This window comes from Aeromonas schubertii, from assembly GCF_000820105.1.
GTDB classification, from domain to species: Bacteria; Pseudomonadota; Gammaproteobacteria; order Enterobacterales; family Aeromonadaceae; genus Aeromonas; species Aeromonas schubertii.
Genome location: NZ_CDDB01000010.1, coordinates 1 through 204,156 on the forward strand (window position 1 = coordinate 1; position 204,156 = coordinate 204,156).

A 204,156-nucleotide genomic window follows, 5' to 3' on the forward strand; every position below is an offset into this window, starting at 1 on the left:
TGCTGGTGCGCACCAGCAAGCGCCAGGTGCGCTACTCCCGCTACCCCGAACTGCCCCTGTTTGGCCGTGCGGCGCGGGAGAAGCGCATCGAGCAGCTGGAGGTCGAGCGCGACGCCCTGATCGAGGCCTACGCCAAGGCGGCCTTCGAGCAGCAGAAATTTCACCGTCTCTATCAACACTTCAGCGACTTTGTCGGCGCGCACCTCGGCATCGCCTTCCAAGACGATCCCGAGCTCGAGATCGAGCAAAAGCAAGCCGCCCTACGCCAGCTGCAAGGGGTCGTGGGGGAGAGCGAGCGCGAGCTGCAATCCCTCAAGGGGGCCCAGGCCCAGGTCGCCCGTCAGCTGCAGTTGGCCCAGGCCATGCTGCCGCTGGCCCACCTGTTTGGCGAGCCGGTGGGTGAGAAGCTCGAGCAGGCGCGCGCCCAGATAGACCGTCTCGACGCCGCCCGCGACTTCGTGGCCCGCCACGGGGTTACCCTCGAAAAACTCGAGGCCCTGAGCCAGGCCCTGCGCCAGGATCCCCAGGGGCTCGCCGAGCTGCAGGCCATCTTCGATCGGGAGCACGGGGCGCTCTCCGAGCAGAAACGCCGCTGCTACCTGCTCGATCAGGTGGTGGCCCGCCTGCCGCACCTGGCCTATCAGGATGCCCAGGACCTGCTCGGCAAGGCCTCCGAGATGAGCGAGCACCTCAAGGCCAAGCTCAAGACCGCCGAGGTGGACGCCCGCGCCGCCGCTGAGCAGCACAAGCAAATCAGTGCCCAGCACACCGAGGCGCTGCAGGTGCGCACGGCCCTCAATTCCAGCGTCGAGGCCAAGGGCGAGACCCTGCGCGAGTTCGAGCAGGAGCTCGGTGCCATGGGGCTGACCCTGTCGGATGACATGGAAGAGAAGGCCCGCAGCCACAAGAAGGAGGTCGAGGAGCTGCTCATTCGCACCCGCTCCCGTCGCACCAGTGCCGAGGCCCAGCTGCAGGTGACCAAGCGGGAGATCGAATCCCTCGGCGGTCGCCTCAAGGTGGAGGGCAAGGACTACTTCGGTGCCCGCAAGGCCCTGGTCGGCCACAAGGCGAGCTGGTCGCGCGTGGTGCGCCTGGCTCGCGAAACCGACGTGGAGAAGCGCCTCAATCGCCGCGAGCTGGCCTATCTCGATGCCGACGACCTGCGCTCCATGTCGGACAAGGCCCTCGGCGCCCTGCGGGTGGCGGTGGCACACGACGAGGACTTGCGCGATGCCCTGCGCCGCTCCGAGGGCAACCGCAGCACCGAGCAGAAGGTCGCCTTCTACGTGCAGGTCTATCGCTATCTCAAGGATCGCATCCGCAACGACATCATCCGCTCGGACGATCCGGTGGAGGCCATCGAGGAGATGGAGATCGAGCTGGCGCGCCTGGCCGACGAACTCAAGCAGCGGGAGAACCACCTGTCGCTCTCCTCCCATGAGGTGGCGGCCAAGATCACCAACATCATCCGCCGCGAGCAGAACCGCATCCGGGTGCTCAACCAGGGGCTGCAGAACATTGCCTTCGGTCTGGTGCGCGGGGTACGTCTCAACGTCAACGTGCGTGAGGCTCACACCCGGCTGCTGACGGCACTCGCCGATCAGAGCGCCATGCACAACGATCTGTTCGCCGACAAGGAGCTCACCTTCTCCGAGGCGATGGCCAAGCTGTTCCAGCGCCTCAACCCGCAGGTGGAGCAGGGGGAGCGCAACTACCAGGTGATGGGGGACGTGCTGCTCGATTACCGCAACTACCTGGAGCTGGAGATCGAGGTGCTGCGCGGCGCCGACGGCTGGCTGCGCGCCGAGAGCGGCGCCCTCTCCACCGGCGAGGCGATCGGGACCGGTCAGGCCATTTTGCTGATGGTGCTCATCAGCTGGGAGGAGGAGTCCCGCCGCCTGCGTGCCAAGGACATCGCCCCCTGTCGCCTCCTGTTCCTCGACGAGGCGGCGCGTCTGGATGCCAAGTCCATCGCCACCCTGTTCGAGCTGTGCGAGCGCCAGGACATGCAGCTGCTTATCGCGGCGCCCGAGAACATCAGCCCCGAGAAGGGCACCACCTACAAGCTCATCCGCAAGGTACAGGGCAAGCACGAGCACGTGCACGTGGTGGGGCTGCGCGGGTTTGGTTTCACCGACGAGGCCGCCAGGCTCAGCGCCTGACGGGAAGTGAAATGATGCGGGGGGCCTTGGCCTCCCGCAGCGTTTGGGTAGCGTAACGAGGAGGAGAGGATGAGAGACGCGAGAGCCTGGTTATTGCTGGGCCTGTGTACGCTGCTGGCAGCCTGTAGCAGCCGCTACGACGAGGCCCACGGCGGCAGCTGGCGCGGTTATAGCGAGACCGGGCTGGCATCGTATTACGCCGATCGCTACCACAACCGGCGCACCGCCAGCGGTGAGCCCTACCGCAAGGAGCGCAGCACGGCGGCCCATCTGGTATTGCCCTTCGGCAGCCGGGTGAAGGTGACAAATCTGGCCAATGGCAAGAGTGTGCTGGTGCGCATCAACGACCGCGGGGCCTTCCCCGAGGGGCGTGTCATCGATCTCTCCCGCTCGGCCTTCTCTGCCATCGGCAACCCGGCGGACGGGCTGCTGCGGGTGCGTCTCGAGGTGATGGAGTAGGTTTCATTACAGGCCATTTCCGTTTGAATCAAGCATCCCATCGGGGGGAGAGGAGGGGAGTGGGGTTTGTTACCATGGGCAATACCCGCAGGATGGCGGGTAAGAATCCATAAGGAAGCCACATGCACCGTTCACTGCTCTACCCCCTCGCGGCCCTGTTGCTGGCCGCCTGTAGCTCGCCCGATCAGCGCTACGTCAGCCCCCCCCCCACCCTCAACGGGGAGCCTGTGGTCATCGAGGAGAGCGAGCTCGCCCGCTACTGGCTGGGTCAGACGCCCGATGTCTTCACTATCCCGACCAAGATGTTTCCCAAAGAGAAGATAATGACGAGCGGCAGGGTGATCATTCGCCCCCTGCTCGATGGGGCGGGGCAGCGACCGGCCGGCAACTACGTGGTGATCCGTCATCTCATCGACTCCAAAGGGGTGGCCTATAACCCCGAGTTTATCGACTCATCGGACAAGCGCCTGGAGTGGGTGGCCCTGAGCATGCTCTCCAAGCGCCACTATCAGGCGGCCAAGGAGAATCCCCGGGCCACACCGGTCATCGTCGATACCTGCTTCGAGATTGTCTACGACGAATGAAACGGGAGGCCTTGGCCTCCCGTCTGCTTCCTCCCCCCGGGTTTGTCAGGCAATGAGCCTGAAGCGGCTGACCAGTTCCTGCTGCCGCTCGGCCAGCTGATCGAGCTGCTGACTGGTTCCGGCCACCTGATCGATGCCCCGGTAGTTGAGATCCGAGATATCCGAGATGTGGTTGAGATTGGTCGCTATCTCGGCGCTGGTGGCCTGCTGCTGCTCTGCAGCGGCCGCAATCTGACTCGCCATGTCGTTGATCTGGGTGACGATCCCCTGGATCTCCTCCATGGCGCCGTTGGCATCGGAGCTCTGCTGCACACTCGCCTCCATCTCGCCGGAGCACTCTTCCATCTCCTTGACGGCGCGGGAGACCGCCTGTTGCAGCCCCTCGATCATGGCGTTGATCTCGCTGGTCGAGTCGCTGGTGCGCGAGGCCAGGTTGCGCACCTCGTCGGCCACCACCGCGAAGCCACGACCCTGCTCACCGGCCCGGGCGGCCTCGATGGCGGCGTTGAGGGCCAGCAGGTTGGTCTGCTCGGCGATACCCCGGATCACCTCGAGGATGTTGCCAATCTTGTTGCTCATGGTGCTCACCTCGGCAATCACCTGACCCGCATGCTGAAGCTTCAGGGCCAGCTGGTGAGTGGTGGAGATGTTGCCGGCCATCACCTGACGCCCGATGCGCGAGGCGCGCTCGACCTCCTGCACCTGCTCCAGGCTCTGGTGCGCCGCCATGGCCACCTCGCGCACCGAGGCTTCCATCTGGGTCATGGCGGTGGCCACCGAGGCGGTCTCGGCGCGCTGGCGCTCGAGCTCGCCGCGCACCTTCTCGGCGGTGTGGCGGTTACTGTGGGCGGTGTCGGTGAGCTGGGTCGCGGCGCTCGCCAGCTGTCCCAGCACATCACCCATTTGGCTTATCAGCAGGTTCACCTGGCGGGCCAACTGGCCAAACTCGTTATGGCTCTGGAAGCGGACCCGGGCTGTCATCTCCCCCTGAGTGACGGCACCCAGGACGCTTAGCAGCTCTTGAAGTGGGCGGCGTATGGCCTTGCCAAGGCCCCAGGCGACCAGCAGGGCCAGCACAATGGCGGCGGCAATGGCCATCCCCTGGGTGATCCGGCTCTGGCTGAGAACCCCATCGGCGGCGGCGATACTCTGATCCATGATCTGGCGGCTCTCTCTGTCGACGCTGGCCAGGGTCTGCTGGACGGCGACCACCTGCTCCCCGGCGGCGCTGCGCTGGGCCTGCATGGCCGCCTGCTCGCGCATCAGGGCGAGGTATTGCACCAGCAGCCCCTCCTCGGCCGTGGTGTCACGCACGAAGGCGCGCACCTGGTGACCCAGATCGTTGTCGAAGTCGGGCAGCTCGTTTTCCAGATCCTTGACCGTGGCGTTAAACCCCTGGATCTGCATCTTGTTACGCTTGAGGGCGGCCTCGATGGCGCCGGTGGCGCTCTGGTTGAGGGCATCCATGGTGGAGAGTTCGATGGTCGAAAGCTGGGTGGTAAGCTTCTCGGCCAACATCTTGATGAAGCTGTCGTCGATAGTGATCATCATGTCGGCCAGGTTCTTCTTGAACTGGGGCAGGGTGACCTGAAACTGTCCCTTGGCCCGGTTCACCTTGGTCAGGCGCTCCAGCATGCTGCGGCGTTTCTCCGGCAAGGGGGCGGTCTGGCTCAGGTACTGCTCCAGCTGATTGGCAAGGGTCGCCAGGGGGGCGCCCAGTTGGGGATGGCTGGCGGCGGCCTGTTTAAGCTCGGCCAGGGCTGCCTGGGTGGCCTCGCGCTCCCGGGTGAGCCGGCTTATCTCCTCCTCAAGCACCTTGGGATCCGATTCGGAAAGGGCATCGCTCAGCCAGCGATGGGCCTCGAGCAGCACGATCTGGGTGCGAGCGCTGGCCTGCACCAGGGGCATGGATTGATCCGTGACCCGGGTCAGGGCGCCCTTGAGCTGCCCCTGGCTGAAGAAGGTGAGCGATGAGGCGCCGATCATCACCAGGATGAGGATGGCAAAGCCTAGATAGACGCGTTGCAAGATAGAAAGATTATTCAGTTTCATTATTGTGTTGTCCCGCTGTCACTGTGTCCCTGTCAGGGTTGTCGTTGCGACTATCGGCATTTTTAACAGTAAATCGAGCAGAAGTGACAAGGCTTGTCGCAGAAAGGGGGGCCAGGTCACACTTGCCCGAAAAGGTGGCGTCACAAGGCGCTTTCCTTTACCCTCACTGCACTGCCAACCCTTTGTTTTCAAGGAGTCTATCCATGGCCGAGGAAACCATTTTCAGCAAGATCATCCGCAAGGAGATCCCCGCCCAGATCCTCTATCAGGACGATCTGGTCACCGCCTTTCGTGACATCAGCCCCAAGGCACCGACCCATATCCTGATCGTGCCCAATGTCCTCATCCCCACCGTCAATGATGTGGAGCCCGAGCATGAGGCCGCCCTCGGCCGTCTCTTTACCGTCGCCCGAAAGCTGGCCGCCGAGGCTGGCATTGCCGAGGATGGCTATCGCCTGGTCATGAATTGCAACCGTCATGGTGGACAAGAGGTCTATCACATCCATATGCACCTGCTGGGGGGCAAGTCCCTGGGAGCCCTGGTGAGCTGCTAAGGCAGCTCCTGTCGCCCCGCCTCTGGCAGGCGGTCGATCCTGTGCCGGCTTTTGCCCTAGCATAAGCACTCATGGCGGGGCAGTGGCTCCGCTATCTGTTTTTTACCAGGAGAGTAGGCAAATGAAGATGCGTCCCCTGATGCTGCTGACGGTCCTTCTGCTGGGGGGCTGTAGCGTCAACCCCTACAGCTGGCCCGGTAGCGAGAGTCAGCCACCGGCCCCGGTCAAGCCACTGCCCGGCAAGCCGCAACCCCCCGTTCAAAAGCCCGAGGTGAGCAAGCCCGCGCAGGCACCGACGGCTCTGGCACTGGCCATGGCCGACAGCGTTGTGCAGGCCCCCGAGGTGCAGCAGCTGGCACCGACCGCCCCTCTCTTGCTGCTTACGCCGCCCCAGAACGGTACCGGTGAGGCGGTCGATACCCGACTGATGGCCGACACCATGAGAAAACGGATCGCCAGCCGCACCGCTTTTCGCTTCGTCGATCCGGGGCAGGTGGCGGCCATCACGGGTCAGCTTGAGTATCAGCAGGGGGGGATGAATCCGGCCTCTCTGGTGCGCCTCGGGCGTCAGACCGGTGCCGGCTTCATGCTCTACGGGGATCTGGCCCGTGACGCAGGGCACTATCGTCTCACCATGAGCCTGATGGATCTGCGAAGTGGGGAGCTGCTCTGGAATGGCAGTCGTGCCGCCAGCCGCTGACCCCTTGCCGGCCGGACTGCCAGCCCCCTGGGATAAGGCCAGCGCCGCCCCCCTTGGCGGCGGGTTGACCAACCGTAACCTGTGCCTGCAGGCTGCCGATGGCCGCCGCGCCTTCTTGCGCATCGGTCACCCCTCGGCGGTGAACCTTGGCATCGATCGCCACCAAGAGTGGCGCCTCTATCGGCAGGCAGCCCAGGCGGGATTGGCGCCACCTTGCCTGTTTGCCGATCCCGGGAGGGGGATCCTCTTGCTCGAGTGGTGTGACGAGCCGAGCTGGGCCGAGTGCTCCCCGTCGCAGGCAGAGGCAACCGCTGCTCTGGCTCAACTGCTGGTGCGGCTGCATCGCCTGCCTCGGCCGAAGGTGCATATGGCCGTGCGCCCCCACGCCGAACGCTATCGCCATCAACTGCTGCGGATACCCGACTGGTTACTGGCCCTGGAGCGGCCGCTATTGGCCTGCCACGAGCCCGATGAGTGCCGCTACGCCTGTCATCACGATCTCAACCCGGCCAATCTGCTTGGGCCGCGTCCCTGGGTGGTGGACTGGGAGTATGGCGCCGCGGGCCATCCGGGCTTCGAACTCGCCTCCATCTTGCGCACCCATGGCTGGAGCGAGGAGCGGGGCGACGAGCTGGAGGCTTGCTATCTGGCCGCCGGCGGGTCATGTTCTGAGCTCAGGTTTCGCCCCTTCTTGCCCTGGGTGGACTACATCGCCCTGCTCTGGGCTCTGGTGCGTCAGCAGCAGGGGGAGGCCATGAGCCACTGGATTGATAGCTATCGTCAACGACTGGAGTGATCCCATGACGCGAACCCGGGCCTGGCTACTTGGTCTGCTCTGCTTTCTGCTGGTCGGCTGCTCGACCCGTCTCATCTACTACTGGCTCGATTGGGCCATTGTCTGGCAACTGGATGATTACTTCTCCCTGACCCGGGATCAGCGCAATGCCCTTGATCGAGAGGTGCGAGGCCTGATGGCGTGGCATCGCAAGTCGGAGATCCCCGCCTACGGCGCCCAGCTCAAGGCCCTGAGCGAAGCAGTGGCGAGCCCCATGACCACCGCCCAGGTCGACAAGCACCTGGCCGCCCTGGAGGGGGATCTGGACCGCCTGATTGGTGATGCCTTGCCGAGGGCCGTGCGTCTGGGAGAGATCCTGAGCGATGCCCAATTCGAGCGTTTCCTCAAGGAGCGGCGACAAAAGCTGGCCCAAAAGCGGGAGGAATTTCGCCGCAGCCCTCGGGATAAGGAGCTCAGCGACTTCACCGAGAAGATGAACAAGCGCCTGTTGTTCTGGATTGGTGAGGTCAAGCCGGCCCAGGCGCCCCTGGTCGCCCGCTGGGTAGAGTGGCAATACGAGCTCTACGGCCCCTGGCTCGACTATCAACTGCACTGGTGGGATGAGCTCGAGCAGGTGTTAAGGCTCAAGGGCACCCCTGAGTTTGCGCCGGCTCTCGAGCGTCTGCTCGCCAGCGGTGATAACCTGATGGGGGGACGCTACACCGGGTACACGGCCCAATCTCGCCAGCGAACCGTGCAGTGGCTGTCGGACTTGAGCACGAGTCTCGATCTCTCCCAGCGGGCCCATCTCTATGGCTTGCTCAAGGGCTATGCCGATGATTTTATGGGGATGGCGCGCCGTTAAGGCGTGACCTGCCTTGTGAGGGGGGAGGGGCCATGGTATGGTTTGCCCCTCTTTACCGCCCATGAGACGACCCTTGCGCTTTTCCTGGCTGAAAACCCTGCTTCTGGGGAGTGTGCTCTCCCTTGTTCTGTGCTCCTCCCTGGGGGCCGGGATGGGGGTATCCGCCCATCAGAGCGGAGCCTCGGTTGTCAGTGTCAGCCAGCCACTGCAGGATAACCTCGAGGGGGCTCTGACCCACCAGAGCCACCTGCTGCGGCTCGAGCAGGGGCTGCGCAGCGATGACGAGCCGGCCGACGATATTCGGTTCCTGCTCGTCGAGTGGTCGCAGGGCGAGATCCTGTTGCTGCTCTGTGGCCTGCTGTTTTTCCCCGGCATGGCCTATCTCAGGTTCTCGTTTCGCGATCGCTTCAGCCGCGATGATCGGCGAAGACGAGTCCGCCCCCATCTTCTCTACCGCTTCCTCCAGCGCCGTCGCGCCTTGCCGCTGACGGCCTGACGTGCACTCGCGCAGACAGGCCCAACCTTCCGTAAAGTGGGCTTCACCCCGGTGAAGCTGCCGTTTTCTCTATTGGGGTTCTGTCATGACCAACCATACCCGCCGCCGTGCCAAGCATGGCGTAATGAACCGCATGAGCCGCTGGAGCTATGCCCTGCTGCTGCTCATGCTGGTCACCTTTACCTTCTACTCCCTGCCCACCTTCTTCGGTGAGCAACCCTCTATTGGGCTGCATGGCCAGACGGCCCTGAGCGATGCCCAGGCGCGTGCACTGGCCGAACGCCACATAGCCCCCAGGCTTGTTATCGCCGATGCCGATCGACTCGAGCTGGTGTTCGCCAGCCAGGATGAGCAGCAAGGTGCCAAGCAGGTGCTCGACGCCCTCGGGGCCAGCACCACCCTGGAGTTTCACGCCAATGCCCCGGCCTGGCTCAAGGCCCTGGGCGCGGCCCCCATCAAGCTGGGGCTGGACTTGCGCGGGGGCTCTCAGCTGCTGATCGCCGTCGATACCGACTTCGTGCTGGAGCGCCAGAGCAGTAATCTGGTCGATTCGCTGCGCGCGGCCCTGCGGGAGGCCCGCCTGCGCGGGGCTCAGGTGCAGCGTGACGGGCTAGACCAGGTGGTGGTGACCCTGCCGGCTGGGGAGCCGGCCGCCTCCTATCTCGCTGTGGTACGTCACGAGCTCGGCCAGGGTCAGTGGCAGCTGACGCGAGGCGACGGGCGGCTCATCTTGACGCTCTCTGCCAAGGAGCGCAGCGAGCTCATCAACAATGCGGTGAGCCAAAACCAGAAGATCTTGCAAAAACGGATCAATGAACTTGGCATCGTCGAGGCGGCGGTCCAGCGTCAGGGCCAAGGCGCCATCCGTATCGAGCTGCCCGGGGTGCACAATCCCAAGCAGGCCAAGGAGGTACTGGGGGCTACCGCCTCCCTTGCCTTCTACGAGGTGGTGCCCGAGGGAAGCTTCAAGGTGGCCGATCGCAGTGGTCGCCCCATCGCGCTCGCCCGAAAGCCGGTGCTGACCGGTGAGCACATCGTCGATGCCCGTGCCAGCATGGGGGAGAGTGGCCAGCCCCAGGTGGGCATTGTGCTCGATGGGGCCGGTGGCAGCGTGATGAGCCGTTTTAGCCGTCAGCACGTGGGCAAGCCCATGGCCTCGCTCTTTACCGAGTACAAGAGCAATGGGGAGGGCAAGCTCAAGGCCCACAGCGAGGTGATCAACGTCGCCACTATTCAGACGGCGCTGGGCAGTCAGTTTCGTATCACGGGGCTTGCCAGCATGAGCGAGGCGCAAGATCTCGCCATGTTGTTGCGTGCCGGCGCCCTGACCGCCCCGCTCAAGATCCTCGAGGAGCGCTCGATAGGGCCGACCCTGGGGATGCAAAACATCGAGGCGGGCTTTAGCGCCCTGGCCTTTGGCATGGCCGGCATGGCCCTCTTTATGATCCTCTGGTATCGCAAGTTTGGCTGGGTGGCCATCACGGCTCTGGTGGCCAACCTGCTGATGCAGGTGGGCATGCTGGCGCTGCTTCCCGGCGCCGTGTTGACCCTTCCCGGCATCGCCGGTCTGGTGTTGACGGTGGGCATGGCGGTGGATACCCATGTGCTTATCTTCGAGCGTATCAAGGACAGGTTGCGGGAGGGGGGAAGCCTGTCCAATGCCATCGATTTTGGCTATCGCAGCGCGTTTCGCACGATTTTTGATGCCAATATCACCACGCTCATCAGCGCGGTGATCCTCTACTCGGTGGGCTCGGGTCCGCTGCAGGGTTTCTCCATCACCCTGATCCTCGGTCTTCTATCCAGCATGATCACCGGGATCTGGGGGACGCGCGCCATCATCAACCCACTGTGGGGACAGAGTTCCCTGAAGCTTTCGAGGGTATAAGTCATGATCAACCGTCTGATCGCCAACCTGACACGCCTGCGCTATCTGGGGCTCTTTATCTCTGTGCTGCTCACCGGTTACTGTGTCTGGTTGCTGGCTCATCACGGGCTACAAATGGGGCTTGATTTCACCGGCGGCTCCCTGCTGGAGTTTCGCATCGACACCCTGCGCTCGGCTCAGGATCTCAATGCCTTGCTGACGCCGCCGTTAAAGGGGGCCATCGAGCTCCATTCGGCCGGCGCACCGGGGGAGTGGCTCATCAAGTTGCCCGAGCACGCCCTGGCCTGGAGCCCTCAGGAGCTCGGGGTTATGTTGGGCGAGCAGCTTGGTCTGCCAGTCGAATTGCTGCGCACCACCCAGGTGGGTCCCCAGGTGGGGGCCGAGCTGCTGGAGCAGGGGATGTTGGCCCTGCTGGCCGCGTCGCTGGCTATCAGCGCCTATCTCGCCTTTCGCTTCGAGTGGCGCCAGGCGCTGGGGGTACTCGCCTCGGTAGCCCACGATGCCCTGGTGGCGCTGGGGCTGATCGCCATGTTGGGGATCGAGTTTGATCTCAACGTGATCGCCGGGCTGATGGCGGTGATCGGCTATTCGCTCAACGACAGCATCGTCATCTCGGACAGGCTGCGGGATATCCTCTGCTCGCGTCAGCCCCCCTCGATCCATGAGTGTACCGACCGGGCCGTGGTGGCGACCTTCAGCCGCACCCTGATCACCTCGGGCACCACCCTGTTTACCGTAGGGGCTCTGCTACTGCTCGGCGGAGAGGCGCTGCACGGCTTTGCCTTTACCCTGTTTGCAGGGGTGTTGACCGGAACCCTCTCCTCCATCACCATCGCTACCCCTGTTCAGGAGCTGCTGGGCTTGACTCCTGCCGCTTATCAGAAGGAGATGGTGCTCCCGGAGGGGGCCTGATGGCCGGTCGGGCAGAGGGGAAACCCTCTGCCCGTCGCCGTCAGAATGAGGAGCCCGGCTCTTCGAGAAAGGCCAGCTCGCTCTCGCTGCTTTCGCGGCCGAGGATGGCGTTACGATGAGGGAATCGACCGAAACGGGCGATGATATCCCGGTGACGGCGAGCAAAGTCGAGGTAATCCCCAAACGGAGCGTGGGGGTGGTGCTCAAAGAGGCGTTCAAACAGGGCGACACTGAGATCCTGCAGCTCCAGACTCTCCGCATGCTCCAGTGGCAGATAGAAAAAGAGGCGCTCAATGGGAAGGAGGTGGGTGTCATGGCCGTGGGCCAATCCCTCCAGGCAGAGCTGCTGGGCGCGGCCATCCTGGGCGAACGCAGCAGGCTCCCCCCGGCAGGTGTTGCGCGGCAGCTGATCGAGCAGCAGTAACAAGGCGAGGCAGCTTCTCGGTTGCCAGCACCAGTCGTCCAGCTCCCCCTCTGCGGCTTGCCTCTGCAGCGCTCCAAACCGCTCAGCGAGCTGCCTGTCGACCGCTTCATCCTTACTCCACCAGAGTGCGGCCTGGCGCCGGGCCAGGGTGGCGGCATCGGCCGGCTCACCAAACCAGGTGTCTAACAGGGGATTCCATGGATCCATCGGTGGCTCCTTTTAGCCGTTGAACTTCCCACTAGGGTAGCATTCGCCCCCCCATGCTGTGTATGGCGGTTGCCGTGCGGGTCACATGGGGTAGACTATTGCCTCTTTTTTACAGTTGGAGTGATCCGGATGGCCGGAACCAGTTTGCTGGCACTGCTCGATGATATCGCCGCCGTGCTCGATGATGTTGCCCTGATGACCAAGGTGGCCGCCAAGAAAACGGCGGGTGTGCTGGGGGATGATCTCGCCCTCAATGCCGAGCAGGTGAGCGGCGTGCGCGCCGAGCGTGAGCTGCCCGTGGTGTGGGCGGTGGCAAAGGGCTCCTTTCGCAACAAGCTGATCCTGGTGCCGGCCGCCCTGCTGATCAGCGCCCTGGTTCCCTGGCTTATCACGCCTCTGCTGATGCTGGGGGGCGCCTACCTCTGCTTCGAGGGGGCCGAGAAGCTGGCTCACAAGTTTATTGGCCATGAGACTCAGGATGAGCACGCGGCCGACCCCATTCCCGACGATCTGGTTGCCTACGAGAAGGAGAAGGTCAAGGGGGCCATTCGCACCGACTTTATCCTCTCGGCCGAGATCATCGTCATCGCCCTGGGCACGGTCCAGGGAAGCAGCTTCCCGGTACAGGTGAGCGTGGTGGCGGGGATCGCCGTGCTGATGACCATTGGGGTCTACGGCCTGGTGGGGCTCATCGTCAAGCTCGACGACATCGGTCTGCACCTGGTCAACAAGGGGGAGGGGGGAACCCTGGCTGCGCCGCGTCTGGCACTGGGCCGCGCCCTGGTGGTGGTGGCGCCCAAGCTGATGCATCTGCTGGCGCTGGTGGGCACCATCGCCATGTTCATGGTGGGGGGCGGCATACTGGTACACGGCCTGGCGCCCCTGCACCATCTCATCGAAGGGGTGGCCCAGAGCCTGGCGCCGCTCTCGGGCCTGCTCGCGGCCCTGGTGCCGAGCCTCTTGTCGGCCCTCTTCGGGGTCGTCGCCGGCCTGGTGCTGGTCGCGGCCATGAGTGCCATCGGGCGCCTGCGCGGCTAACCCTCAGCGGTACTGGAGAGTGCCATTCGGGAGTGGCAGAGGCTGGCCACTCCCGTCATACTGACCAACCCGCCCACCCCGGGCGCAGGAAGCAAACACCATAACAAGGAAGAACCCATGACCTATCAGACCATCTGGCGTGACGAGCACATCTTCACCGCCCCGGACGCCCCCGAGGTAGCCCGGACTCTGGCCCACTGCCGGGAAGGCATCGCCACCCTGGCCGAGGCGGCCAAGGGACTCGTCGCCGGTGATGAGGCCATGCTGGCCGAGCGGCTTGTCGCCCTGCGTGAGCAGGGGGATTCCCTTCACCACGCCATCGCCAACCTGGGTACCTACGCCTATAACCGTCTGAGCCGCAACGGTAAAGAGAGCGCATCCCGCGAGCTGCTGTCGCGTGCCATGCAGCTTGACGCCGAGCTTGCCATGGCCGAAAAACCCGTTGAGCTGTTTTGGGCCCGGGCCGATCAGGCCCTGGTCGACAAGCTGCTGGCTCATCCGGCCCTGCATACCCTCGCTTACCGCGTTTCTCATCAGCGGCTCCTCTCGGATCAGCTGCTCTCCCTCGAGAGCGAGCAACTGGTCGAGGGGCTGGGGGTCGACGGGCTGCAGGCCTGGGGCAATCTCTACGATACCCTGGTGGCCAAGCTGCAGGTACAGGTCGGTGACGAGACCACGGGGCTGGCCCAGGCGGCCAACCTACTGTCACACCCCGAGCGTGCCCGCCGCTACGACGCCTGGCACGGCATCTATCAGGCCTGGGGCTCTGAGCAGGAGACGGTGGCGGCCATTCTCAATGCCATCAACGGCTGGCGCATCGAACTGGCTCGTCAGCGCGGCACTGCGCGCCAGCTCGATGCCCTCGAGATCTCCTGCCATCAGTCCCACATCGAGCGTGAGACCCTGGATACCCTGATGGCCCAGGCGTTTGAGCACAAGGAGCTGGGGCGGCGCGCCCTGCGTGCCATGGCAAGGGTGCATGGGGTGAGCGACTTTGGCCCCTGGGATCTCTATGCCCCGGCCCCGGCCGAACAATCCCGCCACTATGGCTTCGATGAGGCCATCGAGCTGGTGGCCGAGGCCTTTGGCGGCTTCGATCCCGAGATGGGGGCCTTTGCCCACATGATGGCCGAGAAGGGGTGGATCGATGCCGACCCCACCGAGGGGCGCCGCACCGGTGCTTACTGCACCGAGTATGCCGATCCCGCCGAGCCTCGGGTCTTTATCACCTTCGAAGGGACCATGGACAACGTCATCACCCTGGCTCATGAGCTGGGGCACGCCTGGCATAGCTGGCTGCTGCGCGATCAATGCCGTGAGCTGCGCAACTACCCCATGACCCTGGCCGAGACCGCCTCCATTTTTGCCGAAACCCTGGTGCGTGAGGCCCTGATGGGGCAGGCCCAGAGCCGTGAGGAGCGCCGCGCCATCGCCTGGATGGAGGCCGACAGCGCCGCCGCCATGTTGGTGGATATCCCGTCCCGCTATGACTTCGAGTGTCGTCTGGTCGCGGCCCGCCATCAGGGGCACGTGGGGGCCGAGCGGCTTCGTGAGCTGATGCAAGGGGCGATGGAGTGCTGGTATGGGGATACCCTCTGCCGTCACAATGATCTCTTCTGGGCCAGCAAGGGGCACTTCTCTATCGCCGAACTCGGCTTTTACAACTACCCCTATCTGTTTGGTTACCTCTTCAGCCTGGGTGTCTATGCCCAGCGCGCGCGCCTTGGCAGCGATTTTGCCGCCCGTTATCGGGCCTTGCTGGAAGATACCGGCGCCATGAGCGCCGAGGCCCTGGTGCAAAAACACCTGGGGGCCGATATTGGTCACCCCGACTTCTGGCGTGCCAGCCTCTCCCTGGTTGCGGGGCAGATCGAGCGCTTCGAGTCGCTCTTGTGATCCCGGGGCGGCATGGCCGCCCCACTTATTTGCTTAAGCGGTAACCCCATGACGCACGCTGTCGGCAGTTGGGACTTCTCCCGATTCTACCCCTCCCTCGACGATGAGCAGCCGCAGGCCGATCTGGCGGCGGCCCGAGGGGAGCTTGTCCCCCTCGCCGAAGCGGTGGATGAGCTGCGCAAGGCGCAGCCCCTTTACCGCCTTGCCGAGTTGTTGAGTCAGATCCGCCATCGTGTGACCGGGATCCGTGAGCTGGGGTGGAATCTTTCGGTGCGCGCCGCCTGCGCCTTAAGCCAAGAGGGGGGGAATGGGAAGGCGCAGCACCTTGCCAGTCGCGCCCGTGCCCTTAACGTGGATCTTTTCAAGACCCTGGCGCCGGTAGAGGCGTTCTGGTTGTCGTTGCCACAGGCGTCGTTCGAACGACTGATGGCAGAGCCCCTGCTTGGGGAGGAGCGTTTTCGTCTGGAGCGGTTGCGGGCGCTCGCGGATCAGCGGCTCCCGCTGCAAGGAGAGCAACTGGTGACGGGGCTCGACGGGGCACACCCCTGGGGAGCCCTCTATCGTGACCTGGCGGCCCGGCTCAGGGTGGCGTTGTCCGGCCAGTCCCTGGGGCTGGCCGAGGCGATGTCAGAGCTCGAGAGTCAGGACCCTGATCGCCGCCGGGAGGCCTGGCAGGGGATCGCTCAGGCCTGGGGCCGTGAGGCAGAGACGGTGGCCGCTATCTTGTGCGCCATTCAGGGGTGGCGCCTCGAGCTGCTGCGTCAGCGGGGGGCCGTCAGGCGGCTCGAGCCCCTGGATCTCGCCTGCCATCAGGGGCACATAGCGCGCACCACCCTCGATACCCTGATGGCCACAGCCTACGAGTACCGTGGCCTGGGGCAGCAGTTGCTCACCCTGATGGCCCGCAGGCTCGGTCATGAGCGCATGCCCATGGCCGATCTCCAGGCTCCCCCCCCTGTACCAAGCCGGATGCACCATACCTTTGCCGAGGCGATAGCGCTTATCGCCGACGCGTTTGCCAGGCTCGACCCCGAGATGGGGGCGTTTGCCCGGATGGCGGCCGAGCGGGGATGGATCGACATCGGACCGGGCGCCGGACGCAGCAGCGGTGCCTATTGCACCAAGTTTGCCCGGCCCGCCGAGCCGAGGGTCTTTGTCAACTTCAGCGGCACCCCTGCCAGCGTCCTGACCCTGGCCCATGAGCTCGGCCACGCCTGGCACAACTGGCTGGTGCGCGACCTTCCGCTGTGTCAGCGTGCCTATCCCATGACCCTGGCCGAGAGTGCCTCCATCATGGGCGAAACCCTGGTGCGCGAGGCGCTGCTGGCTCGTTGTGACGGCGATGATGAACGCCTCGCCATCCTGTGGCAGGCCTCCCGGAGCGCCGTCACCTTCTTGCTCAATATTCCGGTGCGCTTCGAGTTTGAGTGTGCCCTGGTGGCCGGGCGTCGCCGTGGGTCACTCGATGCCGCCGAGCTTGACCGCCTGATGACATCGAGTTGGCAACGCTGGTACCAGGGGACGACCCGGGGGGCTGATACCCGGCTGTGGGCCAGCAAGGGACACTTTGCCAATCCGGCCCTGGGTTTTTACAACTACCCCTATCTGTTTGGCTACCTGTTTAGTCTGGGGTTGCTGGCCAGGCGCGAACAGTGGGGGGCGTCTTTTGTCCCCCGTTATCGCGCCCTGCTGCGCGACAGTGGCGTGATGAGTGTCGAAACCTTGGCCAGACGCCATCTGGATGTGAGTCTCGATGGCCCCGACTTCTGGCGCCAAAGCCTGGGGGAAGTGGTCCGACTGGTCGCCGAGATGGCCCGTTTGTGCCCGGCTTTTGGTGATCCAAAGCAAGAAAGCATCAATCGGCAGTGGCAGGAGTCGTCGTCCCTGGGGTAGGGTCGACGGATGCACTGCCAGAAGTAAGGAAGCAAGCGATGATCATCTATCTGCATGGGTTTGACGCAACCAGCCCGGGCAACCATGAGAAGGTACTGCAGCTGCAGTATATCGACGACGATGTGCGCTTCGTGCACTACAGCACAGTGCATCCCCGTCACGACATGAGCCACCTCCTCAAGGAGGTGAAAAAACAGCTCGACATGAGTTCCGATCCCAAGCCCCTCATCTGCGGGGTTGGCCTCGGCGGCTACTGGAGCGAGCGGATCGGTTTTCTGTGCGGCATTCGTCAGGTGATCTTCAACCCCAACCTCCATCCGGAGGAGAACATGCAGGGGAAGATCGAGCGTCCCGAGGAGTATGTGGACATCGCCACCAAGTGTGTAACTGAATTTCGTAATAAAAATTCAGGAAACTGCCTGTGCATCCTTTCAGTCCAGGACGAAGTGCGAGATAATCGGGACACTGAACGTGAACTGAAGAACTATTACGACATCGTCTGGGATGAGCGAGAGACTCACAAGTTCAAGAACATCTCGCATCATCTGCAGCGGATGAAGGCCTTCAAGGAGGCCTGATCCCATATCACGCACGATTCGACTTTGGGGAGCCTCGGGCTCCCCTTTTTGCATTTAGAGAAACGTTAGGAAAAACAACATGATTAATATCGTCGTCGTAGGTGGTGGTGCCGGCGGTCTCGAGCTCGCGACCAGTCTGGGCCGCAAGCTGGGCAAGAAGAACAAGGCCAAGGTAACCCTGGTCGATCGCAACCGCACCCACCTCTGGAAGCCCCTGTTGCACGAGGTGGCCACCGGCTCCATGGATGCGGGCATCGATGCCCTGAGCTATCAGTCTCACGCCAAGAACCACGGTTTCGACTTCCAACTCGGCACCCTGACCGACATCAGGCGTGACGAGAAGCGCATCGTGCTGGCGCCCATCGTCGATGACAAGGGCGAGGTGGTGGTCCACGAGCGCGAGCTCCCCTATGACTATCTGGTGATGGCCATCGGCTCTGTCTCCAATGACTTCAACACCAAGGGGATCAAGGATCACTGCATCTTCCTCGACAGCCCCTCCCAGGCTCACCGCTTCCACAACAAGATGATGAACCGCTTCTTGCAGTTCGCCACCGAGTACAAGCCCGGTGACACGGTCAAGATCGCCATCGTGGGTGGCGGTGCCACCGGCGTCGAGCTCTCTGCCGAGCTCTATAATGCCGTGGAGCAGCTCTATGCCTATGGCTTTAAAAACCTCACCACCGACAGCCTCAAGGTGACCCTGGTGGAGGCGGGCCCCCGCATCCTGCCGGCCCTGCCGGAGCGCATCAGTGGCGCCGCCCATCAGGAGTTGGTCAAGCTGGGTGTGGACGTGCGCACCGGCACCATGATCACCGAGGCCACGGCCGAGGGGTTGCACACCAAGGATGGCGAGCTGATTGAAGCGGATCTCATGGTGTGGGCGGCTGGTATCAAGGCGCCGGACTTTATGAAGGATATCGCCGGGCTCGAGACCAACCGCATCAACCAGCTGGTGGTGAAAGAGACCCTGCAGAGCACCCGCGACGATCATATCTTCGTTATCGGTGACTGCGCCGCCTGCCCGCAGCCGGATGGCAAGTTCGTGCCGCCGCGCGCCCAATCCGCCCACCAGATGGCAACCCAGGCGTTCAAGAACATCCTGGCCATGATGAACGGTGGCGAGCTCAAGCCCTACCTCTACCATGACCACGGCTCGCTGGTATCCTTGAGCCGCTTCTCCACCGTGGGCAGCCTGATGGGCAACCTGATGCGCGGCTCCATGATGGTGGAGGGCTATATCGCCCGCCTGGTCTACATCTCCCTCTACCGGATGCACCAGATCGCCCTGCATGGCTACATCAAGACCGGCCTTATCATGCTGGTGGGCCGCATCAACCGGGTACTGCGCCCGACCCTGAAGCTCCACTAAGGGGGCAGGGTGATCAGCAAGGAGAGGCCAGTGCCTCTCCTTTCTTTTGGGCGCTCTTGCGCCGGCCCGGGGTGTCCCGTGCAGGGGCTTTGAGGTAGTCTGAAACCTGTTTTCACTCAAGGAGCCATCATGATCCTCTCAACGACCCCTACCCTGGAAGGCAAGACCATTCGCGAGTACCGCGGCATCGTGGTGGGTGAAGCCATCCTCGGCGCCAACGTCTTCAAGGATCTGTTTGCCGGGATCCGCGATATCATCGGCGGCCGCTCCGGTGCCTATGAAAAAGAGTTGGCCCGGGCCCGGGAGATCGCCTTCCAGGAGCTCAAAGATCGCGCCGCCGCCCTGGGGGCCAACGCCGTAGTCGGCATCGATATGGACTATGAGGTGGTGGGCCAAAACGGCAGCATGCTGATGGTGAGCATCAGCGGCACTGCCGTCGTTGTCTAACTTCTTGTTCCCGCAGGCACAATCCGGGTAGGGTAGGGGCATGGATCTGTTTCATGGAGCGTGCATGCCCCCACTTCTTCTTCCCCCTCTGCTCAGGCCCGGGCAGACCATCGGTTTTTTTTCCCCCTCGAGTGCGGCCACGGCCTGGGCGCCGACCCGCTTCGAGCGGGCGCGTACGTTTCTCGAGGGAAAGGGGTTCCGGCTAAGGGCCGGCTCTCTGACCGGCAAGCGGGACCACTGGCGCTCGGGCTCTATCGCCGAGCGTGCCGAAGAGCTCAATACCCTCATCCGCGATCCCGAGGTACGGGCCATCATGTCGGTCATAGGTGGTCACAACTCCAACTCCCTGCTGCCGTACCTCGATTACGAGGCGCTAAAGCGCGATCCCAAGATAGTCATCGGTTATTCGGACGTGACCGCCCTGCTGCTCGGGATCCACGCCAAGACCGGGTTGGTCACCTTCTACGGCCCGGCCCTGGTGGCCTCCTTCGGTGAGCTCGAGCCCCTGGTGGGACGTACCTTCGATTACTTCTCGCGCCTCTGTGTCAGTGGCTGCGCTCCGCATGTGCTGCCAACCCCGACCGAGTGGAGCGATGAGCGTCTCGACTGGGAGAGCCAGAGCCGGCCCAAGTCGTGCGTGGATAACCAACTGGTGAGCGTGGGACGGGGGAGGGTGAGCGGACGCCTTATCGGTGGCAATCTCAACACCATGGCGGGACTCTGGGGCTCCCCCTATATGCCGGCCATCGAGGCCGGGGACATCCTCTTTATCGAAGATTGCCTCAAGAGTGCCGAGGTGGTAGAGCGGTCGTTTGCACACCTCAAGCTATGTGGCGTGTTCGACCGAATTGGCGGGCTGGTGCTGGGCAAGCACGAGCAGTTCGACAGTCAGGGCAGCGGCAAGCGGCCCCTCGATATCCTGCTCGAGGTGGTGGGAGTGCCAACCTTCCCCATTCTGGCGGAGTTTGACTGCGCCCATACCCACCCCATGCTGACTCTGCCCATCGGCGTACAGGCCGAGCTGGATGTGGATCGCGCCACCCTGACCCTGCAGGAGCCCTGGTGGCAGTAACGAGCGGGCCCGCACAGTGGCGGGCCCGAGAGTCAAGTGCGACAGAGTCAGGCGATATTGACCACGACGCGACCTCTGAGCTTGCCCGCCATCAGGGCGTGGGCTGTCTCTATCACCTGATCCAGGGTGATATCCCGGGCGATGAGGCCAAGGAGTTCACCGTCCACCAGGCGTGAGAGCTTCTCCCAGGCCAGGATGCGGCGATCCCGCGGGCACATGACGCTGTCGACCCCGATGAGGCGTACCCCACGCAGAATAAAGGGGGCGACCGAGGCGGGCAGGTCGAGCCCCTGGGCCATGCCGCAGGCGGCCACGGCGCCACCGTAGTGCAAGCCGGCGCAGACGTTGGCCAGGGTATGGCTGCCGACCGTGTCGATGGCTGCCGCCCAGCACTCGCGGGCCAGCGGCTTGCCTGGCTCGCTCAGCGCCTTGCGATCGATCACCTCGCTTGCCCCCAGCGCCTTGAGATATTCCGCCTCCTCCTGCTTGCCGGTGGAGGCCACCACCTCATACCCCTTGCGCGCGAGCAGGGCCACCGCAAAGCTGCCGACGCCGCCGCTGGCGCCGGTGACCAGCACAGGACCTGCCTGGGGGCGAATGCCGGCTTCTTGCAGGGCCATGACGCAGAGCATGGCGGTGTAGCCGGCGGTGCCGATGGCCATGGCGTCGTGGGCGGTGAGCTCTTCTGGCAGCGGGATCAGCCAGTCTCCGTTTAGTCGACACTGCTCGGCCAGGGCTCCCCAGTGCTTCTCGCCCACCCCCCAGCCGTTGAGCAGAACCCTATCACCCACCCGGTAGGCGGGGTGATCGCTGTGGGTCACTACACCGGCGAGATCGATCCCCGGCACCATGGGAAAGCTGCGCACCACGGGGCTGCGCCCCGTGATGGCCAGGGCATCCTTGTAGTTGAGGGTTGAGCTGTGCACCGCGACGGTGACATTGCCTTCGGGCAGGGCGTGTTCGTCCACATGGCTCAGGCTGGCCTGATAGTGTCCTTCGGGTTTGTCGATGAGAATGCAACGCATGAAGGGGCTCTCCGGGTGCTTAGCGCACCGGCTGTTTATCGATGACTCGCACCAGTTGATAGTGCAGTGAGGAGCCGTCGGCCGGCGGGTTGTCTACCTGACTGACCGCCACCTCGAGTCGATAACGGTAGCCTGGCTCAAACTCGAAGCCGTCGATCTTCTGATAGAAGAGCTGCCAGGGCGCATCGTCTTGCTCGCGCACCTGCATGCACTTCATGGGGGCGACCCCGACGCAGTGGGCCAGTTGACTGTTGACTTCCATCACCTTGTTGGCGGGACCTTGGGCACAGCCTGCCAGTAGCAGGGCACCCAGTAGCAGAGAGGATTTCATGAAGACTCCTTCTGAGAGAAAGGGGGTCATTAGAGCGCGAAAAAAAGGGGGCAGTCAATGACTGCCCCCGGCTTGTCGCTGTGATCAGCGTTGATCGATGGGGACGAATTCGCGCTGGGGCTCGCCGATATAGAGCTGGCGCGGACGACCGATCTTGCTGTCCGGATCGGAGTGGAACTCGTTCCAGTGGGCAATCCAGCCGATGGTACGGGCGATGGCGAAGAGCACGGTGAACATGTTCATCGGGATGCCGATCGCCTTCATGATGATGCCGGAGTAGAAATCCACGTTCGGGTAGAGCTTCTTCTCGACAAAGTAGGGGTCGGAGAGGGCGATACGCTCCAGCTCCATGGCCACATCCAGCAGCGGATCCTTGATCTGAAGCTCCTGCAGCACTTCGTGGCAGGTCTCGCGCATCACCTGGGCACGGGGGTCGTAGTTCTTGTAGACCCGGTGACCGAAGCCCATCAGACGGAACGAGTCGTTCTTGTCCTTGGCCCGGGCGATGTACTCGGGGATGCGATCCACAGAGCCGATCTCTTCGAGCATGCGCAGGCAGGCCTCGTTGGCACCACCGTGAGCCGGGCCCCACAGGGAGGCGATCCCTGCGGCGATACAGGCAAACGGGTTGGCGCCAGAAGAGCCGGCCAGACGCACCGTTGAGGTCGAGGCGTTTTGCTCGTGATCCGCATGCAGGGTAAAGATGCGATCCATGGCGCGTTCAACCACGGGGTTGACCTTGTACTCCTCGGTCGGCACACCGAACATCATGTGCAGGAAGTTACCGGCGTAGGAGAGGTTGTTGCGCGGATACATGAAGGGCTGGCCGATGGAATACTTGTAACACATGGCCGCCAGGGTCGGCATCTTGGAGAGCAGGCGGAAGGCGCAGATCTCGCGATGCTGTTCGTTGTTGATGTCGAGGGCATCGTGGTAGAAGGCGGAGAGGGCGCCGACCACACCGCACATGATGGCCATGGGGTGGGAGTCACGACGGAAGCCGCGGAAGAAGAAGGCGATCTGCTCGTGCACCATGGTATGACGGGTCACGGTGCGCTGGAATTCGGCGAATTGGGCCTTGGTGGGGGCCTCACCGTAAAGCAGGATGTAGCAGACTTCGAGGTAGCTCGACTCCTTGGCCAGCTCGGCGATGGGGTAGCCGCGATGCAGCAGAACCCCTTGATCACCGTCGATATAGGTGATAGCCGACTTGCAGGAGCCGGTGGCCATAAAGCCGGGGTCGAAGGTGAAGTAACCGTGGGCGCCGAGCTTGCGCACGTCGATCACGTCGGGTCCGATGGATCCGGAAAGGATGGGTAGTTCAACCGGATCCTGACCGGGTAGATGCAGGGTGGCTATCTTATCAGCCATAGCACGTCTCCTTTGCTCTTTATTTATATTTTGTGTCCAAGCCCCACTCTATCCCGAGAGAAGGGATACTGGCAAAGGGTGAAACACCCAGCCAGGGCAACCGGGCGGTTTGGAGTGCCCTATTTGAACCAGAACCCCCCTTCATTGTCAATTTTGCTGATTGTTGGTTAATGAAGTGTGAAATCGGTTATGGGATCTGGTTTGCGGTTTTTGTAAAAGTGTGTAGGCATTTGATTGTCATTGGTTAACAGCGCCGATATACTGCCGCTCGTGGGTGATGGACGTCGGTGTTTGAAACGCTTTCGGAAACTCTGGGATACACCCAATCTGCTGGATTTTGGCTTTATGACGCAGTTTAGTTACAAAAGCCTTACAAACCCGCCCAACGCCCATCAGCGATTGTCAAAACAATAACTAACGTGCTCAATGGAGCTGAGTGGGCAAAGCCGTGAAAAAGAAAGAGAGACCGGTCAACCTCGACCTGCAAACGATCAGCTTTCCTGTCACTGCCATCGCATCCATCCTGCATCGGGTGTCTGGGGTCATCACCTTCGTGGCCCTCTCCATCCTGCTGTGGATGCTTGGTACTTCACTCTCCTCGCCGGAAGGCTTCGAGCAGGTGATGTCCATTCTGGACAACTTCCTGGTCAAGCTGGTGGTGTGGGGGATCCTGACCGCGCTGGCTTACCACATCGTCGGTGGTATCCGTCACCTGATCATGGATCTTGGCTATTGTGAAGAGCTGGAATCCGGCAACCAGAGTGCCCGTGTGGCCTTTGTGATTACCGCTGTTCTGGCTGTGCTGGCGGGAGTGCTGGTATGGTAACCAATTCTGCAACCTTCGGGCGCAGCGGCGTTCACGATTTCATCCTGATCCGCGCCACCGCCCTCATCATGACCTTCTATACCCTCTATCTGGTGGGTTTCATCGCCTTTAACGACATCACCTATGAGGTGTGGGGTGAGTTCTTCGCCTCCACCTTTACCCGGGTGTTCACCCTGTTGGCTCTGCTGAGCGTGCTGATCCACGCCTGGATCGGCCTGTGGCAGGTGCTGACTGACTACATCAAGCCGGTTGGTCTGCGCGGTGCCCTGCAATTTGTGGTGGTCGTGGTTCTGCTGGCCTATCTGATGACCGGCTTCGTCGTGTTGTGGGGGGTATGATGATTCCTGTTCGTGAGTTTGACGCCGTCGTGATCGGCGCCGGCGGCGCCGGTATGCGCGCCGCCCTGCAGATCGCCCAGTCCGGCAAGAGCTGTGCACTGCTTTCCAAGGTTTTCCCGACCCGCTCCCATACCGTGTCCGCCCAGGGTGGTATTACGGTCGCCCTGGGCAACGCCCACGACGATAACTGGGAGTGGCACATGTACGATACCGTCAAGGGCTCCGACTACATCGGGGATCAGGACGCTATCGAATACATGTGCAAGACGGGCCCGGCCGCCATTCTCGAGCTCGAGAACATGGGGCTGCCCTTCTCCCGTTTCGATAACGGTCGTGTCTATCAGCGCCCGTTTGGCGGCCAGTCCAAGAACTTCGGTGGTGAGCAGGCGGCCCGTACCGCAGCCGCTGCCGACCGGACCGGTCACGCCCTGCTGCACACCTTGTACCAGCAGAACGTCAAGAACCAGACCACCGTCTTCTCCGAGTGGTATGCCCTGGATCTGGTAAAGAACCAGGATGGCCATGTGGTCGGCTGCACCGCCATCGACATGGAGAGCGGTGAGGTCGTCTACTTCAAGGCCAAGGCCACCGTGCTGGCCACCGGCGGCGCCGGTCGTATCTACCAGTCCACCACCAACGCCCACATCAATACCGGTGACGGCGTCGGCATGGCCCTGCGTGCCGGAGTCGGCGTACAGGACATGGAGATGTGGCAGTTCCACCCGACCGGTATCGCCGGGGCAGGGGTACTGGTGACCGAAGGGTGCCGTGGTGAAGGCGGCTATCTGCTCAACAAGGACGGCGAGCGCTTCATGGAGCGTTATGCGCCGAACGCCAAGGATCTGGCCGGCCGCGACGTGGTCGCCCGCTCCATCATGATCGAGATCCGCGAAGGGCGCGGCTGCGACGGTCCCTGGGGCCCGCACATCAAGCTCAAGCTCGATCACCTGGGTAAGGACGTGCTCGAATCCCGCTTGCCGGGCATCTGCGAGCTATCCCGTACCTTTGCCCACGTGGATCCGGTCAAGGAGCCCATCCCCATCATCCCGACCTGCCACTACATGATGGGTGGCGTGCCGACCAACGTGAACGGCCAGTGCCTGACCCAGGACAAGGACGGCAACGACGTCCCCGTGGTCGGCCTGTTTGCAGTGGGCGAGATCGCCTGTGTGTCGGTGCACGGCGCCAACCGTCTGGGCGGCAACTCGCTGCTGGATCTGGTGGTCTTCGGTCGTGCCGCCGGCATGCACCTGGTCAATACCCTGGGCGAGATGGAGCATGGCCGCGAGGCCTCCGAGTCTGATCTGGATGCCGCCCTGGCCCGCTTCAACCGCTGGGAGAACACCCGCAGTGGCGAAGACCCGGTGCAGATCCGCAAAGACCTGCAGCGCTGCATGCAGAACAACTTCTCCGTGTTCCGGGAAGGCAAGGCGATGGCCGAGGGGCTCGAAGAGCTCAAGGTCATCCGCGAGCGCCTCAAGTCTGCCCGCCTGGACGACACCTCCAAGGAGTTCAACACCCAGCGCATCGAGTGCCTGGAGCTGGATAACCTGATGGAGACCGCGTTTGCGACCGCCGTGGCAGCCAACTTCCGCACCGAGAGCCGTGGGGCCCACTGCCGCTTCGACTATCCGGACCGTGATGATGCCAACTGGCTGTGCCACAGCCTCTATCATCCGGACACCGAGTCCATGACCACGCGCAGCGTCAACATGACGCCCAAGACCCGTGAGGCGTTCCCGCCCAAGGTCCGGACCTACTGATTGCGGAGCAGCCCCAAATGAAAGTCACATTCTCGGTCTATCGTTACAACCCGGATATTGATAACGCACCGCACATGAAGGATTATCATCTTGATATTCCTGAAGGTTCCGACATGATGGTGCTCGATGCCCTGATCCTGCTCAAGGAGCAGGATCCCACCATCGCCTTCCGGCGCTCCTGCCGTGAAGGGGTCTGTGGTTCCGACGGTATCAACATGAACGGCAAGAATGGCCTGGCCTGTATCACCCCGCTCTCCGATCTGCTCGGCAAGGGGGAGAAGGTGGTGATCCGGCCGCTGCCAGGCCTGCCGGTCATCCGGGATCTGGTCATCGACATGACCCAGTTCTATACCCAGTGGGAGAAGGTCAAGCCCTTCCTCATCAACAACGATAAACAACCGCCCGTGCGTGAGCACCTGCAATCCCCCGAAGAGCGCGCCAAGCTGGACGGTCTGTACGAGTGCATACTCTGTGCCTGCTGCTCCACCTCTTGCCCCTCCTTCTGGTGGAATCCGGACAAGTTCATCGGTCCTGCCGGCCTCCTGGCCGCCTATCGCTGGCTCGCCGACAGCCGCGACAGCGCCACTGCCGAGCGTCTGGGCAATCTGGACGACGCCTTCAGCGTCTTCCGCTGCCACGGCATCATGAACTGCGTGAACGTCTGTCCCAAGGGCCTTAACCCGACCAAGGCCATCGGCCATATCAAGTCGATGCTCCTGAATCGGGCCGTGTAAGCCCAACGGGCTCTGGCCCAACCTCCGGATAGCCATCCGCCGTGTAGGATGGCTATCTGTTACACCCTACAAGCTGCTAGACAGAGAAGAAGTACAAGGGATCGAAATGCATAACGGCGTGATGAAGGCCTGGTTGGAGTCATCTCACCTGGCTGGTGCGAATGCAAGCTACATTGAGGATTTGTACGAATCCTTCCTCGAAAATCCCGACTCCGTTGCCGACGAGTGGCGCACCCTGTTTGCGGGGCTCCCTCAGGTCAATGGCCATGCAGTCGAACAACCCCACTCCCGCGTCAAGGATTACTTCCGTCGCCTCGCCAAGGATACCTCCCGCTTCAGTGCGCCCGTCTCTGACCCCGAGGTGGATGCCAAGCAGGTTCGCGTCCTGCAACTCATCAATGCCTACCGCTTCCGTGGTCACCAGAATGCCAACCTGGATCCGCTTGGTCTCTGGCAGCGTGACACCGTTGCCGAGCTGGATCCGGCGTTCCACAACCTGCAGGGGGCCGATCTCGACGCCACCTTCAACGTGGGCTCCTACGCCATTGGCCGTGAGACCATGGTGCTCTCCGATATCGTCTCCTCCCTCCAGAAGACCTACTGCGGCAGCATAGGCGCCGACTACATGCACATCACCTCGACCGAGGAGAAGCGCTGGTTGCAGCAGAGGCTCGAGTCTATCGAAGGGAAGGGGAGCTACACCCTCGAGGAGAAGACCCGTTTCCTCGAGAGCCTGACCGCCGCCGAAGGGCTGGAAAAATATCTGGGGGCCAAGTTCCCCGGTGCCAAGCGTTTCTCCCTGGAAGGGGGCGATGCCATGGTGCCCATGCTCAAAGAACTGATTCGCCGCGCCGGTGAGCAGGGTTGCAAAGAGGCCGTGATCGGTATGGCCCACCGTGGCCGCCTCAACGTGCTCATCAACGTGCTGGGCAAACGCGCCCAGGAGCTGTTTGATGAATTTGCCGGCAAGCACGGTGAGTCCTGGGGCACGGGGGATGTGAAGTACCACATGGGCTTCTCCTCCGACTTCGCCACCCCGGGTGGCAACGTCCACCTGGCGCTGGCGTTCAACCCCTCTCATCTCGAAATCGTCAACCCTGTGGTCATCGGCTCGGTCCGTGCCCGTATGGATCGTCGCGGTGACAAGGATGGCTCCAGTGTGTTGCCCATCACCATCCACGGTGACTCCGCCATCGCGGGTCAGGGGGTGGTGGCCGAGACCTTCAACATGTCCCTCACCCGTGCCTATGGCGTCGGCGGGACAGTGCGCATCGTCATCAACAACCAGGTAGGTTTCACCACCTCCTACCACAAGGATCTGCGCTCCACCGAATACTGTACCGACATTGCCAAGGCGGTGCAGGCGCCGGTGCTGCACGTCAACGGGGATGACCCGGAGGCCGTGGTACTGGTAACCCAGATTGCCCTGGATTACCGCAACACCTTCAAGCGTGACGTGGTGATCGAGTTGGTCTGCTACCGTCGTCACGGCCACAACGAGGCCGACGAACCCAACGCCACCCAGCCCTTGATGTATCAGAAGATCAAGCAGCACCCGACGCCGCGCAAGATCTACGCCGATCAGCTGGTGGCTGAGGGGGCCCTGAACCAGGAGGCAGCCACCGCCATGGTCAACGACTACCGCGACGCCCTGGATCGGGGTGAGCGTGTGGTCAACGAGTGGCGCCCCATGGAGCAGCACTCGGTCGACTGGACCCCTTATCTCGGTCACAGCTGGGATATGGCCTACGACCATAAGGTTCCCATGGAGACCCTCAAGCGCCTCGGCGAGCGGGTGACCCAGTATCCTGCCTCGCATGTGCTGCAGCGCCAGGTCGAAAAGATCTATGAAGACCGCCGCCTGATGGCCGCCGGTGAGAAGCTGGTCGACTGGGGCTTCGCCGAGACTCTGGCTTACGCCACCCTGGTGGACAAGGGCTCCCGTATTCGCTTTACCGGGGAAGACTCGGGTCGTGGCACCTTCTTCCACCGTCACGCCGTGCTGCATAGCCAGAGTGACGGCAGCACCTATACCCCGCTTTGCAACATTCACGAGAAGCAGGGGCCGTTCGAAGTCTATGACTCTGTGCTGACCGAGAATGCGGTACTCGCGTTCGAATACGGTTACGCCAGCGCCGAGCCGGCTGGTCTCACCATTTGGGAGGCCCAGTTTGGTGACTTCGCCAACTGTGCCCAGGTGGTCGTGGATCAGTTCCTCTCCTCCGGTGAGCAGAAGTGGGGGCGTATGTGCGGCCTGACCATGCTGCTGCCCCACGGTTATGAGGGCCAGGGTCCCGAGCACTCCTCCGCCCGTCTCGAGCGCTATCTGCAGATGTGTGCCCAGCACAACATGCAGGTGGTGGTGCCCTCGACCCCGGCACAGGTGTTCCATATGCTGCGTCGTCAGGTCGTGCGTCCGATGCGCCGTCCGCTCATCGTGATGTCGCCCAAGTCACTGCTGCGCCACCCCCTGGCGGTGAGCAAGCTCGACGAGCTGGCCGAAGGCACCTTCCAAAATGCCATCGGCGAGGTCGATCCTCTGGATCCGAAAGCGGTCAAGCGGGTGGTGTTCTGCTCTGGCAAGGTCTACTACGACCTGCTCGAAGCCCGTCGCAAGGCCGAGCAGAAGGATGTGGCCCTGGTGCGGATTGAGCAGCTCTACCCCTTCCCTGAGGCGGAAGTGCGCGCCATCCTGGCCGACTATGCCCACGTCACCGATTTCGTATGGTGTCAGGAAGAGCCGCAAAACCAGGGCGCCTGGTATAGCACCCGTCACCACTACGACGGCGTGCTGCCCGCTGGTGCCACTCTTAACTATGCTGGCCGTCCCGCCTCCGCCTCACCGGCGGTGGGTTATATCTCGGTTCATATGAAACAGCAGAAGGCGTTGGTAGATGACGCCCTGACCCTGGCCTAAGCCACAGGAAGAAGTAAAAGGAATCAAGCAAGATGACTATCGATATCAAGGTGCCCGACCTGCCGGAATCTGTGGCCGATGCCACCATCGCCACCTGGCACAAGAAGCCCGGTGACATGGTGACCCGTGACGAGGTCCTGGTGGACATCGAAACTGACAAGGTGGTACTGGAAGTGCCGGCGCCGGACTCCGGTGTGCTGGCCGAGATCCTCGAAGGGGAGGGAGCTACCGTGCTGGCCCGCCAGCTGATCGCCAAGATCAACCCGGCCGCCGTGGCAGGGGAAGAGACCAAGGCCAAACCGGCCGAGCCGGTCGAGAGCGATGAGGCCCTGAGCCCTTCGGTCCGTCGTCTGGTGGCCGAGCACGGCATCGATGTGAGCAAGGTGAGTGGCAGCGGCAAGGGCGGTCGTATCACCAAGGAAGACGTGGAAGCCTTCATCAAGGGTGGTGACAAGCCGGCAGCGGCCCCCGCGCCGGTCGCGGCCGCGACCGCGACGGTTGCCCCCCTGGCCGGCCGCAGTCAGAAGCGCGTGCCCATGACCCGTCTGCGCAAGCGTATTGCCGAGCGCCTGCTCGAGGCCAAGAACACCACGGCCATGCTGACCACCTTCAACGAGGTCAACATGAAACCCATCATGGAGCTGCGCAAGCAGTATGGCGAGATCTTCGAGAAGCGCCATGGCATCAAGCTCGGCTTCATGTCTTTCTACGTCAAGGCCGTGGTGGAAGCGCTCAAGCGCTATCCCGAGGTGAATGCCTCCATCGACGGGGACGATATCGTCTACCACAACTACTTCGACGTGAGCATCGCCGTCTCCACCCCCCGTGGACTGGTGACTCCGGTGCTGCGCGATGCCGACGTGCTGAGCCTGGCCGACATCGAGAAGGCCATCAAGGAGCTGGCGGGCAAGGGCCGCGACGGCAAGCTGACCGTCGAGGAGCTGACCGGTGGCAACTTCACCATCACCAACGGCGGCGTGTTTGGCTCTCTGATGTCGACACCCATCATCAACCCGCCCCAGAGCGCCATCCTGGGCATGCACAAGATCCAGGACAGGCCCATGGCCGTCGACGGCAAGGTGGAAATCCTGCCGATGATGTACCTGGCCCTCTCCTACGATCACCGTCTCATCGACGGTCGCGAGTCGGTCGGCTTCCTGGTCTCCATCAAGGAGCTGCTGGAAGATCCGACCCGCCTGCTGCTGGACGTGTGAGCACAACGATAATGAGGGGCCGCCAAGGCCCCCTTCACGGGGATTGAGAAACACCCCATACGGAAATACCTACAAATACGGATAGAGCATCTATGAATCTGCATGAGTATCAGGCAAAACAGCTGTTTGCCGAATATGGCCTGCCGGTCTCCGAAGGCTACGCCTGCGCTACCCCGCAAGAAGCCGCCGAGGCTGCCGACAAGATTGGCGGCAATACCTGGGTCGTCAAGTGTCAGGTCCACGCCGGTGGCCGTGGCAAGGCCGGTGGCGTCAAGCTGGCCAAGAGCAAGGACGAGATCCGTGCCTTCGCCCAGCAGTGGCTTGGCAAGAACCTGGTGACCTACCAGACCGACGCCAACGGTCAGCCGGTCACCAAGATCCTGGTCGAGTCCTGCACCGACATCGCCAAAGAGCTCTATCTGGGTGCCGTGGTCGACCGTGGCACCCGCCGTGTGGTCTTCATGGCCTCGACCGAGGGTGGCGTGGAGATTGAGAAAGTCGCCCACGAAACCCCGGAGCTCATTCACAAGGCGACGCTGGATCCCTTGGTGGGCCCGCAGCCTTACCAGGCTCGCGAGCTGGCCTTCAAGCTGGGTCTGGTGGGCGATCAGATCAAGCAGTTCACCAAGATCTTCATGGGCCTGGGCCAGATGTTCCTGGATTGCGACTTCGCATTGCTGGAAATCAACCCCCTCGTCATCACCGACAAGGGCAACCTGCACTGCCTGGACGGCAAGATCAACATCGACGCCAACGCTCTCTATCGCCAGCCCAAGCTGCGCGAGATGCATGATCCCTCCCAGGATGACCCCCGCGAAGCGCACGCCGCCCAATGGGAGCTGAACTATGTGGCCCTCGATGGCAACATCGGCTGCATGGTCAACGGTGCGGGTCTGGCCATGGGGACCATGGACATCGTCAATCTGCACGGCGGCTCTCCCGCCAACTTCCTGGACGTCGGCGGTGGCGCCACCAAGGAGCGCGTGACCGAGGCGTTCAAGATCATCCTCTCCGACAGCAACGTCAAAGCCGTGCTGGTCAATATCTTCGGCGGTATCGTGCGCTGTGACATGATCGCCGAAGGCATCATAGGTGCCGTGAAGGAAGTGGGGGTCAAGGTCCCCGTGGTGGTTCGCCTTGAAGGCAACAACGCCGAGCTGGGCGGTATCAAGCTGGCCGAGAGTGGCCTCAACATCATTGCGGCCAAGAGTCTGACCGATGCCGCGCAGCAAGTCGTTAAAGCAGCGGAGGCCAACTGATGAGCGTTCTGATCAACAAAGATACCAAGGTGATCTGCCAGGGCTTTACCGGCGGCCAGGGTACCTTCCACTCCGAACAGGCCATCGCTTACGGCACCCAGATGGTCGGCGGCGTCTCCCCGGGCAAGGGTGGCACCACCCACCTGGGCCTGCCGGTGTTCAACACCGTCCGTGACGCCGTAGAAGCCACCGGCGCCACCGCCTCCGTCATCTATGTGCCGGCGCCGTTTTGCAAGGACGCCATCCTGGAAGCCATCGATGCCGGCATCAAGCTCATCGTCACCATCACCGAAGGCATCCCGACCCTGGACATGCTGGATGTGAAGGTGAAGCTGCAGGAAACCGGCGTGCGCATGATAGGGCCCAACTGCCCGGGCGTTATCACCCCGGGTGAGTGCAAGATCGGCATCATGCCTGGCCACATCCACAAGCCGGGCAAGGTGGGCATCGTGTCGCGCTCCGGCACCCTGACCTACGAAGCGGTCAAGCAGACCACCGACGAAGGTTTTGGCCAGTCGACCTGTGTCGGTATCGGTGGTGACCCCATCCCGGGCTCCAACTTCATCGACATCCTGGAGATGTTCCAAAACGATCCGCAGACCGAAGCGATCGTCATGATCGGCGAGATCGGCGGTAACGCCGAGGAAGACGCGGCGGCCTACATCAAGGCCCACGTCACCAAGCCGGTGGTCTCCTATATCGCGGGGGTCACCGCGCCTCCCGGCAAGCGTATGGGCCACGCCGGTGCCATCATCTCCGGTGGTAAGGGGACTGCCGCCGAGAAGTTTGCCGCTCTGGAAGATGCCGGTGTCAAAACCGTGCGCTCCCTGGCCGATATCGGCAAGGCCCTGCGCGAAGTGACCGGTTGGTAACTTGCTCCAGGTCTGAGTATGCCGCCCCTGTGGGCGGCATTTTTTTTTGTGTGATTAAGTGCAGGCACACTTGAACACGGCTCACTGCTTGCAAGCGTGCTTCTCGCCGCCAGGGCTCTGGCCCTGTGCCTTTGGTGGCTGGATCAAGTGATAGATACCTCCCGCCAGTGGCAGGGCGAAGAGCAGTGAGTAGGGGGAGAGGGCTCTCTCCATGAGCATGGCCTCGAGGGCTATTGCAATCACAGGAAAGAGCAGAAAGCACAGTGAGGCTCGAAACGGGGAGACCAGAGCATTGAGCCTGAAGTAGGCGACGATGCCTCCGACACCGGCCACGCCGCCGAGATAGAGAACGGCGAACACAGAGGCAGGGCGAATATCGGCGATGACCGTCGATTCCATACTCAGCCCGGCGATAAGCAGCAAGATGGCAGCGATCCCGCTGGGAATGGCGCTAAAGGTAAGCACATGAACATCGCCGAGCCGCAGGGGCTTGATGATATAGATTGCTCCGTGCAATAACACGGCTCCCATCAACAGCGAGATGCCAAGCAGATAGTCACTGCCTGAGATATCCGATTCGATAGAAATGATTGCGACCAGGCTGAGCAGGGTTACCAGCAGGGCCGATATTTGTTTGGCCGAAAATGGTTGTCTGGTAGTGAAATAGGTGAGGAGCATGATGGTGATAGGCATATAACCAAATAGGATGGCTGCCAATCCGGATGAAATATATTTTTCGCCCTCCAGCATAAACCAAAATGGAATGGCAAAATAGAAGATAGCGACCAGAGGCATGTAGTGTCGTTTCTCTTTTGGAAATAGCAGGGGTACCTTCTCCCTGCGAGCTATCAGGATCAGCAGGGGAGACATTACCAGAAAGCGAAAGGCCGTCGCCGTGAGTGAAGGAATCGTCTCTCCGGCGATTGCCATCGCCAGCCAGGTCGTTCCCCATATCAGACAGACGGAGACGAACAAGGTTTTTTTCATAAGGCATCTCTCCATGGCATAACATAAATATTTGCAGGAGGAGGCTAAACCTTTATCCATACTCCAGGGTCAATCATGATGTTGTGACAAGTTGTGAGCGACTGTGTTAATTGTGTCGAGTCAGAGGAAGGGAGCTGCGTTTTAATTTTAATGCGGGTATTTGCTGTGAAAGCACAGCCAGGTGGCTTGTATCAACCCATGATAAATGAAATAACACACCTCTGGTGTTGAGCATCGATCACAAGAGCGTGGCTGTGTGATGGCAATCGATCCCCCTATGGCCTCTTCCGCCGATTTTCCCTGTGCATTCCCACTACTCGATGACGCCATCTGTGATCCTGCACACAGGATATAAAATCCATCGGCTGATAATAGAAATGTTTGTAATGGGCTTCGTTCCGGGCCTTGTGTGGTGCTGGCTGATCATCGCCTCATCCGCTTGTGCCTGCCCTGGAGGGGCTCATCCCGGCGGTAGCATTGAGCGGCTCACGCTTTCATAGTCGAACGACAAGGAGTCAGTGGAATGAAGATGGGAAACGGGCTTGGTAGAGTCAGCCTTATCGCAATGGCCGTCGCCTCACAGATGGCGATGGCCTATGACTACAACACCCAGGGCAAGGAGGCCACGGCCTTTACCAAGGCGGCGAATGAGAAGGTCTATCAGGAACTGGATTTTGACAACAAGAGCGCCTTCGAAGATGCGGATCGCGGCTTTATTGCCCCCTTGCTCAACCAGGGAGATATCGCCGGGGTTTTCAGTGCCACCGCCATGAACTATGTGCAAAACAGCAAGGCTCCGGCCTCGGTTAACCCCAGTCTGTGGCGCCACGCGCAGCTGGTCAACCGGGGGGGCCTCTACAAGGTCAGCGAGCATATCTATCAGGTGCGTGGTCAGGATCTCTCCAATCTCACCATCATAGAGACCGACAAGGGGATGGTCTTTTATGACGTGGAGTACTCTGGCAAGGCGCTCAAGGCCTCTATCGAGCTCTATGAGCAGCATCGTGGCAAACGGGCGCTGAAAGGGGTGATCATCTCCCACAGCCATGCGGATCACTTCGGTGGTTTTGGCGGTATTTATGAGGCGGGGCTGGCCACTCCCGAGGATGTGAGCAGTGGCAAGTTACCCGTGTTGGCCCCGGAGGGATTCGTGGAGGAGGCGGTCAGTGAGAACGTCATGGGGGGTAACATCATGGCCCGCCGTGCCGGCTATCAATATGGCAACGTACTCAAGGTCAACGAAAAGGGGATAGTCACCAGCGCCCTCGGCCCGGCCCTGGCCAACGATGCCTCTTCCTTGCCCATTCCGAACCACTTCATCACCAAGGAAAATGAGACGGTCACCATCGACGGCGTCGATTTTGTTTTCAATTTGGTCCCCCATACCGAGGCCCCCTCCGAGATGGTGATGTTTATCCCCAAGTGGGGGGCGCTCTCCATGGCCGAGGATGTGAACCACCTGCAGCACAACATCTATACCCTGCGTGGGGCCCAGATCCGCGACTCCGCCGCCTGGGCGAAATATATCAACCAGGCACTGGGTCGCTGGGGTGAGAAGGCCCAGGTCCATTTTGGACCCCATACCTGGCCGGTCTGGGGTAATGAGAAGGTGGTGGAGTACCTCAAGAACCAGCGGGATCTCTACCAGTCCCTCTTCGATACCACCATGCGCTATGCCAACTACGGCTATGGTCCCGATGAGATTGCCGAAAATGCACTGCTGCCCAAGTCGGTGTTCAACAACTGGGACAACCGCCCCTACTACGGCAACCTGAAAAATAATCTCAAATCGACCTACATCCGCAATCTGGGTTGGTTTGATGGCAATGCGGCCAAGTTGGCGCAGTATCCCGATGATGAGCGTGGCAAGCGGTATGTGGAGGCGTTTGGTGGGGAGGATAAGGTACTGGAGGCCGCCTTAAACAGTGTCAACAAGGGGGACTACCGCTTCGCGGCCGAACTTCTCAACAATATCGTCGCCTCCAATCCCGCTAATCAGAAGGCCGTGCTGCTGATGGCCGATGCACTCGAGCAACTGGGCTATCAGGACGAGACGACGCTGACCCGTAACCTCTATCTGTCGGGGGCCCAGGAGCTTCGCATGGGGGGCAATGTCCCCAACCAGCTCTCCACCACCTCGCCGGAGGTGATAGCGGGTCTGCCTGGCGACATGCTGATGCCCTACCTCGGTATGGTGATGGATCAGGTCAAGGCCGAGCAGGTGGGTAACCATGTCATCAACCTGATCTTGCAAGGAGACAAGCCGTTCGGTATTGACCTTCATAACGGGGTATTCAACAGCCTGAGCGATTACCAGGCCAGTAAAGCCGACGTTACTCTGGAGATAGCCAAGCCCGAGCTGCTCGCCTTCCTCGCCGGCAAGGTCACCATGGATGCGCTGCTCAATGAGGGTAAGGCTAAGGTGAGCGGAGATGCCAAGGTGCTGGAGAAGCTTCCCGGCCTGTTTGATCTCACTATCAAAAACAACATGAACCTGGTGTTGCCGCTGCAGCAGGAGAACCGGATCAAAGAATGATGTGATGATGAGTTTGCCACTTAGACCAAATGCCGGCGTTTTGCCGGCATTTTCTTATGGCTCCCCCCACTTGGTTAAACGCAATGAAAGATTCATATGGGCTTCCTATGCTCTGGTGTCGCCGATTGCGACCCAATCCAGCAGGAGAGCCCCATGGAGAAGCTTATCCCCTCGTCTCTTGTTCCCTGGTCCCGCCTCGGGATCCGAACCCGTCTCGTGGCAAGTATCACCTTGCTTCTGATCCTCAGTATCGCCGTTGTCACCCTGGTGCAGGAGCACCTCTCCCGGGATCAGGCCCAGGAGCGAATTGAGCGCTTCGAGTTACCCAGCAGTGTCGAGCGGATCGCCAACCAGCTCTCGGCAGATCTGGTGCGCTATCTGACCGAAGCCCAGGCCCTGGCCAGTAACCCCTACCTGGTGAGTTGGTTGGAGCAGGGGGCTCCCGAGCAGCAGTGGCCGTCTCTTGAGGCCTACCTGACCAGCGTACAGCAGCGACTGGGGGGAAATGTCTTCATCGCACCCTTGCACAGTGCCACCCTGATCAACCTGAGCCAAAATGGGGCGGCGAGCAAGGCATTGAACCGTCAGGATCCCAAGGATGAGTGGTTCTACGGTTTTCTCGAGCGTGGCAAATCCTATGAACTCAATCTCGATATCTCGGATTTTGACCACAAGGCCTCCCTCTATATCAATACGGCCGTCACAGCGGCGGGACGTACAATCGGTGTTGCCGGCACCTCGGTGGATATGTCCCGCCTGGCAACCTTGATCGGCGGGTATCGCATCGGCAAGAGTGGCCGGGTCTATCTCGCGGACATGAGCGGTAAGATTGAGATCCACCCCGAGGGGAAAGAGGATCTCAAGGCGGCTCATCATCAGGCTGCCTTTGGGGATGAGGTGCAGCGTCTCATCCCGGCTTCTCGTGAGGGCGTCGCCATCGGTAATGTGACCCTGGGTGATCGCCATTTTCTGCTGGCGGTGCGCTATCTGCCGACCCTTGATCGAGTCTTGATCGGGGAAATTGATCAGGGGGAGCTGAACGAAGGGATGGCCGCTGCGCGCCAGCAGGTGATCCTGGTGTCGCTCGGGATTGGGGTGCTGGCCATGGGGATCGCCATCTGGCTGGCTCACACCATCAGTCGCCCGATCCGTCGTGCCGCCGACAGCATGCGTCACATCACGGCCGATCGGGACCTGGGTACCCGCCTCGAACATTATGACGGTGCCGAGCTCGGTAACATGGCCGATAACTTCAACCGCCTGATTCAGACCCTCAACCAGAGCTTTGCCCATTTTCAGCACTCGGGCTCGGCCCTCTCGGCACAATCCTCCCAGACCATGGCCCAGTCCGAGGCTTTGGCCGCCGAGGCGCAGCAGCAGGCGAGCAGCATTGTCGAGCTCACCCGGGTGATGGACAGCATAGATAATACCGCCCGGGCCATTGCCGAGCGTGCCGAAGGCGCTAACGAGCAGGCCCGCAGCGCCGCCCTCAGCATGCTGGGCATCGAGCAGGATGTGCAGCGTAGTGCCACCTGCCTCGACACCCTGAGCGGCAGCATCAACCGCTCCTCCACCATTCTCGATAAGTTGGTGGAGGAGACCCACAACATTACCCTCATTATGAACCTTATTCGCGAGGTGTCGGATCAGACCAACCTGCTGGCGCTCAATGCGGCCATCGAGGCGGCCAGGGCCGGTGAGCAGGGGCGCGGTTTTGCCGTGGTGGCCGACGAGGTGCGCCAGTTGGCGGTGCGCACCCAGAGGGCGACCCAGGAGGTGCAGGCGCTTGTCTCGCAACTGCAAAAGGGCTCTCAGGAGGCCAGCGAGGCGATGGCGGGGTCCCGCGCACTGGGCCAGGAGAGCCAGCAACTGATGCACAGTGCCACCGCCACCCTGCTTGCCACCAGCCGGCAGATGGGGGAGGGGGCAAACGGCATGAATGCCATGGCTGCCTTGGCCAGCAACCAGTGCTCACAGATGACGGCGGCGCGTCAGGCGCTCGATGAGCTTGCCGTGGTGGCGACGCATCAGGAGCAACACGCCAGACAGAGTCAGGAGGCGAGCCGGGAGCTGTTCGAGCTGGCCAGGGCCATCGAGGCGCAGATCCGTCAATACCGGATCCGCTGAGTGGCCATTGTGCGAGGCAAATTGGGAATGATCTCGGCGTCTATGGCCGAGCTATTCTCAACTCGTTGATTTAACAGTGAGGTGGGATTGGCTTGAGGCTTGCATTCTCTGGGAATGGTAAAGAGCAAAGGTGTATCCCATGAAGCAAACCGATAGCCTCTCTCTCTGCGTTCGGGAGGGATTAACGCTGATGATAGGTGCAAATCTGCTACTCCTGGCAACCCTGCTGTTTACGGCCTCCCTCAGTGGTATGCCTTGGCCCTGGATGGCGCTGATTGCACTCCCTCCCTCATTGGCGGGAGCTCTGTTGTGTCAGTTGCGCCAGCGGGAGGGGAAGGAATAAAAAAGGCGGGGATTTCCCCGCCTTTCTCATGTCGGCTTGCCTTATTCGCAGGCGACCTGCATCACCTTGATGGCCAGACCACCGCGCGAGGTTTCGCGGTACTTGGAGTCCATGTCCTTGCCGGTCACGTACATGGTCTCGATGACCTTGTCCAGGGAGACGCGCGGCTTGGAGGTGCGGCGCAGGGCCATGCGAGAGGAGTTGACCGCCTTCATGGCAGCGATGGCGTTACGCTCGATGCAGGGCACCTGTACCTGGCCGGCGACCGGATCGCAGGTCAGACCCAGATTGTGTTCCATGGCGATCTCGGCGGCCTCGCAGACGTGCTCGGGGCTGCCTCCCATCAGCTCGGTCAGACCGGCGGCGGCCATGGAGCAGGAGACACCGACCTCACCCTGACAACCCACTTCTGCGCCGGAGATGGAGGCGTTCATCTTGTAGAGGATGCCGACGGCACCGGCCGCCAGATAGAAGCGGGTGTAGTCGTCACGGCCTACCGGCTGGATGAACTTGTCGTAGTAGGCCAGCACGGCCGGGATGATACCCGCGGCGCCGTTGGTCGGTGCGGTGACCACGCGGCCACCGGCAGCGTTCTCTTCGCTCACGGCCAGGGCAAACATGTTGACCCAGTCCACGATGTTCATGGGATCGTTGGAGAGGTTCTCGTTGGTGGTCAGCTGGCGATAGAGAGGAGCCGCGCGACGGGGAACCCGCAGCGGGCCGGCCAGCACGCCTTCGGTGCGGCAGCCGCGCTCGATCCCTTCACGCATGGTGTTCCAGATCTTGCCGAATTTCTTGTAGATCTCTTCCGGTGTATTGAAGCACTTCTCGTTCTCCATCATCAGGGAGGAGATAGAGAGACCGGTCTGGCTGCAGTGGGCCACCAGCTCGGCGGCGCTCTTGAAGGGGTAGCTCACCGGCATGTCGCCGCTGTCTGCCTTGCCAAAGTTCTCCTCATCGACGATGAAGCCACCACCGATGGAGTAGTAAGTCTTGGCATAGGCCAGCTGGTCTTCGATAAAGGCAGAGATCTTCATGCCGTTCTCGTGCAGGGGCAGGGCCTCATCGTGGAAGACCATGGCCTCGCGCGGGAAGCTGACGGTATGGCAGTGCAGCCCGATAGGCAGGCGGCCGGTCTGCTCGACCCGGGAGATAAAATCAGGAATGGCATCGATATCCACGGTCTCGGGCAAGTTACCGGCCAGACCCATGATGATGGCGGTATCGGTGTGGTGGCCCTTGCCGGTCCAGGAGAGGGAGCCATAGACATCCACCTGAATGCGGGTGATGTCGCGGATCTTGCCGCCGGCACGCAGTTCGTCCACAAACTGCTTGGCCGCCTTCATGGGTCCCACCGTGTGGGAGGAGGAGGGACCAACACCGATTTTGAAGATGTCAAAAACGCTGATCATGTATTCAATACCTCAGGGTAGGGGCAGGCGAGGGCCTGCTCACCGGTTCTGTTACGGGCGACCCGCATCGTTGGGCCGCACCGGTTTTTTTATCAACTGCGGCCCAGTGTAACCGTTCCAGACTTAAAAAAAGTTGAAATGGATCTATTTTTGTTGAGTTTGGGCGCGGAGTATAAAATTATTTTTGGCTCACCGCCAATTTGTTAAGGGACTATCAACAAAAGCGGGAGCAAAAGCCCGATGCCTGTGCCCAAGGGGGAACTAGAGGCCGGCCCACTCACGCAGGCTACCGGCTCTGGCCAGACGCGGAGCCTGGTTGATCGCTCCCTCGCGGGCCAGTCGCGTCACTATGGTCGGCAGTGTGGCGGCGACGTCTTCCCTGTGCATCCCGCTCTTGAGCTCGGGGGCATAGAGGATACGCAGCAGCAGGTAGTCAAGAGGGGTGATGAAGTGATCGACACTGTGGTCATTGAAGATGGAGGGAAAGACCCGATCCGAGTCGTTGGGGAGCCCCATCACCTGGGTCAGCTCCTCCACCACACAGTCGAGAAACTTCCCCTTGTCCCTGGCCCTGTCGGTGGGGATCAGGACGGCCGCCGTGTCGATGGCACCGCCCCGGGTGGTGAAGTTACCCAGGCACAGACCATCGGCGAGGGCGGCGGGCAGCTCCTCGCTCTTGCCTATCAGAGTGTGGGCCCAGCCTTCGAGCGCGCTCTGCCGGGTCATGACGATCACCAGATTGGCCTCCTGACGCGCCGCCACCCGCGTCGCCTTGACACCCGTGATATGGGAAAGGTGGCTCATCTGTACCCGGACCAGCTCCGTCTGGAGAGGGCGATCACCACTCTCGTTGATCAGATGATATCGGATGGGCTTCTCCCAGCGACTCAAGGGGAGCTTTTTACCCGGCGAGTACTCCCGACGCAGGGCGATCTCGAGAAAGCTGCTGGTCAGGTAGTCGGTACGCTGCCAGGGCTCGGCCGCCCAGAGCAGGGGAGCAAACAGAAGCAGTAGCCATGCCAGTGGATGCAAGGGTCACTCCTTGGTGAGGTCACGCCAGGTGAGCCACAGACGCAGATCGAACTCCCATTGATGATAGTTGGGGCAGAGATGGCAGCAGAGTTGGTAAAACCCCTTGTTGTGTTCCTTCTCCTTCAGATGAGCCAGCTCGTGCACCACTATCATCTCGAGAAACTCCGGGGGGGCCTCCTTGAACAGGGCCGCGATGCGGATCTCGTTCTTGCTCTTGAGGCGGCTGCCTTGCACCCGACTGACATAGGTGTGCAGCCCAAGGGCATCGCGCACTATGTTGATCTTGCCGTCATAGACCACCTTGGAGAGGGGGGACGAGCTTTTGAGATAGCGGCTCTTGAGCCCCTGTACATAGTCGCGCAGGGCCCCGTCGCTCTGGATCTGATGGCGATCCGGATAACGTTTGGCCAGCAGGGGACCGAGACGCTCGCTGCGGATAAGGTCGCGGACCTGCTCCTTGAGAGAGTCTGGGTAGCCGTTGAGATAGGGTAATTGCATGGGATCCCGGATAGGGGCCCGAGGGCCCCGTCAGATTAACGCCGTTGATAGAGACCGTCGGCCACCTGCTCGTAGTGATCCAGCAGATAGAGGTAGAAGGCCTGGGTCGAGGGGGGCTGCTTTTGCAAGTTGGCTATCAGGTCGTTGATGCGCGCCTGCTTGCCGATGATGAAGCGGGGTTGCTTGGCCTTGAGGTCGGCCAGGGTACGCTCGCGCACGTCGTAGGGGGGATTGACGTTGGCAAAGAAGAGGTAGGCCGAGGCGGGGGTGCGATCGGTCCAGAGATAGTACTGAGGCCAGATCCCGTCGACCCAGATGGTGTCATCCGGCTTGCTCTTGGCGAGGATCTGCTCGACACGCACCGCGGCGGGCTCGTTGAAGGGGCGTCCCTTTTGGGTGCCGTCCCAGGCGTTGTCGAGCATCACCACCAGCATGGCTAACGAGGCTATCCAGGGGGTGACATTGCGCACGTCCCAGGCTCGCCACAGGGGCAGCAGCAACAGGATCGGCAGGGCCCAGAGCAGGCTCAGACCCAGCACTTCACGCACTCGCTCCAGGCTCCACTCCTTGTTGCTCCAGCCAAAGCCCAGCTGCTGGGCCAGCAGCCAGGCGGCGGTGAGGATCACGCTGCCAACGCAGAGCAGGGCGAGGTTGTCCCCCTGCTCCTTGCAGCGATCGAGCAGGCAGGCAAGGGGCAGCACGCCGAGCTGCAGATAGAGCACGTCGTAGTGATCGAACACGTGTCCCGATACCGAGTTGGCGACCAGGGTAAAGAGTACCCCCAGCAAGGTGGCAGCCAACACCGGCATGCTCCAGTACCAGCTGCGGCTTAACATCAGCAGTACAAAGGCCGGTAACAGCATGACAAGACCGGTGCGAAACAGTCCCACAGCCCCGACGGCCAGTGAGGTGCCATTGCCGTAGCTCCCCTCGAAGAAGATGGAGAAGGAGTAGTAGGTAAAGGCTTCCATCACCTGGTGGTACTGGAAGTAGGCCAGCAGTGGCCCCCCCACCAGCGTGAGGCCACCCAGGCTGGAGAGCAGCAGCAACAGGGCACTGCGCCACTGCCCCTGGGTCAGCCAGAGCAGGAACAGGGTCAGGTACCAGGCGCCCCACAGGGCGCCGTTGTTGAGCCGCATCCAGGCGATCAGGGCAAAGGTGAGGGCCGCCACCAATGCCGGAAAGAGGCGAAAGCGACCATCGAGCAGCAGGGTGATGAAGGCCCACTGACCGATGAGGGCGAGGTGGAAGGTCCAGTCCTCGGTCATGTTGCCGTAGTAGTAGCGGGTGCCGTAGAGGGCCAGGATGGCGAGCAAACTGCCCAGCCGAGCCCGGGTAGAGAGCCCCAGCTGCTCCAGGGCATGCCAGCTCGCCAGCAGGCCCAACCAGCAGGCCAACCACTCCAGTCCCCAGATCCCGCGAAATCCGCCGAGCAGATAGCCCAGGGCATCGAAGGCGAAGATCATGGGCCCCTTGATGTCGATCATGTCGCGATAGAGGACACCCCCATCGGCCCACATCTTGCCCATCACGGCAAACAGCGAGGCATCAAAGCCCGGGGCCATGCCATAAAAGAGGGGGTTGCGCAGACAAAACAGCAGAGCCATCAGGGCGGTCAGCAGCACAATAGCGGGGGTGAGCTGCGGATGGTGACGGGGAGGCGCGAGGCGCATCGGACGATTCATGGGTATGGATAACTGAGGCTGAACAGGATGCGGGTATCTTGCCGATCCCGGCCCCTGCTGACAATGGGGCCGGTGTGATTTATGACTCAGGGATGCGGCTGCATCGTGATGCACGGGGGCTGTACGACCAGCTCGGGCTGCTGACGGGCCCAGCGGATAAAGGCATCGGCCAGGGTAATGCCAAGTTCCCGGCGCTGGTGGTGCAGGGTACGGCGCAGCGCCGTGTATCCCTCCTTGCCCGAGGCCGTATAGGCACTCGAAACCCCGCGATAGAGGGCCTGGGGAGCAACCCGCTGCCAGCCCTGTGCGCTTTTTATCTCGAGGCGGGTGATGCGCCGCCCGAGGGGGGCCGCGGCGTCATAGGTGTAACGCATACCCGCCACATAGGGGAAGCTGCCACTGCCATTACCCACCACACCGTTATCGGTGGCGTTGTTGATGGCGCCCTCCAGGGCATCGGCCAGCTCTTGCCCATACACCTCGTAGAGGATGAGCGGAATGGCGAACGGAAGCAGCCGCCCGGCCACATCCGCTTCTGTGATGGCGCCCGCCTCGAAGGAGCAGCGAACCCCACCTGCGTTATGCAGGGCAAAGTCCACCGGTCCGCACTGCTCCCGGGTGGTGTGCAGCATGGCGCTGGCTACCAGGGGAGCGAGCTCGCTGCCGTGTGGATAACGCTCATCCGGCAGGCGTTGGTGATGCAAGGGGGCGGGCAGGTGGGTCAGGGGATGGCGCCCCATCTCGCTTAGCACGCTGCGGTAGTGGTGGGCCAGGTGGTGCTCGATATGCGGGTCTGCGAACACGACGGGGAAGCGATCCAGACCGGGTAGCGGCTCCCATGGGAGCCATTGGGTCTCGCCTTTGGCCGCGATGACTCTGCCTTGTTCATCGAAGTCGAGGCGGCAGTGCCCCAGCGTTTGGGCGCTGTGTCCGGCGTGAAACAGGGGCACGCCATGGTGCCAGAGAGGGTAATGCTCGGCATGCTCGATCCCCAGATGCTGCAGATCCCCGAGCAGGGTATGGGTGTGTCCACCGACGATGAGGCTGATCTGGGGAAAGCGCTCGGCGATGCGTTTGTCCTGCTCTATGCCCAAGTGGCTCAGGAGGATGATATGCACGATCCCGGCGGCTGCAATGTGTTCCAGTACGGCGCCGAGCGTCTCCATCACAGGATGAAAACGGGTACAGGGATCGGGGTTGGCGATATCGGCCATCTGGGAGAGTGTGATCCCGAGCAGGGCGAAACGCACCCCGCCCAGGCTCTTTTCGAGCCAGGGATGCTCGTGATCGAAGAGGTTGGGGTGGCCTCTGAGGGGAGCCTGGCAATCGGCCGGCTCGTGGCGGTTATCCATGTTGGCCGCCAGCACAGGAAAGGGGACGTGGCGAATAAAGTGGGAGAGGGCCTCGTTGCCGAGATCAAACTCATGGTTGCCGAGCACCATGGCGTCAGGGGCAAGCAGGGAGAGCAGCTCGGCGTTGGCCCGCTCGCGAAACCGGTTGAAGTAAAGAGAGCCCTGAAAGGTATCTCCCCCGTGGACGAAGAGCAGCGGCTCGCCCTGGCGGTTTGCCTCGGCACGCAGCTGGTCCAGCCGGGTACGAATACGCCCGTAGCCACCGCACTCGGTGACCTGGCTCTGGCCATCGGGGAGCTGGAAACGCAGGGGGGCGCCATCGAAGTGGGAGTGACAGTCACTCATATGAACAAGATGAAGGGCAACAGGCATAGGGCCTCCTTCGAAGCGGGAAAGGGAGAGTCTAGCGCAGGGGAAGAGGGAGGACCAGCCTTGCCGGTCCTCCAGATACTATCAGGCGGGAACCATGATCTGGGTGGCGATGATGACCACCAGCAGGCCGACGGCAACCGGCAGGCTGGTGCGTTTGACCACCTCAAACGGGGAGAGATTGGCCATGCCGGAGCAGGCCACCACCACCCCTGAGACCGGGGAGATGGTACGACCCAGGTTGGAGGCTTGCAGCATGGGGATCACCAGATAGGCCGGGTTGATCCCGAGACTGCTGGCCAGATTGGGGATCAGCTCCACGAACGCATAGAAGGGGGCATTACCCGAGCCGGTAGTGAAGGCCGCCAGCGTGGTGATCACCACCAGAGAGAGCATCATGATCATGCCGCCCGAGCCGAGATCCTGAGCGTGGGCCAGCAGGGTGTCGATAAAGCCGATGGTCATCAGTCCCTGGGCAAATACCCCGGCACCGACCAGCAGCATCACCACGCCGGCGAAGGCATCGGCCATGCTGCGCCAGCACACCTGCAGGCCATCAAGCAGCTGCTTGCCGTTGCGAATGCGCACCAGCTCGAGCAGCGTTGCCAGCACCATGCAGATGACGATGATGGTGACGATGTCGAGCTGGGGAGCCCATTTTCCGTCGAAGATCAGCACGCCGATGATGGGGGTAAAGGGGAGGATGGCATAGAAGGACGGCGCCGTAGTCTTGAGCTCACTCGGCGCGACCGGGGCGTTGCGCTCGCCCGCCTTGCGATCCAGATAACGCTGCCAGAAGAAGTGGGTCGCTGCCATGCAGGCGATCGCCACCAGTGAGATGGGCAGGGTCAGTTTGAAGGCAAAGTCGAGCAGGGGCATGTTGGCGGCCTGAGCGGCCATCACCACGTCACCCGAGGTGGGAGCCAGGATGATGGCGGCCGGAGAGGCGCACACGGCAGCGGCAGCGCCACGGGAGATGCCCATGTTGACCATCAGCGGGAACAGGGTGGCCATCAGCAATACCCCAAGACCGGTTGCCGAGCTGACCGCCAGGGACATGGCGCAGGCCACCAGATAGGCCGCGACCAGCAGCACATAGGGGGATTTGATGATCTTGAGAGGGCGACTGGCGAGCTTGACCAGTATGTCATTGGCACCGATATGGCTCATGTAGCCGGCGAAGCCGCACAGCACCATGATCAGCATCCCCAGTCCACCCCCGCGATCGTTGAGCAGGAAACGAACGTATTCGAAGATATCGGTCGCAATAAAGCCGGTGCTGGTGACCTTGGAGGGCAGAACCGGCTTGCCAAGCAGGGCCGTGATGGTGAGCAGCAACAGGCCACCGCCGAGCAACACACCGGTTGCCGAGTAGCCCTTGAAGATGGCGCGCCCGACCAGCAGGGTCACGAGCGTGCCGATAATCAGCTCTATCATGTTGAGTATCCTGTTATGAGTAAGTGCGGGGGGATTCTATTCCCAAGGTGGTAGTGGCACGAGCAAAAAGCGGACCGATTGTGACACAAAGCATTATTTGAATTTAATCATCGTATTGCGCAGGGTTGATCATGCACATAGGCTAGAGAGGATGGGGTTTTGCGGGTGGGTCATGGCAGAAAAGGTTCGGCGTATGAGGGGTTCGATGAAGCGATGGGGAGCAGGTTGCATGCTGTTGCTGCTCTCCCCACTTACCTATGGCTCGATGGCACGCCCGGCGGTGTTGCCCGAGACCGTCATCAATGTCAGGTTTTATGATGTGAGTGCCCCCGATATGGGGGCATTGCCGTCGGCGCTTGACCGGGTGGCGCCCCGGGATCAGGGAAAGGTGGCCCTGGGCAAGGCCAGCTATCGTCTCGACTGGCGCCTTGAGCTCGAGCAGGGAAAACAGGGGTGCGCCATTCGCCAGATCGTTGTCTCCACCGATGCGACCCTGCTTATCCCCCGTTGGCTGGAGAAGGGGAAGGCTTCTCGCCAGGAGCGCCTGCGCTGGGAGCGAATTACCGCAGGCCTGCTCGACTACGAGGCGCGTCACAAGGAGATGGTGCTGCAGAGTGCGACCCGGATCGGGATCGCCCTGGCCGACCTGCCTGCCGAGCCGAGCTGTGACGCCCTGCGTTACAGCGCCTGGAAGGCGGGTATGAAAGAGCTTGAGCAGGGGCAGAGGCGCATCGACTCGTTTCAGCGTCAGACCCGGCACGGGGAGATGTTGGGCCTGCGTTGGCCCGGTGAAGGGTAGTCAGCGTGCATTGAAAAGCAGGGCCGCCATCAGGCGGCCCTGCTCGTTACCGGGGACTAGAGGCCGAGGGGTTTTCCCTTGAGCAGCTTCCGGCTCCAGTAGCGGGCCGGATGGAGGGCATCGAGCAGCTCTCGATCCAGTCCGAGAGGCTCACCGCAGATCTCGGCGGCGAGCAGCTCGCCACACAGGGGGGCCGAGCACAGGCCCCGCGAGCCGAGGGCCCCGAGGACGAACAGTCCTGGCCAGGTCGGCAGTGACCACTGTGGATCGGCGTCGTGATCGCGCCATCGTTGTTCCAGACGCTCCAAGACTGCCACCGGCCCCATGACGGGCAGGTGATCCCGACTCGCCGATCGCACCCCGACCCGGGCCTCCCGATCCGAGAGATCGACCCCGAGTGGCCACTCTTGCTCGGGCAGGCAGGCGATTAGCCGCTCCCGGTTGCTTGCCTGTTCCTCCTCGCGGTAGTCAAGCCCGGTTTGATTGCGGCCATAGCTGGCGCCGATGCAGTGACGACCCTGATGGCCAGGGGTGAGGTAGCCGTCGTAACAGAGTACCTGCTTGAGGCGCGATAGCGCCGGGTTGGTCCTGGCGTGGCTCACCTGGCCGCGCACCGGATAGAGGGGAAGGGCTGCAAACGGGATAAGCTCAGGCAGGCGATGGCCTGCGGCCACCACCAGATTCGGGGCTTGCCAGCGGCCGCTCGGCCCTTCGGCAACCCACAGATCCCCGTGTTGTGACAGGTGGGTAACCTCGGCACCATAATGCTGGGTCAGCAGACCGCTGGTTGCCGCCTCTGCCAGCGCGGCGCGGGTGAGATCGGCCGGACAGAGCCAACCCCCCCGGGGGTAGGCAACACCGGCGCAGCCGGTAGGAAGACCTAGCTCCGACGCCATCTCGATGGCCGGGACGGCGTAAACCAGCTCGGCGGGGAAGGGACCGGTCAGCAGCTTGGCGATCTTCTGGGTCGATTTGTCGTCATAGGCGAGCTGGGTCACCCCACAGAGCTCGAAGGCCACCTCATGGCGGGCGGCCAGTTCGACAAGGCGTTCGCGGGCATAGGGAAAGGCCGCAGCATAGAAGCGTGACAGGGTGTCGTGTTCGCCCCCCAGCAGGGGATAGAGTGCCCCCTGGCGGTTACCCGAGGCGCCGCCGGCGGGCGCCGCATCGGCGCACAACAGGGTCACGGCGCGGCCACGGCGAACCAGGGAGAGGGCCGTCATGGCCGAGGCGATCCCCCCGCCGACAAGAAGCACTTCCCCTTCGCGTCCCGCCGGGCGAGGATATGCGCGCTGCAGGCCCGAGCAAGGTGTCTTGTCCCGGCGCGTTCCGGCCAGCATCTCGCGTTTGCTGCCGTATCCCTTCACCTTCTCCATAGCCCAGCCCGCCTCGATGAGGCCGCGGCGCACGAACCCGGCGCAGGTGAAGGTGGCCAGGGTCGCCTCGGCACGGGCCAGGCGGGCCAGTGCGGCAAAGAGTTCGGGAGTCCACATCTCGGGGTTCTTGGCCGGGGCGAAGCCGTCAAGAAACCAGGCGTCGACCAGACCGTCCTGACCATGGGGTACCCGGGGCAGGTTCTCCTTGATGTCGCCAAACCAGAGATCCAGGGTGACGCGCCCTTCATCAAACAGCAGTCGATGGCAGCCGGGCAGCGCCAGGGGCCACTGGGCGACCAACTGTTCGCTAAAGTCCGACAGCTCGGGCCAGGCGGCCAGGGCCTTGGTCAGATCGGGGCGGGTCAGGGGGAATTTTTCGAAACTGGTAAAGTGCAGGCGGCGTGTTCCCGTCTCGCGGGTGGCGAGATGAGCCGCGAAGGCTTGCCAGCTGGCCAGAAAGTTGAGGCCGGTGCCAAAGCCTGTCTCAGCAATCACGAACTGGTCGCGATCATGGCGGGAAAATCGCTCAGGTAGTCGGTTTTGCTGCAAAAAGACGTAGCGTGTTTCGTTTAGCCCATTATCATTGGAAAAGTAGACATCCCCGAACTCACTGGAGACCGGCGTGCCCGCCTCATTCCACTCCAATCGGGCATGATGTAGCGATGTTTGGCTCACGTTGACTTCAACTCCCGTCACAAAACGCGGGCATTCTACGTGAAAGCAGACCAGTTTGGCAGCCGAAAGCGGGTAGACTCGGTGCCAGTTTTACCAGACGAGATGGATTAATGAGAAGAGCAGTGATCACCGGTATCGGCGTCATCTCCAGTATCGGCAACAATAAGGAAGAAGTACTGGCCTCCCTGAAAGCGGGCAAGTCCGGCATTACCTATTCCGAGCAGTTCGAGCAGTACAACCTGCGCAGCCGTGTCTGGGGCAACATCAAACTCGACCCGTCCGAGCTGATTGACCGCAAGGTCATGCGTTTCATGGGCAACGCCTCTGCGTATGCCTACCTCTCCATGCAGGAGGCGATCGCCGACGCCAAACTGACCGACGACATGGTGTCAAACGATCGTACCGGTATCGTGGCGGGCTCCGGTGGCGCCTCTGCCAAGAACCAGCTGGAAGCGTGTGACATCGCCCGTGAAAAGGGCGTCAAGCGTGTCGGTCCCTACATGGTGCCCCGTACCATGTCCTCTACCGTCTCTGCCTGCCTTGCCACTCCGTTCAAGATCCGTGGCGTTAACTACACCATCAGCTCGGCCTGTGCCACCTCTGCCCACTGCATCGGCCACGCGCTGGAGCTGATCCAGCTCGGCAAGCAAGACATCATCTTTGCCGGCGGCGGTGAGGAGCTGGACTGGTCCATGACCACCCAGTTTGACGCCATGGGCGCCCTCTCGACCAAGTACAACGACACCCCGGAAAAGGCTTCCCGCACCTATGATGCGGATCGCGACGGTTTCGTCATCTCCGGTGGCGGCGGCATTGTGGTGGTCGAGGAGCTCGAGCACGCCCTGGCCCGCGGTGCCCACATCTATGCCGAGATCACCGGTTACGGTGCCACCTCAGACGGTTACGACATGGTCGCCCCGAGCGGTGAAGGCGCCATCCGCTGCATGAAGATGGCGATGGCCGGTGTGGAGAAAGTCGACTACATCAACACTCATGGCACCTCGACCCCGGTCGGTGACGTGAAGGAGCTGGAAGCGATCCAGACCCTGTTTGGTGCCAACGCACCCAAGCTCTCCGCCACCAAGGCGATGACAGGTCACTCTCTGGGCGCCGCCGGCGTGCATGAGGCGGTCTACTCCCTGCTGATGCTGGAGCACGGTTTCATCGCGCCTAGTATCAACATCGAGACCCTGGACGAGAAAGCCATCGGTCTGCCCATCGTGCACGAGGCCGAAGAGGCCTCCCTCGACACCGTCATGTCCAACAGCTTCGGCTTTGGCGGTACCAACGCCTCTCTGGTGTTCAGCAAGTTCAAAGGCTGAGCCGGATCCGGTTGAAAAGAGGGCGCCATCAGGGCGCCCTCTTCATTTCTAGCCCAGTCTGAGCTTCATAAACTGGGCATCCTGGCCATATTCGGCCAGACACTTGCCGGTAGGGCTGGCGACAAACCCCTGGCGGCGCCAATAGGCGGGCGCATCCTGTACCGCGATCAGTGCCACTTCATCGTAGCCATCTTCCCTGGCATGGCTGAGCGCCGTGTCGATGAGACGCTGTCCGACACCGAGACCACGGGCGCGATCCGAGATGGCGAGGTCATGCATATAGAAGAGATCATCCCCGTCCAGTTGTTCAATGGGGCGTGACAGCGAGGGGGGATGCCCATGGTGCCAGGGGTGGCAGAGCAGGTAGCCCAGCACCTCGCCACTGCGTTCGGCGACCCAACAAGTGTCGGGAGAGAGCTGCGCCTTCTGTTGCAGGATGGGCAAGGGCTCCGGGGTGACATCGTGGTAACACTGGGCCTGGATACGCATGATAGCGCACCAGTCATCATGGCGGATATTCCGTATCGAAACAGTCATAATTCCTGAGTTTTTGCTGCAAAAAACACCAAGTGCAACGCCATGCTAACAAAAAGCAGCAGAAAAGATAAGGGGCCTTTCGGCCCCTATTTATCATCAATCGAGAAACTCGCAGAGGTAGGCTGTCGCCAGTTTGACCTCCAGCCTGAAGCTGGAATGACCGGGTACGGCAAACGCCTGGCCTGCCTCATAGGTGTGCCACTCGTCTTCATCCTTGAGTTGAATGATGAGGGCGCCCTTGATCACCGTCATACGCTCGGGGGCGGCGGTGTTGAACTCGTAGTGACCGGGGGCCATGACGCCGACAGTCGCCTTCTCACCCTTCTGCTCGAAGCCGATGGATTTGACATTACCGTCAAAATATTCATTGCTTTTCAACATCTTTACATCCTTGCATTGGCACAGTCCCTGGCACGTTAGCACGGGGGATTCTGGCTGTCATGAAGATTGTGAGCGGGGCAGGGAAAGGACGAAAAAGGCGCCCCGAAGGGCGCCGACGAAGAGGGGTTAGCGGGCTCTGACGACCAGCCCTTTGAGGTAAAACCCTTCCGGGTAGGCGGTGCCAATGGGGTGATCCGGGGCCTGGGAGAGGCGCTCGAGGATCTGGGCATCGCGACCTGCATCCAGTGCGGCATCGGCCACAATTTTCTGGAACAGATCCGCCGGCATCAGGCCGGAGCAGGAGTAGGTGAGCAGGATGCCGCCCGGGGCAAGCAACTGGAATGCCAGCAGGTTGATGTCCTTGTAGCCGCGGCAGGCGCCGTCAAGCTGGGCCTTGCTCTCGGCAAACTTGGGCGGATCGAGCACAATGACGTCAAACTTCTCACCCTTCTCCCGGTATTCGCGCAGCAGCTTGAACACATCCTGACGCAGGAAGTGGGCGCGGGAGAGATCCAGACCGTTGATCTCGGCGTTCTGACGGGCCGTGTCCAATGCCGGCTGGGAGACATCCACGTTGACCACTTCGCTGGCCCCGCCTTTGAGGGCGTAGACACCAAACCCGCCGGTGTAGCAGAAGCAGTTGAGTACCCGTTTGCCGGCGGTGTACTTGGTGGCGGCCTGGCGGTTGTCCCGTTGATCCAGGTAGAAGCCGGTCTTGTGGCCTCCCTGGATATCGACCAGGATCTTGACCCCCTGGTTCTCCTCGATCACCACAGGCTCAGCGGGGGCTTCACCATGGAGTACGCCCACAAACTCCTCAAGCCCCTCTTTCTTGCGCACCGCGACATCGGAGCGCTCGAAGATGTTACAGGCGGGGAAGAGGGTGCGCAGGGCCTCGACGATGAGCGGACGTTGATAGTCGGCACCGGCCGAGAGCAGCTGGCACACCAGGAAATCGCCGTAGCGATCGATGGTAACCCCGGGCAGGCCGTCGGATTCGGCGGCACACAGGCGATAGCCGGTGAGCCCCTGGCGGGCGATCAGATCGTCGCGAGCGGCCTGGGCATCGCCCAGGCGGCGCAGGAAGAAGGCCTGATCGACGGCTTCGTCCCGGTTGAAGGTCCAGATCCGCACCCGGATCTGGGAGCTGCCTGACCAGGCGCCGCGGCCGAGCCATTGACCGCTTTGGGCAAAGACATCGACCGTCTCACCGTTGACGGGTTTGCCCTTGACCTTGTCGATGGCCTTGGAGAAGACCCAGGGATGACGGCGAAGCAGGGATTTTTCCCGCCCGCCGACGAGGATGATGGATGCGCTCATGGTGACAGCCACTTAGCAGATATGAAAAAGGGGCCACATTTTAGGTGGCCCCTCGCTAAAAGACAAACCGCTCAGATCTTCAGCCCCTTGAGGGCGCCCGAGAGCTCGTCGGCCGTGGTCTTGAGACCCTGGGTGCCGGCGACCGAGGCAGAGGCCGACTCTTCCACCGAGCTTGCTTCACCACGAACCAGCTCGAGGTTGTGGGCGATGTCGGCCGCGACCGAGCTCTGCTGCTCGGAGGCGGTGGCTATCTGGGCGCTCATCTCGAAGACGCTGGCACTCACCTGGCTGATCCGCTCAATATCGGCGCCAACCTGAGTGATGAGCTCGCGGCTGTCGGCGGCACGGATCACCGTCTTTTCCATGATCTCGTTGAGGGTGGCGGTGCCCCCCTGCAGGGACTCGATCATCTGCTGGATCTCGACCGTGGCCTGTTGGGTGCGGCCGGCCAGGGTTCGTACCTCGTCAGCCACTACCGCAAAGCCACGCCCCTGCTCACCGGCGCGGGCCGCTTCGATGGCGGCGTTGAGCGCCAGCAGGTTGGTCTGCTGGGAGATGGCGTTGATGACGCTGACCACCTCGTTGATCCGGTTGGCGTTGTCGGTGAGCTGCTCGACGGCGCTCGACGCATTGGCAATCTCGTCGGCCAGGGTACGGATGGAGTCGATGGTCTTGTGCACCCGGGCTGCCCCCTTGGCGGCCTCGTCGCTCGATGCGCGGGTCTGGCTCAGGGTATCGGCCGCATTGCGGGCCACCTCGCGGATGGCAGCCGACATCTGCTCCATGGCGGCGGCCAGTGAATCCATGTGGCTGCGTTGGGAGAGGGCCAGTTGCTGACCCTGGCTGGCGTGATCGCGAAACTCATCGGCGGCCATGTGGAGCGCCTCGGCAGACTCCTCTACCAGTTGCACTATCTTGTGTTGGCGATCGGTGAAGCGATCGATGCTGCCGGCCAGCACCGAAAACTCGTCCCGTACCGGAAAGAAGTTGAGGCGGAAGGTGAGATCGCCGTCAGCCACCTGTTGCAGCGCCTTGTTGGTGGAGTAGAGCGCCCCCGAGACGAAGGTCATCAGGTAGTGGGTGATGAGAGCCATCACGGCCGCCAGCAAGGCGATCAGCCCCAGCATGGGTCCCTGATCGTCCCACATGGAGTAGGCGGCGCGATCCAGGCTTCCCACGACCATACCCGCATCCCCGGCACGGGCTGCGTAGAGGACCTTGTCTCCCTGCTCAGAGAGGCCTTCACTGGCGTAGGGCTGCAAGGAGAGGTGGGCAGGCAGGGGGAGTGCAGGCTCCTTGGCCACCAGGGCTGCAACCGTATCGACCTTCTCGCGCATCAGATCGAGTCGCAGGCTCATCTCCTGCTCGTGACTGGCGCGCAGCAGGCTAAACCCGAGCAGGGCGATCACCAGCAGGGGGAACCAGAAGGTGATCATGAACTTTTCGGTGATGGTGAGGTGAATGAGATAGCGGTCAACCCATCTGAACTTGACTTCTTTCATAATGATTAGTGTTCCTACAGCAATCCGTTGAGCGGGTGTCAGCATTATCGACGAGAGCCGGCCAATCTTAATGACAAGGGTGTAAAAATGGGAGAGCAATCGTTTGTCGTTCGCATCTATGGTGTCGTTCAGGGGGTCGGGTTTCGCTATTTTACCCGGGAGCAGGCTATGCGCCTGAAGTTGCGGGGTCATGCCTATAACCTGGATGATGGCTCGGTCGAGGTGTGGATCGCCGGACCCGGCGCGCAGGTGCAGAGCATGCTGAGCTGGCTCGAACGGGGTCCACGTACTGCTCAGGTCTCGCGGATCGAGGTGTGTGAGACGAGTGAGCTGCCGCCGCCCGGTTTTCACACCAACTGAGGCCAGCTCCATGGAGCATGAGCTCAGTGTCATACGCGCCTTTATTAAGGCGGCCGGCGTCTTGCGCCAGGGGGCCGATGAGGCGGCGGTCCATGGTTACCGCATCGCGGCCAGGCGGGTGGAGTCGTTGCTCGCCTTGTGGCGACCTCTGGTTTATCAGCCCCGCCTCGAGAGGCGGCTGGCCTCGGCCATCAAGAGGCTCTCGGCCCTGCGGGATGCGCAGGTACACGCCCTCCATTTCGGCCATGGGACCGGGGCTGTGCCGAGAGTGCGAGTGGTTGAGCTCGAGTCCGCCCTGCTTGCCTGGTGGCAGCGGCGTGAGGAGTGGGGTGCGCAGCCCCAGTTGGCCAGACTCTATGCCATGAGCCTTGGGGCAAATCTGCTCGAGCGGCTCGATGTGGATGGGCCCATGACCCTTCATCAGTGGCATCGCTTGCGACTGGCCATCAAGGGGAGCCGCTATGGTGTTGAGCTGTTGCTGGCACAAGGGGAGGTGCCCATCGGCTGGCTGGCCGAGTTGACGCAGTGGCAGGAGCTGCTCGGGCAGTTGCAGGATCGCCGTCAGTGGCGCGAACGCTTCGAGCAGGAAGGGGAGAGCGGGGCGGTCGACAAGTTGAACACTCAGCTTGCACAGCGGCAGCGACAACTGGAGCGGCGGCGACCGGTGCTGCGCATGCTTGCCGTACGCATGGCACAACGGGCATGAAAAGAGAGAGGGACCCGAAGGTCCCTCTTGGTGCTTACTTGACTCGCATCCCGGGCTGAGCGCCCTCCTGGGGCTCCAGGATCCAGAGATCCTTACCGCCGGGGCCGGCGGCCAGCACCATGCCTTCGGACATGCCAAAGCGCATCTTGCGCGGGGCCAGGTTGGCCACCATCACGGTCAGCTTGCCTTCCAGATCTTCGGGGTTGTAGGCGGACTTGATGCCGGCAAACACCTGACGGGTCTCGCCGCCGATGTCGAGCTGCAGTTTCAGCAGCTTCTCGGCTTCCGGTACCGCCTCGGCCTTCTTGATGAGGGCCACGCGCAGGTCAATCTTGGCGAAGTCGTCATAAGTGATGGTCTCGCCGATGGGGTCATCAGCCAGCGGGCCGGTCACTTTCGGTGCCTGCTCCTTGGCCAAGTCTTCCTTGGAGGCGTCGATCATGGCTTCAATCTTGGCCGGCTCGATACGGGAGAAGAGCGCCTTGAACGGGGCAACGGTGTGGTCGACCAGCGGGGCGGCGATACCCTCCCAACTGAGGGTCTCGGCCAGGAAGGCCTCGGCGCGCTCGGCCAGGAGCGGCATGACGGGTTTCAAGTAAGCCATCAGCACGCGGAACAGGTTGATGCCCACCGAGCAGACTGCTTGCAGCTCGGCATCCGCCCCTTCCTGCTTGGCGATGACCCAGGGGGCCTTGTCGTCCACATAGCGGTTGGCCTTGTCGGCCAGGGCCATGATTTCGCGGATAGCGCGGCTGAATTCGCGGCTCTCGTAGGCCTCGGCAATCGCGGTGCGGGCATTGGCGAACTCGGCATAGAGTTCGGGTTCGGCGCAGGTTGCCGCCAGCTTGCCGCCGAAGCGCTTGGCGATAAAGCCGGCGTTGCGGGAGGCGAGGTTGACCAGCTTGTTGACCACGTCGGCGTTGACGCGCTGCACGAAGTCTTCAAGATTCAGGTCCAGATCGTCGATGCGGCTGTTGAGCTTGGCGGCGTAGTAGTAACGCAGGCACTCCGGATCCAGGTGGTTCAGATAGGTGGAGGCCTTGATAAAGGTGCCCTTGGACTTGGACATCTTGGCGCCGTTGACGGTCACGTAGCCGTGCACGTTGACCTTGGTCGGCTTGCGGAAGCCCGCGCCTTCCAGCATGGCCGGCCAGAACAGGCAGTGGAAGTAGGCGATGTCCTTGCCGATGAAGTGGTAGAGCTCGGCGTCGGACTCCTTGTTCCAGAAGCTGTCGAAGTCGATGTCACCGCGCTTGTTGCACAGGTTCTTGAACGAGGCCATGTAGCCGATGGGGGCGTCCAGCCAGACGTAGAAGTACTTACCCGGGGCGCCCGGGATCTCGAAGCCGAAGTAGGGGGCATCGCGGGTGATGTCCCACTGCTGCAGGCCGCTTTCGAACCACTCTTGCATCTTGTTGGCCATCTCTTCCTGGATGGCACCGGAGCCGCGCACCCAGCCGGAGAGCCAGCTTTCAAACTGCGGCAGGTCGAAGAAGAAGTGCTCGGAGTCTTTCATCACCGGCGTGGCGCCGGAGACGGCGGATTTCGGATCGATGAGCTCGGTCGGGCTGTAGGTGGCGCCGCAGCTGTCGCAGTTGTCGCCGTACTGATCCGGCGACTTGCACTTGGGGCAGGTCCCCTTGACGAAACGGTCCGGCAGGAACATCGCCTTTTCCGGGTCGAACAACTGGGAGATGGTACGGCTACTGATCTTGCCGGCCTTCTTGAGGCGGGTATAGATGAGGCTCGCCAGCTCGCGGTTCTCGTCGCTGTGGGTCGAGTGGTAGTTGTCGAAGCTGATGTTGAAGCCGGCGAAGTCCTGTTGGTGCTCTTCGCTGACGCGGGCAATCATCTCTTCGGGGGCGATCCCCATCTGCTGGGCCTTGAGCATGATCGGCGTGCCGTGGGCATCGTCGGCGCAGATGAAGTGGACCTGGTGACCGCGCATTCGTTGATAACGGACCCAGATATCGGCCTGGATGTGTTCCAGCATGTGACCGAGGTGGATGGAGCCATTGGCATAGGGGAGGGCGCAGGTAACCAGAATTTTACGGGGATCAGTGGCCATAATGGGTTCTTGATATGCTGATTGGAGTGTTAGAGTGCCGTGCATGTTACCCGAATCAGGCCGGATCTGCCTAGCCTCGAGACTCGCCCGTGCTGGCACGGCTCGGAACCGTGGCGGGTAATCGCGGCGGGATTTGAGAAAATCACAACTCAATGGGGTTTTTACAGTGTTAGATGCAGTAAAGCGTATATTGGCCGAATTTAAACCGCGTTTTTGGCAAGGTAACCTGGTTGAGTCGGGTTTTGTTCATTCCCTCTCGCTGGAGGCCGGTGTGTTGACGGTGGGAGTGCGTCTTCCTTTCGCCGGTGAGGGCTGGTTTGAACAGCTGCGTGATGAACTCGACGGGACGCTTCGCCTCGTGGAAGGGGTGCAGCAGATCCGTTGGGATTGCGATATGGAGATCGCCAGCCTGCCCCGCGCCGGTGGCCTGCCGGCCTTGCAAGGGGTTCGTAACATCCTGGTGGTGGCCTCGGGCAAGGGAGGGGTGGGCAAGTCCACCACGGCGGTCAATCTGGCACTGGCACTCAAGCAGGAGGGGGCCAGAGTGGCTCTGCTCGATGCGGATATCTACGGCCCCTCGATTCCCATCATGACCGGCACCCGCAATGAGCGCCCCGTCAGCCACGACGGCAAACTGATGGAGCCTGTCATGGCCTGTGGCATGCCCAGTAACAGCATTGGCTATCTGGTGGGTGAGCAGGATGCCACCATCTGGCGTGGCCCGATGGCGAGCAAGGCGCTGTCACAGATCCTCCACGAGACCCGCTGGGGCGAAATTGACTATCTGGTGGTGGATATGCCCCCCGGCACCGGCGATATCCAGCTCACCATGGCCCAGCAGGTACCCACTACGGGGGCTGTGATCGTCACCACCCCGCAGGATGTGGCCCTGGCCGATGTGCGCAAGGGGGTTGCCATGTTTGAGAAGGTGGGGATCCCTGTGCTCGGTGTGATCGAGAACATGAGCTATCACATCTGCAGCGCCTGCGGGCACCATGAGCCGCTCTTTGGCACGGGGGGAGGGGAGAAGATGGCCGAGCAGTTTGGCATCAATCTGCTGGGACAGTTGCCACTGCATATCGACGTTCGCCAGCACATGGATGATGGCTGCCCTATCGTCTTCCATTCGCCCGATCACGCCCTCTCGTTGAGCTATCTCAAGCTGGCTCGCAACTTGGCCGCTGCACTCTATTTCAGCGGAAAACCGGTTGCGACCCCCCTCTTTACCCGTCAGCTGGATGAATAGTGGCCGAACGTGAGGCGCGACGCGCTTTGAGGGTGGGCATGGCCCACCCTTTTTCTTATAATGGATCGGTTTACATTCATTCCAACCGCTCTTCTTTTTAGGTATTTGTCATGTCTGATACTCAACGTTCGTGTGTGATCATCGGGATTGCCGGGGCTTCTGCCTCGGGCAAGAGTCTCATTGCCCAGACCATCTATGAAGAGCTGGTGGCCGAGCTGGGTGCCGGTGAGATTGGTGTGATCTCCGAAGACTGCTACTACAAGGATCAGTCGCACTTGACCATGGAAGAGCGGGTCAAGACCAACTACGACCACCCCAATGCGATGGATCACAGCCTGCTGGTTGAGCATCTGGACTCCCTCTCACGGGGTGAAGGGGTGAGCATTCCCCAATATTCCTACACCGAGCACACCCGTATGGCCGAGACCGCCGATTTTGCGCCGCGCAAGGTGATCATTTTGGAAGGGATCCTGCTCTTGACCGATCAGCGTCTGCGTGAGCGTATGGATGCGACCATCTTCATGGATACTCCGCTCGACATCTGCCTCATCCGCCGTCTGGTGCGTGATGTGCAGGAGCGGGGCCGTACCATGGAGTCGGTGCTCAAGCAGTATCAGAAGACGGTGCGCCCCATGTTCCTGCAGTTTATCGATCCCTCCAAGCAGTACGCCGATGTGATCGTTCCGCGTGGCGGCAAGAACCGTATCGCCATCGACATGCTCAAGGCCCGTATTCGCCACATGCTGGTGGGTTGAGTTACCAAGGAGAAATCATGCGCCTTTGTGATACCGACATAGAACGCTATCTGGACGAGGGAAAGATTGTCATTGAGCCTCGCCCCACTCAGGAGCGTATCAGTGGAGTCAGTGTCGACGTCCTGCTGGGTAATGCCTTTCGCGTCTTTCGCGATCACACCGCGCCTTATATCGATCTCGGTGGCACCAGCGCCGAGATGGCCGATGCCATCGACAGGGTGATGAGTGAAGAGATCCATATCCCCGACGGAGAGGCTTTCTTCCTCCACCCGGGTGAGCTGGCCCTGGCCGTCACCTATGAATCGGTCACCTTGCCGGCCAACCTGGTCGGCTGGCTGGATGGACGCTCCTCGCTGGCCCGCTTGGGGCTCATGGTGCATGTGACGGCCCATCGGATCGATCCGGGTTGGTCCGGCCGCATCGTGCTGGAGTTCTACAACGGCGGCAAGCTGCCGCTGGCCTTGCGCCCCAAGATGAAAATTGGTGCGCTGAACTTTGAAGTTCTCTCCGGTGAGGCCGCGCGCCCCTACAACAAGCGTGAAAACGCCAAGTACAAGAGCCAGCAGGGGGCGGTGGCGAGCCGGATCAGTCAGGACTGACGAGAATAATTCATCGCAGACCACCCCGAATGGCAGATGCTGACGCATTTGCCATTTTTTTTTCGTCAGAAAATATTTAGCGCCCGGCTATTCAGCTTTTCTTCATCTGGCATAATCCGCGCACTTCATTAACGAGGTGTACCTTTGTAATGCTAACTATCTTTGAAGGGATGAATGCGTGGCTGGCCATCGGGCTGGTGTTCTCCGTAGTTTTCGTGCTGGCCTATGAGTTCATCAACGGTTTTCACGATACGGCCAATGCGGTGGCGACGGTGATCTACACCAAAGCCATGCCAGCTCATATGGCCGTTGTGGCCTCTGGCATCTTCAACTTCTTTGGCGTCATGCTGGGTGGTCTGGGAGTCGCATACGCCATCGTGCATCTGCTTCCTATCGATCTGCTGCTGGGGATGGACTCCAGTCAGGGGCTGGTGATGATATTCTCACTGCTCTTCTCCGCCATCGCCTGGAATCTGGGTACCTGGTACTTTGGCATTCCGGCCTCCAGCTCTCACACCCTGATAGGCTCCATCCTGGGGGTGGGCGGAGCCTATGCCTGGTTGGTCAACAAGCCGCTAAACGAGGGGATCAACGTGGGCAAGGCGATCGATATCATGCTGTCGCTCATCGTCTCACCGACCGTTGGCTTCATCTTCGCGGCTCTACTGCTGTTTGCCATCAAGCGAGTCTGGAGTGGTCCCAAGTTACACAAGACCCCGGAAGAGCGCCTCAAGGTTGATGGGAAGAAGCATCCCCCTTTCTGGGCCCGGCTTACCCTGGTGGCCTCGGCCATGGGGGTCAGCTTTGTGCACGGATCCAACGATGGCCAGAAGGGGATCGGTCTGCTGATGCTGGTGCTTATCTGCATGGCACCGTCTCATTATGCTCTCGATATGAGCAGCAGCCCTTATCATCTCGATCGAACCCAGGATGCGGCCAATCGTATCGCCGAGCTCTATCAGCGTAACCAGGAGATGGTAAGTGGCCTGGTGGATTTCAATCGAGAAGTAAAGGTCTCTGCCGAGCTGATGGATCACTGCGCTGCCGGAGATACCCTCTCCAATATCGCAACCCTCGACAATCGTCTGGGCAAGGTGCGCTCTTACAATGAGATGAGCGTTGCCGATCGCCGTGAGGTGCGCCGTCTCCTGCTCTGCATCGACGACACGGCCAAGAAGGTCTCCAAGTTGCCGCTGCCTGCCAAGGAGCTCAAGGATCTGGCCGTATGGCGTAAAGATCTGGTCTCGACCGCCGAATACGCACCTTACTGGGTCATCGTCTCCATTGCCCTGGCCCTGGGGTGTGGCACCATGATCGGCTGGCGTCGCATCGTGCATACGGTGGGGGAGAAGATTGGCTCCAAGGGGATGACTTACAGTCAGGGGATCGCCGCACAGATCACGGCGGCCAGTGCCATCGGTATTGCCAGTGCGACCGGTATGCCGGTATCCACCACCCACGTACTCTCTTCCGCCGTGGCAGGGACCATGGTGGCAAACCGCTCCGGGCTTCAGACCCAAACCATCAAGACCATACTGATGGCCTGGATTCTGACCCTGCCGCTGACCATGCTGCTCTCGGGTGGGCTTTTCTTGCTGGCCCACGCTCTGTTTGCCTGAATGTATTGAAACGATGAGAGCCGGTGCCATGCACCGGCTTTTTTGTCCCTCAATCCCGCACGCCGGTATGCGATACGCTTGCCACTCCAGCCTTCGACACCCTGTTTTCGAGAATGTAATCCAGCGCTGTGTATTTTGTCGTTAGCAAGCCTGGCCCTCCAACTATCGCTATTGTGTTCATGCCACACCTTAACGGTCATACATCTCTGATCTCTGTTGAGAATGAACCATCAAACATATGCCATCACACTAATATAGAGTCCCAAATATTGAGCAATAGCAGGTCCCCCGGCTTATTAACCTGTTTGTAAGAGGAAGATCCATCAGTGGGAATTCAAGGGGATATATGCATGGAGGCTGTAATAGGGTCTGGTATCGATGGGAGAGGGGAGACGCTCGCTGGTCTACTCTTGCAAACGGTGCGAAGCCGCTGATAGATGCACGAGACTTGTTGAAGATATGCATACCGAGCAATAAAAAAATCCCCGAGACTGGCTCGGGGATTGTGTACTCAGACGCTTTCAGCCTGGTTTAGGGACGGCCGGCCGGGCTGGTTGCCTGGTGGTCGGCGGCGCTGCGGCCACCGTGGCGACCGGAGCGAACCACTTCGGCGCGCTCGAGCGGCGGGTAGTCAACAGCTTCGCGTGTTGGCAGGGCCGGTGCCGGCTCGGGCTTGGTCATGGGCGCGGTAGCGCGGCGGGCTCTGGCCAGGACTCCAGTCACACCCTGGTTGGCCGGTCTGGATTTGACCTGGGCTTGAACCTTGGGCTCGATGGCCGGCTCTGCTGGCACGGTGGCCACGACCTCAACCGGCAGCACCTCGACGGTGACAGCGTTGGCCACTTCGGCTGTAGCGGTGACGGGCTCAACGACAGGCTCGGCAGCCACGACCACCTCAACGTTAGATACCGGCTCTGAGCTCTGAGCAACCGGCTCCTCTTCGCGCTGGCGGCGGACATCTTCGTTGATACGCTTGCGGCGCTGCTGTCCTTCACGGGGGGCACGCTGGCGGCGGGGACGAGCATCGTTCTCTTCCTCGGTCACGACAGGTGCCGGTACGTCAGCCTGTACATGAGCCTGGGTACCCAGTACCGGCTCAAGCTCGGGCTGGAACTCCCGTACGGTTTCGGTTGCGATGACCGGAGCCTGCTCTACCACGGGAGCCGCGACTACGGCCTCTACCGCCTGAGCTACCGGCTCGGTGATGGCTGCGGACTCGCTGACCTCGACACGAACCTGCTTGCGCATCTGTCGACGCTCGCGGCGCTCGGCAACGCGCTGCTCTTTTTCAACCCGTACGCTCTGCTCTTCGCTCACGCCCTGGGTCGTTTGTTGCACCGGCTTTTCTGCGCGGGGTTCACGCTCCTGGCGGGGGACGCGCTCGGCACGAGGCTCACGCTCCTGACGCGGTGCACGCTCAGCGCGGGGCTCACGGGGCTGGCGCGGTTGGCGCTCCTCACGAGGTTCACGCTCTTGACGGGGGCGCTTGTTGCGCTCTTCGCGGTTAGCTTCGCTCTTTTGCTCATCGCTTGGACGGGCAGGGCGCTCGTCACGACGACGGTCACGGCGTTGCTCGTTGCCGCGCTCACCGCGGGACTGACGCTCTTCGCGTGGCTGACGACGACGGGTATCCCCCTTCTGATGGGCCTTCTGCTCCGGCTCGGCAGCCGGGACGGCAGTTTCGGCTTGCGCCTTTGCGGTGCCAAACAGAGAGCCAAACAGACGACTCAGGAAACCGGGCTTGGTCTGCTCGGCGTCCACCTTGGCCGGGGCAGCCGCAACAGGAGCTACAGGGGCCGGCTTGGACGGCTGGCTAAAGCCTTGCAACAGCGGTTGATCGCGTTCGACAACCTGCACCTGACGGGGTTGGTAGGTCGGCTTGACCACCTCGGTCTTGAGCTCGTAGCTGGCTGCTTCCGGGATCTCGTTCTTGCGGATCCGGGTCACCTCGTAGTGCGGGGTCTCCAGATGCTGGTTCGGGATGATATAGACACGCACATCGTTACGCTGCTCGAGGCTGGCGATGGCGGCGCGCTTCTCGTTGAGAAGATAGGCGGCAACATCGACCGGCACCTGGCCATGCACCTGCTCTGTGTTGTCCTTCATCGCCTCTTCTTCGATGAGACGCAGGATGGAGAGTGCCAGTGACTCGTTGTCGCGGATCACGCCCTGACCCTGGCAACGGGGGCAGATATGGCTGCTGGACTCGTTGAGGGAGGGGCGCAGACGCTGACGGGACATCTCGAGCAGGCCGAAGCGGGAGATGCGGCCCAGCTGGATGCGGGCGCGGTCCTGGTGCACGGCCTCACGCAGGCGATTTTCCACCTCGCGCTGGTGACGCACCGGGGTCATGTCGATAAAGTCGATGACAATCAGGCCACCTAGGTCACGCAGACGCAGCTGGCGGGCTATCTCGTCGGCTGCTTCCAGGTTGGTCTGCAGGGCCGTCTCCTCGATGTCACCACCCTTGGTGGCGCGCGCCGAGTTGATGTCGATAGAGGTCAGCGCCTCGGTCGGATCGATGACGATACTGCCGCCAGAGGGGAGGCGCACTTCACGTTGGAAGGCCGACTCAATCTGGCTCTCGATCTGGAAGTGGTTGAACAGGGGGACTTCACCCTTGTACTGCTTGACCCGATTGATAAAGTCGGGACGCACCAGCTCGATGTGGGCTTTGGCACGCTCGAATACGGTCGGGTTGTCGATCAGGATCTCGCCCACATCGCGACGCAGGTAGTCGCGAATGGCACGCACGATGACGTTGCTCTCCTGGTGGATGAGCACAGGTGCGGCCACGTTTTCGGAGGCCTTGCGGATCGATTCCCAGTGGTTCAGCAGGACGTTGAGATCCCACTCCAGCTCTTCCTGGGACTTGCCCACACCGGCGGTGCGCACGATGAGGCCCATGCCGTCCGGCACGGTCAGCCCGTTCATGGCTTCCTTGAGTTCGGTCCGCTCGTCACCCTCGATGCGGCGGGAAATACCACCGGCACGCGGGTTGTTCGGCATCAGCACCAGGTAGCTGCCAGCCAGACTGATAAAGGTGGTGAGGGCTGCACCCTTGGTGCCACGCTCTTCCTTGTCGATCTGGACGATCACTTCCTGGCCTTCGCGGACCACTTCTTTGATGTTGGGACGACCTTGGTAGGAATAACCGGAGGGGAAGTAAGTGCGGGCGATCTCCTTGAGAGGCAGGAAACCGTGGCGCTCGGCGCCGTAGTCGACAAAAGCAGCTTCGAGGCTGGGCTCTACGCGGGTGATTTTGCCCTTGTAGATGTTGGCTTTCTTCTGCTCGTGTCCCGGACTCTCAATATCGAGGTCGTAGAGCTGTTGTCCGTCAACCAGCGCTACGCGCAACTCTTCTTCCTGAGTCGCGTTGATTAGCATTCTTTTCATTGAGTTCTCATTGTTGTGTCATGTGTGTTCCTTCACACGCTCCTGTCCTGCGCCGGCCTCGGGTCTGCAGCATACGGTGGCAACCTCCCGGTTGGGGTACGCATGAGGCGCAACAAACTTGGGCGCATCGGTCATGCCCTGATGTAGCAGGGATGAAAAGGATTCCAGTGTGAAGACAAAACGGTTTTGTGCACTGCGCTCACCCTGCTGCAACATCGCTCCTTGGCACAGGGACTTCGCTTGGCCTGACGGGCGGAATGGGAGATGAAACGCCCACGTTGTACAAGGCTTGAGCGGTCTTACAAAACCGTCGTTATTATCCCATTTAAATCGGTTTCATAGCAAGGCAGCAATTTTCACGCTTTTTGCAAAAACAGGGCAGCCAAGGGTGGGGGGAGGGTGCTAGAATTCGCGGCCTATGACACAGATCACACAACAAGTGCAGCTGCTCACCATCGAGGCTGAGCATGAAGGGCAGCGCATCGATAATTTCCTCAAGACTCAGCTTAAAGGCGTCCCCAAGAGCCTGATTTATCGCATCCTGCGCAAAGGCGAAGTTCGCGTAAACAAAAAACGCGTCAAGCCCGAGTACAAGCTGGAAACCGGAGATGAGGTGCGTGTGCCGCCCCTTCGGGTTGCAGAGAAAAATGAGCTGCCATCGGCCAACCTTGGCAGCATACAGCGTCTCGAAGGTCAGATTCTGTTTGAAGATGATGCCATCATAGTGCTCAACAAGCCTTCAGGTATGGCGGTACACGGTGGCAGCGGGCTGAGCTTCGGTGTCATCGAAGGACTGCGGGCCCTGCGTCCCGAGGCCCGCTTCATGGAGCTGGTACATCGCCTGGACCGTGACACCTCGGGCGTGTTGCTCATTGCCAAGAAGCGTAGCGCCCTGCGCAGCCTGCATGAGCAGCTAAGGGTCAAGACCATGCGTAAGCAGTATCTGGCGCTGGTCCGTGGCTGTTGGCAGTCCCACGTCAAGGTGATCACTGCGCCGCTCAAGAAAAACGAGCTGCAGTCGGGCGAACGCATCGTGCGTGTCAGTGCCGAGGGTAAGCCCTCCGAGACCCGTTTTCGCATCGTGCGCCAGTTTGCCGAGGCAACCCTGATGGAGTGCAGCCCCATCACGGGACGTACTCACCAGATCCGCGTGCATACCCAGCACGCCGGTCACCCAATCGCCTGTGATGACAAGTATGGCGAGAGGCAGTTTGACGAAAAAATGCGTGAAAAGGGGCTCAATCGCCTGTTCCTGCACGCCTGGCGCCTCACCTTCGCTCATCCGGCCGACGGGCGGGAGATCAAGGTCGAAGCCCCTCTTGGCGAGTCACTGGACGCCTTCTTGAATACTCTGGAGCGATAACCGCTCGCTTGCGCTCCCCACCGCCCCCGGTGGGGAGTCGTTTCTCATGGGGCGTTATCTGCCCTTCTGCACTGGCCGTATGCCGCACCGAATTCCCAAAATGTCAGATTTGGTCATAACAAATCAGTCAGTTATGGCTATATTACCGGTTTCGTCCTGCGCTGTTATATCTGTCATTGATTAAACGATCGCACATGAGATGCTTCGTGAGTCGAAGAAAGTCGATCCCCGACGTTTTCGATCACACAGGTCATTTGGCAAACTGACTCGAAAGGTCAGGACGCAAAGCCTCCGGTCTAACGGCACATGCCCATGATAGCGGGGTTGCCATTGGTGCTTTGGCGCCAGTGCGAAAGCCAAGTGACTGTCTTTCAACTCATGTTTTTGCGAGGAGTGTATGACAGCCACCCATCTCAGAGCCCTGGCTCTGCTCTGTACCCTTGGTACCAGCAGTGCCGTAGTCGCTCACGGTTACATCAGTACCCCCGAATCGCGCAATGCCTTGTGCAAGAGCGGCGGCAATATCCAGTGCGGCGCCATTCAGTGGGAGCCTCAGAGCCTGGAGGCGCCATCGGGATTTCCTCAGGGAGGGCCGCCGGATGGACAGATCGCCTCGGCAGGTCACCGTCAATTTGGCGAGCTCAATGCCCAGACCAGCGATCGCTGGACCAAGCGCGAGGTGAGCGCCGGCCCCTTGGCGATCACCTGGACCTTTACCGCCAACCACGTCACCCGAAACTGGCGTTACTACCTGACGCGCCCCGAGTGGGATCCCAATCGTCCACTGACCCGCGACGCCTTCGAACCCACCCCCTTCTGTGTCATCGATGGGGGTATGAAACAACCTCCCAAGGTGATGACCCACGCTTGCACCTTGCCAGAGCGCTCCGGCTATCAGCTGATCCTGGGGGTATGGGAAGTGGGGGACACCAGCAACAGTTTCTACAACCTCATCGATGCTCGCTTCCGAGGTGGTGAGCCGCCTTCCTCGCCCTGGCAGCAGGGGGGGGCCATCTACCCCTCACTGGATCTGGAGATGGGAGACCGGGTATTGACTCGGGTCTTCGATGCAAATGGAGAGCGCGCGGATCTGCAGACCACGCTCACCATCGCCAGTGAAGAGCAGGGGCAGAAGAACAACTGGGCACATGCACTGGCGAGTCGCATCAATGCCGAGCAGGTCAATATTCGGGCTGGTCAGCAGGGCAGCGATGGCACCTTCAATCCGGTGTATGGGCAGAACCTCCTCTATCTCAAACAGGGAAGCGGTCTGGAACGCGTCGAAATCCAGGTTGAGCAGCAGCAACCACCCCTCGAGCAGAGTCTGTCGATTGGCACTCTGCCGAGCGATCATCTGCTCAATGAAGGCAAGTTGACCCTGGATTTTATCGTGACGGTGCGAGGGGAGATGACGGTAACGGCCACGCTGTATGATCACGGTGGTGTTGCCCGTGGTGAGGTAAGCCAGGAGCTCTCCAATGAGCAACGTACCTTGAGCCTGGCGCTTGAGGGACTCAGTGCCGGCCATCATCAGTTGGTCGTGAAGGGGATCCCCAAGAAGGGTGGGGATGCACTGCAGCAGACCGCCGATCTGATGTTCAGCGAGGTGGGGCAGAGTTACGACTACCGCTTCCCGGAGGGACTCAAGCGCTATGAGGCGGGGACCCGGGTGCTGCAGCCAAAAGATGGTCAAATCTACCGCTGCAAGCCCTTCCCCTATAGTGGTTATTGTACCCAGTGGACCAGCAGCGCCACCCAGTATGAGCCAGGTAGCGGCTCCCATTGGCAGAGCGCCTGGGACAAGGTGAATTGACCCGTATCAAGAGACGCAATGAAAGGAAAAGAGGCCGTCAGGCCTCTTTTCCATAATTCGCAAGGGGTAGCCTCACCCTTGTCAGGGGAGGGCGAGTCCGTGGCGCTTGAAGAGCTCCACCAGGCCGATAAGGGGAAGCCCTATCAAGGCATTGGGATCGCGCCCCTCGAGTGCACTGAATAAGGTGATCCCCATGCCTTCACTCTTGAAGCTCCCGGCGCAGTCATAGGGGGTCTCGGCCAGCAGGTAGCGGGTCAGGGCGGCCTCGTCGAGGGTGCGAAAATGGACGGTAAAGGGCTCTACCAGAGAGTGATTCTCACCGCTGACTGCATTGATCACGCACAGGCCAGTGTAGAAGATCACGCGGCTTCCCTGGGCCGCCTTGAGCTGGGCCAGGGCGTTGTCAAAATTGCCGGGCTTGCCGAGGATGCGTCCATCGCAGACACACACCTGATCAGAGCCGATCACCAACCCATGATCACGACCACCGGCCACCGCCTGCGCCTTGCTGATGGCCAGTCTGAGTACCAGCTCGGGAGCCGTTTCTCCGGGCAGAGGCGTTTCATCAACACGGGGTGCTTCGGTGTCAAATGCCATCCCAAGTTTGGCCAGCAAGGCCGCCCGATAGCGAGAAGTGGAGGCGAGGATCACTTTTTCTGGCATACTGTTATTCCGATGAGGGCAGGTCCCGGCATTCTAGGGAGTTGTGCGTTAAAAATCATCGCAATAAATGGTTTTTCCTTTGACTATAACCTCTTGGAACTATATCATTCGCGCCCTATGCAAAAGGTGAAGTTGCCCGTTAAGGTTGATCCAGTCCGTAGTGCCTTGAAGCTCCTCGATTATGTCGGGGTTGTGGAAAAGTCGCAGATGCCCAGGCTGGAGGAATCAACCGCAGGCTTGCTCGGTGATGTGGATGTGTCACTGCACTTTGGTAAAGATGTCCAGAGACTGACCGTTATGAAAGGCACTGCCCATGCCGAGGTCAATCTGGTTTGCCAACGTTGTGGAGAGTCATTTGCCCACCGTTGCGAAGCCGAATTTGTCTACACTCCGATGTTCGAAAGAACTGACGAGGAAGAGCTGCCGGAAGCTTATGAGCCCATTGAGTTGGATGAAAATGGGGAGATAAACCTGCATCAGATCCTCGAGGATGAACTCATCCTCGCCCTGCCTCTGGTACCCATGCACCCTGTGGATGAGTGCCCGAGAGGTAAGATGGAGATGAGCTGGGGTCATATCGAACCTGCTGATGAGCGCCCGAATCCCTTTGCAGTTCTTGAAGAACTCAAACGTAAGTGAATTAGGAGTTAGCCTAAATGGCCGTACAACAGAACCGTAAAACCCGCTCCAAGCGTGGCATGCGTCGTTCCCACGATGCCCTGACCGCTGCTGCCCTGACTGTTGATCAGACCAGTGGTGAAACCCATCGTCGTCACCACGTGACTGCCGATGGTTTCTACCGTGGCAAAAAGGTTATCGCCTAAGGCGAGCCCTTGTCTGCGCTCACCGTTGCGTTAGACATGATGGGGGGAGACAACGGCCCCCCGGTTACAGTGCCTGCCTCCGTGCAGGCACTGTCGCTTATGCCCCAGTTACACCTTGTGCTGGTTGGGGATCTCTCACGTTGTCATGATCTGCTCTCGCGGCACGGTTTGCTTACCCACCCCCGTGTGCGCCTTCTCCATGCCAGCCAGGTGGTCAGCATGGGAGACAAGCCTATCCACGCATTGCGTCACCTCAAAGACTCCTCCATGCGCCTGTCACTCGATCTGGTCAAACAGGGAGAGGCATCGGCCTGTGTCAGCGCTGGTAACACCGGCGCTCTGATGGCCATGGCCAAGTGTGTGCTCAAATCACTGCCCGGTGTTGACAGGCCGGCTCTGGTCAAGGGATTACCCCATATCCAGGGGGGACGCACCTACCTGCTCGACTTGGGCGCCAATGTCAGCTGTGACGCCGACAGCCTGCTGCAGTTTGCCGTTATGGGATCCGTGGTGGCCGAGCGGGTGGAGGGGATAGCCAGACCCAGAGTGGCGCTGCTCAACGTGGGGGAAGAGGAGATCAAGGGCAATGACCTGGTGCGCCACAGCGCCGAGCTTATCGGCCAGTGCCCGGCCCTCAACTACATCGGCTATGTGGAGGGTAACGAACTCTTCACCGGCAAGGCGGATGTGATCGTCTGCGATGGTTTTGTGGGTAACGTAGCCCTCAAGACGGCCGAAGGGGTAGCCCGGATGATGGGGCGCATGGTGGGCGTTGAGGGTTCGAGACGCACTTTTATTGGCCAACTCGCCTCATTTCTGCTCAAACGACGCTTTAAAACCCTGAACCCCGACCAGTATAACGGCGCCAGTCTGTTAGGATTGCGCGGTATTGTGGTAAAAAGTCACGGCAGCGCCAACGAGCGCGCCTTATGTCACGCGATCATGCTGGCTGCGGAAGAAGTCAAAGCACAACTCCCTGCCCAAATAGCCGATCGCCTGGAAACTGTCCTCTCCGACAGGGATCAATAAACACACATATGCATAGCAAAATTCTGGGAACCGGCAGCTATCTGCCCGCCTCGGTGCGCACCAACGCCGACCTCGAACAGATGGTGGAAACCAGTGACGAGTGGATCGTGGAGCGTACCGGTATTCGCGAACGCCGCATCGCCGACCAGGGTGAAACCGTCGCCAGTCTGGGCTGCAAGGCGGCTCAGCGCGCCCTCGAGGCTGCCGGACTGACCCCGGCCGATCTCGACATGATAGTGCTGGCCACCACCAGTGCCGAAAACGCCTTTCCCGCTGCCGCCTGCGAGCTGCAGGCCATGCTGGGCGTGACCAACATTCCCGCCTTCGATGTGGCCGCTGCCTGTGCCGGCTTCACTTATGCGCTCGCTATTGCCGATCAGTTCGTGAAATCCGGCGCTGCCCGTCACGTTCTGGTGGTCGGGGCCGACGTATTGTCGCGCATGTGCGATCCCAGCGATCGCGGCACCATCATCCTGTTTGGTGATGGGGCAGGGGCCGTGGTGATCGGCCGTTCCGATACGCCAGGCATCCTCTCGACCCATCTGCACGCGGATGGTCGCTACGGGGATCTGCTCAAGCTGCCGCAGCCACGTCGTGGCATGAGTGGCAGCGAGTTGGAAGCCTACATGTACATGAAGGGCAACGACGTCTTCAAGGTGGCGGTGACCCGACTGAGCGAGATCGTTACCGAGACGCTCACGGCAGCCGGCATTGCGCCATCCGAACTCGATTGGCTGGTGCCGCACCAGGCCAACTTCCGTATCATCAGCGCCACCGCCAAGAAGCTCGGCATGAGCCTCGACAAGGTGGTGTTGACCCTCGACAAGCACGGTAATACCTCCGCCGCCTCCGTCCCGATCGCCCTCGACGAAGGGGTTCGTGACGGTCGAATTCAGCGCGGCCAACTGGTGTTGCTTGAGGCGTTCGGTGGCGGCTTTGCCTGGGGCTCTGCCCTGGTTCGCTTCTGATCCCGCTTTCCTCTTCGTAAGGAGTTTGAGATGACTCAATTCGCTATTGTCTTCCCGGGACAGGGCTCCCAGTCTGTGGGTATGTTGGCCGAGCTGGCCGAGCAGCACCCTCTCATCAAGGAGACCTTCGCCGAGGCCAGCCAGGTGCTGGGCTACGACCTGCTCGAACTGGTGCAGCAAGGCCCGGCCGAAGAGCTCGGCAAAACCTGGCGTACCCAACCGGCTCTGCTCACCGCCTCGGTCGCCCTGTGGCGCCTGTGGCAAGCCCAGGGCGGTGTGCAGCCGGCCGTGATGGCCGGTCACAGCCTGGGTGAGTACTCGGCGCTGGTGTGCAGTGGCGCCCTGGCCTTTACCGATGCAGTGAAGCTCGTCGAGCTGCGTGGTCTGGCCATGCAAGAGGCCGTACCGGAAGGCACTGGCGCCATGGCCGCCATCATCGGTTTGGACAACGACACCATCGCCGCTAACTGCGAGCAGGCGGCCGAAGGGCAGGTGGTCTCTCCGGTCAACTTCAACTCCCCGGGTCAGGTAGTCATCGCCGGTCACAAAGAGGCTGTCGAGCGTGCCAACGTCCTGATGAAGGCCTCGGGTGCCAAGCGTGCGCTGCCGCTGCCGGTCTCCGTTCCCTCCCACTGCGCCCTGATGAAGCCGGCGGCCGAGAAGCTGGCTGCCGCCCTCGAGCAGATCCAGGTGAAGGCCCCGGCCATCGCTGTTATCAACAACGTCGACGTGGTCCGCGAGAGCGATCCTGCAGCCATCAAGCAGGCGCTGGTACGCCAGCTCTACAGCCCGGTGCGCTGGAGCGAGAGCGTGGTGGCCATGGCCGATGCCGACATCGCCCTCACCATCGAGATGGGCCCGGGCAAGGTGCTCACCGGCCTGGCCAAGCGCTGTAATGCGCGCGTCGAAGGGATCCATGCCAACGATCCCGCCTCTTTCGAGGCGGCGTTGGCCAAGGTTAATTAAGCAGGAGTAACGAGATGAGCTTTACTGACAAGGTCGTTCTGGTGACGGGTGCCAGCCGTGGTATCGGCCGCGCTATCGCCGAAGCCTTTGCCGAGCGTGGCGCCAAGGTGGTGGGAACCGCCACCAGCGAGAGCGGTGCCGAGGCTATCAGTGCCTATCTGGGTGACAAGGGTTGCGGCCTGGCGCTCAACGTGACCGATGCCGGCTCCGTTGAACAGGTGCTTGCGACCATCAAGGAGCGTTTCGGTGATGTGGATGTTCTCATCAACAACGCAGGTATCACTCGTGATAACCTCTTGATGCGGATGAAAGATGATGAGTGGAATGACATCATCGAGACCAACCTCACATCTCTCTATCGCCTGAGCAAGCCGGTGTTGCGAGCCATGATGAAAAAGCGCTATGGTCGCATCGTCAGCATTGGCTCCGTGGTGGGTACCATGGGGAACGCAGGGCAGACCAACTATGCTGCCGCCAAGGCTGGTCTGGTGGGTTTCACCAAGGCGCTGGCCCGTGAAGTGGCCTCCCGTGGTATCACCGTCAACGCGGTGGCACCCGGCTTTATCGAGACCGACATGACCCGTGCCCTGAACGATGATCAGCGCGCTGGCATCATGAACCAGGTACCGGCTGCCCGCCTGGGCGATCCGAAAGAGATTGCCGCCGCCGTGGTTTTCCTGGCATCCAGCGATGCAGGATACATCACCGGCGAAACCCTGCATGTTAACGGCGGGATGTACATGGTGTAACCATTTTGTCGCGAGTTCTGGCCAAAATGGCGATTTTACGACGACGTTCGCGTATTTTCGTGGTTTGACCAGAAGCAAGTTGCTTGCAAACTCACGTCAATTGAATAAACTACTGCAACCAGACGCAATTGCGTATTTTTAAAGGAAAATTCAGGTCATGAGCAACATCGAAGAACGCGTAAAGAAAATCATCGTCGAGCAGCTGGGCGTTAAAGAAGAAGACGTCAAGAACAGCGCTTCCTTCGTCGACGATCTGGGCGCTGACTCCCTGGACACCGTTGAGCTGGTAATGGCCCTGGAAGAAGAATTCGATACCGAGATTCCTGACGAAGAAGCCGAGAAGATCACCACTGTTCAAGCGGCTATCGACTACATCAACGCCAACCAGGAGTAATCTCTCCTGTGTTGCGAGAAGCGGCCTGAGGGCCGCTTCTTTTATCCAGCTTTCCCCAAAATTCCCCCTCGGAGACTACCTCAGTGTCTAAACGCAGAGTCGTGGTGACCGGCCTGGGCATGCTTTCCCCGGTAGGCAACAGTGCCGAAACCAGCTGGCAGGCCTTGCTTCAGGGCCAAAGCGGTATCAGCCACATCGAACACTTCGATACCACAGATTTCCCCACCCGTTTTGCCGGCCTGGTCAAGGATTTTGATGCTGAAGCCTATGGCATCAGCCGCAAGGATGCCCGCAAGATGGATCTCTTCATCCAGTACGGTATCGCGGCTGGATTGCAGGCCATCGAAGATGCTTCCCTCGAGATCAATGAGAGTAATGCCGAGCGGATCGGTGTGGCTATCGGCTCCGGTATCGGTGGCCTCGGTCTTATCGAAGTGAATCACGACAGCCTGGCCAAGGGGGGTCCCCGCAAGATCAGTCCCTTCTTCGTGCCGTCCACCATCATCAACATGGTGGCGGGTCACCTCTCCATCATGAAGGGGATCCAGGGGCCCAACATCGCCGTGACCACCGCCTGTACCACCGGGACTCATGCCATCGGCATGGCCGCCCGTATGATCGCTTACGGCGATGCGGATGTGATGGTCGCCGGCGGCGCCGAGAAGGCCTCGACCCCGATGGGGATGGGGGGCTTTGCCGCTGCCAAGGCCCTCTCCAGCCGTAATGATGAGCCTCAAAAGGCGAGCCGTCCGTGGGACAAGGATCGCGATGGTTTCGTGCTGGGGGATGGTGCCGGTGTCCTGGTGCTGGAAGAGTACGAATACGCCAAGGCGCGTGGCGCCCGGATCTATGCCGAGCTGGTTGGCTTTGGCATGAGCGGTGACGCGCACCACATGACTGCGCCGCCCGATGATGGCAGCGGCGCCGCCCGCGCCATGCAGGCCGCCATCAAGGATGCCGGCATCGATGTGGCCCAGATTGGCTATATCAATGCTCATGGCACCTCCACCCCGCTTGGGGACGTGGCCGAGCTGCGCGGTGTGAAGAAGGTGATGGGTGAGCATGCCGGCCGGGTGATGGTCAGCTCGACCAAATCGATGACCGGTCACCTGCTCGGAGCCGCCGGCGCCATTGAGGCCATCATCACTGTGCTGGCCTTGCGCGACCAGATAGCGCCGCCGACTATCAATCTGGATAACCCGGATGATGAGTGCGACCTCGATCTGGTCCCTCATGTGGCCAAGAAGGGGGAGTTCGACTATGCCCTCTCCAACTCCTTTGGCTTCGGCGGCACCAATGGCTCGCTGATCTTCAAACGCGTATAATCGTCCCGGGGCGATCACCATCAAGCCCGATACCCCTGGTATCGGGCTTTTTTATCGGAGGCACAATGTCACTGATCAATGGCAGGAAGCTGGATCACGTGGAGATATCGGATCGCGGGTTGGCCTATGGTGATGGCCACTTTACCACCATGAAGGTGGTGGATGGTCATGTGGAACGCTGGGAAGCTCACCTGACCAGACTGCAAAAAGGGTGTCTGCGCCTGGGGATCACTGAACCCGATTGGTCCGCACTCACCGTCTCGTTGCAGCGGGAGATCGCCGGTATTGAGCTCGGTTGTGCCAAGGTGATGGTCACCCGAGGTAGCGGAGGCCGTGGTTATTCGCCGGCCGGGTGTCATGATACGCGCTGGATCCTGACGCTCTCTCCCTTTCCCGATCACTATCCCAACTGGCAGCAGCAGGGGATTGAGGTGGTGGTCTGCCGGCAACGAGTCGGGGATCAACCCATGCTGGCCGGGCTGAAAACCCTCAATCGGCTCGAGCAGGTGTTGCTGCGACAAGAACTTAACGACGCGAATGCAGTCGAAGGTGTAGTACTCAACACTCGCAACGTGTTGGTTGCCGGGGTCAGTGCCAATCTGTTTTGGCGTCGTGACAAAACGGTCTTCACGCCGGATCTCTCTCATGGAGGCATTGACGGAGTGATGCGGCGTAGTGTCATGGGGATGCTCAAAGAGATGAGTATTGAGCTGCGCACGGTCGAGGCTCCACTGGAGTCGCTGTGGCATGCGGAAGAGGTGTGGCTGACCAATGCCCTGATGGGGGTGGTCCCGGTAACCCGCGTTGCCCAAAAGAGCTATTCGATCGGTGCAGTGGTTCGCTATTTACAGGAGCGTTTATTAATTGACGTCTAAACGACTCAAGGGGCTCGCCACTGCGGCCTCTCTGTTGTTGGTCCTCGGTGGTGGTTATGGGTATCGAGAGTACAGTGCCATCGAGCGAGCCACGATCGAAGGTCCCACTCGCCTCTTTACGGTGGAGAAGGGGGATCATGCAAGCCGGATCATCGAGACGCTGGCCGAGGAGCAACTCGCCGACTGGGCGGTGCGCCTCTGGCTGCGTTTTCACCCGGATCTGGTGCAGATCAAGTCCGGTACCTATGAGGTGAAAGAGGGGACGCGGCTCACCGAGGTACTCTCCCTGTTTGCCTCGGGTAAGGAGTTTATGTTCAACCTCACCTTCGTCGAAGGCTCCCGTTTTGAAGAGTGGCGCAAGCAGCTCAATTCGGCACCCTATCTGGAGCGGGTCAGCCGTGATCAGAGCGATGAGGAGTTGGCCCGCGAGCTCGGCATCGAGAATGGCAAACCGGAAGGGTGGTTCCTTCCAGAAACCTATGCCTACACCAGCCATAGTTCGGATCTGGCAATCCTGAGGCGTGCCCATCAGGAGATGGAGAGCTTTCTCGAGAGTGCCTGGCAAAAGCGTCAGGCCGACCTCCCTTACAAGACGCCCTATGAAGCCTTGGTGATGGCCTCTATCATCGAGAAGGAGACGGGACAACCCCATGAGCGTCCCCTTATCGCCTCTGTCTTCGTCAACCGGTTGCGTCTGGGGATGAGGCTGCAGACGGACCCGACGGTGATCTACGGTGTCAAAGATCGTTACGACGGTAATATTCGCAAGTCGGATCTTACCGACAACAACCCGTTTAATACCTATGTGATCAACGGCCTTCCGCCAACGCCTATCGCCATGCCGGGTAAGGCCTCCATCGAGGCGGCACTCAATCCGGTCAAGAGTGACTATCTCTATTTCGTGGCCAAGGGGGGAGGGGAGCACTACTTCTCCAAGACCCTGGCCGAGCATAACCAAGCCGTGCGCAAATACATTTTGAAGAAGTCCTGATGTCGAAATTTATCGTAATCGAAGGTCTGGAAGGGGCTGGCAAGAGTTCAGCCGTGGCCTATGTCACCGACTGGCTCGAGGCCAGGGGAATCGCCGATATCGAGTGCACCCGGGAGCCAGGTGGTACACCGCTTGCCGAGCGAATGCGCGCCATCGTCAAGGAGCCCCATGACGAGCAACTCACCGTTGAGGCCGAACTGCTCCTGATGTATGCCGCCCGGGTACAGCTGGTTGCCAACCGGATCAAACCGGCATTGGCACGCGGTGCCTGGGTGGTAGGGGACAGACACAACCTGTCGTCACAAGCCTATCAGGGGGGCGGCCGTGGCATCCCTGCCGATCTCATCGACGGGATCAAGCAGGCGGTGCTTGGGGAGTTCAAACCCGATCTGACCCTCTATCTCGATATCGATCCGGCTCTGGGGCTCGCCCGTGCCCGTCATCGTGGCGAGCTGGATCGCATAGAGCAAGAGCAACTCCCCTTCTTCGAGCGAACGCGAGAGCGTTATCTCTCACTGGCCGCCGGTGATGCATCGATCCGGGTGATCGATGCCAGCCAGCGTCCCGAGCTTGTGAAGGCCGCTATCGAGGCCGAGCTAGAGCGCTCCCTATGTATCCCTGGTTGATCCCCCAGTGGCACTCCCTGTTGGAGGTTGCCAGAGCCGGTCGATTGGGGCACGCCTGGTTGCTACTCGGTGATGAGGGGCTCGGCAAGGAGCAACTGGCCGATGCTCTGGCCCAACGCCATCTCTGTCAGCAGTTGCAAGATGAGAACCCTTGTGGACACTGCCACGCCTGCCAACTCATGGCCAAGGGGCATCATCCCGATCTTGGCCGGGTGAGCCGTGAGGGCAAGAGCATAGGTGTGGACCAGATCCGCACGCTCTGCCAGCGCCTGGGGGAGAGCCCCCAGCTGGGGCGTGGCAAGGTGGTTATCATCGAGCAGGCGCAGAGGATGACCGAGGCCGCTGCCAACGCCTTGCTCAAAACATTGGAAGAGCCTGCAGGCAACAGCCTGATCCTGTTGCTGGCCAGTCAGAGCAGTCGCTTGCTCCCCACCATACTCAGCCGCTGTAACAAGCATCTTTGCCCCATTCCCCCCGAATCACTCACCCTGCGTTGGCTCGAGGAGCAGGGGTTCAGGGCTACGCCGAGTCAGGTCCGCCTGTGTCAGGGAGCTCCGCTTCGGGTCAAGGCTTATCTCGAAGAGGGGGGAGACGACGAGCGCCGCTCATTGCTTGAGCAGTTATGCCGGCTCTCCCTTCACCCGGTCGAGTTACCCGCGCTGGCCAGCCGCATCGCGACCGATCTCGAGCGTCACCTGCCCTGGTTGCAGTTGCTGATTGGCGATGCCCTCAAGCTGCAGGCACACTGCACGAGCGATCAGCTTGCCATGCCCGATCTTGTGACGCCCCTGTCCGAGCTGGCAGAGCGCCACTCCAGCGAACAACTGCTGCACGCGCAGGAGACCTTGCTTCGGGTTCGGGAAACTTGCCAGCCCGGCCAGTTGGTCAATCCCACCATTCATCTTCACAAGTGGCTAGGCCACTGGTTGTAAAGCGAAATTTTCATGTTACTCGTCGATTCACACTGTCATCTCGATCGCCTCAGTTATGGGGACAAACAGGTCGATATCCCCACCGTACTGGCCAAGGCAAAGGAGCGCGGGGTCGGTTATTTTCTCTGTGTCAGCGTGACTCAGGATCAATTCCCCTCCATGATTGAGGCCATCTATCCCTATTCCAATGTCTTCGCCTCCTGCGGTGTTCATCCACTCAATCAGGAGCCCGGCGTTGATGTGGAGCGGCTGCGTCTCCAGGCGGCAGATCCCAGGGTAGTGGCCATCGGTGAGACCGGGCTCGATTACTATTACTCACCGGAGAACAAAAGCGTTCAGCAGGCCTCGTTTCGCGAGCATATTCGTGTCGCCAGAGAGCTGAACAAACCTCTTATCATCCATACCCGAGATGCTCAGGTCGATACCTTGCGTATCATGGCCGAAGAGGGGGCCGATCAGGTGGGAGGGGTGCTCCACTGCTTTACCGAGTCCCTCGAGATGGCCGAAGCGGCCATGGCCATGGGCTTCTATATTTCCATCTCAGGTATTGCTACCTTCCGAAATGCCAAGGCGTTGCAAGAGGTGGTACGAGCCTTGCCTCTGGAGCGACTGTTGGTCGAAACCGATGCCCCCTATCTGGCACCGGTCCCTCACCGAGGGAAGGAAAATGAACCCGCCTTCGTTCGGGACGTAGCCCAATTCGTTGCGGATCTGAAAGAAGTGTCATTGGAGAGCCTGGCTCAACAGACGACCCATAACTTTTTCGAGCTGTTTCGCCTCGCGAAACAGGATTAATAGAGGAGGCTGTATGCCTCCTCGTTTTTTAACGGTGGCGAAGATTAAGCTCAGGCACCGTTTTCCATTTCGTTATCTCTCACCTCTTTCCTTTCCTGTGGACTTGATACTGCGTTCGTACTGCTGATTGAGTGGCGGGGCAGTCGCCGATGAGTCATCTGCACGGTGTCTTTAGTATCGATAATATTCATTATCGCTAGTTGATCTTCTCTTTCGATCCGGTAGGATCCTTTAAACTCTCAGCAAAAACATGATGTTAGATGTCTTCATCACATACCGTTGCCACTCGGGAGAGGGGATTACAGAGCGTCTTCGATCCCGGCCTTAACGAGCGCGCCCGTCGCTTTCTACGCAGTGCAAAAGCCGATTCCACCCTCAATGCCTATGAGGCAGACACCCGTATCTTTGTGGCCTGGTGTCAGCGTCATCGCCTCGATCCCCTGGCAGTGAGTCATCTCGACATCATGAATTTTCTCGCCGATCAGGCCGACGGGGTGCTGGCCCACTGGGTCTGGCTCGACAAGGCGCGAAGTCAAGGAGAGCTGCGCAGTGGTGCCCCGCGCAAACCCGCCACCCTGGTCAGGCGCCTGGCCGGGATCCGCTATGCCTTTCGCCAGAAGGGAGTGCATCCACTGCCGACCGAGCACAGCGATATCAAGGAGATGATGCGTGGCATAGTGCGGCTGGGTGACACCCGGAAGGTCAAGACCGGAGCCCTGACAAGGGAGCCCCTGACCCGAGTCCTCGATGCCATCGATACCCGAAGTGTCGGAGGATTGCGTGATTACACCCTGCTGCTTTTGATGTTTGCCGGCGCACTGCGCCGCTCGGAGGCTGCGCGTCTGACGCTCGATGATCTGCACTTCACCCGTGATGGCGTCGTCTTGAGGATCAAGCCGAGCAAGCATCAACTCAAGGAGAGTGAAATAGCCCTGGTGAGGGGAGGGCGTCACTGTCCGGTCATCGCATTGGAGCGCTGGATCCGGCTGGCCAGGGTGACACAGGGTCCGCTCTTTTGCCGGTTAACCCGGTGGGGTGAGCTCACGGCCGACGCCCTGGGGCCACAAGGCATCAACCTGATGATAAAACGGCGCAGTGCGATCGCCGCTGGTGAGCTGGAGGTTAGCGGTCACAGCCTTCGCCGCGGTTTTATCACCTCGGCCGTGACCGCAGGCAAGCCCTTGAACAAGATTATCGAAGTGACCCGCCACCGGGACATTCGTACCCTGCAGGAGTACTTCGACCAGGCGGATCGCTTCCGCGATCACGCCATGGAGGGATTACTCTAGTGGGCATGCTGGAGCATTCCAGAAGCCATCATGGCCGTGGTGGCTACCTGACTGCATCGAGGTGAGTCGATGCAAGCTATGCGTGACGATGCCACCGGACCATTCTGATAGACAGTCCGTCCCTCCTTGATCGTGGCCTCGATGGCGATGTCAGCCAAGGCTTGTGGGCTGACCTTGAGGGGATTGGCCGACAACACCACCATGTCAGCCAATTTACCCACCTCCAACGAGCCCTTGTTGCTCTCCTCTTTATACTGGATAGCCGCCCAGAGCGTCTGAGCCTTTAACCCTTCCAGTGACGAGACTCGCTGGTCCGGTCCAATCGCTCGACCGGTTCGGCTGACACGGTTAACGGTCGCCGAATAGACGCGCATGGCGTTGGGGAAGGCGACGGGGGCATCGTGGTGAGAGGTGAAGATCATGCCCAGCTCACGTGCCCATCCTGTGGGAGAGATGTTGTCAGCTCGGGGTTTTCCCAGCACGGAATCCGTATGCCAGTCTCCCCAGTAGAAAGTGTGCATTGGGAAAAACGAGGGGAAGATACCCAGTCGTTTGAAGGAGACGACCTGATCCTTGCGTGCGGTCTGGGCGTGGATCGCCACAAAAGCGCGATCGCTCTTGCCATGGCGCTTCTCACTCGCTTCAACCCCCTTGATAAGTTGATCGATCGCCGCATCGCCATTGACGTGAGTCAGTAATTGCCAGCCGTTTCGTTGCGCCTTTTCTATGTACTCCTCAGCCTGCTCATCACTCATGCTGGGATAGCCCTTGTAGCCGGCGGCCTGGCCCGCTGGTGGGATCAGATAGGGTTGGGTCAACCAGGCGGTCTTGCCTTGGGGCGAACCGTCCAGATTCAGCTTTGCACCGGCAACCCGAAATCCGTTGGTATAGCGGCTGGAGTAGTAAGGAGCGGTGATCACATCGCTGGCGATCTGGATATCGGGATAGGCCGCCACATCGATGGGTAGTTTCTCCTGTTCGGCCAACTGATACATGGTCTTGACGGCAGTCGAAGAGGCTCGTCCTTCCTGGGCTGTCGTGTATCCATAACGGGCGTAAAGCGCCATACCAGCCTTAAAAATCACCCGATTTTCTTGCGGACTCAACTTGGTAAACAGGGGAAGCAGGGTAGCGAAGAAGGCGGTCTCTTCCAGTACACCGCTCGGGGTTCTACCGTCTTGCTCACGGCGGATCTTCCCCCCCACCGGGTCGTTGCTGGTCGTATCGATTCCCGCAAGGGCCAGCGCCTTGGTATTCAAGGTCGCCAGATGTCCCGATTGATGGATGATGATGACCGGAAGCGTGGTTGACACCTGATCCAGCTCCTGCCGGGTAGGGTGGCGCCCCTCTTGCAACTGTGAGTCATCGTAACCGAAGCCAAGTATGATACCGTGCTGCCGATTCTCAGCGTCTGATCCCCATGCCTTGAGTGCCTGCTGCAAGGTCGTAATATTGGTCACCCCTCCATCCGGTGGCGCTAGCAGATTGGCCGAGAGTGCCTGGATCCCGCTATTGAATACATGGCCATGAGCATCGATAAAACCAGGGATGAGGGTCTTGCCGGCAAGATCGATGATCTGTGTCTGCTCTCCCTTGAGCTTCATGATCGCCTCCTTCCCGCCGAGGGCAAGGATCCGCCCTCCCTTGACGGCCAGCGCTTCGACCGTGGGGGCCGCATCATTGACCGTCACTATGTCACCCCCCAGGTAGATAAGATCGGCACTGGGTTTGGCGGGGCTCACCGCCTGGCTCAAACCGGCAGTGAGTAACAGAGCCAGGGGGAGAGGGGCTGGTTTCATATACGCTTCTCCAATATTGGTCACGTTCGAAGCCAATATCATAAGCCATGACGACCAGGCGGGTTGCGAGTGCTCTCGCAAAACCGATGCGAGAGGTCCGGAGTCTAATCTCGCAACGGTAGATATTATGGTAAATTGCAAATCATTGAATATAAGAGATAATCGCCAGTCGATAGGGGAGTGCCCCATTAGAGCTCATCACAGTGAGAGATAACAGATGGAAGAGATGACACTCGAGCGCAACCAGACTCAGGAAACCTCGCCCCGTGAGGCTCTCGACAGCGCGACCCGGCAACGCCTTCACGTTCGGCGCAAGCAAGAGACCCATGCCCGTCTGCAATGCTGGATCAGCCGGCGCCATACCGAGCGGCTAACCGAGCTGGTCGGGCTGCTGGAAGATTCACAGGCTTCCTTGATAGAGCAGGCAATCGATCTGCTCTATGCCCAGGAGTTTCCTAATGAGGCGGAACAATAAAAGAAACACAAAAAAAGCCAGGCACGAAGTCCATGTACCTGGCATAGGGGAATTGGCTCCTTGCAGAGCCGTGCGCTAACTGGATGTTCGGGACATCATTAACGCAAGCATAGCCAGAAGAGGTGAGATTGCCACTTTCGCTGCATTTTTAAACTGACGTTGCAATCACTGCTCGAACAGATTGCCATCCCGAACCAGATCGCGCGGCAGACCATTTTTCAGGCGGTTGCCCACCCACTTGCCAAGACCCAGGGCATGACCCTGATAGCGGACCACCACCTCGCCCTGACCCGTTTCCCCTTCGGGACGCACATCGCGCCCCATCATGTATTCCCGGGCCAGCTCCACGTCGAGCTCCAGCGTGCCCCGGCTGGCCCCATCCCCATAGGCTAGTGCCCACTCGTGAGTGAGGCGATAGCCCTTCTTGAAGGTCTCGGCCAGCTTGAAGCCGATACGGTCGAAACGGATCTTGCCGATCACCTGCTCAACCGGCTCGGGGAAGAGCCAGATCTCACCGTCACGGCCATAGAGTTTACCGCGCAGGGTGACCCCATAGGCCTGCTCAATATCCTGGCGCAGCGTGTTGCCTTCCTTGGGCGAGAGGGGAGAGAAGGGGAACTTGCCGAGTTTGCCCGGCTTGAAGATATCGTTGGGCACGCTGGCGTGTTTGCGAAGCCGCGCCACGAAGAAGCCTTCACTGTCGTAGATCTGCGGCCAGATGTGCAGGTAACCCTCGGCGGTGCAGGAACGCTCGGCCCCCGGGAAGAGATCGGCAAGGGATTCAAAGGTGAGGGCATCGCCAAAGCGTGCCTTGATATGCTCGCACACCTCCTGATTCTCCTGATGGCTCAGGGTACAGGTGGAGTAGACGATGACGCCGCCTGGCTTCAAGGCGTGGAAGGCGCTTTCAAGCAAGGCCTTTTGGGTGGCGGCAATGTCGTTGATGCTCTCGATGCTCCAGTTACGCAGGGCATCCTCATCCTTGCGCAAGGTCCCTTCCCCTGAGCAGGGGGCATCGAGCAGGATCGCATCGAACGTCTCGGGCAACCACTGACCAAACACTCTTGCATCGAAATGGGTGAGGGCCACGTTGGTGACCCCACAGCGCTGAATGTTGGAGAAGAGGCCCTTGATACGACTGGCCGAAAATTCGTTGGCGATCAACATGCCACGATTACCCATGAGGGCCGCCATCTGAGTGGTCTTGGAGCCGGGGGCCGCCGCCGCATCGAGCACCATCTCGGCGTTCTCGAGGGCTTCCTCAAGGGCCGTGACCGGCATCATGGAGCTCGCCTCCTGAATATAGAAGAGCCCGGCCAGATGTTCGGCCGTGTTCCCCAGAGGCACCGTTTCGCTCTCGGGACGGGTCAGCCAGAACCCGGTATGACACCAGGGTACCGGCTCCAGAGTCCAGCCGCGGGCCTGCATACGCTCGACAAAGGCCTCGACCGGGATCTTGAGGGTGTTGACCCGAATGCTGCGGCGCAGAGGGGTGCGACAGCTGGCCAGAAAATCCTCCATCAAGAGGTGACTGGGCATGATCTTGGCGATATGGGCGATGAAAGCGTCGGGAATATAGCTGTTCTGATGCACGAGTCCGGCTCTTGTTGATGCGTCACAGGGCGCAAAATTCTAGCACAGGGGGTGGGGGCAACAAACCGAAAGCTTACCGGTCAGGATCACAGGCCGTAGGCCGCGACAATGCGTTGATAAGTGCCATCGGCATGCATGGACTTCAAGGCCTTGTCGAAGGAGCGGCGCACCGACTCGAGATGGCGCCGCTTGCTAAACGCCAGATAACTGGGGATGCGCTGGATCTCGGGCCTCAGTGCCCGTACTCGGGTGACCAATCCCAGGCGTTCCAGAATAAAGTGGGCACCACCGCTGTTGCTCACCAGAATATCGAAACGGCCTCTCACTAACTTGTTGAGATTCGCCTCACCCGTATGACTAAGATCACGGGCTATTTCAGGATGTCGGCTCAACCAGCCATCGAAACGCTCTCCGTAGCTGACATTACGCACCACTCCAAAGCGAAAGGGGAGGAGGGTATCGAGCTCTCCGTTGAACTCGATGGTGGCATCATGACGCACGAACAGTGAGATGGACTGCTCCAGTAACACCTCCTCACTGAAGTCGGCAAAGCGCTCTCGTTCCGCTGTTTTAAACAGGGTGAAGATTCCGTCAGCCTCACCGTTTTCGACAAGCTGTAATGCCCGCCCCCAAGGGAGCAGACGCACCTCTAGCCCATAGCCGCCACGACGAAATGCCTCTTTCACCAACTCAAACGCTACCCCCCGGATCTCCCCCTGCTCTTCATAGACATAGGGAGGATATTGAAGGGTGACCAGTTGCAATGTGGCAGCCTGAAGGGGTAACCCTATCAGGAACGCCAGAAGCCAGCTGCGGATCCACCCCATGGACCTATCACCTCACTCATCCCGTCCCAAGATTGAGTGTAGGTGTAAAGAGAGAGGGAATCGGGCTCCCTCTGCTCTCTCAAGGCTTGATATTGGGCTGCCACATCAGCCACTGGGCCTCGGCTTCGGGATAGAGGGAAAAGCGGGCTCCGGATGCCGCCTTCGCGCCCATGCCACTCTCGGGGGTGTTAAAGGCGATGCCTCCGGCCAGCAGGCTCTGCACGGTTTCCACTTCTATGGTGCCGCCGGTCAACCCCACGTCCGCCTTCAACCCGGAAACATTCCAGAAGCGGCTGTGGGTACGCACCAGATGGGCGTACTCGGGCGCAATGATGACCCGGGTCTCGACCCGGCTACCATCCCTTGCCAGTGCCACAGACTCGACCTCTCCGACGGCAACCTTGCGAAACAACACCGGAGCCCCCACGCTGACCCCGCGCAGATCGGGACTGGTGAGCAGCAGCCGCAGCCCGGCCGCCGGAGTGGTCAGCAGGGGAAAGTGATCGACCAGTGCGCCGCTCCCCGGTGCTGCCTCTACATAGGCACCCTTGATAAGGGTATCGAGGTGGGCGGCACCGGTCAGGGCCAGCTTGGCTTGCACCAGTTGGTAATCGGCCCCGCTTCGCAAGAAACGATCCCCGTAGCGCTCATCGATACGTCCCTGAAGCTCCACGCGACCGAGCCCGGGTGAGAGACCGACAGAGGTGATCTCGCCTATGGTGACGCCACGATAGCGAATAGGCGTCCCGGCGCTGAGACCCGGGTTGCTGTCGGTGGTCAAACGAACCATGCGACTGGTCGTGGAGGCCTCGTCCCGGTTGGCGTAAAGCTCATCATTGCTGCGCCGGGTGCCCGGTAAATTGGCAAACTCGATGCCGCCGCGCAGCAGGGTCGAGAGGTTACCCATCTTCACCTTGACGCCATCACCGCCGAGGCGCGCATCCACTGCGGGCAGACGCCAGAAGCGGGTATGCTCTCCCAACAGGGGGGCAAAGGGGGAGGAGAGCTCCACCGTGACAGAGACCCCCTTGCCATCCCCTTTGAGGGCTTTAACCTTGCCGGCCTCGATACCGAGATAGTAAAGGGGAGTACCGATCCCGATGCCCTCTGCGTGGGCGGCACGCAGCGTCCAACTTCTGGCCGCTCGTCCGGGGCTTGCCAGGGTTGCCAGTTCACGGCTCGGATAGAGGGTATCAACGCGCGCCCCCTTCACTTGCACCATCTTGATGCCGCCGCCAATCCAGCCGCTGGCGGCAGTGCTGTCGACCCGGATCCCGGAGAGATCGGCTTCAACCTGGAGGGGGGCCGCCTTGTAAAAGCGGGCCCCCTCGAGCAGGGCGCGATATTCGCCCGAGAGCTTGACGATCACTGCGGCCTGGCCCTGTCGGTTCAGGGTCAGGTGCTCGATGCGCCCGACAGGCATCCCCTTGAACCAGAGGGGAGCGCCTTCCGTGATCCCGGAGAGATCGTCGGCACTCAGGGTCAAGGTGGGGCCATCGAGGGGGGGGCGTCCCACTACGGTAATGGTATCGCTGGGTTTGCCCGGCAGACTATCCAGGCGCAAAACGGGACCCGTTAACAGGCGCTCCGCATGGGCGACTCCTGACAGTGAGATGTCGGCCCCCTCGAGCACCAGCGTGCTGCGCTCGGTAAAGCGCCCCTTCTGCTCCGGGGCAATCAAGGCATAAAACTCACGCCCCTGCTCCCCCTCTGTCGGGGCCAGTACCCGGCCGATCTCGAGGCCGTTGTAGAGGATGGACATCCCCTCCCTGACCGCCAGCTCACCGGCTTGCAGCCTGATCCGCTCACCTCGCTCGGCGGCCACCAGATTGGGATAGAGCTCGAAGCGCTGTTCCCGGGAGGCAATCGGAGAGTCAGCTGGTGCATCGAAAGCAATCCCGCCACCGAGAATTGTGGCCAGATTTCCCATCTCGACTTTGACGCCAGCCGGACCAAACCCTGCACGGATCCCGCCGACACTCCAGAAGCGACTCTCTTTTTTCAGCAGATGGGCATAGCGATTATCGATCACCAGATCGAGCTGAACCCGACTATCTTTATCGGCCAGTTGAGTGTTAATGACACTGCCCACCTCGAGGCCACGGTAGAAAACCTTGGCCCCGTTGGCGGCGCCGCTCAGGGTATCGGTGAGCAGGCGAACTATCCGGCCATCGGCTTGCCAACCCGGGGGAGGGAGGCTGAGGCCATCGAAGTGGGAGGCTTCAGGAGCCTTCTCGCTACCGGGGAGCAGGTTGATATAGTTACCGGAGACCAGCGTCTCGAGACCGGAGATCTCGGTCAGCGAAGCCTTGGGACTAACCAACCAGAACTGGGCACCCTTGCGGATGAGGGCCCGGGCACGCTTGTCAATCTTGACGATGACGGCAATCTTGCGACCGTCATCGGCAAGATCGAGCTCGCTGACCACCCCGACGGCCACCCCCTGATAACGCAGCTGGGTCTTGCCGGGCAGAATGCCGTTGCCTTGCTCAAAGTCGATCTGGACGAGCTGACCCGCATGCTGGTACTGCTGATAGAGAAAGCCGGTGGCGAGCATGATAGCCAGGGCTGGCAGCAACCAGACCGGCGATAGCCAGCGGCGACGATGAACAACGGGCTTGGCCCCAATCATAATGACTCCTTAAACGACGGGCCCTCAGCGGGCCGCCTTGTCCCACAGCAGACGGGTGTCGAGCATCTTGGCCGAGAGCATGGTCAAGACCACCACACCGGCAAAGGCGGTGGCTCCGGGACCTGCACTCACATCGAGCAGGATCCCCCGATCCACCAGCGCCACCATGAGAGAGATGACAAAGAGATCGAGCATCGACCAGCGGCCGATGAAATCGATGATACGGTACATGCGCAGCTGCCGTTTGCGACGCACCGGCTTGGGGCGCTGCAACTGCAGGCAGATCCAGGCCAATCCGACAATTTTCATAATGGGCACCACGATACTGGCGATGAAGACAATGCAGGCGATGCCCGTCATATGGCTCCGCACCAGGGCCTGGATCCCGCTAAAGATGGTATCGGCCTGGAGGATCCCCTTGTTGTAGAAGAGGGTAATGGGCAAGAGGTTGGCAGGTAACAGCATAAAGGTTGCCAACGCCAGCAGCCCCCAGGTCCATGCCAGGGAGTTGGGGATCCTTTGATGCAAGGCGCTGCCGCAGCGCGGGCAGTCGTGGTGTGGAACATATTTCACCAGCAGACCACAGGTATGGCAGCGGCAGAGCCCGGCATCGCGGGCGCTTGGCAACGACTCACTCATAGGAGACCTTCTGCCAGTAGGGCTCGGGGTCAAACAGGATCAGCAGGGTGAGGTTAAGCAGCATCAGGATCCCGAGGCTGAGCAGGCCGCCCCCCAAATGGGTCTCTGCAATATCGACCAGCTTGAACAGGGCCACCAGAAAGCTCACCAGATAGACCTCCAACATGGCCCAGTGACGAAACACCTCGACCGCCTTGAGGGTGATGGGCAGTATGCGCCAGCGTTTCGCAATGCCGGAGGCGAGCACAAAGATGCCCAGCAGCAACCCCACCGGCGCCAATACGGCGCACCAGAGCACCAACCCGGCCACCCAGGGCTCATGCTCGATGAAGAGGATTCGGATCCCCTCGAGCAGGCTGGCTTGAGAATTCACGCCCCCAAGACGCATATAGAGCAAGGGCTCAAGCAGGGCGCTGGGCAGCAGCAGCAATCCCGTGAGAGTGAGGGCCATCAACTGGGAGGGGCGAAAGGAGTAGCGGCCGTAGAGGTGTTGGCGGCAGCGGGGACAGTGGGCATCCCGGCGCAGGGGAAGCTCGGTGCGCTCGATCAGCAGATCGCAGGATGGGCAGGCGATAAAGCGCGGTGATGGGGGCATGGTGTGCATGTCAACCGATTGAACTGTCCAGCAAATTTATACTAAAGCGGTTTCATTGTCTCCCAGAGTACAACTGTTAACCAAAAGTTGAATTGACGTTAACGTCAACGTGAGGTTAGATCACTCCAGTCACAGCGTGAAAGGAGTCATGATGTCCAGCCTTACCCCCTCGGCCGGCAAGCGTTTTCGCCAGGCTATCGCCCAAGAGCGGCCCCTGCAGATCGTCGGCACCATCAACGCCTACATGGCCTTGATGGCCGAGCGCAGCGGCTTTCAAGCCCTCTATCTCTCCGGTGCCGGGGTGGCCAACGCCTCCTTTGGCTTGCCGGATCTTGGCATGACCAGCCTCAATGACGTCTTGACCGATGCCGAGCGCATCACGGCGGCGACCCGCTTGCCGCTCTTGGTCGATATCGACACCGGCTGGGGCGGGGCCTTCAACATCGCCCGCACCGTGCGCGCCTTCGAGCGTGCCGGGGTGGCCGCGGTTCACATGGAAGATCAAGTGGCCCAGAAACGCTGTGGCCACAGGCCCAACAAGGCGGTGGTGTCGCTGGAGGAGATGTGCGATCGCATCAAGGCAGCGGTGGATGCCCGCGAGAATGACGAATTCGTCATCATGGCCCGCACCGACGCCCTGGCGGTGGAGGGGATCGGCAGCGCTCTTGAGCGCGCCGCGGCCTACGTGACGGCCGGCGCCGACATGATCTTCGCCGAGGCGGTGACCGAACTCGGGCAATATGACCTGTTCGCCCAGGCAGCCGGGGTGCCGGTGCTCGCCAACATGACCGAGTTCGGCAAGACCGAATTGTTTGACAAGGAGCAGCTTGCCGCCCACGGGGTGGCCATGGTGCTCTACCCCTTGAGCGCCAGCCGCGCCGCCCACCAGGCTGCGCTCAACGTCTACCAGCACATTCGTCGCGATGGCCATCAAAGAGCCGTGGTCGACACCATGCAGACCCGGGAGGCGCTGTACGACTTCCTTGGCTACCACCACTACGAGCAGACACTGGATCGTCTGTTCGATCGCAATGAGGGAGAGTAACCATGGTTCAGAAAGCATTGGGGGGGGCCGGCCTGCGCGGCCAGAGCGCCGGCGAGACCAGCATCTGCACGGTCGGCAAGAGCGGCACCGGGCTCACCTATCGGGGCTATGACATCAAGGATCTGGCCGAGGGAGCCGACTTCGAGGAGGTCGCCCACCTGCTGCTCAAGGGCCATCTGCCCTGCGCTCAGGAGCTCTCTGCCTATCGCACCCGGCTGCGCGGTCTGCGAACCCTGCCGCCGGCACTGCTCGAGGTGCTCGAGCTCATTCCGGCCGACGCTCACCCCATGGATGTGCTGCGCACCGGCTGCTCCATGCTCGGAGATCTCGAGCCCGAAGATGGCTTCGAGCACGAGCATGAGGTGGCCGACCGACTGCTGGCCGCCTTCCCGGGGATCCTGCTCTACTGGTACAAATTCAGTCACGAGGGGGTACGCATCGCCCTCGACACCGACGAGGAGTGTATCGGCGGTCATTTTCTGGCCCTGCTGCACCAGCGAGCCCCGAGCGAGCTGGCACGCCGGGTGATGCACGTCTCCCTCATCCTCTACGCCGAGCATGAGTTTAACGCCTCGACCTTCGCCGCCCGGGTCTGTGCCTCGACCCTGTCGGACATGTTCTCCTGCGTCACTGCCGCCATTGGTACCCTGCGCGGCCCTCTGCACGGGGGCGCCAACGAGGCGGCCATGGCGCTTATCGAAACCTGGCAGGATGAGGCTCAGGCGCGCCGCGAGCTGCTCGCCAAGCTGGCGGCCAAGGAGAAGATCATGGGCTTTGGTCATGCGGTCTACCGTACCTCGGATCCGCGCAACGTCATCATCAAGGGGTGGTCCGAGAAGCTGGGTCAGGCGGCGGAGGATGATCGTCTCTACCGGGTCTCCTGTGAGGCGGAGAAGGTGATGTGGGAGGAAAAAGAGCTCTTTCCCAATGCCGATTTCTTCCACGCCAGCACCTATCACTACCTAGGGATCCCGACCAAGCTCTTCACCCCCATCTTCGTCTGCTCCCGGGTCACCGGTTGGTGCGCCCACATCATGGAGCAGCGCGAAAACAACCGCATCATCCGTCCGAGCGCGGATTACGTGGGGCCGGCGCCGCGCCCCTTCGTCTCACTGTCACAACGATAAGGAAATCCGATGTCTGCCAACGTCGACGTCAACCACAGACCCGATCCGGATGAAGTACTGGTCCAGATCGCCGACTACGTCTGCAATCACCCCATCACCAGCCGCGAGGCCCTCGAGACCGCCCGCTACTGCCTGATGGATACCCTGGGCTGCGGCCTGTTGGCCCTGCGCTTCCCCGAGTGCACCAAGCACCTTGGGCCCATCGTCCCCGGGACCGTGGTGCCGCACGGGGCACGGGTGCCGGGTACCCAGCTCTGCCTCGATCCGGTCAAGGCTGCCTGGGACATCGGCGCTATCATCCGCTGGCTCGACTACAACGACACCTGGCTGGCCGCCGAGTGGGGTCACCCGTCCGACAACCTGGGCGGGATCCTCGCCACTGCCGACTGGCTGTCGCGCACCCGGGTGGCGCAAGGGGAGGCGCCGCTCACCATGGGCGAGGTGCTGGTCGCCATGGTCAAGGCCCACGAGATTCAGGGGGTACTGGCGCTGGAGAACTCTTTCAACCGGGTCGGACTCGATCACGTGGTGCTGGTGAAAGTCGCCAGCACTGCCGTGGTGACCCGTCTGCTCGGGGGCAGTCGCGAGCAGGTGATCGACGCCGTCTCCCAAGCCTGGGTAGACGGTCAGAGCCTGCGCACCTATCGTCATGCTCCCAACGCGGGATCACGCAAGAGCTGGGCGGCCGGCGATGCCACTTCACGCGCCGTGCGCCTGGCTCTCATCACCCTGAGCGGTGAGATGGGTTATCCGGGGGTGCTAAGCGCGCCCAGGTGGGGCTTCTATGACGTCCTGTTCAAGGGCAACCAGTTCGCCCTGAGCCAGCCTTACGACAGCTATGTGATGGAGAATGTGCTGTTTAAAATCAGCTACCCGGCCGAGTTCCATGCCCAGACGGCGGTGGAATGTGCCCTCAAGCTGCACCCCCAGGTGAAGGAGAGACTCGACGAGATAGACCGCATCGAACTCACCACCCACGAGTCGGCCATTCGCATCATCAGCAAGGTGGGCGCCCTCAACAACCCGGCGGACAGGGATCACTGCCTGCAGTACATGGTGGCGGTGCCGCTCATCTTCGGTCGGCTGGTGGCCGAGGATTACGAGGATGCGGTGGCGGCCGATCCGCGTATCGATGCCCTGCGCGCCAAGATGGTGGTGCAAGAGGATGCGCGTTACAGCCGTGAGTACCTGGAAGCGGACAAGCGCTCGATTGCCAACGCCATCCAGATCTTCTTCAAAGACGGGACCCACAGCGCCAAGGTGGAGGTGGAGTACCCGGTCGGCCATCGCCGTCGCCGCGAGGAGGGCATACCGCTTCTGGTCGAGAAGTTCGCCGCCAATCTGGCGACCCGTTTCCCGGCCAAGCGCGCCGAGGCGATCCTGGCCCTGTGTCAGGACGAGGCGCGGCTCGCCGCCACCCCGGTGCACGCCTTCATGGATCTGCTGGTGATTTGACCCGCTATCGACCGGAGCCCCAGGGCTCCGGTTTCAATTTATCCCCCCGGTTTGACGCACGCCCTCCTTTGGCCTTAGCTAAACAACAGGCTGTCCAAGTGTGGTTGGTGTAGCAAAGCCTGGATCCTGCTCCCATTATCACCTCCTTGTACATCCCGTGATCCCGACTGAAACGGTCTGTGCTGTACAGATCCAAGACTCGCATCATCCAAGGAGAGTGAGATGAAACGCATCGCGCTGTGGCTACAAGGTCTATTGGCCCTGCTTTTTCTGGCTGCCCCGCTTCAGGCTGCCCCGGTCAAGGTAATGACGGAAGATTACCCTCCCTTCAACATGGCAGGAGAGGGGGGCAAGGTCGTGGGCCTGTCGACCGAGGTGGTCGAAGAGCTGTTCAAACGGGCCGGGGTCGAATATACCCTGACACTGATGCCCTGGAAGCGGGCCTATGAAGATACCCTGAGCACCCCGGGGGCGGCGCTCTTCTCGACCACCCGCACTCCTGAGCGCGAGGCCCTCTTCAAGTGGGTGGGTCCTCTGGTCACCAATAACTGGGTCTTCTTTGCCAAGGGTGATGCCACCATGACCATCAACTCCCTTGAGGAAGCCAAGGCCTATTCGGTCGGTGGGTACAACGGCGATGCGGCAGCCGAGTATCTTGCAGCCCAGGGATTTGGCAAGCTGCAACTGGCCGCCAACGATGCCGCCAATGCCAAGAAGCTCGAGGCAGGCAGGATCGACCTCTGGGCCACGGGTGAATACCTGGCACCCTATCTGGCCAAGAAAGAGGGAGCCGCAGCCCCCAAGGTCGTCTTCAAGTTCAAGGAAACCCAGATGAGCCTGGCCTTCAACAAGGAAACACCGGACGATCTGATCCAGAAACTCAACGATACCCTCAAGGGCATGGTGGACGATGGCACCATGGCCAAGATCAGTGCCAAGTATCAGTAACGCGAGCAGCACCAGGAGGTCACCATGAGCTGGAACAGCCTAATGGTCAGGATTGCGCTACTGACGACGCTGTCGGTCAGCCTGCTGTTGGTGATCTTCGGCGGCTACGACTATTACACCACTCATAACGAGAGCTATGAGCGTCAGGCCCGCTTGGTCGAGCGGGCCGTCGGTCGTTTGCAACTCTCACTGCCGGGGCCGCTGTGGAATTACGAAACCGGCTTTGTCACTGCCGCACTCAAGTCAGAGCTGGGAGACTCGGCGCTTGATGCCCTGATCGTGAAAAACAAGGAGAAATGGGTGGCGGGTTTTGGCCGTGATGAGGCCGGGGAGATAGTTCCGCTGACCCAGGACCCCGATGATCTGGCCACCCTTGCCAAACACGAGATCCTCTATGATGACGGCGGCAATCAGACTCCGGTGGCTCAGTTGTATGTCAGGGAGAGCGATGCGGCCATCAAGGAGCATCTGCGCAAGCAACTCATGGCCAGCATTGTGAAGATCGTGATCCTCGATCTCTGCATCATTGGTCTGCTGGTGGTGCTCATTCACGGCAATGTACTGCGTCCCCTGAATCGGATGAATCAGGCGGTCTTCGACATTGCCCAGGGGGAGGGGGATCTGACCCAGCGCCTCACCATCGCCCGGCGTGACGAGATGGGGGAGCTGGCAGGCAACATCAACCGTTTCATCGAGAAATTGCAACAGATGGTGGGGCGCATCAACCAGCTATCCGTCAGCGTCTTGCAAACGGCCGATCAATGCAGCGCCCTCTCCTCCGAGAATCGCCAGGGGATTGGCGAGCAGCAAGCCGAACTCGATCAGGTCGCAACAGCCATCACCCAGATGAGTCATGCGGTTGAAGAGGTCGCCGGCAATGCGGTCAAGACCTCGGAAGCGACTGATGAGGCCAACCGTCACGTGGAGGCGGGTTTTCGCCAGGCGGGTCATGCCAATGAGGTGATCCACCAACTGGTCGACGAGGTGGAGCGGGTGGCCGCGCTTATTGAATCCCTGTCCAGCGAGAGCAGCAGCATTGGCACCATCGTCGAGGTGATCAATGCCATTGCCGAGCAGACCAACTTGCTCGCCCTCAATGCGGCCATTGAAGCGGCAAGGGCCGGGGATCATGGACGGGGCTTTGCGGTGGTGGCCGACGAGGTACGCACCCTCTCGGGGCGCACCCGCAGTTCAACCGAAGAGATCAGTGCCAGCATTCGCCGTCTGCAGCAGGCCACCAGTAATGTGGTCAGCGGGATGACCCAGAGCCGCGACCGGGCGGCGTCGGCTGGTTCCGAGGCTCAGGCCGTCCAGGAGGCGATGGCGGGGATAAAGGAGCAGGTGGGGCTCATCCGCGAGATGAACATGTACATTGCCCAGGCCGCCGAAGAGCAGCACTCGGTCGCCGAGGAGGTCAGCGGCAGCGTTAACCGAATCGCCAGCCTCAACAGCGATACCGCTGCCCGGGTCAATTCGACCGCTGAGGCGAGCAGCGACCTTCGCCATCTCTCCGGTGAGCTCGACCACCTGCTTAAAGAGTTTAAGGTTTAGCGGCCCAAACGGGCCGTTAACACCTCCACCCGCGAGGCAAACAGCCCCTCGATCACGGCCTGCTCGCGGCTGGCTATGGTGGCCAGAAACTCATCGGCCCGCCCCATGTGATGACAAGCCTGATAGCCTCGCTCCACAAAAGAGAAGAGCTCGCCTAGCCCAGCCAGGTGGGCAGGTCCCGAGACAAGACGCAGGGTCGTCCCCGCAAACGCCTTTCTTGCCAATCTATCCAGGGTCTCGCCCAACTCGATCACCAGTGTGAGCTGATGCTCCCGGCTGGCCTGCTCTCCCACATCCAAGAAGGCATCGAGATAGTGTTGCGGGGTGATATGGTCGATGGTCTCCCTGCGTCGCAACGCCATCACCATGTGATAGTCGAGCTCTTCAGAGAGGGCGTCGAGCTCGATAGCCTTGGCCAGGACCTCCAGCCCTGATTGCGGCAAGACCCGCTCCGCCATGGGCATGACGCGCAGCAGATCTGCATCCCGCCGGGCACTGTCACCGGGCCCATAGAGATCGGTCAGGAAAAAACGGGCAGCCGGGGCATACCGCTTGCTCTCGAGGAGATCCCCATAGGTACACTCGAGTCGTTGAGCCTGCCACTGACGCACTCTGTCCCTGTCTCTGGCATCTTCCGGATGAGCCTGCATCAGCGCCCGCAGTTCGGCAACCTGCTTGAGATCGCGTTCGATGCGCTCAAGAGGAGGTTGGGCTGAGGGGAGGGAACGAGTCATAGTGCATCCTTCAAGATTGCGCTGTCATAAAAGAGGTCGGCCATTTTACTGCGCTGCCACCCATTTTTCCCCTTCCCCTCGTTATTTGCCCTGTCGATACCATTAGTTTGTTATGTAAATCCCACTTATGTCGCCCTATCTCTTCACATGTTGTTCTCATGTGCTTAGTATCAGTAGCATTCGCCACCATTTGAGTATGATCCATGTTTCTCTATGAACCTCGTAGCAGCGGCTCCCTCTCCACCATACAGATTTCACGTCAGCATCAGTTGGGGCTCGCCGGTGCTCGTCTGGCCGCTGAGGCGATTGCCGCCGACCTGGCGAGCAATTATCAGCTCGATATGGAGTGGAGCGAGGCACATCTGCTCGAATTTAAAGGCAGCGGTGTCGAAGGCTCCCTGACGCTGGGTGAGAGCCAACTCGAACTGGAAGTCAATCTTGGGCTGTTTCTGTTGCCATTACGCAGTACTCTGGAGCAGGAGATCCTCGACTATATGGCTCATCGTATTCCCTGTCCTGCCGGTTGATATTACCACCTGTCAGAACTGGCTATTGACACTGCATGGGCACTTATACAGGTGCACGACAAATCATCGTTGAGTGAAATGAGGCTTTGGCCTTCATTTTTTATTTCTATCTTCCGGCGCGTAAAGGAATTCATAAGGGCTGGATAAGAATTCAAACATTATATTTGACTGCCGAACCATAGATGCACCGTATTGGACGTAATGTTTGAAACAATTTAAGGGAACTGACATGTCGTTGTGTGAAATGATCACTTGTGTCGATACCGCATGGTTGCGGATGGACAGACCCAATAATCTGATGCAGATAGTGGGTGTACTCATGTTTGACGGGCAACTCGATGAAGGGCAGCTGCGCCACAACCTGCTGCACACCATAGCCCAGCAACCCAGATTCAGACAGCGCGCCGTGTTGGAAGGCGGTGTCTATTACTGGCGTGAAGACACAGACTTCGATCTGGATCTCCACCTCAAGCGGGTCATTCTGCCGGGGGATGCGGGCCAACATGAGCTCGAGAAACTGGTCGCCGACTTTGCCTCGACCCCCCTTAACCCCCAGCGTCCTCTCTGGGAAATTCACCTGACTGACACCTCACTCGGGGGTCAGGCACTGGTGATGCGCTTCCATCATGCCATCGGTGACGGCTTCTCGCTGATCAAGGCCATGCTGACCATGATGGATGAGACCCCAACGCCAACCCGGGAGCGTGGACTCGGGCCAGCAGATCCCCATCACGAGCAACAGAGTGACGAGGATCACCATGGCAGCCGCCTGCTGCGAATGGGTCTGAAAATGACCGGCAAGATCTGGTCGAAATACATAGAGCTGGCCACCAATCCTGCTCGCATCATCGACTATGCGAAGATCACCCGGGATGTGACCTCCGAGCTGGTGACCATCGCCACGCTACCCGACGACAGCCCAACCCGTTTCAAGGGGGAGACCGGCAGCACCAAGCGCGTCGCCTGGTCAGAGCAGATCCCTCTGCCCGATGTCAAGGCCGTGGGGCGCGTACTGGGTTGCTCTGTCAACGATCTGCTTATCGCCGCCGCAACGGGAGCGTTTCGTGGCTATCTGGAGGAGAAAGGAGACGAGACCGGCGATCTCTCCGTTCGCTCTCTGGTGCCGGTCAATATGCGCGGACCCCATGACAAGGGTGAGCTGGGTAATCGCTTCGGGCTGGTGGCGCTGGATCTGCCGGTCGATCTCGATAACCCGTTGCAGCGTCTCTACAAGGTGCGCGAGCGGATGCAGGCCTTGAAATCCTCGTGCCAACCTGCGGTGGTCCTGAACCTGCTCGAGGCGATAGGCATGGCCCCCAGGACGGTTCAGCAGCAGGTGGTCGAGGTACTGTCGGCCAAGGCCTCCATGGTGATCACCAATGTCCCGGGACCGCAACAGACCCTCTATCTGGCGGGCGCCCGGCTGCGTCAACCCCTCTTCTGGGTGCCCCAGGCCGGTGACATTGGCATTGGGGTCTCTATCCTCTCCTATGACGGTAAGGTGCAGCTGGGGCTTATCACCGACAAGAAGCGGATCCCGGACCCGGAGAAGATCGTCAATCGCTTCGCCCATGAGTTCGAACAACTGCTGTTGCTGGTACTGCTGGAGCCGGCCGACCTCCTTGAGGATCCCGAGGCCATCGAACACTATCTCTGCGCTGCCCAGGCATAAAAAGAAGGGCAGGCCATTGGCCTGCCCTTGCTCTTTGGGGTGTCCCTTACTCTTCGGCCACCTCTTCCCGGGCCGCTTCCACATCGAGGCGCTCCATGGCATCGAGGGGGTCGCATTCGGCGGCTTCGGCGTAGAGTGCCTCGGCCTCTTTCAGACGACTCTTGCCATGGAGCATGGCAATGGCGTTGGCATACTCCATGCGGGCGATGGCCGAGTCGGGCATCCACTCGAGGGCCGCCTTGAAGTGGCGCTCCACTTCATCCTTCTTGGCGCCGTAGGTAAGGCCACCTATCATGGCGCCCAACTTGTCGAGGATCTCCGCATGCCAGGCACCGAAGGCGATATGTGCCTCGGCATGATCCGGCGCCAGCGCCAGTGCCTTCTCAAGGCTCGCCCGCACCTTGTCCCCGAGCCCCTGAGAGAGGGCCTTGGAAACCGAGACCACTTGGCTATAGCGCCCCAGCGCCAGGGCGTGGAAGTACCAGGCGTTGGCGTTGTCAGGATCAATTTTCTGCAGACGCTCGGCCTGGGCGGCCGCCTGCTCGAAGGCCTCACGCTTGGCATACTTGTCATCGAGCAGGTAGGAGGCGTGGATCACCAGGGCCTTGTTGACCACGTTGATCCCCTCATCACCGGCCGCGAGACCCAATTCGACAGCACGACCAAAGTCACCTGCATGGTAGGCCGCCCAGGCCTGCTGTACCGTCTCGTTATCGGGCCAGGGCTCGGCATCGCCGCGGTGCAGACGCTCCCAATGCTGAGCCAGCTTGTCGCCGGAGTAGTCATAGGCCGGGAAGGGGAAGGGGATAAATTCAGCCATCTTGTTCTCCATGTTGGACATCATGTCTCTCCCTAAGAAGCGGGACGTTGCGAGGTGTAGTGCTCCGCCAGCAGTTGCAGGTGCTCGCGGGCATCGGTTCTGAGATAAGGGGCGACCAGTTGCATCACCTGGTAGACGCCGAGGGCGATATCGGCATCTCCCCTTGGATTAAGGGCGCGCTGATAGGAGATCCAGAAAGTCCCTACCAACACCAGATTACGCGACAGGGCCTCCATCTGGGCTGCCGTGGCATTGAGCAATCGAGCCTGCTCCAGATGCAGGCACAAGGCATGCGCCGTGTGCTGCTTGCGGGCCAGCAAGGCGCGAAAATGGCTCTCTACCTGCCGATGGTTGCTCATTAACGTGCTGATATCATAGTAAAAAAAACGATATCGCCAAATTGACTCAAACATCAGATGCAAAAAAAGCCAGACATCCTCCGGCTCACCGGTCGGCTGGCTCATGGCATCAAGCAGGGGGGCCATTTGCAACTCAAACTCCCCAAGCAGTGCCAACACTATCTCTTCTTTGTTACGAAAATGGTAATAGAGGTTCCCCTGGCTTATCCCCATCTCGGCGGCAATCGCGGAGGTGGTGACAGTGGGCTCCCCCAGCAGGTTGAACTGGGCCAGGGCCGTCTCGAGAATGCGCTCCCGGGTGCGCCGTTTGGGTTTTCCCCTGACGCAGGTCTTAGCGTTGCTCGTCATGGTGTCGTTCTCTCAGGCGATGGAGCCAGTCACCCAGGGTGCGCTCGAGATCGGCGGCCGCACTGCTGGAGGGGGAGATGAGGGAGCGCTCCTCCTCAAGCAGACCAAGATCCAGCTCCAGACCATGGCGCGCGAGCTTGGGGGCAAGCTCTGAGGCCCGACGCAACAGCTCGGCACGGGTATGCTGGTAGGCATGTTCACAGAGACGGCGACGATCCCGATAGCTGAAGACGTTGGTAAAAAACATTTCGCGATCGGCCGGTGAGGGCTCAAACAACAACACATCCGCATCGGGGTACTGGTGGCGATAGCGGTCCATTCCGACGTGCATGCGCGAGTGAATAATGGCACGAAAGGTCTGCGCCAGTACCACCGGCAATCCGCACTCGACCAGGCTCTCTGAGCCGACCTGGTGGCAACCGGCCAACTCCGCATCGAAGGGGACCAGGGGGTTGATGCAGAACACCAGATCGGCTCCCTCCTGCAGCGCTACCGAGGCGTGCAGCGTCTTGATGAGTGCGCCATCTACGTAATAACGCCCCTCGATAAACGACGGAGGGAAGAGACCCGGCAAGGCAGCCGACGCCTGTACCGCCGCCGAGATGGGGATGTGATCCAGCCCCGGCGTTCCGAAGGCAACGGGACGGCCGGTATCGAGCTCGGTCGCGATGACAAACAGGGGACTGCGCAGGGCACGAAAATCGTTGCTTCTGCCGGGCTTGGCAAAGAAATCGGTCAGGATCCGGTCAACCCCCTGATTATCAAACAGGCCGGCCGGGATAGATTTGGCCAGGTGCTGCATCGATTCAAACAGGGTGTGCTTCCAGGGGGTCTTGACGTAATCCCACAGGGATTCGGCCAGCAGGGCGGGAAACATCGCCAGGCGCTGGGCAAACTCGCCAAAGGCGGGGCGAAGCAGGGTTGAGGGGTCAAACAGATCGCCACTGTCGTCATTGATAAGGATGCGAGCCAGTTTGTGGGGAGGGACCCCGTTGGCCAGAATGGAGGCGATCACGGCGCCCGAGCTCACTCCCACATAACCATCGAGACGCTCCAGGCGCAGCCCGTGGATCGATTCGGCCAGGGCCACACTGGCACCAATTTCATAGATCCCGCCGAGGGGACCACCTCCTGCCAGCGCTATCGCAATCTTGCTCATCTCACGCCTCCCATCGCTGCTCAAATATCAACCGATGGTTCGTTCCAATAAAAACCGGCCCTGGCGAGGGGCGAGGGCCGGTCTGTGTTAACGAGAGAGAAGAGCATCAGGAGACGACTGCCTCATCCTTCTTGATCTCCTCCTTGGCGGGCTCAACGAGCTCCATCTCCACCACCAGATCCTTGGTCTCCTCTTTCACCGGAGCCTTCTTGGGCGGTGCCTTTTTCGGGGGAGCCTTGCGGGCAACTGGGGCCGGCTTGGCCTGGGGAGCGGCCTCTTCTTGCTCTTGTGCCTCGATCAACTGCTGTACGACCTCGGTCAGCTCGGCCATACGCTTGGAGAGCTTGTCGATATCCTTGCGAGTCGGGATCCCCAGGCTGGCAACGGCGCGGGCCACACGCTCCTCAAACACCTGCTCCAGGCGTCCCCAGGTACCGGAGGTCTTGTCAGCCATGGCGGCAATCTTCTGATCGGCTGCATGGCGGGTCTTGGCCTGCAGGGCTTCACCTTCCTGAACCAGAGCATCGAAGATCTTGCCACCCTCTTCGTGGGCCTTGGCATAGGCACCGAGGCCGGCCAGCCAGATCTGCTGAGTCGATTCCTTGATGGTGGAGGCGAGTTGGTTGTCGGTGACAGAGCCTGCCAACGCTTTGAGTTTCTTGGCCATGATCTTCTCCTTGAGTATCTATTTCAACAAACGTAACGGCGATCACAACATGATGATGGAATGTTGTATCTCGGCACCTTTTGCCTGCCTTTCAACACCAGTCTAGGGAGAAAAAATAGAGGGTTCTACCTAATAATGGAACCCATCAACATCATATATGTGGCATTGGTCATGTAATAAAACTGACAATTTAAAATTGATGTAAGTCATGTTATATCTAGCGCAAGTAATGTCTTACTCAGTACGCCATGGATGTTTTCGATATGGAATATTTTGTTACCGGTGGAAGCGGCTTTATCGGCCGTCGTTTGATTAAAAAATTGCTGGAGCGTGGCGAAAGCAGAGTCTATTTCCTGATGCGCGAACAGCATAGGGAGAAACTGGAAGAGCTCTATCATTTCTGGCAGGTTGACGAACATCGCGCCATTCCTGTGTTTGGGGATCTCACCGACCCTATGCTGGGCGTCTCTTCACAGCAGTTGGAAGCCATGCGGGGGCGGGTCGATCACTTCTTCCATCTGGCCGCTATTTACGATCTCAATGCCCCGGCCGATGTCCAGGTTCGCGTCAATGTGGAGGGTACCCGTCAGGCGTTGTTGCTGGCCGAGTCACTGAAGGGGTGCCGTTTTCATCACTGCAGCTCAATTGCCGCTGCGGGTTTGTTCGATGGACTGTTCCGGGAAGACATGTTCGATGAAGCAGAGCATCTGGACATGCCTTACTTCAAGACCAAGCACGACGCCGAGGGGCTGGTTCGCGATCACACTACCCTGGCCTGGCGCATCTACCGACCGGCCATCGTCGTCGGTGACTCTCGCACCGGCGAGATGGACAAGGTCGATGGCCCCTATTACTTCTTCAAGATGATCCAGAAACTGCGCCGTATGTTGCCCCCCTGGATGCCGGCTCTGGGCATAGAGGGCGGTCGCATCAACGTGGTACCTGTGGACTTCGTGGTCGACGCCATGGACTATCTGGCGCACCTGGAAGGGGAGGATGGCAAGTGCTTCCACCTGACCGATCCCAACCCCATGCGTGTCGGAGACATGCTGGCCACCTTCTCCAGGGCGGCCCATGCTCCGGAGCCGGCCATTCGCATCAACGCCAGCCTCTTTAACGTGATCCCGCGCCATCTGATGACCATGTTGATGGCCCTGACACCGGTGCGGCGTATTCGTGATGCGGCCATCGAGGATCTGGGGCTTCCCAAAGACATCTTCCGCCTCATCAGTTATCCAACCCGTTTCGACAGTCGTGAGACCCTGCGTGCCCTCAAGGGGAGTGGCATCGAGGTTCCCGCACTGCATAGCTATGCCTGGCGCCTGTGGGACTATTGGGAGCGGCATCTCGATCCGGATCTCTTTATCGACCGCACCCTGCGTGGGCGGGTAGAGGGCAAGGTGGTGCTGATCAGCGGGGCTACGTCGGGGATTGGCAAGGCCACCGCCCGTCGCCTGCTCGAAGCGGGCGCCACCGTGGTGACCATAGCCCGCGATCCGGTCAAGATCGCCGAGACCCAGGCCGAGTTTGCCGAGGCGGGCTTTACCCTGCATGCCTATCAGGGGGATATCGCCAATCTGGAGGAGGCCTCAACCATCACGGCGCAGATCCTGGCCGACCACGGTCCGGTCGAGGTGCTCATCAATAATGCGGGCCGCTCCATCCGTCGCGCCATCGAAGACTCTTTCGACCGCTTCCACGATCTCGAGCGGACCATGCAGCTCAACTACTTCGGTGCACTCAAGGTGATCATGGGGGTACTCCCCGATATGATTGAGCGCAAGCGCGGCCATATCATCAACATCTCCTCCATCGGGGTGTTGACCAATGCCCCCCGGTTCTCGGCCTATGTCTCCTCCAAGGCAGCCCTGGATGCCTGGGTGCGTACCGCCGCCTCCGAGTTTGCCGACAAGGGGGTCAACTTCTCTATCATCAACATGCCGCTGGTGAAGACCCCCATGGTGGCGCCCACCAAGGTCTATGACCAGGTCCCCATGCTGACGTCGGAAGAGGCTGCCGACATGGTGTGTGACACTATCATCAACAAGCATGTGCGACTGGCGACCCGGCTCGGGGTCTTCGGGCAACTGGTGCATGCGGTGGCCCCCCGGGTGGCACAGGTCATCATGAACACCAGTTTTCGCACCTTCTCGGATCCCAAGGATGGCGATCGCTCCAAGGCCAGTGCCGATCAGGCGGCCATCTCGACCCTGATCAAGGGGATCCACTTCTAACGAGAGGGAAGTGATGAGTGAGCAGAGGGCCTGAGATCAGGCCCTCTCTTTTTGTGGCTCGGAGTCGGCAAGTGATGCCTCGATAAGGGTCGTCAGCACGGGCAGATAGAGAAGGCTCAGATGGCCGACCCCGACCAGAGGCACATCCTCCAGACCCGCCATATGCTGACGGTCCTGGGGCATGACGAAGTTGTCATGGGTGGTGCGAACCGACACCCCCGTAACAGGAATAGGCATGGCGGCGAAGCGTTGCAACCAACCCGATCCGGGCTCCATCTCTCGGGCGTTGTCTCCAATCCCCAAGTTGGCGAGCTCACTCCCCTGATGGGGCGTCGCCAGGGTCACGAGGCGATCCACCTTGCCGGCACCATGCAGCGCCAGATAGTCGCGGCAGACCAGGCCCCCCATACTATGCCCAATGAGCGTCACCCGAGTGGCTCCCGTTGCAATGAGAACCGCGTCGATGCGTCGCGCCAGCTGGGGCACCATGTCGTCGATATGGCCAAAGGGAGGGGTCAGCGAGAGGGTCGCCACCACGTGCCCCCGTCTCTCGAGCCTGCGTACCAGAGGCAGCCAGATCCCCCGGTTGCAACCATAGCCGTGAACCAGCAGCAGTGGGCGTCGACACGGGGCCATCCGGTCGTGCCTCATCAAGACGGTTTCAAAGGGAATGAGCCAGTTGAAGGTGAGGATATAGGCGTAGAGCTCGAACCCTATCATCCATAGCCACCCCCTCACCCCAAGCGGCGGTGCCGGCGAGGCAAAGAAGCGGGAGAAGCCCCAGGTAGCCAGCACTACCATGACTCTCAACACCAGTTGAACCAGGAGCACAAAGAGCACGCTACCTGCCAGACCCAGACCAAAGAGCAGGTGCCCCAAGGCCCCAAACATTACCACTTCGACAAGCAGCAGCAGCTGCATCTGCCGGTTCATCGTCACTGTGTTGCCTCCAGCAGGATAAGCGTCATGTCATCATCGGGCCCATTTGGATGGCGGGCATCAAACCAGGTGAGCAGTCGCTCGGCCGCCGACTCGAGCGGCAGTGGTGCCAACTCGGCCAGCACGGCGTCGAGTTCGCGCTCCACGCCGCCGCCACCATCGCGGGCCTCGATGAGGCCGTCTGTCATCAGCAGCAATCGCTCCCCGGGTTGCAGCTGAACCCGCCACTCCCGATACCCCCCCTGTGGCAGCAGGCCCGGCAGAGGGCCGATTTCACCTTCGGGAGCCGCCCCCGCCACCGTAATACGCCAGGGGAGGGGATGGCCCGCACTGGCCCAGCAGCACGCTCCACCAGGCTCGAGCCTCACCATCACCCCCGTGATGAGTGCCGCCCCCAGGGTGGGATCGTCGCGCACGATGCGGGAGAGATGCTCCAGCAGCATCGCCGGGGCCTGAACCTCTTGGGAGAGGAGCAGGCCACGCAGATAACCGGCATAGGCGTGGGCAAAAAACTTGGCCACCTCATCGTGTCCCATCACATCCCCAAGCCAGAGCAGGGAGCCACTACAGAGCAGCAGATCACCGCCTCCCCGGGAGGCGTTACGGGTTCGAAGGGTCCCATGCCACCCTATGGGAAGCGGCCCCAACTCAGGCCTCAGGGCTGCGGTATAGCGGCGATCCAGGGTATCTCCCCACTGCTGCTGCAACTGTCCGGCGCGCTTGAGTACCCTGTCTACGGTGCGCAGCAGGATCCGTTTATCCACCGGCTTGGTCAACAGATCGTCGATCCCGAGTGCACTGACCCTGCTCTGGGTCTCCTCATCCCCATGGCCGGTGAGAAAGATGAAGGGGATGACGCCGGTCGAGGCCTCTCGCATCAAACGGCGACGGAAGGTAATCCCGTCAGTGCCCTCCATCTCGATATCCGATAGCACCAGGTCGACCCGGCAACCCTCACCATCCGAGGGGTTGATGAGACCAAGCGCCACGTCGGGGGAGGAGACCGCTATCACCTGATAGTGCTCCTTCAGATAATTTTCGAGCAGTACCCGGGTCGCCCTGTCGTCGTCAATCACCAGCAGGGTCGGGCGCACCGAATCCAGCACACCTTGCCGTCTCAAGACCAGTCGATTGAGCCCGTCATGAACCTCGCTGGAGAGCTCGTCGAAGAGCGACGACAGAAGCAGCAGGCCATATCCCCCTTCGGCCACACCGGGATGATGTACGGGACCAAGGGGTGCAGGCGCCCCCCCATCATCAGCCAACTCCAGCACGAGGGCATTCCCTTGCTGACGCAACGTGAGGTGTAATCGGGTCGCCGCCGGCCGGGTGTGGCGTACCACGTTGGTGGCCGCCTCACTGAGGCCCAGCAGCCAGCGATCCTGCTCGCGGCTCTCAAGCCCCAATTGTTCGAGACGCAGCATAAGTCCTCGGCGCAGGGCGCGAACGCCCTCCAGAGTGGCCGACTCGGAGAGTTGAAGCAGGTTCCTTTCCATCTTAGAGGGACATATTGAGCAGGGGGGTGCGACGCAGCCACCCCTCGAGACGACGCAGGGGAAGCCAGCGTCGCCAGGGAGCCAGGGCGGTGAGAAGCTGCTCTCGCAGTGTTGGCGTGTGGCGATCGTTGTAGACACATCCCAGCAACCTGGCCTCTCTGGCGCGCAGGCGACTCACTGCCGTTTCTACCTGGTGCGCCGGGGTGACACCGCACAGCACGACCATCAGGCAGGCCTCACAGAAGGCACAGATCTGCTCCGCCGGCAGGTTGCCGTGATTGACGGCATTGAGCGGGGAGGTATCGACCAGCACCACGTCATACTCCTTGAGCCAGCCACCCAGCAGCCCCTCGACGGCTTCACGGCGACGGAAGGGAAGCAAATTCTGGCTCGGAGCCGGCATCAGGGAGAGGCGCTCCTCTTGCAGCAGGGGGGAGGGGGGGGCATCCGGGCTCCAGGGTAGCGGCGCCTCGCTCAGGCCATGGTGATGCAGATCGAAATCCACCAGCAGGGTACGCAATCCATCCACGGCGGCACGGCGGGCCAGTGCCCGGCACAGACTGGTGGTACCTTCACCGCCACAGGCGGAGGTGATCGCCAGGGTACGTATCCCGCTGCTGAGGGTCGCGGCGTAGATGCGTTCAAGTTCCAGGTAGTGAACCGGTATGCCCATCACAGACTCCCTATCAACACGGCCACCGACAAGGTGGTGGCGATATCACGCATGCCATCCATGAAGATGGCCCACCCACTGCTCTTGGCATCGGGGATAAAGACCGTGTCCCCGGCACGCAGTAGCGGCAACCGGGAAAAGTCCGGCTCCCGCACAAACCCGTCGAGATCGAAACTGCGAGCCTGATCCCCCTCGGCACTGCTGGCCTGATTCACCACTATGATGTTCTTGATATAGGCAGTACTGGTAGGCCCCCCCGCCTCGGCCAACAGATCGAGCAATGTCATGGCGCTGGTGAAGCGGTAGCGGCCCGGCCTGGCGATGGCACCGAGTACGCGAACCGTCTCCTCCTTGGGCTCATCAATCCAGGGGCGATTCTTTTCGGGGATATAGATGGAGTCTCCCACCACCACCCGGGGGAGCAGCGTCTCGTCACCGGTTTCGAAATAGCGCGAGAGATCGAGGCGGCTCACCCTGGCCCGGGTTCCATCCCGATGGGCGATCCGCACGTTGCGCAGATCCGCATTGGCGGTGGGCCCGTCGGCTGCCGACAGAATGTCGAGAAACCCCATCTGATCGTTAAAGGCGTAGCGGCCGGGGGCCCCGACCTGACCAAACACATAGATAGAGCTCTGGGGCGATTGCCGTACCCACTGGGACTTGTTGTCGCTGGGGTCGGTGGGCAGTTCGGGGATCATGATGGTGTAGCCGGCCCGAACCTTTGGCAGGGCACCCAGATCGCCGCCCTGATGGAGGAAGTGGTCCAGATCAAACAGGGTCGGGTTGGCGCGGCTTCCCTGTTTTTCCAGGATCTGCACCTTGGCAATATCGGCCCGTTCGTTGGGGCCTCCCGCATGAGCCAACAGATCGAGCAGGCTCATCTCGTCTGACCATTCGTAGCGACCCGGCAGGCGCACGGCCCCGAGCACCATGACGGCGCGTCCGGGCGCGACCTTGAGCCAGGACTTCTCGTTGATGTCGGTCTTCTCGGGAATGAAGATGGCGTCGCCGGGCTGCACCTTGGGCAGGGACGCAGAGAGCCCCTCCGTGTAGCCTTGCAGGTCAAAGGCCTCGACCCGGCCGTTGCTGCGCAGCAGCCGGATCTGGCGACTCTCGGCATAACGGGTCGGCCCTCCTGCATTGGCCAGGATATCGAGAAAGGTATCGCCCTCTTTCCCCTCATAGGCCCCCGGTTTGAACACCTCTCCCATGATATAGAGCGTAAGGGCGATGAGGAGGTGCTGCTGCGCTACGGTATCTTCGTCAGCCGCATCGACCTCATCTATCAATCCCGCGATCGTCATATCATGCAACACACAGAGGCCTACCAGGCGGCGATCCCGGCCCTGCGCCGCTTCGTTGAGGAGGCCGACCCCAATATGGAGGAGGAGACCGTCTCCCCTCAGACCCGCCGCTGGCTGGGAGAGCAGATTGCCAGGCTGCTCCCTCTGCTGCACGCCCTGACGTTGGAGATGAACAACCAGTCTTCTCTGTTTGATCAACAGCGCAAGGAGACGGTCAAGGAGCAGATCGTCATCACGGTCAGCATCGCCCTGTTCCAGTTTGGCCTGTTGACCTTCTTCGCCCTGATGGCATGGCGCCAGTTTCGCCAGGTACACAGACACCACTATGCCTTGCGCAAACTCAACGAGAAGCTGGTGCGCGCCAACCGGGAAGCCGAAGCAGGGAAACGGGCCAAGAGCACCTTTATCGCCAATATGAGCCATGAGATCCGCACTCCCATGAACGGGGTGATCGGCATGATCTCCCTGCTCGAGGATGAGCTGACCGAGCCCCGCCACGTGGGGTATATGCACACCGCCAGGGAGTCTGCTGAATACCTTCTGGCCCTGCTCAATGACATCCTCGATCTCTCCAAGCTCGAGGCAGGGAAAATCGCCCTGCACCCGGCACCCTCAAGTCTTGAACAGATGATCCAGGAGCTCGCAGAGTTGGTCAGGCCAAACTATGAGAGCAAGGGGCTCTCATTTTCGTGGCAGATCGCTCCCGACGTGCCTCACTGGATCCAGATTGATGAGCTCAGGGTTCGGCAAATCCTGCTGAACCTTATCTCCAATGCCATCAAGTTCACCGATGAGGGGGAGGTTCGGGTGTTGGTCGGGGCAGACCATCAATTGGGGGAGTGCTGGCAATATCGCATCACGGTGGCCGATACAGGGATAGGGATCACTCAACAGCAGATGTCGGCCCTGTTCCAGCGCTTCGTGCAGGCCGATCCCTCCATCACCCGCCACTATGGGGGGTCCGGGCTTGGCCTTGAGATCTCCCGCTCCCTGGCGCGTCTCATGGGGGGGGAGATCCGGGTCGAGAGCACCCCGGGGCAGGGGAGCCGCTTCACCCTCATCGTCTCGGTGCTGGAAGCCATGCCACAACCCATAACGGCACAACCTCGGCCGACTCAGCGCCGCGGGGCACGATCACAAGGCCGGGTACTGCTGGTGGACGACAATCTGACCAATCTGACGGTCTTCGGCGTCATGCTGGAGCAGGGGGGATATGAGGTCACCCGGGCCCAAAGCGGAGAGGCGGCCCTCGAATCGCTGGCTGGCGCTCCATTCGACATCGTCTTGATGGATATACAGATGCCCGGTATTGATGGCATCGAGGCCAGCCGCCGCATCAGAGCCTCGGGAGAGGCCTGGGCCAACCTGCCCATTGTGGCATTGACTGCCGATGCCATGCCCGATGCCGAGCAGCGTTATCTCTCGCTGGGCATGAATGCCTATCTGACCAAACCCCTGCGCCGGGATGCCTTGCTGCGTACCCTCTCCAGGCTGCTGTCCCATCGGCCCTTGGTCGCCGTTCATGGCCAGGTGATGGTGGTCGACGACAATCAGGTCAATCTGAGCGTGGCCAGTGCCATGTTGCATAAACTCGGCTGGGGCGTCTGTGAAGCCCACTCTGGCGAGGAGGCGTATCGGCTCTGTCGTGAACGCCACTTCGATCTGGTGCTGATGGATATCCACATGGCCGAGCTCGATGGACTCGAGACCAGCCGTCGCCTCAATACCCTGCCCGAATCGCAGAGGCCCGGCCAGATCCTGGCCCTGACCGCAGATTGCAGCCCCGATCTCCCCAAAGCCTGCCTATCGGCCGGCATGATAGGGATCCTCCCCAAGCCGGTGACTCGCCAGGCGCTCGAGCGGGCCCTCGAAAAGATCCACCCATAGTCTGCGCTCACCCGATAACACCTTCCCGTGATGCTCCTGTCACCACCCAGTCGGCGTGCCGTGCGCTGACGACCTGCCATAAAGGGGTCGACACTTCAGCGGCATAGTTATCAATGTGGCCCGATGAGGGAAGCAGGAGGCCGCACTCACACGATGCCCCTGCAGGAGAGGGCGTTTCGGGGAGTGCTAAAGCAATGAGAGCCGAAGGGGCGAAGCATGCCGCCCCCGACATTAGCGCCCCTTAAGCCCAACCATCACCATCAGGGTGAGCCAGACGATGGTCAGATCCTGTACCAGCCAGCGCCAGGGGTGGTGCAGCTGGACGATATAGGCGAGATCGAAGGCGAGCTTGCTGCGCACGCTGGCGAGATCCTCGTCATACCCCTGATTGACCTGGGCCAGGCCGGTGATCCCGGGTAATACATCGAAGGTGCGCTCGATAAAGAAGGGGATGGCCCCCTCCAGGCGATTGGCGATGCCGGGGCGCTCGGGGCGGGGTCCTATCAGCGACATCTCCCCGCGCAAGACATTGATCAGCTGCGGCAGCTCATCGAGGCGGCTGCGGCGCAGGAAACGGCCCACACGGGTAATACGGGGGTCTTCCTTTTGGCACCACACAGGGCCACTCTGCTGCTCGGCATCGCTTCGCATGGTGCGAAATTTCAGCATATAGAAGAGGGTACTGCGATCGGGAAGGGCGGCACCAATACGCATCTGGCGAAAGATGACCGGCCCCGGGGAGTCGAGCCGTACGGCCAGGGCGATCAGGGGCCAAAGCGGAGCCGAGATCGCCAGGGCGGTGGCCGCACCGGCCACGTCCATTCCCCGCTTGATGCGGCGGGTCAACAAAGAGAGGCTTGTCTTCATGATGGTGACTCCGTCTTCTTCCACTTAAGGGGGCGATGCAGCAGATAGCGAACTGCACCGAGCCCGTTGTACCAGTGACCCAATACCAGATAGTGCAGGCTTGCCCATTTCCCCGGCAGGGGCACCCGTGTCCAATGCAGCAGGGCCACAGTGCCGTAACCGAAGGTCTGTAGCAGTGCCAGCACCAGATAGAGAGGGTGAGCCTGCGCCAGCACCAGACTCGCCCCCCAGATCAAGAGCAGACACCAGGGCATCAACACCCTGAGCCCCTTGCCGCTGGCGAAGTTGAGTGCGGTCCAGCCATGGCGGGGGTGAAGCAGGGGGAGCAAGCGCAGCAATTGCTGCACGTTGCCGGCCCCGATCCGCTGACGGCGGCTGGCCTCAAGCTCGGGGTTTGAGATCTCCAGCTCCAGGGCCGGCACCCGTCGCTCATAACGGGCGTGATACCCCTTGAGGAGCGCCAGGCAGGGGAGCATAAAATCGTCGTTGATGGTATCGGCAGGGAGGAGCGTAACGGCCGCGCGACGCAGCATATAGCAGGCCCCATGGGCCCCCAGCATCTCCCCGCGGCTTGCTTCGGCATGCTTGATGTTGCTCTGATAGCGCCAGAACTGCTCCTCGCCGACCGAGCCTACCTGCCAGAAGCGGTAACCCCCACCCACCACGCCGACATGGCGATCCCGGAAATGCGCCACCATCAGCAGCAGCGCATCGGCCGGCAACAGGGCCGAGAGGTCGGTCAGGCAGATGAGCTCGCTGTCACACCGGGTCAACGCCTCGTTAAGCACGGCGACCTTGCCCCGATTGTGTTCATGCACCCACAGGGTGACCGCTAATTCGGCAAACTCGGGGCGCGCCAACAGGGTTCGGGTGATGGCGACACTCTCATCGCTACAGCCATCGAAATGGAGCATCACCTTGAGCCGGCCGGGGGGATAGTCGAGGCAGATGAGGTTGTAGAGCTTGGCTTCCATCAAAGGAGCCTCGTTATAGACCGGCATGACCAGCGTCACCGTCGGCAAGGCCTCATCCCCTCCACGGTTGCGATAGCCCCGGGCACGCGGCTCGGGCAGGGGCAGCGGCGCGCGTCCCTCCCAGCGCAGCAGCAGGGGATAACCCAGATGGTGATAGACAACCAGCAAGGCGGCTATCCACAGGCTCCACGTCAGCAGTGTGTTCATCGTCTCTTCTCCTCGTCTGGAAAATAGGAGTGGCCATAGGCAGTTACCATGGCCTGCTCGCTGCCGTGACGCTTTACGAAGTGGCGGGGACAGCCCCCCTTCGGATGTCGCAAGGCGTCAAGCAGGGAGTGGGCCAGCGCCGCGTCACTGCGCTCCTTGAGCAGCGTGCCGGTCTCGGGGCACACCGCCTCGCCACAGCCTCCCACCGCGAAGGCGATCACCGGGGTATTGCAGGATTGGGCCTCGAGAAGGGTCAGCGGGAGTCCTTCTGACTTGGAGGGGAGCACCATCAGATCGAGCGCCCGATAGAAGTGGGGCATCTGCTCCACCTGACCGAGAAAATGGACCCGATGGGACAATCCCAGCTGCGAGGCTTGATCGCGCAATGCATTTTGCAACGATCCATCCCCGGCCAGCGCAAGATGCACCTCATCGGGCAGCCGGGTCAGGGCGCGCAATAGCAGGGCGTGATCCTTGACGGGCTCCAGCCGTGCGGCGCAGCCGAGCAATGGGCCGTGCGGGGGCAGGGCCAGGCGCTGGCGCGCCTCTTGCCGATCTCCCGGAGTGAAATGGGTCGTATCGATACCATTGCGGATCACGGTTGGGCGAGCCCAGGGGAACCAGCGGAGCAAGCCGTCGGCCACTTCACTCGCATCGGCCACCAGCGCGGGTCTGAGCAGCCGCAAGGCACTGCCGGCCAGGGAGCGGGCCTGCGGGCTCTCGAGATACCAGGCATCGTGTTCGGTGTGTACCAGACGGCAGCCCGCCAGCCTGGCGGCGACGCCTCCGTAGAGCAGAGGGCCAAGGTGATGGGTGTGAACCACGGCAATACGGGCCCGGCGCAGCAATCGTGCCAGTTGCCAGCAGAGGGTGAGGCTCACCCCCTGTCCCTTGTCGATAAAGTGAAGGGGACCGGCCCCATGTCGCAGGCGACCCCAGTGATCGCAGCTACTGCGCTCGCTTCCCTCAAGGGCAATAACATGAGTGGGCCAGGGGCTGGCCTGCTGCAGGTTGAGCACCATGGTCTCGAGCCCCCCGGGGGCCAGGTGTTGCACTATCTGGGCGACAGCCCCTCTCTGATGACCCATCTCGCCGCCTCCTCTGATCCCTGTGTCATCGGGTACAGCGAAACTCATGCCAGCTTGTTAGGCCTCAATCTTGCTTGGCCTTGACCGGGAGAACGGGAAGAGGAAGAGAACCGATGGATCAGAGCTGGAGCCAGCGCCTCTATCTGCTGCTTTGCGCCGCCTGGCGCCAACGCTGGCGGATCATCATTCCCGTGCTCATCTTCCCCTGGGTGGGGCTTGCCGTTGGCCTCTTCTCACCCAAGGTCTACGAGAGTCGAACCACCTTTCTGCTGCCCCAGGAACTCTCCCAGATGCCAAGCCTGCGCGATCTGATGCTCAGTGACTCGAGTCTCAAGGATCGCTTTCAGGTACTAGAGGCCCTGCTTCGCAGCCGCTTCGTGATGGACGGGGTGGCGAAAGAGAGCGGTCTTATCAGTGACGAGACTCCCCCCAAGGCCCGGGATGCCATCGTCGAGGGGCTCTCGGCCTCGGTCTCGCTCTCCCTCATCGGCAACGAGGTGCTCGAACTTACCATCAAGTCAGACTCACCCAAGCAGAGCGCCGAGCTGCTCGAGGCCATCTCTCGCCGCTTTCTCTACAACATCATCAGCCGCGACAAGCAGTCGGCGGAGACCTCAGAGCGTTTCTTGCAAAGCCAGCTGAGCGAGCGCAGCCAATCCCTGCAAGAGGCAGAGCAGGCGCTGGCTCGCTACCGTGCCGAGCACTCCGCCTCCTTGCCCGAGCAACAATCCCTCAATGCGGCGCGCCGTTACGATCTGCAAAGCCGCCGCAGTGAGAAGAGCACCGCCCTGGAAGTGGCTCGCGAGGCCCTGGCCCAGACGGCGAACAGCCGCAGCGATGCGATGCGGCTGCTCGATGAGAACATCGCCAGACTCGAGAGTGAACTGATGCTGCTTCGCAGCCGTTATACGGACCAGCACAGTGAGGTGCAGGCCTTGAACTACCGACTCGGGCGCCTCAAAGAGGAGCGCCAGAGAGCCCCCGATCCGGCCACCCTGCAAGAGAGCGATGGCTGGCGCCTGGCCAAGGCCCGGGTCGATGCCCTGGCCCAGGAGTTGGCCGGGTTCGATCAGCAGATCGCCGCCATGGATAGCGCCATCGCCCAGGAGGGGGAGGTGGCACAAACCGTCGCCAGGATGGAGCGCGAGGTCACGGTACGCCGCGAGCTCTATCAGGATCTCTCCATTCGCCTTGAGAAGAGCCGTCTCTCCGGAGCCCTGGGCGGGTTTGAACAGGGGGACAGGGTCAAGGTGATCGACAAACCCTATGCGGGGGGAACCCCGGTCAACAAACCCCTCTGGCTCTTCCTGCTGGCGGGAATCGTCGGCGGCATCGGCATCGGTCTCTCCTTGGCCATCGCCTGCGAACTTCTCGACACCAGTTTGCGCCGCACCGACCAACTGGCACGTCTGACCGGCGTCCCCGTGCTCGGCCGAATTCCCGCCATTACGCCTGAGCGCTGGCTACAGGAGTAGCCCGGACAGGGGGAAAAGGTGAGGGGACGTTCGCCCCCTCCTGAGTACCCCCTTCAGCCAATCGCCATGGCTGCCGTCGGTGTGACACGCACCCGCCAGCGCCAGGCCATCAGCAGTGGCAGCCCCAACAACAGCTGAGCCGGCAGGGGAAGATCCTCGACAGGGGCCGCCAACGCCCCTTCCGGAATCACCCCCCCCTGGATCTCGGCCGAGAGCTTGCGCTCCAGTGCCGTACCAAAGTCGGCGAAGGTGGTGGCATTCATCACGAACGCATCCTGCCCCCCGGCGATATTGTCCAGGTACCACTGCTGCAGCTCGCCCGGGGCATAGTCCTGCCCGATGGCGATACCGTTGATGGTGTCGATCCCCGAGGCCAGCAGCTGATCCCGTACCGTGGCGGTATCCAGCCCCGCATTGGCCATGCCATCCCCCGACACGTCCATCACCTGGCGAGCCGAGGTGAAGTCATTGGTGTCGAACTGGAGGCCACCAAAGGCTATCGCCGAGCCTGGTGCCGTCATCCCCGAATAGGGGCGTACCAGGGCATCCAAGGTGGCGGCAAACTCGTTGATCGAGGTCATGTCATAGAGGTGGAACCAGTCGGTCATCACCGACTGCTGGGTTGCACCGCTCCACATGATCAACTGAACGGCGATCGAGCCGCTCTTTCCGTCGCTGGTGTCCAGGATGGCGTTTTGTACATCGCTGCTGTAAAAGGCATCCACATACCCCTGCAACTGCAAGTTAAACTCGCTGGCCGAGACGCTGCCCGAGACATCCATCAAGAGCTGTAGCTCTGTATCCACATAGGTCAAGGCCTGTGCATGCAAGGGCGACAACAAGACCCCGCACAACAGACCGATCCGTTTATAGCGCATATCACCTCCTCCCTGGCCATGATTGGCGTGGGTGACAATGGATAAATCGTGCCAACGGCGCGTTTCTTGCTACCGCCTCTTCAATGACCACAAAGGAGGCCCTATGGCGGCGAGTCGCACGGTTCACAGCTGGCGCTGGGCCCCCTGGTGGCTGCTCCTTTGCCTCATCGCCCAGTGGCTCAGCGCCTGGGTGAACTACCACAACGTCAGCCTGTTGATTGTGCTCTTGCTGCTCATGTGGTTCGCGATTGCGTTGCAAAGTGCACCCGGTCTTTGCGTTTCGCCGATGGTGATCACGCTTGTCACCCCCTTGCTGCTTGTCCCGAGTGCATCCCTGCGCGCCATCGCCACCCTGTTGCTACTGGCAAGCCTGACCCCCAAGGCTGACAAGCGGGAGCGAGCCATGCTCTCCATTGTCCTGGCCTTTACTCTGGCGGTACTGTGGGGGCATCAACTGTTCGGGCTGCTTTCTGGCTGGCTGCTCAATCTGGATGCCAGAGGGGTGGGGCTGTGGCTGGAGCTGCTGGGGGCGTCTCCCGATATAGAGGGCAACCGGGTGGCCCGCGTCGGTGGCCATAGCCTGGTGGTGCTCAAGGGGTGCTCCTCGTTCGCCCAGCTCTATCTCGTCGTCATCGCCTGGCTGGTCGCGGCCCTCTGGTATGGCCATCGAACGCGAGGAGCCGAGCTGGTTCGGTTGCTGCTTTGCCTGCTCATCGCCATCGGCGCCAACCAGCTTCGTCTGCTGCTGATGAGCCTGGATCTGCAGTGGTATCGTCTGCTCCACACCGGAAGTGTGGCCCAGCTCTACCAATGGCTGGTGATGATGGGAGTCCTGCTGCTGCTGTTTCTCCCCCCCAGGCAAGGCACTCCCCCATGATCCCCCTGCGCCAACTTGCGGGCTATCTGCTGCTGGGAGTGCTTCTGGTGGGGCAGGGGGCAAGCCTCTGGTGGCGTCAGCAGCGCCCGGCCCCGGAGCCGGCTCACCGCCTTGTCATGGCCGAGCTGGCGACCCTCGGCTGGATCCCTTATCGGGCCGAGCCGCTGCTGGGTGGCAGCTACGCCCGCTGGATCTTCCGTCACCCCCGCTGTGACCAGCCGCTGAGCGTGCTGCCCATCGAGCCGGATCGGGAGGCGATGGGGCTCTCGCTGGGGCAACCCGGGGAGTGGCAGGGGGTGCGCTTCGCGGGTCGCAACGTCGAAGCACTCCCTCTTCTCACCTATCGACTCATTCAGGGGTGGCGCGGATGGTGGGGGCTGGCCCGCGAGCCGCTCTATCGCGTCAGCCTGGCTCACCACTGCCTGAGACTGCTCAGTGACGCGATACCACCTGCAGGGCATTGACCGGCAGTGACGGATCGTAGCGCAGCTCCAGCGTCACGGCGCGTGGCGCCAGCAGCCTGGCCAGCTGGCTCAGTCGGTTGCTGGCGAGCCTAGCATCGGCCAGGGGATCCCCCTGATCGGCCGGCCCGGCACTCAGGGTCAAACTGACCGGATCCCGCTCGGCGATGTAGCGGTGCAGGGTCTGCTCCTGCTCCGGATTGAGGGCCAGATCGCTCTGGCGATATTCCAGGGTCAGCGGTGTGGCGCTCTGCTGCTGACCGCGCAGCTGCTGGATCATCTGCAGCGTGGCGGCCGGGTCGGACTGGGGCTTGGCGCTGCAACCGGCCAACAGGCAGGCAGCCAGCACGAACAGAGGGCGTGTCATAGAATTCTCCGGCGCGGTATCTTCCCCGATTCAATCACCGAACCGGCGCTCAATGCAACCTTGCCGCCAGCCTGGTAATAGCATTGCGAGCGCGCGCCCAGTGCTGCTCGGGCAGCGCCTCGGCCTCGGCCCAGCGGCTCGGTGTTTGCTGCCAGAGCCGGGTAAGCAGGGCTGCCGCCTCGGGATTGTCCCGGGCCTTCTCGGCCAGCCAACGCAGCCAGCGGCCATCTTCGATGCCCTGTTGCAGCCTCAACAGATCGAGACCTATCTCACGACGCTGGCATGACTCGGCACCCAACAGCAAGAAGTCCTGCTCCCGTCCATCGGTGGGGTCGAAGGGGCGGGCGGTGGGCATGCGCCCGTGCCACTGGATCAGGCCGTCGGCCCCGCTGCGCCAGAGGTAGAAACCGGCTGCCGCGCGGGGCGTCCCCAGATTGTAGAGCCACACGGACTTGCCCATTCCCTTGAGCCGCTCCACCTGCTCGCGATCGGCGCCAAATCCGGCGTTGATCAGCGCCAGCTCGATCTGGGCCAGCAGGGGAGCCTGGCTCGGGTGGTTCAAATGTGCCGCCAGACGCACCCCGGGGATGGCCCGACGGAGCGTATTGGCCTCGGCCTGCAGGGCCGGCAGGGTCTCAAGACGCGGCTCATCGGCCAGGCTCCAGTAGAGGGGCGGTAATCCCAGCGCACGCCAGCGCCGCTCGCTCTTTGCCACCGCCTCGGTCGCCACACTGTGTCCCTCCAGCCACCAGCGTTTGAGGGGGGTGTAGGCGAGCAGGGGCCAACTCATGCCATGGCCGGCCAAGGCCTGGCCGACCCGGGTCAGCCCCATCACATCCTGCGGCAGAGGCGGGGAGAGCGGCGCCACCCCGAGGGCCTCGAGCCGCGCCAGATCACACTCCAGCGCCGCTCCCTGATCACCACCAAACCAAGCCAGCGTCGGTGATAGCTCAAGATAGATCCCCGCCGGATGCGCCGGTGGCGGCAGGGCCAGTGGCAATACCCTCACTCGCAGGGGTTGCACCACCAACTCTCCGTGGCTGAGCAGTTGCACCGCCCCCTCATAGAGGCCCGCTGGCGTTCCCTCTGGCACTCTGACAGCCAGGTGCAGCTGCCTGGGCAGGCCTTCGGGCAGGGTGACGCCATCCACCCCCTCCTGCAGTTGGCTCTCCTCGAGACGCAGCAGACTGGAGGCCGCCGCCTCCCGTTGCCAACGCCAGATGCCGAGGTAGGGGGTCAGCGTGAGGGTATGCCCCCGATAGCCGGGGGGGGTCACCAGCAGGGTCGGAGCCTCATCGCCGACACCGGATGTCATGGCGTAACTCAGTAACAGGCGTGAGCCGGCTGCCGCGACAATCTCGGGCTCACCGGCCTCCCCCTGCGGCGACAGGGCAAGGGGGCGGTCACTTTTGGGCGTGGGCCTCTGCAGTTGCCAGCGCTCGAGGAAAAGCTGGCGCCGTTTATCCTCTACCTTCTCTTCGTCGGCCGGGCCACTGAGGGGACGCAGCAACAGGCCGGCGAGAAAGCGGGCCTCGGGGCTGTGGCCAATCGGGCGGATCACCAGGGGGCCACCCGGATGCACCAGGGTGAGGCTCACCGCGCCTCCCTGGCGTGCCCCCAACTGACGCCAGGGGTCCGGCGGCCAGTGCTCCTGTCGCCCTGCCAGATAGCGCTCTTGCAGCCAACGCTCGGCATCGAGGCGCTGCTCCCAGAGGCGCTCCCCATTGACTTCGATGGCCCGCTCAAGAGGATGGGGAAAGAGCTCCCACTCCCCGGGCTCTTCCAGCCAGAGGGTGAGGCGATAAGTCCCCGAAGCGGCCATCAGGGTGATCCGCTCCACCCCGCGCAAACCGTCGCGGATCAGGGCATCCCCGGCGGGGCGCTGCACCGGGGCGAGCCGCCCCTCGATGCGAGGGTCGCCGGGCACCAGCGGGGCAAACCCCGCCATCAGGGGGCTGTCTGCCGCCCCCAGATCCAGGGCCTGTGTGGTGGTGGCGAGGCGCAGGCCCGGCTCGAGGCGCCACCGATGCAGCGTCAGGGGGGGGTCACCGTCGGCCATAAAGAGGGTGATTCGCTTGAGCTGGTCGAGCGCCAGCCCCCTCGGCTCCTGGGTGCGCCACTCGCTTAAGGGGAAGCGCAGCAAGAAGGGGCCCGCAGGCAACCGCCGCTCCAGATTGACCCGGGTGCGATAGTTGACCGAGTGGGCATCATCGACCTGCAGGATCAGTGTGACCAGATCCTTGGCTCGGCTCTCTCCCTCGATGACCAGTTCATGCTGCCCGTCGAAAGGGGCATCCAGGGTCTGCGGATCCAGGCGCTGGGGGGTGGCCGTCCCGCTTAAGGGGAGCAGCAGGCTCAGGCCAAGGAGTGCAGCCAGCACTTGAGCGTCTCCCCTCGCTGAGTCCACCCCTCGTCGCTCACCTGCTGGCGACGCAGGGAGCGACCGCCATGATCGGTCAGCACCGACCAGGTGTCCGCCTCGAGCCAGGGGCCCTGAGGCGCATCCAGAGCGGCCCGGGTGATCGCCTTGGCCAGTCCTTGTGGCGTGCGCTCGGCAACTACCACTTGCTCACGATAACCGTCGAGCGCGGGGAAATCGGTGCTCACCACCGGCTTGCCTGCTGCCAGATATTCCCGCAGCTTCAAGGGGTTACAGGCGCGGATCTGGGGGGTGTCGCGAAACGGCAGCAGACTCACCTGCCAGTGATGCAGATAGGCCGGCAGCTGATCATGGGGGCGCGGCCCGAGCAGGTGAATATTTGCAATCCCCCTCAGTGCACCGAGATCGCAGTGATGGGGACCTATCAGCACCAGATCCCAGTGGGGCAGGGCCCGGGCCGTTTCGGCCAGCAGTGGCAGATCGATCCAGCTCGAGAGACTGCCATAGAAGCCGGCGATGGGGCGCCCGCGGGGCAAGTCGGCGGGCCTCTGCCCCCCGGCCGAGAAGCGATCCAGGTCCACCCCGTGGGGAAGCAACCGGGTCTTGTGGGCCGGGAAGCACTCGGCCAGGGCCGGGCTGGCGGCGATGATGAGGCTGGCGCGAGCCACCAGCGCCTGCTCGCACTCCCTGGCCATGGCGTGATCCACCCCCTCCAGGGCGCCAAAATCATCGCCACAGTAGTAGATGATGGCCTGCTCCCCGAGATGTCCGGCCAAGGCTATTGCGCTGGGCAGGGAGAGCCAGAGCAGGGGCCGCTCCAGCCAGGGGGCTCGCTTTCGGATCTGGCGGGCAAGCCAGGGGCCATTGACTCGCCGCACCCACTCCTGCCCGTGCCAGGGGAGCGCCAGGGGAGAGAGCACCTCCATTCCTGGGGGGGGCGTCACCGAAGAGGCGTCCGTGGTGGCGGCACAAAGCTTGCGTCCGATCCGTCCAAGATCGCGCCAGCCGGGGGCTCGCAGGCCGATGGAGTTGACCCAGAGCACCCGATAATCGGGCAAGAGGCGACGGATCAGATGCTGGGTGCTGGAGGGATGAGCCCCCCAATCCTCGCCGAGGACCACCAGTTGACGACTCATGCCAGACTCTCCCTGGTATCGGCGGCCTCTGGCGGCGTGCGCTCACAAAGAGAGCGGATCACCCGGGCCGGATTGCCGGCCGCCACGACATCCGCAGGGAGATCCCGGGTCACCACGCTACCGGCAGCCACGACGGTGCCGCGACCTATGCGCACACCGGCCATCACCATGACGCCGGTAGCAAGCCAGACGTGATCCTCGAGGATAATGTCTCCCACCTGGCTCTCCTGGTCGGGCTCACCTCTTGCCCTGGCTTCGGCATCGAGAGGATGACCGGGATAGCCGGCGAGGAAGGCCCGCCCGGCGATGCGCACATGATCCCCCAGCACCACCCGACGCCCGACGGCGATGGTGGTCTGCCAGCCGATCCCCACGTTATTGCCTATCTCCAGAGTGGGGGAATGGAGCCCGCAGGTACGGCCACTGAAGGTGGTGGCCGCGCTGAGGCGACAGTCGCTCCCGACCCGGATGGTGAGGGGCCCGGTCACCAGCGGCATGCCGCCATAGAGATAGAGGCGTGGCGCACTCGTCTCAAGCCTCGATTGAAACAAAGGTGTCCAGTAGAGGGTACGCAGCAGATGAGTACCGAGCCCGTTGATGAGCAGATGCAGCCGTCGCAGCCCGGCGTGCAGGTACGGGATCACCGGCATCTGGACCGTCCGGCTCCCCTTGGCCAGCCGCCACAGGGCGCGTGCCGGTGGCGTCTCCCCCCGCTTGGCCCACTGCTTTAACCGTGCAAGATATTGCATAGAGGCTCCTTCGAATGATCGGATGCAAACACGCCTTAGCTGGCGTTAGCAGAGTTCGGGCCAACCCCGGTAAGTGGCGTAACGACCCATGGGTTCCCTCGCCCGGGTGCAATTTGCGATGCGAACTCGTCCCCGGGGCTGTGCATTTTGCTCAAACAGGGCCCCCACGCCCGACCATTCGGGCAGCAGGGGGGATGGCCTGCTCCTTGCACCTGTCGGGAAAACCGGGGAGAGAGACTCAAGCATGGACTCGATCGCGCCGTCAGCCCGCTGGCATGCGCTCAAGCCACAACTCATCGTCATGGGTTACTACGGGGTGGGACTGTTGCTGATGCGCGGGATCTCGCTGCTGCTGCTGCCCCTGCTGACCCACGCCCTCACCCCCGACGAGTATGGCGAGCTCGAGCTGCTGCTCTCGGTGATCAACCTGGGCTCCCTGCTGCTGGGGTTGGGGCTGGTCGAGGCACTCTACCGCTTTGCCGGGGTAGCCGATGCCACCCAGCGCCGAGCTGTGGTGGCCCGTGCCATGGGGCTGGCCTGGCTTATTGCCCTGTTGTCGCTCCCCCTCTGCTGGCTGGCGGCCCCGTTGGTGCAAGGCTGGCTCCCCCTGGCCACGCCGCTCTCACACCTGCGCTGGGTGCTGCTCGCCTTGCCCTTTGAGGCGGTGATCGCCATTCCCCTGGCCTGGCTGCGCATGCGCGACCAGGCCCGTCTCTTTTTCTTCGCCACCGTGGGCAAGACCCTGTTGCAGACGGCCATGACCCTGAGCGGCCTGGCCCTTGGCTGGGGTGTCGCCGGGGTCCTCGCCTCCGGCACCCTCAGCTGCCTGTTGCTGGCCCTCTGGCTGACCCATTGGCAGTGGAGCGACAGTGGCATCACCTGGCCTGGCGCCTTTAGCTGGCGTCTGATGGGCTATGGTGGCCCCGTGCTGGTGAGCGGCCTGGCCGGGTTTGCCTTAAGCGGGGTGGATCGCTTCTGGCTGGCCGGTGTGGCCGGTGCCGGCGAGCTGGCCCAATATGCGGTGGCCAGCAAGCTGGCTCTGGCGGTGGGGATCTTGCTCCAGCCCTTCGGGCTCTGGTGGTATCCGCGCCGCTTTCAACTGCTGCACGAGGCCAATGGCCGCGAGGATAACGCCCGTATCAGCGTGCTGGGGGCCGCCGTCGGCTTTCTGATCGCCGGCCTGGTGGGAATGATTGCCCCCTGGCTCATCACCTGGCTCACTCCCCAAAGCTACCACGGTGCCAGTCAATGGATCCCGCCGCTGGTGCTGGCCATGGCCCTTCGCAACGTCTCGGATCTGCTCAATCTGGGCTGCTTTTCCGGGGAGCGCAGCCACAGCCAGATGATCATCAACCTGGGCACCAGCCTGGCGGGGTTACTGCTCTTTGCCCTGCTCATTCCCCCCTACGGGGTGGCCGGTGTGGTCTGGAGCCTGCTGCTGATCTACGGGGGGAGGGCGCTGGCCTTCTATCTGGTGAGCCAACGTCTGCTCTGGCTCCCGTATCGCCTCTCGCCGCTGCTCGCCAGCGCCCTGCTTGGCCTCTTGCTGGTCGGAGCCGGCCAATGGCACGCCTGAGCCCTTTGTGGCTGCCCCTGGGATGCGTGCTGCTCGCCTCGCTGCTGTGGTGGAAGCTGCCCCATCCCATGTTGCTACCCGCGCTGGGTCTGGCGTTGCCGGCCCTGTTGCTGGCCCTGCGCAGCCCCATGTGGATGGTGCTCGGATTTATCGTCTTCTCCTTCTTTCGCCTGCACGAAGTGTTTCCCTTTCTCTACCCCTTGCGCATCCCCCAGCTGCTTGCCATGGCCGCCATCGCCGCCCTGCTCTGGCATATCTTCTGGACCGGACGGCTCACCCCCTGGTGGTCACCCCAGCTCACCTGGCTCACCCTCTTCTTCATGCATGTGACCCTGGGGGCGCTGCTCGCCGCCAATCGGGGTGAGGCCATGGCCAGCTGGAGCGGCAGCTATGTGAAGATCTACCTGATGACCCTGGCCTGCGCCTGGCTGCTGCGCACCCCGCGCGAGTTCAGCCTGGTGGTGCGGGTCATCACCCTGTCAGCGGCCCTGGTGGCCCTGGTGGCGCTCTACAACAAGAGTGCCGGCATCGGCCTGGTCGAGGGAACCCGGGTCACCATTGGTCGTGAACTCGGATCCGTGTTGGGGGACCCGAACGATCTATCCCTGGTGCTGCTGTTCGGGGCCGGCTTCTCCTTAAGCCTGCTGTTATCGGATGCTGACGGAAAGGGATGGCGCCTGATCGGAGCCCTCGGCGTTGTGCTGGTCAGCGGCGCCATCATCGCCACCCAGAGTCGGGGGGGGTTGCTCGGACTGTGCGCCGTCAGTGCCCTGTTTGCCTGGCATAGGGTGCGCTCCAAAGCGCTGCTCATCACCCTGGGCGTACTGGCGCTGATGGCGCTCTTCGTGCTGGCCGGGATCAGTGGTCGCGCCTCGGGAGGGGCCGCCGAGAGCGGCGTCGATGCCTCGGCCATGGGACGCCTCTACGCCTGGCAGGCTGCCTGGGGCATGGCGCTGGATCACCCGTTTCTCGGCGTGGGACTGAGCAACTTCTATTACAACTACTTCTTCTACAGCCCCCACTGGGATGGACTCAACCATGCGGTTCACTCCACCTGGTTCGGGGTACTGGCCGAGACCGGCTTTATCGGTATTGCTCTCTTCGTCACCATGGTGGGCACCACGCTTAAGGGTGCATGGCGGGCGAGGGGAGAGGCGGCCCGGGCAGATCCGGCCATCAGACAGGCCCTCGAGGGGGTGACCGCCTCCCTGTGCGGCTTCATTATTTCCGGCTCGTTTCTGACCCAGGGCTTTACCTGGCCCGTCTACATCGAGCTCGCCATCACGGTGGCGCTGCTGCGCTACCTTCACCACCCAAACAAGGAGCAACCCCATGGCTGAGACCCTGTTACTGGTCCACTATGGCGAGGACTGGATCCGTGGCAGCGAGCGCTGCCTGCTCGATCTCATGGCTCACATGGACTGTCAGCGCTATCGCCCCCTGCTCTGGACCAACTCCCCGGCACTGCTGCACGAGGCACACAAACTGGGGGTCGAGGGAGAGCTCGACGAGTTTCCCCTGCTACTCGGCTGGCGCGCCCCCCGCTTCGATATCACCGGCTACGCCCGCTTGCGGCGCAAGGCGCGCGAACTGATCGCAGGTCACGACGTCCGCCTGATCCACGTCAACAGTGCCGCACCCTGCCAATGGCTGGTGCCGGTGGCGCGCGCCCTGTCGCTCCCCCTGTTGTGTCATCTCCATGCTCGTTATCTGCCACGGGATCGCTACACCCTGAGAGTGCACGGGGCCAGTCGTCTCATCGGGGTGAGCAGCGTCGTGCTCGAGGCCTGGTCCCGGGACGGGGTCCCCCCCCACCATCTCGACTGCATCCCGAACGGCGTGGATCTGCCGCGCCTGATGCAGGCGTCGGCAATCCCCCTGCGCCAATGGCTGGAGCTTTCCCCCGACACCCTGCTGATGGCGGCCGTTGGCTCGCTCATTCCACGCAAGGGGATAGACAGATTGTTCGAGGCCATGAGCCTGGCGCGGGAGGCGGGGGCAAAGGTGCACCTGGCCCTGCTCGGTAGCGGCCCTGAGGAGGCGCAGCTGAGGGCTCTGGCCGAAGAGCGCGGGATAGCGCCCCATGTCTCCTGGCTCGGAGAGCAGCCAGAGGTGGGACGCTGGCTGCGCGGCGGGGTCGATCTGGTGGTCTCGGGGGCCAGGGAGGAGGTCTTCGGCCTTACCCTGGCCGAGGCTGCTGCTCTGGGACTTCCCACCCTTGCCTTTCGGGTCGGGGGGATCCCCGAGGTCGTTCAACACGATCGCACCGGCCTGCTCTGCCCGGATGGGGACACAGCCGCCATGGCCGGCGCCATGCTGCATCTGGTCGAGCCCACCGTACGCCAGCGCCTCGGTGAGGCCGGCAGAGAGCATGCCTTGCACCACTTCACCATGGCGCGCTATGTGGGTGCTATCGAGCGGGAATGGCAACGCTTGCTCAATAGCAGACCCGAGCCCGGCCCGGCCTTTCCCGGCCTGTGGCGTTGGCTGGGGCGGCGTATCGGACAGGGGGGCTAGCTGATGGCGCTGCTGATCGTCGATCCCATCGCCTTTCGTGGCGGCTCCAAGGTGGCCACCGAAACCCTGCTCTCCCTGTTGCCAACCGAGGGCGCCCGGGTTCTGACCCGAGACCGCGACTCCTGGCATGCCCAAGCCTGTCGGCGACTTTGGCTGCCGCGCTGGTTACAGGGGCGTGAGCAGGGGTGGGGTTATCTGCTCAAGCAGGGGGTCATACTGCTGCAGATCCTGGGACAGGGGAGAGGGGTGAGCGCCCTGATCGGCGCCTCCGGGCCCGGGGTCGATCTGGCGGTCCACTGGGCCGCCCGGCTGCTGCGTGTGCCTGTCGTGCAGTTTGTCCACGGCCCGGTGGGCACCTCTGGCGTCGCCCGCCGGGCCCTGGCCAGGGTCGACCGTCTCTTTTATCTCGAGAGCGCCCGGGCAAGCCTGGAGCGTCTGCTCGACCACCCCTTGCCGGCGCACTGGCAGCCGTTTCAAAATGGCCTCAGCCAACGGAGTTGGCCCACGCTCTCGATGGGGCAAGGGGTGCTTTGGGCTGCATCGCTGCTGCGCTGGAAGGGGCTCGAATTGATGCTCGATGCTCACCGCCAGATGCATGAGCCGCAGCCCCTGCATGTCTGTTATCTCACTCCGAAGGAGACGGGCCAACCGGTGAGCAAGATTGCCCCTGGGCAACGCGGTGTCCACTGGTATTCGGCCCCCCGGGATCTCGATGCGATCCGCTCCCGCTGCTCTGTCTTTGTCTCAACCAGCCATCAGGAGCCCTTTGGTCTCTCTCTGCTCGAGGCCATGGCCGCCGGTCTGTGCGTCGTGCTGCCCCGCGATGGCGCTTACTGGGATCGGGAGCTCAAGGAAGGGGTGCACTGCGTCAAGTACGAGCCCGGCTCCTGCGCCGATCTCGCCCGTGTTCTCGATACATTGTGTCGTGACCCGAAGCGGGTCCGCAGCCTGGGTGAGGCGGCGGCCCGTCTCGCCTCTGAGCGCTATCGCGCCGAGCTGACCTGGCAGGCCCCGCGCCAGTATCTGCTTGGCCTGATAGGGGTCTGAATAACCGCTTATCCCAGGTAAACGGCGAGGATCTCGCTCATGCGGCTCTCGACGCTATAGCCTGCCACTACCGTATGGCGTGCCCGGTTGCCCATCTGCAACCGATCGGCGGCCGAGAGCGAGAGCCAGTCGTTAAGCTGCGCCGCCATAGCCAGCCGATCTCCCGGTGGGATCAACCAGCCGTTGCGCCTATGGTCAATGAGGGAGGGGATCCCCCCCACCGCAAAGCTGCAAAGCGGGATGCCATGGGCCATCGCCTCGAGCGCCGCCAGGGGGAGCCCCTCATGGGTTGAGGTGATGCAGAGCAGGTCTATCTCTTTCCAATGCGCCGCCATCTCGCAAAAACCGTGAAACTGAACCCGATCAGCGTACTGGCAAACCAGCCTGCTATGTAGCGGCCCTTCACCGTAGAGGTGAAACTCTCCCTCGGGGCAAAGGCCTGCCAACTGGCAGAAGAGAGCGGGATCTTTTTCTTCGCTGAGGCGGCCGACGAAGGCGATGCGCCTGCCCATCAGTGATGAGCGCTCGCTCGGCAACGGCACAAAATTGGGAATAAGGTGCGCCTTGCCGTTGAGTTTTGCGGCGATCTCACCGCTCACCGCGATGCATTTTGCAAGGGGAGCGGTCCAGCGATCCAGCCGGCTATAGAAGGCAAGGCGCCCCCGGCCATCATCACCGCTGTGAAAGGTCGAGACCACGGGCACCCCACCGAGCGCGCCGAGCAGACGCCCCAGGATCCCCGCCTTGTAGCCGTGGGTATGGAGCAGATCGACCCGATCGCCCAGCAGCAGCGGCAACAGGCGACGCCAGTGACTGAGCACCCGAAAGGGGAGCCTCTCCTGCACAAGGCGCATCACGAAAGGGCTCTGACCATGATCGCAGAGCAACACCACTTCGGCCTCCATGCCGTGCTCACTCAGCGCCCTGGCCAGATGGCAGACATGGGTCTCAATACCCCCAATACCTCTTGCATCGATCAGCAACCAGACTCGCATCGCGCTTCTCTCCCATGGGTTTACCCCGATTGAGCAGAAAACAGGCCAATGTGTCACGGTGGTGGGCAGAGATTGATATACTGTATATCCATACATATACTTACTCTGTTTCCATCCTCAGGAGTCCATCATGGCCGTTACTATTCAATACGTTGTCGTACGCGCAGGAGTTGAAAAGATGACCTTTACCAGCAAGAAGGAGGCCGATGCCTATGACAAGCTGCTCGATCTGAGCGACGAGCTGACCCGGTTGCTCGAGCTGGCACCGGTCGAGCTTGCAGAGCCCGACCGTGAGCGGCTCGCCTTCTATTTGGCCAGCCAGCGAGAGGCTCTTGCCGCCCTGCTGCGTGGCGGCAAGGGGGCTCCCAATGAAGAAAAGAGCCCCAAGAAAGCGCTCAAGCAGGTGGCCTGAGTCTCGCCTTATTCACTTTTTTGGGTGTTTAGTCAAATAAGCCCCCTATATCCCCGAGAATTTTGAGACAACAACGAATATGGCGTGAATAGTGTCATGCCAACGACGGGGGCCAAGCCCCCACGACCCGCAGTCATGCCGCCCCGGCGGCATGGGGCCAGAGAGAGCCATCGATGAATCCACTCCTTCCCCCCGCCATGCCCCTGTTTGACACCCTTGCCCACCTCGAAGAGGGCAATGGTCAGGTTAACCAGTACCTGGCCAGCCTGAGTTTGACCCGCATCCCGGATGCGGGGCTCGTCTATGAGTTGGCCGTGGACTGGCTGCTCGAGCAGCGCCACAGCGAGAACAACTACAAGACCTACCGCAGTGAACTCACCACCTTCTTGCACTGGTGCTTCGAGCAGGCCTGCATCAGCCCCAAGGATCTCACCCGCCGCATCATGATGCGCTATCTGGAGTTTTGTCAGGCTCCGCCGGTCGAACTCATCGGCTATTACAACGTCGCCCAGTTTGTTCGGGACAAGGAGTGGGGAGAGCGGTTGGCCAACCCCGCCTGGCGTCCCTTTCTGGGCAAAAAGGAGGATGGCCGGCCCCAGCCCTATCGTCTGAGTGAGCCGGCCATGCGCACCAAGCTGGCCATCCTCTCCGCCTTCTTCCAGTTCCTCATTCAGGAGGAGTACATGGAGAGAAATCCGGCGCTGCTCCTGCAACGCACCAAGCGGCCGGTGGAGGGGAGCGAAGAGAGTGTGCAAGCCTTTAGCGAGCTGCAGTGGTCCTATGTGGTACAGGCCGCCGAGGAGCTGGCCCATGCCCAGCCCGAGCAGCATGAACGCACCCTCTTTCTGGTTCGTCTCATGTATGCCTGTTACCTGCGCATCTCTGAAGTCGCCGCCAGGCCAGGTTTTAGCCCTGTGATGAGCCAGTTTCGCCGCGACAACAAGACAGGCGTCTGGGGCTATCACATTCCCTGCAGCAAGGGAGGAAAGCGGCGCACCGTGGCGGTCTCGGCAGCGTTGCTGCAGGGGCTCGAACGTTATCGTGGCTTTCTTGGCCTCTCACCGCTGCCAGCCCCGGGGGAAAATACACCGCTATTTGTACGTCACAAGGCGGCCGGACACGGCCGCGAGCAGGGGGAGCTCAACGCCAATCTGGGGATCCGTCAGCTCAGGGAGCTGATCGGCAATGTCATCACGGCTGGCGCCAATCTGGCCGAGCAGGCCGGGCACTGGCAAGACGCCGCCGAGATGCGCACCCTGACCGTGCACGCCATTCGTCATACCGGCATTACCCACGACATCAACCTCAACGGTCGCCCGCTCTCCCACGTTCAGGCCGACGCAGGGCACGACAGCATAGAGACCACCTCCCGATATCTTCACACCAGCCATGCGGAGCGCCATGAGAGTGCGCGCAGCAAACCTCTTGATCATCTGGCGCTGGCGCGTGAGAGATAACGGTCGCGATTTTTAAAACAAGTGAGAGCATTGTCCCGCTCTTGACCCTTGTTGGAGGAGGCGTGAAGAAGGGAGCGGGACAAAGAGAGAGGGTCAGGGCTCTTCGCTGTAGTCGCCAAGCCGCTGCGCCGCCTCGAACACCAGGGCAGCCATATGAGGGGGAAGATTGGCACTGAGCGCCTGCAGCTGACGGATCAGCTCCTTGTCACTCATGGCCCAGGGATGATTGGTGGGAAGGCCGGTCACGGCCTGGGTGTGCATCAGCATAAGATACTCCGCAGAAAACGCAGGGGATGGTACTAAAGGCGGGGTGAAGGCGCCACTGTCATCATTCAGACCGCCCCAAGAGGGAATTTATTACCCGTTGTGCGGGTAAATATCTGTCGTCACCGCGCGTTTCGTATAGAAAATCGCCTTCTAAAACAGCCCGCAGTGCAGGGAGGGCAGGGGACTTAACCACTGACTTTAATAGTGAACTCTAGTCTCAAAATGGGACGTTTCGGGTGTCAGGGGAGGGGCTATGGCGGATTCTTGGGATGACTACTGCGAGCAGGAGAGGGCGTCACCGGATTTTCTGGTCGAGCGGGAGCATGTGGTGGGAGAGGGGGCTTTGCTGGATCAGCTAGCTAGGCTGGCCGACCTCTATGTGGTCAGGCGGCAGGGAGATCGGATGGCGGGGTTGGCCGACTTGGGCGATGACCTGCTCAAGATCGCAGACCAAGAAACTAAGGAGGGCGTTTCACCTTCGACCGATTTACTGCGGGAATTGTATCGCCGTAGATAAACACATGGCGCCGTTATCTCTCACGACAGATGCCGATAAATAGGGTTATCGGCGCCACAGGTAAACGTTATTGACAAAGTATTTAGTATAAGTGTGTACTGGATGGCAGGACATAAGCCAAAGTCATTCGGCTTCGGTCGGTGGCATGGAAAGCCTTCTCATATATCTTAAACTGGAGGCTTTATATGAAAACCCTAAAACAATCCATTCTGGATGCCTACGCAGCAATCGACTCAAATCGTTGCAGTGTTAATCCACGTATTAAGCAACGAGCAGAGTCAGACCGCAAACTGCTCATAAGATTCGAAAATGAATGCCAAGAGCTCTGCTCGGGAAACCTTGAGCAAACTCAAGACGCTCTTATGGCGCAACTACCTGATGAGAGAAAAAATCGTGTTCAGGAGATTATCTCCTGGATAAAAACCAACCCATTCATCTCCATAAGTTGGAGTGCCTAGCCTTTAACAAGTGGACCCCAATCCATTTCACCTGGTGACGTGGCATTGGGGTCACACTGGGCCAGCAGTTCTTCCAGCGTGTAGAGCGGCTGGCCACGCAGTTTGGCGCGAGCACGCTCTACATCATCAAACGCCGCAGTCAGCAGCGCCGGATCACCATCTTCCAGAGCGGCTTGCAGATAGGCGACCATCTCGACCTCACTGGTTAGACTGTCGGCCACATCAAAACGGCTCCAGGACGCTTTCAGCTTCATTCCTTATCCTCCGCATTAGTCACTTCGCATAATATATATTATGTTAAATTAACTATGTAAGTGAACCCTATCACTGGTGCTATCACTTCGCCCACCGCCTTTGGAGGCCATTGGGCTGGTGCTCGCGACAGCACTTGTCTAGAGAGACAGCTCTCGGGCATCAGCAACTTGATAGTGGCACGGCCTTGGCCAAAGGCGCCCTCTTGTCTGCCATCAACAAGGGTGCCATGCTGCCGGGGCTCGTTCATAGGTTCTTAGCGGCTCTCGCAATATGGACGTTCAAGTGGCTAGCGCCACTTAATTCACTCGCTTAAGGATTCATCATGTTCAAACAGACTGCCTTACTACTCTCTCTCGCCCTGATGGGCATGACTCCGGCTCACGCCATTAGCGCCAAGTATCGTCAACAACTGGAACAGTCCGGGTGTACCCAGGTCACTGAGGCCCAGGGCTGCGACATTCACAAGAGCAAGGCCGAAAACGCAGCCGCCGGATTTGGCTCCGTCGCCACTCCAGCCAGTCCCTATGCCGGTCACTGGATTGCCACGCAGCCCCAGACCGGTGCCACCGTGGCCCATATCCGTATCGATGCCAAGGATCAGGTATGGGTCAACAACAAGAAGCTGAAGGCCAAGAAATCTGATGGCGCCCTGATCGTCAAGGATGGCTATATCACCTACACCATTCAGGGGGATCGCCGGCTCAAGGGAGAGGATACCTGGTTTGACAGCGATGCCGGCACCAGAGGCATCATCACAGCCCAATAAGCCGAACGGGGAGCGCGCCTCCCCGTTTCTCACTCCCCTCCCCTGATATTCCTCCCCGGGCGCCCGCTGCAAAGGTCTCTTCCGAGCGCACCATTTTGTGACTTCGGCCGGTAATGGCGGCCAATGCCCGATGTGATGTGTGTATAATGAGCCCATTATCTGCCCATCATCGGATCATAATAAGTGGCTGAATTATCACCAGAAGAGCTTAAGCCTGACTTTGGCAACACCGAGTTTCGCCCCCTGTCGGCGCAGGAGCCGCTCACCTTTGCGGATCTGCAACCACGCGCCATCTCCGGTATTCATCGCCTGGCCAACTTCTCTGGCGACTCCCCTGTCATGCTGCTCAACGGCTTTCCCGGTGTGGACTATGAAGCGGTCTGCAACCAGCTGATCGAGGGCGTCACCGGCCAGGACTCGGATCTCTTCGATCTCTGCTTTACCGAGAACCTCAACAACCCCTTCAAGCCCATCTGGTTGCAGTTGCAACCGGGCACGGGTTATGAGTTTTGCGAGATGGTGGCCGAGCTGCTCAAGCTGGCCAACCACCACCTGGATGCTGAGCGTCTGGTCACCCGCATCATGAGAAAGCAAAACGATGATCCCAAGATCGACGATTTTCTCTCGGACTTGACCGCTCATGTGGCCCTGGGGCTCGAATTCCAGCACCCGGTGCTTATCAACCTGCTGATCCACCATGAGCAGAAGCAGGCGCCCATCATCTATGGGCGCGATCTCAACTGGGACACCCTGTTTGGCTCCATCAACTACCAGACGGAGCAGGGCTCTGTCTATGCCAACCACCACCTGCTCGAGCCTGGCCTGGTGCGCGAGGCCAATGGTGGCTACCTCATCCTTCCCCTCGATGAGCTGCTGGCCCAACCCCACCTCTGGTTCAAGCTCAAAAACGCCATGCAGAAGGGCGAGCTGGACTGGAACGCCTTCCAGGAAGGCAAGACCCTTACCCCCTTCTTCTCTCCCGAGCCCACCCCGGTCAAGCTCAAGCTGATCCTGGTGGGCGATCGCCTGGATGTGGCCGAGTTCCAGCAACTCGACAGGGACATGAGCGAGCGTATCTTCCTGCGTGCCGAGCTGGTCTCCGAAGTGAGCGTCGAGCTGCAGCTCGACGAGTTCACCCGCTATCTGGCCGGACTGATGCAGCAGTGGCATCTGCTGGACTTCACGCCGGATGCGGTGGCGGCCCTCTGCCGTCACGCCTCACGTCTGTGTGATCACCAGGAGTGGCTCTCTCTGGCCGATGTGCAGATCAGTGCCCTGATGCGTCTGGCAGATGGTGTAGCCCGGGATGCCGGCGCCGAGCAGATCTCCGGTGATCATATCCGCGAGGCTCTGGGCGAGCAGGATTTTCGCCTCAACTATCTGGTTGAACAGTCGGATCTGGGCGTCATCGATGGCCAGATCCTGCTGCAGACCGATGGTGAGGAGATCGGCCAGATCAATGGTCTCTCGGTTATCCAGGTGGCCGGCCACCCCTATGACTTTGGCGAGCCGGTCCGCCTGACCGCAACCGTTCACATGGGAGATGGCGATGTGGCAGACATCGAGCGCAAGGCAGAGCTGGCCGGTCACATCCACGCCAAGGCGATGATGATCATCCACGGCTACCTCTCCAACAAGTTTGGGGCCGAGAACCCCTCCCCCCTCTCCGCCAATCTGGTGTTCGAGCAGTCCTATCACGAGATTGACGGCGACAGCGCCTCTCTCACCGGTCTGTGTGCCCTGCTCTCGGCCCTCGCCCGCCAGCCCATCTTCCAGCACTTCGCCGTGACGGGCGCGGTCGATCAGTTCGGCAACGTGCAGCCGGTGGGCGGGGTGAACGAGAAGATTGAAGGCTTCTTCCGGGTCTGCCAGATCCACGGCCTCACCGGTAAACAGGGGATCATACTGCCCGCCACCAACAACCTGCAGCTCAACCTCTCGGACGAGGTGATCGAGGCGGTAGAGGCCGGCCAGTTTCATATCTACCCGGTCAGCCATGTGGAAGAGGCCATCGAGCTGCTCACCGGCTGTATCGCCGGCGAGCCGGACAAGGAGGAGACTCTGTTTGGTCGTATCCAGACCCGTCTGGACGAGCTCAACGGCACCCTGCCCCGCCAGGGTTTGTTGCGCCGGCTGCTGGGGCGCCTGTTTAGCCTGTAAGAGAGATCGGAGTTGTTTAGCGAACAGGTGTACGCTAAATTGGCCGGGCATTGAACGTCAACGAGAAGGATTGACCCGTGATCGAAGAAATGACCGCTCCCCGCCTCTCCCTTTGTGAACAGGGCAAAGAGAGCTTTACCCGTGAAGAGCTGCTCGCTTGCAGCCGTGGCGAGCTCTTTGGTGAGGGGAACAGCCAGCTCCCCGCCCCCAATATGCTGATGATGGATCGCATCGTGACCATCAACGACAAGGGTGGTGAGTACGCTAAGGGCGAGATCCTGGCCGAGCTGGATATCACGCCTGACCTCTGGTTCTTCGATTGCCACTTCCCCGGGGATCCCGTCATGCCCGGCTGCCTGGGCCTGGACGCCATGTGGCAGCTGGTTGGCTTCTTCCTCGGCTGGAAGGGTGGCCCCGGCAAGGGTCGCGCTCTGGGGGTTGGCGAAGTGAAATTCACCGGTCAAATCCTGCCGACAGCCAAGAAGGTCACCTACAAGATCACCATGAAGCGGGTCATCAACCGCAAGCTGGTGATGGGGATCGCCGACGGTGTGGTCGAGGTAGACGGTCGACCCATCTACAGTGCGACCGATCTCAAGGTGGGCCTGTTCCAGGACACCAGCAGCTTCTAAGCAAAATGACCAAGGGGCCCAGCGGGCCCCTTGTCGTTGTATCCTGTCGTTACTTCATATTCATGAAGAGGCCTGAACCCCGTCCTTCCATGGCATCTCGCCAACCCCCGAGCCAATGACCACGGGCATCTAGGCACTGATAGGGACAAGCCTCCTTATGTTTGCCGGCAACGCCAGCCTGATAACCACGAGCGCGAGCCCTTTCCAGACGGTCCCGTTTCTGTCTCTTCATCATTCTTGACCCTCTTTGCGTGGAAAAAAAAGTCGACCAATTTTGCACCGGTCGACTTTCATCATTATCCCAATCGGGAGGGCGGGTCAAACCCAATTTTTCATCATCTCGTCACTGTGTGACACAAGCGTATGAAGTGGGTGAACTTTCGATGACGGGTTATCAGTCACCGTTTTTTATACCCTCCAACTCCTCCCAGCGCAGGAAGGCCTCCTCGAGACCGTTCTCGGCCGCCGCCAGGGCTTCCAGCCTGGGCTGGGTCTGCTCACTGGGCAAAGAGAAGAAACCGGGAGCATTGATCTCGGCCTGCAGGGTGGCGATCTCGGCCTCCAGCGTCTCGAGACGAGCAGGCAGGGCATCGAGCTCGAGCTGCAACTTGTAGGAGAGCTTCTTGCTCTTCCTGGCTTCGGGTGCAGGGGTTGGCGCCACGACGGGCACAGGCTCGCTCTTCTTCACCGGCTGACTCACCTGCTGACTGCGGGTGTGCATCATGTCGGCATAGCCACCCACGTAGTCGCTGATCCGCCCGTCTCCTTCGAAGAACCAGCAGCCGGTCACCGTGTTGTCGATGAAACGGCGATCGTGGCTCACCAACAGCAGAGTGCCCGGGTAATCCGCCAGCAGCTCTTCGAGCAGTTCGAGGGTTTCGACGTCGAGATCGTTGGTCGGCTCGTCGAGGATCAGCAGGTTGCTCGGCTTTAAGAACAACTTGGCCAGCAGCAGGCGGTTCTTCTCGCCCCCCGACAGAGCCCGCACCGGGGTACGCGCCCGCTTGGGTTCGAACAGGAAGTCTTGCAGGTAACCGAGGATGTGACGGGTACGTCCACCGACGGTCACCTCCTGCTTGCCTTCCCCCACGTTCTCCATCACGGTCTGCTCGGGGTTGAGCTGCTCACGATACTGATCGAAGTAAGCCACCTCGAGGTTGGTGCCCTGACGAAGCTGTCCAGCGTTGGGCTCGAGATCCCCGAGCAGCAGCTTGATGAGGGTCGACTTGCCACAGCCGTTGGGACCGACCAGGGCAATCTTGTCACCGCGCTGCACCAACAGCTCCAGACGGGTGAAGAGGGTCTTGTCATCAAACGAGAGACTCACTCCCTGAGCCTCGAACACCAGCTTGCCGGAGCGACCCGCATCCTCCATCTGGAGTCTGGCCTTGCCTTGCAGCTCACGGCGCTCGCGACGCTCCATGCGCATCGCCTTGAGGGCGCGCACTCGCCCCTCGTTGCGGGTACGGCGGGCCTTGATCCCCTGGCGTACCCACACCTCTTCCTGGGCCAGCTTGCGATCGAACTCGGCGTTTTGCAGCTCCTCGACCCGCAGTGCCTCCTCCTTGCCGATGAGGTACTGATCGTAATCCCCGGGCCAGGAGGTGATCTTGCCGCGATCGAGATCGATGATGCGGGTCGACAGGCGGTGGATAAACTCCCGATCGTGGGAGATAAAGACGATGGCGCCGCGAAAATCTTTCAGGAAGTTCTCGAGCCACTGAATGGCGTCGATATCCAGGTGGTTGGTCGGCTCGTCGAGCAGCAGGATGTCCGGATCACTGGCCAGGGCACGGGCCAGAGCCACCTTGCGCAGCCACCCGCCGGAGAGGCTGGAGAGCCTGGCCTCCGGATCGAGACCGAGCAGTTGCAGCACCTGATTGATGCGGGTCTCGAACTGCCAGCCCTGGCAGTGATCGAGCTGCTCTTGCAGGCGGCTCATGGTGCGGATGTGCTGATCGCTCGGATCCTTGGCCACCAGGAGCGAGGCCTGATGGTAGTCCTTGAGCAGCTCCCCCACCAGAGAGAGGCCCTCGGCGGCGTAGTCGAACACACTGTGCTCACTCGAGGCCGGCGGATCCTGCTCGAGACGGGCGATTTTCAAATCCTGCTGGATGATGAGACGACCGTCGTCCAGGTTCATCTCGCCAGCCAGGATCTTCATCAGGGTGGACTTGCCTGCCCCGTTACGCCCGACCAGACAGAGGCGCTCGCCACGCTCGATCTGCAGATCGGCCTGATCGAGCAAGGGGGCATCACTAAACGAAAGGCAGGCGCCGTGCAGGGTCAACAGAGCCATCGTGATTCCTTAAGGGTGTATAGCGGTGAAGCGGCGCAGTGCCGCCAGATCGAACGGCCAGCCGAGCTCGCGCCCGGCCTCGTCACGCAGCACCGGGATGCGCACCCGGTAGGCGTCAAGCCAGGCCGGGTCGTCGAGAATGTCGCAGCGCCGGGTGATGCTGGCGAGCCCTGCCGTCTCCAGCAGGGCCCAGGCCTCCTCACAGAGGTGACAGCCGTCGGTATGAAACAGGGTCAGCATCAGTCCTTCACATGATGAATGAGCCAGCAGTTGTGGATCTGCGGGTTGCGCTCGAAGTCTTTGGGCAGGGTCTGCTTGCTGATGTTTTGCACCTCAAGGCCCAGATCGGCCACGCCCTCCATGTCCATCTTGAAGTGGCGCTTGTTGTTGGAGAAGACCAGGGTCCCTTCCGGTGCCAGCAGGCGCTTGAGATGGCCGAGCAGGATCAGGTGATCGCGCTGCACATCGAAGGTCGACTCCATCCGCTTGGAGTTGGAGAAGGTAGGCGGGTCGATGAAGATGAGATCGTACTGCCCCTGCGCCTCGCTCAGCCATTGCAGGCAATCTTCCTGCACAAACTGGTGCTGGCGACCGCTCAGACCGTTCAGGCGCATGTTGTCCTGTGCCCAGTTGAGGTAGGTGCGCGACATGTCCACCGTGGTGGTCTCGCGGGCACCGCCCAGCGCAGCATGCACGGTGGCGCTGCCGGTGTAGGCAAACAGGTTGAGGAAACGGGCTCCCTTGGCCATCTCGCCGAGCTTGCGGCGGGTGGTGCGGTGATCGAGGAAGAGCCCCGTATCGAGGTAGTCGTGCAGGTTGACCCAGAGCCTGGCACCGTATTCGTTCACCTCGAAGCGCTGCTTCTCTTCGGCCAGCTTCTGGTACTGCTGTTTGCCTTCCTGGCGCTCGCGCACCTTGAGCACCACCTTCTCCCCGTCCACACCGGTGACGGCGATAGCGGCCTGGACCATGTCGAGCAGGCGCTGGCGGGTCTTCTGGGCCGGGATGTCCTTGGGCGCGGCATACTCCTGCACGACCAGCCAGTCGCGGTAGCGATCGATGGCAGCGTTATATTCGGGCAAGTCCGCGTCATAGAGGCGGTAGCACTCAATCCCCTCTTTCTGGGCCCACTTCTCGAGCCCCTTGAGGTTCTTTTTCAGGCGATTGGCGAAGTCTTCCGCCACCTGCTTGTTCGAGGCAACCGAGTCGAGGGCGATCTGGTAGTTGCGCAGCTGGCACTCGATGCCGCCGTTAAAGAGGCGGTACTGCTTGTCGGCGCGCAGACGCAGGCAGCTCAGCAGCTCCGGCGAGGCCGAAAGGATGGAGACCTTCCACCCCTGGAACTCGCGGCGCAGGGCATCGCCGAGGGCCTGGTGCACCTCGATGAGGGCCGGGAACTCCCCCAAACGCTCGCCGTAGGGCGGGTTACAGATGAGCATGCCCACCTCTTCGGTCCCCTTGAGGGGGTTGGAGAGGTTGACCGCATCGCCAGCGGCGAACTGGATGAGGTGCCCCACCCCGGCCGCCTTGGCATTGGCACGGGCCTTGGCCAGTACCCGCTCGTCGCTGTCGCGGCCAAAGATCTTGCCACCGACGCGACCGAGGCCGCGTTTGGCGCGCACCTGGGCCTCCATCATCAGGCTCTGCCACAGTTCGGGATCGTGGCCGAGCCACTTCTCGAAGCCCCAGCGCGGGCGGTTGAGACCCGGCGCCACGTCGGCGGCCATGAAGGCAGCCTCGATGAGCAGGGTGCCCGAGCCGCACATGGGATCGAGCAGCGCCTCACCGGCCCAGCCACTGCGCAGCAACATGGCGGCGGCCAGGTTCTCTTTGAGCGGCGCCTCGCCGGTGCCCTGGCGGTAGGCACGCTGGTGCAGTGCCGAGCCCGACAGATCCAGGGTGATGTTCACCTTGCCCTTGCCGAGGTGACCGAGGATGCGGATATCCGGCTGCTTCTTGTCCACGTCGGGACGGGCGCTGCTGCGCTTTTGGAAGCGGTCAACGATGGCATCCTTGACCTTGAGCGCGCCGTACTGGGTGTTGCGAATGGAAGCGCTGGTACCGGTGAAGTCCACCGCGATGGACGAGGTGGCCGGAAAGTGTTGCTCCCAGGGCAGGGTATGAACACCCAGATAGAGGTCGAGATCATCCTTGACCGGGAATTCGGCCAGCACCAGCACGATGCGGGAGGCGAGACGGCTCCAGAGACAGGCCTTGTAGGCCTGCTCGAGCTCGCCCTTGAAGTGGACGCCGGCAACGGTCTCACGCACGTCACTCGCGCCAAGACCGGTCAGCTCTTCGGCCAGCAGGCCTTCCAGCCCCTTGGGGCAGGTTGCAAAAAATTGTTTCATCACGCTCACGGGGATGCCATAAAAAGGGCAGCATTATACCCTATTGCCTCCTCGCCACACAGACTCTGAGTGTGACCGGGGACAATAAGGGTGGCTTTAAGAGGGCCGCAACGAGGCGGCCGGAGGAAAAACAGGGCTCAACCAGCCTGACGATAGTCTTGCTGTGGTCGCTGACGCAGACTCATTCGATTATTCATCACCTTGATGACCCCAAAGCGGGGCAGCGACTTGCTGGTCGTCAGTACCAGATCATCGCTCAGGCAGAGGCAGACACTCGCCTGCTCACCAGCCTCGATGACGAGGAATTCACCACGGCCATGGGGGGTCACCATCTCAACCAGCAGCCCCGCCTCGACCATGACTCCCTCCTGCTCTGCGAAGAACCAACTCTGGGGCATCAGGGGCTTGTAAAAACGGGTTACCGCAATGGCATTGAGAACCAGCTGAACCTGATGGGGCACCGACCAGGCAAGATCCTGGGTACGTTCCATCAACTGGTAGTAGAGGGCCGCATCATCGACACAAAAGGGGGCATGAGTAAACGCAGCAGGCACCAGTTGCTTGCCACAATATTCGGTGGCGAACAGCATCTGCTCGGATAAATCGAGCATCAGACGATCAGCCTGATGGTCATAACGCCAGTGCCAGTGATCGTTGGGTGCAATGATCATGGGCGCCCCTTAAACTTGAAAATTGACTCAAATACCATTTTATGCAGAGAGTCAGGTCAATTTCAATTAGCGGGGCGCCCCTTAGTTAAATATTGGTCACAATATCTTTGATTAGTGCCGGCCCCTTGTAAATAAACCCGCTGTATATTTGGACCAGACTGGCTCCTGCGGCCATTTTTTCACGAGCGGCCATGGCACTGTCGATACCCCCTACCCCGATAATCGGCATGGACCCCTTCAGGTGACCTGCGAGCTGACGAATGACCTCTGTGCTGCGCGGCTGCAACGGGCGCCCCGACAGGCCACCGGCCTCCTGGGCATGGGGCATGTCATACACCATCTCCCGGGCCAGGGTGGTATTGGTCGCAATCACCCCGTCCAATTGATGACGAACAAAACAGTCGGCGACCTGTTCAATTTCATCGTCGCTCAGATCCGGAGCAATTTTCACCGTGAGAGGCACATACTTTTTGTAACGTTCGGCCAATTCTTGCTGACGCGCCTTCAAGGATCCCAGCAGATCGTCGAGGGCATCGCCATATTGCAGTTGCCGCAGACCCGGGGTATTGGGTGAAGAAATATTAACCGCAATATAACCCGCATGGTCATACACCTTGTCCATGCAGATCAGATAATCATCCTTGCCATGCTCGAGGGGGGTATCTTTGTTCTTGCCGATATTGATCCCGATGATCCCCTGATAGCGAGCACGTTTTACATTCTCAACCAGGTGGTCAACCCCTTTGTTGTTGAACCCCATTCGGTTGATGATCCCCTCCCCCGGAATGACCCGAAACAACCTTGGCTTGTCATTACCGGCCTGGGGGCGAGGTGTCACCGTGCCCACCTCCACAAAGCCAAACCCCATGGCACCAAAGGCATCGATGCACTCGCCATCCTTGTCCAGACCCGCGGCGAGGCCGACCGGATTGGCAAAATTAAGCCCCATGACGGTGACGGGGCGCGGTGGCAAGGTTTGGCGGAAGAGGCGATCGAGAGGGGTATTTTGGAGGCGGGAGAGCTGTTTGATGGAGAGTTCGTGGGCAACTTCGGGATCGAGCTTGAACAGGAAGTGCCTGGCGAGGGGGTAATACATCGTTGCTCCTTAAAAAAGCCCCGGCACATGCCGGGGCTTGTTCGTCTTATGCCGAGGTACGGCAATTCAACTGGAGCAGGTTCAACTCCCGCAAGGCCACCGAGAACTTGGCGAACTCGTGTGTGCTGGTGGTCTTGAAGTCGGCCAACATATGGGTCCAACGGGACAGGAGTTGCTCATGCTCCGAAATCCAGTCGGCCAGTATGGTACCGCATTCCCCCTGATCTTTGCACCCTTCAAACACCACGGCGGTCAATGCCCGCTGCTGCCAGTCGAGATCCTCGCGAAACGCCGCGCGGGCCATCGCCTGCCAGTGGTTGCCGACCGGCTGGTGGTTGATTTGGGCCAGGAACCAGTGCAGCTCGAGACGGGCACCGAGGCGATAGTAGACATCGGCCACCCGCAGTACATCAACCTGCTGCTCGGCCGCCACCTGGGCCAGATCCAGGCTGGAGAAGAGGCTGCTCATATGCGCCAGCTGGCGGGCGATAGGCTCGGGCACCCCCTCACCGACCAGACGGGCAACCCCCTCCTTGTGCTCTTCCACCTCACTCTCCTCCATCACCTCATAGAGGTGCTCGGAGAGGCTCAGGAAGGCAGGACGGAAGAAGGCGACCGTCTCTTCGATGCTCCAGTTGCGGTTGCGGGTGCGCAGGAACCAGCGGGTCGCCCGGCGCAGGATGCGACGACTGTAGAACATCATCTCGAGCTGAGTCTCGGCACTGACCCGGTTATCGAGCCCCTCGATGCCACGCCACAGGGCATCGAAGCCAAACACCTCGCGGGCCATGGCAAAGCAGATGGCCACCTCGGCCACGCTGGCGCCAGTCTCATCGCGCAGACGGTAGGCGAAGTTGAGACCCATATCGTTGACCAGCATGTTGGCGACCCGGGTTGCGATGATCTCGCGGCGCAGGGGATGCTGCTGCATCGCCTCGCCGAAGCGCTGTTGCAGCTGGGTCGGGAAGCTCTTGACCAGCATACGGGCGAGGAAAGGATCCTCGGTCACCTCGGGTGTATTGAGCTGCTCTTTGAGCACCATCTTGCCGTAGGCAACCAGCACTGACAGCTCTGGGCGAGTCAACCCCTGGCCTGCGGCCATGCGTTCGGAGAGCTCCTCGTCGCTCGGCAGATGCTCGAGGGCGCGATCCAGCTTGCCCTCACGCTCCAGAGCCTGAATGAAGCGCTGCTGCTCCTTGATCTGTTCATCGCCACGATAGCGGGTCACCGAGATGGACTGGGACTGACGATAGGCGTTGGTCAGCACTATCTGGGCCACCTCGTCGGTCATCTCGTAGAGCATCTGATTGCGCTGCTTGACGGTCAGATCCCCGGCATCGACCAACTGGTTGAGCAGGATCTTGATGTTCACCTCGTTGTCGGAGCAGTCCACCCCCCCCACGTTATCGGTGAAGTCGGTGTTGAGACGGCCGCCGTTCATGGCGTACTCGATGCGCCCCTGCTGGGTGAAGCCGAGGTTCCCCCCCTCGCCCACGATGCGCGCCTTGAGCTCGCCACCGTTGACTCGCAGGGCATCGTTGCTGCGATCCCCTACCTCGGCGTGGCTCTCCTTGCGGCTCTTCACATAGGTGCCGATGCCACCGTTCCAGAGCAGATCCACATCGAGACACAGCAGCGCCTTGATGAGCTCGTTGGGGGTCATGGTGTCGCGCTCGGTGTGGAGCAGCCCCTTCATCTCATCTGACAGCTTGATGGACTTGGCCGAGCGCAGGAAGATGCCGCCGCCCTGGGAGATGAGCGACTTGTCGTAGTCATCCCAGGTGGAGGTGGGCAGATCGAACAGACGCTGGCGCTCGGCAAAACTCTTGGCCGCATCCGGGGTGGGATCGACAAAGATGTGCATGTGGTTAAACGCCCCCACCAGACGGGTGTGCTCGGAGAGCAGCATGCCGTTGCCGAAGACATCCCCCGCCATGTCGCCAATCCCGACGCAGGTGAAATCGGAGCTCTGGCAGTCGACCCCCATCTCGCGGAAGTGGCGCTTGACCGATTCCCAGGCGCCGCGGGCCGTGATCCCCATCTTCTTGTGGTCGTAACCGACCGAGCCGCCGGAGGCGAACGCATCACCCAGCCAGTGGCCATACTCGAGGCTGATCTCGTTGGCGATGTCGGAGAAGGTGGCGGTGCCCTTGTCGGCGGCGACCACCAGGTAGTAGTCATCCTCGTCGTGGCGCACCACGTCTCTGGGCGGGATCACCTCCCCCTTGATGATGTTGTCGGTCACATCCAGGAGGCCGCGGATGAAGAGGCGATAGCAGGCCTTGCCCTCCTCCTGAATGGCGGCGCGGTTGGCCCCGACCGGCATCTGCTTGCAGTAGAAGCCGCCCTTGGCCCCGACCGGCACAATCACGGTGTTCTTCACCTGCTGCGCCTTGACCAGACCCAGTACCTCGGTACGGAAGTCCTCCTTGCGATCGGACCAGCGCAGGCCACCCCGGGCCACCTTGCCCCAGCGCAGGTGTACCCCCTCGACCCGGGGCGAATAAACGAAGATCTCGAACTTGGGCAGCGGCAGCGGCATGTCGGTGATAGAGGCCGGAGCCAGTTTGAAGGAGATATAGGGCTTGTCGAGACCGGCCTTATCCTTCTGGTAGAAGTTGGTGCGAAGGGTCGCCTCGATCATCTCCATAAAGCGGCGGATGATGCGATCATCATCAAGGTTGGCCACCTGATCCAGACGGTGGATGAGATCCCCGTGCAGCTTCTCGAGGGCGTGCTCGTTGCGTTCGATGGCCGGGTTCATCCGCTGCTCGAACAAGTCGAACAGACGGCGGGCAATCTCGGGATAACGGTTGAGGGTCTCCTCGATATAGGCCTGGCTGAAGGTGACACCGGTCTGGCGCATGTACTTGGCATAGGCACGCAGCACCGACACCTGGCGACCACAGAGCCCCCCCCCGAGTACCAGACGGTTGAAACCGTCATCCTCGAGGCGCTTCTCCCATACGGCGGCAAAGGCCTCCTGGAAGCGGGTCTGGCACTCCTCCAGATCGAGCGCCTTGCCGGTGAAGGTCATGGCGAAATCGAGCACCCAGAACACCTCACCGGCACCGTTACGCACCTGATAGGGCGTTTCACCGATCACCCGCAGCCCCATGTTCTCGAGCATGGGGAGCACGTCAGAGAGGTGGATAGGCTCATTGCGGTGGAACAGCTTGAGACGGACCTTCTGGGCGTCGCTCTCCTCCTGGGGTCGGTAGAAGAGCATGCCGAGGGGAGTCTCCTCGGAGAGAGACTCGAGCTGAATGATGTCGGCCACGGCAGAGCCGGGCAGCACGTCCTCTTTATACGCACGGGGGAAGGCAGCACTGAAACGGCGACGCAACAGGTTGCCACGAGTCTCACCAAAGTGGGAAAGCAGTACGGTATCGAGACGATCGTCCCAGCTGCGGGCAGCCTCGATGAGGTTGGTCTGGATCTCGTTCACATCCACATCCACGTTATTGTTATTGACGCGCACTATGTAGTGGGTGCGGGCCAGCACCCCTTCGGTGAAGTAGACGTTGAACTCCACCTCCTCCTCGCTGCCGAAGTACTGCTGCAACACCTGCTGGGTCTTGACCCGCAGGGCAGTGTTGTAGCGCTCCTTGGTCACATAGACCATGCAGGAGAAGAAGCGGCCGTAGACATCACGGCGCACAAACAGGCGCAGCATGTCGCGCTCTTGCATCTCGAGCACCCCGAGCCCGGTGTCGAGCAGCTCCTCATCGCTGGCCTGGATCAGCTCATCACGCGGGTAGGTCTCGAGGACGTTGAGCAGCGCCTTGTAGGCATGAGAGCCCTTCTCGAAGCCGGAAGCCCCCATGATGCGCTCCACCTTGTGGCTGATGAGTGGGATCTGGGTGGCACTGGTGTTGTAGATAGAAGAGGCATAGAGGCCGATGAAGCGATCTTCACCCACCACCTTGCCATGCTCGTCGAAGCGCTTGATGCCGATGTAATCGATATAGGCGGGGCGATGAACCCGGGACTTGCTGTTGGACTTGGTCAGGATCAGCAACTCCTGGCTCAGGGCCGCATGGCGGGCACTGGCCGGCATGGTGCCAAGGCGCATGCCCCCTTCCTTGATGGAGTTCTTCATCAGACCCAGACTGGAGCCGGCCACCGGGGTGATCTCGTGATCCCCTTCAACCCCCTTGACGTCGTAGCGGCGATAGCCCATCAGGGTGAAGTTGTGGGCTGCAACCCACTTGAGGAAGGTCACCGCCGTCTCGCGCTGTGCCTTGGTGTGGGGCGAGGGACGCTTGGGCAACTCATCGATGATGGCCTGCAGACGCTCCTGCATGGGGAGCCAGTCGCTAACGGCCAGTGCCACCTCTCCCGCAACAGAGTGGAGCTCGGCACTGAGCGCCTCCATCTGGGCTTCGTCGGTCAGGTGATCGATCTCGACCAGAAAGGCCGTCTCGACCGAGGTCTGGCCATCGATGTTGTCGATCCCAAGAATATCGGTGATCTCGCCATCCTTGCCACGCACCAGGTGCAGCGGCTGGTGGAGCATCATGTGTGCGGTGATCCCGAGGCGCTTGAGGGCCATGCGGAAAGAGTCGACCAGGAAGGGGCTGTCCTGCACGATCAGCTCGACGATGGTGTGGGGAGATTGCCAGCCATGGCGCGTCAGTTCGGGGTTATAGACCCGAATATGGGGAGTCGTCTCCTTGCGCCGGTTAAGGGCGTTCCAGAGACTGATAGCGGCGCCATAGAGATCGCTGTCGTTGCGATCGACCAGATCGTCGCTGCCCATGTTGCCATAGAACTTGGCGACGAAGCGCTCCACCAGAGAGGCACTCTTGTTGGGCAGTTTCTGATTAACGAGTTGGATGACGTTTTCGAGCAGGACGGAAACGGGTGCGTCTTTCAAAGCCATTTGTTGTTTTCCTTAGCGGACTTCACACCGCAAACGGCAACAAGGTGCCGCGCTGGGTACAAGGGTCAGCGCGAGTGTAATCCCAAGCATGTAACAAGGCGAGCCAAGGTGATAACAGTTTGTTAAAACTTAGGGCAAGATCACGGCGCCGTTTGTCAGATATGCTGCCAAGGGCGTTAACTGACAGGAAAAGCAACTGGCCCGACCGCCCTTTGACCGCAGGGGTGTCGGCAGGAGTGGGTAAAATGTGAGCAGATTGTTACGACAACCGCTCCAGACTGAGAAAGCGATGATCATCCTGGGTTTTAAGCAGAAAACGGCCATAGACGCCGCTCTGATTGACGAAGGGTCTGAGTTTGTCGGCAGAGAGCTCAAGCACCAGTCCCTGCTCGCTGCGCACCACCAGTTTGCGCACCTCCCCCCGATAGAGGCGCAGGATCTCATCGGCAGGCAGGCTGAGGCGAAACGTGTACTGTTTCATGACAGCTCCTAAGAAAGCGGGCGACTGGCGCCCGCCTGGATTTCCTTACATCTTGAGCGCTTTATCGATCTTCTCGAAGAGATCCGCCGCCAGGTTGGGCAGGGCGGCGAGTCGCTCCAGCTCGGCACGCACCAGGGCCTTGCGCCCAGCATCGAGCCGCTTGAACTGGATAAGCGGTGTGATCATGCGCGATGCGGTCTGCGGGTTGACCTCGTTGAGCACCACCAACTGATCCGCCAGGAAGCGGTAACCACTGCCATCTTTGGCATGAAACTGCACCGGGTTGCCAGCCGCGAAGCTGCCGATCAACGCTCGCACCCGGTTCGGGTTACGAATGCTGAACGTCGGGTGCGCCATGGCGCTGCGGATCCCGGCCAACGCATCACTCGCAGGCTTGCTACCCACCAGACGCAGCCAGTTATCGAGCACCAGACCATCGTGAGCCCACTTGGCTTCAAACTCGGCCATCAAACGCGCCCGACAAGGCAGCAGGAAACCGTTGGCCACCTGCAACGCCGCCAGCAGATCCGTCATGTTATCGCTCTGATCGGCCTGGGCCGCCACCAGAGCATCGGCTCTGTCCCCATCCCGGGCTACCCGGTAACCGAGCAGCACATTACGCAGGGTACGGCGCGCGGCAGCCTCGTGGCTGTTCTCGTAACGCTCGGCCTTGAGGGCGTCGTGCAGCTCATCGAGTCGGGAGCCAAAGGCCACGGCCAGGGCATGCCGAAGCCCATGACGAACCTGATGGATGGCATCGACATCGGCGGTCTCGAACTGCTCAAACAGTGTCCCTTCACCCGGCAAGGTCAACAACTCGGCCTTGAAGGCAGGCTCGAGGGTATCGTCGCCCAGCACGGCCGTGAACGCCTCCAGCAAGGCCGGTGAGAAGACGATATCCTCCCCTTGCGCCAAACGGGTCACATTGCTGATCACGGCCTGATTGACCAGGGTCTGGGCCGCATCCCAACGGGCAAATTCATTGCGGGCATGAGCGATGAGGAAGGTCAGGGCCTCCTCCGAATAGGGATAATCGAGCCGCACCGGCGCCGAGAAGTCACACAACAAGGAGATGATCGGGCGCTCTGACAGGCCGTCGAAGAGGAAGGTCTGTTCGCACTCCAGAACATCCAGCACCGGGTGCAGCTGCTGACCGGCCCGCTGCAGTGGCAAGCGGCCACCATCCCGGCCATACAGCTCGATGGCCAGCGGAATATGCAAAGGGAGCTTCTCGGCCTGATCCAGCGTGGCCGGGGTATGCTGGGTGACATGAAGACGATACTCACCGCTGGCGGCATCGAACTCGTCGCGCACGGTCAACTCGGGCGTCCCCGATTGACTGTACCAGCGACGAAAACGGCCCAGATCGACCCCGGATGCCTCTTCCATGGCACAGACGAAGTCTTCACAGGTGGCGGCCGTACCATCATGGCGCTCGAAATAGAGACGCATCCCGGCCTGGAACTTCTCCTCGCCGAGCAGGGTGTGCATCATGCGGATCACCTCTGAACCTTTCTCATAGACGGTCAGGGTGTAGAAGTTGTTCATCTCGATCACCACATCGGGGCGGATCGGGTGGGCCATGGGGCCTGCATCCTCGGCAAACTGGGGGCCACGGATGGTGCGCACGTTATTGATGCGGTTGACCGGTCGGGAGCCGACATCGGAGGAGAACTCCTGATCGCGGAACACGGTCAAGCCCTCCTTGAGGCTGAGCTGGAACCAGTCGCGGCAAGTGACCCGGTTACCGGTCCAGTTGTGGAAGTACTCGTGAGCGATGACCCGCTCGATACCGTGATAATCGAGATCGGTGGCGGTGGCCGGGTTGGCCAGCACAAACTTGGAGTTGAAGATGTTCAGCCCCTTGTTTTCCATCGCCCCCATGTTGAAGAAGTCGACGGCCACGATCATATAGATATCGAGATCGTATTCGAGACCGAAACGCTCCTCATCCCACTTCATCGCCTTCTTCAGGCTCTCCATGGCGAAATCGGCACGCTCAAGATTGCCCTTGTCGACGAAGATCTCGAGGGCAACCTGACGGCCGGAGCGCGTGACATAGTGATCGCGCAGCACATCGAAGTCACCGGCGACCAGGGCGAACAGGTAGCTGGGCTTGGGGAAGGGATCTTGCCACTGAACGAAGTGACGCCCTCCGTCGAGGTCACCGCTGGCCACCTTGTTACCGTTGGAGAGCAGATACGGATACTTGCCTTTGTCGGCCGTGATGCGTGTGCTGTAGCGTGCCAGTATGTCGGGACGATCGAGATAATAGGTAATGCGCCGAAACCCTTCGGCCTCACACTGGGTGCAGAAGGCATCACCGGATTTGTACAGCCCTTCCAGCGCCGTGTTGGCGGCGGGATCGATTTCGGTCTCTATGGTCAGTACAAATTCGGCCGGCAGGTTCGCAAGCTCGAGCCCGCCAGGCAGCAATCGGTAATCCCCAAAGGGACGCCCGTCGATGGCGACGGTGATGAGCTCCATTTCGTCCCCGTCGAGCCGTAACGGCTCGTTGTGCTCGCCATTACGACGAACACGGGAGATAGCAGTCACCCGGGTCTTCTCCTCCCCCAGCTGAACATCGAGATCGATGGTGTCGATCAGATAGTGGGGAGCCTGATAATCCAGGCGATACTTGGCCGCAACGGCCTCAGTCGTGTGTGTCATTATTGTTTGCTTCCACGCTTATGTTGACCGTCAAAGGCTGTCACAGCCACCCGGTCCGGTCAACGGTTTCATCCTTCCCCCGAGCGCTATTGCCCCTGCTTTGCGCACGTTTCTCATCCGGGTTGCAGACGGTTGGATGTTGTTAACTCACACACTTGTGTGATGGCATATCTATTTTATAGGTAAATAGACTGGGCGAGAGCGCCTTGCGAGTAGCCCCGGCACCTACTGAGCGCCCTCTCTTGCAAAGTGATAGATCCATCCATCATTCATCTGCGCCTGCGGTTCAACCAGCTCGGGTAGCGCTTCACAGCCCCCTTTACTGGCCTGCTGCAATGCCATCAGGGCGCACAGTGCCGCATCGTAAGGGTCTGTCCCAGGTACCAGATGTGACGGCAGATGAGGACGCAACTCTGGCCAGGCCTCACTGCCTCTGCCTGCGACCTTGGCAAGCGCCGGATACACCTCAATGGCCGAGTGCCCCTCCCCTTGCACGAGAGCAGGCAAGATCGCCATGGCCAGGGTGGCGTTGTTACCCAGTCTGTCGAAGCTCGCCGAGAGGGGTTTCTTCCGGTATTGGCGATAGAGCCAACGGTCACAATCGCGATAGGCATAGGGGTTGTCTATCTCACGCTCCGGGATGTGACGAGGCCCCTGCCCTGCTCGCAGCAAGTCGACGAAGGCGGCTGGAAACGTGAGCGGAGCGTCAATCCCCAGGGTGACACACGGGTGAGCCAGTACCCGCTCGAGCAGCGGTGACTCGGGCAAGGCGGGAGCAAGCAGGGTACGCAAGTTGGGCTCACAGCGAGAGCTCAGACGAAAGAGCGGTGAGATACCAAGCCAGTCTAAGGGGCGACCCGGCGACCAGCCAACGACGGCAACCGCCTGAGCCTTGCCTTGCCACCCCCGTACATCCCAGCCAATACCGATGGCCTGCCATTGCTCATGTTGTTGCATCACACCTCCTCAAAGAGGCAGGAGAGTAGCGAAGAGCGCTCCCCTTTAGAAGGTATTCTTGCCATAACCCGGTACTCTCCCATTTGAAAGTACCCACCGCTGGGCCTAAAATGTCGCGCTTTGCACCCATTCGGACACAATCATGGAAACATTCAACCTGGAAGGCCACCCCCACGTCGAGCTGTGCGATCTGCTCAAGCATCTGGGATGGGCCGATAGCGGTGGACAGGCCAAACAGCTTATCGCCGAAGGCCTGGTCGAGGTCGATGGTCAGGTCGATACCCGCAAACGCGGCAAGATCCGCGCCGAGCAGGTGGTCAACTTCAACGGAATGAAGGCCGTTATCAAGCCGTGATCAGGCAGCCTTGAGCGATAACACCAGCTCAAAGCGAGCCATCGGCTCATCACCATCCCGCTCCGGACAGGTGGCCACCACCTCGATGGGGCGGTTGATCCGCTGCCCCGTGGCAATAGATTCCTCGATCATGGCGTCGATCTGCTCGCCGGCCGCACTGTAGAAGCGCACATCCGCCTCCGGGCGACGAATAAACTCTCCCGCCACACTCTTGAAGGCAAAGTGCACCTTGCGCTTGCGCTGACGACCCTTCTCCATGACCAGCAGGCCTCCGGCCAGATCGGCTCCGGTGGCAAGGGCACCAAAATACATGCTGCCCAGGTGGTTGCGGGTACGCCAACCGAGCGGGATCCGGATGGCCAGCTCCCTGGCATTAATGGTTTCGATGATCGGGGCGCAAAAACCGATGAGGGGAATGTAGCGCCACACGAAGAGGCGCAAGGCCAGATTGGTCTTGAAACGTTGCAGATCCATGGCAACTGATCCGATGAGTTGATGTTACGGAGATGTTGCCTGCATCGAATGGGGAATGCAAGCCGCCACTCGGGCGGCCTGCCACCTCAGGCTCGGCGCCCCTCCAGTTCGCGCCAGGCCCCCTGACTTTGCATATCGAACAGATGCGCATAATGGCCCCCTTTAGCCATCAGGGCATCATGGGTCCCCCTCTCCTGCACCTGGCCGCGCGAGAGCAGCAGGATCTCGTCGGCATCAACGATGGTCGAGAGGCGGTGCGCAACGGCGATCGTGGTACGCCCGCGTCTGGCATTGACCAGCGCCATCGAGAGGGCGGCTTCGGTCTGGGAATCCACGCTGGCCGTGGCCTCATCAAGGATGAGGATGCGCGGGTTACAGGCCAAGGCCCTTGCAAACGAGAGCAGTTGCCGTTGTCCGGCCGAGAGGTTTTTTCCCCCCTCGTCGAGCTCGCTATCAAGTCCCTGAGGCAGCGAACGAACGAAGTGATCGAGTTGAACCTCAGCCAGCACCTGCCAGAGGCGTTGCTCGTCAATGCCCTCACGGCCCAGTCTGATGTTGTCGGCCAGGGTGCCCGCAAAGATAAAGGGATCTTGCTGAACAAGCCCCATCTGCCTCCTGACACCAGCCAGCCCCAGCTCCCCAAGCGGGCGACCGTCGAGTCGTATCTCTCCCCTGCCCGCAGGGTAATAGCCCATCAGCAGGCTGATGATGGTGCTCTTGCCGCTACCGGTGTGCCCCACCAGCGCGAGCATCTCTCCCGGCGAGATCTCGAAATCGACCTCGCTCAACACCGGCTGTACTCCGTCATAGGAGAAACCCACCCCGTCGAATGCCACCCTGCCGGCCAGCAGGATGTCGGCTCCTGCACTGGGCTCACGCACCTCATCGAGCAGCTCGAAGACCCGTTCACCGGCCACCATGGATTGCTGTAACTGGCCCAGCTGATTGGTGATCTCGATGATGGGCTCGATCATCCGCCCCAAATAGCTGATAAAGGCGTAGAGCACCCCCACCTGCACGGCACCGCTCCCCTGCCCTTCCCAGGCAAAGAGGCTCAGCAATCCCACCAGCACCAGCATATAGAGCAGGTCGATGAGGGGGCGCAACAAGAGACCATTGATCTTCAAACCACGCAGCCGAGCCTCACGATGCTCCCCATTGACTTTGGCAAACTCTTCGGCAAAACGGCGCTCCTGCACCAGTGTCTGGATCACCGTCATTCCCTGCAGCGATTCGTTGAGCCGACTGTTGATATCAGAGAGGAGACTACGAGTTGCCCGCACAACAGGTACACTCCAGCGCTGATAGAGCCACATGATGGCCCCCACCGAAGGCACCAGAGCCGCACACACCAGCATCAGGCGCAGATCGAGCAAGGCCATGGAGCAGAGGATGGCAAACAGCAACACCAGCTTTTGTACGAATTGGCCGATCACCTGCACATAAAGGTTCATGATCGCCTCGGTATCGTTGGTGATACGCGAAATGAGTGCCCCGGAGCGGTGCTTGTCAAAATAGCTGGCCGGCAGACGGATCGCCGTGGCGAAGACCTGCTCTCGCAAGCGCTGAACCACCGCCTGGGCGATATGATTGAACTGCAGGGACTGACGATAGAAACCCAGTGCCGAGAGCAGTTGCAGCGTCAGATAAGCCAACGCCAGGGTAGCGACGGCCGACCCTACCATCTGACGCGGCGCCAGATAATCATCGATAAAGAGCTTAATGAGCAGCGGCCCTGCCACTTCGGCCGCCGTGGCCAACATCAGCCATCCCAAGCCACGAATGAGCCAGCCTCTGTGCTCGAGGGCATAGGCGAGCAGGCGTTTAACGGTTGAATTCATGCCTCCTCCTCTTCGAGCCTCTGATAACGGACCATGTCGGCATACCACCCCCCCTGACTCATCAAGGCCGGGTGAGTGCCGCGCTGGGTTACCTCCCCCTCATCGAGCACCAAGATCTCATCGGCCTGCTCGACTGCGGTCATGCGGTGAGAGGCGATAAGCAGGGTCCGCTTCTGCCGATGGAGCGCATGCAGAATATGTTGCTCCGTATGGGCATCGACTGCCGAGAGGGCGTCATCGAGCAACAGGATGGGTGCCTCCATCAGCAGGGCTCTGGCAATGGCGATCCGCTGCTTCTGTCCTCCCGAGAGCGTGATCCCTTTCTCACCCACTTCGGTCTCATAACCCCTTGGAAAACGGACTATCTCATCGTGGATGCAGGCGATACGTGCCACCGTCTCCACCTCTGCCGCCGAGGCATCGGGACGCCCCAGAGCGATGTTACCCCGTATGGTGGTCGAGAAGAGGAAAGGCTCCTGGGGTACATAGGCCAGCTGATGACGCAGCTCCCCCAGCGAAAGCTCAGGGAGCGGGATGCCATTCATGGTAATGCGCCCCGTATCGGGATCGGCCAGGCGCAGCAGCAACCGGATAAGCGAGCTCTTGCCGGCACCGGTACGACCCACCACCCCAATCATGGAGCCTTCAGCCAGGGAGAAGTGGATATCCCGAAGCAAGGTGCGCCCCTCACGACTCCAACCGACCCGCTCCAGAGTCAGTGGCCAGGGCTGCCGGCATGGCTGGGCAAGGGCCGGCTCGGCGATGGCTCCGCTCTCGGCCAGCAGGGTCTCGATACGGCTATAGGCCGCACTCCCGCGCTCGATGATGTTAAAAAGCCAAGCAATGGCGAACATGGGCCAGATGAGTTGGCCCAGATACATGGTAAAGCTGGTCAACTCCCCCAAAGTGAGATGCTCTTGCACCACCAGATACCCGCCGCCGGCCACGGCCAGAAAATAGGAGGCGCCGATACAGAGATAGATAACAGGATCAAACTTGGCATCGATACGGGCAACCGCCATGTTGCGCTGTCCGGCCTGACGGGTCAGTTCGGCAAAGGTGCGATCCTCCAATGCCTCTACCGCGTAGGATTTGAGTACGCGCACCCCGGATAGCGCCTCCTGAGTCTTGTTGTTGAGGCGCGAGAAGGCGGCCTGTGCCTCTTTGAACTCCCGGTAAATCTGTTTGCCAAAGCGATTCATGCATAACGCCATGACAGGCAGGGGGAGCAGAGAGAGCAGGGTCAGCTGCCAGGAGTACTGGGTTGCCATGATCCCCAACACCAGAGCGCCGACGATAAAAGAGTCCACCAGCGTCAGCACCCCTTCACCGGCCGTCATCTCCACCGCCTGAATGTCGTTGGTGGCATGCGCCATCAGGGAGCCGGTGCGGTGGCGTTGATAAAAGTCCGGGCTCATGGCCAGGAAATGGGTAAAGAGCCGGTTGCGAAGCACATAAGCCAACCGGTATGAGGCGCCAAACAGGGTGACACGCCACACATAGCGCAAGCCGTAGATGCAAAGCCCCAGCAGTAACAAGAGACCCAGATAACCCCAGAGATCCACCAGCAGGGCTCCCCCCGTGGTCACGCGATCCACGACTATGCCGACGATCCGGGGTGGAATGGCCGTGAGCAGGGCCACCAGCATCAACAGCGTGATAGCGAGCAGATAACGACGCCACTGCTCACGAAAAAACCAGCGCAAACGCAGAAAAATGGTCACAACCACCTCTTGGACGGATCAGAGTGACCCTATTGTAAGGCGTCATGAATAAAAATCAGTTTCATTCTTTGCCAAGGCCGACAACCCAGGGGGATGAGTCCTGGTGCTCATGGAGCTCGGTACTCTCATGGCTCAACAGATAGCGTTCAAGCGCCGCCAGGGTTTGTGCGAAGATCGAGTGCAGCTCCTCAAGTCGAGGAGACGCCCCTGACTGCACCGAGTGGATGCACTCACTGCAGGCCCGCTGCAATCGTTTGGCCATCAGGTTGCCGGCCAGTCTCTTGAGGCTTCCCAGGAGGCTACACAGATGAGCCCTCTCCTCCTGTTGCAGGGCAAGCTCTATCTGATACATGGCATGCCGGTGTTCGCTGACAAACTGGCTGGCCATCACCATCAGGGCCTCTTCATCGCCACCGACTCGCGACAGCGCCATGGCGCAGTCAAAGAGTGGCAGTGATTGGGAGGGGATGACGGCCTGTCGGTCACGGGCCGTGACCAGCTCGATAATGGCCTTGTAAAGCTCCGTCTTGCCAACCGGCTTGGTCACATAGCCATTCATGCCGGCATCGAAGCAGTGCCCCCGATCCTCGGGCATGGCACTGGCCGTCAGGGCGATGATGGGCAGTGACTCGGACGAGCGATAGCGACGGATCCTGCGGGTCGCCTCCAGACCATCCATGACCGGCATTTGCAAGTCCATTAGCACCAGATCGAACTCTTCTTGCAATACCCATTGCACCGCCTCGGCCCCGTTATCGACCACCTCGGTGTGAGCCTCTACCCGTCTGAGATACTCAACGATGAGCTGCTGATTGACCCGGTTATCTTCTGCCAACAAGATCCTGATACCGGCGAGCTCCCCCACCCAGTCGGTTCGCTCATCGGGGGACGGGACCCTCTCCTGTTCGCGTTGGGTGAGCAGCGCGTTCATCTTGTCCAGCAGCAAGGGCTCGGTCACCGGCTTGCTCAGGAAATGTTGCAGCTCCAAGGACTCCATACGCCGATGCAGGCCATCGCGGGACCAGGCGCTGATCACCAACACCGGCAACGTGGCGAGCCTGGGCTGCCCACGCAATACAGGTACCAGATCCAGGCCATCCTCATCCCCCAGCCGCCAGTCGAGGATCACCATAGTCAGGCGATCCCCGATCATTCTCACCGACTCTCGGGCGTCGGCCAGGGTCGTCGCCTCGTGGACGACCGCCCCGGCGCGCTGCAGTACACTGCGCAGCAGATCCATCACCAAGGGATTGTCTTCCAGCAGCAGGATTTCGCTCCCTCCGGGAAGGAGGCGCTCTGTATGAGCTCCTCCATAAATGGCGGGTGAGAAGGGAATATCGAAAAAGAATCGAGCCCCCTGACCGGGTTCACTCTCGACTCCTATGTTACCGCCCATCAGCCCCACCAGCCGTTGGGAAATATTCAATCCGAGCCCGGTGCCTCCGTATTTTCGGCTATAACCGGCATCGAGCTGAGAAAAAGGCTTAAAGAGGCGCGAGCGCTTGTCGGGATCGATGCCGATACCGGTATCACTGACCGAAAATGCCAACCTTCCCTGCTCGTCGACGCGGATGGAGAGGGTAACCATCCCCTCTTCGGTAAACTTGATGGCATTGCCGACCAGGTTGATGAGCACCTGCCCCAACCGAAGTGCATCACCACGTAGCCGTTCTGGCACCGACGGCGCCTTGTCGATCATCACCTCGAGAGCCTTGCGTTCGCTCATGTCTGCAAACATGGCCGCCAGCGAGTCCAACAACTCGTCGATACTGAAATCGCACTCCTCCAGGGTCAGGTTGCCCGACTCAACCTTACTCAGATCCAGGATGTCATTAATGAGCAGCAGCAGGTTATCCGATGCCACCTTGATCTTGCCCAGATAATCACGCTGGGTCAGAGTCAATTCGGTTTGTAGTGCCAGGGAGGTAAAGCCGATCACCGCATTCATCGGTGTTCTGATCTCATGGCTCATGTTGGCCAGAAAATCGCTACGGCTCTTGGCCAGCCCCTGAGCGTGATCCGCCATGGCGCGCAGGTGCCTGTCCCGATGCCAGAGCATTCCTCCAATGGTGATGGCAGTGAGCAGCACCATCAATGCAGTGGTCCCATAGAGCGCCCCCTTGAGGCGATTGATCTCCGAACTCTGGTCCATCTTCCAGCCGAGCAGGGTAGAGAGCTCCTCCCCCGCCGCCAGACGATCGCGCATTCGATGCATCAGCCCGTCAACCTCCTGCCACTGCAGATAGAGGGGCAGCAGCTTGTCGGCACTGTCTCCCTGCAGCGTGGATAACAGGTGTGGATTCAAGGCGTCATCATGTGCCCCCTCTCCCTGAGGGAGCCGACCTGTCAGCTGCTGGCGATAGGCATCGCCAAGGCGTCTGGCACGCTCGTGTTGCAAGCCAAATGCCATCAGGTCGTTCATGTATCGAGTCAGGATGTTGACGATGTCACCTCCCTGGCTCAGCTCATCGTCGAAGGCGGCGTCGCGATAGAAGTGCACAAACGCCTCCACTTCCTGATGCAACGGGGCCAGCGATCGTTCGAGGTCTCGGGTATTCATGGATTGTCCCAGCACGGCGACAGTGCCAAGGCTGATATGATGGAAAAGCTCATCGGCGCGCTGGGTCAGTGCCACGGCTCGTTCAAGTTGCCTTATCTGATAGATGCCGCCCCCAACCAGTAACAAAATGGAGAGCACCAGACAGGCCCATAGCCAGTTGTAGCTTCGTTCTGTCATGTTTATCCCGTGTTATTCTCGTCACTTTAGAATTATTAAGGAGCCGGCATGTCCTCCATCATCACCTATTGTAGCCACTGCTATGTGAAGAACCGAATGAACCTCAGTCGTCCCCCTCAGGAAGCCCGTTGCGGACGATGCCATCAACCCCTCATCGATCTGGCCCCTGTCGTCGCCACCGATGCCAATTTCGAGGCGTTGATCGCCTCCGATATCCCTGTGGTTATCGACTTTTGGGCCAGCTGGTGTGGGCCTTGCCTGCAATTTGCCCCCACCTTTAACGCGGTCGCCACCGAGCTTGAGCCACGCTTTCGCTTTGCCAAGCTCGATACGGAAAAAGAGAGCAATCTCGCCGCCCGCTTCGCCATTCGCAGCATTCCAAGTCTGCTGGTTTTTCAGCGCGGCCAGGTGATTGCGCAGCGCAGCGGCGCCCTGCCGGCATCCTTGTTCAGGCAGTGGCTGGAGACACTCCCCCGGGCATCCTGACTCACCCAGCGTCCCCGTCAACACAGGGAGGCGAGTGGATACACCGCCGATTATTGTGAGTCTTACCATGTTTTCAGCAGGGTTGACTGTTCGTTACCGGTTACCTGGATGTAACATCCCAATCACCAATACAACAACAATCCAATGGAAACTCATGAGCGATCAACATATTTCTTCGCATCAGCCGCAGACTGTCACCCCACGCTGGCTGGATATGAAATCCGGCATCCTGATTGCCGATCTGCTGCTGCTCTTTGCCATGCTGAGCTGGCTTCCGTTCGACCCCAATGTCAACAAGGGGCTGGCGATCCTCGTCTTTATCGCCATTCTCTGGCTCACCGAGGCGGTGCATATCACCATCACGGCCCTGGCCATCCCGGTGCTGGCGACCCTGCTCGGGGTCGCCGACATGGCCAAGTCTCTCACCAGCTTCGCCAACCCGGTTCTGTTTCTCTTCTTCGGTGGCTTTGCGCTGGCGGCCGCCCTCTCGAAACAACAGCTCGATGCCCAGCTGGCCGCCAAGGTGATGCAACTGGCCAAGGGGCACCTCGGCTGGGCGACCGTGGTCCTCTTTTCAGTCACGGCCGCCCTCTCCATGTGGATCAGCAACACCGCTACCGCCGCCATGATGATGCCGCTGGCGCTGGGCATGCTCAAAGGGCTGGATGTTCACAAAGAGCGTCGGACCCTGGTGTTTGTACTGCTGGGGGTGGCCTATAGCGCCAGCATCGGCGGGATCGGCACCCTGGTCGGCAGCCCCCCCAATGCCATCGCCGCCGCCCAGATGGGGATCGGCTTCACCGACTGGCTCAAGTTCGGGATCCCGGTCGTCGTCATCTTCCTGCCGGTTGGCATTGGTCTGCTCTATCTGGTTACCCGTCCTACCCTCTCTCACCAGGTCCGGAGCCAGAAGGTCAGCATCGTCTGGAATGGCGAACGCAAGACGACCCTGATCATCTTTTTGGCCACGGTCGCTCTCTGGATCGGCTCCCAGCCGCTCTCCAAGGCACTGGGGGGCATTGCCCAACTCGATACCCTGATCGCCATGGGCGCCATTCTGGCTATCGCCGTCAGCCGGGTCGCCAGTTGGGAAGACATCAACAAAAACACCGACTGGGGGGTGCTGATGCTCTTTGGCGGTGGCCTCACCTTGAGCGTGGTCCTCAAAGATACCGGGGCCAATGCCTTCCTGGCGCAGCATCTCTCCAGTGCGCTGGCAACGCTACCGCTGTTCCTGGTTCTACTCTGCCTCGCCGCCTTCGTCATCTTCCTGACCGAGCTGGTCTCCAATACCGCCACGGCGGCCCTGCTGGTTCCTCTCTTCGCCGGGGTTGCCGAGGCAATGGGCGTCTCCCCTGTGGTGGTCTCGGTTCTGATTGCCATCGGGGCCTCTTGCGCCTTTATGCTCCCGGTGGCCACGCCTCCCAATGCCATTGTCTTTGCCAGTGGCCACATCCGCCAACGGGAGATGATGCGTGCCGGATTGGCCCTTAACCTGATCTTCACCCTGATCATCACCCTGCTGGCCTACTTTGTGGGGGACATACTCCACTAAACGCCCCTGTAACGACGAAGGCCAGTCATACGACTGGCCTTCTCTTTTTATCGCACCAAGCGACCTTCAGATCCCGCGTACCGCCTGGATCAGGGGGCTCATGTCTGCAGGAAAGGAGCGGCTGCGGATCGCCTCTTGCACGGCCCGCTCATCGTAGCGGTCAGCAGGATAGAGCACGACGCAGCTCACATCACCCGGGGCCAGGAAGTTGTGCTCACCGAAGTCGGTGTAGCGGGTCGCCCCTATGCTGACAAGCAGCCGAGAAGGATAACCGGCCCCCTCCAGCAGCCCGAGCAGATACTCGGCCGGCCCCTCATCCTCCTGATGATTGAGCTTGTCACACATCCACTCCACCAGCCGACCATGGAAATAGCTGTAGTCGACCACGGCACTGTCCACCCCATAGGGGATCAACTCACCATCGCGCTGCAGATAACAGGCGATGCGATAACCGTCGAGCAGGCCACCAGGCTGCAACCCATCGATGGGCAACAGGGTGGCTGAAAGCCCCTTGCTGCAAGGCCCCCAATTTTTCTTCTCGCTGATCTTGCGTGCATTGGGTCTGCGAATAGAGCAGTCATTGTAGGCACCAAACCCGGTGGGTCGCAGTGCGCTCACCTTGCCATCCCGATATTCGACCTGACACAGCAGGGCGACCTCCGGCTCAATCTGCACCTTTTCATCCCCGGATATGGCGGCCTCTGGCAGTAACAGGGTATCGCTGCTGACCGGAAAGACGCCCAGTTGGCCATCGTGCCCCGGCACATAAAAAGGAAACATCGCCTTGGGCGCCAACTTGTCACGCACCATGACGGCCACAAAATCGGAGGCCTCGCCGGCCTGCTCAAGGTGCCCGGCAAAATTACCGGCCACACCCAGTCCCATCATCTGATGCCACTGCTTCTCTTGCATTACTCCACTCCGCTGCATACCAGCCACTACGGGTGGCCGGGGATCACTCGAAACGCGCTATTAGAGCACAGCTCTTTGGGTGGCGCCCACTACTGAGAGACCAAACTGTGGTCCCCCTCTCTTCAGGTGGAACAACGGTTTACCCCTCGCCAAGGGGGCGGCACAAGGATAGAATGCGCCCCAGCCTCCGGCTGCATACACCTAATCCGGCTCACCCCTCTTTTTGGATCCAATTGATGACCGAACCTATGCAACTGCTCGATACCGCCATGACCCTCTTCCTCGAGCTGGCCTCCGATAACCTTCCCGCCGACGAGATCGCCCGTTTCAATGCCCTCTATAACGAGCAGGGATTGATGGCCGAAGTAGAGCTCGGCGATGACTGGGAAGCCGATGTGGGCTTTGCCGTCAACGACGAGGAGTATGCCGAGGTGTGGATCGGCCTGGTCAACGAGAGCGAGGAGTTCACCCATTTGTTTGCCCGTCTGCTGCTTTCTCGATCAGACGAAGAGAAGTTCTGTCATATCGAATGGCTGCCGTGATGCCGTGAGCGACGTTATTCCCCTCACCCTGCCGCGCCCCCGCTGGCATTGGAGCCGGTTGCCCCGGCTGCTTGTGATCACGCTGTTGTGGGGGGTAATGCTCTCCATTCTCTGCGTAGGGATGCTGCGCTTTATCGATCCCCCCTTCTGGAGCTGGCGCCTCTTGCGAGCCATCGATCCGCCGGCCCCCATCAAGCAGGTGCAACACAGCTGGATTCCCCTCGAAAAGATAGCCAGTTCACTGCAACTGGCGGTGATCGCCGCCGAAGATCAACACTTCCCCCGACACAACGGCTTCGATCTGCAGGCCATCGAGGCCGCACTCAAACACAACGAGGCGGGACGTACAGTGCGTGGTGGCAGCACCCTCAGCCAGCAGACCGCGAAAAACCTCTTCATGTGGAGCGATCGCAGTTTCCTGCGCAAAGGGCTGGAGGCCTGGTTTACCCTGCTGATGGAGCTTGGTTGGGATAAGGCTCGCATCCTCGAGGTCTATCTCAACATCGTGGAGTTTGGGCCGGGTATCTACGGCGCCGAAGCCGCCGCACGCCACTATTTTCATAAACCGGCCAGTCGCCTGAGCGCCTATGAGGCCTCCCTGCTGGCGGCCGCCCTGCCCAACCCCTGGCGATATAAAGTCAATCCTCCCTCCCCTTATGTCGCAAAACGCTCTGCCTGGATCCGTCGCCAGATGCAGCAACTGGGCAATGTGACCCTGCAGCAGGTTCAGCAGGCCCCCTGAGTTCCCACCATTTCACATCCACAGGAGATGCGTCACAGACTCCAGACATGGATTTGAACGGAAACCACCAAGACCGTAACATGATACCCACACTCAGCTGTTGGACGTATCAAGGATGAAGATTAAGAGTCTTGTTTTTTCACTCATTGCCACCGGATTTCTCTCTCCGGCCCAGGCTGCGACGCCCTATGCGGGTGCACGCATAGGCTGGTCATACTTTCAGGCCGGTTGTGAGTCATGGGCCACCGGCTGCCAACGTGATGCCCTTGGCGGTGGCGTGTTTGGCGGTATGGAAATCAATCAATGGCTTGCGCTCGAGGGCGGCTACACCTGGCTTGGCAAGGCCAAGGGAGAATACAGGGCCGGTGACGTAGACGGAACCATGCAAAGCGCCGATCTCTCCGCCAAAGTAACCTATCCCGTGCTCGATCCTCTTGCCCTCTATGGCCGAGTCGGCGCGCTCCACTGGTGGGGCAAGGTCGATGGTGAGGGATATCATTACTCCGATCGCGGCTGGGATGCACTGTTTGCCACCGGAATCGAATATCGACTGAACGAACGCTGGCTGGCCCGCCTCGAATATCAGTTCATTGATGGCCTGGGCAACGACAGGCTCGGGCAGAGTGACCATCACCTCACCAGCCTGGGCGTCGTCTATCGCTTCGCAGCCAGCACCCCATCTGCCCCCACCCAGACGACGCTGCCTCCCGTCCCGACCCGGGTCGTATTGGCCCCTCTCTCGGCTGAAACGTTGTTTGCCTTCGACAGCGCCACCCTGCGCGATACCGCAGTACTGACACCGCTGCTCAATCGCCTGCTCGAGGCGCCACAAAGCCGGTTACTCATTACCGGCCACACGGATGATCGTGGCTCGCAATCCTATAACCAAGGGTTGAGTGAACGACGAGCCCAGGCCGTTGCCGATTGGTTGGCAAGTCAGGGCATAGCACCCCAGCGCCTTAGCCCCCGCGGGGACGGGGCTCGCGCCCCTATTGCCGACAACAGCACAGAGGAAGGTCGCGCTCAGAATCGTCGGGTCGAACTGCAGTGGCAACCCTGAGGAGATGGATATGAAAAAAACACTCATCACGCTAACCCTGATCCTCGGGGGGTGCGGAGGCAATGGTGACGATGGTTTCCCCAGTCGGCCCGACGTCTCCCCACCCGCCCCCCAGTGGCAAGTGCCCCAGGCTCAACTGCTCGATATCGACGGTGATGCGCTGGTTGGCGCGACCCTGGAAGGGAAATATCTCTTTGTGGATCCCAATACACCACCCCGTCTCGAGGGCGCCAGTGAACTACGCTGGCGTGACAGCCAGAACAGTACGCTGGGTATGGGCCAACGCCTTAACTTGACCTCCGCCATGGTGGGCAAACGGATCGCATTTTGTGTCAGCCCGGTAGCACAAGGCACCGCACAGACGCGCGGCGAAGAGCGTTGCAGCCTGCCCCTCCTCATCAGAATGCCAACCGGCTCCGCACCTGAGGCGAAAGCCGTCTCCCTGATGCCTGCCGGTGGGTTGACTGTTGGCGATACCGTCAACGGTCAATATACCTATCAGGATGCAGATCCACAGGACAGGGAGGGGAGCAGCCGTTACAGCTGGTTGGTCGATGGGGTCGTGCTCGCCGGAGCGAGTGGTCAAAGCCTGCTTCTGACCTCCTCGCTTCAGGGCAAGAGTGTGACCTTTTGCGTCAGGCCGGCTTCGGTTCCAAGAGACCCCCACAACAATCCAACACAGGGAGAGACCCGCTGCAGCGATGCCTCCCCCCACATAGGGGCAAAAACTGGCAAGGCTCCGGAGGTCATCAAGCTCGCAGCCCTGGGGTGGCCTGCTGTTGGCAATACCTTGCAGGGAGCCTATCTCTATGAAGATGAAGATGGCGATCAAGAGGGAACAAGCCTGCGCCAATGGAAGCGTGCCGGAGTTTCGATTCCGGGGGCAACCGGCCGCAGCTACCAACTGACCGCGAGCGATGCGGGCACTATAGTGGGTTACTGCGTCACGCCAGTGGCCAAGAGCGGCTTGCCCGATACGGGAATTGAACGTTGTGACACCCTGGGCCCGGTGGTCACCACTCCGCAGGGGATTCCTCCTTCGGCTGAATCGACCATCACAGTCGCCAACGGTGATTGGCCACACGCGGGAGCTCTCCTCACTGGTAAATACCAATACATCCCCTCATCGACGGGACGACCCGAGGGGAACAGTGTGTCATTCTGGCGGGTTTCAGGCCGGGATCAGATTTGCGCCGGCCAACCCTGCGATTACAACATTGCCAGCGATGATGTTGGGCAACCCATCCAATATTGTGTCGTCCCCATCGACAATGCCGGATTGTCAGGCACCCTGACCTGTTCCCAGATTACCGGAGCGGCCATCAGGTTATATGGACACCTGGAGTACAACCGCACCCTCTATGCCGACATCATCGGTCTTAGCGGGCATTCCCGCTGGCTGGTCGATACCTCCAATATCAGCGGTCCCGGCCATAATGGGTCCATGAGTGAACCTCTTGGAGCCTTTCCGGTCCCGGCTTATCGTATTGGTACCACCCTCTTGGCCGCTTTGCGTGGCCTCCTTGGCTATGACACCAATGCGGTGCACGATCTCAACGGAAACGGCATGATAGACAATCGGGAGTGGGCCGATGCGATTCGAAACCACACAGCCCCCGCCATCGATGCGCGCCACTTTGTGGGCAAAGAGGTGACATATTGCCTGCAGACCGAGCAATATGGCGAGATCTGCCTCAACGCCTCCGAAAGCCGTGGCCCTGGCGACACCCTCTGCACCGATGACACCCAATGCGTCGTCGGGGGTGTTTATTACAATGGCGCCAATGCCGGGTTGAGAGGCATAGCCCCCGTCACACGTCTGCTGCTGGCAGGGGAAGATGCCTCGGGCACCCCCATCGACGGCTCGGCGTACTTCCACCGTCCGTTGAGCAGGGCAGAGGTCAACCTCAAGGATCTGGCCGGTCTTGGAGCCGGACTGCCGGCTCCCGATTCGTCGGGTGAGTTAATTCAGGGAGGCATCCACTGGGCAAGGCTGAGCCATGCCGCCCCCTCACCAACCCCCACCAGCCCGGCGCTGCAATTGTGTCGTCAATTGACCGATGGCGACCCGGTAGGCAGTTGGTCACTGCCCGTCGAGAACAATACCTACTCTACCGACAGCCATGCCGCCCCCAACGGCGACAACCAGGCTCCCACCGCGCAGGGTCTCAACAACTTGACTCTCTGGCAGGTTCATTTTGGAGGTCAGGTCACCCCCGTCAATGAACTCGATCCCGTGTTCGGTTGGCCCAAATATAAGAACTGGAGCGCGACCCAGGCCGGCTCGACAACACACAAGGCGCTGGACTGGCAAAATGGCAGTGACTTTGCCAACTGGGGCAACACCAGCCCACTTCTGGTCAACTGCATCCAGTAATCAGTCATAACCGCACGTCAAAGGGGCCGCGTCACGACGGCCCCTTTTTTCTGCCCTGCTCCAGCTGGGGCAAAAAGTGCCACCACCACACCTCTCTTCGGCGCCGCACCTTAAGCCTGTACCGCCGTGTCTTCATCGCGCCTCCTGTTGCGGCTTCAAGCATGGTCTTCCTCTGCCATCGGGGCAAGGTGGTTCCAGGGCGGGATTACTGTTAGAGTTGGGCCGCTTTGATGGAGGAGTTATGACACAGAGAACCCCGGACCAACTGGTTGAGTTGGCCTACGATCGCTTTTTGGAAGAGGCGGCAGATCACCTGACCCCGGAGCAAGTGGTCGATATCACTCTGGAGTTCGAGCAGCGTGGAGCGGTCGAGGCCACCCTGCCCGTCGAAGATTGGGCCAACGAGCTGGGTGCTCCGGTGAGCCTGACCGACTGGGCCGAGGTGTGGGTGGGACTGCTCGATCATCAGGACGAATTCGACACCATCTATGCCAAGTTTTTGGTCCCGCTCGAGAGCCGAGAGCAGACGCTCCATATTCGCTGGTATCCGGCCCAATAACGAAGAGGCCCGTCATCATCGACTGGCCTCTTCGCGTTAGCGTCCCGCCTGCTGCTGAGCCAAAGCGTGGCAGCGGCGACACAGACATCGGGTAGCATCGGGCGCCATGGGCAGTGGCCGGGTCTGATTGCACCAGCAGGCCTCGATCCCCTCACCCGCCGAGACGGCGCAGTAGAGGGGCTCACCGCAGCGCTCACAGCGGGCCGAGCTGCGCTCGCCCTTGAGCTCCTCGATGAGCGCGCGCTGCTGTGCCTCGTCCATGGCGCTCCAACGCCCGATCTCGCCAAGGGTGCGACCACACCCGAGACAGATACCGCCGACGGCGCGGCAATCGCCGATGCAGGGTGATGGCATCAGGAGGGCTCGTCCTCTGAGTTCACCAGCCGGATCCCCTCCCCTTCGATCTGGATGCGGCCCTGCTTGTAGAGTCCACCGATCGCCTTCTTGAAGGTGCCCTTGCTGATGCCAAAGAGTTGGTAGATGAGCTCGGGGTCGCTCTTGTCCCCAACGGCCAACCAACCTCCCTGGCGCTCGAGTCGGGCGAGGATCTTGCCGGAAGCATCATCGGCCTTGCCCATACCGGGCTGGTTCAGGGTCAGATCGAGCTTGCCGTCGTCGCGCACCTGCTTGACCCAGGCGCGGGTGGGACGCCCGGTCGGCAGGCGACCGAAGATCTCGTTTTTGAACAGCATGCCGGGCCAGCGGCCATTGACCACGACCTTGATGCCGAGCGGGGTGTGATCGCCACTTTGTACCGACACCTCATCCCCGGCCTTGAAGGGGGGACGGTCGGTGGCCAGATGACGGTCGATCTTGCTGGTCCCCACCATACGCCCCTCGTGGTCGAGGGAGAGATAGACCAGATAGGTACGGCCCACCTGCATCGCCTTGGCCTGCTCACGCTCGGGGACGAAGAGGTCTTTTTTCATGCCCCAGTCGAGGAAGGCGCCTATCTTGTTGGCACTGACCACCTTGAGACCGGCAAATTCGCCCGCCATCGCCTTGGGCTGGTCGGTGGTGATCACCGGCTCGCAATCCGCATCCAGATAGAGGAACACCTCCACCCCCAGCCCAACCTCCGCCTCGGGCGGCAGTTGGCGACGCGGCAGCAACAGCTCGCCGTAATCCCCCGCCTCGAGCCAGGCCCCCTTGGGTTCGAGCTCGACTATGGTCAGGGTATTTTTCTTGCCAATCTCAATCATCATCTCAATTCCGACACCTAAATCGAGGGCGCATCTTACCGCAAACTGCTGCCAGCAGCATCGCCTGACTGCACACAATTCAGGCAAACAGGCGAGGGTTGGCTGCTAATGGCCCTACTTTTAGGTAGACTTCGCGCCAATTTTCTTAACGAGGATCCGCAGATGACGCCATCCGTTCGCACCCGACATCTCAATGCCTGGCTGGAGCAGGCACTACCAGGGCTGGGTTACGCCGGCCTGCACGGTTTTCTCTGTGCCCGCCTGACCGGGCCTGATCTGCCGGACTGGCACCACCCTCTCGCCGGCCTCTGGCAAGGGGCGCTGGATGAAAAAACCAGGCAGGCCATCGATAGCCTCATCGACGAGCTTGAGCTCCTGGCCGATGAGGGGCAGCTCGCCCTGCCCACCCAGTGTCGTCTGCCGAGCGGAGATCCCGAGTCTGTCTTCACCGATGATCAGCCCCTGCGCCAGTGGAGCCACGGCTTTAGCCTGGGCTTTGCCTGTTGGCCACGGCCCAACGATCTCAATCACCCGACGACCCAGCTGCGTTTTAGCCTGGCCGCCGAGCTCTGTCTGTTTCGCGACCGCCAGATGGCGCAGATGCTCCATCAGGCCGCCCCTGACGCCCCGGCCTTGCCCGATTTTCTCAAGCGCAGCCGGCAACAGATGAAGAGTGCCCTCAATGGTCTGCTTCATGCGGAGCAGGCGGTAAGCCCGGGCGACTACGCCGAGCCGGAGATCCCGGTAGAGCAGGCCGAACGTTGGCAAGAGTGGTTTGATGCAGCCTCCCGCACTCGCAGCAGCCATGAGCGGGCACGCCTCTATGGCCTTATCGTCGAGGATGCCTCCACCCGGTTTGACCAGGCCACCCTCGAGGCCCTGGGTGGCTATGCCTGGAGCGAGCCTGCCGCTCGGCCCCTGCTGGCCGCCCGGGCGAGTCTGGCCGACTGCCTGCGCGAGCAAGGCCGCCTGCAAGAGGCAGAGGAGCACTACCAGGCTCTGCTTACCCTGTGCCAGGACGACCCGCTCGGCTGTCGCTACCAGCTCTCCAGTCTCTATGCCCTGGAGGGGCGTTGGGAGGCGCTCGCCGCCCTGCTTGAGCGCTTCGACGAGGCCAGCACCTGGCTCTGCTTCAATCGCGCCCTGATGCTCTTCGCCACCCAGGGGCGGGACGCCGCTGCTGCGGCTCTCTCCGAGGCGTGCCGCGCCAATGCGCACGTCAAGGCCTGCCTGCTCGGCAGCCGCAAGCTGCCCAAGGAGGCGCCGCAGGCTTACAGCCCCGGCAATCGGGACGAGGCCGCCAGCTATGCCATGGCAACCCGCGAGGCCTGGCTCAAGCATGGCGCCCTGTTCTGGCTGCGCCAGGGCTGAGACGACAAAGGATGACCCAGGCCATGGAGCAGGCCTTATAAATGGCGTATCATGAGCCAGTATCATTAGAAACCGCCTGGCGGGGCGGTTTGCCCGCAGGAGACGTTATGCACAAACCCATCGGCCTGCTCCAACACTATCCCCCCTATCAGCTGGTCCATGCCGCTGAGATGGTGCGGGAGACTTTCGAGCAATTTTACCAGCAGCGCTACCAGCTAACCGTGCCCCAGTGGCGCCTCATGATGGTGCTGGGTCCCCAATATCCCATCAGCCAGAAAGAGCTGGTGGAGGCGAGCGGCATGGACAAGGTGCGCATCTCCCGCGAGATCCACCGTCTCGGCGAGAAGGGGATCGTCTCAACCGAAAGCCACGCCCACGACAAGCGGATCAATCTGGTCTCCCTGACCGCCCCCGGCCTCAAGTTGTTCCAGCAGCTCAAGCAGGACATTGCCAGCTGGGAGACCACCCTGAGCCAGCACCTGCCCGATGACGCTCGCCTGCAGATCAATAGCCAGCTCAAGGCGCTGGATGAGGCGATCGACAAGCTGCACATTCTCGACAAGGAGTGATCAATGGGACTCGAGCGTTTCGCGACCATGGACATCAACATGCTGTTGAGCCTGGTCAACATGCAGCTGCGCGACAACTACGACGATCTCGACGATCTGGTGCGCGCCCATGACATCGACCGCACCGCCCTCGAGGCCCGTCTGGCCGAGGGGGGGTTTGCCTATCAGCCCGCTCAGCGGCAGTTTCGTTAACCCTTCCTCGACACAAGAGAGGGCCGGCATAGTGCCGGCCCTCTCTTATTTGCCGCTATTGGCAGCGACCTCAGGCAACCAGTTCGGCCACCCGTGCCCGGGCTGCCGCCAACCCCTTGGCCACGGCGTCCGGCCCCATGCCCATCCCCTCGGCATAAACAAACTCCACCTCTGTGATGCCGATAAAGCCGAGAAACACCTTCATGTAGGGGGTGACCAGATCGCTTGGCTGACCCAGGTGCATGCCACCGCGCGGGCTCACCACCACGGCACGCACGCCGTCCACCAAGCCGACCGGGCCGGTCTCGGTGTACTTGAAGGTCACCCCGGCACGGGCCACCAGATCGATCCAGTTTTTGAGCTGGGTCGGGATGTTGAAGTTGTACATGGGGGCGGCAATCACCACCATGTCGCTCCCTTTGAGTTCGGCTACCAGCTCATCGGAGAGTGCCACCACCTGACGGGCCCGTTCACTCAGGTTGTCGCCACCGCGCAGGGCACCGGCAAGCTCGCCGTCAAGAACCGGCAACTCGAGCTCGGCCAGCTCGCGCACGGTCACGCTGTCAACCTCTCCCTTTGCCTGGCGCTCGGCAAGCAGGTGATCGATAAGGGCGCTCGATTGGGAGTAGCCGCCGAGTATGCTGGACTTGAGTACGAGGATCTTGCTCATGATAGTGCTCCTGATGTGTCTGGCTCCCCTGAGCCGATGGAGAGACTCTAATCCCCCGGCGTTTCCCATCACAGCGAAAAAGTTGGCTCTATTCATTCAAAAAATTTGAACCATAGTATCTTCGCCAGAGAGCGACATGCCTGAGAAAAGCCACAGGGCTTGGCAGAACAAACGATTGCCGCTATCATTCGCCGCACTTTTTTGACAGTTATCTCCTACCATGCACAGGCACTCCCCTCTGGCCGGTGCAGTCTGGATGATGGTCGCCGGTCTCTGCTTCGCCGCCGTCAACAGCCTGAGCCAGTATGTCAGCTTCAAGCTGGGCTTCCCCTCCACCCAGGTCGCCTTCCACCAATACCTTATCGCTCTCGTCTGCCTGCTCCCCTGGCTCATTCGCCACGGACTCAAGCACTCGCTGCTTACCCGCCAACTGCGCCTGCATCTGTTTCGGGTCGCCCTGGCGGTGGTGGGTATCCAGTTCTGGCTCTGGGCGCTGGCGGTTCCCATTCCCATCTGGCAGGGGATCGCCCTGTTGATGACCTCCCCTCTCTTCGCCACCCTGGGCTCGGCCCTTTTCCTTGGGGAGAAGGTGAGTCGGGCCCGGCTGCTGGCGACCCTGGGGGGCTTTACCGGGGCCATGGTGATCCTGGCCCCCTGGCGCGAGGACTTTACCCTCGCCTCCCTGCTGCCGGTGGCCGCCGCCCTGTTTTGGGCCGGTTACTCCCTCTTGGTACGCTATCAGTCAGCCACCGAATCCTCTCACACCCTGGTGGTCTACCTGCTGCTGCTCAGTACCCCCTTCAACGCCATGCTGGCCCTGCCCGAGTGGCAGTGGCCCACCCCGGAGCAGTGGTGGTTGGTGGCCGCCGCCGGCGCCCTGTCAGCCCTGGCACAGATGGCCATCGCCCGCGCCTACAGCGTGGCCGAAGCCTCCTTCGTGCAACCCTTCGACTTTGCCAAACTGCCCATGAACGTGGCCGCCGGCTGGCTGGTGTTTGGCTGGGCGCCGCCGGGACGACTGTGGCTCGGCGCCGCCATTATCATAGGCGCCGTGACCCTGCTCACCCATCTGGAGCAGCGTCAACACCGTTGAGATCCCGAGGCACGCCATGCGTGCCTCTTTTTTTACGTCCGTGACCATAAGGAGTGAGATCATGTTGGGAACCGCAACCCGCCCCTCTGCTACCCGCGCCCTGCTGTTGGGCTCAGGTGAACTTGGCAAGGAGGTCGCCATCGAGTTGCAGCGACTCGGGGTGGAGGTCATGGCCGCCGATCGCTATGCCGATGCCCCGGCCATGCAGGTAGCCCACCACAGCGCCGTCATCGATATGCTCGATGGCCACGCCCTGCGCGAGCTGGTAGAGACGTTCAGCCCTCACCTCATCATTCCCGAGATAGAGGCCATCGCCACCGATACCCTGCTCGCCCTGGAGACCGAGGGGCACAGGGTGGTGCCGACCGCGCGGGCCACTCGCCTCACCATGAACCGGGAGGGGATCCGCCGCCTCGCCGCCGAGGAGCTCTCCCTGCCCACCTCCCCCTATCGCTTCGCCGGGGAAGAGAACGAGTTTCGCGCCGCCGTGGCCGAGGTTGGCATGCCCTGCGTGGTCAAGCCGGTGATGAGCTCGTCGGGCAAGGGGCAGAGCGTGGTGCGAAGCGAGGCCGATCTCGTCCACGCCTGGCGCTATGCCCAGGAGGGAGGGCGCGCCGGGCGCGGCAAGGTGATCGTCGAGGGCTTCGTCGACTTTGACTACGAGATCACCCTGCTCACCGTGAGCGCCGTGGACGGCATCCATTTTTGCGATCCCATCGGCCATCGCCAGGAGGAGGGAGACTATCGGGAGTCCTGGCAGCCCCAGGCCATGAGCGAGCAGGCCCTGATCCGTTCGCGGGAGGTGGCCGGCAAGGTGGTCGAGGCCCTCGGCGGTCACGGCCTGTTCGGGGTCGAACTCTTCGTCAAGGGGGATGAAGTCTGGTTTAGCGAGGTCTCGCCCCGTCCCCACGACACCGGCATGGTCACCCTCATCTCTCAGGATCTCTCGGAGTTCGCCCTGCACGTGCGCGCCATCCTGGGGCTCCCCATCGGTCGCATCACCCACTTCGGCCCGAGCGCCTCGGCCGTGGTACTGTGCGATGGCCACAGCCAGGATATCCGTTTCAGCGGCCTTGCCGAGGCCCTGGCCCCGGTGCCTGGCGCCCAGCTGCGCCTGTTTGGCAAGCCCGAGATCCAGGGACGCCGCCGCCTCGGAGTCGCCCTGGCCCGGGGCCGTGACACCCAAGAGGCCATCACCCTGGCCAAACAGGTCGCCGACAGGGTTACTATGCACCCCTAAGCCTGACAGCGAGGCAGGAGGGCGCTATCATGCGCCCTTCTCGGGTGGTGAACGCGCCTTTGGCGTGTCACCTCGTTTCCTGTGCGCCCTAGCACCGGCGCTGCATTAGGAGCCATCATGATCAAGGCAGTGATTTTCGATATGGATGGGGTCTTGCTCGACTCCGAGCCCTTCTGGCAACGGGCCCAGAGCCAGGTTTTCGGTGAGCTGGGACGAGCCATGAGCCAGGCCGATTGCGAGGCCACCATGGGTCTTCGCATCGATCAGGTGGTGGCCCTGCGCTACCCGGATCTTATCAATCCGCCGAGCCAGCAGACCGTCGTCGAGCACATCGTGGCCGAGGTCAATCGCCTCATCCGCCTCGAAGGCACCCCCAAGGAGGGGCTCGATCACGCCCTGACGCTTATCCGTGATCAGGGGCTGCGCATCGGCCTTGCCACCAGCTCGCCCATGACCATGGTACATAACGTGCTGGAGACCCTCGGCATTGCCCATCACTTCGAGGCCCTTCACTCGGCCGAGGTAGAGCGCTTTGGCAAGCCCCACCCGGATGTTTATATCCACGCCGCCGAGAAGCTGGGGCTGGACCCCGAAGCATGCATGGCGGTGGAAGACAGCTTCAACGGCCTGCTGGCCGCCAAGGCGGCGCGCATGAAGGCACTTATCGTGCCCGATCCCGCCCTGGTGGGGGATCCACGTCTGGCCATCGCCGATCTCGAGCTCCCCTCCCTGGCCCGTCTGGAGGCCACACATCTGCGCTAGAACGTGCACTCTCTCGCGGTTTTCCCCGGCACACAGCGGCTAGACTCAAGGTATGTGAAGAGCCCCTATGGGCCGGGAGGAGACCATGATCACCTACACCAGCAAGCGAATCGTCTGCCCCCACTGCGGCCACCACACTGTGGTGGAGCTCGACGCCAGCCAGGGGGATCAGGATTACTACGAAGATTGCATGGCCTGCTGTAATGCCATCCACCTGCGTCTGCACAAGGATGAGGAGCGCGATCGCCTGCAACTCTTTGTGGATTCCGACGACGAGCAGATCTTCTGACATAAACGCGGGGCCATCAGGCCCCGCGCTCCTTGCTGTCAGTGGGACAGACATCAGCCCCGCAGACTATCCAGCTGTGGCGCCGTCATGCTCGGCACAAACTCGGTCACCTCATACTCGGCGGCACCAGCCTGCCGAAAGGGATCGCCAGCCAGCACTTGATCGAGCGCCTCACGTGTCAGACCGTTGGCCAGGATCACGCCACCGCTTCGCGGTACCCGCCGCCCAGAGGCGAGAAAGTGCCCCGCCGCATAATGCGCCTTGAGCCACTCCACATGAGCCGGGATCAGCTCATCGATCACCGCGATCGGTTTTACGTACGTTAAGGTCACCACAAACACGGAGCTCACTCCTTAACGGTTATTGCCGCGCCGCCAACACCCGCTCCACCGTATCGACAATGGCCTGGGTCTGGGGATCGATTTCGATATTGGCTTGCCAGCCTGGCGTGACCCAGCCCAGATTGGTACGGGCCAGGGTCTCGGGGATCAGGTTGACGCAGAAGCCTTGATCACGCACCTCACCGATGGTGAGGCTGATCCCGTCGATGCCGATATAGCCCTTGGTCAACACATAGCGCATCAACTCAGGGGAGATCTCGAACCACACCTGGCGGTTGTTGGGGGTGTCGATGACCTGGCTCACCCGTACCGTGGTCATGATATGGCCCGACATGGCGTGGCCTCCAATCTCGTCACCAAAACGGGCAGCCCGCTCCACATTGACGCGATCGCCGACACCCAGCGACCCCAGGTTGGTCAGACGCAGGGTCTCGCGCATCAGATCGAAGCTCACCGCCTCTCCCTCGATACGGGTCACCGTCAGACAGCAGCCGTTGTGGGCTACCGAAGCACCGATCTGCAGCCCCTCGCCCCACTGGGCACTCGGCATGCGAATCACATGGGTGCGAAATGCCTCTTTCTCCTCGATGGCCAGGATCTCGGCCACCCCCTGCACGATACCGGTAAACATAGGGCTCTCCTCGTTTGGAACGCAGCAAGGTTACCCTCGCCTACAAGGGGTGGGCAAGGGTAAAACAACCCGCTATAGTCCCGTCGTTTTTATGAAAGGAGAGAACCATGAAGGTCTTTGAATGCTGTGAAGCCGTGCGCGCCGCCTATAGCCAGATAGGCTCGGGTGAGCAGGGTTATGTGCCCAAGGCCATTGCCGCCGCCGTGCGCACCCTCGATGCGGTGGCCTGCGACGAGCGCGTCCCTGCCGAGCTGCGCCAGCAGGCTGCCTTTGCTGCCGCCAACCTGCTCATCAGCGATCACGAGGACGCATAACGTTTTCTTTCGGTGCCCCAGCCGTTACACTGACCCATCGGGCCGGCATCTCGCCGGCCCTCCTTCCCCGCTCTTTCTCTTGGCTCTTTATCGATTGACCCGTCGGAGGTGTCAGTGCAGTCCTATTGGTCCGAGGCACGAAATCTGGTGCGCCTCGCCACACCCATCCTTATCGCCCAGGTGGCCCAGACCACCATGAGCTTCGTCGACACCGTGATGGCCGGTCAGGTTAGCGCAGTGGATCTGGCCGCCGTCTCGGTGGCCGCCAGCTTCTGGCTGCCCATCATTTTGCTGGTGCAGGGGGTGATCATGGCCCTCACCCCCATCGTCTCCCAACTCAACGGCGCCCGTAAGCGGGGGGAGATCGGCCCGGCCGTTCATCAGGGATTTTGGCTTGCTCTGATGGTGATCCCCCTGGGCATGCTGGCCCTCTATTTCAGCCCACTGGCCCTGCAGGTGATGAAGGTCGAGCCCGCCCTCGCGGCCAAGACCACCGGCTACCTGCACGCCATCTTGTGGGGCCTGCCCGCCTTCGCCCTGTTTCAGGTGCTGCGCAACTTCAGCGAGGGGCTCTCCCATACCATCCCCACCATGGTGATCGGCTTCGTGGGACTGGCGGTCAACGTACCGGTCAACTGGATCTTCATCTATGGTAAGTTCGGCATGCCGGCCCTGGGTGGTGTTGGCTGTGGCGTGGCCACCGCCATCGTGCTCTGGGCCATGCTGTTTGCCATGATGGGATACATCTATTTCTCGAAACTGTTCAAAGAGTTCGATCTCTTTGGTTCCCTCGCCCGCCCCAACGGTAGCCGGATCTGGCGCCTGTTTCGCCTGGGTTTTCCCATCGCCATGGCCATCTTCTGCGAAGTGACCCTGTTCACCGTAGTGGCCCTGCTTTTGGCCCCACTCGGGGCTGAGATTGTGGCAAGCCACCAGGTGGCCCTCAACTTCTCTAGCCTGGTCTTTATGCTGCCGCTCTCCATCGGCGTTGCCGTCACCATCCGGGTTGGCCATAACATAGGTGAAGGGGACGGGGCGCAGGCCCGCCGATCGGCCCGCACCGGCCTGCTGCTGGGGCTTAGCGCAGCCGCCTGTACCGCCCTGTTTACCGTGTTGCTGCGTCACCAGATCGCCGGGATCTACACCGATGACAGTCAGGTGATCACCCTGGCGGCAGCCCTGCTGCTGCTGGCAGCCGTCTATCAGCTCTCCGATTCGGTGCAGGTGATTGCGGCGGCGGCCCTGCGCGGCTACAAGGATACCAAGGCGATCTTCTACCTCACCCTGATCGCCTACTGGGGTCTGGGACTGCCTACCGGGGTGGTGCTGGGCATGACGGACCTGCTGCTACCCCGCCTCGGGCCGCAGGGCTTCTGGGTTGGCTTTATCGTAGGCCTGACCGCGGCAGCCCTGATGCTGGGCCTGAGGCTCAAGGTGATCTATGGGCGCACGGCACACGGCTAGCCTTCTGCTCCTGTTACTCCTGGCGGGCTGCCGGCCCGCCATGGAGTCCTCCTTCGATACATACCTGATCCGCCTCGCTGCAATATTGGATGCCGAGCCCCCCGCTCTCGATACTCCTGACACGACCCCCCTACCCCGCCAGCGGGACCTGATGCTCCCCCTGCCCGAGCTCAGAGTAGACTTGCTCGATATCCTGACCCTCAGCCGCTGCGGGCTGGGGCGGGAGATAGCCGAACGCAACGGGCCGCTGGGCATGAGCGCCGATCATCTCACCCTGCTCGACTACGAGCTGACGCTGGTGCGCCGGCTCGAGGGGTGTGACAGCGAGAGCCCGGCTACCCGCCAATGGCTCGAGGCGTTGGCCCGGGCCAAGCGGGCCATGTTGCCCCTGCGAGCCTGGAATGCCCTGGCTTCGGATCCCGTCTTGCGTCGCCAGCTCTCGCCGCGGCCTCCCCTGAGCGACCCCGATCCCGCATCTGATCAGCCTCTCGAAAGCCTGCTGTATCATTGGCTGCAACTGCGCCAGAGCGCCGCAGGTACCCTCGACTGGCACGAGCAAAGGGAGCTACTCGCACTCTCCGCACAGTTGCGCGATTCGGGTGAGCTCGCCCGTCTGCTCTACACCATGGAGAGTGTCACCCTCTGGCTGAAGGTGACCAACCGCTGGCTCGCCCCGCGCCTGGAAGCCCTCTCCTGCGGCCCCGACCCGGAGCGAGTGATGCGTCTGCGCGGCGCGTTGACCCACTATTATGGCAAGGGCGTTCAACCCGACCTGAGCCGCCTCGAGCGCCGCTTCTTGCGCCTGGCACCCGCCCTGCAGCGACTGATGGCGCCTCCGGCACCACTTCCGGCCCTCACGCCTTGGCATCTTCGCTACGGACAGGGGCGCGAGAGTGGCCTCTACCTCGACTTTCGCCACTCAATCAGTGACCATGCCCACCTGTGGCAACGGCTGCTGCAACGCTGCCAAGTGGGGATACGCCCGTAAAATCAACAAGCTGCGCAAGAACTCGGCAAACGATCAAGGAATGCGATGGGATTGGTTGACAGCCTCGGGGGGCATGGGTAGTATGCCGCCTCGTCAGCACGACGACGTGGGTTTATAGCTCAGTTGGTTAGAGCACTACCTTGACATGGTAGGGGTCGTTGGTTCGAATCCAATTAAACCCACCACGATTTACTATGATGCGCTCTTAGCTCAGTTGGTTAGAGCACCACCTTGACATGGTGGGGGTCGGTGGTTCGAGTCCACTAGAGCGCACCATCACAATTTGCGTCCTTAGCTCAGTTGGTTAGAGCACCACCTTGACATGGTGGGGGTCGGTGGTTCGAGTCCACTAGGACGCACCAGATTGCGGGTTTATAGCTCAGTTGGTTAGAGCACTACCTTGACATGGTAGGGGTCGTTGGTTCGAATCCAATTAAACCCACCACAATCTGCGCTCTTAGCTCAGTTGGTTAGAGCACCACCTTGACATGGTGGGGGTCGGTGGTTCGAGTCCACTAGAGCGCACCATCATGCCGAAAGGCCCGCATCGCTGCGGGCCTTTTTGCTTTTATGGCCTTGGGCTCAACGGCACACCGAACTATACTGTATATAAACACAGTAAGAAGACCTGCGCCTATGATACGCCCCCTGATCGATCCCCCTTCCCTCCCCCTGCCCTGTTTCGAGAATCGGGTCCCCTGCGGCTTTCCCTCCCCGGCCCAGGATCACGCCATCACCCCTATCGATCTCAACACCCTCTGTGTGCGCCACCCGGCCGCCACCTACTTCGTGCGGGCCTGTGGCGAGAGCATGACGGGGGCCGGCATCCACGACGGGGATCTGCTGGTGGTCGACCGGGCCCTCACCCCCCGTCATGGGGACGTGGTGATCGCCTGCCTCCATGGGGAGTTCACCGTCAAGCGGTTGCAGTGCACCCCCTATCCGGCCCTGCACCCCGCCAACCCGGATTATCCTGTGCTGCCTCTTGGGGATGGGGAGCCTCTCGAGCTGATGGGGGTGGTCACCTTTGCCCTGCACACCCTGGAGCGGGGCACCTCATGAACGCCTATGCCCTGGTGGACGTGAACAACTTCTACGCCAGTTGCGAACGGCTGTTTCGCCCCGATCTCAATGGGCGCCCCCTGGTGGTGCTCTCCAACAACGATGGTTGTGTGGTCTCGCGCAGCCCCGAGGCCAAGGCCCTCGGGGTCAGGATGGCGGTGCCTTTTTTCCAGATAAGAAAAGAGTTCGAGGCTCAAGGCGGTGTCTGGTTTAGCTCCAACTATGCCCTCTACGGGGATCTCTCCCAACGGGTGATGAGCCTGCTCGAGCAGCACTCGCCACGGGTGGAGATCTACTCCATCGACGAAGCTTTTCTCGAGCTCGGTGAACGCTGGGCCGGTGATCTGGAGGCCTATGGGCGGCAGCTGCGCGATCGGGTACGCCAGTGGACCGGCCTCACCGTCGGGGTCGGGATAGCCCCTACCAAGACCCTGGCCAAGCTCGCCAACTATGCCGCCAAGCGTTGGCCAGCCACAGGGGGGGTGGTGGATCTGCGCGATGCGGCGCGCCGCCACCGCCTGATGACCATCACACCGGTCGGTGAGGTCTGGGGCATAGGGCGACGCCTTTCCACCCGCCTGCAGGCTGAAGGGATAGAGACCATAGCCCAGCTGCTGGCTCACCGGCCTGCCTACTGGCGCAGCCGCTACGGTGTGGTGCTAGAGCGCACGGTGCAAGAGCTCTGCGGGCTTCCCTGTCTGGAGCTTGAGCCTCCCGAGCCGCGCCAGCAGGTGCTCTGCAGCCGCTCCTTCGGCCACCCCATCAACACCCAAGAGCGCCTCAACCAGGCCCTGGCCACCTTTATCGAACGCGCCGCCGAGAAGTTGCGCCAGCAATCGCTCTGCACCGGCCACCTCACCCTCTTTGTACGCGCTAACCCGTTTCGTGCCCCCGAGTCACCGGCCCTGCATCTCTCCCTGCCACTGGCTACTCCCAGCGATGACACGGGGCATCTGCTGACCCTGGTGCGCCCTCATCTGGACACACTGTGGCAGCCGAGCCTCAAGTATCAAAAAGGAGGCGTCATGCTCACGGATCTGCGGCCACGCGACCAATGTCAGAGCGATCTCTTCTGCCCGTCCCCAGACCCCAGACGCCAGGCCCTGATGCAGACGGTGGACAGGATCCGCGCCCGGGGGCTCGGCCAGCTACACTATGCCGCCCAGGGGCTCAGAGAGCCCGAGTGGATGATGCGCCAGGAGCACAAGAGCCCCGACTACACCCACTCACTGGCAGACCTTCCCAGAGTCAGAGCCTGATCTCCCTCACCGAGGCCGAGATCCGAAAGCAAAGTGAGCCCCCTGTGCCTGTCAGATATGGCAATTGGCCTCATATAGCGCTCAATGTAGAGTGGCCCTGCGTAGTTGTGCAGTTCCTCACACGCGCTAATCGCCAGTAGTCCCTTCCTTGAAGAGTTTCCATACTCCTTCCCCCGTCTCCATGCGGGGCTTTTTTTTGTAGCCACCACACCGTTGATGGGCGGGTCTTTGTCCAAGAAACCAGCAGGCACATCTCCCTCCCTTCGCCTCGCCTGCACTATGGTTTACCATGCAGCCCATGACGGAGCCTCTCTCCACCCACTCGCCGCCCGCCGACGAACCGGAACCTATGAACAGAACAACAAAACCTGGCACTGAACCCACTCTCTACTTTCACGACTACGAGACCTTCGGGATCAGCCCGTCGCGGGATCGGCCGGCCCAGTTTGCCGGGGTACGCACCGATCTGGACTTCAATATCATCGGCGAGCCGCTGGTTATCTATTGCAAACCGCCGGCAGACTACCTGCCCGAGCCCGAGGCCTGCCTTATCACCGGCATCACCCCGCAAAAGGCGATGAAAGATGGCCTGTGTGAGGCCGACTTTATCCGCCAGATCCATGAGGAGTTTGCGGCCCCCGGCACCTGTGTGCTCGGCTATAACAGCATCCGCTTCGATGACGAGGTGACCCGCAACACCCTCTATCGCAACTTCTACGACCCTTATGCCTACTCCTGGCAAAACGGCAACTCCCGCTGGGACATCCTCGACATGGTGCGCGCCTGTTATGCCCTGCGCCCGGAGGGGATCACCTGGTGCTTCGACGACGAGGGCAAGCCGAGCTTCAAGCTCGAGAACCTGACCCGCGCCAACGGCATCGGCCATGAGCAGGCTCACGACGCCCTCTCGGACGTGCTGGCCACCATCGCCATGGCCAGACTCATCAAAGAGGCCCAGCCGCGCCTGTTTGACTATCTGTTCGATCTGCGCAGCAAGCACAAGGTGAAGGCGCTCATCGATGTGGTGAGCATGAAGCCACTGGTGCACGTCTCGGGCATGTTCTCTCCCTGGCAGGGATGCGCCAGCTGGGTATCACCCCTGGCCTGGCACCCGACCAACCAGAATGCGGTGATCGTGGTGGATCTGACCCGCGATCCGCAGGTGCTGCTCGATCTCGACGCCAATACCCTGCGCGAGCGCCTCTACACCCGCAGGGACGATCTCGGTGAGCTCGAGTCGGTGCCGTTGAAGCTCGTGCATATCAACAAGTGCCCGGTACTGGCACCGGCTGCAACCCTGACGCCAGAGCGGGCCGATGAACTCGGCATCGATCGCGAGCAGTGCAGAAAGAGCCTGGACTTGCTGCGAAAGCACCCGGAGATCCGCGAAAAGGTGGTGGAGGTGTTCAATCAGGAGTGGCAGGGCGAGCAGAGCCGCGATCCGGATCTGATGCTCTACAGCAGCTTCTTCGGCCCCGGCGACAAGGCCGCCATGGAGATGGTGCGAGCCACCGCTCCCGACTTGCTCGGGGAGCGCAGCTTCTCGTTTAGCGATGCCAGGCTTCCCGAGATGCTGTTTCGCTACCGCGCCCGTAACTGGCCCCATACCTTAAGCGAAGAGGAGGCGCGCCGTTGGCGCAGCCACTGCGCCGACTATTTCGGTGCCCGTCTGCCCGAGTACGCCAGCCGACTCGACGCCCTGGCGAGCCAATATCAGGACGACGAGTCCCGCTTTAAGGTGCTGCACCAGATCTATCGTTATCTCGAGGATCTCTAAGCTGTGACCCGCCTCTCACCCGCCGGCTTGCCCGGCGGGTCATAATCCTTGCATACTCAAGGCATCGGGCGGCCGGATGCCGCCCATCGACCCGGAGCCCAGATGCGTTCACCCCTGCTCTCGCCCCTGCTGCTTGCTCTCTTTTGCGCTCCCCTGGCTGCGTCGCCCCTCGTCACCCTTCCCGGCTATCTGCAGCAGTTGCCCGCACAGGCCTACGGGGAGCTCAGACGCAGCTTCGACGACTTCTATCAGGCGACCGATTTCACTCCGGCTATCACCAACAGCTACTTCAGTGACTCCGAGCTCTACGACTTCGTCGGCGTGCCCCTGGCCATCACGGCACGCAATGGCTTCCAACTCGAACTCTTTACCCAGGCCTACAGCCTCTCCAACCAGAGCTATCTGCACCTGAATCAGGATCAGTCTCTCTACGGCATACTGCGCGCCGACCTGATGGGACGCCAGAAGGATCAGCTGGCGGCCGGGGTCGGGATCGGTATTCCCCTCACCGCCTCGCTGTCACTGCGCGCCATCGCCTCAACCCACGAGTTGCCCGGCTATGGCTCATCCCGCTACGCCATCGGCATGGAGTGGCATTTCTAGAAAACCGCACATAAGAGAAGAGAGGCCATCGGGCCTCTCTTCTGATGGGTCGGCTCAATAGCACACCACGCGCCCCTCGTAGGGAGCCAGGGTCAGACGCTCACCCAGGGGCTGGTTGTCCCAAAAGTCCACGGCACCTGCCGGCAACATGACCTGACGCGGCTCACCGGACCAGTTGAAGAGGCAGCGCAGGCTCTGCCCCTGCCATATGATCTCCCCTTGTGAAAACCCGAGATCGCCGAAGCGAGCCGGCGCACTGCGACTCTGGCACAGAGCCAACAACTGCTTGAGCGCTGCGGCCTGCCCAGCGTCGAGGTCTTGCAGGCGATCGCCGGCCAGGATCATGCCACCACTGGCCACCATGGCTGCCAGGTGAAAGGCGTAGTCAGCCTCACTCGCCTGTTGACCGGGGATGTCGCGCAGGCAGACACAATCCGGATCCAGGGCCCACAGCTGTTCACCCTGCCAGGCGCGGCAGAAGAGCTCGCGGGCGATCTGGCGAATACGCGGCCCCTTGCGCTCCACATCGTCACTCACCCGCATCCCGTCGACCAACCCAACGCTCGGCCAGATGGGGGCGTTGCAGCCGAGCAGGAAGGCATCCTCACCGGCGCCCCGACGCACCGCCGCCATGCCGCGCCGATACGCCTCGATACGGGTCGCATCGGGATCAAAGAAGCGACCTCCGTGGATGGCGCCCCAGAAGTTGGCATCGAGCTTGAAATAATCGATGCCCCACTGGTGGCGCAAGGTAGCAAAGACCGACTCAAGATGGCGCTGAGCCTCGGGATGGGTACCATCGAGCACATACCAGGGAGTACAACGCCAACCGCCATAGGTCACCAGCTCGGCAGCCAGTGGCTGGCCCTGCTCATCTTTCACAAACCAGTCGGGGTGATCGCGAAACAGCCGAGAGCCCGGCTCGGCGATGAAGGGCGCTACCCAGAGGGCCGGCTTGCGATGGGCGGCGCGGATCTCCTCCACCAGAGCAGGCACACCACCGGCAAAACGTTCGGAGGGGTCAAGCCAGTCCCCCATGAAGGCCTGATAGCCATCGTCGATCTGCACATATTCCAGGTCGGTGAAACGAGTGCCCATCTGGGCCAGATTTTCACGGATATCCGCCTCGCTCACCTCGGCGTAGTAGTGATACCAGGAGCACCAGCCACTCGGACGACGTCCGGCGCGCCCCCCGTGCTCCCGGGCCAGACGCTGGCCCAGTTCGCTGAGCAGTGCCGCCCGATCGCTCCCCTCGAGGCAAATAAGGGGCTCACTCAACCAGTGTTGACCCGGTGACAGGGGCCGCCCTTCGGTGCGCATCAGGATCTGCAGGCGACCGTCCGGATAGAGGCGAAACTCACCGCCAAAGCGCAGGCAAGCACCAAAAGCCAGCAAGAGCCAACCCGAGGGAGTCTGCACCAGCAGCAGGTTATGGACGGTGTGAAAGCCATCGTCATGGGTGATCCGGTAGTTGTCCGCATCCGGACAGCGCCCCACCGCCTCGGGAGCAGACCAGGTCCCCAGGGTCTGGGCCAACATCTGAAACCCTTCCCCATAGATGGACGCCCCGGCCAGGCCAAGCTGACCATCGAAGAGCAACCAATCGTCGGGACACACCCGCTCGGCCCCGACATTGTCAAGGCGCACCCGGCATTCTCGGTCATGCCACTCATGGGTAACAAGCAGGTCTGCCAAGGGCATCCGGGTCACGGCCAACTGACGAAGTGAAGAGAGAACGTTTCCCACTGAGACTCCTTATTTTGGTTATTGTTTCATTAGAAATTATTTATCGCCAGCCTGCTGTCTGTGCAGGCGGCTTCTGTTAAACTGCGAGCCTGCTCACACTTATGGGGTACCCACGTGTCTATGCCCATTTTGCTGCGTTATCTGCGCGATTTTCTGGTGATCCTGGCGGCCCTGATGCTGGGCAAGGGGATATCGGCGCTGCTGCCTTTCGCCTTTCCGGGAAGCATTATCGGCCTTCTGATCCTCTATCTGCTGCTCTCGCTGCAACTGGTCAGGCTGAGCTGGGTCGAGCGTGGTGCCGGCTTGCTGCTGCGCCACATGGGAGTGCTGTTTGTCCCTGTTGCGGTCGGGTTGGTGGCCTGGCTCGAGCCACTGCGCCATGCCCTCCCCCTCATCGTCACCGCCATCCTGAGCGGTATCGTGCTGATCCTCGCCGGCGTCGGTCACCTCTATCAAAGGATGAACAAGCAATGATCTGGCTTGCCTTGCCCCTGACCCTGGCTCTTTACTTTGCCACCCGGACTCTCTACCGACGCCTTCCCTGGCCTGTGATCAACCCGGTTCTGATCCCGACCCTGGTGATCATCGGAATAATATTGCTCTTCAACCTGCCCCTGGAGCAGTACGAGCTGGGGACCTCCCCCATCACGGCCCTGCTGGAGCCCGCCGTGGTCGCTCTGGCGCTGCCCCTCTACCAGCAGTCGCGGCAGATCCTGGCCAGGCTCAAGCCCATACTGATCTGCTGCCTGCTCTCCGTCCTGATCTCGGTGGGCACCACCCTGGTGATCGGCCATCTGCTCCATGCCGAGCCGGCCATGCTCGCCTCGGTGGTGACCAAGTCCATCACCACGCCACTGGCCATGAGCGTCAGCCAGTCCCTCGGCGGTATTCCGGCCATTGCCGCCGCCATCGTCGTCATCGTCGGGGTGGTGGGGGCTATCATCGGCTTTCCCCTGCTCAGGATGATGGGTGTCACCGATCCCGAGGCCCAGGGTCTCGCCATGGGGGCAGCAGCACACGCCGTGGGCACGGCGGCCAGTGCCGAGCAGGGGATCACCCAGGGAGCCTTCTCTTCGCTGGCCATGGTGGTCTGCGGTATCCTGACCGCCGCCGTGGCCCCCCTGCTCTTTGCCCTCTATTCTGCCCTTTTCGGGGTATGAGTGCTGTGAGACGACGCCCACACTTTTGAGCTGTTAAACGTTTCATCTGAGAGATCAACCCGCCCGGGCGCGATCCACGTGATCGCGCTCACACTCTTTGCCCCTCTGCCTCCCTACAATGCCCTCCCAATTGGCCCATGAGGAAGAGTCATGCATCCCCGTTTTGCCAAGCCTTTCAATAACCTGTCCACCGAGCTGCAAGATGCGCTCGCACCTGTTCTCAATCAGGACTCCTTTCAGGCTCGTCTGACCCCAGAGCAAGTGGCCGCCCTCAAACTCGCCACCGGCATGGAAGACCGAGCCCTGCGTCTGGCCCTGTTGCCGCTGGCGGCGGCCTGCTCGGTGGCCCCCATCTCCAACTTCTATGTGGGGGCAATTGCCAGCGGCCAGAGCGGTGCCTGGTACTTCGGCGCCAACATGGAGTTTGCCGGTCAGGGGCTGTTCCACTCCATCCACGCCGAGCAGTCAGCCATCTCCAATGCCTGGCTTGGCGGCGAAACCGGAATCGACGAGATCACCGTCAATTACACCCCCTGTGGCCACTGCCGGCAGTTTATGAACGAACTGACCACCGCCAAGATGATCAAGGTGACCCTGCCCGATGACCACAGCCCGCTGCAGGCCTTCCTGCCTCACTCCTTCGGGCCGGCCGACTTGCAGATCACCGACGCCCTGATGAGCCATCAGGATCATGGTCTCACCTTAACCTGCGAAGATCCTCTGGCGCTGGCGGCCCTGGCGGCGGCCAATCGCAGTTATGCCCCTTACAGCCGAGGCTTTGCCGGGGTGGCGCTGGAGTTTGCCAACGGCCACATCATAGAGGGCCGTTACGCAGAGAACGCCGCCTTCAACCCCAGTCTGCCCCCCATGCAGATGGCCTGTACCCATGCGGTTCTGGCGGGAGAAGATCTCGCGACCCTGCGCCGCGCCGTGCTGGTCGAGAGCAAGGATGGGCTTATCAGCCAGGTCGACAGCGCTCGCTCGGCCCTTAAGGCGGTCAGCAGCATCGCCCTCGAGACCCTGGCGCTCTGATCCCTCTCCATCACGATCACAAGCGGGCCCCTGGGCCCGCTTGCTTTTTCCGGGCAGCAGCCACAAAATACTGTTTATTTATACAGCGCAGGTAATCCCATGGCCGGACGTGGCGCCAGTGGCAACGTGGTGCATCGCTTTACCCAACAGCGCATCGAGACCGTCGATGACGGCTGGTGGCAAGAAACGGCAAGCCCGTCCCCTGCGACCCGGATAAGCCAGGTTGAGGCACGCAGCATCATCAGCCACAACCGCTCGCCCGATGTGCCCTTCGATGCCTCCATCAATCCTTATCAGGGGTGCGAGCACGGCTGCATCTACTGCTATGCCCGCCCCAGCCACGCCTACCTGGAGCTCTCCCCTGGCCTCGACTTCGAGACGCGGATCTTCGCCAAACGCAACGCCCCCGAGCTGCTGCGCGCCGAGTTTGCTCGCCCCGCCTACCGGCCCCGGGTGATCTGCATCGGCGCCAATACCGATCCCTACCAACCGGCCGAGCAACGGCTGCGACTCACCCGCGAGTTATTGAAGGTCATGGGCGATCACGGCCATCCGGTAACCCTGATCACCAAGAGCGCCATGGTGCTGCGCGACAGGGACATACTGGCCGAGCTCGCCGCCGAAGGACTGTGCCACGTCATGGTTTCGGTCACCACCCTCGACGAGACCCTGCGCCAGCGGCTCGAGCCACGCACAACCCCGGGCAAGGGGCGCCTCAGGGTCATCGAGCAGCTCACCCGCGCCGGCATTCCGGTCGGGGTGCTGGCCGCCCCCATGATCCCGCGCCTCAACGAGCACGAGCTGGAGCGGATCCTGGAAGGAGCCGCGGCGGCAGGAGCCGACTGCGCCGGTTATATCCTGCTGCGCCTGCCCCGCGAGCTCGCCCCCCTGTTCGAGACCTGGCTCGGCGAGCACTATCCGGGACGACGTGAGGCGGTGCTCTCCATCCTGCGCCAGAGCCGCGAGGGGGCGCTCAATAGCCCGCAGTTTGGTGAACGGATGCGCGGACAGGGGGAGTTTGCCAACCTGCTCGCCCAGCGCTTTCGTCTGGCGGTGCGCCGTCTGGGACTCGACGTCCCCCACCTGCCACTGCGGCTCGATGCCTTTCGTCGACCCAGGGAGCAGCTCACTCTCTTCTAATGGCCCCACCCGAACGCAGATCGTACTGCCCCCCCTCCTCCGTCGGAATGAGCTCGTCACCCCACAGCCGGCACCACAGATCCCGGAACATCCTGCCGCTCTTCGCCTCTTCTCCTCATGGCGGTCGCTATCGAGCAGCGAGCCAGCCCGCCGTGACGGCATAAAAAAAGAGCGCCATCAGGCGCCCTTTTTCATCGTGCCACTCTGGCACTCTTTGCCGGGTTTACTCGGCACTATCATCGGCCGGTTCGTCGGTTTGCGGGCCATCGGCGGCCGGGCTCTCGCCCTCACCATCCTCGCCCAACGCCACCAGCTCGTCATCGTCATCGCTCTCTGCGATGCGCTGCAGGCCGACCACGATCTCGTCTTCACCGGTGCGGATCAGACGCACGCCGCCGGTGTTACGACCGATGACGCTCACTTCCGCCACCCGGGTACGCACCAGGGTGCCACCGTTGGTGATGAGCATGATCTGGTCGGTTTCATCGACCTGGATGGCATCGATCACCTTGCCGTTGCGATCGTCCACCTTGATGGAGATAACGCCCTGAGTGGCACGGCTCTTGGTCGGATACTCGTCCAGCGCAGTGCGCTTGCCGTAGCCATTCTCGGTCGCGGTGAGGATGGCGCCATCGCCACGGGGCACGATGAGGGAGACCACCTTGTCACCGGCACCCAGCTTGATACCGCGCACACCGGCCGCGGTACGGCCCATGGGACGCACACCCTTGAAGCTGCCGCCCTTGCTCTCGCCTTCAGCGGCCTCGTCATCGGATTCGGCCTCGTCCCCCTCTTCCACCTGGTCATCGGCACGGCCGCTGCCTTCGTGGAAGCGTACGACCTTGCCCGCGTCGGAGAAGAGCATGATCTCGTTGCTGCCGTCGGTGATATCGACACCGATGAGCTCATCCCCTTCCTTCAGGTTGATAGCCCGGATCCCGGAGGAGAGCGGGCGGCTGAAATCGGAGAGGCTGGTCTTCTTCACGGTACCGTTGGCGGTGGCGAAGAAGACATACTTGTCCGCATCGTACTCCTTGACCGGCAGGATGGCGGTGATGCGCTCTTCCTCTTCCAGCGGCAGCAGGTTGATGATGGGACGACCGCGGGCGCCGCGGGACGCCTCCGGCAGCTGATAAACCTTGAGCCAGTACACCTTGCCGCGCGTCGAGAAGCACAGGATGGTGTCGTGGGTGTTGGCCACCAGCAGACGCTCGACGAAGTCCTCTTCCTTGATACGGGTCGCGGACTTGCCCTTGCCACCACGACGCTGAGCCTCGTAGTCGGAGAGGGGCTGGTACTTGACGTAACCCTGGTGAGAGAGGGTCACCACCACATCTTCCGGCGTGATCAGATCTTCGATGTTGATCTCGGCGCTGGAGGCGCTGATCTCGGTGCGACGCTCGTCACCGTACTGATCGCGCACGGCCAGCAGCTCGTCACGGATCACCTCCATCAGGCGCTCCGGGCTCGCCAGGATGTGCAGCAGCTCGGCGATGAGATCGAGCAGAGACTGGTACTCTTCCAGGATCTTCTCGTGCTCGAGGCCGGTCAGCTTGTGCAGACGCAGATCGAGGATCGCCTGGGCCTGCTGCTCGGTCAGGAAGTAGTGACCGTCGCGGATACCGAACTCGGGCTCCAGCCACTCGGGACGAGCGGCGTCGCCACCGGCCTTCTCCAGCATGGAGGCCACGTTGCCGAGCGCCCAGCCCTTGGCCACCAGGCCGGCTTTTGCCTCGGCCGGGGTCGCGCTGTGGCGGATAAGCTCGATGATGGGATCGATGTTGGCCAGGGCCACCGCCAGACCTTCAAGGATATGGGCCCGGTCACGCGCCTTGCGCAGTTCGAACACGGTGCGGCGGGTCACCACTTCGCGGCGATGCAGCAGGAAGGCTTCCAGCATCTCCTTGAGGTTGAGCACCTTGGGCTGGTTGTTGTCCAGCGCCACCATGTTGATACCGAAGGTGGTCTGCATCTGGGTGTGTTTGTAGAGATTGTTCAGCACAATCTCGCCAGACTCGCCGCGCTTGATCTCGATAACGACCCGCATGCCGTCCTTGTCAGACTCGTCACGCAGGGCGCTGATCCCTTCGATCTTCTTCTCTTTGACCAGCTCGGCGATCTTCTCGATGAGACGCGCCTTGTTGACCATGTAGGGAAGCTCGTGAACGATGATGGTCTCGCGACTCGTCTTCTCGTCCACTTCTACCTCGGCCTTGGCACGCACATAGATGGAGCCACGACCGGTACGATAAGCCTGAATGATGCCGGAGCGCCCGTTGATGATGCCGCCGGTGGGGAAATCGGGACCCGGGATGTACTCCATCAGGTCATCGATACCGATGCTGCCATCCGCGATCAGGGCCAGACAGCCGTTGATCACCTCGGTGAGGTTGTGGGGCGGAATGTTGGTCGCCATGCCCACCGCGATACCGGAGGAGCCGTTGACCAGCAGGTTCGGCACCTTGGTCGGCAGCACGGCCGGGATCAGCTCGGTGCCGTCATAGTTGGGCACCCAGTCGACCGTCTCTTTGTCGAGATCGGCCAGCAGCTCGTGGGAGATGCGCGCCATGCGCACTTCGGTGTATCGCATGGCCGCGGCGCTGTCGCCGTCGACCGAGCCGAAGTTGCCCTGGCCGTCGACCAGCATGTAGCGCATGGAAAAGTCCTGCGCCATGCGGACTATGGTGTCATACACGGCACTGTCGCCGTGGGGGTGGTACTTACCGATTACGTCACCGACCACACGGGCCGATTTTTTGTAGGGCTTGTTCCAGTCGTTGCCGAGCTCATTCATTGCGAAGAGCACACGGCGGTGGACCGGTTTCAAGCCATCACGCACATCCGGCAGGGCTCGTCCCACGATGACGCTCATGGCGTAATCGAGATAGGAACTCTTGAGCTCTTCCTCAATGTTGACCGGCGTGATCTCTCTGGCCAGATCGCTCATAGAAAGCCTTAATCCCTAATAAGTTGTTCTTTGGCTTAAACAGCGCGTCATGGTAACACAGGGCGCGTAAATCCTTAAGCCAAAAACGGTTCTGGCCTGTCAGAGGGTGTCCGTTATAATGCCGCCAACGAAAGAACATGCCCATGAGGAAGCTGCGCGCATGAATGCTGAACAGATTGCCACCAATGGTAACGTCGACCCGTCGGAAATCGCCAAGTTTGAGGCCGTCGCCTCTCGCTGGTGGGACATGGAGGGGGAGTTCAAGCCCCTGCACCAGATCAACCCTGTTCGCCTGGAGTGGATCGATGGCGAGTGCGGTGGCCTGTTTGGCAAGAAGGTGCTCGATATCGGCTGCGGTGGCGGCATCCTGGCCGAAAGCATGGCGCGGCGCGGCGCTATTGTGACCGGTATCGACATGGGTAAGGAGCCCCTGGCCGTGGCCCGCCTGCACGCCCTGGAGCAGGGGGTGGAGCTCACTTACAAACAGATCACCGCCGAAGCCCACGCCCTGGAGGCTGCCGGCCAATACGACGTGGTCACCTGCATGGAGATGCTCGAGCACGTGCCCGATCCGGCGTCCGTACTGCGTGCCATCGCCACCCTGGTGCGCCCCGGCGGTCGGGTGGTGGTCTCCACCATCAACCGCAACCCCAAGTCTTATCTCATGATGATCGTCGGTGCCGAATACCTGATGAAGATGGTTCCCAAGGGTACCCACGATCACAAGAAGTTCATCACCCCGGCCGAGCTGTGCCGCATGGCCGAGGCCAGCGAGCTGGTGGTGCGCCACATGAGCGGCGTGCACTATCGCCCCTTGCTCGGTGATTTTCGTCTCGGTGCCAACGTGGACGTCAACTACATGGTCTCCTTCAACCGCCCGGAGGCCCGATGAGCCCCCTGCATGCGGTCCTCTTCGATCTCGACGGCACCCTGCTCGACACGGCGCCGGATCTGGGCGCCGCCGTCAACCACGTGCTGGTGCAAGAGGGCTTTGCACCGCTCAGCGAGGCGGTGATCCGACAGACCACCTCCCACGGGGCGCTGGGGTTGCTGCGTGCCGGCCTCGGTGACGAGCTGCTCGAAGAGCTCGGCGCCAGCCGCCTTCGCACCGCCCTGCTCGATTACTACGCCGCGCACCTCTGTCTTGGCACCCGCCCCTTCGGGGGCATGGTAGAGCTGGTGCATTGGCTCGAGGAGCAGGCCATGCCCTGGGGCATAGTGACCAACAAGCCCGGCTTTCTCACCGATCCGCTGCTGGCGCAGCTGCCCGAGCTCAAGGGATGCGCGGTCGCGGTGAGCGCCGACACCCTGCCGGTGCGAAAACCCGACCCCGCCCCCATGTTTTACGCCTGCGACAAGCTGGGGGTGGCCCCGGCCCACACCCTCTATGTGGGGGATCATGTGCGCGATATCGAGGCCGGCCGCAATGCCGGTATGGTGACGGCCGTGGCTGGCTGGGGTTATCTCGATGAGCGCGACGACCCCGCCCTGTGGCAGGCAGATCTGCACTTTGACACCGTCCAGGCACTGCATCATTGGCTGCGTTTGAGCCGATAACCCCGAAGGCGCCCCGTTGGCGCCTTCTCTTTTGACTCCTTTTTCCCACCGCTCTGAGATCCTTTTCACACTCCTGAGACGTGGTGCTGGCATCCACTCCCCCATGCTCCTACTCTTCGACGCAACCGGTTACGCAACCGGTTGCGTACCCGAGAGACAAAACAGGGCCCCAGGGCTGAGAGGTGTTGTATGAAACGTGGCAAGTTGCTCAATGCGCCCCTGAGCGCGCTCATCGCCCGGGTCGGTCATACCGACGAGATCGTGGTCTGCGATGCGGGGCTCCCCATTCCGGACGGCCCCGAGCGCATCGATCTGGCCCTCACCCCCGGCACCCCCTCTCTGCTGACCACCCTCGACGCCCTCTTGGTCGAACTCACCGTCGAGCGCGTGGTGCTGGCTGAGGAGATCAAGAGCGTGAGCCCGGCCTGCCACCAGCAACTGATCGCGCGCATCGAGCGCCACGCCGCCGAACAGGGCAAGCCCGTCACCATCGATTACATCAGCCATGAGGCCTTCAAGGCCCGCAGCAGCCGCAGCCGCGCCATCGTGCGCAGCGGTGAGACCACCCCCTACGCCAACCTCATTCTCTGCGCCGGCGTCGCCTTCTGATGGGAGCGAGCATGAACCCGATTTCCACTCCCCTGCTCGAGCTCACCGGGATCGTCAAGACCTTCCCGGGCGTGCGGGCCCTCGACGAGGCGGGCCTGCGCGTCTACCCGGGCCGGGTCATGGCCCTGCTCGGCGAGAACGGTGCCGGCAAGTCGACCCTGATGAAGGTGCTGACCGGCATCTATCAGGCTGACAGCGGCATCCTCACCTATCGTGGGGCGCCAGTGGCGTTTCGCGGACCGCGCGAGTCCCAGGATCAGGGGATCAGCATCATCCACCAGGAGCTCAACCTGCTGCCCGAGCTCTCCATTGCCGCCAACATCTTCCTCGGGCGCGAGCCGCGTACCCGTTTTGGCAGCATCGATCACGGGCAGCTGCGTCAGCGTGCCGCCGCCCTGCTGACGCGCCTCGGCGTCAGGCACGGCCCGGATACCCGACTGGGGGATCTCTCCATCGGTGAGCAGCAGATGGTGGAGATCGCCAAGGCCCTCTCCTTTGACGCCAGCGTCATCATCATGGACGAGCCGACCGATGCCCTGACCGACACCGAGACCGAGCAGCTGTTCACCGTCATTCGCGAGCTGCGAGCCCAGGGCTGCGGCATCGTCTACATCTCCCACCGGCTCAAGGAGATCTTCGAGATCTGCGACGACGTCACCGTGCTGCGCGACGGCAAGTGGATTGGCGAGTGTCCGGTGAGCGAACTCGACGAGGATCGCCTGATCGAGATGATGGTGGGTCGCCGTCTCGACGAGCAGTACCCGCGCCTGGTACGCGAGCCGGGCCCGGTCTGCCTGCAGGTCTCGAAGTTAAGCGGCCCCGGTGTGCGCGGCGTGAGTTTCACCCTGCATGAGGGGGAGATCCTGGGCTTTAGCGGCCTGATGGGTTCCGGGCGCACCGAGCTGATGAAGCTCATCTATGGTGCGGCGCACCCCAGTGCCGGCAACATGGCCCTCGGCGGCGAGCCGCTCATCCCGCGCTCTCCAGCCGATGCCCTGGCCGCCGGTATCGCCTACATCTCGGAAGATCGCAAGGGCGACGGCCTGGTGCTCCCCATGTCGGTGCGCGAGAACATGACCCTGTGTGCCCTGGGCGAGTTCGTGCGCGGCATCCACATCGACGGCAATGCCGAGCGCCAGGCGGTCAGCGACTACATTCGTCTGTTTAACATCAAGACCCCGGGCGCCGAGCAGCCGATCCGCCTGCTCTCGGGGGGTAACCAGCAGAAGGTGGCCATCGCAAAGGGGCTGCTCACCCGCCCGCGGGTGCTGATCCTCGACGAGCCGACCCGCGGGGTGGACGTGGGGGCCAAGAAGGAGATCTACCAGCTCATCAACGAGTTCAAGAAAGAAGGGATGAGCGTCATCATCGTCTCCTCCGAAATGCCGGAGGTGCTCGGCATGAGCGACCGCATCCTGGTAATGCACGAAGGGCGCGTCAGCGCCGAGATGAATCGACACGAGGCCAACCAGGAGCGCCTGATGGCCGCCGCAGTAGGAAAACAATGGCAAGAGGTGCCGGCATGACATCCCAAATTGCAGCCCGGACGGGCTTTCCGAGCAAACGCTGGTGGATTGACAACAAATCCCTGGTCGCCCTCTTGGTGCTGATCGCCGTAGTGTCGCTGCTCAACAACCAGTTCTTCACGGTCGACAACCTGCTCAATATCCTGCGCCAGACCTCGGTCAACGCCATCATCGCCGTGGGCATGACCCTGGTGATCCTCACCGCCGGCATCGATCTCTCGGTCGGCGCCGTGCTGGCCCTGTGCGGTGCCTTTGCCGCCAGCATGATCGGTATGGAGCTGCCCATCTATGTCGCCGTGCCCGCCGCCCTGCTGGCCGGGGGCGCCCTGGGGGGCCTGAGCGGCGCCATCATAGCCAAGGGCAAGGTGCAGGCCTTCATCGCCACTCTGGTCACCATGACGGCCCTGCGCGGCGTGACCATGGTCTACACCGAGGGGCGCCCCATCTCCACCGGCTTTAGCGACGTGGCCGACCAGTTCGCCTGGCTCGGAACGGGATATCTTCTCGGCATCCCGGTGCCCATCTGGCTGATGGCCCTCACCTTCCTGTTTGCCTGGTACCTGCTCAACCACACCCGCCTGGGGCGCTACATCTACGCCCTGGGGGGCAATGAGTCCGCCACCGCCCTCTCCGGCATCAACGTGGCGTGGGTCAAGCTCGCCGTCTACAGCCTGTGCGGCGTCTTCTCCGCCCTGGCGGGGCTGATCGTCACCTCGCGCCTGTCGTCGGCCCAGCCGACCGCCGGCATGGGCTACGAGCTCGACGCCATCGCCGCCGTGGTACTCGGTGGCACCAGCCTGATGGGGGGCAAGGGCCGCATCATGGGGACCCTCATCGGGGCCCTCATCATCGGCTTTCTCAACAACGCCCTGAACCTGCTAGACGTATCCTCCTATTACCAGATGATTGCCAAGGCCAGCGTGATCCTGCTCGCCGTGATGATCGATAACAAAAGCAAGTGATGACACACACAAGGAATGAAACGATGAAAAAGCTCAATACCCTGCTCGCCGCCGCCGTTCTGTCTGTCATGGGCACCGCCCACGCTGCCGATCAGACCCTGGCCCTGGTGGTCTCGACCCTGAACAACCCCTTCTTCGTCACCATGAAGGAGGGGGCCGAGGCCAAGGCCAAGGAGCTGGGCTACCAGATGATCGTGCTGGACTCCCAGAATGACCCGGCCAAGGAGCTGGCCAACGTGGAAGATCTCACCGTGCGCAAGGTGAGTGCCATCCTGATCAACCCGACCGACTCCGCCGCCGTCGGCAACGCCATCGTACTGGCCAACCGCGCCGACATCCCGGTGCTGACCCTCGACCGCGGTGCCGCCCAGGGCAAGGTGCAGGCCCATATCGCCTCCGACAACGTGGCCGGCGGCAAGATGGCCGGTGACTTCATCGCCGAAAAGCTCGGCAAGGGCGCCAAGGTGATCCAGCTCGAGGGGATCGCCGGCACCTCTGCCGCCCGCGATCGCGGCGAAGGCTTCGCCCTGGCGGTCAAGGCCAACGGCTTCAAGGTGCTCGCCTCCCAGCCGGCCGACTTTGACCGCACCAAGGGGCTCAACGTCATGGAGAACCTGCTGGCCGCCCAACCCGAAGTGCAGGCCGTGTTCGCCCAGAACGACGAGATGGCGCTGGGCGCCATCCGCGCGGTGCAGGCCGCCGGCAAGGAGGTAATGATCGTCGGCTTCGATGGCACTGACGACGGCAAGGCCGCCGTTGCCAAGGGCAAGCTGGCCGCCACCGTGGCTCAGCAGCCGGCACTGATCGGTGCCATCGGCGTCGAAACCGCCGACCAGGTGCTCAAGGGGCAGGAAGTGGATAGTGCCATTCCGGTACCGCTGCAAGTCGTCACCAAGTAAACTCCGCTGCGGGGGCCCTGGCCCCCGCATGGTGCTGCCTGGCGTGCGGCCGCAACGCGACCTCACCCCAAGCCGTATCGAAACAGGATTATCTATGAAGCAACTCGTCGTCCTCGGCAGCGTCAATGCCGATCATGTCCTGCGCGTCCCTCACTTTCCCCGTCCCGGCGAGACCCTGCGCGGCCACAGTTACCAGGTGCTGCCCGGCGGCAAGGGAGCCAATCAGGCGGTGGCTGCGGCGCGCCTGGGCGCCGACATCGGTTTTATCGCCCGCATCGGCGATGATGCCATCGGCCACCAGATGCGCGATGGCTTCGCCGCCGACGGCGTCGAGGTGAGCGCGGTCGAGTGTGACCCACTCCTGCCAACCGGCATCGCCATCATCTATGTGAGCAATGAGGGGGAGAACAGCATAGGCCTCTCGGCCGAGGCCAACGGCGCCTTGACGCCCGAGGTGGTCGAGCGCCACGCCGACGCGATTCAGGGGGCCGACACCCTGCTGCTGCAGCTCGAGGTTCCCCTCGAGAGCGTGCTGCGCGCCGCCACGCTCGCCCATGCGGCCGGCACCCGGGTGGTGCTCAACCCCGCCCCGGCCCAGCCGCTGCCCCAGGCGCTGCTCGCCCTGGTCGATCTCATCACCCCGAACCAGACCGAGGCCGAACTCCTGACCGGCGTGGCGGTCAGCGACGAGGCGAGCGCCCGCGCGGCGGCCCTGCGCTTCCACGCCATGGGGATCGGCAGCGTGATGATCACCCTGGGCGCCCAGGGGGTCTACTGGAGCGAGCAGGGGAAGGCGGCCCTCATCCCCGGTTTTCGCGTCACCGCCACCGACACCACGGCGGCCGGCGACACCTTTAACGGGGCCCTGCTGGCCGAGCTGCTGCGCGGCGCCACCATGGCGGAAGCCATTCGCTTTGCCCACGCAGCGGCAGCCATCTCGGTCACTCGCCTGGGCGCCCAGAGCTCGATCCCGACCCTGGCCGAGGTGCGCGATTTCCTCAAGGAGCATGGCTGATGGTCAACATTCGGGACGTGGCGGTGCGGGCCGGGGTCTCGACCACCACAGTCTCTCACGTCATCAACGAGACCCGCTTCGTGGCCGAAGAGACCCGGGAGCGGGTGTTCGCCGCCATGCTTGAGCTCAACTACGCGCCGAGTCTGGTGGCGCGCAGCCTCAAGGTCAAAGAGACCCACAGTATCGGCATGCTGGTGACCACCTCGAGCAACCCCTTCTTCGCCGAGGTGGTGCGCGGGGTGGAGCGCTACTGCTTCGAGCAGGGCTACAACCTGATGCTCGGCAACACCGAGGGCGAGGCGGCGACCGCCCTCTCCTACCTCAAGATGATGCTGAGAAAGCGGGTCGACGGCCTGCTCATCATGTGCAGCGAGGGGCAACAGGAGGTGCTGGGTCAGCTCGACTGGCTCAAGGGGCTGCCGGTGGTACAGATGGACTGGGGTACGGGGGGGGATGGCTGCGATCTCATCGCCGACAACTCCCGCCACGGGGGCATGCTGGCGACCCGCCACCTGATTGCCCTGGGTCATCGCAAGATTGGCTGCATCACGGGGCCGCGCTCGCGGGCACCGGGGGCCGACCGGCTGGCCGGCTTTATCGACGCCCTGCAGGAGGCGGGGCTCCCCCTGCACAGCGAGTGGATCGTCGAAGGGGCGTTCGACTGCGCCAGCGGCCATCGCGCCATGCAGAGTCTTCTAGCGCTGCCCGAGCGGCCCACCGCCCTGTTTGTCTGCAACGACATGATGGCGATGGGGGCCGTTAGCGCCGCCACCGAGGCGGGGCTGCGCATCCCGGAAGATCTCTCCATCATCGGCTACGACAACGTGGAGCTGGCCGAGTACCTCTCGCCGCCGCTCACCACAGTCAACCAGCCCAAGGAGGAGCTCGGCCGCCTCGCGGTGACCACCTTGCTGGCACGCATCAATGGCAGCCAGGACGCCTCGCGCCTGATCACGCTGGAGCCCAATCTGGTGATCCGCCGCTCCTGCGCCTCCCCCCGCCCCTAAGCCGGGCAATCCAGTGGGGTCAGACCGAGTTCCCGCGACAGGGTGAGCAGGCTCTCCCCCAGCTGCCCCTGATGGGAGAGGGATAGCCAGAAACGAATGGGCCATCCCTCTGCCAACTGACGGGCAGTGGCGCTGCCTATCTCCTCGACAGCCAACGCAACGCCGCTGGCAATCACCCTCTCTTTGAGCTGCTCATCCCACTCTCCCACCACAGGGAGAGAGAGGATCACACGGCTGACCATCTCCTGCCGCAGCGCCAGGCCATCGAGCAGATGAATCAGTTGCGTCACGCCGTGCAAGCGGATCACCAGGGGGAGACCCCGCTCCTGCCAAAGCATGGCCGCGTGGGGCAGCACCACCTGCTCCAGCATCCCCACCTCGTCGAGCCATTCGGGCTCGCAATGCTCCCCTTGCGGCAGCCAGCGCAGATAGAGCAGCAGGGCGCTCACCTCTCCTGCGCTCTGTAGCGGCTCGAAGCTGTGCTCCAGGGGACTCATGCCCCCCTGATGAAGCCACTGCAACAGGGTCTGACTGCGCTGCTGACGCAGCAGCAGACGCTCTGCGAGACGCCGCTCGAAGAAGACCAGATCACCCAGGTCCCCCCGCTTGGCCTGATCCAGCGCCTGGATGGCATGATCGATGAGATTGCTCACTTCATCCGATCCACCGGCGAGGGCAACGCCCAACCGACAGCGGGGGATGAGGCGCTGCTCCCGGGTGATAAAGGGCTCGCCGATCACCCCCGGGATCTCTTTGACCCGTTCGCTCAACCCGGCACTCTCGGCCGGGGGCATCACCAGGGCAAATTCGTCCCCTCCAAGGCGGTAGGCCGTGCCATGGGGCCAGTCGCCGAGCCGCTGGGCGATCACCTGCAGCAATCTGTCTCCCACCTGATACCCGAGCTGATCATTAACCTGCTTGAAGCGCTTGAGATCGAGGATAACCAGGGCCCCTACCCGCTCGTGACACAATCCGGATCCGAGGGCCTGGTAGAAGGCTCGTCGGTTGCCCAACCGAGTCAGGGGATCGAGTAAAGAGAGGCGCCGATTCTGATCGTTGGCCCGGCACAGGGCCAGCACCAGCACCATGCCGGCCAACAGCAGCAGCAATTGGCTGATCTGAAGCCAGCGCAGGTCCCGGCGGATATGTTGGACCGAACTCTGGCGCTGTTCACCGGTCAGTGCCTCCTGCTCGAGGACCTCAATACGACGAATGTCATTAGTGACTCGCTCGACCAGCTCGTCCATCATAGGGCCGGGACCAAGCTCACCTCCGTCGATCCGGGGGGCCAACCGCTTGAGGTTATCAAACAGGGAGTGGGTCGCCTCCACCATTCCGCCCTGCCTGCGCAGTTCCGCAGACTCCTCGCTAACCAGGAAGATATCGACCCGATTCCAGAGGAGATCGAAGAGCAGGGTGAGATCGTCCCTGGAGAGAGCACCCGCCCGATAGAGTCGCAATCCATCGCTGAAACGTTGTGACTCCAACACCAGCTGGCCCATGTGCCAGTAGTTGGTGCGATAGAGGTAATCGACGCTCTTCTCCTGTTTCCCCTGCAGATAAAGAGCCAATACCGACACACCGATAAAGAGCAGTGCCGTGAGCAACATCATGGCGTTGTACAGCAGGCGCCTCATCGAATTATCTCAATGGTCACCAACTGCCATACCATGGCAGCCTCATTTTCCGGTGTTTTGAGATCCGGGCGATCGCTGAAAGGCAGCAGAAGCCACAGGGGGCCCTTGTTGCGACGGGTGAGAGGCTTGCCATTTTCGCTCATGGCCAGGATGGCGGGGTAGCTGGAGAAGGGTCTCAGATCCAGCTCATAACGGTAGTGATTGAGGGCCGTCATGGCGATGCGTTTGGCGCCCGTCCCCTGCAGCACTTGCTCAAGGGCGGGGCCTTCATAGCTATTGCTGCCCTGGGTCCAGGCGGTAATGGTACGAAAATGGTGTTGGGGCAACGACGTTAACTGGGCTCGGGTGAAGGTACGAATAGGCTCACCATTGCCATTTTTCAGGGTCAGCAGCACCTCCTCCGCCTGAGCCCCGAACACCAGAAGCAACCCGAGCCACCATCCGCGCATTAGACGCATAGCGCACCTCCCACTTCACACCATGTCGGGATGAGTGTGGCGGGATTTCACTCCGATGGCCAGGAGAGTGCTGCGGATCAGCGATGCGCCATCCAGTCGTATTCAGGCTTGAGAGGCTCGGATTGCACGCCGTGGGCCACCAGCAAGCCGTCCACGAAGGCGGGCACCAGATGGGTGGCCAACCCATAGTGCTTCTCGTCAAACTGGCTGTCGACCTCACTGGGCTCCAGATTGAGCTCCACCGAATGGGCTCCGCTCAGGCTCGCCTCATGGACGAAACCGGCGGCCGGGTAGACGGCCCCCGAGGTCCCGATAGAGATGAAGAGATCGCAGCGCGCCAGTGCCGAATAGATGCGATCAAGCCCTATCGGCATCTCGCCGAACCAGACCACATGAGGGCGCAGGGGGTGGGGAAACTGACAGCAGGAGCAGAGATCGCTCTCGGTGATCGGCCCCTTCCACTCGATAGTCTGTCCCGACTGGGGACAGCGCGCCTTGAGCAGCTCGCCGTGCATATGGACAAGGTTCTTGCTGCCGGCGCTCTCATGCAGGTTGTCGATATTTTGGGTCACCAGGGTCACAGTGCCCGGAAAGAGGCGCTCGAGGCGAGCCAGGGCGTAGTGGGCGGGATTGGGATGAATACAGGGCTGCTGCAGCTGGGCCCGCCGTGCATTGTAAAAGCGCTGCACCAGAGCCGGATCCCGGGCATAGCCCTCGGGGGTGGCCACATCCTCGACACTGTGATCCTCCCAGAGTCCATCGCTGGCGCGGAAGGTCTTGATCCCCGACTCGGCCGAGATGCCTGCCCCGGTCAGGATAACGATATGCTGGTAGTGTCGTTCCATAGCCTTACTCCTTTTTCCTTGACCCTAGCACGCGCCTTCCCCTGCGACTATTCGCCCTTGGTCTGATGGGCAAGCCAGGGATCGAGAGCGGTCAGATCAAGGCGCACAAACACCATGGCCCGCCCCGTCACCAGCGACACCGGCAATCCGAGCCGCTGCACCAGAGCCAACATGGGGCGATTCTCGGCCAGGATCTCGGCCATCCACTCCCGAACCCCCTCCCCCCTGGCGAGCAGGGCGAGGGCCAGCAAGATATGGCGGGCCGCACCGCGACGCTGGAAGTGATCGGCGACCACACAGGAGAACTCGGCCCGCAGAGGATGGCGCCGGCGCCGGATCGACTGGGCCTGCGCCACCGGGTAGCCCTTGTCGTCACACAGCAGCAATGACAGCTGGGTGTCACGCGGATAATCGGTAAACCAGGCCACCTGCTCCTGGCTCGGCGGCTGCTTGGCACGCATGAATCTCAGGTAGACACTGCGTTCGCTCAGGTCGTGAAAGGCCTGAACCAGACGCCCCTTGTCACCGGGCACCACCTCTCGCAGCAGCACCCGATCGCCGCCCAGAGTCAACGACAGCGGCATCTCTTTACGTGTATGAGGCCAGGGCCCCTGATCCAACAGCTGATGCAGGAGCGGCATGTCGGCCCCCTTGCAGCGATAATCAATGCCCACCTACCAGCGCCCCTCAAAGCCACGCGCCAGCCAGACCTCGTCGTCGAGCAAGCCGTAGGGATCATCCAGATAGAGCCGGCACCCCTTGTCCCGGGCCCGCTCCAGAAAGTGCTCGATAAGCCCCCCCTGCTCGAGCAAGGGCAACAAGCGTGAGCCAATCAGTATGGCCTCCAGGGGCAGGCGCTCGAGCAGCTCGAAGGAGAGGGTCTCCCGACTATCGACGAAGAGGGCCAGCGAGGCCCCCGCCAGGCGAGCCTGCAAGGCGAGGGAGAAGCGATCTGGATGGGAGAGCAGCTCATCCCGGGAGCGAATGACCAGCGTCCATCGCCCCTCGCCCTCGGCCTGCTGACGCAGGGCCGACCACTCCTTGTCGAGAGACGCGAGCAGCAGCCAGCGACTCAGGGGGGCCGGCACAGGGGCATCCGGCCGCCCCAGGACGCCTGCAATCTCCCCTGCCCAGCTTCTCACCCGGCGCGACTGGGGAGGACGAAGATGGGGGGCAGGTGCCCCCTCGTAACCGCGCAGCAGCAGGGGGAGCAGGCGATGGGTGTCGAGGGGCTTGGTAAAGGCTCCCACCACCTTGACACCGCGCAGGGAGAGCAGTTGTGCGGCCCCGTCGACCAGGGACTGATCGTGCCCCGACAGCAGGATCACCGGCGCCGTCACCTTTACCTCGCGCCCCAATACCCGAATGGCATCATCGTGTGCCAGCGCCAGATCGCTGACGACCCAATCCACCGGCCCGGTCTCCAGTGCGCGGCGCAGCTCGCTCTCGTCGCGAACCAGGGTCACTTGGGCGCCCATCTCCCGGATCTGCCCGGCCATCTGCGCTCCCTGAAAGGGGTGATCCTCGAGCAGCAACACCTGTTGGCGACCCAGCCACTCATGCCAGGCCTGCAGTGCCCGCTCGAGTCGGGGGCGCCAGAGCGTATCGAGACTCAGGATCCCCTCCCCCTCATGCAGGGCATCCCAGTAGACCTTGCCACTGTGGTGGGCGGGACTAAAGAGCAGGAACTGACTCTTGCCAAACCAGCTTCCCCACTGCCAGTCGCTGGAGGGCTCGGCCCGCAACAGGGCAATCTCGGCTGGCAGCTGGCTCTCGAGGGCGAGGCAATAGCTGCGATCGTCAAGGGCATAGAGGGTTACGGGACGAAACTCATCCTGCTCACCGCTTGCACCTCCCAGCAGCGCTGTCAGCTCTTCATCTGTGATGATGTTGATCATTGTCGTCACCTCTGCGCAAGCGGCATACCACGCTCTCCAGCGCCGCACCGAGGGCGGCCTCTCCATCCCATTGCGGATGCTGCTGCCAATAGTCAGCCAGTCTGACCAGCTCGGCGGCGCCTACCATTTTTGCCGAACCCTTGATGCGGTGCAATTGGGAGGCCCACCCTTTGCTATCCCCCTCACGCCACTGGCGTTGCAGCAGCGCAAGATCCTGTCGGCTGGTGGTCTCATAGAGGGTTATCAACTCATCATTGAGCAGTCCACTCGGTGTCTCATCGACAACGGTGGGCAGGCACCCTTGCATCAGATTCGCCAACTCCTGGCGACGCACCGGCTTGTCAAGATGGCCATCGCAGCCACAGGCCGTGAGTCGCTCGGCCGCCTGGACACTGAGATCGGCGGTGATCACATAGACGGGGATCCCATCCCAGCGGGCATCGCCCTTGATTCGTCTGCACAGCTCGGCGCCGTCGACCAGCGGCATCTGCAGATCGGTCAACACCAGATCGACCCTCTCCCCACGCTCCAGATGCTGCAGCGCCTCGGCGCCATCGGCCGCCTCCACCACCCGGGCCCCCAACTGCCCCAGCTGCATAGCCAACACCTGGCGGTTGAGGGGGTGATCCTCCACCAGCAGCACCTTGAGTCCGGTTCCCGTCGCAGGGGGCGCATGGCTCTCACCCTGGCTCGCCGTGGTCAGGGCCGTCAGGATGGCGCCGGGCAGCAGACGCTGACCACGCCAGCGCCAGCACGGGAGCCCAAACTCATCATGCTCCAAACCAAGGGGTTCCCCTTGCCGGGCGATCCCGAGCCGGCCCAGCCAGGGATCCCAGCGAGCCGCCTCGTCGGACGGCATCAACAGCGTGACGCCCTCTACCACACGCTTGCGGGGGAGTTGCAGGGGCGATGGTTGCAGCGGCAGGCGACACCAGAAGCGGCTCCCGGGCTGGCGTGCCGTGACACCGATCCCCCCCCCCATCTGGCTCACCAGCTGGCGACAGATGGCCAGCCCAAGGCCGGTTCCCAGCCCCTGGCGTCTGGCCTCCTCACCCTGCTCAAATGGCTGGAAGAGGCGTGCACCGAGCTCCTCTTCGATACCCGGGCCCTCGTCCTCCACCGCCAGATGCAGCAGGCCATCGCCCACCCCCAGGGTGAGGCTCACCCGGCCGCTTGGGGTGAACTTGATGGCATTGGAGAGCAGGTTATGGACTATCTGGGCGAAACGATGGGGATCGAGCCACAGGGTTACCGGCAAGTCAGGCTCAACCCGCAGGCTCAGGGCCAGCCCCTTGTCCCTTGCCTTGGGCCAGTGGATGGCCGCCACTTGCTCGCACAGCAGGGCCAGATCGACTCGCTGTGGAGTCAGGGCCAGCTGGGTGCTCTCGTTACGGGAGAAGTCGAGAATATCGTTGAGCAGACCCAGCAGCTCGTCACTGGCCTGTCGAACCCCCTCCAGTGCCCTGCCCTGCTCTGCCGAGAGCGGCGTACCGGAGAGCCACTCCAGCAGACCGATGATGGCGTTCATGGGGGTGCGGATCTCGTGGCTTATCGAGGCCAGGAAGCGCCCCTTGGCCTCGACTGCGGCCTCGGCACGCTCCCGGGCCTCCGACAGCCCCTTCTCCACCTCGCGCCGACGCACGACCTCGAGGGCCATTCGGCGTCTGGAGCGCCAGATCAGCAGCGAAATACTCCCACCAGTCAGGAGCAGCAACAGGGAAGAGCCAATCCAGAGTCCATAACTCACCCCTTCGACCTGGGTCACCGAGAGCCGCAGCCAGCGCTGACGCAGCTCATCTTGCTGCGTCGGGGTGATCCGCATGATCCCCTGATCGAGAAAGGTGGCCAGATGGGGTGACGCCGCAGCGACGGCAAACCCGAGGCCCCAGCGCTCGGTCGCCAGATCGTTGATCCTGAGATCGTGCAATCGATTGAGCTGCAAGGGGTATTGCAACTGATAGAGATCGGCCAGCATGGCATCGCCCTCGTTGAGCCTCAGTCGCCGTGCCCCCTCATCGAGGGTGGCGAC

At 61.5% G+C, this 204,156-nt stretch carries 183 protein-coding genes, 5 tRNA genes and 1 riboswitch; of the genes, 114 read left to right on the forward strand and 74 right to left on the reverse strand.

Annotation, left to right across the window (positions count from 1 at the left end; all coding sequences use genetic code 11):
- From mukB to BN1133_RS01470, 3 genes are all read left to right on the forward strand, one after another.
- Positions 1-2,162, forward strand: a 2,162-nt coding sequence (gene mukB / locus BN1133_RS01460; RefSeq protein WP_157432333.1) for a chromosome partition protein MukB, incomplete at its 5' end; no start/stop codon positions are given.
- A gap of 69 nt (positions 2,163-2,231) precedes the next feature.
- Positions 2,232-2,621: a septal ring lytic transglycosylase RlpA family protein gene (locus BN1133_RS01465; protein WP_050664787.1), complete on the forward strand. Its 390-nt coding sequence runs from the start codon at positions 2,232-2,234 to the stop codon at positions 2,619-2,621.
- 122 nt (positions 2,622-2,743) lie between these two features.
- Entirely contained in the window at positions 2,744-3,205 is a 462-nt protein-coding gene (locus tag BN1133_RS01470; protein ID WP_050664788.1) for a hypothetical protein, read from the forward strand.
- 45 nt (positions 3,206-3,250) lie between these two features.
- On the opposite strand, the gene BN1133_RS01475 is transcribed toward BN1133_RS01470, so the two are convergent.
- Complete coding sequence (locus BN1133_RS01475; RefSeq protein WP_050664789.1) at positions 3,251-5,257, reverse strand: methyl-accepting chemotaxis protein; 2,007 nt, start codon at positions 5,255-5,257, stop codon at positions 3,251-3,253.
- A gap of 203 nt (positions 5,258-5,460) precedes the next feature.
- Between BN1133_RS01475 and hinT the strand changes: the two genes are divergently transcribed.
- From hinT to secF, 7 genes are all read left to right on the forward strand, one after another.
- A complete protein-coding gene (gene hinT / locus BN1133_RS01480) occupies positions 5,461-5,811 on the forward strand; it encodes a purine nucleoside phosphoramidase (protein ID WP_050664790.1) in 351 nt (116 codons plus the stop codon).
- Between the two features lie 121 nt (positions 5,812-5,932).
- Complete coding sequence (locus BN1133_RS01485; RefSeq protein ID WP_050664791.1) at positions 5,933-6,511, forward strand: hypothetical protein; 579 nt, start codon at positions 5,933-5,935, stop codon at positions 6,509-6,511.
- Complete coding sequence (locus BN1133_RS01490) at positions 6,486-7,307, forward strand: choline/ethanolamine kinase family protein (protein ID WP_050664792.1); 822 nt, start codon at positions 6,486-6,488, stop codon at positions 7,305-7,307. Before BN1133_RS01485 ends, BN1133_RS01490 begins: the two co-directional genes overlap by 26 nt.
- A 4-nt stretch (positions 7,308-7,311) precedes the next feature.
- Positions 7,312-8,151 carry a DUF6279 family lipoprotein gene (locus BN1133_RS01495; protein WP_050664793.1) on the forward strand — a complete coding sequence of 280 codons (840 nt, stop codon included), beginning with the start codon at positions 7,312-7,314 and terminating at the stop codon, positions 8,149-8,151.
- A 73-nt stretch (positions 8,152-8,224) separates the two neighbouring features.
- On the forward strand, positions 8,225-8,647 hold the full coding sequence (locus BN1133_RS01500) for a hypothetical protein (RefSeq protein ID WP_050664794.1): 423 nt from the start codon (positions 8,225-8,227) through the stop codon (positions 8,645-8,647).
- 85 nt (positions 8,648-8,732) lie between these two features.
- On the forward strand, positions 8,733-10,535 hold the full coding sequence (gene secD, locus BN1133_RS01505) for a protein translocase subunit SecD (RefSeq protein WP_050664795.1): 1,803 nt from the start codon (positions 8,733-8,735) through the stop codon (positions 10,533-10,535).
- 3 nt (positions 10,536-10,538) lie between these two features.
- A complete protein-coding gene (secF, locus tag BN1133_RS01510; protein WP_050664796.1) occupies positions 10,539-11,447 on the forward strand; it encodes a protein translocase subunit SecF in 909 nt (302 codons plus the stop codon).
- A gap of 40 nt (positions 11,448-11,487) precedes the next feature.
- Here the strand turns inward: secF and BN1133_RS01515 are convergent, their stop codons facing one another.
- Positions 11,488-12,078 carry a DUF924 family protein gene (locus BN1133_RS01515; protein ID WP_050664797.1) on the reverse strand — a complete coding sequence of 197 codons (591 nt, stop codon included), beginning with the start codon at positions 12,076-12,078 and terminating at the stop codon, positions 11,488-11,490.
- 129 nt (positions 12,079-12,207) lie between these two features.
- Between BN1133_RS01515 and BN1133_RS01520 the strand changes: the two genes are divergently transcribed.
- The 7 genes from BN1133_RS01520 to BN1133_RS01550 all read left to right on the forward strand — a co-directional run bounded on the left by BN1133_RS01520 (position 12,208) and on the right by BN1133_RS01550 (position 20,374).
- Complete coding sequence (locus BN1133_RS01520) at positions 12,208-13,116, forward strand: DUF808 domain-containing protein (RefSeq protein ID WP_050664798.1); 909 nt, start codon at positions 12,208-12,210, stop codon at positions 13,114-13,116.
- Between the two features lie 117 nt (positions 13,117-13,233).
- A complete protein-coding gene (locus BN1133_RS01525; protein WP_050664799.1) occupies positions 13,234-15,012 on the forward strand; it encodes a M3 family oligoendopeptidase in 1,779 nt (592 codons plus the stop codon).
- A gap of 48 nt (positions 15,013-15,060) precedes the next feature.
- Positions 15,061-16,905: a M3 family oligoendopeptidase gene (locus BN1133_RS01530; protein WP_082177857.1), complete on the forward strand. Its 1,845-nt coding sequence runs from the start codon at positions 15,061-15,063 to the stop codon at positions 16,903-16,905.
- 38 nt (positions 16,906-16,943) lie between these two features.
- Complete coding sequence (ycfP, locus tag BN1133_RS01535) at positions 16,944-17,483, forward strand: alpha/beta hydrolase YcfP (RefSeq protein WP_005358656.1); 540 nt, start codon at positions 16,944-16,946, stop codon at positions 17,481-17,483.
- A gap of 79 nt (positions 17,484-17,562) precedes the next feature.
- Positions 17,563-18,855, forward strand: coding sequence for an NAD(P)/FAD-dependent oxidoreductase (locus BN1133_RS01540; RefSeq protein WP_050664800.1), 1,293 nt, complete (start codon positions 17,563-17,565; stop codon positions 18,853-18,855).
- 129 nt (positions 18,856-18,984) lie between these two features.
- Positions 18,985-19,302, forward strand: coding sequence for a heavy metal-binding domain-containing protein (locus BN1133_RS01545; RefSeq protein ID WP_050664801.1), 318 nt, complete (start codon positions 18,985-18,987; stop codon positions 19,300-19,302).
- A 64-nt stretch (positions 19,303-19,366) separates the two neighbouring features.
- Positions 19,367-20,374 carry a S66 family peptidase gene (locus BN1133_RS01550; protein ID WP_050664802.1) on the forward strand — a complete coding sequence of 336 codons (1,008 nt, stop codon included), beginning with the start codon at positions 19,367-19,369 and terminating at the stop codon, positions 20,372-20,374.
- A gap of 47 nt (positions 20,375-20,421) precedes the next feature.
- On the opposite strand, the gene acuI is transcribed toward BN1133_RS01550, so the two are convergent.
- The 3 genes from acuI to BN1133_RS01565 form a co-directional block, all read right to left on the reverse strand.
- Positions 20,422-21,399 carry an acrylyl-CoA reductase (NADPH) gene (acuI, locus tag BN1133_RS01555; protein ID WP_050664803.1) on the reverse strand — a complete coding sequence of 326 codons (978 nt, stop codon included), beginning with the start codon at positions 21,397-21,399 and terminating at the stop codon, positions 20,422-20,424.
- A gap of 19 nt (positions 21,400-21,418) precedes the next feature.
- Complete coding sequence (locus BN1133_RS01560) at positions 21,419-21,730, reverse strand: DUF4377 domain-containing protein (RefSeq protein ID WP_082177858.1); 312 nt, start codon at positions 21,728-21,730, stop codon at positions 21,419-21,421.
- An 84-nt stretch (positions 21,731-21,814) separates the two neighbouring features.
- Positions 21,815-23,101, reverse strand: a complete 1,287-nt coding sequence (locus BN1133_RS01565) for a citrate synthase (protein ID WP_050664805.1) — start codon at positions 23,099-23,101, stop codon at positions 21,815-21,817.
- 436 nt (positions 23,102-23,537) lie between these two features.
- Between BN1133_RS01565 and sdhC the strand changes: the two genes are divergently transcribed.
- The 8 genes from sdhC (at position 23,538) to sucD (ending at position 33,024) form a co-directional block, all read left to right on the forward strand.
- On the forward strand, positions 23,538-23,927 hold the full coding sequence (gene sdhC, locus BN1133_RS01570) for a succinate dehydrogenase cytochrome b556 subunit (protein ID WP_050664806.1): 390 nt from the start codon (positions 23,538-23,540) through the stop codon (positions 23,925-23,927).
- Positions 23,921-24,265 carry a succinate dehydrogenase, hydrophobic membrane anchor protein gene (gene sdhD, locus BN1133_RS01575; RefSeq protein ID WP_005358676.1) on the forward strand — a complete coding sequence of 115 codons (345 nt, stop codon included), beginning with the start codon at positions 23,921-23,923 and terminating at the stop codon, positions 24,263-24,265. Before sdhC ends, sdhD begins: the two co-directional genes overlap by 7 nt.
- Complete coding sequence (gene sdhA / locus BN1133_RS01580) at positions 24,262-26,028, forward strand: succinate dehydrogenase flavoprotein subunit (protein WP_050664807.1); 1,767 nt, start codon at positions 24,262-24,264, stop codon at positions 26,026-26,028. Before sdhD ends, sdhA begins: the two co-directional genes overlap by 4 nt.
- A gap of 17 nt (positions 26,029-26,045) precedes the next feature.
- Positions 26,046-26,762, forward strand: coding sequence for a succinate dehydrogenase iron-sulfur subunit (locus tag BN1133_RS01585; protein ID WP_050664808.1), 717 nt, complete (start codon positions 26,046-26,048; stop codon positions 26,760-26,762).
- Between the two features lie 106 nt (positions 26,763-26,868).
- Entirely contained in the window at positions 26,869-29,679 is a 2,811-nt protein-coding gene (sucA, locus tag BN1133_RS01590; RefSeq protein WP_050664809.1) for a 2-oxoglutarate dehydrogenase E1 component, read from the forward strand.
- 32 nt (positions 29,680-29,711) lie between these two features.
- Complete coding sequence (odhB, locus tag BN1133_RS01595; RefSeq protein ID WP_050664810.1) at positions 29,712-30,893, forward strand: 2-oxoglutarate dehydrogenase complex dihydrolipoyllysine-residue succinyltransferase; 1,182 nt, start codon at positions 29,712-29,714, stop codon at positions 30,891-30,893.
- Positions 30,894-30,985: 92 nt separating this feature from the next.
- A complete protein-coding gene (gene sucC / locus BN1133_RS01600) occupies positions 30,986-32,152 on the forward strand; it encodes an ADP-forming succinate--CoA ligase subunit beta (RefSeq protein WP_050664811.1) in 1,167 nt (388 codons plus the stop codon).
- On the forward strand, positions 32,152-33,024 hold the full coding sequence (gene sucD / locus BN1133_RS01605; protein WP_042028888.1) for a succinate--CoA ligase subunit alpha: 873 nt from the start codon (positions 32,152-32,154) through the stop codon (positions 33,022-33,024). Before sucC ends, sucD begins: the two co-directional genes overlap by 1 nt.
- A gap of 81 nt (positions 33,025-33,105) precedes the next feature.
- On the opposite strand, the gene BN1133_RS01610 is transcribed toward sucD, so the two are convergent.
- A complete protein-coding gene (locus tag BN1133_RS01610) occupies positions 33,106-34,011 on the reverse strand; it encodes a DMT family transporter (protein ID WP_050664812.1) in 906 nt (301 codons plus the stop codon).
- Positions 34,012-34,534: 523 nt separating this feature from the next.
- On the opposite strand from BN1133_RS01610, the gene BN1133_RS01615 reads away from it, so the two are divergent.
- From BN1133_RS01615 to BN1133_RS01625, 3 genes are all read left to right on the forward strand, one after another.
- Positions 34,535-36,547, forward strand: a complete 2,013-nt coding sequence (locus BN1133_RS01615) for an alkyl/aryl-sulfatase (RefSeq protein ID WP_050664813.1) — start codon at positions 34,535-34,537, stop codon at positions 36,545-36,547.
- A 153-nt stretch (positions 36,548-36,700) separates the two neighbouring features.
- Positions 36,701-38,674: a methyl-accepting chemotaxis protein gene (locus tag BN1133_RS01620; protein WP_050664814.1), complete on the forward strand. Its 1,974-nt coding sequence runs from the start codon at positions 36,701-36,703 to the stop codon at positions 38,672-38,674.
- Positions 38,675-38,813: 139 nt separating this feature from the next.
- On the forward strand, positions 38,814-39,017 hold the full coding sequence (locus tag BN1133_RS01625) for a hypothetical protein (RefSeq protein ID WP_050664815.1): 204 nt from the start codon (positions 38,814-38,816) through the stop codon (positions 39,015-39,017).
- A gap of 41 nt (positions 39,018-39,058) precedes the next feature.
- Here the strand turns inward: BN1133_RS01625 and BN1133_RS01630 are convergent, their stop codons facing one another.
- The 6 genes from BN1133_RS01630 to dcuC form a co-directional block, all read right to left on the reverse strand.
- Positions 39,059-40,429 (reverse strand): L-serine ammonia-lyase, encoded by a 1,371-nt coding sequence (locus BN1133_RS01630; protein WP_050664816.1) that lies wholly within the window; start codon positions 40,427-40,429, stop codon positions 39,059-39,061.
- Positions 40,430-40,690: 261 nt separating this feature from the next.
- Positions 40,691-41,461, reverse strand: a complete 771-nt coding sequence (locus BN1133_RS01635; protein WP_050664817.1) for a DUF2927 domain-containing protein — start codon at positions 41,459-41,461, stop codon at positions 40,691-40,693.
- A 3-nt stretch (positions 41,462-41,464) separates the two neighbouring features.
- A complete protein-coding gene (locus tag BN1133_RS01640; RefSeq protein ID WP_050664818.1) occupies positions 41,465-41,959 on the reverse strand; it encodes a M48 metallopeptidase family protein in 495 nt (164 codons plus the stop codon).
- A 35-nt stretch (positions 41,960-41,994) separates the two neighbouring features.
- Entirely contained in the window at positions 41,995-43,644 is a 1,650-nt protein-coding gene (locus tag BN1133_RS01645) for a hypothetical protein (protein ID WP_050664819.1), read from the reverse strand.
- An 86-nt stretch (positions 43,645-43,730) separates the two neighbouring features.
- Positions 43,731-45,368, reverse strand: coding sequence for a bifunctional metallophosphatase/5'-nucleotidase (locus tag BN1133_RS01650; RefSeq protein WP_050664820.1), 1,638 nt, complete (start codon positions 45,366-45,368; stop codon positions 43,731-43,733).
- Positions 45,369-45,449: 81 nt separating this feature from the next.
- Positions 45,450-46,802, reverse strand: coding sequence for an anaerobic C4-dicarboxylate transporter DcuC (gene dcuC, locus BN1133_RS01655; RefSeq protein WP_050664821.1), 1,353 nt, complete (start codon positions 46,800-46,802; stop codon positions 45,450-45,452).
- A 205-nt stretch (positions 46,803-47,007) separates the two neighbouring features.
- Here dcuC and BN1133_RS01660 point away from each other — a divergent pair, with 205 nt between their 5' ends.
- Positions 47,008-47,601: a DUF922 domain-containing protein gene (locus BN1133_RS01660; RefSeq protein WP_158453494.1), complete on the forward strand. Its 594-nt coding sequence runs from the start codon at positions 47,008-47,010 to the stop codon at positions 47,599-47,601.
- Positions 47,602-47,657: 56 nt separating this feature from the next.
- Here BN1133_RS01660 and mnmC read toward each other — a convergent pair whose 3' ends face one another.
- The gene (gene mnmC, locus BN1133_RS01665; protein ID WP_201785114.1) at positions 47,658-49,673 is read right to left on the reverse strand and encodes a bifunctional tRNA (5-methylaminomethyl-2-thiouridine)(34)-methyltransferase MnmC2/FAD-dependent 5-carboxymethylaminomethyl-2-thiouridine(34) oxidoreductase MnmC1; all 2,016 of its coding nucleotides are present in this window, start codon (positions 49,671-49,673) and stop codon (positions 47,658-47,660) included.
- A gap of 89 nt (positions 49,674-49,762) precedes the next feature.
- Here mnmC and fabB point away from each other — a divergent pair, with 89 nt between their 5' ends.
- Positions 49,763-50,974, forward strand: coding sequence for a beta-ketoacyl-ACP synthase I (gene fabB / locus BN1133_RS01670; protein WP_050664824.1), 1,212 nt, complete (start codon positions 49,763-49,765; stop codon positions 50,972-50,974).
- A gap of 48 nt (positions 50,975-51,022) precedes the next feature.
- On the opposite strand, the gene BN1133_RS01675 is transcribed toward fabB, so the two are convergent.
- The 4 genes from BN1133_RS01675 to BN1133_RS01690 all read right to left on the reverse strand — a co-directional run bounded on the left by BN1133_RS01675 (position 51,023) and on the right by BN1133_RS01690 (position 54,714).
- Positions 51,023-51,463: a GNAT family N-acetyltransferase gene (locus tag BN1133_RS01675; RefSeq protein ID WP_082177861.1), complete on the reverse strand. Its 441-nt coding sequence runs from the start codon at positions 51,461-51,463 to the stop codon at positions 51,023-51,025.
- A gap of 144 nt (positions 51,464-51,607) precedes the next feature.
- On the reverse strand, positions 51,608-51,892 hold the full coding sequence (ppnP, locus tag BN1133_RS01680; protein WP_050664826.1) for a pyrimidine/purine nucleoside phosphorylase: 285 nt from the start codon (positions 51,890-51,892) through the stop codon (positions 51,608-51,610).
- A 126-nt stretch (positions 51,893-52,018) separates the two neighbouring features.
- Positions 52,019-53,212 carry a class I SAM-dependent methyltransferase gene (locus BN1133_RS01685; RefSeq protein WP_050664827.1) on the reverse strand — a complete coding sequence of 398 codons (1,194 nt, stop codon included), beginning with the start codon at positions 53,210-53,212 and terminating at the stop codon, positions 52,019-52,021.
- 71 nt (positions 53,213-53,283) lie between these two features.
- Complete coding sequence (locus BN1133_RS01690) at positions 53,284-54,714, reverse strand: methyl-accepting chemotaxis protein (protein ID WP_050664828.1); 1,431 nt, start codon at positions 54,712-54,714, stop codon at positions 53,284-53,286.
- Between the two features lie 87 nt (positions 54,715-54,801).
- On the opposite strand from BN1133_RS01690, the gene BN1133_RS01695 reads away from it, so the two are divergent.
- Together BN1133_RS01695 and BN1133_RS01700 are read left to right on the forward strand one after the other, a co-directional pair.
- Positions 54,802-55,074: an acylphosphatase gene (locus BN1133_RS01695; RefSeq protein WP_050664829.1), complete on the forward strand. Its 273-nt coding sequence runs from the start codon at positions 54,802-54,804 to the stop codon at positions 55,072-55,074.
- Between the two features lie 10 nt (positions 55,075-55,084).
- The gene (locus tag BN1133_RS01700; protein ID WP_050664830.1) at positions 55,085-55,780 is read left to right on the forward strand and encodes a CHAD domain-containing protein; all 696 of its coding nucleotides are present in this window, start codon (positions 55,085-55,087) and stop codon (positions 55,778-55,780) included.
- Between the two features lie 34 nt (positions 55,781-55,814).
- On the opposite strand, the gene metG is transcribed toward BN1133_RS01700, so the two are convergent.
- A complete protein-coding gene (gene metG / locus BN1133_RS01705; RefSeq protein WP_050664831.1) occupies positions 55,815-57,848 on the reverse strand; it encodes a methionine--tRNA ligase in 2,034 nt (677 codons plus the stop codon).
- Between the two features lie 166 nt (positions 57,849-58,014).
- Between metG and apbC the strand changes: the two genes are divergently transcribed.
- The 4 genes from apbC (at position 58,015) to BN1133_RS01725 (ending at position 62,067) form a co-directional block, all read left to right on the forward strand.
- The gene (gene apbC / locus BN1133_RS01710; RefSeq protein WP_050664832.1) at positions 58,015-59,094 is read left to right on the forward strand and encodes an iron-sulfur cluster carrier protein ApbC; all 1,080 of its coding nucleotides are present in this window, start codon (positions 58,015-58,017) and stop codon (positions 59,092-59,094) included.
- Positions 59,095-59,204: 110 nt separating this feature from the next.
- Complete coding sequence (gene udk, locus BN1133_RS01715) at positions 59,205-59,849, forward strand: uridine kinase (protein ID WP_050664833.1); 645 nt, start codon at positions 59,205-59,207, stop codon at positions 59,847-59,849.
- A 17-nt stretch (positions 59,850-59,866) separates the two neighbouring features.
- Positions 59,867-60,448: a dCTP deaminase gene (gene dcd, locus BN1133_RS01720; RefSeq protein ID WP_050664834.1), complete on the forward strand. Its 582-nt coding sequence runs from the start codon at positions 59,867-59,869 to the stop codon at positions 60,446-60,448.
- 149 nt (positions 60,449-60,597) lie between these two features.
- Positions 60,598-62,067: an inorganic phosphate transporter gene (locus BN1133_RS01725; protein WP_050664835.1), complete on the forward strand. Its 1,470-nt coding sequence runs from the start codon at positions 60,598-60,600 to the stop codon at positions 62,065-62,067.
- Positions 62,068-62,598: 531 nt separating this feature from the next.
- On the opposite strand, the gene rne is transcribed toward BN1133_RS01725, so the two are convergent.
- Entirely contained in the window at positions 62,599-65,463 is a 2,865-nt protein-coding gene (gene rne / locus BN1133_RS01730; RefSeq protein WP_050664836.1) for a ribonuclease E, read from the reverse strand.
- A gap of 418 nt (positions 65,464-65,881) precedes the next feature.
- Between rne and rluC the strand changes: the two genes are divergently transcribed.
- Both rluC and gbpA read left to right on the forward strand, forming a co-directional pair.
- Positions 65,882-66,826 carry a 23S rRNA pseudouridine(955/2504/2580) synthase RluC gene (gene rluC, locus BN1133_RS01740; protein ID WP_050664838.1) on the forward strand — a complete coding sequence of 315 codons (945 nt, stop codon included), beginning with the start codon at positions 65,882-65,884 and terminating at the stop codon, positions 66,824-66,826.
- A 246-nt stretch (positions 66,827-67,072) separates the two neighbouring features.
- Positions 67,073-67,158, forward strand: a riboswitch (cyclic di-GMP riboswitch).
- A gap of 65 nt (positions 67,159-67,223) precedes the next feature.
- Entirely contained in the window at positions 67,224-68,639 is a 1,416-nt protein-coding gene (gbpA, locus tag BN1133_RS01745) for an N-acetylglucosamine-binding protein GbpA (RefSeq protein WP_050664839.1), read from the forward strand.
- An 81-nt stretch (positions 68,640-68,720) separates the two neighbouring features.
- Here gbpA and BN1133_RS01750 read toward each other — a convergent pair whose 3' ends face one another.
- Entirely contained in the window at positions 68,721-69,302 is a 582-nt protein-coding gene (locus BN1133_RS01750; protein ID WP_050664840.1) for a Maf family protein, read from the reverse strand.
- Between the two features lie 117 nt (positions 69,303-69,419).
- Here BN1133_RS01750 and yceD point away from each other — a divergent pair, with 117 nt between their 5' ends.
- From yceD to BN1133_RS01820, 14 genes are all read left to right on the forward strand, one after another.
- Complete coding sequence (gene yceD, locus BN1133_RS01755) at positions 69,420-69,941, forward strand: 23S rRNA accumulation protein YceD (protein ID WP_050664952.1); 522 nt, start codon at positions 69,420-69,422, stop codon at positions 69,939-69,941.
- A 17-nt stretch (positions 69,942-69,958) separates the two neighbouring features.
- Positions 69,959-70,126 carry a 50S ribosomal protein L32 gene (gene rpmF, locus BN1133_RS01760; RefSeq protein WP_050664841.1) on the forward strand — a complete coding sequence of 56 codons (168 nt, stop codon included), beginning with the start codon at positions 69,959-69,961 and terminating at the stop codon, positions 70,124-70,126.
- A gap of 9 nt (positions 70,127-70,135) precedes the next feature.
- A complete protein-coding gene (gene plsX, locus BN1133_RS01765; RefSeq protein WP_050664842.1) occupies positions 70,136-71,155 on the forward strand; it encodes a phosphate acyltransferase PlsX in 1,020 nt (339 codons plus the stop codon).
- An 8-nt stretch (positions 71,156-71,163) separates the two neighbouring features.
- A complete protein-coding gene (locus BN1133_RS01770) occupies positions 71,164-72,123 on the forward strand; it encodes a beta-ketoacyl-ACP synthase III (RefSeq protein WP_050664843.1) in 960 nt (319 codons plus the stop codon).
- A 30-nt stretch (positions 72,124-72,153) separates the two neighbouring features.
- Positions 72,154-73,089 (forward strand): ACP S-malonyltransferase, encoded by a 936-nt coding sequence (gene fabD, locus BN1133_RS01775; protein ID WP_050664844.1) that lies wholly within the window; start codon positions 72,154-72,156, stop codon positions 73,087-73,089.
- Positions 73,090-73,103: 14 nt separating this feature from the next.
- Entirely contained in the window at positions 73,104-73,838 is a 735-nt protein-coding gene (fabG, locus tag BN1133_RS01780; RefSeq protein ID WP_050664845.1) for a 3-oxoacyl-ACP reductase FabG, read from the forward strand.
- Between the two features lie 157 nt (positions 73,839-73,995).
- Entirely contained in the window at positions 73,996-74,232 is a 237-nt protein-coding gene (acpP, locus tag BN1133_RS01785; protein WP_005352645.1) for an acyl carrier protein, read from the forward strand.
- A gap of 83 nt (positions 74,233-74,315) precedes the next feature.
- Entirely contained in the window at positions 74,316-75,557 is a 1,242-nt protein-coding gene (gene fabF, locus BN1133_RS01790) for a beta-ketoacyl-ACP synthase II (RefSeq protein WP_050664846.1), read from the forward strand.
- A gap of 65 nt (positions 75,558-75,622) precedes the next feature.
- Positions 75,623-76,432, forward strand: a complete 810-nt coding sequence (pabC, locus tag BN1133_RS01795) for an aminodeoxychorismate lyase (protein ID WP_050664847.1) — start codon at positions 75,623-75,625, stop codon at positions 76,430-76,432.
- A complete protein-coding gene (gene mltG / locus BN1133_RS01800) occupies positions 76,422-77,423 on the forward strand; it encodes an endolytic transglycosylase MltG (RefSeq protein ID WP_050664848.1) in 1,002 nt (333 codons plus the stop codon). Before pabC ends, mltG begins: the two co-directional genes overlap by 11 nt.
- Positions 77,423-78,049: a dTMP kinase gene (tmk, locus tag BN1133_RS01805; protein ID WP_050664849.1), complete on the forward strand. Its 627-nt coding sequence runs from the start codon at positions 77,423-77,425 to the stop codon at positions 78,047-78,049. Before mltG ends, tmk begins: the two co-directional genes overlap by 1 nt.
- Positions 78,034-78,981, forward strand: a complete 948-nt coding sequence (gene holB, locus BN1133_RS01810) for a DNA polymerase III subunit delta' (RefSeq protein WP_050664850.1) — start codon at positions 78,034-78,036, stop codon at positions 78,979-78,981. Before tmk ends, holB begins: the two co-directional genes overlap by 16 nt.
- A 12-nt stretch (positions 78,982-78,993) precedes the next feature.
- Positions 78,994-79,776 carry a TatD family hydrolase gene (locus BN1133_RS01815; protein ID WP_050664851.1) on the forward strand — a complete coding sequence of 261 codons (783 nt, stop codon included), beginning with the start codon at positions 78,994-78,996 and terminating at the stop codon, positions 79,774-79,776.
- 260 nt (positions 79,777-80,036) lie between these two features.
- Positions 80,037-81,065: a site-specific integrase gene (locus BN1133_RS01820; protein WP_050664852.1), complete on the forward strand. Its 1,029-nt coding sequence runs from the start codon at positions 80,037-80,039 to the stop codon at positions 81,063-81,065.
- On the opposite strand, the gene BN1133_RS01825 is transcribed toward BN1133_RS01820, so the two are convergent.
- The gene (locus tag BN1133_RS01825; protein WP_050664853.1) at positions 81,062-82,864 is read right to left on the reverse strand and encodes an amidohydrolase; all 1,803 of its coding nucleotides are present in this window, start codon (positions 82,862-82,864) and stop codon (positions 81,062-81,064) included. The two genes, BN1133_RS01820 and BN1133_RS01825, sit on opposite strands and share 4 nt — an antisense overlap.
- 226 nt (positions 82,865-83,090) lie before the next feature.
- On the opposite strand from BN1133_RS01825, the gene BN1133_RS01830 reads away from it, so the two are divergent.
- Positions 83,091-83,339, forward strand: a complete 249-nt coding sequence (locus BN1133_RS01830; RefSeq protein WP_136614634.1) for a RepB family protein — start codon at positions 83,091-83,093, stop codon at positions 83,337-83,339.
- A gap of 165 nt (positions 83,340-83,504) precedes the next feature.
- On the opposite strand, the gene rsmF is transcribed toward BN1133_RS01830, so the two are convergent.
- The 5 genes from rsmF to BN1133_RS01855 all read right to left on the reverse strand — a co-directional run bounded on the left by rsmF (position 83,505) and on the right by BN1133_RS01855 (position 89,625).
- Complete coding sequence (rsmF, locus tag BN1133_RS01835; RefSeq protein WP_050664855.1) at positions 83,505-84,932, reverse strand: 16S rRNA (cytosine(1407)-C(5))-methyltransferase RsmF; 1,428 nt, start codon at positions 84,930-84,932, stop codon at positions 83,505-83,507.
- Between the two features lie 86 nt (positions 84,933-85,018).
- Positions 85,019-85,759: a substrate-binding periplasmic protein gene (locus BN1133_RS01840; RefSeq protein WP_050664856.1), complete on the reverse strand. Its 741-nt coding sequence runs from the start codon at positions 85,757-85,759 to the stop codon at positions 85,019-85,021.
- Positions 85,760-85,838: 79 nt separating this feature from the next.
- A complete protein-coding gene (locus tag BN1133_RS01845; RefSeq protein ID WP_050664857.1) occupies positions 85,839-88,391 on the reverse strand; it encodes an MlaD family protein in 2,553 nt (850 codons plus the stop codon).
- 24 nt (positions 88,392-88,415) lie between these two features.
- Positions 88,416-89,030 carry a paraquat-inducible protein A gene (locus BN1133_RS01850; RefSeq protein ID WP_050664858.1) on the reverse strand — a complete coding sequence of 205 codons (615 nt, stop codon included), beginning with the start codon at positions 89,028-89,030 and terminating at the stop codon, positions 88,416-88,418.
- Positions 89,023-89,625, reverse strand: a complete 603-nt coding sequence (locus BN1133_RS01855) for a paraquat-inducible protein A (RefSeq protein WP_050664953.1) — start codon at positions 89,623-89,625, stop codon at positions 89,023-89,025. The genes BN1133_RS01850 and BN1133_RS01855 overlap by 8 nt, the downstream gene beginning before the upstream one ends.
- Positions 89,626-89,776: 151 nt before the next feature.
- Between BN1133_RS01855 and prpB the strand changes: the two genes are divergently transcribed.
- The 5 genes from prpB (at position 89,777) to BN1133_RS01880 (ending at position 95,751) form a co-directional block, all read left to right on the forward strand.
- Positions 89,777-90,670: a methylisocitrate lyase gene (prpB, locus tag BN1133_RS01860; protein WP_050664859.1), complete on the forward strand. Its 894-nt coding sequence runs from the start codon at positions 89,777-89,779 to the stop codon at positions 90,668-90,670.
- Positions 90,671-90,672: 2 nt separating this feature from the next.
- Positions 90,673-91,797: a bifunctional 2-methylcitrate synthase/citrate synthase gene (gene prpC, locus BN1133_RS01865; protein WP_050664860.1), complete on the forward strand. Its 1,125-nt coding sequence runs from the start codon at positions 90,673-90,675 to the stop codon at positions 91,795-91,797.
- 9 nt (positions 91,798-91,806) lie between these two features.
- On the forward strand, positions 91,807-93,252 hold the full coding sequence (locus BN1133_RS01870; RefSeq protein WP_050664861.1) for a bifunctional 2-methylcitrate dehydratase/aconitate hydratase: 1,446 nt from the start codon (positions 91,807-91,809) through the stop codon (positions 93,250-93,252).
- A gap of 222 nt (positions 93,253-93,474) precedes the next feature.
- Entirely contained in the window at positions 93,475-94,200 is a 726-nt protein-coding gene (locus tag BN1133_RS01875; protein ID WP_050664862.1) for a substrate-binding periplasmic protein, read from the forward strand.
- A 24-nt stretch (positions 94,201-94,224) separates the two neighbouring features.
- Positions 94,225-95,751 carry a methyl-accepting chemotaxis protein gene (locus BN1133_RS01880; protein WP_050664863.1) on the forward strand — a complete coding sequence of 509 codons (1,527 nt, stop codon included), beginning with the start codon at positions 94,225-94,227 and terminating at the stop codon, positions 95,749-95,751.
- On the opposite strand, the gene BN1133_RS01885 is transcribed toward BN1133_RS01880, so the two are convergent.
- Positions 95,748-96,485 carry a DUF8198 family protein gene (locus BN1133_RS01885; RefSeq protein ID WP_050664864.1) on the reverse strand — a complete coding sequence of 246 codons (738 nt, stop codon included), beginning with the start codon at positions 96,483-96,485 and terminating at the stop codon, positions 95,748-95,750. The genes BN1133_RS01880 and BN1133_RS01885 overlap by 4 nt on opposite strands.
- A gap of 203 nt (positions 96,486-96,688) precedes the next feature.
- Here BN1133_RS01885 and BN1133_RS01890 point away from each other — a divergent pair, with 203 nt between their 5' ends.
- The gene (locus BN1133_RS01890) at positions 96,689-97,012 is read left to right on the forward strand and encodes a polyhydroxyalkanoic acid system family protein (protein ID WP_050664865.1); all 324 of its coding nucleotides are present in this window, start codon (positions 96,689-96,691) and stop codon (positions 97,010-97,012) included.
- Positions 97,013-97,241: 229 nt separating this feature from the next.
- A complete protein-coding gene (locus tag BN1133_RS01895; protein ID WP_050664866.1) occupies positions 97,242-98,684 on the forward strand; it encodes a wax ester/triacylglycerol synthase family O-acyltransferase in 1,443 nt (480 codons plus the stop codon).
- 46 nt (positions 98,685-98,730) lie between these two features.
- On the opposite strand, the gene BN1133_RS01900 is transcribed toward BN1133_RS01895, so the two are convergent.
- From BN1133_RS01900 to BN1133_RS01915, 4 genes are all read right to left on the reverse strand, one after another.
- Positions 98,731-99,504 carry a tetratricopeptide repeat protein gene (locus tag BN1133_RS01900; protein WP_050664954.1) on the reverse strand — a complete coding sequence of 258 codons (774 nt, stop codon included), beginning with the start codon at positions 99,502-99,504 and terminating at the stop codon, positions 98,731-98,733.
- Between the two features lie 32 nt (positions 99,505-99,536).
- Complete coding sequence (locus tag BN1133_RS01905) at positions 99,537-100,211, reverse strand: TetR/AcrR family transcriptional regulator (RefSeq protein ID WP_050664867.1); 675 nt, start codon at positions 100,209-100,211, stop codon at positions 99,537-99,539.
- Positions 100,195-101,370 (reverse strand): patatin-like phospholipase family protein, encoded by a 1,176-nt coding sequence (locus BN1133_RS01910; protein WP_050664868.1) that lies wholly within the window; start codon positions 101,368-101,370, stop codon positions 100,195-100,197. The genes BN1133_RS01905 and BN1133_RS01910 overlap by 17 nt, the downstream gene beginning before the upstream one ends.
- A 106-nt stretch (positions 101,371-101,476) precedes the next feature.
- Entirely contained in the window at positions 101,477-102,037 is a 561-nt protein-coding gene (locus BN1133_RS01915) for a phasin family protein (RefSeq protein WP_050664869.1), read from the reverse strand.
- A 263-nt stretch (positions 102,038-102,300) separates the two neighbouring features.
- On the opposite strand from BN1133_RS01915, the gene BN1133_RS01920 reads away from it, so the two are divergent.
- Positions 102,301-104,271 carry an SDR family oxidoreductase gene (locus BN1133_RS01920; protein ID WP_050664870.1) on the forward strand — a complete coding sequence of 657 codons (1,971 nt, stop codon included), beginning with the start codon at positions 102,301-102,303 and terminating at the stop codon, positions 104,269-104,271.
- A gap of 36 nt (positions 104,272-104,307) precedes the next feature.
- Here the strand turns inward: BN1133_RS01920 and BN1133_RS01925 are convergent, their stop codons facing one another.
- The 4 genes from BN1133_RS01925 to BN1133_RS01940 are packed head-to-tail and all read right to left on the reverse strand — an operon-like array spanning position 104,308 to position 108,668.
- Positions 104,308-105,204 carry an esterase/lipase family protein gene (locus BN1133_RS01925; RefSeq protein ID WP_136614635.1) on the reverse strand — a complete coding sequence of 299 codons (897 nt, stop codon included), beginning with the start codon at positions 105,202-105,204 and terminating at the stop codon, positions 104,308-104,310.
- A gap of 2 nt (positions 105,205-105,206) precedes the next feature.
- Positions 105,207-106,706 (reverse strand): SpoIIE family protein phosphatase, encoded by a 1,500-nt coding sequence (locus tag BN1133_RS01930; RefSeq protein ID WP_050664872.1) that lies wholly within the window; start codon positions 106,704-106,706, stop codon positions 105,207-105,209.
- 1 nt (position 106,707) lies between these two features.
- Entirely contained in the window at positions 106,708-107,379 is a 672-nt protein-coding gene (locus BN1133_RS01935; protein ID WP_050664873.1) for a CpsD/CapB family tyrosine-protein kinase, read from the reverse strand.
- Positions 107,379-108,668: a polysaccharide biosynthesis/export family protein gene (locus BN1133_RS01940; protein ID WP_231686225.1), complete on the reverse strand. Its 1,290-nt coding sequence runs from the start codon at positions 108,666-108,668 to the stop codon at positions 107,379-107,381. Before BN1133_RS01940 ends, BN1133_RS01935 begins: the two co-directional genes overlap by 1 nt.
- On the opposite strand from BN1133_RS01940, the gene BN1133_RS01945 reads away from it, so the two are divergent.
- On the forward strand, positions 108,618-110,570 hold the full coding sequence (locus BN1133_RS01945; RefSeq protein ID WP_050664874.1) for a response regulator: 1,953 nt from the start codon (positions 108,618-108,620) through the stop codon (positions 110,568-110,570). The genes BN1133_RS01940 and BN1133_RS01945 overlap by 51 nt on opposite strands.
- Positions 110,571-110,801: 231 nt before the next feature.
- On the opposite strand, the gene BN1133_RS01950 is transcribed toward BN1133_RS01945, so the two are convergent.
- Genes BN1133_RS01950 through BN1133_RS01960 form a run of 3 tightly spaced genes read right to left on the reverse strand, consistent with a single transcriptional unit; the run spans position 110,802 to position 113,706 of the window.
- The gene (locus BN1133_RS01950) at positions 110,802-111,437 is read right to left on the reverse strand and encodes a sugar transferase (protein WP_050664875.1); all 636 of its coding nucleotides are present in this window, start codon (positions 111,435-111,437) and stop codon (positions 110,802-110,804) included.
- Positions 111,434-112,618 (reverse strand): glycosyltransferase, encoded by a 1,185-nt coding sequence (locus tag BN1133_RS01955; protein WP_050664876.1) that lies wholly within the window; start codon positions 112,616-112,618, stop codon positions 111,434-111,436. The genes BN1133_RS01950 and BN1133_RS01955 overlap by 4 nt, the downstream gene beginning before the upstream one ends.
- On the reverse strand, positions 112,615-113,706 hold the full coding sequence (locus tag BN1133_RS01960) for a glycosyltransferase (RefSeq protein ID WP_197273641.1): 1,092 nt from the start codon (positions 113,704-113,706) through the stop codon (positions 112,615-112,617). Before BN1133_RS01960 ends, BN1133_RS01955 begins: the two co-directional genes overlap by 4 nt.
- Positions 113,707-113,819: 113 nt before the next feature.
- Between BN1133_RS01960 and BN1133_RS01965 the strand changes: the two genes are divergently transcribed.
- Positions 113,820-115,181: a GumC family protein gene (locus BN1133_RS01965; RefSeq protein WP_050664877.1), complete on the forward strand. Its 1,362-nt coding sequence runs from the start codon at positions 113,820-113,822 to the stop codon at positions 115,179-115,181.
- 53 nt (positions 115,182-115,234) lie between these two features.
- On the opposite strand, the gene BN1133_RS01970 is transcribed toward BN1133_RS01965, so the two are convergent.
- Entirely contained in the window at positions 115,235-116,059 is an 825-nt protein-coding gene (locus BN1133_RS01970; RefSeq protein ID WP_050664878.1) for a DUF1194 domain-containing protein, read from the reverse strand.
- Between the two features lie 103 nt (positions 116,060-116,162).
- On the opposite strand from BN1133_RS01970, the gene BN1133_RS01975 reads away from it, so the two are divergent.
- Together BN1133_RS01975 and BN1133_RS01980 are read left to right on the forward strand one after the other, a co-directional pair.
- Positions 116,163-116,936: an archaeosortase/exosortase family protein gene (locus BN1133_RS01975; RefSeq protein ID WP_050664879.1), complete on the forward strand. Its 774-nt coding sequence runs from the start codon at positions 116,163-116,165 to the stop codon at positions 116,934-116,936.
- Positions 116,933-117,400 carry a hypothetical protein gene (locus BN1133_RS01980; protein WP_050664880.1) on the forward strand — a complete coding sequence of 156 codons (468 nt, stop codon included), beginning with the start codon at positions 116,933-116,935 and terminating at the stop codon, positions 117,398-117,400. The genes BN1133_RS01975 and BN1133_RS01980 overlap by 4 nt, the downstream gene beginning before the upstream one ends.
- Here BN1133_RS01980 and BN1133_RS01985 read toward each other — a convergent pair.
- From BN1133_RS01985 to BN1133_RS02000, 4 genes are read right to left on the reverse strand one after another with little or no spacing between them, the layout of a single operon-like run.
- Positions 117,369-117,764, reverse strand: a complete 396-nt coding sequence (locus tag BN1133_RS01985; protein WP_050664881.1) for a hypothetical protein — start codon at positions 117,762-117,764, stop codon at positions 117,369-117,371. The genes BN1133_RS01980 and BN1133_RS01985 overlap by 32 nt on opposite strands.
- Positions 117,765-117,813: 49 nt before the next feature.
- Positions 117,814-120,144 carry a hypothetical protein gene (locus BN1133_RS01990; protein WP_050664882.1) on the reverse strand — a complete coding sequence of 777 codons (2,331 nt, stop codon included), beginning with the start codon at positions 120,142-120,144 and terminating at the stop codon, positions 117,814-117,816.
- Positions 120,120-121,280, reverse strand: coding sequence for a glycosyltransferase (locus BN1133_RS01995; protein WP_050664883.1), 1,161 nt, complete (start codon positions 121,278-121,280; stop codon positions 120,120-120,122). Before BN1133_RS01995 ends, BN1133_RS01990 begins: the two co-directional genes overlap by 25 nt.
- Positions 121,277-122,029, reverse strand: a complete 753-nt coding sequence (locus tag BN1133_RS02000) for an acyltransferase (protein WP_050664884.1) — start codon at positions 122,027-122,029, stop codon at positions 121,277-121,279. Before BN1133_RS02000 ends, BN1133_RS01995 begins: the two co-directional genes overlap by 4 nt.
- Before the next feature lie 244 nt (positions 122,030-122,273).
- Between BN1133_RS02000 and BN1133_RS02005 the strand changes: the two genes are divergently transcribed.
- The 4 genes from BN1133_RS02005 to BN1133_RS02020 are packed head-to-tail and all read left to right on the forward strand — an operon-like array spanning position 122,274 to position 127,169.
- Complete coding sequence (locus BN1133_RS02005; RefSeq protein WP_231686226.1) at positions 122,274-123,605, forward strand: lipopolysaccharide biosynthesis protein; 1,332 nt, start codon at positions 122,274-122,276, stop codon at positions 123,603-123,605.
- On the forward strand, positions 123,593-124,945 hold the full coding sequence (locus BN1133_RS02010) for an O-antigen ligase family protein (RefSeq protein WP_050664885.1): 1,353 nt from the start codon (positions 123,593-123,595) through the stop codon (positions 124,943-124,945). Before BN1133_RS02005 ends, BN1133_RS02010 begins: the two co-directional genes overlap by 13 nt.
- Positions 124,938-126,122 carry a glycosyltransferase gene (locus BN1133_RS02015; RefSeq protein WP_050664886.1) on the forward strand — a complete coding sequence of 395 codons (1,185 nt, stop codon included), beginning with the start codon at positions 124,938-124,940 and terminating at the stop codon, positions 126,120-126,122. Before BN1133_RS02010 ends, BN1133_RS02015 begins: the two co-directional genes overlap by 8 nt.
- 3 nt (positions 126,123-126,125) lie before the next feature.
- Positions 126,126-127,169, forward strand: a complete 1,044-nt coding sequence (locus BN1133_RS02020; protein ID WP_050664887.1) for a glycosyltransferase family 4 protein — start codon at positions 126,126-126,128, stop codon at positions 127,167-127,169.
- Between the two features lie 8 nt (positions 127,170-127,177).
- Here BN1133_RS02020 and BN1133_RS02025 read toward each other — a convergent pair whose 3' ends face one another.
- Positions 127,178-128,164 (reverse strand): glycosyltransferase family 4 protein, encoded by a 987-nt coding sequence (locus BN1133_RS02025; RefSeq protein ID WP_050664888.1) that lies wholly within the window; start codon positions 128,162-128,164, stop codon positions 127,178-127,180.
- Between the two features lie 130 nt (positions 128,165-128,294).
- Here BN1133_RS02025 and BN1133_RS02030 point away from each other — a divergent pair, with 130 nt between their 5' ends.
- Positions 128,295-128,576, forward strand: coding sequence for a YebG family protein (locus BN1133_RS02030; RefSeq protein ID WP_050664889.1), 282 nt, complete (start codon positions 128,295-128,297; stop codon positions 128,574-128,576).
- Between the two features lie 197 nt (positions 128,577-128,773).
- Positions 128,774-130,033 carry a tyrosine-type recombinase/integrase gene (locus BN1133_RS02035; RefSeq protein ID WP_050664957.1) on the forward strand — a complete coding sequence of 420 codons (1,260 nt, stop codon included), beginning with the start codon at positions 128,774-128,776 and terminating at the stop codon, positions 130,031-130,033.
- 93 nt (positions 130,034-130,126) lie between these two features.
- Here BN1133_RS02035 and BN1133_RS19945 read toward each other — a convergent pair whose 3' ends face one another.
- Complete coding sequence (locus BN1133_RS19945) at positions 130,127-130,300, reverse strand: hypothetical protein (RefSeq protein ID WP_157432334.1); 174 nt, start codon at positions 130,298-130,300, stop codon at positions 130,127-130,129.
- Between the two features lie 253 nt (positions 130,301-130,553).
- On the opposite strand from BN1133_RS19945, the gene BN1133_RS02040 reads away from it, so the two are divergent.
- A complete protein-coding gene (locus tag BN1133_RS02040; protein WP_050664890.1) occupies positions 130,554-130,817 on the forward strand; it encodes a hypothetical protein in 264 nt (87 codons plus the stop codon).
- A 454-nt stretch (positions 130,818-131,271) separates the two neighbouring features.
- Here BN1133_RS02040 and BN1133_RS02045 read toward each other — a convergent pair whose 3' ends face one another.
- Complete coding sequence (locus BN1133_RS02045; RefSeq protein ID WP_050664891.1) at positions 131,272-131,529, reverse strand: hypothetical protein; 258 nt, start codon at positions 131,527-131,529, stop codon at positions 131,272-131,274.
- 323 nt (positions 131,530-131,852) lie between these two features.
- Between BN1133_RS02045 and BN1133_RS02050 the strand changes: the two genes are divergently transcribed.
- From BN1133_RS02050 to fabA, 3 genes are all read left to right on the forward strand, one after another.
- Positions 131,853-132,296 (forward strand): hypothetical protein, encoded by a 444-nt coding sequence (locus tag BN1133_RS02050; protein WP_050664892.1) that lies wholly within the window; start codon positions 131,853-131,855, stop codon positions 132,294-132,296.
- Positions 132,297-132,479: 183 nt separating this feature from the next.
- Positions 132,480-134,456: a Lon protease family protein gene (locus BN1133_RS02055; RefSeq protein WP_050664893.1), complete on the forward strand. Its 1,977-nt coding sequence runs from the start codon at positions 132,480-132,482 to the stop codon at positions 134,454-134,456.
- 89 nt (positions 134,457-134,545) lie between these two features.
- Positions 134,546-135,088, forward strand: a complete 543-nt coding sequence (fabA, locus tag BN1133_RS02060; RefSeq protein WP_050664958.1) for a 3-hydroxyacyl-[acyl-carrier-protein] dehydratase FabA — start codon at positions 134,546-134,548, stop codon at positions 135,086-135,088.
- A gap of 49 nt (positions 135,089-135,137) precedes the next feature.
- On the opposite strand, the gene rmf is transcribed toward fabA, so the two are convergent.
- The 10 genes from rmf to BN1133_RS02105 form a co-directional block, all read right to left on the reverse strand.
- The gene (gene rmf, locus BN1133_RS19470; RefSeq protein ID WP_193556662.1) at positions 135,138-135,323 is read right to left on the reverse strand and encodes a ribosome modulation factor; all 186 of its coding nucleotides are present in this window, start codon (positions 135,321-135,323) and stop codon (positions 135,138-135,140) included.
- Between the two features lie 159 nt (positions 135,324-135,482).
- Positions 135,483-137,387, reverse strand: coding sequence for an ATP-binding cassette ATPase Uup (gene uup, locus BN1133_RS02065; RefSeq protein WP_050664894.1), 1,905 nt, complete (start codon positions 137,385-137,387; stop codon positions 135,483-135,485).
- Positions 137,388-137,396: 9 nt separating this feature from the next.
- The gene (locus tag BN1133_RS02070; RefSeq protein ID WP_050664895.1) at positions 137,397-137,627 is read right to left on the reverse strand and encodes a glutaredoxin family protein; all 231 of its coding nucleotides are present in this window, start codon (positions 137,625-137,627) and stop codon (positions 137,397-137,399) included.
- Positions 137,627-139,738 (reverse strand): bifunctional 23S rRNA (guanine(2069)-N(7))-methyltransferase RlmK/23S rRNA (guanine(2445)-N(2))-methyltransferase RlmL, encoded by a 2,112-nt coding sequence (rlmKL, locus tag BN1133_RS02075; RefSeq protein ID WP_050664896.1) that lies wholly within the window; start codon positions 139,736-139,738, stop codon positions 137,627-137,629. Before rlmKL ends, BN1133_RS02070 begins: the two co-directional genes overlap by 1 nt.
- A 137-nt stretch (positions 139,739-139,875) precedes the next feature.
- Positions 139,876-140,409 carry a cell division protein ZapC gene (locus tag BN1133_RS02080; protein ID WP_050664897.1) on the reverse strand — a complete coding sequence of 178 codons (534 nt, stop codon included), beginning with the start codon at positions 140,407-140,409 and terminating at the stop codon, positions 139,876-139,878.
- Positions 140,410-140,494: 85 nt separating this feature from the next.
- Positions 140,495-141,505: a quinone-dependent dihydroorotate dehydrogenase gene (gene pyrD / locus BN1133_RS02085; RefSeq protein WP_050664898.1), complete on the reverse strand. Its 1,011-nt coding sequence runs from the start codon at positions 141,503-141,505 to the stop codon at positions 140,495-140,497.
- Between the two features lie 46 nt (positions 141,506-141,551).
- Complete coding sequence (locus BN1133_RS02090; RefSeq protein WP_050664899.1) at positions 141,552-146,390, reverse strand: NAD-glutamate dehydrogenase; 4,839 nt, start codon at positions 146,388-146,390, stop codon at positions 141,552-141,554.
- A 259-nt stretch (positions 146,391-146,649) separates the two neighbouring features.
- Positions 146,650-146,871 carry a DUF2835 domain-containing protein gene (locus BN1133_RS02095; protein WP_050664900.1) on the reverse strand — a complete coding sequence of 74 codons (222 nt, stop codon included), beginning with the start codon at positions 146,869-146,871 and terminating at the stop codon, positions 146,650-146,652.
- A gap of 45 nt (positions 146,872-146,916) precedes the next feature.
- Entirely contained in the window at positions 146,917-149,541 is a 2,625-nt protein-coding gene (pepN, locus tag BN1133_RS02100) for an aminopeptidase N (protein WP_050664901.1), read from the reverse strand.
- A gap of 225 nt (positions 149,542-149,766) precedes the next feature.
- Positions 149,767-150,498 carry a DUF429 domain-containing protein gene (locus tag BN1133_RS02105; RefSeq protein WP_050664902.1) on the reverse strand — a complete coding sequence of 244 codons (732 nt, stop codon included), beginning with the start codon at positions 150,496-150,498 and terminating at the stop codon, positions 149,767-149,769.
- Between the two features lie 142 nt (positions 150,499-150,640).
- On the opposite strand from BN1133_RS02105, the gene ybcJ reads away from it, so the two are divergent.
- Positions 150,641-150,853, forward strand: coding sequence for a ribosome-associated protein YbcJ (gene ybcJ / locus BN1133_RS02110; protein ID WP_050664903.1), 213 nt, complete (start codon positions 150,641-150,643; stop codon positions 150,851-150,853).
- Here the strand turns inward: ybcJ and BN1133_RS02115 are convergent, their stop codons facing one another.
- The 4 genes from BN1133_RS02115 to BN1133_RS02130 form a co-directional block, all read right to left on the reverse strand.
- Entirely contained in the window at positions 150,854-151,327 is a 474-nt protein-coding gene (locus tag BN1133_RS02115) for a DUF4442 domain-containing protein (RefSeq protein WP_050664904.1), read from the reverse strand. It lies immediately after the preceding gene.
- 86 nt (positions 151,328-151,413) lie between these two features.
- On the reverse strand, positions 151,414-153,168 hold the full coding sequence (locus BN1133_RS02120) for an ABC transporter transmembrane domain-containing protein (protein ID WP_050664905.1): 1,755 nt from the start codon (positions 153,166-153,168) through the stop codon (positions 151,414-151,416).
- The gene (locus BN1133_RS02125) at positions 153,165-154,892 is read right to left on the reverse strand and encodes an ABC transporter transmembrane domain-containing protein (RefSeq protein ID WP_050664906.1); all 1,728 of its coding nucleotides are present in this window, start codon (positions 154,890-154,892) and stop codon (positions 153,165-153,167) included. Before BN1133_RS02125 ends, BN1133_RS02120 begins: the two co-directional genes overlap by 4 nt.
- A 61-nt stretch (positions 154,893-154,953) precedes the next feature.
- Positions 154,954-157,629, reverse strand: coding sequence for a hybrid sensor histidine kinase/response regulator (locus BN1133_RS02130; protein ID WP_082177863.1), 2,676 nt, complete (start codon positions 157,627-157,629; stop codon positions 154,954-154,956).
- Positions 157,630-157,677: 48 nt separating this feature from the next.
- On the opposite strand from BN1133_RS02130, the gene trxC reads away from it, so the two are divergent.
- Both trxC and BN1133_RS02145 read left to right on the forward strand, forming a co-directional pair.
- Positions 157,678-158,115, forward strand: a complete 438-nt coding sequence (trxC, locus tag BN1133_RS02140) for a thioredoxin TrxC (RefSeq protein ID WP_050664909.1) — start codon at positions 157,678-157,680, stop codon at positions 158,113-158,115.
- A gap of 154 nt (positions 158,116-158,269) precedes the next feature.
- Complete coding sequence (locus BN1133_RS02145) at positions 158,270-159,670, forward strand: SLC13 family permease (protein ID WP_082177864.1); 1,401 nt, start codon at positions 158,270-158,272, stop codon at positions 159,668-159,670.
- 66 nt (positions 159,671-159,736) lie between these two features.
- Here BN1133_RS02145 and BN1133_RS02150 read toward each other — a convergent pair whose 3' ends face one another.
- The gene (locus BN1133_RS02150; protein ID WP_050664910.1) at positions 159,737-160,582 is read right to left on the reverse strand and encodes a DUF5718 family protein; all 846 of its coding nucleotides are present in this window, start codon (positions 160,580-160,582) and stop codon (positions 159,737-159,739) included.
- Positions 160,583-160,818: 236 nt separating this feature from the next.
- Between BN1133_RS02150 and BN1133_RS02155 the strand changes: the two genes are divergently transcribed.
- The 5 genes from BN1133_RS02155 to BN1133_RS02185 all read left to right on the forward strand — a co-directional run bounded on the left by BN1133_RS02155 (position 160,819) and on the right by BN1133_RS02185 (position 165,862).
- Positions 160,819-161,124 carry an HI1450 family dsDNA-mimic protein gene (locus BN1133_RS02155; RefSeq protein WP_050664911.1) on the forward strand — a complete coding sequence of 102 codons (306 nt, stop codon included), beginning with the start codon at positions 160,819-160,821 and terminating at the stop codon, positions 161,122-161,124.
- Between the two features lie 97 nt (positions 161,125-161,221).
- Entirely contained in the window at positions 161,222-161,866 is a 645-nt protein-coding gene (mtgA, locus tag BN1133_RS02160; RefSeq protein ID WP_231686228.1) for a monofunctional biosynthetic peptidoglycan transglycosylase, read from the forward strand.
- A gap of 115 nt (positions 161,867-161,981) precedes the next feature.
- A complete protein-coding gene (locus BN1133_RS19475; protein WP_082177866.1) occupies positions 161,982-162,926 on the forward strand; it encodes an outer membrane beta-barrel protein in 945 nt (314 codons plus the stop codon).
- Positions 162,927-162,936: 10 nt separating this feature from the next.
- On the forward strand, positions 162,937-165,303 hold the full coding sequence (locus tag BN1133_RS19950) for a hypothetical protein (protein WP_153006764.1): 2,367 nt from the start codon (positions 162,937-162,939) through the stop codon (positions 165,301-165,303).
- Between the two features lie 241 nt (positions 165,304-165,544).
- The gene (locus BN1133_RS02185) at positions 165,545-165,862 is read left to right on the forward strand and encodes an HI1450 family dsDNA-mimic protein (protein WP_050664916.1); all 318 of its coding nucleotides are present in this window, start codon (positions 165,545-165,547) and stop codon (positions 165,860-165,862) included.
- A gap of 36 nt (positions 165,863-165,898) precedes the next feature.
- Here BN1133_RS02185 and BN1133_RS02190 read toward each other — a convergent pair whose 3' ends face one another.
- On the reverse strand, positions 165,899-166,216 hold the full coding sequence (locus BN1133_RS02190) for a DUF1289 domain-containing protein (protein WP_050664917.1): 318 nt from the start codon (positions 166,214-166,216) through the stop codon (positions 165,899-165,901).
- Entirely contained in the window at positions 166,216-167,064 is an 849-nt protein-coding gene (locus BN1133_RS02195) for a CvfB family protein (protein WP_050664961.1), read from the reverse strand. The genes BN1133_RS02190 and BN1133_RS02195 overlap by 1 nt, the downstream gene beginning before the upstream one ends.
- A 162-nt stretch (positions 167,065-167,226) precedes the next feature.
- On the opposite strand from BN1133_RS02195, the gene BN1133_RS02200 reads away from it, so the two are divergent.
- From BN1133_RS02200 to BN1133_RS02210, 3 genes are all read left to right on the forward strand, one after another.
- Entirely contained in the window at positions 167,227-168,435 is a 1,209-nt protein-coding gene (locus BN1133_RS02200) for a UPF0149 family protein (protein ID WP_050664918.1), read from the forward strand.
- Between the two features lie 107 nt (positions 168,436-168,542).
- Entirely contained in the window at positions 168,543-169,004 is a 462-nt protein-coding gene (locus BN1133_RS02205; RefSeq protein ID WP_050664919.1) for a MarR family winged helix-turn-helix transcriptional regulator, read from the forward strand.
- A gap of 3 nt (positions 169,005-169,007) precedes the next feature.
- Positions 169,008-169,196, forward strand: a complete 189-nt coding sequence (locus BN1133_RS02210) for a DUF4250 domain-containing protein (RefSeq protein ID WP_050664920.1) — start codon at positions 169,008-169,010, stop codon at positions 169,194-169,196.
- A 70-nt stretch (positions 169,197-169,266) separates the two neighbouring features.
- Here BN1133_RS02210 and BN1133_RS02215 read toward each other — a convergent pair whose 3' ends face one another.
- Complete coding sequence (locus BN1133_RS02215) at positions 169,267-169,866, reverse strand: FMN-dependent NADH-azoreductase (protein WP_050664921.1); 600 nt, start codon at positions 169,864-169,866, stop codon at positions 169,267-169,269.
- A gap of 256 nt (positions 169,867-170,122) precedes the next feature.
- Here BN1133_RS02215 and BN1133_RS02220 point away from each other — a divergent pair, with 256 nt between their 5' ends.
- The 4 genes from BN1133_RS02220 to BN1133_RS02235 all read left to right on the forward strand — a co-directional run bounded on the left by BN1133_RS02220 (position 170,123) and on the right by BN1133_RS02235 (position 173,250).
- Positions 170,123-170,959: a DMT family transporter gene (locus tag BN1133_RS02220; RefSeq protein WP_136613570.1), complete on the forward strand. Its 837-nt coding sequence runs from the start codon at positions 170,123-170,125 to the stop codon at positions 170,957-170,959.
- A 61-nt stretch (positions 170,960-171,020) separates the two neighbouring features.
- The gene (gene purT, locus BN1133_RS02225; RefSeq protein ID WP_050664923.1) at positions 171,021-172,199 is read left to right on the forward strand and encodes a formate-dependent phosphoribosylglycinamide formyltransferase; all 1,179 of its coding nucleotides are present in this window, start codon (positions 171,021-171,023) and stop codon (positions 172,197-172,199) included.
- A 117-nt stretch (positions 172,200-172,316) separates the two neighbouring features.
- Positions 172,317-172,961 carry a hexitol phosphatase HxpB gene (gene hxpB / locus BN1133_RS02230; RefSeq protein WP_050664924.1) on the forward strand — a complete coding sequence of 215 codons (645 nt, stop codon included), beginning with the start codon at positions 172,317-172,319 and terminating at the stop codon, positions 172,959-172,961.
- 85 nt (positions 172,962-173,046) lie between these two features.
- Positions 173,047-173,250 carry a CPXCG motif-containing cysteine-rich protein gene (locus BN1133_RS02235; protein WP_050664962.1) on the forward strand — a complete coding sequence of 68 codons (204 nt, stop codon included), beginning with the start codon at positions 173,047-173,049 and terminating at the stop codon, positions 173,248-173,250.
- Positions 173,251-173,303: 53 nt separating this feature from the next.
- Here BN1133_RS02235 and BN1133_RS02240 read toward each other — a convergent pair whose 3' ends face one another.
- Entirely contained in the window at positions 173,304-173,591 is a 288-nt protein-coding gene (locus BN1133_RS02240; protein ID WP_050664925.1) for a YciI family protein, read from the reverse strand.
- Positions 173,592-173,610: 19 nt separating this feature from the next.
- Positions 173,611-174,222, reverse strand: coding sequence for a riboflavin synthase (locus BN1133_RS02245; protein ID WP_050664926.1), 612 nt, complete (start codon positions 174,220-174,222; stop codon positions 173,611-173,613).
- Positions 174,223-174,329: 107 nt separating this feature from the next.
- Between BN1133_RS02245 and BN1133_RS02250 the strand changes: the two genes are divergently transcribed.
- From BN1133_RS02250 to BN1133_RS02305, 12 genes are all read left to right on the forward strand, one after another.
- Complete coding sequence (locus BN1133_RS02250) at positions 174,330-174,536, forward strand: YaeP family protein (protein ID WP_050664927.1); 207 nt, start codon at positions 174,330-174,332, stop codon at positions 174,534-174,536.
- A gap of 114 nt (positions 174,537-174,650) precedes the next feature.
- Entirely contained in the window at positions 174,651-176,000 is a 1,350-nt protein-coding gene (locus tag BN1133_RS02255) for an MATE family efflux transporter (RefSeq protein ID WP_050664928.1), read from the forward strand.
- The gene (locus BN1133_RS02260) at positions 175,978-176,988 is read left to right on the forward strand and encodes a DUF3080 family protein (RefSeq protein ID WP_050664929.1); all 1,011 of its coding nucleotides are present in this window, start codon (positions 175,978-175,980) and stop codon (positions 176,986-176,988) included. Before BN1133_RS02255 ends, BN1133_RS02260 begins: the two co-directional genes overlap by 23 nt.
- A gap of 108 nt (positions 176,989-177,096) precedes the next feature.
- Positions 177,097-177,173: transfer RNA gene (locus BN1133_RS02265), tRNA-Val, on the forward strand.
- Between the two features lie 14 nt (positions 177,174-177,187).
- Positions 177,188-177,264: transfer RNA gene (locus BN1133_RS02270), tRNA-Val, on the forward strand.
- A 9-nt stretch (positions 177,265-177,273) separates the two neighbouring features.
- Positions 177,274-177,350: transfer RNA gene (locus BN1133_RS02275), tRNA-Val, on the forward strand.
- A 6-nt stretch (positions 177,351-177,356) separates the two neighbouring features.
- Positions 177,357-177,433: transfer RNA gene (locus tag BN1133_RS02280), tRNA-Val, on the forward strand.
- Between the two features lie 6 nt (positions 177,434-177,439).
- Positions 177,440-177,516, forward strand: a tRNA-Val gene (locus BN1133_RS02285).
- A 108-nt stretch (positions 177,517-177,624) separates the two neighbouring features.
- Entirely contained in the window at positions 177,625-178,050 is a 426-nt protein-coding gene (gene umuD, locus BN1133_RS02290) for a translesion error-prone DNA polymerase V autoproteolytic subunit (protein WP_050664930.1), read from the forward strand.
- Positions 178,047-179,309, forward strand: a complete 1,263-nt coding sequence (locus tag BN1133_RS02295; protein WP_050664931.1) for a Y-family DNA polymerase — start codon at positions 178,047-178,049, stop codon at positions 179,307-179,309. The genes umuD and BN1133_RS02295 overlap by 4 nt, the downstream gene beginning before the upstream one ends.
- 349 nt (positions 179,310-179,658) lie before the next feature.
- Positions 179,659-181,086 (forward strand): exodeoxyribonuclease I, encoded by a 1,428-nt coding sequence (gene sbcB / locus BN1133_RS02300; RefSeq protein WP_050664932.1) that lies wholly within the window; start codon positions 179,659-179,661, stop codon positions 181,084-181,086.
- A 102-nt stretch (positions 181,087-181,188) separates the two neighbouring features.
- Complete coding sequence (locus BN1133_RS02305) at positions 181,189-181,689, forward strand: hypothetical protein (protein ID WP_050664933.1); 501 nt, start codon at positions 181,189-181,191, stop codon at positions 181,687-181,689.
- Positions 181,690-181,743: 54 nt separating this feature from the next.
- Here the strand turns inward: BN1133_RS02305 and BN1133_RS02310 are convergent, their stop codons facing one another.
- The gene (locus BN1133_RS02310) at positions 181,744-183,435 is read right to left on the reverse strand and encodes an alpha-galactosidase (protein ID WP_050664934.1); all 1,692 of its coding nucleotides are present in this window, start codon (positions 183,433-183,435) and stop codon (positions 181,744-181,746) included.
- 120 nt (positions 183,436-183,555) lie between these two features.
- On the opposite strand from BN1133_RS02310, the gene BN1133_RS02315 reads away from it, so the two are divergent.
- From BN1133_RS02315 to BN1133_RS02330, 4 genes are all read left to right on the forward strand, one after another.
- The gene (locus BN1133_RS02315) at positions 183,556-183,909 is read left to right on the forward strand and encodes a CidA/LrgA family protein (RefSeq protein ID WP_050664935.1); all 354 of its coding nucleotides are present in this window, start codon (positions 183,556-183,558) and stop codon (positions 183,907-183,909) included.
- Positions 183,906-184,595 carry an LrgB family protein gene (locus BN1133_RS02320; RefSeq protein WP_050664936.1) on the forward strand — a complete coding sequence of 230 codons (690 nt, stop codon included), beginning with the start codon at positions 183,906-183,908 and terminating at the stop codon, positions 184,593-184,595. The genes BN1133_RS02315 and BN1133_RS02320 overlap by 4 nt, the downstream gene beginning before the upstream one ends.
- A 150-nt stretch (positions 184,596-184,745) precedes the next feature.
- Positions 184,746-185,627 carry a cytidine deaminase gene (cdd, locus tag BN1133_RS02325; RefSeq protein WP_050664937.1) on the forward strand — a complete coding sequence of 294 codons (882 nt, stop codon included), beginning with the start codon at positions 184,746-184,748 and terminating at the stop codon, positions 185,625-185,627.
- Positions 185,628-185,726: 99 nt separating this feature from the next.
- Positions 185,727-186,767: a PA0069 family radical SAM protein gene (locus BN1133_RS02330; RefSeq protein ID WP_050664938.1), complete on the forward strand. Its 1,041-nt coding sequence runs from the start codon at positions 185,727-185,729 to the stop codon at positions 186,765-186,767.
- 223 nt (positions 186,768-186,990) lie between these two features.
- Here the strand turns inward: BN1133_RS02330 and gyrA are convergent, their stop codons facing one another.
- A complete protein-coding gene (gene gyrA, locus BN1133_RS02335; RefSeq protein ID WP_050664939.1) occupies positions 186,991-189,714 on the reverse strand; it encodes a DNA topoisomerase (ATP-hydrolyzing) subunit A in 2,724 nt (907 codons plus the stop codon).
- Between the two features lie 160 nt (positions 189,715-189,874).
- Here gyrA and ubiG point away from each other — a divergent pair, with 160 nt between their 5' ends.
- From ubiG to BN1133_RS02375, 8 genes are all read left to right on the forward strand, one after another.
- Complete coding sequence (gene ubiG / locus BN1133_RS02340; RefSeq protein ID WP_136613582.1) at positions 189,875-190,606, forward strand: bifunctional 2-polyprenyl-6-hydroxyphenol methylase/3-demethylubiquinol 3-O-methyltransferase UbiG; 732 nt, start codon at positions 189,875-189,877, stop codon at positions 190,604-190,606.
- Complete coding sequence (locus BN1133_RS02345; protein WP_050664940.1) at positions 190,603-191,271, forward strand: HAD family hydrolase; 669 nt, start codon at positions 190,603-190,605, stop codon at positions 191,269-191,271. Before ubiG ends, BN1133_RS02345 begins: the two co-directional genes overlap by 4 nt.
- Positions 191,272-191,460: 189 nt before the next feature.
- Positions 191,461-191,880: a D-ribose pyranase gene (rbsD, locus tag BN1133_RS02350; RefSeq protein WP_050664941.1), complete on the forward strand. Its 420-nt coding sequence runs from the start codon at positions 191,461-191,463 to the stop codon at positions 191,878-191,880.
- Positions 191,881-191,891: 11 nt separating this feature from the next.
- Positions 191,892-193,406, forward strand: a complete 1,515-nt coding sequence (rbsA, locus tag BN1133_RS02355) for a ribose ABC transporter ATP-binding protein RbsA (RefSeq protein WP_050664942.1) — start codon at positions 191,892-191,894, stop codon at positions 193,404-193,406.
- Positions 193,403-194,368, forward strand: a complete 966-nt coding sequence (gene rbsC / locus BN1133_RS02360; RefSeq protein ID WP_050664943.1) for a ribose ABC transporter permease — start codon at positions 193,403-193,405, stop codon at positions 194,366-194,368. The genes rbsA and rbsC overlap by 4 nt, the downstream gene beginning before the upstream one ends.
- Before the next feature lie 23 nt (positions 194,369-194,391).
- Positions 194,392-195,267 carry a ribose ABC transporter substrate-binding protein RbsB gene (gene rbsB / locus BN1133_RS02365; protein WP_050664944.1) on the forward strand — a complete coding sequence of 292 codons (876 nt, stop codon included), beginning with the start codon at positions 194,392-194,394 and terminating at the stop codon, positions 195,265-195,267.
- A 94-nt stretch (positions 195,268-195,361) separates the two neighbouring features.
- Positions 195,362-196,282 (forward strand): ribokinase, encoded by a 921-nt coding sequence (rbsK, locus tag BN1133_RS02370; protein ID WP_050664945.1) that lies wholly within the window; start codon positions 195,362-195,364, stop codon positions 196,280-196,282.
- Complete coding sequence (locus BN1133_RS02375; RefSeq protein WP_050664946.1) at positions 196,282-197,289, forward strand: substrate-binding domain-containing protein; 1,008 nt, start codon at positions 196,282-196,284, stop codon at positions 197,287-197,289. The genes rbsK and BN1133_RS02375 overlap by 1 nt, the downstream gene beginning before the upstream one ends.
- Here the strand turns inward: BN1133_RS02375 and BN1133_RS02380 are convergent.
- The 6 genes from BN1133_RS02380 to BN1133_RS02405 all read right to left on the reverse strand — a co-directional run.
- Positions 197,286-198,926 (reverse strand): GGDEF domain-containing protein, encoded by a 1,641-nt coding sequence (locus BN1133_RS02380; RefSeq protein ID WP_050664947.1) that lies wholly within the window; start codon positions 198,924-198,926, stop codon positions 197,286-197,288. The genes BN1133_RS02375 and BN1133_RS02380 overlap by 4 nt on opposite strands.
- On the reverse strand, positions 198,923-199,384 hold the full coding sequence (locus BN1133_RS02385; protein WP_136613588.1) for a putative pterin-binding protein: 462 nt from the start codon (positions 199,382-199,384) through the stop codon (positions 198,923-198,925). The genes BN1133_RS02380 and BN1133_RS02385 overlap by 4 nt, the downstream gene beginning before the upstream one ends.
- 77 nt (positions 199,385-199,461) lie before the next feature.
- Positions 199,462-200,229 (reverse strand): Sir2 family NAD+-dependent deacetylase, encoded by a 768-nt coding sequence (gene cobB / locus BN1133_RS02390; RefSeq protein ID WP_050664949.1) that lies wholly within the window; start codon positions 200,227-200,229, stop codon positions 199,462-199,464.
- 47 nt (positions 200,230-200,276) lie between these two features.
- Positions 200,277-200,870, reverse strand: a complete 594-nt coding sequence (locus BN1133_RS02395) for a GNAT family N-acetyltransferase (protein WP_050664964.1) — start codon at positions 200,868-200,870, stop codon at positions 200,277-200,279.
- Between the two features lie 33 nt (positions 200,871-200,903).
- The gene (locus BN1133_RS02400) at positions 200,904-202,127 is read right to left on the reverse strand and encodes a response regulator (RefSeq protein WP_050664950.1); all 1,224 of its coding nucleotides are present in this window, start codon (positions 202,125-202,127) and stop codon (positions 200,904-200,906) included.
- A partial coding sequence (locus tag BN1133_RS02405) for an ATP-binding protein (RefSeq protein WP_197273642.1) occupies positions 202,105-204,156 on the reverse strand: 2,052 nt, incomplete at its 5' end. The genes BN1133_RS02400 and BN1133_RS02405, both read right to left, overlap by 23 nt.

Bases quoted from the DNA above. Each gene is read 5' to 3' on its own strand.
- BN1133_RS01465 (WP_050664787.1), top strand. From the start codon at position 2,232: ATGAGAGACGCGAGAGCCTGGTTATTGCTGGGCCTGTGTACGCTGCTG.
- BN1133_RS01470 (WP_050664788.1), top strand. From the start codon at position 2,744: ATGCACCGTTCACTGCTCTACCCCCTCGCGGCCCTGTTGCTGGCCGCC.
- BN1133_RS01475 (WP_050664789.1), bottom strand. From the start codon at position 5,257: ATGAAACTGAATAATCTTTCTATCTTGCAACGCGTCTATCTAGGCTTT.
- hinT (WP_050664790.1), top strand. From the start codon at position 5,461: ATGGCCGAGGAAACCATTTTCAGCAAGATCATCCGCAAGGAGATCCCC.
- BN1133_RS01485 (WP_050664791.1), top strand. From the start codon at position 5,933: ATGAAGATGCGTCCCCTGATGCTGCTGACGGTCCTTCTGCTGGGGGGC.
- BN1133_RS01490 (WP_050664792.1), top strand. From the start codon at position 6,486: ATGGCAGTCGTGCCGCCAGCCGCTGACCCCTTGCCGGCCGGACTGCCA.
- BN1133_RS01495 (WP_050664793.1), top strand. From the start codon at position 7,312: ATGACGCGAACCCGGGCCTGGCTACTTGGTCTGCTCTGCTTTCTGCTG.
- secD (WP_050664795.1), top strand. From the start codon at position 8,733: ATGACCAACCATACCCGCCGCCGTGCCAAGCATGGCGTAATGAACCGC.
- secF (WP_050664796.1), top strand. From the start codon at position 10,539: ATGATCAACCGTCTGATCGCCAACCTGACACGCCTGCGCTATCTGGGG.
- BN1133_RS01515 (WP_050664797.1), bottom strand. From the start codon at position 12,078: ATGGATCCATGGAATCCCCTGTTAGACACCTGGTTTGGTGAGCCGGCC.
- BN1133_RS01520 (WP_050664798.1), top strand. From the start codon at position 12,208: ATGGCCGGAACCAGTTTGCTGGCACTGCTCGATGATATCGCCGCCGTG.
- BN1133_RS01525 (WP_050664799.1), top strand. From the start codon at position 13,234: ATGACCTATCAGACCATCTGGCGTGACGAGCACATCTTCACCGCCCCG.
- BN1133_RS01530 (WP_082177857.1), top strand. From the start codon at position 15,061: ATGACGCACGCTGTCGGCAGTTGGGACTTCTCCCGATTCTACCCCTCC.
- ycfP (WP_005358656.1), top strand. From the start codon at position 16,944: ATGATCATCTATCTGCATGGGTTTGACGCAACCAGCCCGGGCAACCAT.
- BN1133_RS01540 (WP_050664800.1), top strand. From the start codon at position 17,563: ATGATTAATATCGTCGTCGTAGGTGGTGGTGCCGGCGGTCTCGAGCTC.
- BN1133_RS01545 (WP_050664801.1), top strand. From the start codon at position 18,985: ATGATCCTCTCAACGACCCCTACCCTGGAAGGCAAGACCATTCGCGAG.
- BN1133_RS01550 (WP_050664802.1), top strand. From the start codon at position 19,367: ATGCCCCCACTTCTTCTTCCCCCTCTGCTCAGGCCCGGGCAGACCATC.
- acuI (WP_050664803.1), bottom strand. From the start codon at position 21,399: ATGCGTTGCATTCTCATCGACAAACCCGAAGGACACTATCAGGCCAGC.
- BN1133_RS01560 (WP_082177858.1), bottom strand. From the start codon at position 21,730: ATGAAATCCTCTCTGCTACTGGGTGCCCTGCTACTGGCAGGCTGTGCC.
- BN1133_RS01565 (WP_050664805.1), bottom strand. From the start codon at position 23,101: ATGGCTGATAAGATAGCCACCCTGCATCTACCCGGTCAGGATCCGGTT.
- sdhD (WP_005358676.1), top strand. From the start codon at position 23,921: ATGGTAACCAATTCTGCAACCTTCGGGCGCAGCGGCGTTCACGATTTC.
- sdhA (WP_050664807.1), top strand. From the start codon at position 24,262: ATGATGATTCCTGTTCGTGAGTTTGACGCCGTCGTGATCGGCGCCGGC.
- BN1133_RS01585 (WP_050664808.1), top strand. From the start codon at position 26,046: ATGAAAGTCACATTCTCGGTCTATCGTTACAACCCGGATATTGATAAC.
- sucA (WP_050664809.1), top strand. From the start codon at position 26,869: ATGCATAACGGCGTGATGAAGGCCTGGTTGGAGTCATCTCACCTGGCT.
- odhB (WP_050664810.1), top strand. From the start codon at position 29,712: ATGACTATCGATATCAAGGTGCCCGACCTGCCGGAATCTGTGGCCGAT.
- sucC (WP_050664811.1), top strand. From the start codon at position 30,986: ATGAATCTGCATGAGTATCAGGCAAAACAGCTGTTTGCCGAATATGGC.
- sucD (WP_042028888.1), top strand. From the start codon at position 32,152: ATGAGCGTTCTGATCAACAAAGATACCAAGGTGATCTGCCAGGGCTTT.
- BN1133_RS01610 (WP_050664812.1), bottom strand. From the start codon at position 34,011: ATGAAAAAAACCTTGTTCGTCTCCGTCTGTCTGATATGGGGAACGACC.
- BN1133_RS01615 (WP_050664813.1), top strand. From the start codon at position 34,535: ATGAAGATGGGAAACGGGCTTGGTAGAGTCAGCCTTATCGCAATGGCC.
- BN1133_RS01620 (WP_050664814.1), top strand. From the start codon at position 36,701: ATGGAGAAGCTTATCCCCTCGTCTCTTGTTCCCTGGTCCCGCCTCGGG.
- BN1133_RS01625 (WP_050664815.1), top strand. From the start codon at position 38,814: ATGAAGCAAACCGATAGCCTCTCTCTCTGCGTTCGGGAGGGATTAACG.
- BN1133_RS01630 (WP_050664816.1), bottom strand. From the start codon at position 40,429: ATGATCAGCGTTTTTGACATCTTCAAAATCGGTGTTGGTCCCTCCTCC.
- BN1133_RS01640 (WP_050664818.1), bottom strand. From the start codon at position 41,959: ATGCAATTACCCTATCTCAACGGCTACCCAGACTCTCTCAAGGAGCAG.
- BN1133_RS01645 (WP_050664819.1), bottom strand. From the start codon at position 43,644: ATGAATCGTCCGATGCGCCTCGCGCCTCCCCGTCACCATCCGCAGCTC.
- BN1133_RS01650 (WP_050664820.1), bottom strand. From the start codon at position 45,368: ATGCCTGTTGCCCTTCATCTTGTTCATATGAGTGACTGTCACTCCCAC.
- dcuC (WP_050664821.1), bottom strand. From the start codon at position 46,802: ATGATAGAGCTGATTATCGGCACGCTCGTGACCCTGCTGGTCGGGCGC.
- BN1133_RS01660 (WP_158453494.1), top strand. From the start codon at position 47,008: ATGAAGCGATGGGGAGCAGGTTGCATGCTGTTGCTGCTCTCCCCACTT.
- fabB (WP_050664824.1), top strand. From the start codon at position 49,763: ATGAGAAGAGCAGTGATCACCGGTATCGGCGTCATCTCCAGTATCGGC.
- BN1133_RS01675 (WP_082177861.1), bottom strand. From the start codon at position 51,463: ATGCGTATCCAGGCCCAGTGTTACCACGATGTCACCCCGGAGCCCTTG.
- ppnP (WP_050664826.1), bottom strand. From the start codon at position 51,892: ATGTTGAAAAGCAATGAATATTTTGACGGTAATGTCAAATCCATCGGC.
- BN1133_RS01685 (WP_050664827.1), bottom strand. From the start codon at position 53,212: ATGAGCGCATCCATCATCCTCGTCGGCGGGCGGGAAAAATCCCTGCTT.
- BN1133_RS01690 (WP_050664828.1), bottom strand. From the start codon at position 54,714: ATGAAAGAAGTCAAGTTCAGATGGGTTGACCGCTATCTCATTCACCTC.
- BN1133_RS01695 (WP_050664829.1), top strand. From the start codon at position 54,802: ATGGGAGAGCAATCGTTTGTCGTTCGCATCTATGGTGTCGTTCAGGGG.
- BN1133_RS01700 (WP_050664830.1), top strand. From the start codon at position 55,085: ATGGAGCATGAGCTCAGTGTCATACGCGCCTTTATTAAGGCGGCCGGC.
- metG (WP_050664831.1), bottom strand. From the start codon at position 57,848: ATGGCCACTGATCCCCGTAAAATTCTGGTTACCTGCGCCCTCCCCTAT.
- udk (WP_050664833.1), top strand. From the start codon at position 59,205: ATGTCTGATACTCAACGTTCGTGTGTGATCATCGGGATTGCCGGGGCT.
- dcd (WP_050664834.1), top strand. From the start codon at position 59,867: ATGCGCCTTTGTGATACCGACATAGAACGCTATCTGGACGAGGGAAAG.
- BN1133_RS01725 (WP_050664835.1), top strand. From the start codon at position 60,598: ATGCTAACTATCTTTGAAGGGATGAATGCGTGGCTGGCCATCGGGCTG.
- rne (WP_050664836.1), bottom strand. From the start codon at position 65,463: ATGAAAAGAATGCTAATCAACGCGACTCAGGAAGAAGAGTTGCGCGTA.
- rluC (WP_050664838.1), top strand. From the start codon at position 65,882: ATGACACAGATCACACAACAAGTGCAGCTGCTCACCATCGAGGCTGAG.
- gbpA (WP_050664839.1), top strand. From the start codon at position 67,224: ATGACAGCCACCCATCTCAGAGCCCTGGCTCTGCTCTGTACCCTTGGT.
- BN1133_RS01750 (WP_050664840.1), bottom strand. From the start codon at position 69,302: ATGCCAGAAAAAGTGATCCTCGCCTCCACTTCTCGCTATCGGGCGGCC.
- yceD (WP_050664952.1), top strand. From the start codon at position 69,420: ATGCAAAAGGTGAAGTTGCCCGTTAAGGTTGATCCAGTCCGTAGTGCC.
- rpmF (WP_050664841.1), top strand. From the start codon at position 69,959: ATGGCCGTACAACAGAACCGTAAAACCCGCTCCAAGCGTGGCATGCGT.
- BN1133_RS01770 (WP_050664843.1), top strand. From the start codon at position 71,164: ATGCATAGCAAAATTCTGGGAACCGGCAGCTATCTGCCCGCCTCGGTG.
- fabD (WP_050664844.1), top strand. From the start codon at position 72,154: ATGACTCAATTCGCTATTGTCTTCCCGGGACAGGGCTCCCAGTCTGTG.
- fabG (WP_050664845.1), top strand. From the start codon at position 73,104: ATGAGCTTTACTGACAAGGTCGTTCTGGTGACGGGTGCCAGCCGTGGT.
- acpP (WP_005352645.1), top strand. From the start codon at position 73,996: ATGAGCAACATCGAAGAACGCGTAAAGAAAATCATCGTCGAGCAGCTG.
- pabC (WP_050664847.1), top strand. From the start codon at position 75,623: ATGTCACTGATCAATGGCAGGAAGCTGGATCACGTGGAGATATCGGAT.
- tmk (WP_050664849.1), top strand. From the start codon at position 77,423: ATGTCGAAATTTATCGTAATCGAAGGTCTGGAAGGGGCTGGCAAGAGT.
- holB (WP_050664850.1), top strand. From the start codon at position 78,034: ATGTATCCCTGGTTGATCCCCCAGTGGCACTCCCTGTTGGAGGTTGCC.
- BN1133_RS01815 (WP_050664851.1), top strand. From the start codon at position 78,994: ATGTTACTCGTCGATTCACACTGTCATCTCGATCGCCTCAGTTATGGG.
- BN1133_RS01820 (WP_050664852.1), top strand. From the start codon at position 80,037: ATGTCTTCATCACATACCGTTGCCACTCGGGAGAGGGGATTACAGAGC.
- BN1133_RS01825 (WP_050664853.1), bottom strand. From the start codon at position 82,864: ATGAAACCAGCCCCTCTCCCCCTGGCTCTGTTACTCACTGCCGGTTTG.
- BN1133_RS01830 (WP_136614634.1), top strand. From the start codon at position 83,091: ATGACACTCGAGCGCAACCAGACTCAGGAAACCTCGCCCCGTGAGGCT.
- BN1133_RS01840 (WP_050664856.1), bottom strand. From the start codon at position 85,759: ATGGGGTGGATCCGCAGCTGGCTTCTGGCGTTCCTGATAGGGTTACCC.
- BN1133_RS01845 (WP_050664857.1), bottom strand. From the start codon at position 88,391: ATGATTGGGGCCAAGCCCGTTGTTCATCGTCGCCGCTGGCTATCGCCG.
- BN1133_RS01850 (WP_050664858.1), bottom strand. From the start codon at position 89,030: ATGAGTGAGTCGTTGCCAAGCGCCCGCGATGCCGGGCTCTGCCGCTGC.
- BN1133_RS01855 (WP_050664953.1), bottom strand. From the start codon at position 89,625: ATGCCCCCATCACCGCGCTTTATCGCCTGCCCATCCTGCGATCTGCTG.
- prpB (WP_050664859.1), top strand. From the start codon at position 89,777: ATGTCCAGCCTTACCCCCTCGGCCGGCAAGCGTTTTCGCCAGGCTATC.
- prpC (WP_050664860.1), top strand. From the start codon at position 90,673: ATGGTTCAGAAAGCATTGGGGGGGGCCGGCCTGCGCGGCCAGAGCGCC.
- BN1133_RS01870 (WP_050664861.1), top strand. From the start codon at position 91,807: ATGTCTGCCAACGTCGACGTCAACCACAGACCCGATCCGGATGAAGTA.
- BN1133_RS01875 (WP_050664862.1), top strand. From the start codon at position 93,475: ATGAAACGCATCGCGCTGTGGCTACAAGGTCTATTGGCCCTGCTTTTT.
- BN1133_RS01880 (WP_050664863.1), top strand. From the start codon at position 94,225: ATGAGCTGGAACAGCCTAATGGTCAGGATTGCGCTACTGACGACGCTG.
- BN1133_RS01885 (WP_050664864.1), bottom strand. From the start codon at position 96,485: ATGACTCGTTCCCTCCCCTCAGCCCAACCTCCTCTTGAGCGCATCGAA.
- BN1133_RS01890 (WP_050664865.1), top strand. From the start codon at position 96,689: ATGTTTCTCTATGAACCTCGTAGCAGCGGCTCCCTCTCCACCATACAG.
- BN1133_RS01895 (WP_050664866.1), top strand. From the start codon at position 97,242: ATGTCGTTGTGTGAAATGATCACTTGTGTCGATACCGCATGGTTGCGG.
- BN1133_RS01900 (WP_050664954.1), bottom strand. From the start codon at position 99,504: ATGGCTGAATTTATCCCCTTCCCCTTCCCGGCCTATGACTACTCCGGC.
- BN1133_RS01905 (WP_050664867.1), bottom strand. From the start codon at position 100,211: ATGACGAGCAACGCTAAGACCTGCGTCAGGGGAAAACCCAAACGGCGC.
- BN1133_RS01910 (WP_050664868.1), bottom strand. From the start codon at position 101,370: ATGAGCAAGATTGCGATAGCGCTGGCAGGAGGTGGTCCCCTCGGCGGG.
- BN1133_RS01915 (WP_050664869.1), bottom strand. From the start codon at position 102,037: ATGGCCAAGAAACTCAAAGCGTTGGCAGGCTCTGTCACCGACAACCAA.
- BN1133_RS01920 (WP_050664870.1), top strand. From the start codon at position 102,301: ATGGAATATTTTGTTACCGGTGGAAGCGGCTTTATCGGCCGTCGTTTG.
- BN1133_RS01925 (WP_136614635.1), bottom strand. From the start codon at position 105,204: ATGAACCGGCAGATGCAGCTGCTGCTGCTTGTCGAAGTGGTAATGTTT.
- BN1133_RS01930 (WP_050664872.1), bottom strand. From the start codon at position 106,706: ATGGAAAGGAACCTGCTTCAACTCTCCGAGTCGGCCACTCTGGAGGGC.
- BN1133_RS01935 (WP_050664873.1), bottom strand. From the start codon at position 107,379: ATGGGCATACCGGTTCACTACCTGGAACTTGAACGCATCTACGCCGCG.
- BN1133_RS01950 (WP_050664875.1), bottom strand. From the start codon at position 111,437: ATGAAGACAAGCCTCTCTTTGTTGACCCGCCGCATCAAGCGGGGAATG.
- BN1133_RS01955 (WP_050664876.1), bottom strand. From the start codon at position 112,618: ATGAACACACTGCTGACGTGGAGCCTGTGGATAGCCGCCTTGCTGGTT.
- BN1133_RS01960 (WP_197273641.1), bottom strand. From the start codon at position 113,706: ATGGGTCATCAGAGAGGGGCTGTCGCCCAGATAGTGCAACACCTGGCC.
- BN1133_RS01965 (WP_050664877.1), top strand. From the start codon at position 113,820: ATGGATCAGAGCTGGAGCCAGCGCCTCTATCTGCTGCTTTGCGCCGCC.
- BN1133_RS01970 (WP_050664878.1), bottom strand. From the start codon at position 116,059: ATGCGCTATAAACGGATCGGTCTGTTGTGCGGGGTCTTGTTGTCGCCC.
- BN1133_RS01975 (WP_050664879.1), top strand. From the start codon at position 116,163: ATGGCGGCGAGTCGCACGGTTCACAGCTGGCGCTGGGCCCCCTGGTGG.
- BN1133_RS01980 (WP_050664880.1), top strand. From the start codon at position 116,933: ATGATCCCCCTGCGCCAACTTGCGGGCTATCTGCTGCTGGGAGTGCTT.
- BN1133_RS01985 (WP_050664881.1), bottom strand. From the start codon at position 117,764: ATGACACGCCCTCTGTTCGTGCTGGCTGCCTGCCTGTTGGCCGGTTGC.
- BN1133_RS01995 (WP_050664883.1), bottom strand. From the start codon at position 121,280: ATGAGTCGTCAACTGGTGGTCCTCGGCGAGGATTGGGGGGCTCATCCC.
- BN1133_RS02000 (WP_050664884.1), bottom strand. From the start codon at position 122,029: ATGCAATATCTTGCACGGTTAAAGCAGTGGGCCAAGCGGGGGGAGACG.
- BN1133_RS02005 (WP_231686226.1), top strand. From the start codon at position 122,274: ATGGACTCGATCGCGCCGTCAGCCCGCTGGCATGCGCTCAAGCCACAA.
- BN1133_RS02010 (WP_050664885.1), top strand. From the start codon at position 123,593: ATGGCACGCCTGAGCCCTTTGTGGCTGCCCCTGGGATGCGTGCTGCTC.
- BN1133_RS02015 (WP_050664886.1), top strand. From the start codon at position 124,938: ATGGCTGAGACCCTGTTACTGGTCCACTATGGCGAGGACTGGATCCGT.
- BN1133_RS02020 (WP_050664887.1), top strand. From the start codon at position 126,126: ATGGCGCTGCTGATCGTCGATCCCATCGCCTTTCGTGGCGGCTCCAAG.
- BN1133_RS02025 (WP_050664888.1), bottom strand. From the start codon at position 128,164: ATGCGAGTCTGGTTGCTGATCGATGCAAGAGGTATTGGGGGTATTGAG.
- BN1133_RS02030 (WP_050664889.1), top strand. From the start codon at position 128,295: ATGGCCGTTACTATTCAATACGTTGTCGTACGCGCAGGAGTTGAAAAG.
- BN1133_RS02035 (WP_050664957.1), top strand. From the start codon at position 128,774: ATGCCCCTGTTTGACACCCTTGCCCACCTCGAAGAGGGCAATGGTCAG.
- BN1133_RS19945 (WP_157432334.1), bottom strand. From the start codon at position 130,300: ATGCTGATGCACACCCAGGCCGTGACCGGCCTTCCCACCAATCATCCC.
- BN1133_RS02040 (WP_050664890.1), top strand. From the start codon at position 130,554: ATGGCGGATTCTTGGGATGACTACTGCGAGCAGGAGAGGGCGTCACCG.
- BN1133_RS02045 (WP_050664891.1), bottom strand. From the start codon at position 131,529: ATGAAGCTGAAAGCGTCCTGGAGCCGTTTTGATGTGGCCGACAGTCTA.
- BN1133_RS02050 (WP_050664892.1), top strand. From the start codon at position 131,853: ATGTTCAAACAGACTGCCTTACTACTCTCTCTCGCCCTGATGGGCATG.
- fabA (WP_050664958.1), top strand. From the start codon at position 134,546: ATGACCGCTCCCCGCCTCTCCCTTTGTGAACAGGGCAAAGAGAGCTTT.
- rmf (WP_193556662.1), bottom strand. From the start codon at position 135,323: ATGATGAAGAGACAGAAACGGGACCGTCTGGAAAGGGCTCGCGCTCGT.
- uup (WP_050664894.1), bottom strand. From the start codon at position 137,387: ATGGCTCTGTTGACCCTGCACGGCGCCTGCCTTTCGTTTAGTGATGCC.
- BN1133_RS02070 (WP_050664895.1), bottom strand. From the start codon at position 137,627: ATGCTGACCCTGTTTCATACCGACGGCTGTCACCTCTGTGAGGAGGCC.
- rlmKL (WP_050664896.1), bottom strand. From the start codon at position 139,738: ATGAAACAATTTTTTGCAACCTGCCCCAAGGGGCTGGAAGGCCTGCTG.
- BN1133_RS02080 (WP_050664897.1), bottom strand. From the start codon at position 140,409: ATGATCATTGCACCCAACGATCACTGGCACTGGCGTTATGACCATCAG.
- pyrD (WP_050664898.1), bottom strand. From the start codon at position 141,505: ATGTATTACCCCCTCGCCAGGCACTTCCTGTTCAAGCTCGATCCCGAA.
- BN1133_RS02090 (WP_050664899.1), bottom strand. From the start codon at position 146,390: ATGGCTTTGAAAGACGCACCCGTTTCCGTCCTGCTCGAAAACGTCATC.
- BN1133_RS02095 (WP_050664900.1), bottom strand. From the start codon at position 146,871: ATGAAACAGTACACGTTTCGCCTCAGCCTGCCTGCCGATGAGATCCTG.
- pepN (WP_050664901.1), bottom strand. From the start codon at position 149,541: ATGACACACACGACTGAGGCCGTTGCGGCCAAGTATCGCCTGGATTAT.
- BN1133_RS02105 (WP_050664902.1), bottom strand. From the start codon at position 150,498: ATGCAACAACATGAGCAATGGCAGGCCATCGGTATTGGCTGGGATGTA.
- ybcJ (WP_050664903.1), top strand. From the start codon at position 150,641: ATGGAAACATTCAACCTGGAAGGCCACCCCCACGTCGAGCTGTGCGAT.
- BN1133_RS02115 (WP_050664904.1), bottom strand. From the start codon at position 151,327: ATGGATCTGCAACGTTTCAAGACCAATCTGGCCTTGCGCCTCTTCGTG.
- BN1133_RS02120 (WP_050664905.1), bottom strand. From the start codon at position 153,168: ATGAATTCAACCGTTAAACGCCTGCTCGCCTATGCCCTCGAGCACAGA.
- BN1133_RS02130 (WP_082177863.1), bottom strand. From the start codon at position 157,629: ATGACAGAACGAAGCTACAACTGGCTATGGGCCTGTCTGGTGCTCTCC.
- trxC (WP_050664909.1), top strand. From the start codon at position 157,678: ATGTCCTCCATCATCACCTATTGTAGCCACTGCTATGTGAAGAACCGA.
- BN1133_RS02145 (WP_082177864.1), top strand. From the start codon at position 158,270: ATGAGCGATCAACATATTTCTTCGCATCAGCCGCAGACTGTCACCCCA.
- BN1133_RS02150 (WP_050664910.1), bottom strand. From the start codon at position 160,582: ATGCAAGAGAAGCAGTGGCATCAGATGATGGGACTGGGTGTGGCCGGT.
- BN1133_RS02155 (WP_050664911.1), top strand. From the start codon at position 160,819: ATGACCGAACCTATGCAACTGCTCGATACCGCCATGACCCTCTTCCTC.
- mtgA (WP_231686228.1), top strand. From the start codon at position 161,222: ATGCTCTCCATTCTCTGCGTAGGGATGCTGCGCTTTATCGATCCCCCC.
- BN1133_RS19475 (WP_082177866.1), top strand. From the start codon at position 161,982: ATGAAGATTAAGAGTCTTGTTTTTTCACTCATTGCCACCGGATTTCTC.
- BN1133_RS19950 (WP_153006764.1), top strand. From the start codon at position 162,937: ATGAAAAAAACACTCATCACGCTAACCCTGATCCTCGGGGGGTGCGGA.
- BN1133_RS02185 (WP_050664916.1), top strand. From the start codon at position 165,545: ATGACACAGAGAACCCCGGACCAACTGGTTGAGTTGGCCTACGATCGC.
- BN1133_RS02190 (WP_050664917.1), bottom strand. From the start codon at position 166,216: ATGCCATCACCCTGCATCGGCGATTGCCGCGCCGTCGGCGGTATCTGT.
- BN1133_RS02195 (WP_050664961.1), bottom strand. From the start codon at position 167,064: ATGATTGAGATTGGCAAGAAAAATACCCTGACCATAGTCGAGCTCGAA.
- BN1133_RS02200 (WP_050664918.1), top strand. From the start codon at position 167,227: ATGACGCCATCCGTTCGCACCCGACATCTCAATGCCTGGCTGGAGCAG.
- BN1133_RS02205 (WP_050664919.1), top strand. From the start codon at position 168,543: ATGCACAAACCCATCGGCCTGCTCCAACACTATCCCCCCTATCAGCTG.
- BN1133_RS02210 (WP_050664920.1), top strand. From the start codon at position 169,008: ATGGGACTCGAGCGTTTCGCGACCATGGACATCAACATGCTGTTGAGC.
- BN1133_RS02215 (WP_050664921.1), bottom strand. From the start codon at position 169,866: ATGAGCAAGATCCTCGTACTCAAGTCCAGCATACTCGGCGGCTACTCC.
- BN1133_RS02220 (WP_136613570.1), top strand. From the start codon at position 170,123: ATGATGGTCGCCGGTCTCTGCTTCGCCGCCGTCAACAGCCTGAGCCAG.
- purT (WP_050664923.1), top strand. From the start codon at position 171,021: ATGTTGGGAACCGCAACCCGCCCCTCTGCTACCCGCGCCCTGCTGTTG.
- hxpB (WP_050664924.1), top strand. From the start codon at position 172,317: ATGATCAAGGCAGTGATTTTCGATATGGATGGGGTCTTGCTCGACTCC.
- BN1133_RS02235 (WP_050664962.1), top strand. From the start codon at position 173,047: ATGATCACCTACACCAGCAAGCGAATCGTCTGCCCCCACTGCGGCCAC.
- BN1133_RS02245 (WP_050664926.1), bottom strand. From the start codon at position 174,222: ATGTTTACCGGTATCGTGCAGGGGGTGGCCGAGATCCTGGCCATCGAG.
- BN1133_RS02250 (WP_050664927.1), top strand. From the start codon at position 174,330: ATGAAGGTCTTTGAATGCTGTGAAGCCGTGCGCGCCGCCTATAGCCAG.
- BN1133_RS02260 (WP_050664929.1), top strand. From the start codon at position 175,978: ATGGGCGCACGGCACACGGCTAGCCTTCTGCTCCTGTTACTCCTGGCG.
- umuD (WP_050664930.1), top strand. From the start codon at position 177,625: ATGATACGCCCCCTGATCGATCCCCCTTCCCTCCCCCTGCCCTGTTTC.
- BN1133_RS02295 (WP_050664931.1), top strand. From the start codon at position 178,047: ATGAACGCCTATGCCCTGGTGGACGTGAACAACTTCTACGCCAGTTGC.
- sbcB (WP_050664932.1), top strand. From the start codon at position 179,659: ATGAACAGAACAACAAAACCTGGCACTGAACCCACTCTCTACTTTCAC.
- BN1133_RS02305 (WP_050664933.1), top strand. From the start codon at position 181,189: ATGCGTTCACCCCTGCTCTCGCCCCTGCTGCTTGCTCTCTTTTGCGCT.
- BN1133_RS02315 (WP_050664935.1), top strand. From the start codon at position 183,556: ATGCCCATTTTGCTGCGTTATCTGCGCGATTTTCTGGTGATCCTGGCG.
- BN1133_RS02320 (WP_050664936.1), top strand. From the start codon at position 183,906: ATGATCTGGCTTGCCTTGCCCCTGACCCTGGCTCTTTACTTTGCCACC.
- cdd (WP_050664937.1), top strand. From the start codon at position 184,746: ATGCATCCCCGTTTTGCCAAGCCTTTCAATAACCTGTCCACCGAGCTG.
- BN1133_RS02330 (WP_050664938.1), top strand. From the start codon at position 185,727: ATGGCCGGACGTGGCGCCAGTGGCAACGTGGTGCATCGCTTTACCCAA.
- gyrA (WP_050664939.1), bottom strand. From the start codon at position 189,714: ATGAGCGATCTGGCCAGAGAGATCACGCCGGTCAACATTGAGGAAGAG.
- ubiG (WP_136613582.1), top strand. From the start codon at position 189,875: ATGAATGCTGAACAGATTGCCACCAATGGTAACGTCGACCCGTCGGAA.
- BN1133_RS02345 (WP_050664940.1), top strand. From the start codon at position 190,603: ATGAGCCCCCTGCATGCGGTCCTCTTCGATCTCGACGGCACCCTGCTC.
- rbsD (WP_050664941.1), top strand. From the start codon at position 191,461: ATGAAACGTGGCAAGTTGCTCAATGCGCCCCTGAGCGCGCTCATCGCC.
- rbsA (WP_050664942.1), top strand. From the start codon at position 191,892: ATGAACCCGATTTCCACTCCCCTGCTCGAGCTCACCGGGATCGTCAAG.
- rbsC (WP_050664943.1), top strand. From the start codon at position 193,403: ATGACATCCCAAATTGCAGCCCGGACGGGCTTTCCGAGCAAACGCTGG.
- rbsB (WP_050664944.1), top strand. From the start codon at position 194,392: ATGAAAAAGCTCAATACCCTGCTCGCCGCCGCCGTTCTGTCTGTCATG.
- rbsK (WP_050664945.1), top strand. From the start codon at position 195,362: ATGAAGCAACTCGTCGTCCTCGGCAGCGTCAATGCCGATCATGTCCTG.
- BN1133_RS02375 (WP_050664946.1), top strand. From the start codon at position 196,282: ATGGTCAACATTCGGGACGTGGCGGTGCGGGCCGGGGTCTCGACCACC.
- BN1133_RS02380 (WP_050664947.1), bottom strand. From the start codon at position 198,926: ATGAGGCGCCTGCTGTACAACGCCATGATGTTGCTCACGGCACTGCTC.
- BN1133_RS02385 (WP_136613588.1), bottom strand. From the start codon at position 199,384: ATGCGTCTAATGCGCGGATGGTGGCTCGGGTTGCTTCTGGTGTTCGGG.
- cobB (WP_050664949.1), bottom strand. From the start codon at position 200,229: ATGGAACGACACTACCAGCATATCGTTATCCTGACCGGGGCAGGCATC.
- BN1133_RS02395 (WP_050664964.1), bottom strand. From the start codon at position 200,870: ATGCCGCTCCTGCATCAGCTGTTGGATCAGGGGCCCTGGCCTCATACA.
- BN1133_RS02400 (WP_050664950.1), bottom strand. From the start codon at position 202,127: ATGATCAACATCATCACAGATGAAGAGCTGACAGCGCTGCTGGGAGGT.